The sequence below is a fragment of the Rhizobium sp. CFBP 8752 genome (assembly GCF_014842035.1).
In the GTDB taxonomy this organism is placed as follows: Bacteria; Pseudomonadota; Alphaproteobacteria; order Rhizobiales; family Rhizobiaceae; genus Neorhizobium; species Neorhizobium soli.
In genome coordinates, this window is record NZ_JACYUZ010000001.1 from 899,412 (window position 1) to 1,127,367 (window position 227,956).

212 protein-coding genes, 1 tRNA gene and 4 pseudogenes (2 of these 217 only partly in view) are annotated in these 227,956 nt (G+C 61.2%); 91 read left to right on the top strand and 126 right to left on the bottom strand.

The genetic code is table 11. The features are described from left to right. The 5 genes from IFT59_RS04320 to IFT59_RS04340 all read right to left on the bottom strand — a co-directional run. Window positions 1–359: the start of an ABC transporter substrate-binding protein gene (locus IFT59_RS04320; RefSeq protein ID WP_062455262.1), read on the bottom strand. 607 nt of this gene lie to the left of the window's left edge; the window shows 359 of its 966 coding nt (coding positions 1–359); the start codon lies at window positions 357–359; its stop codon lies off the left edge, out of view. Between the two features lie 55 nt (window positions 360–414). Then, a complete protein-coding gene (locus tag IFT59_RS04325) occupies window positions 415–1,557 on the bottom strand; it encodes an ABC transporter permease (RefSeq protein WP_446737797.1) in 1,143 nt (380 codons plus the stop codon). Next, window positions 1,554–2,441 (bottom strand): ABC transporter permease, encoded by an 888-nt coding sequence (locus IFT59_RS04330; RefSeq protein ID WP_192086174.1) that lies wholly within the window; start codon window positions 2,439–2,441, stop codon window positions 1,554–1,556. The genes IFT59_RS04325 and IFT59_RS04330 overlap by 4 nt, the downstream gene beginning before the upstream one ends. Next, window positions 2,438–2,818 (bottom strand): endonuclease domain-containing protein, encoded by a 381-nt coding sequence (locus IFT59_RS04335; protein ID WP_062455266.1) that lies wholly within the window; start codon window positions 2,816–2,818, stop codon window positions 2,438–2,440. The genes IFT59_RS04330 and IFT59_RS04335 overlap by 4 nt, the downstream gene beginning before the upstream one ends. 229 nt (window positions 2,819–3,047) lie before the next feature. Further along, window positions 3,048–3,830, bottom strand: coding sequence for an ABC transporter ATP-binding protein (locus IFT59_RS04340; protein WP_192086175.1), 783 nt, complete (start codon window positions 3,828–3,830; stop codon window positions 3,048–3,050). A gap of 126 nt (window positions 3,831–3,956) precedes the next feature. On the opposite strand from IFT59_RS04340, the gene IFT59_RS04345 reads away from it, so the two are divergent. Continuing rightward, window positions 3,957–4,367, top strand: a complete 411-nt coding sequence (locus tag IFT59_RS04345) for a cupin domain-containing protein (RefSeq protein ID WP_113165702.1) — start codon at window positions 3,957–3,959, stop codon at window positions 4,365–4,367. Window positions 4,368–4,411: 44 nt separating this feature from the next. On the opposite strand, the gene hydA is transcribed toward IFT59_RS04345, so the two are convergent. The 4 genes from hydA to IFT59_RS04365 all read right to left on the bottom strand — a co-directional run bounded on the left by hydA (window position 4,412) and on the right by IFT59_RS04365 (window position 7,914). Next, window positions 4,412–5,866, bottom strand: coding sequence for a dihydropyrimidinase (hydA, locus tag IFT59_RS04350; protein ID WP_192086176.1), 1,455 nt, complete (start codon window positions 5,864–5,866; stop codon window positions 4,412–4,414). Beyond that, window positions 5,863–6,243: a type II toxin-antitoxin system PemK/MazF family toxin gene (locus tag IFT59_RS04355; RefSeq protein WP_192086177.1), complete on the bottom strand. Its 381-nt coding sequence runs from the start codon at window positions 6,241–6,243 to the stop codon at window positions 5,863–5,865. Before IFT59_RS04355 ends, hydA begins: the two co-directional genes overlap by 4 nt. Further along, on the bottom strand, window positions 6,240–6,452 hold the full coding sequence (locus IFT59_RS04360) for an antitoxin MazE-like protein (protein ID WP_184653757.1): 213 nt from the start codon (window positions 6,450–6,452) through the stop codon (window positions 6,240–6,242). The genes IFT59_RS04355 and IFT59_RS04360 overlap by 4 nt, the downstream gene beginning before the upstream one ends. A 208-nt stretch (window positions 6,453–6,660) precedes the next feature. Further along, window positions 6,661–7,914, bottom strand: coding sequence for a Zn-dependent hydrolase (locus IFT59_RS04365; RefSeq protein WP_192086178.1), 1,254 nt, complete (start codon window positions 7,912–7,914; stop codon window positions 6,661–6,663). Window positions 7,915–8,167: 253 nt separating this feature from the next. Between IFT59_RS04365 and IFT59_RS04370 the strand changes: the two genes are divergently transcribed. Next, window positions 8,168–8,803 (top strand): TetR family transcriptional regulator C-terminal domain-containing protein, encoded by a 636-nt coding sequence (locus IFT59_RS04370; RefSeq protein ID WP_192086179.1) that lies wholly within the window; start codon window positions 8,168–8,170, stop codon window positions 8,801–8,803. A 513-nt stretch (window positions 8,804–9,316) separates the two neighbouring features. Here the strand turns inward: IFT59_RS04370 and IFT59_RS04375 are convergent. After that, window positions 9,317–10,351, bottom strand: a complete 1,035-nt coding sequence (locus IFT59_RS04375; protein WP_062455284.1) for a glutamine synthetase beta-grasp domain-containing protein — start codon at window positions 10,349–10,351, stop codon at window positions 9,317–9,319. A gap of 429 nt (window positions 10,352–10,780) precedes the next feature. Here IFT59_RS04375 and IFT59_RS04380 point away from each other — a divergent pair, with 429 nt between their 5' ends. Further along, window positions 10,781–10,978: a DUF2735 domain-containing protein gene (locus IFT59_RS04380; RefSeq protein WP_062455286.1), complete on the top strand. Its 198-nt coding sequence runs from the start codon at window positions 10,781–10,783 to the stop codon at window positions 10,976–10,978. A gap of 96 nt (window positions 10,979–11,074) precedes the next feature. Here the strand turns inward: IFT59_RS04380 and IFT59_RS04385 are convergent, their stop codons facing one another. Next, window positions 11,075–12,970: a methyl-accepting chemotaxis protein gene (locus IFT59_RS04385; protein WP_249407483.1), complete on the bottom strand. Its 1,896-nt coding sequence runs from the start codon at window positions 12,968–12,970 to the stop codon at window positions 11,075–11,077. A 624-nt stretch (window positions 12,971–13,594) separates the two neighbouring features. Here IFT59_RS04385 and IFT59_RS04390 point away from each other — a divergent pair. Beyond that, a pseudogene (locus tag IFT59_RS04390) lies at window positions 13,595–13,918 on the top strand (DUF2325 domain-containing protein); the annotation flags it as partial. Continuing rightward, entirely contained in the window at window positions 13,899–14,093 is a 195-nt protein-coding gene (locus tag IFT59_RS04395) for a hypothetical protein (protein WP_062455292.1), read from the top strand. The pseudogene IFT59_RS04390 and the gene IFT59_RS04395, both read left to right, overlap by 20 nt. On the opposite strand, the gene IFT59_RS04400 is transcribed toward IFT59_RS04395, so the two are convergent. From IFT59_RS04400 to IFT59_RS04430, 8 genes and pseudogenes are all read right to left on the bottom strand, one after another. Further along, window positions 14,090–14,413 (bottom strand): DUF423 domain-containing protein, encoded by a 324-nt coding sequence (locus tag IFT59_RS04400; RefSeq protein WP_082476311.1) that lies wholly within the window; start codon window positions 14,411–14,413, stop codon window positions 14,090–14,092. The two genes, IFT59_RS04395 and IFT59_RS04400, sit on opposite strands and share 4 nt — an antisense overlap. A 55-nt stretch (window positions 14,414–14,468) precedes the next feature. Continuing rightward, window positions 14,469–14,894 carry a group II truncated hemoglobin gene (locus tag IFT59_RS04405; protein ID WP_244476126.1) on the bottom strand — a complete coding sequence of 142 codons (426 nt, stop codon included), beginning with the start codon at window positions 14,892–14,894 and terminating at the stop codon, window positions 14,469–14,471. Between the two features lie 199 nt (window positions 14,895–15,093). Beyond that, window positions 15,094–16,455: an enoyl ACP reductase FabMG family protein gene (locus tag IFT59_RS04410; RefSeq protein ID WP_192086181.1), complete on the bottom strand. Its 1,362-nt coding sequence runs from the start codon at window positions 16,453–16,455 to the stop codon at window positions 15,094–15,096. A 316-nt stretch (window positions 16,456–16,771) separates the two neighbouring features. Beyond that, window positions 16,772–17,053, bottom strand: coding sequence for a hypothetical protein (locus IFT59_RS04415; RefSeq protein ID WP_062455296.1), 282 nt, complete (start codon window positions 17,051–17,053; stop codon window positions 16,772–16,774). Window positions 17,054–17,221: 168 nt separating this feature from the next. Continuing rightward, window positions 17,222–17,638, bottom strand: a complete 417-nt coding sequence (locus IFT59_RS04420; protein WP_062455298.1) for a DUF4174 domain-containing protein — start codon at window positions 17,636–17,638, stop codon at window positions 17,222–17,224. Between the two features lie 532 nt (window positions 17,639–18,170). Beyond that, the gene (locus IFT59_RS23410) at window positions 18,171–19,340 is read right to left on the bottom strand and encodes a flagellin (protein ID WP_446737827.1); all 1,170 of its coding nucleotides are present in this window, start codon (window positions 19,338–19,340) and stop codon (window positions 18,171–18,173) included. Between the two features lie 114 nt (window positions 19,341–19,454). Further along, window positions 19,455–19,997, bottom strand: a pseudogene (locus tag IFT59_RS23415) (flagellin N-terminal helical domain-containing protein); the annotation flags it as partial. A 307-nt stretch (window positions 19,998–20,304) separates the two neighbouring features. Next, window positions 20,305–20,381 (bottom strand) — tRNA-Arg (locus IFT59_RS04430). A gap of 235 nt (window positions 20,382–20,616) precedes the next feature. On the opposite strand from IFT59_RS04430, the gene IFT59_RS04435 reads away from it, so the two are divergent. Beyond that, window positions 20,617–20,904 (top strand): hypothetical protein, encoded by a 288-nt coding sequence (locus IFT59_RS04435; protein WP_062455412.1) that lies wholly within the window; start codon window positions 20,617–20,619, stop codon window positions 20,902–20,904. 9 nt (window positions 20,905–20,913) lie between these two features. Here the strand turns inward: IFT59_RS04435 and IFT59_RS04440 are convergent, their stop codons facing one another. From IFT59_RS04440 to IFT59_RS04455, 4 genes and pseudogenes are all read right to left on the bottom strand, one after another. Further along, window positions 20,914–21,471, bottom strand: a complete 558-nt coding sequence (locus IFT59_RS04440) for a hypothetical protein (protein WP_192086183.1) — start codon at window positions 21,469–21,471, stop codon at window positions 20,914–20,916. A 232-nt stretch (window positions 21,472–21,703) separates the two neighbouring features. After that, window positions 21,704–22,528 (bottom strand): annotated as a pseudogene (locus IFT59_RS04445) (transglutaminase family protein); the annotation flags it as partial. Between the two features lie 36 nt (window positions 22,529–22,564). After that, entirely contained in the window at window positions 22,565–23,506 is a 942-nt protein-coding gene (locus tag IFT59_RS04450) for an alpha-E domain-containing protein (protein ID WP_192086185.1), read from the bottom strand. Window positions 23,507–23,518: 12 nt separating this feature from the next. After that, window positions 23,519–24,928 carry a circularly permuted type 2 ATP-grasp protein gene (locus tag IFT59_RS04455; RefSeq protein ID WP_062582734.1) on the bottom strand — a complete coding sequence of 470 codons (1,410 nt, stop codon included), beginning with the start codon at window positions 24,926–24,928 and terminating at the stop codon, window positions 23,519–23,521. Window positions 24,929–25,298: 370 nt separating this feature from the next. Between IFT59_RS04455 and IFT59_RS04460 the strand changes: the two genes are divergently transcribed. Next, window positions 25,299–26,180, top strand: a complete 882-nt coding sequence (locus IFT59_RS04460) for a DMT family transporter (protein WP_192086186.1) — start codon at window positions 25,299–25,301, stop codon at window positions 26,178–26,180. Window positions 26,181–27,122: 942 nt separating this feature from the next. Here the strand turns inward: IFT59_RS04460 and IFT59_RS04465 are convergent. After that, window positions 27,123–27,941, bottom strand: a complete 819-nt coding sequence (locus tag IFT59_RS04465) for a calcium-binding protein (protein WP_113166784.1) — start codon at window positions 27,939–27,941, stop codon at window positions 27,123–27,125. 199 nt (window positions 27,942–28,140) lie between these two features. Beyond that, on the bottom strand, window positions 28,141–29,043 hold the full coding sequence (locus tag IFT59_RS04470; RefSeq protein WP_184653697.1) for a LysR family transcriptional regulator: 903 nt from the start codon (window positions 29,041–29,043) through the stop codon (window positions 28,141–28,143). 91 nt (window positions 29,044–29,134) lie between these two features. Between IFT59_RS04470 and IFT59_RS04475 the strand changes: the two genes are divergently transcribed. Continuing rightward, window positions 29,135–30,151, top strand: a complete 1,017-nt coding sequence (locus tag IFT59_RS04475) for an NADP-dependent oxidoreductase (RefSeq protein ID WP_192086187.1) — start codon at window positions 29,135–29,137, stop codon at window positions 30,149–30,151. A 72-nt stretch (window positions 30,152–30,223) separates the two neighbouring features. Next, window positions 30,224–30,526: a putative quinol monooxygenase gene (locus tag IFT59_RS04480; protein WP_192086188.1), complete on the top strand. Its 303-nt coding sequence runs from the start codon at window positions 30,224–30,226 to the stop codon at window positions 30,524–30,526. A gap of 174 nt (window positions 30,527–30,700) precedes the next feature. On the opposite strand, the gene IFT59_RS04485 is transcribed toward IFT59_RS04480, so the two are convergent. Beyond that, window positions 30,701–31,417 (bottom strand): helix-turn-helix transcriptional regulator, encoded by a 717-nt coding sequence (locus IFT59_RS04485; protein ID WP_192086189.1) that lies wholly within the window; start codon window positions 31,415–31,417, stop codon window positions 30,701–30,703. 121 nt (window positions 31,418–31,538) lie between these two features. Between IFT59_RS04485 and IFT59_RS04490 the strand changes: the two genes are divergently transcribed. Further along, a complete protein-coding gene (locus IFT59_RS04490) occupies window positions 31,539–32,162 on the top strand; it encodes a LysE family translocator (protein ID WP_192086190.1) in 624 nt (207 codons plus the stop codon). Window positions 32,163–32,306: 144 nt separating this feature from the next. On the opposite strand, the pseudogene IFT59_RS04495 reads toward IFT59_RS04490, so the two are convergent. The 3 genes and pseudogenes from IFT59_RS04495 to IFT59_RS04505 form a co-directional block, all read right to left on the bottom strand. Next, window positions 32,307–34,114 (bottom strand): annotated as a pseudogene (locus IFT59_RS04495) (DEAD/DEAH box helicase). A gap of 427 nt (window positions 34,115–34,541) precedes the next feature. Further along, window positions 34,542–34,895, bottom strand: a complete 354-nt coding sequence (locus tag IFT59_RS04500) for a hypothetical protein (RefSeq protein ID WP_192086191.1) — start codon at window positions 34,893–34,895, stop codon at window positions 34,542–34,544. Window positions 34,896–35,171: 276 nt separating this feature from the next. Then, entirely contained in the window at window positions 35,172–35,522 is a 351-nt protein-coding gene (locus IFT59_RS04505) for a hypothetical protein (protein WP_113166789.1), read from the bottom strand. A gap of 238 nt (window positions 35,523–35,760) precedes the next feature. Here IFT59_RS04505 and IFT59_RS04510 point away from each other — a divergent pair, with 238 nt between their 5' ends. Beyond that, complete coding sequence (locus IFT59_RS04510) at window positions 35,761–39,471, top strand: response regulator (RefSeq protein ID WP_192086192.1); 3,711 nt, start codon at window positions 35,761–35,763, stop codon at window positions 39,469–39,471. Window positions 39,472–39,483: 12 nt separating this feature from the next. Here the strand turns inward: IFT59_RS04510 and mnmD are convergent, their stop codons facing one another. Further along, window positions 39,484–40,224: a tRNA (5-methylaminomethyl-2-thiouridine)(34)-methyltransferase MnmD gene (gene mnmD / locus IFT59_RS04515; protein WP_192086193.1), complete on the bottom strand. Its 741-nt coding sequence runs from the start codon at window positions 40,222–40,224 to the stop codon at window positions 39,484–39,486. Here mnmD and IFT59_RS04520 point away from each other — a divergent pair. The 10 genes from IFT59_RS04520 (at window position 40,223) to IFT59_RS04565 (ending at window position 46,992) form a co-directional block, all read left to right on the top strand. After that, on the top strand, window positions 40,223–41,425 hold the full coding sequence (locus tag IFT59_RS04520; RefSeq protein WP_192086194.1) for an NAD(P)/FAD-dependent oxidoreductase: 1,203 nt from the start codon (window positions 40,223–40,225) through the stop codon (window positions 41,423–41,425). The two genes, mnmD and IFT59_RS04520, sit on opposite strands and share 2 nt — an antisense overlap. Before the next feature lie 112 nt (window positions 41,426–41,537). Continuing rightward, window positions 41,538–42,245 carry a DUF1045 domain-containing protein gene (locus tag IFT59_RS04525; RefSeq protein WP_192086195.1) on the top strand — a complete coding sequence of 236 codons (708 nt, stop codon included), beginning with the start codon at window positions 41,538–41,540 and terminating at the stop codon, window positions 42,243–42,245. Window positions 42,246–42,316: 71 nt separating this feature from the next. Further along, window positions 42,317–43,273: an allantoinase PuuE gene (gene puuE, locus IFT59_RS04530; RefSeq protein ID WP_197978019.1), complete on the top strand. Its 957-nt coding sequence runs from the start codon at window positions 42,317–42,319 to the stop codon at window positions 43,271–43,273. Next, on the top strand, window positions 43,270–43,767 hold the full coding sequence (gene uraD / locus IFT59_RS04535; protein WP_192086196.1) for a 2-oxo-4-hydroxy-4-carboxy-5-ureidoimidazoline decarboxylase: 498 nt from the start codon (window positions 43,270–43,272) through the stop codon (window positions 43,765–43,767). The genes puuE and uraD overlap by 4 nt, the downstream gene beginning before the upstream one ends. A gap of 62 nt (window positions 43,768–43,829) precedes the next feature. Continuing rightward, window positions 43,830–44,120, top strand: coding sequence for a nucleotidyltransferase family protein (locus IFT59_RS04540; RefSeq protein WP_192086197.1), 291 nt, complete (start codon window positions 43,830–43,832; stop codon window positions 44,118–44,120). Between the two features lie 32 nt (window positions 44,121–44,152). Further along, the gene (locus tag IFT59_RS04545) at window positions 44,153–44,479 is read left to right on the top strand and encodes a HepT-like ribonuclease domain-containing protein (RefSeq protein ID WP_197978020.1); all 327 of its coding nucleotides are present in this window, start codon (window positions 44,153–44,155) and stop codon (window positions 44,477–44,479) included. Continuing rightward, window positions 44,463–44,987 carry an ureidoglycolate lyase gene (locus IFT59_RS04550; protein WP_192086199.1) on the top strand — a complete coding sequence of 175 codons (525 nt, stop codon included), beginning with the start codon at window positions 44,463–44,465 and terminating at the stop codon, window positions 44,985–44,987. The genes IFT59_RS04545 and IFT59_RS04550 overlap by 17 nt, the downstream gene beginning before the upstream one ends. Beyond that, window positions 44,984–45,340, top strand: coding sequence for a hydroxyisourate hydrolase (gene uraH, locus IFT59_RS04555; RefSeq protein WP_192086200.1), 357 nt, complete (start codon window positions 44,984–44,986; stop codon window positions 45,338–45,340). The genes IFT59_RS04550 and uraH overlap by 4 nt, the downstream gene beginning before the upstream one ends. Beyond that, on the top strand, window positions 45,340–46,086 hold the full coding sequence (locus tag IFT59_RS04560) for a metallophosphoesterase family protein (RefSeq protein WP_192086201.1): 747 nt from the start codon (window positions 45,340–45,342) through the stop codon (window positions 46,084–46,086). The genes uraH and IFT59_RS04560 overlap by 1 nt, the downstream gene beginning before the upstream one ends. A 120-nt stretch (window positions 46,087–46,206) precedes the next feature. After that, on the top strand, window positions 46,207–46,992 hold the full coding sequence (locus IFT59_RS04565; protein ID WP_192086202.1) for a hypothetical protein: 786 nt from the start codon (window positions 46,207–46,209) through the stop codon (window positions 46,990–46,992). Window positions 46,993–47,023: 31 nt separating this feature from the next. On the opposite strand, the gene IFT59_RS04570 is transcribed toward IFT59_RS04565, so the two are convergent. Next, window positions 47,024–47,785: an SDR family NAD(P)-dependent oxidoreductase gene (locus IFT59_RS04570; RefSeq protein ID WP_192086203.1), complete on the bottom strand. Its 762-nt coding sequence runs from the start codon at window positions 47,783–47,785 to the stop codon at window positions 47,024–47,026. A 200-nt stretch (window positions 47,786–47,985) separates the two neighbouring features. Here IFT59_RS04570 and IFT59_RS04575 point away from each other — a divergent pair, with 200 nt between their 5' ends. Continuing rightward, window positions 47,986–48,402, top strand: a complete 417-nt coding sequence (locus tag IFT59_RS04575) for a response regulator (RefSeq protein ID WP_062455479.1) — start codon at window positions 47,986–47,988, stop codon at window positions 48,400–48,402. 15 nt (window positions 48,403–48,417) lie between these two features. Here IFT59_RS04575 and IFT59_RS04580 read toward each other — a convergent pair whose 3' ends face one another. From IFT59_RS04580 to puuD, 4 genes are all read right to left on the bottom strand, one after another. Beyond that, the gene (locus IFT59_RS04580; RefSeq protein WP_192086204.1) at window positions 48,418–49,563 is read right to left on the bottom strand and encodes an alpha-hydroxy acid oxidase; all 1,146 of its coding nucleotides are present in this window, start codon (window positions 49,561–49,563) and stop codon (window positions 48,418–48,420) included. Window positions 49,564–49,751: 188 nt separating this feature from the next. Further along, complete coding sequence (locus IFT59_RS04585) at window positions 49,752–51,722, bottom strand: methyl-accepting chemotaxis protein (RefSeq protein WP_192086205.1); 1,971 nt, start codon at window positions 51,720–51,722, stop codon at window positions 49,752–49,754. 315 nt (window positions 51,723–52,037) lie between these two features. Beyond that, on the bottom strand, window positions 52,038–53,381 hold the full coding sequence (gene guaD, locus IFT59_RS04590) for a guanine deaminase (RefSeq protein WP_192086206.1): 1,344 nt from the start codon (window positions 53,379–53,381) through the stop codon (window positions 52,038–52,040). 8 nt (window positions 53,382–53,389) lie between these two features. Beyond that, a complete protein-coding gene (gene puuD, locus IFT59_RS04595) occupies window positions 53,390–54,631 on the bottom strand; it encodes a urate hydroxylase PuuD (RefSeq protein WP_192086207.1) in 1,242 nt (413 codons plus the stop codon). A gap of 183 nt (window positions 54,632–54,814) precedes the next feature. Between puuD and IFT59_RS04600 the strand changes: the two genes are divergently transcribed. Beyond that, entirely contained in the window at window positions 54,815–55,243 is a 429-nt protein-coding gene (locus tag IFT59_RS04600; protein ID WP_062455492.1) for a GFA family protein, read from the top strand. Between the two features lie 5 nt (window positions 55,244–55,248). Here the strand turns inward: IFT59_RS04600 and IFT59_RS04605 are convergent, their stop codons facing one another. Then, the gene (locus tag IFT59_RS04605) at window positions 55,249–56,202 is read right to left on the bottom strand and encodes a GGDEF domain-containing protein (RefSeq protein WP_082476268.1); all 954 of its coding nucleotides are present in this window, start codon (window positions 56,200–56,202) and stop codon (window positions 55,249–55,251) included. 179 nt (window positions 56,203–56,381) lie between these two features. Here IFT59_RS04605 and IFT59_RS04610 point away from each other — a divergent pair, with 179 nt between their 5' ends. From IFT59_RS04610 to IFT59_RS04620, 3 genes are all read left to right on the top strand, one after another. Beyond that, a complete protein-coding gene (locus IFT59_RS04610) occupies window positions 56,382–58,388 on the top strand; it encodes a GAF domain-containing protein (protein WP_113110796.1) in 2,007 nt (668 codons plus the stop codon). Further along, a complete protein-coding gene (locus IFT59_RS04615; protein ID WP_192086208.1) occupies window positions 58,389–58,772 on the top strand; it encodes a response regulator in 384 nt (127 codons plus the stop codon). A 191-nt stretch (window positions 58,773–58,963) separates the two neighbouring features. Further along, the gene (locus IFT59_RS04620) at window positions 58,964–59,338 is read left to right on the top strand and encodes a hypothetical protein (RefSeq protein WP_197978069.1); all 375 of its coding nucleotides are present in this window, start codon (window positions 58,964–58,966) and stop codon (window positions 59,336–59,338) included. Window positions 59,339–59,351: 13 nt separating this feature from the next. Here IFT59_RS04620 and IFT59_RS04625 read toward each other — a convergent pair whose 3' ends face one another. Continuing rightward, the gene (locus IFT59_RS04625; RefSeq protein ID WP_249407488.1) at window positions 59,352–60,248 is read right to left on the bottom strand and encodes a LysR substrate-binding domain-containing protein; all 897 of its coding nucleotides are present in this window, start codon (window positions 60,246–60,248) and stop codon (window positions 59,352–59,354) included. Between the two features lie 116 nt (window positions 60,249–60,364). Here IFT59_RS04625 and IFT59_RS04630 point away from each other — a divergent pair, with 116 nt between their 5' ends. Then, entirely contained in the window at window positions 60,365–60,589 is a 225-nt protein-coding gene (locus IFT59_RS04630) for a hypothetical protein (RefSeq protein ID WP_192086210.1), read from the top strand. An 8-nt stretch (window positions 60,590–60,597) separates the two neighbouring features. Here IFT59_RS04630 and xdhC read toward each other — a convergent pair whose 3' ends face one another. The 5 genes from xdhC to IFT59_RS04655 all read right to left on the bottom strand — a co-directional run bounded on the left by xdhC (window position 60,598) and on the right by IFT59_RS04655 (window position 67,811). Further along, window positions 60,598–61,449 (bottom strand): xanthine dehydrogenase accessory protein XdhC, encoded by an 852-nt coding sequence (xdhC, locus tag IFT59_RS04635; protein ID WP_192086211.1) that lies wholly within the window; start codon window positions 61,447–61,449, stop codon window positions 60,598–60,600. 6 nt (window positions 61,450–61,455) lie between these two features. Then, window positions 61,456–63,795: a xanthine dehydrogenase molybdopterin binding subunit gene (gene xdhB / locus IFT59_RS04640; RefSeq protein ID WP_192087103.1), complete on the bottom strand. Its 2,340-nt coding sequence runs from the start codon at window positions 63,793–63,795 to the stop codon at window positions 61,456–61,458. Continuing rightward, window positions 63,795–65,267 carry a xanthine dehydrogenase small subunit gene (xdhA, locus tag IFT59_RS04645; protein WP_192086212.1) on the bottom strand — a complete coding sequence of 491 codons (1,473 nt, stop codon included), beginning with the start codon at window positions 65,265–65,267 and terminating at the stop codon, window positions 63,795–63,797. Before xdhA ends, xdhB begins: the two co-directional genes overlap by 1 nt. Window positions 65,268–65,927: 660 nt before the next feature. Continuing rightward, window positions 65,928–66,704, bottom strand: a complete 777-nt coding sequence (locus IFT59_RS04650; RefSeq protein WP_062455520.1) for a 3-hydroxybutyrate dehydrogenase — start codon at window positions 66,702–66,704, stop codon at window positions 65,928–65,930. A 156-nt stretch (window positions 66,705–66,860) separates the two neighbouring features. Then, window positions 66,861–67,811 (bottom strand): GGDEF domain-containing protein, encoded by a 951-nt coding sequence (locus tag IFT59_RS04655; protein WP_082472015.1) that lies wholly within the window; start codon window positions 67,809–67,811, stop codon window positions 66,861–66,863. 248 nt (window positions 67,812–68,059) lie between these two features. Here IFT59_RS04655 and glpK point away from each other — a divergent pair, with 248 nt between their 5' ends. Beyond that, window positions 68,060–69,553 carry a glycerol kinase GlpK gene (glpK, locus tag IFT59_RS04660; RefSeq protein ID WP_062455523.1) on the top strand — a complete coding sequence of 498 codons (1,494 nt, stop codon included), beginning with the start codon at window positions 68,060–68,062 and terminating at the stop codon, window positions 69,551–69,553. Window positions 69,554–69,595: 42 nt separating this feature from the next. On the opposite strand, the gene IFT59_RS04665 is transcribed toward glpK, so the two are convergent. Beyond that, entirely contained in the window at window positions 69,596–70,687 is a 1,092-nt protein-coding gene (locus IFT59_RS04665; protein WP_192086213.1) for a hypothetical protein, read from the bottom strand. A gap of 512 nt (window positions 70,688–71,199) precedes the next feature. Here IFT59_RS04665 and IFT59_RS04670 point away from each other — a divergent pair. Next, entirely contained in the window at window positions 71,200–72,534 is a 1,335-nt protein-coding gene (locus IFT59_RS04670; protein ID WP_062455530.1) for a D-alanyl-D-alanine carboxypeptidase, read from the top strand. Between the two features lie 4 nt (window positions 72,535–72,538). On the opposite strand, the gene IFT59_RS04675 is transcribed toward IFT59_RS04670, so the two are convergent. The 4 genes from IFT59_RS04675 to mqo all read right to left on the bottom strand — a co-directional run bounded on the left by IFT59_RS04675 (window position 72,539) and on the right by mqo (window position 76,282). Beyond that, window positions 72,539–73,075 (bottom strand): SH3 domain-containing protein, encoded by a 537-nt coding sequence (locus IFT59_RS04675; protein WP_192086214.1) that lies wholly within the window; start codon window positions 73,073–73,075, stop codon window positions 72,539–72,541. A gap of 157 nt (window positions 73,076–73,232) precedes the next feature. Continuing rightward, window positions 73,233–73,703, bottom strand: a complete 471-nt coding sequence (locus tag IFT59_RS04680) for a GFA family protein (RefSeq protein ID WP_192086215.1) — start codon at window positions 73,701–73,703, stop codon at window positions 73,233–73,235. A gap of 50 nt (window positions 73,704–73,753) precedes the next feature. Then, complete coding sequence (locus tag IFT59_RS04685) at window positions 73,754–74,461, bottom strand: glutathione S-transferase N-terminal domain-containing protein (RefSeq protein ID WP_192086216.1); 708 nt, start codon at window positions 74,459–74,461, stop codon at window positions 73,754–73,756. Window positions 74,462–74,620: 159 nt separating this feature from the next. Then, window positions 74,621–76,282: a malate dehydrogenase (quinone) gene (gene mqo, locus IFT59_RS04690; protein WP_192087104.1), complete on the bottom strand. Its 1,662-nt coding sequence runs from the start codon at window positions 76,280–76,282 to the stop codon at window positions 74,621–74,623. A 255-nt stretch (window positions 76,283–76,537) separates the two neighbouring features. On the opposite strand from mqo, the gene IFT59_RS04695 reads away from it, so the two are divergent. The 6 genes from IFT59_RS04695 (at window position 76,538) to map (ending at window position 82,033) form a co-directional block, all read left to right on the top strand. After that, the gene (locus IFT59_RS04695) at window positions 76,538–77,563 is read left to right on the top strand and encodes an ABC transporter substrate-binding protein (protein ID WP_192086217.1); all 1,026 of its coding nucleotides are present in this window, start codon (window positions 76,538–76,540) and stop codon (window positions 77,561–77,563) included. A gap of 71 nt (window positions 77,564–77,634) precedes the next feature. Further along, window positions 77,635–78,636, top strand: a complete 1,002-nt coding sequence (locus IFT59_RS04700) for a FecCD family ABC transporter permease (RefSeq protein ID WP_113110873.1) — start codon at window positions 77,635–77,637, stop codon at window positions 78,634–78,636. Beyond that, window positions 78,633–79,394, top strand: a complete 762-nt coding sequence (locus IFT59_RS04705; protein WP_192086218.1) for an ABC transporter ATP-binding protein — start codon at window positions 78,633–78,635, stop codon at window positions 79,392–79,394. Before IFT59_RS04700 ends, IFT59_RS04705 begins: the two co-directional genes overlap by 4 nt. Window positions 79,395–79,485: 91 nt before the next feature. Next, window positions 79,486–79,950: an SRPBCC family protein gene (locus tag IFT59_RS04710; RefSeq protein ID WP_062582828.1), complete on the top strand. Its 465-nt coding sequence runs from the start codon at window positions 79,486–79,488 to the stop codon at window positions 79,948–79,950. Window positions 79,951–80,172: 222 nt separating this feature from the next. After that, the gene (locus IFT59_RS04715) at window positions 80,173–81,216 is read left to right on the top strand and encodes an LLM class flavin-dependent oxidoreductase (protein WP_192086219.1); all 1,044 of its coding nucleotides are present in this window, start codon (window positions 80,173–80,175) and stop codon (window positions 81,214–81,216) included. A gap of 58 nt (window positions 81,217–81,274) precedes the next feature. Then, window positions 81,275–82,033, top strand: a complete 759-nt coding sequence (gene map, locus IFT59_RS04720; RefSeq protein ID WP_192086220.1) for a type I methionyl aminopeptidase — start codon at window positions 81,275–81,277, stop codon at window positions 82,031–82,033. A 53-nt stretch (window positions 82,034–82,086) separates the two neighbouring features. Here the strand turns inward: map and IFT59_RS04725 are convergent, their stop codons facing one another. Continuing rightward, window positions 82,087–82,302: a hypothetical protein gene (locus IFT59_RS04725; RefSeq protein WP_062455558.1), complete on the bottom strand. Its 216-nt coding sequence runs from the start codon at window positions 82,300–82,302 to the stop codon at window positions 82,087–82,089. 306 nt (window positions 82,303–82,608) lie between these two features. Between IFT59_RS04725 and IFT59_RS04730 the strand changes: the two genes are divergently transcribed. Beyond that, a complete protein-coding gene (locus tag IFT59_RS04730; protein WP_249407490.1) occupies window positions 82,609–83,796 on the top strand; it encodes a YbfB/YjiJ family MFS transporter in 1,188 nt (395 codons plus the stop codon). Window positions 83,797–83,925: 129 nt separating this feature from the next. Then, complete coding sequence (sbmA, locus tag IFT59_RS04735) at window positions 83,926–85,203, top strand: peptide antibiotic transporter SbmA (RefSeq protein ID WP_062455562.1); 1,278 nt, start codon at window positions 83,926–83,928, stop codon at window positions 85,201–85,203. Between the two features lie 354 nt (window positions 85,204–85,557). On the opposite strand, the gene IFT59_RS04740 is transcribed toward sbmA, so the two are convergent. Then, window positions 85,558–85,923: a VanZ family protein gene (locus IFT59_RS04740; protein WP_092660271.1), complete on the bottom strand. Its 366-nt coding sequence runs from the start codon at window positions 85,921–85,923 to the stop codon at window positions 85,558–85,560. Window positions 85,924–85,998: 75 nt separating this feature from the next. Then, the gene (locus tag IFT59_RS04745; RefSeq protein WP_192086221.1) at window positions 85,999–86,985 is read right to left on the bottom strand and encodes a polysaccharide deacetylase; all 987 of its coding nucleotides are present in this window, start codon (window positions 86,983–86,985) and stop codon (window positions 85,999–86,001) included. 215 nt (window positions 86,986–87,200) lie between these two features. Here IFT59_RS04745 and IFT59_RS04750 point away from each other — a divergent pair, with 215 nt between their 5' ends. Then, window positions 87,201–87,872, top strand: a complete 672-nt coding sequence (locus tag IFT59_RS04750) for a tetratricopeptide repeat protein (protein WP_062455572.1) — start codon at window positions 87,201–87,203, stop codon at window positions 87,870–87,872. Between the two features lie 30 nt (window positions 87,873–87,902). Beyond that, entirely contained in the window at window positions 87,903–89,333 is a 1,431-nt protein-coding gene (der, locus tag IFT59_RS04755) for a ribosome biogenesis GTPase Der (protein WP_062455575.1), read from the top strand. 359 nt (window positions 89,334–89,692) lie between these two features. Here the strand turns inward: der and IFT59_RS04760 are convergent, their stop codons facing one another. Next, window positions 89,693–90,727 carry a glycosyltransferase family 4 protein gene (locus tag IFT59_RS04760; protein ID WP_192086222.1) on the bottom strand — a complete coding sequence of 345 codons (1,035 nt, stop codon included), beginning with the start codon at window positions 90,725–90,727 and terminating at the stop codon, window positions 89,693–89,695. A gap of 191 nt (window positions 90,728–90,918) precedes the next feature. On the opposite strand from IFT59_RS04760, the gene IFT59_RS04765 reads away from it, so the two are divergent. After that, window positions 90,919–92,964 carry an acyltransferase family protein gene (locus IFT59_RS04765; RefSeq protein ID WP_192086223.1) on the top strand — a complete coding sequence of 682 codons (2,046 nt, stop codon included), beginning with the start codon at window positions 90,919–90,921 and terminating at the stop codon, window positions 92,962–92,964. On the opposite strand, the gene IFT59_RS04770 is transcribed toward IFT59_RS04765, so the two are convergent. After that, window positions 92,925–93,836, bottom strand: a complete 912-nt coding sequence (locus IFT59_RS04770; RefSeq protein WP_192086224.1) for a sugar kinase — start codon at window positions 93,834–93,836, stop codon at window positions 92,925–92,927. The genes IFT59_RS04765 and IFT59_RS04770 overlap by 40 nt on opposite strands. A gap of 156 nt (window positions 93,837–93,992) precedes the next feature. Here IFT59_RS04770 and bglA point away from each other — a divergent pair, with 156 nt between their 5' ends. Then, window positions 93,993–95,654 (top strand): beta-galactosidase BglA, encoded by a 1,662-nt coding sequence (bglA, locus tag IFT59_RS04775; protein WP_192086225.1) that lies wholly within the window; start codon window positions 93,993–93,995, stop codon window positions 95,652–95,654. Window positions 95,655–95,920: 266 nt separating this feature from the next. Here bglA and IFT59_RS04780 read toward each other — a convergent pair whose 3' ends face one another. Next, window positions 95,921–97,462 carry a cation:proton antiporter gene (locus IFT59_RS04780; RefSeq protein ID WP_192086226.1) on the bottom strand — a complete coding sequence of 514 codons (1,542 nt, stop codon included), beginning with the start codon at window positions 97,460–97,462 and terminating at the stop codon, window positions 95,921–95,923. Window positions 97,463–97,748: 286 nt separating this feature from the next. On the opposite strand from IFT59_RS04780, the gene IFT59_RS04785 reads away from it, so the two are divergent. The 3 genes from IFT59_RS04785 (at window position 97,749) to IFT59_RS04795 (ending at window position 99,133) form a co-directional block, all read left to right on the top strand. After that, the gene (locus tag IFT59_RS04785) at window positions 97,749–98,099 is read left to right on the top strand and encodes a restriction endonuclease (RefSeq protein ID WP_092661059.1); all 351 of its coding nucleotides are present in this window, start codon (window positions 97,749–97,751) and stop codon (window positions 98,097–98,099) included. A 154-nt stretch (window positions 98,100–98,253) separates the two neighbouring features. Then, entirely contained in the window at window positions 98,254–98,763 is a 510-nt protein-coding gene (locus IFT59_RS04790; protein WP_192086227.1) for a DUF3291 domain-containing protein, read from the top strand. Window positions 98,764–98,893: 130 nt separating this feature from the next. Then, complete coding sequence (locus tag IFT59_RS04795; protein ID WP_192086228.1) at window positions 98,894–99,133, top strand: hypothetical protein; 240 nt, start codon at window positions 98,894–98,896, stop codon at window positions 99,131–99,133. A gap of 120 nt (window positions 99,134–99,253) precedes the next feature. Here IFT59_RS04795 and IFT59_RS04800 read toward each other — a convergent pair whose 3' ends face one another. From IFT59_RS04800 to IFT59_RS04820, 5 genes are all read right to left on the bottom strand, one after another. Beyond that, window positions 99,254–100,495 (bottom strand): saccharopine dehydrogenase family protein, encoded by a 1,242-nt coding sequence (locus IFT59_RS04800; protein ID WP_113110775.1) that lies wholly within the window; start codon window positions 100,493–100,495, stop codon window positions 99,254–99,256. A gap of 53 nt (window positions 100,496–100,548) precedes the next feature. Further along, window positions 100,549–101,646, bottom strand: a complete 1,098-nt coding sequence (locus IFT59_RS04805; protein WP_113110774.1) for a carboxynorspermidine decarboxylase — start codon at window positions 101,644–101,646, stop codon at window positions 100,549–100,551. A 155-nt stretch (window positions 101,647–101,801) separates the two neighbouring features. After that, the gene (locus tag IFT59_RS04810; RefSeq protein ID WP_192086229.1) at window positions 101,802–102,218 is read right to left on the bottom strand and encodes a GFA family protein; all 417 of its coding nucleotides are present in this window, start codon (window positions 102,216–102,218) and stop codon (window positions 101,802–101,804) included. A 71-nt stretch (window positions 102,219–102,289) separates the two neighbouring features. Beyond that, a complete protein-coding gene (locus tag IFT59_RS04815; RefSeq protein WP_192086230.1) occupies window positions 102,290–102,823 on the bottom strand; it encodes an SRPBCC family protein in 534 nt (177 codons plus the stop codon). After that, the gene (locus IFT59_RS04820) at window positions 102,820–103,230 is read right to left on the bottom strand and encodes an ArsR/SmtB family transcription factor (RefSeq protein ID WP_192086231.1); all 411 of its coding nucleotides are present in this window, start codon (window positions 103,228–103,230) and stop codon (window positions 102,820–102,822) included. Before IFT59_RS04820 ends, IFT59_RS04815 begins: the two co-directional genes overlap by 4 nt. 179 nt (window positions 103,231–103,409) lie before the next feature. On the opposite strand from IFT59_RS04820, the gene IFT59_RS04825 reads away from it, so the two are divergent. Beyond that, window positions 103,410–104,252 carry an alpha/beta fold hydrolase gene (locus IFT59_RS04825; protein ID WP_062582859.1) on the top strand — a complete coding sequence of 281 codons (843 nt, stop codon included), beginning with the start codon at window positions 103,410–103,412 and terminating at the stop codon, window positions 104,250–104,252. A gap of 163 nt (window positions 104,253–104,415) precedes the next feature. Here the strand turns inward: IFT59_RS04825 and IFT59_RS04830 are convergent, their stop codons facing one another. The 5 genes from IFT59_RS04830 to IFT59_RS04850 form a co-directional block, all read right to left on the bottom strand. Then, on the bottom strand, window positions 104,416–104,736 hold the full coding sequence (locus tag IFT59_RS04830) for an ArsR/SmtB family transcription factor (protein ID WP_062457893.1): 321 nt from the start codon (window positions 104,734–104,736) through the stop codon (window positions 104,416–104,418). Between the two features lie 114 nt (window positions 104,737–104,850). Next, a complete protein-coding gene (locus IFT59_RS04835; RefSeq protein ID WP_192087107.1) occupies window positions 104,851–105,627 on the bottom strand; it encodes a HugZ family pyridoxamine 5'-phosphate oxidase in 777 nt (258 codons plus the stop codon). 103 nt (window positions 105,628–105,730) lie between these two features. After that, window positions 105,731–106,804, bottom strand: coding sequence for a choline ABC transporter ATP-binding protein (gene choV, locus IFT59_RS04840; protein WP_062455615.1), 1,074 nt, complete (start codon window positions 106,802–106,804; stop codon window positions 105,731–105,733). Beyond that, entirely contained in the window at window positions 106,801–107,676 is an 876-nt protein-coding gene (gene choW, locus IFT59_RS04845; protein WP_062455618.1) for a choline ABC transporter permease subunit, read from the bottom strand. Before choW ends, choV begins: the two co-directional genes overlap by 4 nt. Window positions 107,677–107,821: 145 nt before the next feature. After that, window positions 107,822–108,769 (bottom strand): choline ABC transporter substrate-binding protein, encoded by a 948-nt coding sequence (locus IFT59_RS04850; protein ID WP_430243817.1) that lies wholly within the window; start codon window positions 108,767–108,769, stop codon window positions 107,822–107,824. Window positions 108,770–108,962: 193 nt separating this feature from the next. Here IFT59_RS04850 and IFT59_RS04855 point away from each other — a divergent pair, with 193 nt between their 5' ends. The 3 genes from IFT59_RS04855 (at window position 108,963) to IFT59_RS04865 (ending at window position 111,914) form a co-directional block, all read left to right on the top strand. After that, complete coding sequence (locus IFT59_RS04855) at window positions 108,963–109,544, top strand: thymidine kinase (RefSeq protein WP_192086233.1); 582 nt, start codon at window positions 108,963–108,965, stop codon at window positions 109,542–109,544. 96 nt (window positions 109,545–109,640) lie between these two features. After that, a complete protein-coding gene (locus IFT59_RS04860) occupies window positions 109,641–110,612 on the top strand; it encodes a hypothetical protein (RefSeq protein ID WP_192086234.1) in 972 nt (323 codons plus the stop codon). A 111-nt stretch (window positions 110,613–110,723) separates the two neighbouring features. Then, window positions 110,724–111,914 (top strand): DUF2333 family protein, encoded by a 1,191-nt coding sequence (locus tag IFT59_RS04865; protein ID WP_192086235.1) that lies wholly within the window; start codon window positions 110,724–110,726, stop codon window positions 111,912–111,914. Window positions 111,915–111,935: 21 nt separating this feature from the next. Here IFT59_RS04865 and IFT59_RS04870 read toward each other — a convergent pair whose 3' ends face one another. The 4 genes from IFT59_RS04870 to IFT59_RS04885 all read right to left on the bottom strand — a co-directional run bounded on the left by IFT59_RS04870 (window position 111,936) and on the right by IFT59_RS04885 (window position 117,687). Further along, on the bottom strand, window positions 111,936–112,655 hold the full coding sequence (locus IFT59_RS04870) for a helix-turn-helix transcriptional regulator (RefSeq protein WP_062455631.1): 720 nt from the start codon (window positions 112,653–112,655) through the stop codon (window positions 111,936–111,938). A gap of 226 nt (window positions 112,656–112,881) precedes the next feature. Continuing rightward, complete coding sequence (locus tag IFT59_RS04875) at window positions 112,882–113,403, bottom strand: TIGR00645 family protein (protein WP_082472017.1); 522 nt, start codon at window positions 113,401–113,403, stop codon at window positions 112,882–112,884. Between the two features lie 141 nt (window positions 113,404–113,544). Beyond that, window positions 113,545–115,863 carry a TonB-dependent hemoglobin/transferrin/lactoferrin family receptor gene (locus tag IFT59_RS04880; protein WP_192086236.1) on the bottom strand — a complete coding sequence of 773 codons (2,319 nt, stop codon included), beginning with the start codon at window positions 115,861–115,863 and terminating at the stop codon, window positions 113,545–113,547. Between the two features lie 228 nt (window positions 115,864–116,091). Beyond that, the gene (locus IFT59_RS04885) at window positions 116,092–117,687 is read right to left on the bottom strand and encodes a DUF2235 domain-containing protein (protein ID WP_174196397.1); all 1,596 of its coding nucleotides are present in this window, start codon (window positions 117,685–117,687) and stop codon (window positions 116,092–116,094) included. A gap of 186 nt (window positions 117,688–117,873) precedes the next feature. Between IFT59_RS04885 and IFT59_RS04890 the strand changes: the two genes are divergently transcribed. Together IFT59_RS04890 and IFT59_RS04895 are read left to right on the top strand one after the other, a co-directional pair. Continuing rightward, the gene (locus IFT59_RS04890) at window positions 117,874–119,553 is read left to right on the top strand and encodes a formate--tetrahydrofolate ligase (protein ID WP_192086237.1); all 1,680 of its coding nucleotides are present in this window, start codon (window positions 117,874–117,876) and stop codon (window positions 119,551–119,553) included. 166 nt (window positions 119,554–119,719) lie between these two features. Next, entirely contained in the window at window positions 119,720–120,868 is a 1,149-nt protein-coding gene (locus IFT59_RS04895; protein ID WP_192086238.1) for a ceramide glucosyltransferase, read from the top strand. Window positions 120,869–120,884: 16 nt separating this feature from the next. On the opposite strand, the gene IFT59_RS04900 is transcribed toward IFT59_RS04895, so the two are convergent. Beyond that, window positions 120,885–122,168, bottom strand: a complete 1,284-nt coding sequence (locus tag IFT59_RS04900; RefSeq protein ID WP_192086239.1) for an extensin-like domain-containing protein — start codon at window positions 122,166–122,168, stop codon at window positions 120,885–120,887. A 289-nt stretch (window positions 122,169–122,457) separates the two neighbouring features. Here IFT59_RS04900 and IFT59_RS04905 point away from each other — a divergent pair, with 289 nt between their 5' ends. From IFT59_RS04905 to queF, 4 genes are all read left to right on the top strand, one after another. Further along, window positions 122,458–124,647 carry an anthranilate synthase gene (locus tag IFT59_RS04905; RefSeq protein ID WP_192086240.1) on the top strand — a complete coding sequence of 730 codons (2,190 nt, stop codon included), beginning with the start codon at window positions 122,458–122,460 and terminating at the stop codon, window positions 124,645–124,647. Next, window positions 124,647–125,171: a GNAT family N-acetyltransferase gene (locus IFT59_RS04910; protein WP_192086241.1), complete on the top strand. Its 525-nt coding sequence runs from the start codon at window positions 124,647–124,649 to the stop codon at window positions 125,169–125,171. Before IFT59_RS04905 ends, IFT59_RS04910 begins: the two co-directional genes overlap by 1 nt. A 257-nt stretch (window positions 125,172–125,428) precedes the next feature. Next, window positions 125,429–126,364 (top strand): cation diffusion facilitator family transporter, encoded by a 936-nt coding sequence (locus IFT59_RS04915; protein WP_062457901.1) that lies wholly within the window; start codon window positions 125,429–125,431, stop codon window positions 126,362–126,364. Between the two features lies 1 nt (window position 126,365). Further along, a complete protein-coding gene (gene queF, locus IFT59_RS04920; RefSeq protein WP_062455655.1) occupies window positions 126,366–126,830 on the top strand; it encodes a preQ(1) synthase in 465 nt (154 codons plus the stop codon). Window positions 126,831–126,907: 77 nt separating this feature from the next. Here queF and IFT59_RS04925 read toward each other — a convergent pair whose 3' ends face one another. Together IFT59_RS04925 and IFT59_RS04930 are read right to left on the bottom strand one after the other, a co-directional pair. Further along, the gene (locus IFT59_RS04925) at window positions 126,908–127,768 is read right to left on the bottom strand and encodes a DUF2076 domain-containing protein (protein WP_174196403.1); all 861 of its coding nucleotides are present in this window, start codon (window positions 127,766–127,768) and stop codon (window positions 126,908–126,910) included. Between the two features lie 160 nt (window positions 127,769–127,928). Further along, complete coding sequence (locus tag IFT59_RS04930) at window positions 127,929–128,525, bottom strand: HupE/UreJ family protein (RefSeq protein ID WP_192086242.1); 597 nt, start codon at window positions 128,523–128,525, stop codon at window positions 127,929–127,931. A 216-nt stretch (window positions 128,526–128,741) separates the two neighbouring features. Between IFT59_RS04930 and IFT59_RS04935 the strand changes: the two genes are divergently transcribed. After that, window positions 128,742–129,329, top strand: a complete 588-nt coding sequence (locus IFT59_RS04935; RefSeq protein ID WP_062457904.1) for an ATP-dependent Clp protease proteolytic subunit — start codon at window positions 128,742–128,744, stop codon at window positions 129,327–129,329. A 142-nt stretch (window positions 129,330–129,471) separates the two neighbouring features. Here IFT59_RS04935 and IFT59_RS04940 read toward each other — a convergent pair whose 3' ends face one another. Beyond that, window positions 129,472–132,171 carry a bifunctional diguanylate cyclase/phosphodiesterase gene (locus tag IFT59_RS04940; RefSeq protein ID WP_192086243.1) on the bottom strand — a complete coding sequence of 900 codons (2,700 nt, stop codon included), beginning with the start codon at window positions 132,169–132,171 and terminating at the stop codon, window positions 129,472–129,474. Between the two features lie 241 nt (window positions 132,172–132,412). Between IFT59_RS04940 and IFT59_RS04945 the strand changes: the two genes are divergently transcribed. Continuing rightward, window positions 132,413–133,600: a benzoate/H(+) symporter BenE family transporter gene (locus IFT59_RS04945; RefSeq protein WP_062457907.1), complete on the top strand. Its 1,188-nt coding sequence runs from the start codon at window positions 132,413–132,415 to the stop codon at window positions 133,598–133,600. 365 nt (window positions 133,601–133,965) lie between these two features. Further along, window positions 133,966–135,693 carry a 2-isopropylmalate synthase gene (gene leuA, locus IFT59_RS04950; protein ID WP_062582892.1) on the top strand — a complete coding sequence of 576 codons (1,728 nt, stop codon included), beginning with the start codon at window positions 133,966–133,968 and terminating at the stop codon, window positions 135,691–135,693. Between the two features lie 91 nt (window positions 135,694–135,784). Here leuA and IFT59_RS04955 read toward each other — a convergent pair whose 3' ends face one another. The 3 genes from IFT59_RS04955 to IFT59_RS04965 form a co-directional block, all read right to left on the bottom strand. Beyond that, window positions 135,785–136,624, bottom strand: coding sequence for an anti-sigma factor family protein (locus tag IFT59_RS04955; protein ID WP_192086244.1), 840 nt, complete (start codon window positions 136,622–136,624; stop codon window positions 135,785–135,787). Then, complete coding sequence (locus IFT59_RS04960; RefSeq protein ID WP_062582897.1) at window positions 136,621–137,121, bottom strand: RNA polymerase sigma factor; 501 nt, start codon at window positions 137,119–137,121, stop codon at window positions 136,621–136,623. Before IFT59_RS04960 ends, IFT59_RS04955 begins: the two co-directional genes overlap by 4 nt. Before the next feature lie 98 nt (window positions 137,122–137,219). Further along, window positions 137,220–138,179: a metallophosphoesterase family protein gene (locus IFT59_RS04965; protein WP_062583179.1), complete on the bottom strand. Its 960-nt coding sequence runs from the start codon at window positions 138,177–138,179 to the stop codon at window positions 137,220–137,222. A gap of 78 nt (window positions 138,180–138,257) precedes the next feature. Between IFT59_RS04965 and IFT59_RS04970 the strand changes: the two genes are divergently transcribed. Further along, window positions 138,258–138,746, top strand: coding sequence for an NUDIX domain-containing protein (locus IFT59_RS04970; protein ID WP_113110758.1), 489 nt, complete (start codon window positions 138,258–138,260; stop codon window positions 138,744–138,746). 15 nt (window positions 138,747–138,761) lie between these two features. On the opposite strand, the gene IFT59_RS04975 is transcribed toward IFT59_RS04970, so the two are convergent. Further along, window positions 138,762–139,733 (bottom strand): glutathione S-transferase family protein, encoded by a 972-nt coding sequence (locus tag IFT59_RS04975; protein ID WP_192086245.1) that lies wholly within the window; start codon window positions 139,731–139,733, stop codon window positions 138,762–138,764. A 328-nt stretch (window positions 139,734–140,061) separates the two neighbouring features. Between IFT59_RS04975 and IFT59_RS04980 the strand changes: the two genes are divergently transcribed. Further along, entirely contained in the window at window positions 140,062–140,565 is a 504-nt protein-coding gene (locus tag IFT59_RS04980) for a GNAT family N-acetyltransferase (RefSeq protein WP_192086246.1), read from the top strand. A 30-nt stretch (window positions 140,566–140,595) separates the two neighbouring features. Here the strand turns inward: IFT59_RS04980 and IFT59_RS04985 are convergent, their stop codons facing one another. The 6 genes from IFT59_RS04985 to IFT59_RS05010 are packed head-to-tail and all read right to left on the bottom strand — an operon-like array spanning window position 140,596 to window position 148,439. Then, window positions 140,596–141,015, bottom strand: a complete 420-nt coding sequence (locus IFT59_RS04985) for a GNAT family N-acetyltransferase (protein WP_192086247.1) — start codon at window positions 141,013–141,015, stop codon at window positions 140,596–140,598. Between the two features lie 29 nt (window positions 141,016–141,044). Next, on the bottom strand, window positions 141,045–141,464 hold the full coding sequence (locus IFT59_RS04990) for a GNAT family N-acetyltransferase (RefSeq protein ID WP_192086248.1): 420 nt from the start codon (window positions 141,462–141,464) through the stop codon (window positions 141,045–141,047). Then, entirely contained in the window at window positions 141,464–143,530 is a 2,067-nt protein-coding gene (locus tag IFT59_RS04995; protein ID WP_192086249.1) for a hypothetical protein, read from the bottom strand. The genes IFT59_RS04990 and IFT59_RS04995 overlap by 1 nt, the downstream gene beginning before the upstream one ends. A 3-nt stretch (window positions 143,531–143,533) precedes the next feature. Beyond that, entirely contained in the window at window positions 143,534–146,461 is a 2,928-nt protein-coding gene (locus IFT59_RS05000) for a DUF4159 domain-containing protein (RefSeq protein WP_192086250.1), read from the bottom strand. Continuing rightward, entirely contained in the window at window positions 146,458–147,393 is a 936-nt protein-coding gene (locus IFT59_RS05005; RefSeq protein ID WP_174196413.1) for a DUF58 domain-containing protein, read from the bottom strand. Before IFT59_RS05005 ends, IFT59_RS05000 begins: the two co-directional genes overlap by 4 nt. 32 nt (window positions 147,394–147,425) lie before the next feature. After that, window positions 147,426–148,439, bottom strand: a complete 1,014-nt coding sequence (locus IFT59_RS05010) for an AAA family ATPase (RefSeq protein WP_192086251.1) — start codon at window positions 148,437–148,439, stop codon at window positions 147,426–147,428. Window positions 148,440–148,644: 205 nt separating this feature from the next. Between IFT59_RS05010 and IFT59_RS05015 the strand changes: the two genes are divergently transcribed. From IFT59_RS05015 to IFT59_RS05025, 3 genes are read left to right on the top strand one after another with little or no spacing between them, the layout of a single operon-like run. Continuing rightward, window positions 148,645–149,280, top strand: coding sequence for a DUF1285 domain-containing protein (locus tag IFT59_RS05015; protein ID WP_192086252.1), 636 nt, complete (start codon window positions 148,645–148,647; stop codon window positions 149,278–149,280). Further along, window positions 149,277–149,912 carry a CoA pyrophosphatase gene (locus IFT59_RS05020; RefSeq protein ID WP_192086253.1) on the top strand — a complete coding sequence of 212 codons (636 nt, stop codon included), beginning with the start codon at window positions 149,277–149,279 and terminating at the stop codon, window positions 149,910–149,912. The genes IFT59_RS05015 and IFT59_RS05020 overlap by 4 nt, the downstream gene beginning before the upstream one ends. Beyond that, window positions 149,909–151,186, top strand: a complete 1,278-nt coding sequence (locus IFT59_RS05025; RefSeq protein ID WP_192086254.1) for a CCA tRNA nucleotidyltransferase — start codon at window positions 149,909–149,911, stop codon at window positions 151,184–151,186. The genes IFT59_RS05020 and IFT59_RS05025 overlap by 4 nt, the downstream gene beginning before the upstream one ends. Before the next feature lie 9 nt (window positions 151,187–151,195). Here the strand turns inward: IFT59_RS05025 and IFT59_RS05030 are convergent, their stop codons facing one another. After that, on the bottom strand, window positions 151,196–151,453 hold the full coding sequence (locus IFT59_RS05030) for a hypothetical protein (RefSeq protein WP_192086255.1): 258 nt from the start codon (window positions 151,451–151,453) through the stop codon (window positions 151,196–151,198). Between the two features lie 141 nt (window positions 151,454–151,594). Next, complete coding sequence (gene hemF / locus IFT59_RS05035; protein ID WP_062455712.1) at window positions 151,595–152,506, bottom strand: oxygen-dependent coproporphyrinogen oxidase; 912 nt, start codon at window positions 152,504–152,506, stop codon at window positions 151,595–151,597. A 187-nt stretch (window positions 152,507–152,693) separates the two neighbouring features. Between hemF and IFT59_RS05040 the strand changes: the two genes are divergently transcribed. After that, window positions 152,694–152,951, top strand: a complete 258-nt coding sequence (locus tag IFT59_RS05040) for a hypothetical protein (protein WP_062455715.1) — start codon at window positions 152,694–152,696, stop codon at window positions 152,949–152,951. A 9-nt stretch (window positions 152,952–152,960) separates the two neighbouring features. On the opposite strand, the gene IFT59_RS05045 is transcribed toward IFT59_RS05040, so the two are convergent. The 4 genes from IFT59_RS05045 to IFT59_RS05060 all read right to left on the bottom strand — a co-directional run bounded on the left by IFT59_RS05045 (window position 152,961) and on the right by IFT59_RS05060 (window position 155,922). Continuing rightward, window positions 152,961–154,613, bottom strand: coding sequence for a Na/Pi cotransporter family protein (locus IFT59_RS05045; RefSeq protein WP_192086256.1), 1,653 nt, complete (start codon window positions 154,611–154,613; stop codon window positions 152,961–152,963). A 149-nt stretch (window positions 154,614–154,762) separates the two neighbouring features. Next, complete coding sequence (locus IFT59_RS05050) at window positions 154,763–155,074, bottom strand: addiction module antidote protein (RefSeq protein WP_192086257.1); 312 nt, start codon at window positions 155,072–155,074, stop codon at window positions 154,763–154,765. A 4-nt stretch (window positions 155,075–155,078) separates the two neighbouring features. Next, on the bottom strand, window positions 155,079–155,225 hold the full coding sequence (locus IFT59_RS23420) for a type II toxin-antitoxin system RelE/ParE family toxin (RefSeq protein WP_280136951.1): 147 nt from the start codon (window positions 155,223–155,225) through the stop codon (window positions 155,079–155,081). 232 nt (window positions 155,226–155,457) lie between these two features. Next, window positions 155,458–155,922 (bottom strand): tRNA (cytidine(34)-2'-O)-methyltransferase, encoded by a 465-nt coding sequence (locus tag IFT59_RS05060; RefSeq protein WP_113110745.1) that lies wholly within the window; start codon window positions 155,920–155,922, stop codon window positions 155,458–155,460. Between the two features lie 338 nt (window positions 155,923–156,260). On the opposite strand from IFT59_RS05060, the gene IFT59_RS05065 reads away from it, so the two are divergent. From IFT59_RS05065 to IFT59_RS05075, 3 genes are all read left to right on the top strand, one after another. Continuing rightward, window positions 156,261–158,111 carry an ABC transporter ATP-binding protein gene (locus IFT59_RS05065; protein WP_192086258.1) on the top strand — a complete coding sequence of 617 codons (1,851 nt, stop codon included), beginning with the start codon at window positions 156,261–156,263 and terminating at the stop codon, window positions 158,109–158,111. A 337-nt stretch (window positions 158,112–158,448) separates the two neighbouring features. After that, window positions 158,449–160,362: a HAMP domain-containing methyl-accepting chemotaxis protein gene (locus IFT59_RS05070; RefSeq protein ID WP_192086259.1), complete on the top strand. Its 1,914-nt coding sequence runs from the start codon at window positions 158,449–158,451 to the stop codon at window positions 160,360–160,362. A gap of 154 nt (window positions 160,363–160,516) precedes the next feature. Continuing rightward, window positions 160,517–162,397, top strand: a complete 1,881-nt coding sequence (locus IFT59_RS05075; protein ID WP_192086260.1) for an ABC transporter ATP-binding protein — start codon at window positions 160,517–160,519, stop codon at window positions 162,395–162,397. Here IFT59_RS05075 and IFT59_RS05080 read toward each other — a convergent pair. Then, entirely contained in the window at window positions 162,384–163,322 is a 939-nt protein-coding gene (locus IFT59_RS05080; protein WP_192086261.1) for an endonuclease/exonuclease/phosphatase family protein, read from the bottom strand. The genes IFT59_RS05075 and IFT59_RS05080 overlap by 14 nt on opposite strands. A gap of 368 nt (window positions 163,323–163,690) precedes the next feature. Here IFT59_RS05080 and petA point away from each other — a divergent pair, with 368 nt between their 5' ends. From petA to IFT59_RS05095, 3 genes are read left to right on the top strand one after another with little or no spacing between them, the layout of a single operon-like run. Further along, complete coding sequence (gene petA / locus IFT59_RS05085) at window positions 163,691–164,281, top strand: ubiquinol-cytochrome c reductase iron-sulfur subunit (protein ID WP_062455741.1); 591 nt, start codon at window positions 163,691–163,693, stop codon at window positions 164,279–164,281. A gap of 13 nt (window positions 164,282–164,294) precedes the next feature. Further along, window positions 164,295–165,584 (top strand): cytochrome b, encoded by a 1,290-nt coding sequence (locus tag IFT59_RS05090; protein WP_062455743.1) that lies wholly within the window; start codon window positions 164,295–164,297, stop codon window positions 165,582–165,584. 22 nt (window positions 165,585–165,606) lie between these two features. Beyond that, window positions 165,607–166,506 carry a cytochrome c1 gene (locus IFT59_RS05095; protein ID WP_062455745.1) on the top strand — a complete coding sequence of 300 codons (900 nt, stop codon included), beginning with the start codon at window positions 165,607–165,609 and terminating at the stop codon, window positions 166,504–166,506. Between the two features lie 99 nt (window positions 166,507–166,605). Here IFT59_RS05095 and IFT59_RS05100 read toward each other — a convergent pair whose 3' ends face one another. The 4 genes from IFT59_RS05100 to IFT59_RS05115 form a co-directional block, all read right to left on the bottom strand. Then, the gene (locus IFT59_RS05100) at window positions 166,606–167,586 is read right to left on the bottom strand and encodes a Csu type fimbrial protein (RefSeq protein WP_192086262.1); all 981 of its coding nucleotides are present in this window, start codon (window positions 167,584–167,586) and stop codon (window positions 166,606–166,608) included. Beyond that, window positions 167,567–170,020 (bottom strand): fimbria/pilus outer membrane usher protein, encoded by a 2,454-nt coding sequence (locus tag IFT59_RS05105; RefSeq protein ID WP_192086263.1) that lies wholly within the window; start codon window positions 170,018–170,020, stop codon window positions 167,567–167,569. Before IFT59_RS05105 ends, IFT59_RS05100 begins: the two co-directional genes overlap by 20 nt. 8 nt (window positions 170,021–170,028) lie before the next feature. Further along, window positions 170,029–170,457 (bottom strand): fimbrial biogenesis chaperone, encoded by a 429-nt coding sequence (locus IFT59_RS05110; RefSeq protein WP_062455754.1) that lies wholly within the window; start codon window positions 170,455–170,457, stop codon window positions 170,029–170,031. A gap of 63 nt (window positions 170,458–170,520) precedes the next feature. Continuing rightward, window positions 170,521–171,018: a Csu type fimbrial protein gene (locus IFT59_RS05115; RefSeq protein ID WP_192086264.1), complete on the bottom strand. Its 498-nt coding sequence runs from the start codon at window positions 171,016–171,018 to the stop codon at window positions 170,521–170,523. 435 nt (window positions 171,019–171,453) lie between these two features. On the opposite strand from IFT59_RS05115, the gene IFT59_RS05120 reads away from it, so the two are divergent. After that, window positions 171,454–171,996: an adenine phosphoribosyltransferase gene (locus IFT59_RS05120; protein ID WP_062455760.1), complete on the top strand. Its 543-nt coding sequence runs from the start codon at window positions 171,454–171,456 to the stop codon at window positions 171,994–171,996. A gap of 101 nt (window positions 171,997–172,097) precedes the next feature. Continuing rightward, complete coding sequence (locus IFT59_RS05125; RefSeq protein WP_062455763.1) at window positions 172,098–172,712, top strand: LysE family translocator; 615 nt, start codon at window positions 172,098–172,100, stop codon at window positions 172,710–172,712. A 5-nt stretch (window positions 172,713–172,717) separates the two neighbouring features. Here IFT59_RS05125 and IFT59_RS05130 read toward each other — a convergent pair whose 3' ends face one another. From IFT59_RS05130 to ychF, 3 genes are read right to left on the bottom strand one after another with little or no spacing between them, the layout of a single operon-like run. After that, window positions 172,718–173,185: a MaoC family dehydratase gene (locus tag IFT59_RS05130; protein ID WP_062455766.1), complete on the bottom strand. Its 468-nt coding sequence runs from the start codon at window positions 173,183–173,185 to the stop codon at window positions 172,718–172,720. After that, window positions 173,182–173,652: a MaoC family dehydratase gene (locus IFT59_RS05135; RefSeq protein ID WP_192086265.1), complete on the bottom strand. Its 471-nt coding sequence runs from the start codon at window positions 173,650–173,652 to the stop codon at window positions 173,182–173,184. Before IFT59_RS05135 ends, IFT59_RS05130 begins: the two co-directional genes overlap by 4 nt. A gap of 27 nt (window positions 173,653–173,679) precedes the next feature. Continuing rightward, window positions 173,680–174,783: a redox-regulated ATPase YchF gene (gene ychF, locus IFT59_RS05140; protein WP_113167710.1), complete on the bottom strand. Its 1,104-nt coding sequence runs from the start codon at window positions 174,781–174,783 to the stop codon at window positions 173,680–173,682. 284 nt (window positions 174,784–175,067) lie between these two features. Between ychF and clpS the strand changes: the two genes are divergently transcribed. Beyond that, on the top strand, window positions 175,068–175,376 hold the full coding sequence (clpS, locus tag IFT59_RS05145) for an ATP-dependent Clp protease adapter ClpS (protein WP_062455774.1): 309 nt from the start codon (window positions 175,068–175,070) through the stop codon (window positions 175,374–175,376). A 12-nt stretch (window positions 175,377–175,388) separates the two neighbouring features. Here clpS and prmB read toward each other — a convergent pair whose 3' ends face one another. From prmB to IFT59_RS05170, 5 genes are all read right to left on the bottom strand, one after another. Then, a complete protein-coding gene (gene prmB / locus IFT59_RS05150; RefSeq protein WP_192086266.1) occupies window positions 175,389–176,318 on the bottom strand; it encodes a 50S ribosomal protein L3 N(5)-glutamine methyltransferase in 930 nt (309 codons plus the stop codon). A 1-nt stretch (window position 176,319) separates the two neighbouring features. Beyond that, a complete protein-coding gene (pth, locus tag IFT59_RS05155; RefSeq protein ID WP_113166411.1) occupies window positions 176,320–177,048 on the bottom strand; it encodes an aminoacyl-tRNA hydrolase in 729 nt (242 codons plus the stop codon). A gap of 108 nt (window positions 177,049–177,156) precedes the next feature. After that, window positions 177,157–177,969 (bottom strand): substrate-binding periplasmic protein, encoded by an 813-nt coding sequence (locus IFT59_RS05160; RefSeq protein WP_249407492.1) that lies wholly within the window; start codon window positions 177,967–177,969, stop codon window positions 177,157–177,159. Then, window positions 177,950–180,334 (bottom strand): putative bifunctional diguanylate cyclase/phosphodiesterase, encoded by a 2,385-nt coding sequence (locus tag IFT59_RS05165; RefSeq protein WP_092660378.1) that lies wholly within the window; start codon window positions 180,332–180,334, stop codon window positions 177,950–177,952. Before IFT59_RS05165 ends, IFT59_RS05160 begins: the two co-directional genes overlap by 20 nt. 219 nt (window positions 180,335–180,553) lie before the next feature. Further along, window positions 180,554–181,171 carry a 50S ribosomal protein L25/general stress protein Ctc gene (locus IFT59_RS05170; RefSeq protein ID WP_062455789.1) on the bottom strand — a complete coding sequence of 206 codons (618 nt, stop codon included), beginning with the start codon at window positions 181,169–181,171 and terminating at the stop codon, window positions 180,554–180,556. Window positions 181,172–181,540: 369 nt separating this feature from the next. On the opposite strand from IFT59_RS05170, the gene IFT59_RS05175 reads away from it, so the two are divergent. Continuing rightward, entirely contained in the window at window positions 181,541–184,351 is a 2,811-nt protein-coding gene (locus tag IFT59_RS05175) for a bifunctional diguanylate cyclase/phosphodiesterase (RefSeq protein WP_192086267.1), read from the top strand. A gap of 20 nt (window positions 184,352–184,371) precedes the next feature. Here IFT59_RS05175 and IFT59_RS05180 read toward each other — a convergent pair whose 3' ends face one another. The 8 genes from IFT59_RS05180 to lgt all read right to left on the bottom strand — a co-directional run bounded on the left by IFT59_RS05180 (window position 184,372) and on the right by lgt (window position 191,170). Beyond that, window positions 184,372–184,629: a hypothetical protein gene (locus tag IFT59_RS05180; protein ID WP_062455795.1), complete on the bottom strand. Its 258-nt coding sequence runs from the start codon at window positions 184,627–184,629 to the stop codon at window positions 184,372–184,374. Between the two features lie 109 nt (window positions 184,630–184,738). Beyond that, window positions 184,739–185,143, bottom strand: coding sequence for a Kazal-type serine protease inhibitor family protein (locus IFT59_RS05185; protein WP_082472021.1), 405 nt, complete (start codon window positions 185,141–185,143; stop codon window positions 184,739–184,741). Between the two features lie 116 nt (window positions 185,144–185,259). Then, on the bottom strand, window positions 185,260–186,192 hold the full coding sequence (locus IFT59_RS05190; protein ID WP_062455798.1) for a ribose-phosphate pyrophosphokinase: 933 nt from the start codon (window positions 186,190–186,192) through the stop codon (window positions 185,260–185,262). A gap of 125 nt (window positions 186,193–186,317) precedes the next feature. After that, on the bottom strand, window positions 186,318–187,061 hold the full coding sequence (locus tag IFT59_RS05195) for a hypothetical protein (RefSeq protein ID WP_192086268.1): 744 nt from the start codon (window positions 187,059–187,061) through the stop codon (window positions 186,318–186,320). A 78-nt stretch (window positions 187,062–187,139) separates the two neighbouring features. Beyond that, window positions 187,140–188,291: a M24 family metallopeptidase gene (locus IFT59_RS05200; protein WP_192086269.1), complete on the bottom strand. Its 1,152-nt coding sequence runs from the start codon at window positions 188,289–188,291 to the stop codon at window positions 187,140–187,142. Between the two features lie 18 nt (window positions 188,292–188,309). Then, window positions 188,310–189,101 carry a peptidoglycan editing factor PgeF gene (gene pgeF / locus IFT59_RS05205; protein WP_192086270.1) on the bottom strand — a complete coding sequence of 264 codons (792 nt, stop codon included), beginning with the start codon at window positions 189,099–189,101 and terminating at the stop codon, window positions 188,310–188,312. 127 nt (window positions 189,102–189,228) lie between these two features. Next, the gene (locus IFT59_RS05210) at window positions 189,229–190,344 is read right to left on the bottom strand and encodes a class I SAM-dependent methyltransferase (RefSeq protein WP_062455810.1); all 1,116 of its coding nucleotides are present in this window, start codon (window positions 190,342–190,344) and stop codon (window positions 189,229–189,231) included. Between the two features lie 7 nt (window positions 190,345–190,351). Next, window positions 190,352–191,170 (bottom strand): prolipoprotein diacylglyceryl transferase, encoded by an 819-nt coding sequence (lgt, locus tag IFT59_RS05215; RefSeq protein WP_062457920.1) that lies wholly within the window; start codon window positions 191,168–191,170, stop codon window positions 190,352–190,354. A gap of 234 nt (window positions 191,171–191,404) precedes the next feature. Here lgt and IFT59_RS05220 point away from each other — a divergent pair, with 234 nt between their 5' ends. From IFT59_RS05220 to IFT59_RS05235, 4 genes are all read left to right on the top strand, one after another. After that, entirely contained in the window at window positions 191,405–191,689 is a 285-nt protein-coding gene (locus IFT59_RS05220) for an accessory factor UbiK family protein (RefSeq protein ID WP_062455813.1), read from the top strand. 538 nt (window positions 191,690–192,227) lie between these two features. Next, entirely contained in the window at window positions 192,228–192,728 is a 501-nt protein-coding gene (locus IFT59_RS05225) for a YbjN domain-containing protein (RefSeq protein ID WP_062455815.1), read from the top strand. Further along, window positions 192,728–193,543 (top strand): pyrroline-5-carboxylate reductase, encoded by an 816-nt coding sequence (gene proC, locus IFT59_RS05230; RefSeq protein ID WP_192086271.1) that lies wholly within the window; start codon window positions 192,728–192,730, stop codon window positions 193,541–193,543. The genes IFT59_RS05225 and proC overlap by 1 nt, the downstream gene beginning before the upstream one ends. A gap of 6 nt (window positions 193,544–193,549) precedes the next feature. Beyond that, window positions 193,550–193,891, top strand: a complete 342-nt coding sequence (locus tag IFT59_RS05235) for a tRNA-binding protein (RefSeq protein ID WP_062455821.1) — start codon at window positions 193,550–193,552, stop codon at window positions 193,889–193,891. Window positions 193,892–193,962: 71 nt separating this feature from the next. On the opposite strand, the gene IFT59_RS05240 is transcribed toward IFT59_RS05235, so the two are convergent. Genes IFT59_RS05240 through IFT59_RS05250 form a run of 3 tightly spaced genes read right to left on the bottom strand, consistent with a single transcriptional unit; the run spans window position 193,963 to window position 196,618 of the window. Continuing rightward, on the bottom strand, window positions 193,963–195,342 hold the full coding sequence (locus IFT59_RS05240; protein WP_092660390.1) for an ATP-binding protein: 1,380 nt from the start codon (window positions 195,340–195,342) through the stop codon (window positions 193,963–193,965). A gap of 39 nt (window positions 195,343–195,381) precedes the next feature. Next, entirely contained in the window at window positions 195,382–196,080 is a 699-nt protein-coding gene (locus IFT59_RS05245) for a response regulator (RefSeq protein ID WP_062455827.1), read from the bottom strand. Between the two features lie 13 nt (window positions 196,081–196,093). After that, window positions 196,094–196,618 carry a MarR family winged helix-turn-helix transcriptional regulator gene (locus IFT59_RS05250; RefSeq protein WP_062582974.1) on the bottom strand — a complete coding sequence of 175 codons (525 nt, stop codon included), beginning with the start codon at window positions 196,616–196,618 and terminating at the stop codon, window positions 196,094–196,096. A 216-nt stretch (window positions 196,619–196,834) separates the two neighbouring features. Here IFT59_RS05250 and IFT59_RS05255 point away from each other — a divergent pair, with 216 nt between their 5' ends. Next, on the top strand, window positions 196,835–197,029 hold the full coding sequence (locus IFT59_RS05255; RefSeq protein ID WP_062455833.1) for a hypothetical protein: 195 nt from the start codon (window positions 196,835–196,837) through the stop codon (window positions 197,027–197,029). A gap of 68 nt (window positions 197,030–197,097) precedes the next feature. Further along, the gene (locus IFT59_RS05260; RefSeq protein ID WP_113166413.1) at window positions 197,098–197,745 is read left to right on the top strand and encodes an MBL fold metallo-hydrolase; all 648 of its coding nucleotides are present in this window, start codon (window positions 197,098–197,100) and stop codon (window positions 197,743–197,745) included. Window positions 197,746–197,823: 78 nt separating this feature from the next. Here the strand turns inward: IFT59_RS05260 and IFT59_RS05265 are convergent, their stop codons facing one another. Beyond that, window positions 197,824–198,039, bottom strand: a complete 216-nt coding sequence (locus tag IFT59_RS05265) for a cold-shock protein (RefSeq protein ID WP_006725577.1) — start codon at window positions 198,037–198,039, stop codon at window positions 197,824–197,826. 477 nt (window positions 198,040–198,516) lie between these two features. After that, a complete protein-coding gene (locus IFT59_RS05270; protein ID WP_062455836.1) occupies window positions 198,517–199,458 on the bottom strand; it encodes an EAL domain-containing protein in 942 nt (313 codons plus the stop codon). Between the two features lie 220 nt (window positions 199,459–199,678). On the opposite strand from IFT59_RS05270, the gene IFT59_RS05275 reads away from it, so the two are divergent. Beyond that, window positions 199,679–200,881, top strand: coding sequence for a pyridoxal phosphate-dependent aminotransferase (locus tag IFT59_RS05275; RefSeq protein WP_062455840.1), 1,203 nt, complete (start codon window positions 199,679–199,681; stop codon window positions 200,879–200,881). A 134-nt stretch (window positions 200,882–201,015) separates the two neighbouring features. Here the strand turns inward: IFT59_RS05275 and IFT59_RS05280 are convergent, their stop codons facing one another. Further along, on the bottom strand, window positions 201,016–202,236 hold the full coding sequence (locus tag IFT59_RS05280; protein ID WP_192086272.1) for a PQQ-dependent sugar dehydrogenase: 1,221 nt from the start codon (window positions 202,234–202,236) through the stop codon (window positions 201,016–201,018). 124 nt (window positions 202,237–202,360) lie between these two features. Beyond that, window positions 202,361–203,473 carry a calcium:proton antiporter gene (locus IFT59_RS05285; protein ID WP_192086273.1) on the bottom strand — a complete coding sequence of 371 codons (1,113 nt, stop codon included), beginning with the start codon at window positions 203,471–203,473 and terminating at the stop codon, window positions 202,361–202,363. A 201-nt stretch (window positions 203,474–203,674) separates the two neighbouring features. Here IFT59_RS05285 and IFT59_RS05290 point away from each other — a divergent pair, with 201 nt between their 5' ends. Then, complete coding sequence (locus tag IFT59_RS05290; protein WP_062455848.1) at window positions 203,675–203,935, top strand: DUF2188 domain-containing protein; 261 nt, start codon at window positions 203,675–203,677, stop codon at window positions 203,933–203,935. Between the two features lie 80 nt (window positions 203,936–204,015). Here the strand turns inward: IFT59_RS05290 and IFT59_RS05295 are convergent, their stop codons facing one another. From IFT59_RS05295 to trxB, 4 genes are all read right to left on the bottom strand, one after another. Next, window positions 204,016–205,140 carry an N-ethylmaleimide reductase gene (locus tag IFT59_RS05295; RefSeq protein ID WP_113166398.1) on the bottom strand — a complete coding sequence of 375 codons (1,125 nt, stop codon included), beginning with the start codon at window positions 205,138–205,140 and terminating at the stop codon, window positions 204,016–204,018. 51 nt (window positions 205,141–205,191) lie between these two features. After that, a complete protein-coding gene (locus tag IFT59_RS05300) occupies window positions 205,192–205,488 on the bottom strand; it encodes an ArsR/SmtB family transcription factor (RefSeq protein ID WP_062455854.1) in 297 nt (98 codons plus the stop codon). Between the two features lie 591 nt (window positions 205,489–206,079). Further along, window positions 206,080–206,982 (bottom strand): LysR family transcriptional regulator VtlR, encoded by a 903-nt coding sequence (locus IFT59_RS05305; protein WP_062455858.1) that lies wholly within the window; start codon window positions 206,980–206,982, stop codon window positions 206,080–206,082. Between the two features lie 2 nt (window positions 206,983–206,984). Next, window positions 206,985–207,959, bottom strand: a complete 975-nt coding sequence (gene trxB / locus IFT59_RS05310) for a thioredoxin-disulfide reductase (protein WP_062455861.1) — start codon at window positions 207,957–207,959, stop codon at window positions 206,985–206,987. A 341-nt stretch (window positions 207,960–208,300) separates the two neighbouring features. Between trxB and IFT59_RS05315 the strand changes: the two genes are divergently transcribed. From IFT59_RS05315 to IFT59_RS05325, 3 genes are read left to right on the top strand one after another with little or no spacing between them, the layout of a single operon-like run. After that, entirely contained in the window at window positions 208,301–208,771 is a 471-nt protein-coding gene (locus tag IFT59_RS05315; protein ID WP_062455864.1) for an Lrp/AsnC family transcriptional regulator, read from the top strand. Between the two features lie 49 nt (window positions 208,772–208,820). Then, complete coding sequence (locus tag IFT59_RS05320; protein WP_192086274.1) at window positions 208,821–209,834, top strand: Stealth CR1 domain-containing protein; 1,014 nt, start codon at window positions 208,821–208,823, stop codon at window positions 209,832–209,834. Window positions 209,835–209,894: 60 nt separating this feature from the next. Further along, on the top strand, window positions 209,895–210,626 hold the full coding sequence (locus IFT59_RS05325; RefSeq protein ID WP_092660400.1) for a hypothetical protein: 732 nt from the start codon (window positions 209,895–209,897) through the stop codon (window positions 210,624–210,626). A gap of 22 nt (window positions 210,627–210,648) precedes the next feature. Here the strand turns inward: IFT59_RS05325 and IFT59_RS05330 are convergent, their stop codons facing one another. The 3 genes from IFT59_RS05330 to greA all read right to left on the bottom strand — a co-directional run bounded on the left by IFT59_RS05330 (window position 210,649) and on the right by greA (window position 213,202). Next, on the bottom strand, window positions 210,649–211,539 hold the full coding sequence (locus IFT59_RS05330) for a 3-deoxy-manno-octulosonate cytidylyltransferase (protein ID WP_192086275.1): 891 nt from the start codon (window positions 211,537–211,539) through the stop codon (window positions 210,649–210,651). A 70-nt stretch (window positions 211,540–211,609) separates the two neighbouring features. Then, window positions 211,610–212,662, bottom strand: coding sequence for a glycosyltransferase (locus tag IFT59_RS05335; protein WP_192087108.1), 1,053 nt, complete (start codon window positions 212,660–212,662; stop codon window positions 211,610–211,612). Window positions 212,663–212,725: 63 nt separating this feature from the next. Further along, the gene (gene greA / locus IFT59_RS05340; RefSeq protein WP_062457929.1) at window positions 212,726–213,202 is read right to left on the bottom strand and encodes a transcription elongation factor GreA; all 477 of its coding nucleotides are present in this window, start codon (window positions 213,200–213,202) and stop codon (window positions 212,726–212,728) included. A gap of 242 nt (window positions 213,203–213,444) precedes the next feature. Here greA and IFT59_RS05345 point away from each other — a divergent pair, with 242 nt between their 5' ends. The 3 genes from IFT59_RS05345 to IFT59_RS05355 all read left to right on the top strand — a co-directional run bounded on the left by IFT59_RS05345 (window position 213,445) and on the right by IFT59_RS05355 (window position 216,606). Beyond that, complete coding sequence (locus tag IFT59_RS05345) at window positions 213,445–214,677, top strand: putative DNA modification/repair radical SAM protein (RefSeq protein ID WP_062455876.1); 1,233 nt, start codon at window positions 213,445–213,447, stop codon at window positions 214,675–214,677. Then, the gene (locus IFT59_RS05350) at window positions 214,677–216,128 is read left to right on the top strand and encodes a UdgX family uracil-DNA binding protein (RefSeq protein WP_192087109.1); all 1,452 of its coding nucleotides are present in this window, start codon (window positions 214,677–214,679) and stop codon (window positions 216,126–216,128) included. The genes IFT59_RS05345 and IFT59_RS05350 overlap by 1 nt, the downstream gene beginning before the upstream one ends. Window positions 216,129–216,228: 100 nt before the next feature. Next, a complete protein-coding gene (locus IFT59_RS05355; protein ID WP_062576873.1) occupies window positions 216,229–216,606 on the top strand; it encodes a DUF6693 family protein in 378 nt (125 codons plus the stop codon). A gap of 6 nt (window positions 216,607–216,612) precedes the next feature. On the opposite strand, the gene IFT59_RS05360 is transcribed toward IFT59_RS05355, so the two are convergent. From IFT59_RS05360 to IFT59_RS05370, 3 genes are all read right to left on the bottom strand, one after another. After that, a complete protein-coding gene (locus IFT59_RS05360) occupies window positions 216,613–218,181 on the bottom strand; it encodes an MFS transporter (protein ID WP_192086276.1) in 1,569 nt (522 codons plus the stop codon). A gap of 107 nt (window positions 218,182–218,288) precedes the next feature. Then, entirely contained in the window at window positions 218,289–221,777 is a 3,489-nt protein-coding gene (carB, locus tag IFT59_RS05365) for a carbamoyl-phosphate synthase large subunit (protein ID WP_192086277.1), read from the bottom strand. Between the two features lie 152 nt (window positions 221,778–221,929). After that, on the bottom strand, window positions 221,930–222,736 hold the full coding sequence (locus IFT59_RS05370) for a LytTR family transcriptional regulator DNA-binding domain-containing protein (protein WP_192086278.1): 807 nt from the start codon (window positions 222,734–222,736) through the stop codon (window positions 221,930–221,932). Window positions 222,737–222,838: 102 nt separating this feature from the next. On the opposite strand from IFT59_RS05370, the gene IFT59_RS05375 reads away from it, so the two are divergent. From IFT59_RS05375 to IFT59_RS05390, 4 genes are all read left to right on the top strand, one after another. After that, entirely contained in the window at window positions 222,839–223,321 is a 483-nt protein-coding gene (locus IFT59_RS05375) for a DUF2306 domain-containing protein (protein WP_184653514.1), read from the top strand. A gap of 141 nt (window positions 223,322–223,462) precedes the next feature. Beyond that, window positions 223,463–224,701 (top strand): MFS transporter, encoded by a 1,239-nt coding sequence (locus IFT59_RS05380; protein WP_192086279.1) that lies wholly within the window; start codon window positions 223,463–223,465, stop codon window positions 224,699–224,701. Window positions 224,702–224,801: 100 nt separating this feature from the next. Further along, complete coding sequence (ypfJ, locus tag IFT59_RS05385; protein ID WP_062576881.1) at window positions 224,802–225,698, top strand: KPN_02809 family neutral zinc metallopeptidase; 897 nt, start codon at window positions 224,802–224,804, stop codon at window positions 225,696–225,698. 381 nt (window positions 225,699–226,079) lie between these two features. After that, window positions 226,080–227,495 (top strand): MATE family efflux transporter, encoded by a 1,416-nt coding sequence (locus IFT59_RS05390; RefSeq protein WP_082476280.1) that lies wholly within the window; start codon window positions 226,080–226,082, stop codon window positions 227,493–227,495. A gap of 42 nt (window positions 227,496–227,537) precedes the next feature. Here the strand turns inward: IFT59_RS05390 and carA are convergent, their stop codons facing one another. Continuing rightward, window positions 227,538–227,956, bottom strand: partial view of a glutamine-hydrolyzing carbamoyl-phosphate synthase small subunit gene (gene carA / locus IFT59_RS05395; protein WP_192086280.1) — the 3' portion only. 787 nt of this gene lie beyond the right edge of the window; 419 of the gene's 1,206 nt are visible here — the last part of the coding sequence; the start codon falls outside the window, past its right edge; its stop codon occupies window positions 227,538–227,540.

Consider the following 227,956-nt stretch of genomic DNA (forward strand, 5'->3'; position numbering starts at 1 on the left):
TTGACCGGGCCGTCCTTCGGGCAAATCAGCTCGAGACCGGACTTGGCGAAAGGCTGGGCGATGTTGGTCAGCGGTACGCCCTTTTCGCGGGCAACCAGCGCGCCGCCCATCCAGTCGACGATCACGTCGGCGCCGCCGCCGGCGATCACCTGTTCCGGAGCGATATCGGGACCACCCGGCTTGATCGTCACGTCGAGGCCTTCCTCCTCGTAGAAGCCCTTGTCCTTGGCCACGAAATAACCGCCGAACTGGCCCTGGGCGACCCATTTCAGCTGCAGCGTCAGCTTGTCGGCGGCGAATGCATTGGATGCGGCAAGCGAGAACGCTCCCGCCATCAGTGCCATGATCATCTTTTTCATTGTCGTTTCCCTCTTTTGTTGCCGCCCCCGTTTTCGGGATGCGGATCGTCAGCGACTAACCCCCACGGTTAGACGGATGCCAGAATGTCGTTGCTCTCTCGGCAAGGGCGACGACGCCATAAAAGAGCGATCCGGCGAGCGCCGCAACCGCGATTTCGGCCCAGACCATGTCGACATTCATGCGCCCGATCTCGGTGGAGATGCGAAAGCCCATGCCGACGATCGGCGTGCCGAAGAATTCCGCGACGATGGCGCCGATCAGCGCCAGGGTGGAATTGATCTTCAGCGCGTTGAAGATGAAGGGCATGGCGGCCGGAAGCCTGAGCTTCATCAGCGTCTGCCGGTAATCCGACGCATAGGAGCGCATCAGGTCACGCTCCATCGTTCCGGAGGCGGAAAGCCCGGCCACCGTGTTCACCAGCATCGGGAAGAAGGTCATGATCGTGACGACGGCGGCCTTCGACTGCCAGTCGAAACCGAACCACATGACCATGACCGGTGCGACGCCGATGATCGGCAGCGCCGACATCAGATTGCCGATCGGCATCAGTCCTGCGCGCAGGAAGGCGAAGCGGTCGGCCAGGATCGCCACCACGAAGCCCGCGCTGCAGCCGAGGATGTACCCCGCCAGCACCGCCTTGAAGATGGTCTGCTGGACGTCCGCCCAGAGGATCGACAGCGAGGCTGCAATCCGCAGCCCGATCGAGGAGGGCGGCGGCAGGAGGATGAAGGGCACGCCGAAGCCGCGGGTGAGCGCCTCCCACAGGATCAGCAGCCACGCGCCGAAGATCGCCGGGATCGCGAGACCCAGAAGCCCATCCGCAAACCTGGAACGGGTCCGGATCTCCGACAACAGGCTGACGCAGCGCCATGCCAGCAGCCAGTTGGCGGCGATCATCAGGAAAAACGCCGTTGCCGCCTTGCCTTCGTTTCCGGAGAGGCCTGAAATCAGGATGCTGGTCGACAGGTGGCAGAAGACGAAGATCGCTGCCGCGAGAAACAGGGGCGGGAGCGGCAGAAACGAAACGACCGCGCCTGCAATCGACAGAGCGAAGATCGCAAATAGTGCCATCGGTGCAAAACGCGCCACCGCATCGGGATCGAGGAGCGGAAGGGTCGCAAGTGCGGCGAGCGACAGCGCCAGGGACAGCCAGCCCTGCCATGACGTGAGGAGGGAGGTTCGCATCAGCGCGCTCATGTCGGCTTTCCTCCCATGTTGCGGTTGACGATCTTTCCGGCGATCCCGACGACTGCGACCAGAAGCGATGCCAGCACCGAGCCCGCAACCAGCGCCGCCCAGATATCGATCGTCTGGCTGTAATAGGCGCCGGCGAGAAGCTTCGAGCCGATGCCGGCGACAGCACCGGTCGGCAGCTCGCCAACGATGGCACCGACCAAGCTTGCGGCAATCGCCACCTTCATCGAGGTAAACAGGAACGGCACCGAGGCGGGGACACGCAGCTTCCAGAAAGTCTGTGCGGCGCTGGCATGATAGGTGCGCATCAGATCGAGCTGGATCAGTTCCGGCGAGCGCAGGCCCTTCACCATACCGACTGCGACGGGGAAGAACGAGAGGTAGGTGGAGATCACTGCCTTGGGCACCAGACCGGAAATCCCGATCGCGCCGAGCGTGACGATCACCATCGGCGCGACGGCAAGGATCGGCACGGTCTGCGAGGCGATGATCCACGGCATCAGGCTGCGGTCGAGCGCGCGCACGTGGACGATGCCGACCGCGATCAGGATGCCGAGAAGCGTTCCGAAACCGAAGCCCGCAAGCGTCGAGGAGAGCGTCACCCAGGCGTGATAGACGAGGCTGCGATTTGAGGAAACGCTTCGCAGAAACGTGTTCTCGAAAACATTCGACGCCACCTGATGCGGCGCCGGCAGGATCGGTTTCGGCTGTGACATCGTCTTGCCGAGGAATTCCATCGGCGTCGAGGTCACACTGGCGCGCCGGTCGAGATCGCGCTGGAATGGCGCGTTCATGAAATACGCGCCGACATACCAGATCGCGACGATGACGAGGACGACTGTTGCGACGGGCAGGATGCGGGATTTCAGTGTGTCCTGGGTGGTCATGTCGGCGGCCTTTCCAGAAAAGGCGCGATTAGAGCTTCGATGGTCGTGAAGACGTAATCCGGTCCGTCAATGACCTGATGGTTATCGAAACGCATGACAGTGAAGCCCTGTCCCTTCATGAACGCATCGCGCCGCACGTCGTGAGCCCGACCATGATCGGTTTCATGACTGTCGCCATCCACCTCGATCACGATTCTGGCGGAAAGCCACGCGAAATCAGCAATATAAGGACCGATTGGAGTCTCGCGCCTGAAGCGCGCGCCAAACTGCCGGAAGTCGCGGAGCATAGTCCACATCGCGGATTCGGCTTTGGTCAGTTCGCGGCGAAGCCGTTTGGCGCTTCGTCGTGTCCTGGGATCGATGTTGGAATGCGGCATGCGAATTCCTTTCTCGAAAAACGACAAGACCCCGGCGACATGCTGATGTGATCGGTAAAAGAAAGACCCCCTCTGGCCTGCCGGCCATCTCCCCCACAAGGGGGGAGAGACTACGCTGCACCGCTCAGTCCATATTCCACTGCAGAGACGGTTTTTGGTGAGGGCGCGGCAAGTTAAGCCCTCCCCCTTGTGGGGAGGGTGGGGAGGGGTCTTTTTGCTGACGCAGGTCTTATTCCTCATAGCTGTGCCCCGCGCGGAGACCTTCGCGGACCCGGTGAGCGATCGCCAGGAATTCCGGCGTCTCGCGGATATCGAGCGGGCGTTCCTTCGGCAGGGTCGAGGTGATCACGTCGGTCACCCGCCCGGGTCGCGGCGACATCACCACGATCTTGGTGGAGAGATAGACCGCCTCGGGGATCGAGTGGGTGACGAAGCAGATGGTCTTTTGCGTCCGCTCCCAGAGTTTCAGGAGTTGCTCGTTCAGATGGTCGCGGACGATCTCGTCCAGTGCGCCGAAGGGCTCGTCCATCAGAAGGAGATCGGCATCGAAGGCGAGCGCGCGGGCGATCGAGGCGCGCTGCTGCATGCCGCCGGAAAGCTGCCACGGATATTTCTTGCCGAAGCCCGAGAGATTGACGAGATCGAGCGTCCGCTCGATGCGGCTCGCGCGTTCTGCCGTCGAGTAGCCCATGATTTCGAGCGGAAGGGCTATGTTGTTCTCAATCGTCCGCCAGGGATAAAGGGCAGGCGCCTGAAACACGTAACCGTAGGAGCGGCTCTTGCGCGCCTCCTCCGGTGTCATGCCGTTGACGAGTATTTCGCCCGAGGTTGCCCGTTCCAGATCGGCGATCACCCGCAGAAACGTTGTCTTGCCGCAGCCGGAGGGGCCGATGAAGGAGACGAAGTCGCCCTTCTTCACGTCGAGATCGACATCAGACAGCGCATGAACCGGCCCGTCGCCGGTCTCGAAGGTGAGGCCAAGCTTTCGCGCGGAAACGACGGAGTAGGTCATGGGCGCGCTCCGTCGTAAGCGTGGCTGATCGTTTGAAGGGCCGGGTTTTCTGGTATCATCACGCTGCACATCCGGCCGTCGGCGCCATGAAGGCGGCCGCGGCTCCGCTGGAGAGGGGGAATTTCAATGGACACGTCATCAAGACCGACCTGCCGTATCGTCAGGCCCGATGCCGCCTATGACGGCAAGCAGGGCCTCACCTATGTTCAGGGCATTTCCGCCGAAACGGTCGGCTCCAAGGGCATCTGCATGCATCTCCTGACCATTCCGCCGGGGGCAAAAGCCAAGGCCCATCTGCACGAGACCCACGAGACCGCGATCTACATGCTCTCCGGCTCCGCCGACACCTGGTACGGCGACCGGCTGGAGAACCACGTCGTGCTGCATGCGGGCGAGCTGATGTACATCCCGGCCGGCGTTCCGCATCTGCCGGCCAACCGGTCGGGCACGCCCTGCACCGCGATCATCGCGCGCACGGATCCCAACGAGCAGGAAAGCGTGGTCCTGCTGCCGGAACTGGACGCGCTGGTGGACTGAGCCACGGGCCTCCGCCTCATCGGGTATCGCTGTCATCAAACCGCTCATACGCCTGATGCCGGGATGCCGGAGCGTTCCACCTTGCGCGGCGCGGTGATCTCCTTCCAGGCCGACAGCGTCCTGCTGACTGCCGGGAAGGGCGGCCGCGACACGAACTTGCCGTCGCCCGGCTTGGTGCGGATCTCGCCATTGGCATAGGCGACGTTGCCGCGCGACAGCGTGAAGCGCGGCAGCCCGGTCACATGCTTGCCTTCGAAAACGTTGTAATCGATCGCCGATTGCTGGGTCGCGGCGGAAATCGTCTTTGATGCCTTCGGGTCGAGCACCACGATATCCGCGTCGGCTCCAACCAGGATCGCGCCCTTCTTCGGGTAGATGTTCAAGATCTTGGCGATGTTGGTGGAGGTGACCGCAACGAACTCGTTCATGGTGATGCGGCCGGTCTCGACGCCGTGGGTCCAGAGCATCGGCAGGCGGTCTTCAAGGCCGCCGGTGCCGTTTGGGATCTTGCGGAAATCGCCGCGCCCAGTGCGCTTCTGTTCCGTCGTGAAGGCGCAGTGGTCGGTCGCCACCACCTGCAGCGAACCGGATGCCAGGCCCGCCCAAAGCGAATCCTGATGGCGCTTGTCGCGGAACGGCGGCGACATCACGCGGCGGGCGGAATGATCCCAGTCCGGATGGGCGTATTCGCTTTCGTCGAGCGTCAGATGCTGGATCAGCGGCTCGCCATAGACCCGCATGCCCGACTGGCGCGCGCGCCTGATCGCCTCATGCGCCTGTTCGCAGGACGTGTGCACCACATAGAGCGGCACGCCCGCGGTATCGGCGATGATGATGGCCCGGTTGGTCGCTTCGCCCTCAACGGAGGCGGGGCGCGCATAGGCATGCGCCTCTGGCCCGTCATTGCCCGCATCCATCAGCTTCTGCTGCATGGCGGCGACGATATCGCCGTTTTCCGCATGCACGAGGGGCAGGGCGCCAAGTTCGGCGCAGCGCGAGAACGAGGCGAACATCTCGTCGTCATTGACCATCAGCGCGCCCTTGTAGGCCATGAAGTGTTTGAACGTGTTGATGCCATGGTTGCGCACAACCGCCTTCATCTCATCAAACACCTGCTCGCTCCACCAGGTGATCGCCATGTGGAAGGAATAGTCGCAATGGGCGCGGGTCGCCTTGTTGTCCCAGCGTTTGAGGGCATCGAGCAGCGACTGACCCGGCTCCGGCAGGCAGAAATCGACCACCATCGTGGTGCCGCCCGAAAGCGCCGCCCGCGTGCCGCTATCGAAATCATCGGCCGAATAGGTGCCCATGAACGGCATTTCCAGATGCACATGCGGATCGATCCCGCCCGGCATCACGTAGGCGCCTGACGCATCCAGAACCTCTTCGCCCCGGAGATCCGGCCCGATCTCGACGATACGACCACCCTCGATCTTCACATCCGCCTTGTAGGTGAGGTCGGCTGTCACGACAGTGCCGTTCTTGATGATGGTGGTCATGGCTCGCTCCCTTGTTCTGATGTCTGGGCCTGCAACTGCATCTTGTGCGTCAGCCCGATAATGTGCAGCAACGCGATTTCCAGCCGGTTCAGATCGTCTTCGTCTAATCGGCCGATCCGCTGCCGGATGACCTCCCTGCGCAAAGGTGAGATTTTCTCCGACATGATCTGGGACAGTTCCTGCAAGCCATTGTCGATGGTGGGCACGATGATCGGGCGAAGCCAGGGGGTCTCGATGACATGGGTCGTCATCGGGCATGCCAGGATCGTCGTGAGGATTTCATTGAGGTCGTCGTGCTGGAGGATGACGGCAGGTCTTGGCTTTCCAAGCTCACCGGGGAAAACCGCGATAACGATATCTCCACGCTTGAGCTTCACGGCTTATCCCAATTCGTGGGGCCGACAGCATCGAGCCAGTCCATGACCCCTTCGGCCTTGTCCGCTTCGGCGATCTTCCGGGCCTCTTCCTGTAGCTGCTCGCGGACGGTCTCATTGTCGAGATCCGGCACCCAAACCTCGATCGGCCGGTAGCCCTTGCGGATCAGCTCGGCGCGTTCTTCTTCAGAGACTTCGCGTGGCCTGCCCATGTCATTGCCTCCTGTCACTGATGGCGCGATGCCGCGCTATGGACGAGTTTTCCGGGTCGAGCTCAATGCGATGGCTCGAACCTCGTCGCACGCGCGTTTGCCCGTCGCGCTGACGGCGCGGCGATGCTTGAAAACAAGAATTTCCGGTGCTGTTGACATGCGGCCGGCTCCGCTTTTGCTGCCGGCTTCGAGTGTAGCTCGGATCGGCTCATGCCACAATCTCCGCCGTTTCCAGCACCGCATGCAGCAGCACGTCGCAGCCGGCTGTCGCCCAGTCCTTGGAAATCTCTTCGGCCTCGTTGTGCGAGACGCCGTCGACGCAGGGGCAGAAGATCATCGTCGAGGGTGCCAGTCTTGCCGCCCAACAGGCATCGTGGCCGGCGCCGGAGATGATGTCCAGGTGGCTGTAGCCGAGCTTGACCGCGGCATTGCGCACCCGGCCGACCAGAACCGGATCGAAGGTGACCGGATCGAAATGACCGACGGCTTCCACCGCGCAGCCGACGCCGAGCGCTTCGCAGATCTCGATTGCGCCCGCCTCGATCTTTTCCCGCATGCGGTCGAGCTTTTCCTGCGTCGGCGTGCGCATGTCGACGGTAAAGACGACCTTGCCGGGCAGCACGTTGCGGGAATTGGGCGAGAAGAACGCCTGGCCGACGCCGGCGACAGCGCCCGGCTGCTCCGCCATCGCCACGTCCTGCACCAGTTCCAGAATGCGGCCGAAAGCGAGCCCCGCATTGACGCGCCGGTCCATTGGGGTGGAGCCGGTATGCGCTTCCTTTCCCGTCAGCGTGAATTCCAGCCACCACAGGCCCTGGCAATGGGTGACGACGCCGATCTGCTTTTGCTCGGCTTCGAGGATAGGGCCCTGCTCGATATGATATTCGAAATAGGCATGCATCTTGCGGGCGCCGACCTCTTCGTCGCCCAGCCATCCGATCCGCTTCAGCTCGTCGCCATAGGTCTTGCCGTCCGGATCCTTGCGGCTATAGGCGTAGTCGAGCGAATGAACACCGGCAAACACACCGGAGGCGAGCATGGCCGGCGCAAACCGCGCACCTTCCTCGTTCGCCCAGTTGGTGACGACGACAGGATGCTTCGTCTTCACCCCGAGATCGTTCATCGAGCGCACGACTTCGAGCCCCGCCAGCACGCCGAGCACACCGTCATATTTGCCGCCGGTCGGCTGGGTATCGAGGTGGGAGCCGATATAGACCGGCAGCGCATCCGGATCGGTTCCGGCGCGGGTCGCAAACATCGTGCCCATCTTGTCGGTGCCGACGCTCATGCCGGCGTCTTCGCACCAGCGCTTGAACAGGTGGCGCCCTTCGCCGTCCTCGTCGGTCAGGGTCTGGCGGTTGTTGCCGCCGGCAATACCGGGGCCGATCTTTGCCATCTCCTCCAGCATGTCCCACAGCCGGTCGCCGTTCACACGCATGTTCTCGCCCGGTGCTGCCGCCATCATCCTGTCCTCACCCGTTATGCCTGCTTGAGCCGCGTTCCAGACCGACGTTTGCACGATCTGAAATATCGGCATTGCGTTTGTTTTGTCTGTGATCGATAATTTGACCGACTGGTAAAACATACAATGTCCCGACCGCCACTCAAGCCGTAAATCACGAAAAATACTCGCCTATTTTCGCGCCACATGCCCTGAAAATGGGCCTCGTGATACGAATCTGGATCAGCGTTTGGGACTGCAAGGCAGGATACGGATGGCCATTCCACGAGCGGCTAAAACGCAGCGGCGCACCCGCATCCAGGAGGAGAAGGAAGAGGTCATTCTCGAGGCCGCTCTTGAGGTGTTTTCGGTCAGCGGTTTCCGCGGCACGACGATCGACCAGATCGCCGAGGCGGCCGGCATGTCGAAGCCGAACCTGCTCTATTATTTCCGCACCAAGGAGGCGATCCATCGCCAGCTGATCGACCGGGTTCTCTCCACCTGGCTGGAGCCGCTGCGCGCTTTCGACGCTACAGGCAATCCGGCTTCGGAAATCCGCTCCTACATCCGCCGCAAGCTCGAAATGGCGCGGGATTTCCCCCGCGAGAGCCGGCTTTTCGCCAACGAGATCCTGCAGGGCGCCCCGCATATCGAGGACGAGCTGAAAGGGCCGCTCAAAGACCTGGTCGATGAAAAGGCCGACGTCATCCGCGCCTGGTCGAAAGCCGGCAAGATCCGCACCTGCGATCCCTACCACCTGATCTTCTCGATCTGGTCCACCACGCAACATTACGCCGATTTCGACGTCCAGGTCCGCGCCGTCCTCGGCCACGACCAGGACGGCGAGGACCGTTTCGAGGACGCGGCAAGGTTTCTGGAGGGGCTGTTTCTCGAAGGGCTGAAGCCCTAGGGCTTCCCGGAGGACTTTGCGTCACAGGCGGCGGCCGATGTTGCATCTCCGGCGGCAGCCGTCTTGGCGAGGCGTCCCTCACACACTCCCTCATTCCTGTGACTGTCACAGGAATCCAGGCTGCCCAAGTCCTTGGGCTAAGGAGAGCCTTCCCGCGCCGCAGACGCGACGCTGCTGGATCCCTGTGACGAGCACAGGGATGAGGGTGGAGAGAGCTTTTGCGCCTCAAGCGGCAATGGCTCCAGCGTCCTAAGCGACAGCCGACTTGGCGTCACAAGCGGCAGCTCGTCGTCGCGAGCGGCCCTCCCACACTCCCTCATTCCTGTGCTCGTCACAGGGATTAGGGTGTGGAGAGGGTTCAGTGTGCGGAGAGGGGTGAGCCCTGAGCCTTGAGGGCGGAGAGGTACCGATCCAGGTGAGCGTGCCGGGAAAGCCTCACGTGCAGGACCCCCGAAACAAAAACACGCCGGCGCGAGGCCGGCGTCTTCGTTGTCCTTGGGAGGACGCTTTGTCTTAGGCGGCAGCCGACTTCGCGAGCGGCACTTCCGAGATCGTCTTCAGAACCTGCGAGGCGATCGCGTAGGGGTCGCCCTGGCTGTTCGGACGGCGGTCTTCGAGGTAGCCCTTGTAGCCGTTGTTGACGAAGGAGTGCGGCACGCGGATCGAGGCGCCACGGTCGGCAACGCCGTAGGAGAACTTGTTCCACGGAGCGGTTTCGTGCTTGCCGGTCAGACGCAGATGGTTGTCCGGGCCATACACGTCGATATGGTCCTGCAGGTTCTTGTCGAACTGCGCCATCAGCGCCTCGAAATACTCCTTGCCGCCCACTTCGCGCATGTACTTGGTCGAGAAGTTGCAGTGCATGCCGGAGCCGTTCCAGTCGGTATCTCCGAGCGGCTTGCAATGGAACTCGATGTCGATGCCGTACTGTTCCGTCAGACGCAGAAGCAGGTAGCGGGCCATCCAGATCTGGTCGGCGGCGCGCTTGGAGCCCTTGCCGAAAATCTGGAATTCCCACTGGCCCTTGGCCACTTCGGCATTGATGCCTTCGTGGTTGATGCCGGCTGCGAGGCACTGGTCGAGATGCTCTTCAACGATTTCGCGGGCAACCGAACCGACGTTCTTGTAGCCGACGCCCGTGTAGTACGGACCCTGCGGAGCGGGGTAGCCGCTTTCCGGGAAGCCGAGCGGACGGCCGTCTTCGTAGAAGAAGTATTCCTGTTCGAAACCGAACCATGCATCTTCGTCGTCGAGGATGGTTGCGCGGCTGTTGGACGCGTGCGGGGTAACGCCATCGGGCATCATCACTTCGCACATGACCAGCGCACCGTTGGTGCGGGCCGGATCCGGATAGATGGCGACCGGCTTCAGCACGCAGTCGGACGAACGGCCTTCGGCCTGATTGGTCGACGAACCGTCGAAGCCCCACAGCGGCAGCTGTTCCAGCGTCGGGAAGGTGTCGAATTCCTTGATCTGCGTCTTGCCACGCAGGTTCGGGACGGGGGTGTAACCGTCGAGCCAGATGTACTCGAGCTTAAACTTGGTCATATTTTATCTCTCAGGCCGTGGTGTTCATGGTTGAGCCATCCAGAGACTGCGACGCGAAAGCGCTGCATCCCGGGCATGAGACATAGGACGCACATACCGTGCCAGTTTTTGTCGTCGCCTGAAAATCCCGATAAAAAAGTCGTATGATTGGCCGGGCTTACATGTCTGCGGGTGACGACTGTAACGCCATCATCCCAGCCCGTTTGAAAATCAATCGATTTTTCGCGCACCCACCGGGGGTCTTGAAACTAGGAATTCTGCTTCGCGTCTGAGTTCCGCCGACGAAACTATATCGCCCTGAGCTCGTTTGCTTTCATTCGTGCCTAGCGCCGAACAGGCAAATGATGTAAAATAGTGCAGAAAGCACAAAAAATGTGCATATCTCTGGTTGGTATGCGTTTGAGTGCGCATTGAGGAGGAGGCGATAGGATGGTTATTGGCATCCATCGTGAGACAGCGCAGATCCTGCAATTTCCATTGACGCCACGGATCCGTCTTGAGAACGGCGCCACGGTGCCGGTCGGGACCTACCCGGTCGCGGTGCAGGACCACTGCTGGTATCATGAAGAAGCAGTGAGCAGTGCGCTGGTCGACACCAAGCCGGAACAGGGACCGAAACCCTGCTGAGCGTTGCGGGCCATCGCCGGATGGCCGATCCGAATTGAAAAATCCCGAGAGCATCGCTGCCCCCGGGATTTCACTGTCTGACTGTCCAGGCTTTTATCAGGCCGCGCGCATCCGGCGTGCCATGCCGCCGAGCTCACTGCCGCCTTCCAGCTTGAAGTTGGAAAGAAGCGCCTGAAGCTGGCGGCTTTCGGCTGCAAGCGTCTCGCTCGCTGCCGTCGTTTCTTCCACCATCGCCGCGTTTTTCTGGGTCATCTGGTCCATGTGGTTGACCGAGGAGTTGATCTCGGCCAGCGCCGTCGACTGCTCGCGGGCAGCCGTGGCGATGGATTCCACATGTTCGTTGACCTTGTTGACCAGGCTTTCGATCTCGACAAGCGCGGTGCCTGTCGAGCGCACCAGCGAAACGCCGCCTGCGACTTCGGAAGCCGAGGCGCTGATTAGCGTCTTGATTTCCTTTGCCGCATTGGCGGAGCGCTGGGCGAGCTCACGCACTTCCTGAGCGACGACGGCAAAGCCGCGACCGGCTTCGCCAGCACGGGCGGCTTCGACGCCGGCGTTCAGCGCCAACAGGTTGGTCTGGAAGGCAATCTCGTCGATGACGCCGATGATCTGGCTGATCTTCGTCGAGCTGTCTTCAATGCGGCTCATGGCGGTGACGGCGCTGCGAACGATTTCGCCCGACTTTGCCGCACTCTGCTTGGTCTCATAGACCATGTCGCGGGCTTCGGTGGCGCGGGCAGAGGCGGCACGCACCGTCGTGGTGATCTCGTCGAGGGCGGCTGCCGTTTCTTCAAGCGCTGCAGCCTGCTGTTCGGTCCGCTTGGAAAGGTCGTTTGCCGCCGAAGACAGTTCGGCAGAGTTGTCATTGATCGTGCCGGCTGCGCCGCGCACGTTGCTCATGGTGGCGCTCAGCCGGTCCATCGTCGAGTTGACGTTGGTCTGAAGCTCGGCAAATGCACCCTGGAACTGGCCGTTCATGCTCTGGGTCAGGTCGGCATCGGCAAGCGCTCCGATGACGCGGCGAACTTCCGTGACGGCATTGTCGACGCTTTCCACCAGCTGGTTGACGCCCGATGCAAAGCGGTTGAGGTCTTCGTTCTGGTAGTCCTTGCGGATGCGGCCGGAAAAATCGCCGGCGACAGCAGATGCGACAACTTTCGAAATCGACGTCTGCAGGTCGCTGGAACGCTCGTGAAGGGCTGCTTCCTGTGCCTTGAGGTCGGTCATGGCGACAGCGTTGGTATGGAATACCTCGACGGCGCGGGCCATCGCGCCGATTTCGTCGCCGCGGCTTGCGTCGACGCCATCGATGTTCATATCGCCCTTGGCAAGGCGGGTCATGGCTTCGGTCAGCTCGCGGATGGGGCGAACGATGCCACGGCGTGCGACGATCGTGCTGATCGTGGCGCCGATGATGATGAAGGCGAGGGCCGACAGCGCCGAAACCAGCATGGCGGTGGTCGAGGACGCAACGGCTTCTTCGCGGGCCACAGCCAGTTCCTTGCCGGAATAGGTGCTGTAGACCTTGACGGAGTCGGTGACGACCTTCTGGCCATCCAGCGCCTTTTTCAGCGCAGCCGAGATGGCGGCGGTGTCGGCTGCATTCTTTTCGGCGGTGTCCACCATGCTGCGGATCGAGACGAAATAGCTGTCGAGGGCGGCTCTCACCGTCTTCAGCTGATCCTGTTCCGCAGCGTCTGCGGTTGCTTCGATCTTCGGCAGGCGGGCCAGCATTTCGCCGGCGCGCTTTTCGGCGTCGATGCGGAAATCCTTGGCTTTGTCCGGCGCCGCGGCCAGCTGATAGGTCATGCGGCTAATTGCGATAATGTCGACCCGCAGATCCATCGCTTCACGAGCGACTTCTTCACGCGCGCCGACTGAAATGATTGCCTTTTGCAGGCCATAGAGCCCGCTTCCCGCAACGCCTGCAATAATAAGAGAAGAAAGGCCCATTACGACGGTAACGAGGCCGAGTTTCTTCGAAATAGCCATATCCCGAATTGCCATAGTGCACACCACTTCAACTTGCCCAACAATACATCCCAACCCGCCAATTCTCGGCATGCGCGAGGACGCCCACCTAACCTATTGCCGTAATTGCGCTAATCGCTGGTTAAAATAGCGGGCGAATATTTGTCCGGACTTGGGCGAAAACTGACAGTACACGCTAGGGTTTGAATTTATTCTCGGTTTTGAGCAAATGCTCAGTATAGGGTACGCTAAAACTGCTGTGAATCCCGAGGCTTCGTTGATTGAGCTGTAAGCCCACGTCGGCCTTTCCTATCGATGCCCTAAAAACCACGGTCCGCTAACATACGCTAAGTGAGCAGAAAAACTGCCATTCGGCGCGCGTGTCGGTCGAAAACGACGCGGGCTGCGTCCCCATATTAATATGAGTGAACGAGTCGACTTTAATCTTTACTCTCAAATTCAAGTTTCATATGGTGCGCCAACGACGGGGTTTGCCCCGAATTATTCCGGCCCAAAACGGAGAGCATCATGGCGAAGAAACAGAAGCGGAAAAACACGAGTGGCGGCAATGCCGCATCCGATGCTGCGGCATCCTCGAACCGCAGCGCTGCCAATGGCGCCTCCGGGATCGGCGGGGAAGTGGTCGACATCCGCAGCTTTCTCTATGTCGGCGGTCGGGACTGCCAGGTGGCCCATCTGCGCGCCATCGCCACCCGCCACGGCGCGGAACTGATCCATCACGACGGTGGGTTGCGCGAGGCGGTTTCCCGCATCGATACGGTGCTTCCCTCGGTTGACTGCGTGTTCTGCCCGATCGACTGTATCAGCCACGATGCGTGTCTGCGGGTAAAGACCGGATGCAAGAAGTTCGGCGTCACCTTCATCCCCTTGCGCAACGGGTCGAAGTCAAGCCTTGAGCGGGCGCTGCAGACCATCAAGGATCGCAATGATGAAAACAGGTTATCCTGATCAGCCTATTCTCGATCGCGAGGGGCGCGATCTCGACGCGATGGCGGTCCTGCACAAGCTCGCCGAACAGAGCGGCGACGGCATGGTGACCGAGCTTTACCGGCTCGCGATGGACCGCTCGCAGGATACGGCTTTGCCGAGATCGATACCTTCGAGCCAAACCCGGACGTTCTAGCGCCGGTCCTCGGCGCGCAAAAACGCTCCGATCGCGATTGCGAGCCAGCCGAGAATCATAAGATTGCCGCCGAGTGGCGCGGCAAACGGAAACAGTCGGCTTCCGAGATAATGACGCGCCACCAGATCACCCGCAAACACGATCGTCCCAAGGCCCAGAATGAGACCGGCCAGCGTCGCTGTGCGGATCTGCTGATGTCCGAGATAAAGAGCGAGCAGCACCGGCGCGTGCGCCAGGCACATCATCGAGGCAGACCCGAGCAAAAGCGTATCGCCGCCATGACTTGCGGCAGCCGCAAGGCCTACGCCGCAGGCGCCCATCAGACCGCTCGCAAAGAGAATGAACGGCCGCAGTTTATCGAGTCTCGCCAAGGCTCTATTCCCTGTTTTGCATGTGATGAGCCAGCCGCTCGATCGGCGGCCAGATGATGTCGCGCAGGGCCGGGCTTGCGATCGTCTCGTCCATGGCGCGGCGGAAGCACAGCAACCATTCGTCGCGCTCCACCGGTCCGATCTCAGCCCCGAAATGGCGCGAGCGAAGGCGAGGGTGCCCGTGTTTTTCCACATAGACGGGCGGGCCGCCGAGATAGCCGGTCAGATAGTCATAGAACTTCGCTTCACTTCCCGTCAGACTTTGCGGATGAACGGCCCGGCAGCGGGCAGCTTCCGGCAGCGTATCCATCAGGGTGTAGAAGCGCGCCGCGAGGGCCCGAACCGTCGCATCACCCCCGATCGCCTCGTAAAGAGTAATCGTTTCGCCGGATGTGGTCTGCCGGTCCTCGTCTGCCATCACGGTTTCCATGCCTCACCCATCCGGCGTCTTAGACGGATCAAGGGTGGTTGATCGTTCAAGGCTTGGTAGGCCGGAGCAACCGTCAGGGCAAGACCCGGACTAGGGCCTGAGGCGCAGAGCGATGCCGGGCGACTGTCAGGGAGTATCTCTGCATCGATGGTGCCGCCGACGCGGGGTCGGCGGGCACGATGGAGTGCAGCGGCCTTTTTCAGGCGAGCATTCTGACCTTTTCGGTCACGCCTGCATCCGCATTCGACTCATGGGTCGAATTGAGCTTGCGGGCGACGATGTCGTGGTTGAGCCACACGACAGGACCGGTCGGGTTCGAGGTTTCCGCAAAGATCAGCTGTCCGGTTGCCTCAACGACCAGCGTGCTCAGCAGATCGCTGATCAGAACCTTGCTGTCCTTGTGCATCTGCGTGATCTCGGCCGAGGTGCCGATGGTGAGATCGGACTGGCCCTGGCTGTTTGGCATCGGCCAACGCTTGAAATCGTAGAAGGGCTGCATGACTTCGTCTGCCTGAAGATCGATGATCTTCTGCAGCGTGTCTTCAACCGTGTAGCCGTCTGCCAGGCGCTCCTGGCAGGCCTGCCACAGTTCTTCAGCCCAGGCGCCGCCGCCTTCCTTCTTCAATGCGAGAAGGAGAGGGATGAGCGGCAGTTCGATACCGGCAAACACGTCGGAAGAGTTGGTCCGGATTTCCGGGCAGTTGTAGACGGTCGCCTTGATGCCATCGGCCCAAGCCTTGCGCGCTACATCCTCAAGGCGCATCTTGGCATAGCCCTGCGTGTAGTTGGTGTAAGTCTGCCAGCGATATTCGTCACCGATCAGGATGCCGGTGCCGTGATATCCATAGGCCGTGTAGCGCACCTGGTTGCCCGCTGCTTCGATCCGCGTGCGGATGGCGGTGCTGAGTTCGATCAGGTGGTGATAGGTATTGGCGGAAACCTCGTCGAAGTTTGCAAGGATCAGCTTGCCCATGTCGCTGTCGAGCAGTGTCTGCGAGGACATGTGGCGGGCGCCGCGGCCCTTGTAGATGCGGTTGGCGATGACGAGAAACGCCTTCGCCTTGGGGATGCCACCCGCCATCGTATGAGCAAAGAAGACATTCTTGCCGGCCGGGATCATGTCTTCGAGGATCGCCATGACTTTCGTCAGCGAATTCCGGAAGCGCTCCACGCCGACTGTGCGGCATGCTTCGATGTGATCCCAGTCCAGTTTGTCGGTCTGCCAGCTTTCGAGCGTCATGTCGGCCAGAAGATCGGTCGGGGTCGGCGTGCCGGCCGGTGAGTCGAGATCAAAGCCCGCCATCAGCGGAACGTTGATGATCTTGCCGCCGAGCTGCGCTTCCGCAGCCTGCAGTTCGTCATCAGTCAGCGGACGCAGCGCGTTGTTCTCGTCGCGGCGCCCGACGGTGATGCCGACGATCTTCATGCCCGCACGCTTGGCCTCTTCGATCAGCCCGGTCGCGTAACCGCGCCCGAACAGCTCGCCGAACAGAATAAACACGTCACCTTTGCGAAAGACGACATTTTGGGAAATGCGTTTCAGGGGGATCGGATTTTCCATGGCGCAAACTCTCTCAAAAAGGACCGGAATCGATCCCTCGAATATCTTTGAGACCTAGTGCACCATAAAAACGCGAAATGGGAACTCATTTTGCGTGTCCAAGTATGTCGATTCGTGAACTGACGCGGTGATCAGGGCGGTTGTTAAGGCCGATCGTCCGCCTAACAGCTGTGCCGAGACCGTATTCTGATGGCAACCCCTCCGTCTTCCACGACCATCCGCGCCGTGCACAGCGCAACGCCGGCACGTGCGCAAAAAGGCGAGTTGCATCAGATCTCATCAGTTCAGTCTTGGAATAATCCTGCTGCGGCAGGGCCTATACGCGCTGCATGCGCTCCTGAAGCGCATCCACGACGGCTTGCAGGAACGCCTTGCGCCGCTCGTCCGTCGTTGCGTCAGCCGTGACCTTGAGGGGGCCGCGGATATTGTTCATGAAACCGGAGTGGTTGAAACTGTCGGCCGCCACGTTGACCTCGACCTCGTCCATGTAATGCGACAGCAGGGGCGCCAAAGCGAGGTTGGTGTCCTTCTGGTACTGGTGGGCCATCACCTGAGCAAGCTTACCCATCTGCACGTACGGACCGAATTCGGCGCTCATCTTTCATCGTCTCCTTCAATTCATGGCCTAGGCGCCTAAGGTAGGGTGAACGCGTCGCAACGCAAATGTCGATCGGGAATATGCCCGCGTTTTCCGAAATGGTCGCGAAAAGTTGAACGAATCGGAGTCGTTGCATGCCACGGATATCCCAATGTCGTCTGAGGTCATTCAGCCTTTTCCGCCGCGGCGCATCGGCATGCGATCGATCAGGTCGAACATCTCGACGTCGCTGACGACCGTATCGCTTTTCAGCTTCACGCCGCCATCCTTGCCGACAAGGACGACATGAAACGCACCGTCCGCAATATTTGCCTCCGCGCGCAGCCTGCGCGCGTCGATCCGGTCGGCGTCACCATAGATCGTTTCCACGACATCTCCGGAAACCTGCAGCACAACCATGTCGCGCTCCGCCAATTCCGCCTTTTGCGATGTCAGGATGCCGACCTGTCGGGCAATCGATGCATCGCCCTTGTCACCAAAAAGGATGAGGACACGCTTTTTCCATTCGAGGTGTGAAAGGCTGTCCATGGCAAACACCTGCGAGGTTGCGAGCGAGAGGGCGAAGGCGATGAGTGTTCGTTTCATGCGGTCATCTCCAGATCTACCGAAGGAACGCAACAAACGCGTGATGGTTCAGGTGCTTCCTGTCTGTACGCCCTCTCTGGATTCTTGAGCTAGTCGCTCCCATCTTATGATCATCAACTGAAATAGGGAGGTTGCGATGGCAGATACCTCTGCGCACGCACGCGATGGCAACGTCATGGAAATTCTGTCTCCCACCCGGGTCGCCGGCCCGGGCTCGCCCATTTGCGACTGCTGTCGACAACCAAGATCCGCTGAGGAGTTCGATCAGGATTGCTGCGGGATCTGCATGACCTGTCTCGAGTGTGACGACATGCTGGTGGATGTGGAGCCTGAGGCATCGCCTCGTACGGCGAGAGGGCGTCCGGTGCCGTGAGCGGCCAGATGGTGGCAATGGTGCCGGGCAGGGTGGTCTCGATACGCGCCACAGCGGAAGCGCGGTGAACCACCGAACGCCTGGTCATGACGATGTCGACCAGAGAATGAAAGGAGGGCTGGATCCGTGAAAGAACTTCGGCCAGCGCTCCAGGTGCGTTCAGGAGTTGAAGAGCTGCATAATCGTCTCGCTGCTGCTATTGGCGATCTGCAACGCCTGAACGGCAAGTTGCTGCTGCGTCTGGATTGCGGACAGCCTGGCGGAGGCTTCCTCCATGTCCGTGTCGACAAGGCGGCTTACACCGCTTTCGATATTGTCCATGAGGGTTGAGTTGAAGCTTGTCTGCATGTCGAGACGCTGCTGGAGCGAACCAAGGAACGCGGCGCCGTCGACGACCCTCGATTTCGCGGTTTCGATGTAGCTCAGATAATTGTCGATATTGTCGGGGTTCTCTTCGATGTCGATGTCGAGAAAGTCGAGCGCCGGACGAGGCTCGTTGCTGACGCGGATTTGGCTGAACGTTATGCTTGTTCCGCTTCCCCATTTCCGATCGACTGCGGGATCTGACTTGATGGTGACGTGGGTGGCATCCGTCGCCTCGATGACTAGGTTTGGCCAATCGGCGTCGAGCAGCGAGTGCAGCAGAGTTTCCATCTCCTCTGCGGTCGCGACCGTACCGTCGGTCTTGTTCAGCAGCGTATTCACATAGGTGCGATCAAAGGAATAGGATTTCTGGGACGCACCATTGACCGCGAAATTGAAGTTGATCTCGATACCGTCTTCGTTCTCGCCGTCATTGTATAGAGTGAAGTCTCGGAACTCGAGGCTTAAGCTCGACCCACGTAAGCCATAGGCAGAATTCTCTTTCAAACCACCGTTGCTGACGCCAGTGCTACTCAGGTTCGAGATGCCGACATAGGATCCGTCACCATTTTTCTGGAGCGTCATGATGCTCATTTTCTTGGGATCGTGGACGCGATTTTTTGAATCCGGGGGATCGTACATGAAGGAGTCGGCTGAAACCAAGGCGCCGAGTGGATTTAACTGCCTGTTGAGGACGCCTGCGAACTGCGTGTTGGTCGATATGACTCCACCAAGACTGGCATCATAGGCGTCCACGTCAGCCTTGGTGATTGTGATCGTAGTGCTCACTCCTCCAAAGTAGGGCCCGGGAAGCTGGCTTGGGTCCTCCACTTCCTTGTCAAGCAGGAGTGTGAAGCTGATGTTCGAACCGGCCGTGTTGAAATCGAGAGGCGCTTCATCCGGGAAATCGTTCAGAGCGAAGAGGCCGGCACTGCCAGTGGATCGTCTCGGGTTCATCCAATCCATAGACCCGTCATCGGTATAGTATACCGTCGCGTCGGAGTAGCTGAAATAGGAGGTCGGATAGCGGATTCCGCCGACCGTATAGGCATCGCGCGCATCGGCTTGAAGCAGGCCGCCACCGGTGGTGTTGAACAGAGAAATCGATGAGAGATCAGATTCCATTTTCTGAACTGATACCCCGGATGCAGTCCGGGTGAAGCCTGACACCACGGACGACTTGTTGATCGTGTTGTCATAGATGTCGGCAATGTCGGTGTTCAGCCAGTTTTCTCCGCTGAAACTCGCGCCGTTGGCGATGGAGACGACCTGCTCTTTCAACTTGTCCAATTCAAGCTGGATCTGCCCCCTGTCGACGCTGGTCTCTTTTGCGGTGACGAGTTTGGCTTTGAACTCATCCAGAACATCGATCACAGCCTCCATGCCCTGATAGGCAGTGTCCACCTTGGCGGTGCCGAGCCCGAGCGCATCGCTGGCGGCTGCTATGGCGTCGGTGTCGGATCGCATCGTCGTCGAAATCGACCAGTACGCGACATTGTCGGCGGCGGTCTGAACCCTTAGGCCCGAACTGACTTGCTGCTGCGTGCGCTCCATGTTCGAATTTAGTGTGCGCAAGGTCTGAAGCGCATTTGTTGCAGCGATGTTGGTCAAAATACTGGTCACGTAGAGCCCCACAAGCATGGGCTAGCGCTTCGAACTGCGCCGCAGATCGATGAAAGACTAGCAATGATCGGATCACGTTTACGGTTAACCCCCTCAGGGTGCCTGCCATCATGGCAAGACCGTCCCTATGCCGGAGAGGCTAGGGCTGCTCGAGTGTCGTTATTACAATCTTAGATCGAGCACTTCAGGTATCTATGTGCCGCAAACTTGACTAACGTCAAGTTAATGGTTGTAAAGCAAAACGAGATTTTCACCATAGGCTGGTGGTGACCGATTGCTTCTCATGTGGAGGAACTCAAAGAGAAAATGGCGCACCCGACAGGATTCGAACCTGTGACCTTTGGAATCGGAATCCAACACTCTATCCAGCTGAGCTACGGGTGCATGCCGAAAAGCGATGACTCGCTTCGTCCGATGAGACGGTTCTTAACCCAGGATGCTTGCGGCATCAATTGGCAAAATCGGGAAATCGCAGCCTGTGGGCAAGATAGCGGCCGTGGGCGTCCCGCGGGGCTGCGTCGGGGAGAGGGAAAGTGGGAGTGATCCCTTGCAATTTTCGCTGGGGACAGGGATATCGTCGGGGAAGGGCCGTATCTGGCCGCGAGGGGAGCAGGCACGCATGATCGATCCGAACCACCCGTTTTATGGGCCGCTCTGGCGGCGGATCCTCATTCCGGCGATCTGCTTCGGCTGGGCTGTGTTCGAGCTTTATGCCGGTTCGGTCACCTGGGCGGTCATTTCCGGGGGTCTCGGCCTTTATGCGGCCTACAAGCTGTTCCTCGAAAAGCGGCCGGCTGCACCGGTTACGATGGCCGACCCTGCACAGGACCAGGATGCGCTGGCCGACGATGCGCAGCTGCGCAATGCGCCTGAACAGCCTGCCGACAGGACGTTCGACAAGACCTGAACTTTAAAATCAGCCGAACATCCGCGCGTGGATTTCCCGCGCCCTGATCGCCTGGTCGATCAGCAGGTTGGCGATCTGCATCCGCGTGGTCGCCGCCGGACGGAACCGCTCGGCCACGCCGTCCGGATGGTTGGTCTTGGCAAACCGTCTTCGCTTGTCGTTAAGCGTGGCTTCCGTGTCGACGTCGACAATAGCAAGTTCGCCGGCAATCTCATCCGTCGTCAACCGGGTCAGGTGTACAGGTATGGACGGTTCTACCGGATCGACCGGCTGCGGCTGCGGGGTTTCGGATGTGAAATCACCTGGCGAAGGCGGAGCTTGCGCCTCCATCTCTTGCTGCGTGCCGGCTCCTGGTTCCAGTTCCGAGATGTCGGCGAGGTCTGCGAAATAGGCGTTGGTGTCGCCAGTCGCACCTGTCTCTGGTTCCTCGTCGGTCGTCGAGACGACGAAACCCGTTCCAAGGCCGCGGACGCGGAAATCCGCTGCCGCCTCTGTCGGTTGGTCGTCGTCGCGCTCGCGCTTCAGCCGTGTCAGCACCGACTGGAAGATCGATTGTCCCAGCAGCATTTCCGCTCCCTTGCTATCGGCGCAGACAATCATGCCTGGATGGTGCCGGGCTTGCGCGAGAGTCGGTTAAACTTACGTAAACAACGACGGCTGTCTTAGGCAGCCGATCCTGATGTCACGACTGGTTTTGTCCTTGCGTGGTCTGGCTCTGCCCGCCCTGAACCTGGCTCTGTCCACCTTGGCTTTGGCTCTGTACACCGCTCTGGCTTTGAGAACCCTGGGTCTGTGAGCCTTGAGCTTGAGTCTGGCCCTCATCCTCCACCGTCAGCGACACCTTGAGGTTTTCGCCGAACGTCTCGGAGACCCGGCCGATGCGCATGCCGGAGATCGGGGCTGCGTCGCGGTAGTCGAGGCCGGTGGCGAGCCGCACATAGCGCTCGTCCGGGCAGACGTCGTTGGCCGCATCGAAGCCGACCCAACCGAGGCCCGGAATATGCGCCTCCGCCCAAGCATGCGTCGCCACCTGTTCGGTCGTGCCCTCCATCAGAAGATAACCGGAAACATAGCGGGCGGGGATATCGCGCAACCGTGCGGCGGCCAGGAAGATGTGGGTATGGTCCTGGCAGACGCCGGTCTTTGCGGCAAGCGCCTCTTCGGCGGTGGTCTCCGTCGTCGTGGTGCCCGGCGTATAGGCTACGGTCTCGTGGATCGTTTCCATCAGCGCATGCATGCGGGCAAGTTCGCTGTCGCCGGTCAGGCCTTCTGCCAGCGCCTTTACCAGCGGGCCGGCTGCCGTGCGCGGGGTTTCGCGGAGAAACAGCCAGAGCGGGCAGAACCCCTGATGGGTGCCGAAAACGCCGGCCTTGTCCACGGTTTCCACCTCGCCGGATGCGACGATGCGGATCGTGTTCTCGCCGCCTTCCGACGACACCAGTTCGACGCGGTTGCCGTATTGGTCGGCATAGCCTGCCTCAACCGTGGCGCCGTCCACGCTCACCGTCCAGTTGATGATCTTCTGGGTGGATCCTGCGGTCGGCGTCAGGCGAAGCCGCTGCAGCGAATAGGGCAGCGGTTCGTCATAGGTATATTCCGTCGTATGGGAAATCTTCAGGCGCATTGTTTCAAATCCTCAAGGGACGCCACTCGGCCCGTCCTACTGGTAAAAGCGATAGCCTTGCGAAATCTCGGCGCTCAACTGGTTGTTGCGCGATACGAATTCCTCGAGAAACTCATGCAGGCCGTGATCCATGATCTCGGTGATCGATCCCCGCGTCAGCGTCGCGCGGATCGCGTCGGCCGTGTCGTGGGCCGTGTGCCGCTCTGCGTATTCCCGCTGCAGGTAGCCGAGATTGCTGACGATCTTTTCGTAGCAATAAGCAAGCGAGCGCGGCATCTGAACTTTCAGGATCAGGAAGTCGGCGATATTGCCGGCCTGATAGTCGCCGTCATAGACCCAGCCATAGGAGCGGTGAGCGGAAACCGAGCGAAGGATCGATTCCCACTGGAAATTATCAAGCGCGCCGCCGACCTGGCTGACGGAGGGCAGAAGCACGTAATATTTCACGTCGAGAATGCGGCTCGTGTTGTCGGCGCGCTCGATAAAGGTGCCGATGCGCGAAAAATTGTAGAGATCGTTTCGCAGCATGGAGCCGTGAAAAGCACCGCGGATGAGGGCGCAGCGGTGCTTGATGACGTCGATCAGTTCCGGCAGTTCGGTGGCCTTGAGGTTGCGCGAAAGCCGTGCCTTGAGATCGAGCCAGGCCTCGTTGGTGGCTTCCCAGGTTTCGCGCGTCAGGGCAGTTCTGACCATGCGGGCATTGTTGCGGCCCGATTCGATGCACGACAGGACGCTCGACGAATTGGCCGTGTCGCGCAGGAGATAATCCACCGCGTCGGCTGCCGTCAGCTTGGCATGCACCTGCTTATAGGCATCGCGCACGCCGGCACTTTCCAGAACGCCGTGCCAGTCCTCGTCGGAGGATCCGGCCCGCGTCAGCGAGACGCGCAGACCGGCATCGACGAGGCGGGCGATGTTTTCGGCACGCTCGATGTAGCGGAACATCCAGTAGAGGCCGTTTGCAGTTCTTCCCAGCATGTGTTTACGCCCTCAATCTTCCAGTACCCATGTGTCCTTGGTGCCGCCGCCCTGGCTGGAATTGACCACAAGCGAACCCTGTTTCAGGGCCACGCGTGTCAATCCGCCGGGAATAATCTTCACCTTGTCGGACACGAGGACATAAGGGCGCAGATCGACGTGGCGGGGGGCAACGCCCTTGTTGACGAAGATCGGCACGGTGGACAGAGCCAGCGTCGGCTGGGCGATGTAGTTGGTCGGTCGCGCCTTGAGCTTTGCGGCAAACTCGGCGCGCTCGGCTTTCGTCGCCGTCGGGCCGACCAGCATGCCGTAGCCGCCCGATCCATGCACTTCCTTGACCACGAGTTCTTCGAGATGCTCGAGCACGTATTTCAGGCTGTCGGCTTCCGAGCAGCGCCACGTCGGCACGTTTTCCAGAAGCGCCTTGCGGCCGGTATAAAATTCCACGATCTCGGGCATGTAGGAATAGATCGCCTTGTCGTCGCAGATGCCGGTGCCCGGCGCGTTGGCGATGGTGATGTTGCCGGAGCGGTAGACATCCATGATGCCGGGAACGCCAAGCGCCGAATCCGGCCGGAATGTCAGCGGATCGAGGTAATCGTCATCGACGCGGCGGTAGAGCACGTCGATCGCCTCATAGCCGCGCGTCGTGCGCATCTTCACCTTGCCATCGATGACACGAAGGTCCGATCCCTCGACCAGTTCGACGCCCATCTGGTCGGCCAGGAACGAGTGCTCGTAATAGGCGGAATTGTAGATGCCGGGGGTCAGCACCGCGACACGCGGCCGTCCCTTGCAGCCGGGGGGTGCGAGCGAGGCCAGCGACTGGCGCAGCTGGCGCGGATAATCCTCGACGCGCTGCACCTTGTTCAGGGTGAACAGCTCGGGGAACATCTGCATCATCGTTTCGCGGTTCTCCAGCATGTAGGAGACGCCGGACGGGGTTCGGGCATTATCCTCCAGCACGTAGAACTGGTCCTCGCCGGTGCGCACGATATCGGTGCCGACAATGTGCGTATAGACGCCGCCCGGCGGCTTGAAGCCGATCATTTCGGGCAGGAAGGCCACGTTCTTCTCGATCAGCTCGCGCGGAATGCGGCCGGCCTTGATGATTTCCTGCTTGTGGTAGATGTCGTCGAGAAAGGCATTGAGCGCCACGACGCGCTGCTCGATGCCTTGCGCGAGCTTGCGCCACTCTCGGGCGGCAATGATGCGGGGAATGATGTCGAAGGGGATGAGTTTTTCGGAACTGTCGGCGTGACCATAGACCGCGAAGGTGATGCCGGTCTTGCGGAAGATGTTTTCGGCATCCTGCGTCTTGCGGATCAGATGCGCCGTATCCTGGCTGGCATACCAATCGTGGTAGGTCTTATAGGGCAGACGCGGCTGGTCGTCCGCGGTTAACATTTCATCAAATGCCAAAGGTATGTTCCCCATTTTTGGTCATAAGAATACAACGGCATTGGCAATGCAAGAACCATGCTCAGTTGCGTATGACAAATATACGACCCGTCCTGATGCGGTGAGATAGGGCCTGAACGACGATCAAAAAGGGCAACTGCCGATGGAATTAGCGACGGCTCATCTTCGGTCGTAGAAAGACCGCTCGTCAAAACAGCAACTGCCTCATCGCTGATCACACCGGAGACCGGATCTTAGTCGCACACCGTTAGATGCGCTGATGGGAACGGTGAGTATTTCTACTTTGACCGCGTCGCCGCCACAGCCTAATCAGACGCCGGATCATTTCCCGTCCACTGGCCTTGTCAAAGCCACTCTCCGGAACATTCCGATGCTCGACCGCCTGGCTCCGGCCGTTTTTGTTTTCCTGTGGTCGACCGGGTGGATCGTCGCCAAATATGCGTCCGCCCATGCGGACCCCGTGACTTTTCTGGCCGCCCGGCATGCACTGGCGGCCGTCGTCTTCCTTTGTCTCGGGCTTGCTCTGCGGGTCACGTGGCCAAAGACCGGACGCGAGATCGGCCATGCGGTGCTTTCAGGCATTTTTCTGCACGGGCTTTATCTCGCCGGCGTCTGGTATGCGATCGGGCAGGGCGTGCCCTCGGGGCTGTCGGGCATCATTGCCGGGCTGCAGCCGCTGATGACGGCGGCGGTCGCGCCGTTCCTGCTTAGCGAAACGCTTTCCCGCCGGCAGAAGCTCGGCCTCGCGCTCGGCTTTGCCGGTATCTTCATCGCCATCTCGCCGCAGCTTTTTGCAAGCCTGTCGGCCGGCATGACCGGGCTCGGCCTGCCGCTTCTCCTCAATCTCATGGCGATGGGGTCGGTCACCTACGGCACGATCTACCAGAAGCGCTACCTGCAGCAGGGCAACCTCGTCGCCATCGGCACGCTGCAATATGTCGGAGCGTTCATCGTGACGCTGCCGGTCGCCTATCTGATCGAGCCCATGCGCTTCGACTGGACCACCCAGGCACTCGCCGCCATGGCCTGGTCGGTCATCGGCATCTCGCTCGGTGCCGTCGCACTGCTCCTCTACCTCATCCGCCGCGGGCAGGTTTCACGCGCAGCCTCGCTGATCTATCTCGTGCCCCCCGTTGTTGCCATCGAAGCGGCGATCCTGTTTGGCGAACCCTTGACCCTCCCCATGGTCACCGGCACCGCGATCGTGGTTCTCGGCGTGTATCTGGTGAACCGCAAGACGAGGGCGGGGTGAGGGCCATTTGAGGCTGAACCTCTCTCGCTCCGACCTCCTCTGCGTCAACATGGCGGATGTTGTACGCAGCCGTTCTCATGTACTGCTCCGCCACGCCCGTTAATGCACTCAAAAGCCTGGATATCAGCGACATGTGGGATTGGTTCCCGATCGTCTTCTTCCCGCTCAAGATCATCGTGCTCGGCACAGGCATGTTCTTCGCCATCAAGTGGCATAGGGATCAAGAGAAGAAGAAGTAGCGGGATGTCCGCACGGTGAGCGTACGAAGCTGGCCCTCGTACAAGCGGTCCGATTTCTGGAAAGTATGGGCAGTGAGACTACGTGGCTTTGAGCCGCTAGCGGACGAATGCGCTTCGGCAGCGTCGCGCCATTTGCAGTCATTCATAAGCTTCCACGCCGCTTTGCTTGGCTGTAGAAAAAGTGTGCTGAATAGCAAGTGAGCTGCGTGAACTTGGCGGCGATGATAACGAATGCGATAGCGGCAGCGTAGAAGATGACGGGGTTGTCCACGGCTCTTACGAGAGGCCCTCTTCTACCTGGTATTTCACCAATAAAGAGGCACGTTATTGCGAGGCCCAAGAAAATCGGTCCCGACAGCCCTACGCCTATTATGACGCACCACGTCTGCAATTTATCCTTCATGTTCGTCAATCTCCCGCAGCCGAAGATAGCGACTTTGCTGCATCAATTGAGTGAAGGAAAAAGGTAAAATTACATAGCGGAGCTATGACCGCTCCGGGCGGAAACCGGTCGCCGCTTCCGCACCATCACGTGCGGGGCAACCAAGAAAGGCGAACCGGGGCGAGTGCGCCGTGATCGTGATATTTCATGGCCACGATTGTTCCTCATCTTTTCCAAGATGAGGAACATCAATGCTCGGAGACTATCGATCCCGCTCTCTCTACAGCCGCTACGAACGGGCCGTAACAGCGTCGATCCGCATCAGAGCAGAAAGTCGTCCGCATACATTTTGTGAGAGCCATGCAGGTCGATCATGAAATCGGCCTTCTTGTCGCCGTTGACGTCGGCATAGACGTAGGTATGCGACTTTTCTTTCTCGTAGCGAAGCTCGCCAGCACTGCCGGTGAATTTCTTGGCTCCGATCCAGTCAAAATCCTGGTTTCCGCTGATCTTGGTATCGGCATCGATGGCAGTGAGGTTGATCAGGTCGCGCGTAGCGGAATTATGTTCCCAGTCGGTGATAACGTCTGCCGCTTTGACGGTGCTTTCCTTGATCGACTTGAAAAGGAACGTGTCCTCTCCCCAGCCACCCGACAAAACGTCCTTGCCGGCGCCACCGTAAAGCACGTCGTCTCCGCGACCAGCGTAGAGCTTGTCATCACCGGCGCCACTGATGAGCTTGTTCATGCCTGTGTCGCCCTTCAGCGTGTCGGCACGTGCGGTTCCCCTGATATCATCCAGATAATCCACAACGTTCAGAGCAGAACCCGTGAGAGCGCCAACAGGATTGCCCGCCTTGTCGTGTGCGGAAACTTCCAGCTCATAGTGGAAAGAGTTGAGGTCGTAAGCCTGGTAGCGCACGTCCCTCACGGCAACGATCTGGTTGCCTTCCAGAGCAAAGAGGTCACTGAATGTATCTACGTTGCCGACCGAGCCGTACCAGACCATGGCATACATGCTGAAATCGAACTGCAGGTCCGCCGTATCGTATCCCTCGACCCCCAGGGTCGCCACGACCGTTCCCGCTTTCGTGTTTTCTCTGATCTCAGTCGGGAGACCCGTAATATCACCGATAGCCATGCTTATGTCTCTCCGCCGGAGGTCGCCAACATCATCGACGGCCATCATAAAAGGTCTCAAATAACCCATTGCGAAATAGCGGCATCCGGCATTGAACGCAACAATAAGGTTAGCCCCAGACTGCCCCACCACCCATTATGATTGATGGCTAAATGGACGTGTCCGCTTCCGGCCCAACTGCGGTCATTCACTGCCAATGTTACGACAACGCTGCCAGGGTGTTGAGGAAGGCGCGGACGGCGGGGTTCGACCGTCGGCTCTCGGGCCACAGCGCCGTGATATTGTGCCGGTCTACCGCATAATCGGCCAGAACCGGCACAAGGGCTCCACGCCTCACCCAAGCGCTTGCCATGAAACTGGTTGCCATTCCGATGCCGCTACCCGCTGCGATCGTCGCAAGCACGGCTTCGCTCGCGTCCACGATAATGCCCGAGGACGGCACGATCTCGATCTCCCTGTCCCCAACGCGGAAAGGCCAGCGGAATAGCTGGCCGCTACTCTGGTAGCGCAGGCTGACAGTCTCATGCTCTGCCAATTGGTCCGGGTGCGTCGGCGGGCCGCGCCCGGCCAGATATTCGGGCGAGGCATAGCAGCATAGCCGATGCGGCAGGAGGCGGCGTGAAAGCAGGCGCGAGTCTGCCAGATCGCCAATGCGGACCGCGACATCGAAGCCGCCTTCGATAAGATCAACCATGTGATCGCTCAAACGCAGGTCTATGTTAACCTTCGGATGGAGCCTGCGAAACTGAGGAAGCACCGGCGCTATGACGTGCAGGCCGATCGGCAGAGATGCCGCGATCCGCAATGTGCCGGCGGGCTCGGTGCGCGCTGCTTTTGCCGCCTGCTCGATCTCTTCGGCGTCGTGCAGCAGCCTGAGCGCACGCTCATGCAGATCGCGCCCTTCGGGCGTCAGCGTCAGAGAACGTGTCGTGCGCGCAAAAAGCGAAACGCCGAGCTGTTTTTCCAGCCGCTGAATGCTTTTGCTGACCGCCGAGGGTGAGATGGACAAGGAGCGGGCGGCGGCAGTGTAACTTCCGAGCGAGCCGGCGCGAGCGAATGCAATCAGCCCCGTCAGCCTATCAATTCCCATTTGTTCCTTCATGGCACTACTAAAGCGAATTATCTGATGATTATCAATCGAAGGAGTTGATCGTATCTTCAGTCATCGAAACGACTATCCAAGCGAGGCCATGATGACTGACATGATGAAAGCCGTGCGATTGCACGAGTTCGGTGGACCAGATGTACTCCTCTACGAGGATGCGCCCCGACCGGAAATCTCGGCTGTCGACGTGCTTGTTCGCGTCCATGCCACGAGCCTCAACCCGCCGGATCTCTATCTGCGCGACGGTTACCGAGCTCTCCCGCCGGAATGGCAGCCCAATCCAAGCTTTCCGCTGATCCTTGGTACCGACGTTTCCGGCACGGTTGCGGCCGTCGGCGAAGACGTGTCGCAGTTCAAGGTCGGCGACGAGGTCCATGCGATGGTCCGGTTCCCGCATGACCTCATGACGGGAAGCAGCGCCTATGCCGAATATGTGCGTGTTCCCGCATCGGACCTGGCGCTGAAGCCCGTCGGGATCGACCACATCCAGGCCGCCGGCGCGCCGATGTCGCTTCTGACCGCCTGGCAATTTTTGGTCGATCTGGGACACGATGCGCCGAACCCTTTCCAGACCTTCCCGCATGCACCGGCTCCGCTCGACGGCAAGACCGTGCTGGTAAACGGCGCCGGCGGCGGCGTCGGCCATCTCGCAGTCCAGATCGCGAAATGGCAAGGCGCGAGGGTGGTTGCCGTTGCTTCCGGCAAACACGAGGCGCTTCTCAATGATCTTGGTGCCGATATTTTCATCGACCACACGAAGACGGCTGCCGAACGAGTGGCGAAGGATGTTGATCTGGTGCTCGATGCCGTCGGCGGCGCGACTATGGAACGCTTTCTCCCCAGCATTAAGCCGTCTGGCGCCCTGTTTCTCGTCAACCCGCTGGGCTTTTCAGGCCATGACGAAGCCGCCCGGCGAAAGATCACCGTCTCGACGACGCAGGTGCGCTCGAACGGCGCGCAACTGGCAGAGGCCGGCCGTCTGCTTGAGGACGGCTCCATACGGGTGGTGATCGACAGCACCTATCCGCTGGCCGAGGCAGCGGCAGCGCATCGTCGTGCTGCCGAAGGGAGCATCCAGGGCAAGATCGTTCTGGTCGCCATCTGATCACCACTTGACCAGTCAAGGCCGAGGCCGCCGCGAACAGGTGGTCGGGGCGCTGATGGAGGAGCTATCCCCATGCTGATTATCACCGGCTACATGCACGTCGATCCAGCCGATCTGGCGCAATGCATGACGGAACTGAATTCGCTGGCATCCACAACACGAAAGCGTCCGGGAAGCATCACGTATGATGCTGCCGTGGACGATCCACAATCAGGTCGATTGCTGATATCGGAACGTTGGGTCGATCAGGCTGCGCTTAGCGCTCACTTGCAGGCAGCCGACACGATCGCGTTCGTCAGCCGCTGGATCGGTAAGATGCGAGGCGAACTCAAGAAATACGACGCATTGAACGAACGCGACATCATGGATTGCTGATGCTGCTACTGGGTTGGAGGTCTGCGTCCGCGTTGGGCCAACAGCCGACCTCGGCAGTCCTGCCCCTACACGCGACACTGCGGACGATCGTAGAACTCCCTAGTCTGCCACGTCGCAAAAAGCAGAAACACCAATGTCGCTTTCATCGTGAGTTTCCCGACACGCGGCGTTGGTTCACAATTGGATTGCCGGATATGCTGGGTCTCTCTGTTCGATCTGCCAGCCGGAAATCCACACGCTACGCAGGCGATCTCCCTCTTTGGGGAAGTGGTTTCCTGTCAAACTGCAGCTTTCCACGCGGTCGATCCGGAAATTCCGAATTGCCTGTCTCAGCTCGCACCATCCGACGATGACGGCATTGTCCAGATAGTAGATCAACGCCAGCGGCCAGACGATGCGACGCGTTGGATTGTTCTGCTGGTCACGGTAGTCGAGCAACAGCTTTTCCTCGTCGCGGATCGCACGACGGACAATCCCGAAATCGATGCCTTCCGGAGCTGGAGTGCTTGCGCCCCAGGCGTGAAGGGCACGCGATGTCAGTGCTTCGCGCAACGGCGCGGGCACGGCAGCTGCGATCTTGGCGACGACCCGTTCGGATGCCTTTTTGAGGTCAGTGTCGCCTGTACGCTCGATCAGCGCCATGCCGAGAACGACAGCCTCGGTCTCCTCAGCCGTAAACATCAGTGGCGGAAGATCAAAGCCGGGTCGGAGAATATAGCCGATCCCGCGCTCGCCTTCGATCGGCACGCGCATCGCCTGAAGGCCGGCAATGTCCCGATAGATCGAGCGCATGTTGACTTCCAGTCGGGCTGCCATCTTCGCCGCCGTTACAGGCGTCTTTGCCAGTCTCAAAATCTGGATGATCTCGAAGAGCCTGGAAGCTTTGCGCATGCTGATTACCCCATCACAGCTGACACACCCCTGTCAGTTGAGCCCCTGTATAGCATGCCCAACAAGCTGAAAAACAGGCGGTATCGAGACCGTCAGTCGAATGGAACGGGCGGCAACTGACATGACCTACGTTGAAAATCTATGGCTTTTCTTCCTTCTGCTGACGGGCATTATCGCCGTTCCGGGCATGGACATGGTGTTTGTCCTTGCGAACACTCTTGCGGGTGGAAGACGCGCCGGTCTCGCAGCGACTTTCGGGATGATGGCCGGTGGAGCCTGCCACACCTTGTTCGGCGCTTTCGCCGTTGCCGGGCTTACCAGGTTGATCCCGGCTGTTTCCGGCCCCATGCTCATCATCGGGTCGGCCTATATGATCTGGATCGGAGTCAGTCTTGCCCGCAGTTCGATCGTGATCGGGTCCGTTGACAGCGGTGCGGCTCGATCTTCCGGGCGGGTCTTCATTCAGGCCGTCGTCACTTGCCTCCTCAATCCGAAGGCATGGCTGTTCATTCTCGCCGTCTATCCACAGTTCCTGAAGCCTGCTTTCGGGCCGCTCTGGCCCCAGACACTTGCGATGGGTTTGATGACCGTGCTCGTTCAGCTTACCGTCTACGGTGGACTGGCTCTGGCCGCCGCGAGAGGACGCGATGCCATTGTCTCCAAACCCACTTTGACGATCTGGGCAGGACGGGTGGCTGGTTTGGTGCTGGTTGCGATTGCCGCATACATGTTTCTGCGCGGATGAAATGAACTGTGATCGAGCGATCCGGTTGTCGCAGAAATCCTGAGTGTCGGGGTGAAAGCGGCCCCACCAACCACCCCTAATACCCCACACAAAAACGGCCGAGATTTCTCCCGGCCGTCTGAACTCTCTCAACCGCGTCTCGCGTTAAGCGCGCGTGGTGCGCTTGCGGCCCTGATGGCCGGCGGTGCGCTGGTCGATGGGGGCCTGGCCGCGGTTGTCGTTGCCGAAGCGGACCGGGCCGCGACCGTCGCCCTTGGGGGCTGCGGCCGGCGTGTGCCGGTTTGGCTTGGCTTCGCCGGATGCGGCGGCCGCATCGCCCTGATGGGCCTTGCGCTGGCTGCCGGCTTCATGCGCGCCGTGGCTTGCATGGTCGCGGTTGCCGGAACCGGCTGGCTTGGCTGAGCCACGGTTGTCAGGACGACCGCCAGTCTTTGCGCCCGGGTTGCCGAACTGCTTCTTGACCGGACGGAAATCCGAAGTCGAGGACAGATCGTTGTCGGGCGCTACGCTTGCCGCTGCCGGCCGTGCAGCCTGTGAACGGGGAGCTTGGCTTCTTGGCGCTTCTGCACCGTCACCAGCGAAGAACGGCTTGCGCGCCGGACGTTCGCGGCGCGGGCCACGGGCTTCGCCGGCAGCACCGGCACCGCGGCCTTCGCCGCCGCCGCCATTGCCGCGTGGCTGGCCGCCACGGCCGCCCTTGTTGCCGCCGCGGGCATTGGCGCCGCCACGGTTGTTGTTGCCGTTGGCGCGAACCGGACGGTTCATCGTCTCAGGGCGCTCGCCGGTCAGCGTCTTGATCTCGATGTTCATCAGCTTTTCGATGTCGCGCAGCAGCATCGTTTCGTCCGGTGCGCAGAAGGCGATCGCGATGCCTTCGCGGCCGGCACGGGCCGTGCGGCCGATGCGGTGAATATAAGCTTCCGCGACATCAGGCAGATCGTAGTTGTAGACGTGGCTGACGGCCGGGATATCGATGCCGCGGGCCGCGACGTCGGTCGCAATCAGCGTCTTGATCTCCCCATCACGGAAACCCTTGAGTGCCCGTTCGCGCTGGCCCTGGCTTTTGTTGCCGTGGATCGAGGCGACCGAGAAACCGATGTTTTCAAAGTGCTTCATCAGCTTTTCAGCGGTGTGCTTGGTGCGCATGAAGACGATCGAGCGGCCATCCGGGTTGTCCATCAGCGACTTGCGAAGAAGGTCGGTCTTGTCACCCTTGCCGGCAACGAAGTGGACGAACTGGTCCACCTTGTCGGCAGCCTTGCCTGCAGGCGTCACTTCCACCTTGACCGGGTCGGTCAGGAAGTCGGCGGCGAGATCTGCGATCGCCTTCGGCATGGTGGCCGAAAACAGCATGGTCTGGCGCTTCTTCGGCACCATTTTGGAGATCTTGCGCAGGTCATGCACAAAGCCGAGGTCGAGCATCTGGTCGGCTTCGTCGAGCACGAGGAAGCGAACCGTCGTCAGGCCGATAGCGCGGCGCGAGATCAGGTCGAGCAGGCGGCCAGGGGTGGCGACCAGGATGTCGGTGCCCTTTTCCAGCTGCAGCTGCTGCTTGTTGATCGAGACACCGCCGACGACGAGATTGATCTTGAGCGGGCGGCCCTTGATGAAGGTCTTCAGGTTGGCGGCGATCTGGTTGACCAGTTCGCGGGTCGGCGCAAGGATCAGCGCGCGGGTGGTGCGGTTGTCGGGGCGGGTCGCGTCGGCCATCAGGCGCTCGATCAGCGGGAGGCCGAAAGCTGCGGTCTTGCCGGTGCCGGTCTGCGCAAGGCCGATCAGGTCGCGGCCTTCGAGGAGAAGCGGAATTGCCTGGGCCTGGATCGGCGTCGGGGTTTCAAAACCAAGCTCGGTGAGCGTGGCGACGATCTGCTTGGACACGCCAAGAGATTCAAAATTCGTCAAGTCGAATACCTTTCGGGGCGCCAAAAGCGGACGCTCCGAACTGGCACCATGCCATCCGGGCTGCTTGTGGCGTCAAGAACCCCGCGTGATTTGGGAACTTGTGTGTTGGAAATTACTTTCCAGCGCTTGAACCCTCATCCCGAGGGCGATCTATCTGTGCGCCTTGTTCCTTCTTCGCGCTGTCAGTATGGACGCGGGGCAGCTCACGCGGCTGCCGGAAGGTGAAAGCTGGCATGCATTTGGTTGATTTGCCGCCGAAAGTCAAGGTTCTTCTGCAAAACGACGCAGGCTGTCCGCTAGCGGCGACCCGGTAGGCACTCACGTCACAGGGGATTTTCTCGCGTCGTCAGCCCTCCGAGCGGCAGCCACACGGACGGCGATCCCCAAGGTAATGGTCGCGCAGAGTGGCGGCGCAAAACGAAAAACGGCGGTGCATCGCACCGCCGTACCGCAACTCTTGATGGACGCCTGGACGCTCTAGTAGCAGACCCGTGCGCGGTAGGCTTCGCCATACTCGTTTTCCACCCATTCGTGGTGGCACCGCGGTGGTGGTGGCGGTGCGGCATAATAGGCGCGACGATAGACGACCGGCGGCGGTGGCGGCGGAGCATATTTGTATTGCGGCTCCACATAGACCGGACGCTGTGATCCGGACACGATCGCGCCGCCGATCAGGCCGCCGGCAATCCCTGCCGCGGCACCCAGCAGCACATCGTCGCCGTGGTGACGGTAGTGATCGCGGGCCTGCGCTGCCGGTGCCGTCGCAGCAAGTGCGCCGGCGACTGAGAGAGCCGCAATGCCAGCAGTAATGGTCTTTTTCATGATCGACATGCCTGGTTCCTTTCCCCGTGGTGTTTCGAGGTACGATCAGAGCGTCGCTCTCAATCACGGCGGATTGATGGAAGTTTTATCGCCGTAGTCTGAACGCCTATTCAGACTCCACCGTGGAAAAATTGCTTTTCGAAAGGTGTCGGCAACCCAGGGTCTGCCCGGAGATTGAATTGCGGCGAAAACCCGGCAATTTGCGGGAGGAATTGTGGCTCGAGCTGTCTGGCGGTTTTGGCGGGCAAGAAAAAGCGCCGGGTCTGAACCCGGCGCCGGAGATGATCAGCAGTTGTTCGTCGTGGTGCCGGAACCGTCGGTCGAACCGCTGGTTGCCGAAGGTGCGCCACCGACACCCGTCGTGTCGCAGCCGCCTTTGCTCGTGCCGTTTCCGGTCGTCATGCTCTTGGAGTCCGTGCTGCCCGTGGTCGTCCCATCGTTGGCGCTATTGGACGGCGTTTTGGACGGTGTGTTGGACGGCGTCTGGCCGGTTGTGCCGCTGCTCGTTCCGGATGCAGCGCCTGCGCCAGACGCGCCAGACGCGCCGGAACCTGCGGATCCACCGGATGCACCTTGAGCGAATGCCGATGTTGCAAGGCCAAGCGTCAGCGTGGCAATCGTCACAAGTTTCATCATCGAAGAATTTCCTTTGTTCGCTTCACGTCAGGGTTAACCGGCGTCGGCGTCCAAGGTTGCCTGATGCTGCCGATTTAGTGTCGGTGCGTTGATCCTCGATGCGTGAAACGCCCCCGGCCGCACTCCATTCGAACTTGCGAAAACGCAAATATTAAACAACCCTGTGTTCCGGGCAACGTGTTGTTAATACTCGCTATGGTGTTATCGGGTCGGTTTCCGAAAAATGGTGGGATCCCGCATGCGCGGGAGTGAGCGGGGCAGGGTGCACACGAAGAGCGAACGCCTGGAAAGCAAGTTTCTGGAGCGGGCCTGCGCCCGCATCGTGGATCTCCCCGAACCCGCCTATATCAAGAACTGCCGGCTCGCATACGTCGCCGTCAACCCCGCCTATGCGGCCATGGTCGGCGCTCGCCCGGAGGAGCTCGTCGGCCAGACAAGCCGCAGCCTCGGCAGCGATGGCGAAAAGGACGAGCGCAAGGAAAAGGAATGCCGCGCCCTGGTGTTCGGTGCCGAAGAAAAGGCGCTGGCGTTCAACGCCGACGGGATCTTTTCCCACGAGATCCATATTGAACGGTTTCTGACGGAAGACGATCAATCCTACGTCTTCGGCCATTTCCTGCCGGTCGGCGCTGCATCGCGCCCAACGGGTAATGGCGTCCCCGCGCCGCTCGAAACGACAGCGAAGCCGTTTTCGCTGTTTGAGAACGGTCTTCTCGACGACGCGATCGACATGCTCGAAATGGGCATCGGCATCTACGACCGCGACAATGTGCTCGTTTACTGCAATTCGCAGCTTGTCGACCATTTCGACGCCTGTGGCATTGTCATCAAGCCGGGCATAGCGCTGGAGGACATCATCCACCGCGCCTATGATCAGCGGGAACGTGCGGCAAGCGGCAATGCGTCCGTAACGCTTGCGCCGCGCGAGAAGTGGGTGGAACAGCGTCTCCGTGCCTTCCTCGTTCCCTATCACGAGCGGATCGACAAGCTGCCGGATGGGCGCTGGATGCGCAGTCTCAACAAACGGCTGGAAAACGGCCTGCTGATCGCCATCCGCCACGACGTCACCGACTTCAAGGACCAGGAGATGTTGCTGCGCAGCCAGGTGGCGGAAACCGGGCTTTTCCGCGCCATCCTGGAAGACCTGCCGGCCCCCGTGTTCGTTCGCAACGAAAAGCACGAGCTGACCTATGCCAACCACGCCTACGAGCAAATGCTGGGCAGCGAACGGGAAAACTATCTCGGCAAGACGGAAGCCCAGATGTTTCCCTGGGCGGCGGAGCGGTTCTGGAACGAAAACGCCCGCGTGCTGGACGGCGAGGCGATCGACAAGTCGGAGGATATGACCTTCCCGGACGGTTCGGTCATTCCGGTTCTTACACGCCTGCGCTCGATCGAGGTCGACGACGGCAGCCGCTATCTGGTCTGCTCGCGCACGGACGTGTCGCTGATCAAGGAAGCGCAGCAAAAAGCGGAAAAGGTCAGCCAGGATCTGCAGACGATCCTGTCGGCCCAGCCGGTCGGCATCGGTATTCTCGATGCGGATCTGGTTTTCGAATACGCCAACCCCGCCTTCTATACATCCTGGGATACGGACAAGCGCTTCGATCTGGCCGGCCGTTCCTACCGGGATTTCATGAAGGTCAATTACGACAACGGTATCTATGCCGGCTCGGACCTGGATTTCGATGCGATCTACAATGCCCGCATCGCCGCACTGACAGCCAGCAACGATCATCCGCCGATCGAGATCCGCACGCATGGCGGCCATTACCTGCTGATTTCGGGCACGCAGCTGACCGATGGCAAGATCCTCATCAGCCATACCGATATCACCGCGATGCGCCAACGCGATGCGGACATCCGGCAAGCGCAGGAAGCGCTGCAGAAACACGGCGCGCTGATGCGCGACGCAACCAGCGCAATGTCTCAAGGGCTGCTCATCCTGCATGACGGCGCGATTATCTTTTCAAACGATGCGCTTGCCGCCATGCTGGAGATGCCGGCCGACATGCTGTCGATCGGCAAAAGCTGGCGCAACGTCTTTGGCTACTGCGCAAAACGCGGCGATCTTGGCGATGCGCGCACCTCGACCGCGGCGTTGCGCGAATGGGAAGCAAGCGTTGCCTCTGGAGAACCGGTATTTACCTCGTTCCGCGTCGAGGACCGCCGCTGGATCCAGCTCGAGGCCCGTCCGACCGGGGACGACCACTGGCTTGCGGTCTTCACGGACGTCACCGAGAGCAAGGAACGCGAGGCGGACCTGACGCGCCTGCTCAACCGGGCGGAAGCGGCCGACCGGGCGAAGTCGGAATTCCTCGCCAACATGAGCCACGAGATCCGCACGCCGATGAACGGCGTGCTCGGCATGGCCGAACTGCTCGCCAAGTCCAGCCTCGATACCCGCCAGAAGACCTTCGTCGACATCATCGTCAAATCCGGCAATGCGCTTTTGACGATCATCAACGACATTCTCGATTTTTCCAAGATCGATGCCGGCCAGATGAAGCTGCGCAAGGCGCCGTTCGATCCTGTTGAGGCAATCGAGGACGTGGCGACGCTTCTGTCGTCGGCCGCCGCCGACAAGGATATCGAACTGATTGTCCGCGGCGAGGTTTCGGTGCGCGAAACGGTCCTCGGCGATGCCGGCCGCTTCCGCCAGATCGTCACCAATCTGGTCGGCAATGCCGTCAAGTTTACCGAAAAGGGCCATGTCTTCATCGACTTGAAGTCGCGGCCGATCGATGGTGACCAGCTGATGCTGTCGATCCGCATCGAGGATACCGGCCTTGGCATTCCCGAAGAAAAGCTTCGGTCGGTGTTTGAAAAGTTCAGCCAGGTGGATACGTCGTCCACCCGCCGTCATGAAGGCACCGGGCTTGGTCTTGCGATTACGTCCGGTCTGGTCGAGCTGTTCGGCGGTTCCGTCGAGGTCGAGAGCGAGCTTGGCCGCGGTTCGGTCTTTACCGTCAACCTGCCGTTTGCCGTGGTTGCCGAACGCAAGATGGAAGTGACGCTGCCGGTCAGCACCAGCGGTGCCCGGGTGCTCGTGATCGACGACAACGCTGTGAACCGCCGCATCCTCACCGAGCAGCTGAGCATGTGGGGCTTCGAGACCGTTGCCGCTGAAAACGGGGCGGAGGGTCTTGCCTTCCTCCACGAAGCAACCAGGCTCGGCATCGTCATCGATGTGGTCGTGCTGGATTATCACATGCCGGAGATGAACGGGTTCGACTGCGCCAAGGCGATCCGGCGCGACAGGCGCTTCGATTTCACCGGCATCGTCTTCCTGACGTCGATGGACATGGCAAACGACGAGACGATGTTTGCCGAGCTCAATGTTCAGGCGCATCTGATGAAGCCCGCCCGCGCAGCCCTTTTGCGCAGCACGATCATCGACGTCGTCCGCGTCATCCGCACCCGGCGCCGCGCATCCGGGCAGGCGGTGCCGCTCATTGCGTCGTCTACTCCAGCCGTCGACACAGCTGGCTCAAAGCCTGTAGAACCGGTGGCGCAGGAAAACACCGTCGCTCCTGTGATCAAACCAACGCTCGATGTTCTCGTCGCTGAGGACAACGAGGTCAACCAGATCGTCTTCACCCAGATCCTCCAGATGACCGGCTGGCTGTTCCAGATCGTCAAGAACGGGGCGGAAGCGGTCGAGGCCTGGCAGAAGTATGATCCGGCGGTGATCATCATGGACGTGTCGATGCCGGTGATGAACGGTCACCAGGCAACCCGCAAGATCCGCGAACTCGAAAACGCGACCGGCACGCATGTCCCGATCATCGGCGTCACCGCCCATGCGCTCGAAAGCGACCGCGAACTCTGCTTCCAGGTCGGCATGGACGATTATCTGTCGAAGCCGATCAGTCCCGAAGCGCTGGAAAACAAGATCCGCCACTGGCTGGATGGGGCAATCGTCGTTTCGGCGCTGGACGGCAACTGAGGCCTTGGAGCTTCAGTCCTTGCGTCCGCTCAACATCTCGCGTTTGCCCGCAAAGCCGGGCTGGCGCTCCACGGTGAAACCCGCGGCCGCCAGATTGCGGCGGACGAAGCCTGCCGCCGCATAGGTTCCGAACGTGCCGCCCGGGCGGGTGCGGTCGAACAGTGCCTTCATGAGATCCGGCGACCACATGTCCGGATTGCGCGACGGCGCAAAGCCATCAAGGAACCAGGCGTCGAAATTGGCCTCCGCAGCCGTGACGCCATCGAGCGCCTGGCCGCAGACAACCGTCAGCGTCGTCTGCTCGTCGAGGTCGATGGTGATCCGGCCGCTCGGCTGATCCGGCCATGCAGCCGTCAGTGCCTGCCGTTGCGCGTCGATTTCCGGCCATCGCGCCAGTGCCCGCCCGATCTCGTCGCGTTGCATCGGATAGAGTTCGAACGATGTGAAATGCAGCCGTGTGCCGGGTTTGCGGAAAAGCGCCCACTGGCGCCAGGTCTCGCAGGCGTTGAGGCCGGTGCCGAAACCGAGTTCGCCGATCCGGAACGTGTCTTCGGTCGGTGACATGTCGTTCCAGCGCTCCGGCAGGCCGTTTCCCGCCAGAAACACATGGCCGCATTCCAGGCGGCCATCGGTGCGGCAATAAAAGTGGTCGCCAAATTCCGTCGAATACGGCATATCGCCGTCATGCCAATCAAGCGCCGGTGCTTCAGGCGTGGCGTCGTCTTTTACAATTTCGGGATCGTGATTGCTCATGGAAGATGCGGATAATCCTCGAGGTCCCCGGGGTCAATCGCCAGCAATGCCTCATCTCCCCGATGATCATGTCGATCTCCTGATCATCGGCGGCGGCATCATGGGCCTCTGGGCCGCGGTCAAGGCGGAACGGCTTGGCATCCGCACCCTTTTGGTCGAAGCGGGACGGTTGGGGCAGGGTGCCAGCGGCGGCATTTTGGGCGCGCTGATGTCGCATGTGCCCGACCGCTGGAACGACAAGAAACAGGCCCAGTTCGACTCGCTCGTCGCCCTCGAAGACGAAGTTTCGCGGCTGGAAGCCGAGACGGGGCTGTCCTGCGGCTATCGCCGCTCCGGCAGGTTGATCCCGCTGCCGAAACCGCATCTCAGACCCATCGCCCTTCGCCACCAGCAGGAAGCCGAGATCAACTGGCGGCACGACGGCGATCCTTTCCACTGGCATGTGCTCGATGCGTCGCCCTTCGAGGGATGGCCGGATCCGGCCTTTACCGAAGCCGGCATCGTGCACGACACGTTTGCCGCCCGCGTTTCCCCCCGCCATCTGATGGCAGCGCTCGCCGCCGTCCTTGGCAACGCCCGGCATGTCAGCGTGATCGAAGGACTGCCGGCGGAGCGGATCGACCCTGTCGCAAACCGCGTCGAATTTGCCGATGGACGCTCGATCGGTTTCGGCCATTGCATGATTGCGGCCGGTCCGCAGTCGTTTCCGCTGCTCGGGCCCCTGTCTCCATCCATCTCGGTTCCGCTGGGACAGCCGGTGAAGGGGCAGGCGGCGCTGTTGAAGGCCGATATCGATCCGTCGCTGCCGATCCTGTTTCTCAACGGGCTCTATGTCATCGCCCATGACGATGGCCACGTGGCGGTCGGGAGCACCAGCGAGGAGGAATTCGACGCACCGTTTGCCACCGACGCAAAGCTGGACGATCTCGTGGCCCGCGCCCGCGCGCTCGTGCCGGCACTTTCCGGTGCGGAAGTGGTCGAGCGCTGGGCCGGCTTGAGGCCCAAGGCGATCGGTCGGGAGCCGATGGTCGGTCCGCATCCCGACCATCCACGCGTCATTGCTCTCACCGGCGGCTTCAAGGTCAGCTTCGGGCTTGCCCACAGGCTTGCGGATGCCGCGCTCGGTTTCGTCATCTGCCAAGAGCACTCGCTTCCCGAGAGTTTTATACTTTCGGATCATCTTTCGGTTGCTGCGCGTTAAACGCGCGTTTCGGCCCTTTCTCGTCGTTAATCTGTCACGCAAATCGCGTAACCCAATTCGTGGGGTTGATGAGCATGCGTGAATAAACGAACAGGGGCAGAAAAGGTGACGCATGCGCTACGCACTCTATTTTACGCCACCTGCGCATGATCCGCTGACGCTTGCTGCGGCGCAATGGCTCGGCCGCAGTGCCTATTCCGGCGAGGCGATGGAGCCGCCCGAGATCTGCAACCTTGGTTTGCACGAGATCGCCTATCATACCGCGCTGCCACGCCGCTGCGGTTTTCACGCCACGCTGAAGGCGCCGTTCCGGCTGGCGCCCGATATTACCGAACAGATGCTGCTGCGCCATCTGATGCGCTTTGCCGGTGCCCATGATCCGTTCGAACTGCCGCCTCTCGAAGTGGCGCGGCTCGGCAATTATTTCGGGCTCGTGCCGGCGCTTCCCTGCGAGCGGATGCGGTTTCTCGCCTGCGCCGTCGTGCAGGAATTCGATGCGTTTCGGGCGCCTCTCTCGGAAGGCGAACTGGAACGCGCCGATCCCGGCGATCTCTCGGCACCGCAGTTTTCCAATCTTCATCGCTGGGGCAACCCTTACGTGATGGAAGAATACCGCTTTCACATGACGCTGACGGGCCCGATGACACCGGCCGAGATGCCGCGTTTCGAAACGGCCTTGCGCGCCCATTTCAATCCGTATCTGCTGCGTCCCCTGGAAATCGCCAATATCGCGCTGTTCGTCGAGAATGAGCCCGGTGCGCCGTTCCATGTGCATTCTCTGCATCCGATGGGGCGCGTTTCCGCCCGCAAGATCGCCTGAGCGATCACGTTCAGTCTCGACATCGGCGGAAAGGCTGGGCTACCTTCCACAAGAGATAATCGAGGTGGACCATGCCCATAACCATAAAAGACTATCCCCGCGACCTCGTCGGCTACGGCCGCCACACGCCTGATCCGAAATGGCCCGGCGGCGCCAATATCGCCGTGCAATTCGTGATCAATTACGAAGAGGGCGGCGAAAGCTCGATCCTGGATGATGATCCGGCGTCGGAAAACTTGCTGTCGGAGATCGTCGGAGCCGCCGCATGGCCGGGCCAGCGCAATCTCAACATGGAATCGATCTACGAATACGGTTCGCGCGCCGGCTTCTGGCGGCTGCACCGGCTGTTTACCGAACTGAAGGTGCAGACCACCGTCTATGGCGTCACGCTTGCCATGGCCCGTAACCCCGAGGCCGTCGCTGCCATGAAGGAAGCCGGTTGGGAAATCGCCAGCCACGGTTATCGCTGGCTCGAATACAAGGATTTCGACGAAGCACGGGAACGCGAACACATCCATGAGGCGGTGCGCCTGCATACGGAGCTTACCGGCGAGCGTCCCTACGGCATGTATCAGGGCAAGCCATCCGACAACACGCTGAGGCTCGTGATGGAAGAGGGCGGTTTTCTCTACTCGTCCGACAGCTATGCCGACGATCTGCCCTATTGGCTTCAGGGGCTGGATGGCAAGCCATTCCTGATCATCCCCTATACGCTGGAAACCAACGACATGCGCTTTGCCACGCCGCAGGGTTTCAACACCGGCGATCAGTTCTTCACCTATCTCAAGGATGCGTTCGACACGCTTTACCGGGAAGGCGAGGAGGGGGCGGCAAAGATGCTGTCGGTCGGTCTCCACTGCCGCCTCGTCGGGCGTCCGGGTCGCATAGCGGCACTGCGCCGGTTCATGGAATACGTGCTTTCCCACGACAAGGTCTGGCTGCCGCAACGCATCGAGATCGCCCGCCACTGGCACGCTCACCACAAGCCCTCAGATGCGTCTATGACCAGCACGGTGGCTGCCCGATGACCGCCCGCAACGATTTCGTCGCGACCTTCGGTGGCGTGTTCGAACATTCGCCCTTTATTGCCGAGCGCGCCTATGACGGCGGCATGATTTTCGTGCCGCTGACGGCGAAGGGCGTGCATGAGGCGATGGTGGCGGTGTTTCGCGCCGCGGACCCGCAGGAGAAACTCGGCATCCTCAACGCCCATCCGGACCTCGCCGGCAAGCTCGCGATCGCCGGCGGACTGACGCAAGAGAGCAAAAGCGAACAGGCCGGCGCCGGCCTCGATCGTCTGAGCCCTGATGAGCACGCACGTTTCACTGAACTCAACGCCGCCTATGTCGCAAAATTCGGCTTCCCCTTCATCATCGCCGTGAAAGGCCTGACCCGGGACGACATCCTCGCCGCCTTCGAGACCCGCGTCGGCAACGACGCCGATCAGGAGTTTGCGACCGCTTGCGCCCAGGTGGAAAGGATCGCGCATCTGCGGCTGCTGGCGCTTTTGCCGGAGAAGTGAGGCGTTTGCTTTCTTCGCCGTCGCTTGTGGCCTATATTGGATGGATAACGAGTGGTGGCCACATGAGACCGTCGGAAGCGCTGGAGAAAAACAGGGGAGTGATCCGGGAGATTGTCGCCCGTCGGCAGGTCTTCAACGCGAGGGTATACGGTTCCGTCCTGCGGGGCGAGGATCATGCCGGAAGCGATCTGGATATTCTGGTCGACCCGTCGCCGGATACATCGCTTTTTACCCTTGGCGGGCTGCAATGGGAGCTCGAAGAAGCACTCGGCGTGCCCGTCGATATCAAGGTGCCCGGCGACTTCCCGCCCAATTTGCGCGAGCGCATCGTTTCTGAAGCGCTCGCCATATGACGGGCGGTCGGCTGGAGGTCTACCTAGAGCGTATGTCAGTCGCGGGATCACGCGCTATTGCTTATGTCGACGGTGCGGACCGCGCATCATTCGGAGCGGACCAGCGGACGCAGGATGCGGTAATCGCCAACATCGCTGCGATCGGCGAATGCGTGACGAAAATCATGGACAGGTTTCCCGAATTCGCCGCCGCTCACCCGGAGGTGCCGTGGCAGGATATAAGGACCATGCGCAATCGGGTCGCGCATCAGTATTTCGATATCGACGTCGATACGGTGTGGCGCACGGTGACGATCGATCTTCCCGACCTTCTCGACAAACTCCAATCTCTGCGCAACTTCCATGCCCAAGGCGAATGATTTGACCGACCATGAAACCCTCCGCATCCTCCCGCTCACTAAAGCCGCCTTCGCAGCCTATGGCGATGTGATCGAGGCCGATCCGGCGACGATGCGGCTGATCAACAACGGCACGACGGAGCGCTATCATGGGCTGGCCTCACCGGTCGTGGTCGGGGCGCCGGAGCGGCTGATCTTCAACATTTTTCGCGGCCAGCCGCGGAGTTTTCCGCACGAGGTTGGGATGATGGAGCGGCATCCGTTCGGCAGCCAGAGTTTCATGCCACTCTCCGGGCGGCCGTTTCTGGTGGGCGTTTCCGACGACGAGGACGGCCGGCCGGGGCGTCCGAAAATCTTTCTAGCGCAGCCGCATCAGGGCGTAAACTATTTCGCCAACACCTGGCATCATCCGCTGATGGCGCTGGGTGAGATCAGCGATTTTCTCGTCGTCGATCGCGACAACACGGCCGCCAATCTCGAGGAATTCTTCTTCGAAACACCCTATCGCATCACGGAGCCCAGCCTATGACCGGCCTCACCACCCATGTGCTCGATACCGCAAGCGGTACGCCTGCCTCCGGGCTCGTCATCGACCTCTACCGGATCGACGGCGACGTTCGCGAAAAACTCATGACGGTCACGACCAATGCCGATGGCCGCATTGATGGCGGACCGATCCTGTCCGGCGACACCTTCATTGTAGGAACCTACGAGCTCGTCTTCCATGCCGGCGACTATCTGCGTGCTCGCGGCGTCGCGCTGACCGAGCCGGCCTTTCTCGACGTCATCCCGATCCGCTTTGGCATGTCCGATGTCTCGGCGCACTATCATGTGCCGCTGCTGATCTCGCCCTATGGCTATTCCACCTACAGGGGAAGCTGATGCGCTTTGCAGCGATCGCCGATATTCACGGAAACTGCGCCGCACTCCAGGCGGTGCTTGACGATATCGCCAGCCTCGGCATCCGCGACATCGTCAATCTCGGCGATTGTTTCAGCGGTCCGCTGGAGGCTGACAGGACCGGTGACCTGCTGCTGCTTCTCGATGAGGCTGCAGCGCAGACCGTGCGCGGCAACCACGATCGCTACCTCCTGGAAACGCCACCCGACTCCTTGGCGGCCTCGGATCGGCACGCGCACGGGCAGCTGGCATCGCGGCATTTCGAATGGCTGCGCAAACTGCCATTCACCAAGGTCTGGCGCGACGATGTTTACCTCTGCCACGCGACGCCTGAGAACGACAATCTCTACTGGCTCGAAACGGTGTCCTCGGACGGCCACGTGACGCTACGGCCGCAAGCCGAGATCGAAGCGCTGGCCGAAGGCATCGCGCAATCGCTGATCCTTTGCGGCCACAGCCATGTCGCCCGGATCGTGCAGTTTTCGGATGGCCGGCTGATCGTCAATCCCGGCAGCGTCGGCCAGCCCGCCTATGACGACGATGCCCCCGTCTATCACAAGGTCGAAACAGGCCATGCACTGGCGTCCTACGCGGTGATCGAAAAGACCGACAAAGGCTTCGTGCCGACACTGCGCACCGTGGCCTACGATCACATGGCAATGTCGCGGCTCGCCGCCAAAAACGACCGTCCCGACTGGGCAAGCGCATTGGCGACCGGCAGGGTGTGAGCGCCAGTCGGCCCGCGCCCATGCCCCTTCAATTCTCTATCCACCGCTAAAATTCCGACGGAAACCATTCCGCAAGGCTTCTTCCAGATACTCCCCTGCGACGAGACAGGGGATGATTCGATGGCTCAATCACGCGCAAAACCGGCTGCGAAACGCAAGCGCAGCGCCGGGACCAAACGCTCTTCCTCGCGTTCGGGCGGTTCGCTCTGGCTCTGGGGGGCTGCCCTTGTTGTGGTCGGCGGCTCGATCGCGCTCTACGATCATTCGACTGCTGCGCGCCGCTTCGTGAGCAGCCTCACCTCTTCGAAGCCGGTTCAGACAGCCTCGAAGCCGGTGCAGCGCGATGACAATCCGGTGCCGCCGAAACCGGTCGTTGCTGCTGCACCTCTGCAGCGCCCGATCACGCCGCGGCCGGCCGCAGGGCTCGACCAGAGCCAGACGGCCGCGATCATTCCGCCGGCGCCGATCGGCAAGCCGGGGCTGGACGCGGTTGCCGCGCAGACAGCTGCTCAGCCGGGGGCGCCGAGAGTGGGCGAAAAGCTTGCCGGCGCCTATGAGGCAAAGTTCTTTCTTTGCGGCACCGCCAAGCAGGACGACTGCGTCGTGTCCGCCGACCGCTTCGTCTTCCATGGTCAGAAGATCCGGCTGGTTGGCGTCGAAGTTCCCAATATGGCCAAGCCCCGGTGCGAGGCTGAGCGGATCAAGGCAAGCGATGCCAAGCTCCGGGTCCGCGCGTTTCTCGATTCCGGCCCGTTCGACCTGGCGAGCTGGCGAGGCAACGATGCGGCGGTCGATGGTCACCAGTTGCGCGAAGTCACCCGCAACGGCCGCTCGCTTGCCGATATCCTCGTCAACGAAGGATTGGCGAAACGCCCGGGTGCCGGCAAATCCGGCTGGTGCTCCTGAGCCTCAGCCGCTTTTCGCCGTGGCCTCCACCTTACTTCGAAGGCTGGCCGTTGGACGCAGAGATCCCGCCATCAACAGGCAGGTTGACGCCCGTTACGAAGCGCGCATCGTCGCTCGCCAGAAACGTGATCACGGCGGCGATATCGGCCGGCTCGCAGGGACCTTCCAGCGCGAAGCGCGCGTTGAACTGGGCGAGCCGCTCCTGATTGTCCATGATGCTATCCGTCATGCCGGAGCGCGTCAGGCTTGGGCAGACCGCGTTGACGCGAATGCCGTCCTTGCCGTGATCCAGCGCCATCGCCCGGGTGAGATTGACGACACCACCCTTGGCGGCGTTGTAAGCGGCCATGCCCCAGTCGCCGCCGGTGCCGGAGACAGACGCGACGTTGACGATCGAGCCCTTGCTCGACTTCAGATGCGGGATTGCCGCGCGGCTGGCGAAGAACACGCCGTCGAGATTGGTCGCCATCACTTTGCGCCAGTCGCTGGTCGATAGCGATGATACATCGCCCTGCACCGCCACGCCTGCATTGTTGACGAGCGTGTCCACGCGACCGAACGTCTTGACCGCGGCCTCGACGAGAGCGTTCACCTGGTCCTCGTCCGCCATGTCGCAGGCCTGCACGAGAACGCGGTCCTTGGGGTAGGGCGCTGCAACCGCCTCAAGTTTTTCCCGGGTGCGGCCGGCGATCACGACGAAGGCGCCTTCATCGAGAAACCGTTCCGCGGTGGCCTTGCCTATGCCCGATCCCGCGCCCGTGACGATGACGACTTTTTCGCTGAAGCGCTGCATGAAATTCTCCTTGTAAGCGATGCTGTTAGGGCCATCCTCCAAGGCTTCGAACGGGCAGGAACGGGGCGCGGTTCCACCGGCAGACGCGGCGAATATGCGATTGTTCGCATTTTATTAATATTGTTAGCAAAGACTGACGGACGGGACACATCGAAATCAGATGGCAGGCGTTGAGGGAGCGAACTACATCGGAGGCGAACATGGCTTTGTATCAGCGTACCGTGCTTGTCGTAGAAGATGAGCCCCTAATCCGGCTGCATCTGGCAGACACTTTGGAGGATGCCGGCTATACGGTTCTCGAGGCATCCAACGTGCTCGAGGCGGTGGCCGTCCTTGGGCAGTCCCGAACCGTTGACGCGGTCATTACCGATATCGACATGCCCGGCGCCCTCGACGGTTTCGACCTGATGAAGCTGATCTGCAGCTGCTACCGGGATACCGCCGTCATCGTCACGTCAGGCGGTCATGTCCTGTGCGAAGCCGAGCTTCAACCCGGCTGCGCGTTCATTCCCAAACCCTATGACCTGCCGAAAATGCTCGACATGCTCGCGGCACGGATTGCCCAGGCATCGACCCGGTCGTCCCAGGCCTGGCCCTGCGGCAGACTGTGGGCCTAGGCTCAGAAGAAGAAATCAGAACCTCACGTCGGCAATGATGTCGCGGCCGCAGGTTTCGATATCGCGCTTTCCGCACAAGGCCATCGAGATGTCCATTTCCTTGCGGATGATGTCGAGCGCTGCAGTCACGCCCGGCTTTCCCATCGCGCCGAGGCCATAGAGGAAGGGGCGGCCGATATAGGTGCCCTTGGCCCCCAGCGCCACGGCTTTCAGCACATCCTGACCGGAGCGGATACCGCCGTCGAAATGCACCTCGATACGGTCACCGACGGCTTCGACGATCTTCGGCAGCATGCTGATCGAGGAGGGGGCGCCATCCAGCTGGCGGCCGCCGTGGTTGGAAACGATGATCGCATCGGCGCCGGTGTCGGCTGCGGCCCGCGCGTCTTCCTCGTCGAGAATGCCCTTGATGATCAGCTTGCCGCCCCACAGGTCCTTGATCCAGCGGATATCGTCCCAGGAGAGGCGCGGGTCGAACTGTTCGGCGGTCCAGGCACCAAGCGACGACAGGTCCGAGACGTTGCTGGCATGTCCGACGATATTGCCAAAACCGCGACGCTTGGTGCGCAGCATTTCCAGGCACCATTGCGGCCTCGTCGCCAGTTGCAGCGCGCTGTTGAGCGTCCACTTCGGCGGCGCCGACAGGCCGTTTCTGATGTCCTTGTGGCGCTGGCCGAGGATCTGCAGATCGGCGGTGACGACCAGCGCCGAGCAGCCCGCCTGTTTCGCGCGTCCGATCAGGCGTTCGATAAAGCCGCGGTCTTTGAGCACGTAGAGCTGGAACCAGAACGGCTTGGTGGTGACCGAGCGCACATCCTCGATCGAGCAGATGCTCATGGTGGACAGCGTGAAGGGAACGCCAAATTCTTCGGCCGCCTGGGCTGCCAGCATCTCGCCATCGGCATGCTGCATGCCGGTCATTCCGGTCGGCGCGAGCGCCACGGGCATCGCCGCTGCCTGCCCCGCCATCGTCGTTGCCAGCGATCGGTTGGTCATGTCGACCAGCACCCGCTGGCGCAGCTTGATCTTGGAAAAGTCATCCTCGTTGGCACGGTAGGTGCCTTCGGTCCAGGCGCCGCTATCGGCATAATCGAAGAACATCTTGGGCACCCGACGGCGAGCCATGGTCTTCAGATCGGCAATGGTCAGCGGCTTGGACATGCGCAAAACTTCCTCCTCGACGGTTGTCCGACAACTACCATATCCGGGCGACCTTGCCAGCGGAAACGTCGGTTTGGGGGAGCAGTTTTCTCAACTGCACCGCAGGTGTCGCGCCACAACGGAAAACGGGCGGCCAAGGCCGCCCGTCGTAGTTTACTCAATCTGTGGCCGGGTTTTGTGGATGGGCCTCAGAATTCTTCCCAGGACTGGGCCTGTGCCGCGGCCGATGACGAACCGCCGCCGAAGGCTGAAGCGATGCGGTTGCCGAGCGCTCGTGCCGGCGATGGTGTCTGGCGCGAGGCCGGCGATACGGCCATCGGAGCCGACGGAGCATGGCCGCGACGACCGTTCGATGCGGAGCGGTTTTCGCTCTGGCCGAGGTTGAAGCGCGACAGGAGGTCGTTCAGCGAGGCTGCTTCCTTGGCAAGCGAGTGGCTGGCCGCAGTCGATTCTTCCACCATGGCGGCGTTCTGCTGGGTGCCCTGGTCCATCGTGTTGACCGCCGTGTTGATCTCCTGCAGTCCGACCGCCTGTTCGCGCGCGGAGTCGACGATCGCGTTGACGTGGCGGTTGATCTCCTGAACTTCGGCGACGATGACTTCCAGCGCCTTGCCGGTCTCGCCGACGAGGTGGACGCCGGAGCGGACATGCTCGCTCGATGCGGTGATCAGTTCCTTGATCTCCTTGGCGGCCTTGGCAGACCGCTGTGCGAGTTCGCGGACTTCCTGTGCGACGACGGCGAAACCCTTGCCCGCTTCACCGGCACGCGCGGCTTCGACACCGGCGTTCAGGGCGAGAAGGTTGGTCTGGAAGGCGATTTCGTCGATGACGCCGATGATGCTGGAGATCTCGCCCGAGGACTTTTCGATCCCCTGCATGGCGGTGACCGCATCGCGCACGACTGCGCCGGAACGCTCGGCACCGGCACGAGCCTTGGTGACGAGGTTGCCGACTTCTTCGGCGCGCTTGCTGGAATCCTTCACCGTGGTTGTGATCTGCTCCAGGGCGGCTGCGGTTTCTTCGACCGAAGCTGCCTGCTGTTCGGTGCGCTTGGACAAATCATCGGCGGCCGCACGGATCTCATTGGCGCCGCCGTCGATGCCGCGAGCGTTGTTGCCGACGGCCTGCAGGGTTTCCTGAAGGTTGGCAACCGAATCGTTGAAGTTGTTGCGCAGCGCATCAAGATGCGCGACGAACGGCGTGTCGAGGCGGTAGGCGACATCACCCTGCGCAAGCTTTGCCAGTCCGCCGGCAAGCTGGTCCACCGCGAACTGTGTGTCAGCTGCGTCCTTTGCCTTCTGCGCGTCGCGTTCGATGCGTTCGCGATCGGACAGGCTGCGGTTGGCATCGGCTTCGCGTTCGAGACGGATGCGCTCCAGCGCGTTGTCGCGGAACACGGCAACGGCTGCCGCCATGGCGCCAAGCTCGTCGCGGCGATCCTGACCTTCGATCGGTGCCTCTGTTTCACCCCGTGCCAATGACGCCATGCGTTCGCGCAGGTTGGCAATCGGCTTGGTGATGCCCTTGGCGGAGACGAGGAGCGCTCCGACGATACCGGCCGAAAACACGACTGCGAGAACGAGCAGTGCGTTGAAGATCGTCGAGTTCGTTTCGTCGGTGATCGCGTTGCTCTTGGTATTCACATCTGCGCTCAACCGCTCGAGGAATGCCGCGAGGTCCTTCGCCAGCGGCAGAACCTGCTGATCGACCTTCACAAGAGCTGCCTTGGCGATTTCGTCCTGGTCGTTTTCACCGAGGGCAACAGCCTCGTCAGTCAGCGTGAGGACTGCCTTGACGCGGGTCACGAGCGGGTCGAGGTCTGCCGCTCTGGTTGGCACGAGTGTACGGATATGCTCGAGACGCACCATCAGGTTGGTTTTGCTTTCCTTGTAGAAAGCAGTGGCAGCCGTCATCCCCTCGCTGCCCCTGGGATAGGCAAGGGTCTGGTAGGCGGCATAGCCCGTCGCCGCAAGATTGCGGTTGGCGCGGGCCATTTCCACAGCCGCAACGGTGTCTGTCGAAATAAAATCGGAGTAGCTGGTATCGGCAGCCTTGTAGCGGCTTGCAACGAAGCTTGTAGCGCCCAGGCCAACGACGCAGAGCGGGATAAGGACAGACAGTATTTTGGTGCGAATACTCGCATTTTTCAAAAACGACATAGAACCCCTCGTGGAGTAGCGGAGAAGCCTCCATTCCATCAGCGTTGCTGGCGCCAGCCGGGATCGCTGGAGCGCATGCAAACTGATCGATTGGTCAGGCAAACTTGTGTGGCATGACAGCTGCGCTCTGCCTTCATGGCTGCCAGGGGATATTCTGTCGCAGACAGGCGTAATAACTTATAGTTTAAATATAATTAAGCGCTGATATTACAGTGAAAATGCATCACGACTGGATTCTAGACTTGGTGTTTCGTTCGCCGGTTGCGCCCGGAGGGATGGGGTATCCTGTCCCGACAGCCCGGCTACTTCGAGACGTCAGGCCTCCACGGCACCAGTCTGCATTTCATCGCCGCCCAGCCCCGTCTTCATCGCCTTGCCCGCAACATAGGTTTCCACCACCGCGCGGTCGTCGCCCATGGTCTGCAGCAGGAACAGCTCTTCGGGCAGGGTCTTCACCGTTTCCATCCGAAGCCGCATTGCGGGTGTCGATCCGGCGTCGAGGATGACGAGGTCGGCCATCGATCCGATGTCGAGCGTGCCGATGTCGGCCTCCATGCCCAGCGCCTCGGCATTGCCGCGGGTCATCAGGTAGTAGCTTTCGAGCGGATTGAGACGTTCGCCCAGCAGTTGCTGTATCTTGTAGGCCTCGTCCATGGTCTTCAGCATCGAATAGCTGGAACCGCCGCCGATATCGGTCGCGACGGAAACACGGACGGGCTTTTCGCGCCTCCTCAAGGCTTTCAGCGGAAACAGGCCGGAACCGAGGAACAGGTTGGAGGTCGGGCAATGCACGGCAATGCTGCCGGCTTCCGACAGCGCATCTGCCTCACGCTCGGAGAGATGGATGGCGTGGCCGAGCAGCGTCTTTTTCCCCAGCAGGCCGTAACGGGCATAGATATCGGTATAGTCCGTCGCTTCCGGATAGAGCTCGGCAGTATACTTGATTTCCTCGTGGTTTTCCGAGAGGTGCGTCTGGATGAACAGGTCGGGGAATTCCTGCGCCAACGCTTCCGCCGCCTTCATCTGGCCCGGCGTCGAGGTGATCGCAAAGCGGGGCGTGATGGCGACGTGGTTGCGGCCCTTTCCGTGCCATTCGGCAATCACGGCTCTGGTTTCGTCATAGCCCATCTCGGCGGTATCGAGCAGGCCCTGCGGCGCATTGCGATCCATCATCACCTTGCCGCCGACCATGCACATGTTGCGCTTCATCGCCTCGGCGAAAAAGGCGTCGGCGGAAGTCTTGTGGACGGAGCAATAGGCAACCGCCGTCGTCGTGCCGTGGCGCAGGAACTCGTCGTAGAAATGCGTGGCGATGCGCGTCGCGTGATCGCTCTCGACGAAGCGGCATTCCTCGGGGAATGTGTAGGTGTTGAGCCATTCCAGAAGGTTGCCGGCATAGGACGCAATCACCTGCATCTGCGGAAAATGCACATGGGTGTCGATCATCCCAGGCAGGATGAGGTGCGGCCGGTGATCGATCTCCTCGATATCGGCTGGCGCCTGCGCCTTGACCTGCGCGTAGTCGCCGGTTGCGGTGATCCGGCCGCCGGACACGAGGAGGGCGCCGTCGTGCTCGTACGAATAGCTGTCGGTATCGGTCATCGCGAGGGGCGCACGCTTGAATGAAAGAAGGCGGCCGCGGATCAGGGAATCGGTCATCTAAAACTCTATTTCGACGCTATTGCACTTTCATACCACGCAACGAGAAGACGGCGCTCCTCGGGGGTGATGGCGGACACGTTGCCTGGCGGCATGGCGTGGCTCCGGCCGGCCTGGATATAGATCTCGCGGGCGTGGGCAGCAATCTCCGCATCGGTTTCCAGCTTCACCGATTTTGGCGTGAAGGTGATGCCCTCCCAGGCCGGCTCTGCTGCATGGCACATCGAACAGCGCCCCTGAACGACATTGCGCGCCGCGACGAAATGCGTGTCGGATGCGAATGTCTGCTGGATCGGCGTCATGGCCGATGCGCTCGATATCTCGGTCTCGCCGGTCAGCACTTTCGGCACCGTCGAAAGCCACATGATGGTGATGAACAGGAGCACCGTCACCAGCCAGGTCCAGGTCGGCTTGCCCTTGCGCGCATGGGTGGTGTTGAACCAGTGCCGGATCGTCACGCCCATCAGGAAGATCAGCGCCGCGATCACCCAGTTGAAATGGGTGGCAAACGCCAGCGGATAATGGTTCGACAGCATGAAGAAGATGACGGGCAGGGTCAGGTAGTTGTTGTGCAGAGAACGCTGCTTGGCAATCGCGCCGTATTTCGGATCGGGCGTGCGTCCGGCGATCAGGTCGGCGACGACGATGCGCTGGTTGGGCATGATGATCATGAACACGTTGGCCGACATGATCGTGGCGGTGAAGGCGCCGAGATGCAGGAAGGCGGCGCGGCCGGAAAAGATCTGCGTGTAGCCCCAGGCCATCGCAACCAGAACCACGTAGAGAATGCCCATCAGCGCCCAGGTGTTTTTGCCAACAGGCGATTTGCACAGCTGGTCATAGATGACCCAGCCGATCCCGAGCGAGGCCAGCGACAGACCGATCGCCTGCAGGGACGACAGGTCCATCACCGTGCGGTCGATCAGGAACAGGTCTGCGCCGCCATAATAGACGATGCACAGCATCACGAAGCCGGAGAGCCAGGTGGCGTAGCTTTCCCACTTGAACCAGGTCAGGTGCTCCGGCATCTGCGCCGGCGCCACCAGGTATTTCTGGACGTGATAGAACCCGCCGCCATGCACCTGCCATTCCTCGCCATAGGCGCCGACGGGAAGATGTGCCCGCTTCACCAGCCCAAGATCAAGCGCGATGAAGTAGAAGGACGAGCCGATCCAGGCGATCGCAGTGATGACGTGAAACCAGCGCGCTGCAAAGCTCAGCCATTCCCAGGCGATCGCGTATTCGTACATTCCGTGTGTTCCCGATTCAGTTCCCCTGCAGCGCACTTTGGGGAAAAAATCGCGGAGAGGGAAGAGGGGCGGACGCCACCGTCATTCCGATATAGATCATATGCCAATGAGAGGAGCGGGCGAGGTTGCCGTGCCCGTCCATCCGGACTAGCTTTCGGGCGTATCAGGATCGAGGAGCTAACCATGAGCGAAACCGCAGAACCCCATCATGCCTCGTGCCACTGCGGCGCGGTGCGCTTGCGGGTCAAGTTGTCGGATGGGTTCAACACGATCCGGCGCTGTGACTGCTCGTTTTGCCGCATGCGGGGAGCCGTCGTTGCCTCCGCGCTGCTGAGCGATCTCACCATCCTTGAAGGCGAGGACAGCCTGACGCTCTATCAGTTCAATACGGGGACTGCGAAACACTATTTCTGCAAGACCTGCGGCATCTATACCCATCACCAGCGACGCTCAAATCCGGAGCAGTTCGGCATCAATGTCGCCTGCATCGAAGGTGTCAGTCCGTTCGATTTCCCCGAAGTGACGGTCATGGACGGCGTCCGTCATCCGGCCGATACGGGTGCCGATCCAAATTCGGGGATAGCAGGTGTCCTCAGATACTCGACAACCTGAGGCTGTCAGACAGCGGCAGTAATCCGTCCCAGGCGTGTTTCCGGATCGAGGCAGACCTGGTTGCGGCCCCGCATCTTGGCGGCATAAAGGGCCAAGTCGGCGCGCCGGTAGAGGTCGGCGGCGCTATCGCCGCTGTCGCCGGACGCGATGCCTGCAGAAAACGTGTAGCGGAAGCTCTGCTGTTCCGCGACGGGCCGCGAGTGACGCACCGCCTCCAGCATCTTGCCGACGATCGTCAGCGCGTTTTCCGGTGATGCATTGGGCAGGATCAGCACGAATTCCTCGCCGCCGACACGGCCGAGTACGTCGGTCTTTCGCACATGGCTGTGCAGTGTCTTGGCAAAGTCCTTCAGCACCGCATCGCCGACCGAATGGCCGAAACGGTCGTTGATATATTTGAAATTGTCGATGTCGAGTACGGCCAGGCATCCGGCCGGCTGCGACGGCGCGCCACCTTGCGAGCGCAACAGATCGTCGATCTTTGCCATCGCAAACCGCCGGCTTGGAATGCCGGTCAGTTCGTCGATCTGGGAGACCCTGATCGCGTCGTCGCGGTCCTGCCGGAGCGTTCTTTCGTCAGGGCGCATCGAGGTGATGTCACTTGCAACGCACAGCATCCAGCCGTTCGGCTGCATGGTTTCCGTCATCCAGAGCCAGCGGCCGTCGTGAAGGTCGGTTTCGTAGGCGCGAAAGCCGGTCTTGCCGCGCCGCGAAAGGGTGGAGCGCAGCCATGTCTCGAAATCCGTCGCCTTGATGACCGTGCCGCGCGCTGACAGGAAATTGCGGCGCATCATCTCCGACCAGAGCGGACTATCGGTCTCGTCGAGGCACCAGGCGTCCCGGAACGCACGATTGGCGAAACGTAGCCTGTCGTCCTGATCGAACACCGCGATCAGGACGCCTGCAACTTCCATCAGCCCGGCCATCTGCCGCAGCGTCGCGTCGTCGTTCAAGGCCATGATGTCCCAGAATGTGAGTCTCTGTCTGCGTATTTCTTAGCTGTTACTTATGAATGATCGGTTAGGCAATTTGTTTCAACCCGCGGTATACGCGGTTGAGCAGCAGCAGTGACCGTGCAGTGGTGACAAATCATTTTTGCGCCCTATCTTAGCGTCAATTGCAATTTTCAGAGTTTCCCTTGCTCATCGCCGATCTCGACGAACACGCCGCCCTTCTCGATCGTCTCGAGGCCCTCGAAGCCTACGACATCATGGATTCTCCGTCTGAACCGGAGTTCGACGGGATCGTCCAGATCGCCACCGCGCTTTGCAAGGCGCCGGTGGCGCTGATCAGTCTTGTCGATGCGGAACGCCAGTGGTTCAAGGCGCGTGTCGGGTTCAGCCCGTCTGAAACGCCGCTCTCCCAGTCGGTCTGCCGCCATGCGCTCGCCAGTTCCGATCTTCTGATCATTCCCGATCTCAAGGACGATCCGCGCACGTGCTACAACACGCTGGTGACCGGCGAGCCATTCATCCGCTTTTACGCGGGCGCACCGCTGATCACACCCGACAATATCACCATCGGCAGCCTCTGCGTCATCGACAGTGTGCCGCGGCCGCACGGTCTCGACAACGAACAACGCGAAGGACTGCGCGCGCTTGCAGGCCAGGTGATTGCGCTGTTTGAAGCGCGCCGGCTGTCGCAGCGCAAGGACGATCTGTTTCGCCGGCAGAAGAGCCTGACATCGCATATGCGGGCCGCTGCAAACGAGACGCTGGCGGCCCAGGAGGCTGGCGGCGTCGGCACGTTCGAAGTGGATATCGAGACCGGTCAGGCCAAGACGTCGCCGGCCTTTTGCCGCATCTTCCATCTGCCCGTCGCACCGATCTATCCGTCCTCCCTGTTTGAGGGAATGGTCGTGGAGAGCGACCGGGGCTTGCAGTCGAGTGACCTCGGCCGGCGGGAGGCCACGGATTCGCTCGACGTCGAGTATCGCATCAACACGGATGTCGGAATCCGCTGGATTTCGCGCACCGCCAGTTTCGTTCACGACGAGAGCGGACGGCCGATCAAGATGATCGGCGCCGTGAAGGACGTCACAGTCATCAAGCGGGCGGCTGCCCGCGTCCAGGCTCTGCTCGATCTTGGCGACCGTCTCAATCATCTGACCGACACAGAGTCCATGGCGATGGCGGCGGCCGACCTGATGGCCAAGGCACTGGATGCCACCCGCGCCGGTTTCGGCATCGTCAACCTTGCTGACGAGACGGTGATGATGCAGCCGGAATGGACGGCGCCCGGTGTCGTGTCTCTTTCCGGCCGGCATCACTTCCGCGATTACGGCTCGTTCATCAACGATCTGAGGCTTGGCAACCCCGTCGTCATCCCCGATGTCACGCAGGACCCGAGAACCCGCGACAATGCGCAGGCACTGCTGGATCTGGATATCCGCGTCCTCGTCAATGTGCCGATCATGGATCAGGGGCGTTTCAATCTGGTCGTGTTCGCCCATCACACGCATCCCTATGCGTGGAGCACCGAAGAACTGGCTTTCCTGCGCAGCTTTGGCGATCGCATCCAGGCCGCGATTGCCCGCGTGCATGCCGAGGCCGAACAGATGGTCCTGCAGCGTGAGCTCGGGCACCGTCTGAAAAACACGCTTGCCATGGTGCAGGCCATCGCCTCCCAGACCCTGCGTCCGGTTAAGGAACGCAACCACGTGGATGCTTTCGAGCGTCGCCTGCATGCGCTGAGCACCGCGCACGAAATCCTTCTCGAGCGCAACTGGAGTAGTGCCCCCGTTTCCAACGTCGTTGAAAAGACGCTTGACCGTCTCTCCGTGCGCGAGCGGATCGACATTGTCGGCGACCCGATCATGCTTGGACCCAAGGGTACGTTGTCGCTGTCGCTCGTGCTGCACGAGCTCGCCACCAACGCGATCAAGTATGGCAGTCTCTCCAACACGACAGGCCGCGTTGCCATTAACTGGCACGTGGAAGGCGAGGGCGATCTTTCGTCGTTCAACTTCAGCTGGCAGGAAAGCGGCGGGCCCCAGGTTGCCGAACCGCAGGCCAATGGGTTTGGATCGAAACTTATTCGTATGGGACTGGCCGGAACAGGCGGCGTTAACGTTCGTTATGAACCATCGGGCTTCGTCGCCCAGATGCACGCGTCTCTCCCTCAGCTCCAGCAGGCAGATATCTGAATGGGATCACTTACCCCGCCTTCAAGGCACGTCGTACTCGTAGTTGAGGACGAACCGCTGCTCTTGATGATGGCGACGGACCTCGTAGAAGAAGCCGGTTTCGAAGCCGTCGAGGCTCGAAGTGCCGATCAGGCAGTCGAAATTCTCCAGGACCGTAAGGATATCCGCATCGTCTTTACCGACATCGATATGCCGGGCAGCATGAACGGAATGCGGCTGGCCGCCATGGTGCGCGACCGCTGGCCGCCGATCGAGATCATCATCGTGTCCGGCCATGTGAAGCTCGGCAAGGACGATATGCCGGCCCGCAGCGTGTTCTACAGCAAGCCCTACGATGCCGCCAAGATCGCCGCTCAGCTGCACCGGATGGTCTCGCACCTCTGAATGCCTGCCTGAGTGTAGGTTCCTTAAGAAAAATCTAATACGCAAGTTGTGCGCCGCACTATTTTGTTTAGCGGCACCAGCCGACTCGCGTATTGTAAGCTTTGCAAGTTCTCCGGCGGTGCCGGGTATTGCGTTGAGCGCGTCGCCGGAGATGACATTCATCAACGGAGAACAGGCTTATGCATAGCGACATGACGCCGAGCAGGCGGTGCCTTCCAACGGGCGCGGTGATTGCGTTTGTATCCGGTGTATCCACGTGCGGCATTCCCATTCCACAGGGGCGGGCGCACGAGGCCGTGAGCGGCTTCAAATACGAGTCCTACTGCTGCAACGGCAACAATCATACCGGCGACTGCCAGAGGATCCCGACCAGGAATGTCAGGATCACAAGCGGCGGTTACGAAATCATCCTGAAGCCCGGTGACCACCGTCTGGTCACCCGCACCCATGATTTCCAGCTGCCGCAGAGCGAGGCCCGTCGCAGCACCGATTCCGAATATCACATCTGTCTCTATCCGACGGAAGACACGCTGCGCTGTTTCTACGCGCCCGACATGGGCTTTTGAACGAGCAGCATGATCAGTCTCTGAAACTCGGCATCATAAGGCGCATGAAATCACGGAAGGCGCGGATCTTCTTCGAATGCCGCCGCGTCTCCTGATAGGCGAACCAATAGTCGTTGCCGTCCGAGGCCCTCAGTTCGAACGGCTGGATCAGTCGTCCGAGTGCAACGTCGTCGGCGTAGAATTCAGGCTTCAGAATCGCCACGCCCTGTCCGGCGATCGCGGCCGCCGCCTCGAAAGCCTGTGCCCCGAAACGACTGTTCGGTCGTCCCCCGAGATCCGCATCGGGAATGCCGGCCGCTTCAAGCCACAGCCGCCACCAGACATCGCCCGCGTCGATGATCCGCAACTTCAGGATATCGGCCGGCTCGCGAACGCCGCCGATCGTTTCGGCCAGCACCGGGCTCAGCATCGGCGTAAAATCGCTCTTCATCAGGAAATGCGAGGTCAGTCCCGGCCAGCGGCCGGTGCCGCTGCGGATCGCCACGTCGGCTTCGGTCCGAGTGAAGTCCACCACGGTCTGCGAGGTTTCGAGCCGTACCGCGATGTCTGGGTTCTGCATCTGGAATGTGCCGAGATGAGGGGCGAGCCACCGGTATGCGAATGTCGCGGTCGTGTGGATGACCAGCGTGCTCTCTGACAGTTCCTTTGATCCCGCCACAGCCTCGTCCATGATGCCGAAGGCTTCCGATATCTTCGGTGCCAGCCGTTCGCCGGCGGTCGTCAGCAACACCTGTCGCGGCCGGCGCAGGAACAGCTGGTCGCCGAGCGTCTCCTCGAGAAGCTTGATCTGATAGCTCACCGCCGTCTGCGTCATGCCCAGCTCTTCGCCGGCCCTGGTGAAACTCAGGTGCCGCGCTGCCGCTTCGAAGACGCGAAGGGCGTTCAGCGGAAAGTTCGTCGACATTTTCATGGATAAGCCCTCTTCATCCATACAGACGGATGTTCCATTGGAAATGGAGCATTTTTGCGCGCATCTTCCAAGCACAAACATCAAATTAGTGATGACTCAACCAGGGAGAAGCGGCCATGTTCAGTGGTTTGCGCGCTGCATTTCTGCGCCTGAAATCACGCGTGGGTTTTTTGACATCGATGATCTCGGGCGCCCGCCAGCAGTGCGACGTGGAGAATGTCAGCGAGGACGAACTGCGGGCCTTCGGTCTGCTCGACGAGAGGATCACGCCCAGCACCGTCAAGCGTCGGTTCCGTTCGGAGGCGTGGGCCGAGGTGGATCGCTACCAGCGCTTTCCGTGAGATGCGTGTCAGACCGAAGACCGTGCCGGCAACCCGTCCTCGACCGGTTGCCGGGCCGGGACGCAGTGCAGCAGTTCGACGGAGACCAGCGCTGCGATCACGGCCGGGCGCTTGTCCTTGACGCTGCCATCGGCCGCAATATTGCCGACCGGCAGCGTCAGCCTAGATATCATCGCCGAACTCGTCTCGCGATCCTCCGTCTGCCGCTGCAGCCAGTTCGAGAATGTCGCACGCTTGGTGGCAGAGCCGATCATGCCGACATAGGCGAGGTCTCCCCGCGAAAGCGCCCGTTCGGCGATCAGGAAATCCAGCGCATGGTCGTGGGTGAGGATGACAGCCGCGCCGCCCGGCGCAATCTCCGCCACATGCGCTTCCGGCATTGCGGTCAGCCTTGCGGACACTTCCGGCGGCAGACCCTCCAGCGCCTCCGCGCGTGTCTCGATGACGGTCACGGCAAAGGGCAGGGGCGCAAGGGCGCGTGCCAGCGCCAGACCCACATGGCCGCAGCCGAACAGGTAGATCTCGGGGCGGGTGTCCTCTTCGCGGCGGATGCGGGTTTGCAGATCTGAGGCGACATCAGACGTCACGACGGTAAACACGAGTTTCGTGCGGCCGCCGCAGCACTGGCCGATCTCAGGCCCCAGCGGAATATCCATCACGGCTGCGCCCGAGCCCGAAAGCATCGCGCGAGCATTGTCGATCGCCATATATTCGAACTGGCCACCGCCGATCGTGCCCCAGATCGCAGTGCTGCTGACCAGCATGAACGCACCTCGCTCACGCGGCGTCGATCCCTTCGCCTCGGCAATCTCGACGAAGATCGATGCGGGATTGGCGGCGAGAAACGCGGCAAGCGGCATCGCGGTTCACTCCAACGCCTTCATCCGCTCGACCGCCATCAGCACCCGTTCCGGCGTGGCGGGCGCATCGAGCCTCGGGCAGGCGGTGTAGTCTGCAACGCTTGCCACTGCCATCGAGATCGCTTCGAGAACTGAGATCGCCAGCATGAAGGGCGGTTCGCCGACGGCTTTCGAGCGGCCGATGGTTGGTTCGGCGTTTTCCGACCATTCCGCCAGCTGCACGTTGAAGATTTTCGGCCGGTCGGAGGCGAGCGGGATCTTGTAGGTGGAGGGCGCGTGCGTTCTGAGGCGACCCTTGGCATCCCACCACAGTTCTTCGGTGGTCAGCCACCCCATGCCCTGCACAAAGGCGCCTTCGATCTGGCCGATATCGATCGCCGGATTGAGCGACTTTCCGACATCATGGAGAATGTCGGTGCGATCCATCATGTATTCGCCGGTCAGCGTGTCGATCGAGACTTCTGACACGCAGGCGCCATAGGCGAAATAGTAGAACGGATGGCCTTTCCCGGCCGCCCGGTCCCAATGGATCCTCGGCGTCTTGTAGAAACCTGCGGCGGAAAGCTGGACACGGTCGTAATAGGCGGCCTTCACGAATGTATCGAAGGGCACGGTGTCGCCGCCGATGCGGATGCGGTTGGGCAGGAATTCCACTTCCCACTTGTCCACATTCCACTGCCGGCAGGCGAAATCCACCAGCCGCTCCTTGATCTGGCGGCAGGCATCGTAGGCGGCCATGCCGTTGAGATCGGAGCCGGAAGAGGCAGCCGTCGCGGATGTGTTCGGCACCTTGCCGGTGGTGGTCGCCGTGATCTTCACCCGGTCGATATCCACCTGGAAGGCGTCGGCCACGACCTGCGCCACCTTGGTATAGAGACCTTGGCCCATCTCGGTGCCGCCGTGGTTCAGGTGGATCGAACCGTCGTTATAGATATGCACCAGCGCGCCCGCCTGATTGTAGGCGGTGAGCGTGAACGAGATGCCGAACTTGACCGGCGTCAGCGCGATGCCCTTGCGGATGACGGGACTTTGCGCGTTGAACTCGAGGATCGCCTGACGCCGCGCCTGATAGTCGCTCGACTGTTCCAGTTCCTCGACGATGCGAGCGATGACGCAGTCCTCGACCTCCTGATGATAGGGTGTCGAGGTGCGGCCGGAGCCGGGCTGTCCGTAGAAATTGAGCTTGCGCACCTCAAGCGGGTCTTTGCCGACCGCATAGGCGATTTCCTCGATCATCCGTTCGGCGCCGAGCATGCCCTGCGGCCCGCCGAACCCGCGAAAGGCCGTGTTGGAAACCGTGTGGGTCTTTAGCGGCTGCGAGGTCAGGTGCACATGCGGGTAGAAGTAGCTCGAATCCGCATGAAACAGCGCCCGGTCGGTGACGGGGCCGGAGAGATCTGCGGAAAAGCCGCAACGCGCCGCGTAGGTGGCGTCCACCGCATGAATGCGGCCGTCCTGGTCGAAGGCGATATCGTAATCGACGCGGAAATCATGGCGCTTTCCGGTCATCGACATGTCCTCGTCGCGGTCCGGCCGGAATTTGACCGCCCGGTTGAGCTTCTTTGCCGCGACGGCCGCAAGGGCTGCGAACTGGTTGCCCTGGGTCTCCTTGCCGCCGAAGCCGCCGCCCATCCGTCGTGTGCGCACCTCGATCGCGTGGTTCGGCACGCCCAGCACATGCGCCACCATATGCTGCACCTCGCTCGGATGCTGGGTGGAGGACCAGACGATGACGTCGTCGTCCTCGCCCGGAATGGCAAAGGCGATGTGGCTTTCGAGGTAGAAATGCTCCTGGCCTCCGATTTCCATCGAGGCCTGAACCCGAAGCGGCGGCTTGCCGATCTCGGTCTCCGGCTCGCCGCGCTTGAGTGTCATCGGTTCGGTCACGAATGGCGCACCATTGTCGCGCGCGCCTGCGATGTCGCTCCAGTGGGGAAGGTCGCTATACTCGATCTTTGCCAGAAGTGCTGCCCGGCGGGCCTGGTCGCGCGTTTCCGCAAACACCGCAAAGATCGGCTGGCCGTGGAACTGCACCAGATCGGTCGCCAGCAGCGGCTCGTCATGGCGGCCGGTCGAGCCGACGTCGTTGGCCCCCGGAATATCGTCTGGCGTCATCACCCAGACGACGCCGGGGGCGGCCTTGACGGCTTCGAGGTCGATCGAGACGATCTGGGCATGGGCACGATCGGCAAGGCCCAGCCCGCCATGCAGCGTGCCCGCGGGTTCGGGGATATCGTCGATATATTCGGCTTGTCCGGTTACATGCTTGTGCGCCGAATCATGCTTCAGCGACACATGCATCGGGCCGTCGATCACGGGTTTCATCGGAAAGCTTGTGTTGTCCATCATGCTTCCTCCAGCTCGAACCGGTGCAGCTCGCTCGGTGCTCCGGCGGTCTCCAGGAAGAACCGCGTCAGCAGGTTCTTGGCGGTCAGGCTGCGGTATTCAGCGGTCGCCCGCCAGTCGGTCAGGGGCTGGAAATCCGCATCGAACGCGTCGCGCACGGCCGATACCACGCCCCAGCTCCAGGGCTGTCCTATCAGCATATCTTCCACATGGGTCGCCCGTTTCGGGATTGCCGCCATGCCGCCGAAGGCGATGCGGATCTCCTCGACCAGCCCTTCCGCATCGAGCATCAGGTAAAACGCGCCGCACAGCGCCGAAATATCCTCGTCACGACGCTTGGAAATCTTGTAGACGGCGAAATGGCTGTCTTCTGCCGGGCGCGGCACGACGATCTTTTCGACGAACTCGCCGGGCTGCCGGTCCTGCTTGCCATAGGCGATGAAGTAATTCTCGAGCGGCATCGTGCGGCGACCGGAATGGGAACGCAGCGTCAGTTCGGCACCCAGCGCGATCAGGGGCGGCGGCGTGTCGCCGATCGGCGATCCGTTGGCGATATTGCCGCCGATCGTGCCCATGTTGCGCACCTGGCTGCCGCCGATCCGGTCGATCAGCCGGCCGAAGGCGGGAACCACCGCATCCATCACGCCTTGCGCATCCGCATAACTGACGCCGGCGCCGATGGAGACCCCTCCATCCTCGATGGTGATCGATTTCAACTCGCTGAGGTGGTTGATGAAGATGACAGGATCAAGCAGCCGCAACTGCTTCGTCACCCACAGTCCGACGTCGGTGGCACCGGCCACGACGGTTGCATCAGGGTTTTGGGAAAAGACTTCGGCAAAGGCCTCGACCGAGGCCGGAACGATGGAGCGGGCGCCGTCTTTCTCCACGACGATTGTGTCGGTCGCCGACTGCATGGAGAAAAGCTTGCCCATGATTTCGGTGCGGTCGCGTTCCAGCGGATCAAACAGCGCGCTCGGGCGGCTTTCCGCCACCTGTTCGGCCGCCTTCACGATCGGCTCGTAACCGGTGCAGCGACAGAGATTGCCCTGCAGGGCGCTTTCGATGTCCTGGCGCGACGGCTGTTCGTTGGAAAGCCAGAGCCCATAAAGCGACATCACGAAGCCCGGCGTGCAGAAGCCGCATTGCGAGCCGTGACAATCGACCATCGCCTGCTGCACCGGATGCAGCTTGCCATCCTTTGCGGCCAGATGTTCGACCGTGACGATATGGGTTCCGTGCAGCGATCCGAGCAGGCGGATACAGGCATTGACGCTTTCATAGATCAGGCCGCGTTCGCTCAGCCTCCCCACCAGCACCGTGCAGGCACCACAATCGCCCTCGGCACACCCTTCCTTCGTCCCCGTCAGCCGCCTTCTGAGGCGCAGATAATCGAGAAGCGTTTCCGTGGGGCCGAAATCTCCAAGGCTCAACTCTTCCGTGTTGAGAATGAAGCGGATCGCTGAACTCATCTGTCTCCTTCGTCCGCCGTTCCCGGCTTCTGCTGTCAATTTCATTGGCGCGGATGCCGAGGCATCCGCTCAAAGTCTCTGCCGCGACGCCCCGACGTCTCCGCCGCGACACCCGCCCAACTCTCCTCATTCCTGTGCTCGTCACAGGAATCCAGCAGCGTCGCGTCGGCGACGCGGGAGGGCTTTTTCCACGCGAAAAACTGCGCGTGACTGGATTCCTGTGACGAGCACAGGAATGAGGGAAACGGGGGTGGGCGCCGTCACCCACATCGCTTGCTTCGTGCAAGTCTACTGCGCAGTGCGGTCGCCGTCGATGGAGATATTTTGGGCGGGGACGCGGGAGGCAACCTTTCAGCCGAGACCGTTGTCCGGATCTTTCTGCCGCAGCGACTACCTAGCGTCTCCGTTGCAACACCCGCCCAACTCTCCTCATTCCTGTGCTTGTCACAGGAATCCAGCAGCGTCGCGTCCGCGACGCGGAAGAGCCTTTCAACGCGAAAGACTTCGCGTGACTCGATCCCTGTGACAAGCACAGGGATGAGGGTCGTGGGGAGGACAACGCGCGGCCACGGAGAGCACGCGCAGGGAGACGGAATGAGGGAAGCGGAGACGTGCCGTTTCCTCAGTTGCACTCGCTCCCAATCGCCTCCCACGCCCAACCTACTGCGCCGTCCATCCGCCATCGATGGAGAGATGCGTCCCCGTGATACTTCTTGCCGCATCGCTCGCGAGGTACAGCGCCGCGGCGGCCACGTCCTCGACCGCGACGAATTCCTTCGTAGCCTGTAGCCGCAGCAGCACTTCGTCTCGCACCTGCGCTTCACTGATGCCCTTTTCGCGGGCCTGGGCGGGGATCTGTTTTTCGACCAGAGGCGTCAGCACGAAGCCGGGGCAGATGGCATTGACGGTGATGCCGGATTGCGCCACTTCGAGCGCCACGCTTTTGGTGAGGCCCATGATGCCGTGCTTGGCGGCCACATAGGCGGATTTGAACGGCGAGGCGACGAGGCCGTGGGCGGAGGCGACGTTGATGATGCGGCCCTTGCCTTGCGCCTTCATTAGCGGGATCGCGTGGCGCATCGTGTGGAAGGCGGATGACAGGAGGATGGCGATCAGCTGGTCCCATTTTTCCGGCGGAAAATCCTCGATCTTTGCCACATGCTGGATGCCGGCATTGTTGACGAGGACGTCGACCGTTCCGAATGTCTTCGCCGTGCTCCGGATCAGATCCTCGATCTCGCCGGGCCTGGTCATGTCGGCCGGGTGGTAGAGGACGGTTGCGGCACCCGCCTCGTCGAGCATCCGGCAGGCGGCCTCGATTGCGTCCTTTTCTCCAAAGCCGTTGATCACGACCGTATCGCCCGCGGCTGCAAAACCCTTTGCGATGCCGAGACCGATGCCGGACGTTGAGCCGGTGACGACGACGGTTCTTGCCATTTTTATAAAACCCTCCCTAGGCCAAAGCGCCCGCGCTTGAGCGGTGCCTCGACCGGAAAGGTACGCTCAAACCTTGCGCCCTGGCAATTGCCAAGGAGTGCCGAAAGAAGGGGAGCGAGCAAGGGCCAGGCGCCAGCCTTGCCCTTGCAGCAAGCTTCAGTTTGCCGGCTTGCCCGCACCGGTTGCGGCATGGGTCGCCTGCGCATGAGACGGGGATCGCGCCGGGTTGCCGGCCGTGTTTCTGGCGGCCTGGCGCACGCGGTTGCGCCCGCCTTGCTTTGCGTCGTAGAGCAGCGTATCGGCCACCCGCAGCATCTGTGCGAAGCTCTCGCCGGCCTCCCCCTGGTAGACGCCGAAGCTTGCGGTGAGACGGCCTTGCGCGAGCGGCGTGACGGTGGTCTTTGCGAGTGCTGCGCGCAACCGCTCGGCGATATCAGCGGCCTCCGTCTCGGTTGTCTTCGGCAAGACGATGCAGAATTCCTCGCCGCCGATCCGCGCCGCGAGATCGTAGGGGCGGACATAATTGGTGGCGATTTCGCCGGCTGCCACCAGAACCTGGTCGCCGACATCGTGTCCGTGACTGTCGTTGATGGTCTTGAACTTGTCGAGATCGAACAGGATGACCGAGATCGGTTCCGCCTGGCGCTCGGCGCGTGCCAGTTCCTGCGCAACGCGTTCGCTCAGCCAGCGGCGGTTGCCAAGCCCGGTCAAAGGGTCGGTCATCGCCTGGTGGCGCAGTTTCTGCATCAGCGTTTCGACTTCGGCGACCATCGAGGTCACAGCCGTCGCGAGCACGCCGATCTCATCATCGGCTTTGGAAAACATCCGCACCGGCTGACCTTCGTCGCGATAGGTTTTGACCGCGCGCGTCAGGCTGCGGAGCGGCCGCAGCAGCAGCCAAAGGCCCGAAAGGCAGGCCACGGTGCCGATCAGCGTGGCGCCGAGCAGCAACAGAAGAAGCGTGAGCGGCTGGGTTTCGAAACCGATCGCGAGATAGGCGATCACGGCGATCAAGGGCACGTGGATGGACAAAAAGCAGATCATGAAGATCTTGGCCGTCAGTGATTTCCTGAAAGGCTGCAGCGCCATCGGGGGGGTCGGATTCATCCCGGCTCCTTTTGAAGATACAAGTCCCCCTGCGGGGTCCAAAGACCGCATAAAGCTATGGGTGCGTCCAAAAGAGGGCGCTCGCTCAAAAAGGCAAATGCGAAATTTAGCAGTTTCGCCGCTGATCCTGTGGATAACGGTGCGGCACCCGCTCGATTCCAGCCTCCATGGCGGGGAGTTGCGGTTTGACGGCGACGGCGGCATCTGCTCAAACCGTGATCAACGCGCAAATGGTGAGGGAGGGCAGCATGGCGGGTTACATCCTGGCGATCGATCAGGGAACCACGTCGACACGGTCAATCGTGTTTGACGAAACAATGCAGATCGCCGGTGTCGGCCAGACCGAGTTTCCGCAGATCTTTCCGAAATCGGGCTGGGTGGAGCACGATCCGGAAGCGATCTGGGAGAGCGTGCTCGTGACGGTCAAGCAGGCGCTGAAGGCCGCAGGCCTTGAGGCATCGCAGATCGCCGCAATCGGCATCACCAACCAGCGCGAGACCGTCGTCGTGTGGGACCGCCAGACCGGCAAGCCGATCCACAACGCCATCGTCTGGCAGGATCGCCGCACTGCATCCTATTGCGAAAAGCTCAAACGCGAGGGTCTGGAAAAGACATTCTCGAAGCGCACCGGCCTGCTGCTCGACCCGTATTTCTCCGGCACCAAGCTTGCCTGGCTGCTGTCCAATGTGAAGGGGGCGAGGGCGCGCGCCGCAAAGGGCGAACTCTGCTTCGGCACGATCGATACGTTTCTGATCTGGCGGCTGACAGGGGGAAAGAGCTTCGTCACCGACGCCACCAATGCCTCGCGCACATTGATCTACAATATCGCCGACAATGCCTGGGACCAGTCGCTGCTTGATATCCTCAAGATCCCGGCCGCCATGCTGCCCGAGGTGAAGGACTGCGCCGACGATTTCGGCGTGACGGAAAAATCCCTGTTCGGCGCCGAGATCCCGATCCTCGGCGTTGCGGGCGATCAGCAGGCGGCAACGATCGGCCAGGCCTGTTTCGAACCGGGCATGATGAAATCCACCTATGGCACCGGTTGTTTCGCCGTTCTCAACACGGGACGCGACATGGTGCCTTCGAAAAACCGGCTGCTCACCACCATCGCCTACCGGCTGGACGGCGAGACGACCTATGCGCTGGAAGGCTCGATCTTTATCGCGGGCGCTGCCGTGCAATGGCTGCGCGACGGAATCGGCGTCATCGACAAGGCGTCGAAATCGGGAGATCTTGCCGCAAAGGCGGATCCGCAGCAGGACGTCTATCTGGTGCCCGCCTTTACCGGCATGGGCGCGCCGCACTGGGATGCGGAGGCGCGCGGCGCCATGTTCGGCCTCACACGAGCGACGGGACCGGCGGAAATTGCCCGCGCGGCACTCGAAGCCGTCTGCTACCAGACCCGCGACCTCTTGGATGCCATGTGCCGCGACTGGAAGAACCGCAGCGGCGACACGGTGCTGAGGGTCGATGGCGGCATGGTTGCTTCCGACTGGACGATGCAGCGCCTCTCCGACCTCCTTGACGCGCCGGTCGATCGCCCCAAGATCCTCGAAACCACCGCCCTTGGCGCCGCCTGGCTCGCCGGCTCCAAGGCCGGCGTCTGGCCAGACCGCAAGGCTTTTGCCAAAAGCTGGGCGCGAGAACGCCGGTTTGAGCCGGAGATGGACCCGAAGACACGGGTTGCCAAGATCAAGGGCTGGAAGGACGCGGTAAGGCGGACGTTGACGAAGGGGTGAGGGGGAATTTTGGCCTCAGCCCTCTTGCTTATCTAGCACCAGTCAATTTGTCGCTTGTTGACCGACCGCTCCCAGGTCGGGCTTGTAGCCGGGTTGACTGAATGGAGCCGGCTGTTTCCGCATCGATCGTGCTTTCAACTTGGAACGAACTGCGCCGACCGATGCTGCTCCGAGCATGATTCCCAAAAGTGCGGACGTCTTGATCGAGAGAAACGCGCCGCCGAACAGCGCCGTCGTGGTGATGTAGATCGATGCCATCAGTGGCAGGATCGGCGGCGTCAGGCGGGTCGAACTCAGGACGCCTGAAAAGAGGTAGAGGCAGAGCAACATGCCTGGCAGTGTGGCACCGTAGACGAGATAGAGGATGCCGCTGTCGCCGAACCGGCTCACGTTCAAGGCGCCCGAGAACAACTCGAAGATGTTGGTACTGGTGACGACATCGAATGTGATGGCGATGCGTCGAGGGGTTTCGGACTCGGCAAGCCGGCCATCACTCATCATGTAGAAGAAAAATGCCGCGACCAGCACGATGGCCGGACCCCAAGCCGACCATGCCATTCTGATATGCGACTGGAGACATGACAGACCGAAAAAGAGGATGATCATGGCGGACGGCACACGCGAGTCGGCCAGCAGTGCCAGGACCAGGCAGGCGGCAAATGCGCCCGCGCGTTGCCAGGGGTAGTGCCGGAACCAGACGGCGAAGAACATGCAGGCGACGACTGCGAAATATCCGAGCGACAGAGGTTCCAGAAACGGTCCACCGATCCGGTGATCGGTCAGGAAGCCGAAGAAACTTCCGCCGCCGCGGTTGGCGCCGAGATAAAGCCCCATCTCGTCCGAGCCGCTGGCGAGCTGGTCGGAGACCCAGACGCGGGTGTTGCGGAAGAACGAGAGGGGATTGAACAGCGTGGTATAGAGGCCGACCAGGAACGCATCCAGAAAGCAGATGACACCGACCGCAGCGATGATCAGCTTGAAGGCCTTGAACGGAAATTGCCTGATGACACTTCCGAAGATGATGAAGATCGGGATGACCATCAGGTCGTAGTAATGTTTCGAATTGAGCTCGTTCCAGATCGACGCCAAGAGTGCAAAAACAGCAAGGCAGGCGCAGGCGATCCAGAAGCTCAACGGAAGCTGCGGCCGCCGCAGGACAGCAACAGCAATTGCTGCTGCAGTAATCGCTAATTGAGCGACGGACGCGATAGTCGAATTGACCGGAAACAGTAGGCTGTTGGAGAAAGCAAGGGCCGTATTCAAAAGCGTTGCGGCAAACAAGACTATGCTTGCCGGCCTGTCGGCGTCGTTGTTTTTTCTATAGGTCTGCAATGGCTGCCCCAATCCCGTCAACCGCCTCCGGTTTGTGTAACTGTTCTTAGCAGATCGATGTATTCATCGACAATCGCTCAGGATTTATTTCTCGCGCTTTCGTCTGCCCGCAGTTTGAGCCGTATCTTACGGACAGGTTGCTTATTTATCATCTTGGCACGACGATCCGTTCCGATTGGATCAGCGCAGGCCGCGGTCGCCGTCCGACCGGTGTCCCATAAAAAGACACATCATACCGGGTAAAATTCGGCAGCGCCATTTTCATGCCGGTATCGCTCGCCTATGGTCGCACCGCAAATTCGAGAAGGTGTAGAATGGTTCGGCTGCTGCGTGTTCTGTCGTTTTTTCTGGTGTCATGCTTGGCGGTCGCTGCCGGCCGGACCGAGGCGCAGGCAGGTTACGCGCATTTCATCTATGATGTGAGCGCGGGCAAGATTCTTGCGTCCGAAAATGGCGACGTGCTCAACCACCCGGCGTCGCTCACCAAGATGATGACGCTTTATCTCACCTTCGAGGCGATCAAGAGCGGCCGGATGACCTGGGACGAGCAGATCGTCATGACGCCGAACGCGGCGTCGAAGATCCCGTTCAAGCTGGGGCTGAAGCCCGGCGAGACGCTGTCCGTGCGCGAGGCGGTGCTTGCCACCGGCATCCGATCCGCCAACGACTCGGCGGCGGCGCTCGGCGATCGTCTTGGCGGTTCGGAAGAACGGTTCGCGACGATGATGACGGCAAAAGCCCGGGCGCTCGGCATGTCGAAGACGGTGTTCCGCAATGCGTCGGGCCTGCCGGATCCGGCCCAGATCACCACCGCCCGCGACATGGCGATCCTGGCTTTGTCGCTGATCCGCGACTATCCGAGCGAGTACCAGCTGTTTTCGATGCGGTCGTTCGTGTTCCGCGGCCGGACCATCCGCGGCCACAACAATCTCATGTACCGCTATCCCGGCATGGACGGGATCAAGACCGGTTTCGTGAACGCGTCCGGCTACAATCTCGCAAGCGCCGTTGTCGTCAACGGCAAGCGCTATATTGGCGTGGTGATGGGCGGCAAGTCCGCCCGCAAGCGCGACGACCAGATGGCGGCGCTGCTCGATCAGTATACCAACCCGATGCGGCCGGCAGGCGGTGCGCTTGTGGCGACGGCGGAGCCGCAAAAGCGTCCCGGCGTCCAGCCTGGGGGCCAGGCGGGAGCTCCGGCGGCGGGCCAGGTCCTCTCCTACGCCGAACAGCCGCGCCGTCAGATTTCTCCCGGCATGGCATCGTCGAGCCAGAGGACTGTCGCTGCCAGTGCCGGCGGCAGAACCCAGTCGCGCACCGGTATCGAACCGCCGGTTCCCTTGCCTTCCGCGCGGGTCGCCGATGCGTCGAGCGCTGCGTCGCAGGTGGATGCCGCGTCGAACGCCGCAGGCTGGAGCATCCAGGTTGCCGCCGCCGGCAGCCGCAGGGCAGCCACCGCGATGCTGGAGCGGGCGCTGCCGGTTCTTGCAGGCGGGTTCGGCCCTGCGGCACCAAGCGTCGAGGGTTACAAGGACGGCGCCCGCGAGTATTTTCGCGCACGGTTTGTCGGATTTGCCAGCCGTGAGGTTGCCGCCAGCGCCTGCGCCTCGCTGCAGGCGAAGTCGATGACCTGTTTCGTGGTGCGCTGAGGCCTTACTCGATCGTTTCGCCGGGATAGACGCCCCACAGGTCCGCCTGTCTGACGAAGCCGGCAAGCCGCCGGTTCTGCAATTGCGCGCGGCACCAGCGGCCGTCGCACCTGACGATATCGAGTTTCACCTCCGCTTGCAGTTGCGCCACCGGCCGCCCGTCGGATGCGGGCGCGATGCGCAACGGCACCGTCTCCTTGATCCAGGGGCCGACCACGGCGGTGCGGTTTCCGGAGAGAAGCGCTGCAAACATCCAGCCGCTCGCGCCCTGCTGGTCACGCACGCGCCGCCAGTTTCCGTATTCCTCGATGATCTCAAGCGGCAGGCCGCGGGCGGAATAGACAAAGGATGTCGGGTGATCCAGCGAGGGCCCGACCCGCATATGCGCCGTTCGTGATTTCAGCGACACAAAGCGGGGGATCGGAAACCCGGTCGAGCGGCCTTTCTTCCAGCCGTCGTTGAACGCGGCTTGCGCCTGCGGCACGCTGCCCCCCGTTTCGACCGGTGCCAGGATGGCGATCAGGACCAGGAGAGCGGGCAAGGCTCTTCTGGCGCGCGTTCCGATTTTTCCGTTTGTTTTCATCAACCCGCCATCGTTGCTGCAGCCAGCTAAGGCCGGCTGCGGCATTCAAGTCGGTCGTGGTTAGCAGGGCGTTAATCAACGTCACCAACGGGAACACGATGCACTCACGATGGGGTTATCGGTCGGCGCTCCCGGCCTGCGCCCTGTAGTCTCTGACGAGCCCTTCGTAAGCGTCCATCGGCGGAAATTCCGCGAAGCTGTGGGTGGCACCCGTGTTTGCCCAGGGGAATTTCGTGGAAGTGAAGGTTTCGATGAAGGGCGCAAACCAGCTGGCATCGTCGAGCATGGTCGGCCGGATGTTGACGAACCCGTCCATCCCTGTCGCCTTCGTGTAGAGCCAGCTCTTGCAGCGCGAGCAGTGGTAGTGATGGACATCGTCGCCATGCATGCCGCCGATGACAGGCTCTCCCGCTGTGAACTCGAAACCATCGGCAGGAATGGCGGCCGAGCAGGAGAAGGCGCTGGCGCTCATCTTCTGGCACCCCTTGCAGTGGCAGGCCATCGTGACCAGCGGCGCTGCACTGATCTGGAAGCGGATTTCGCCGCAGCGGCAGGACCCAACGATCGGCAGTTTCGGGATCGGCATGGTAATCTCCTCAGGTGATCCCGAGGAGATAGCGCATCATGCTGACAATGTCAGGCGGGGCGTTTCGGGATGTCCAGTCCGCGCTGCACGGCGGGACGGGCTAGGCCGCGTTCCAGCCATTCCGGCACATGGACAAGCTCTTCATATCCAACGAGGTCGCCGGCACCGTAAAAGCCGATCAGGTTGCGAACCCATCCGAGCATGGAAATGTCGGCGATCGTGTATTCATCGCCCATCACCCAGTCGCGACCGGCGAGCCTTGTTTCCAGCACTCGGATCAGCCGTGCGCTCTCCTTGGCGTAGCGGTCGCGCGGGCGCTTGTCCTCGAAATCCTTGCCGGCGAATTTGTGGAAGAATCCGAGCTGGCCGAACATCGGACCGAGCCCGCCCATCTGGAACATCACCCATTGGATCGCCTCGTAACGGCCGGCCGGGTCGGCGGGCAGAAACTGTCCCGTCTTTTCGGCAAGATAGATCAGGATCGCACCCGATTCGAACAGCGCCAGAGGCTTGCCGCCGGGACCATTCGGATCGAGGATTGCCGGGATCTTGCCGTTCGGGTTGAGCGACAGGTACTCCGGCTCCCAGGTCTCGTTCGCCCCGATATTGATGAAATGCGGCTCGTAAGCCAGGCCCGTCTCCTCCAGCATGATCGAAACCTTCACGCCATTCGGCGTGGGCGTCGAATAGAGCTGAAGGATTTGAGGGTTTTGGGCGGGCCAGCGGGTGGTGATCGGATAAGCGGAAAGATCGGCCATGGGGGATCCTCGGGTTGAACTATCCAGAACACCCTAGTTCGGTGACTGCCCGTGGAAAAGAGGAAACGTTTCCGTGGCTGTCAGCCCGAATTGCACCACAAAAAAGCCGGGCGTCCTTGCGGACACCCGGCTCCATTCATTCCGTCCAGACCCTCGCGATTACAAAGCGATGTCCGGGACTTTCTTGACGTCGCCAGCGGGCGTTACCGTTGCGCTGGCGGCTGCTGCGTTGACCGCCGGGGAGGCGATGGCCAGCTGCAGGCGGGCTTCCGTGGCGGCCCATGCCTTGGCCAGCATGTCCGGGTTGTCGTTCAGCTTCTGGCCGTAGCTCGGAACGATCGTGTGGACGCGTTCCTGCCATTCCGGTGTCTTCAGCTTTTCGGCGAACACCTTCTTCAGAACATCGAGCATGATCGGGGCTGCGGTCGAGGCGCCCGGCGAAGCGCCGAGAAGGGCTGCGATCGAGCCGTCCTTGGCCGCGACGATCTCGGTGCCGAGCTTCAGCACGCCGCCCTTGACGGTATCGCGCTTGATGATCTGCACGCGCTGGCCGGCCTGCCACAGGCGCCAGTCCTCGGCCTTGGCATTGGGGAAGTAGACCTTGAGCGCTTCGAAGCGGTCTTCGTCGGACATGATGAGCTGGCCGGCGAGATACTGGACGAGCGCGAACTCGTCGGTGCCGACCTTGACCATCGGCCAGATGTTGTCGAGCGTGACCGAAGCCGGCAGATCGAACAGCGAGCCTTCCTTGAGGTACTTCGTCGAGAAGGTGGCGAAGGGTCCGAACAGGATGTGGCGCTTGCCTTCGAGCACGCGCGTGTCGAGATGCGGCACCGACATCGGCGGAGCGCCGGTCTCGGCCTGGCCATAGGCCTTGGCGAGGTGACGTTCGACGATCTCAGGCTTGTCGCAGACGAGGAACGAGCCACCGACCGGGAAGCCGGCATATTCGTCGCCTTCCGGAATGCCGGACATCTGCAGAAGCGGCAATGCGCCGCCTCCGGCACCGATAAACACGAATTTCGCCCGGACCGTTTCGGATGCGCCGGTGTCACGGTTGGAATAGCTGACCGTCCAGGTGCCGTCGTCGTTCTTCTGCATGTCGTCGACTTCCGACGAGGTGCGCAGCGTGAACGTCTGCTGGGCCTTCAGGTGCGCCACGTACTGGCGGGTGATTTCGCCCCACTCGACGTCGGTGCCGAGCGGGCTCCAGGTGACGGCGAGCTTCTGGTTCGCGTCACGGCCTTCCATCATCAGCGGAACCCATTCGGCGATCTTGGCGTGATCGTTGGAGAATTCCATGCCGGAGAAGAGCGGGCTCGCCTTCAGCGCTTCGAAGCGCTTGGCCAGGAACGCGGTGTTGTCTTCGCCCCAGACAAAGCTCATGTGCGGCGTCGAGTTGATGAACGAGCGCGGATCCTTCAGAACGCCGACATCCACCTGGTGGGCGAGGAACTGACGGGTGACCTGGAACGCTTCGTTGATTTCGATTGCGCGGTTGATCTGGACATTGCCGTTGCTGTCCATCGGCGAATAATTGAGTTCGGCGAGCGCCGAGTGGCCGGTGCCGGCGTTGTTCCAGCCGTTGGAGCTTTCCATCGCGACCTTGTCGAGGCGCTCGATCATTTCGATCGTCCAGGTCGGCTCGAGCTGCGAGATGAGAACGCCGAGCGTGGCGCTCATGATGCCGCCGCCGACGAGGAGAACGTCGACCGTCTTTTCGGGAGAGGTGGTTTGCGCCCAGCTCGGAAGCGTCGTTGCGCCAAGTGCAGCAGCGCCGCCCGCAGCGGAGCCGAGAAGCTGGCGACGGCTGACCGCCATGCCGCTTGTGGAGGACGAAATTTTATTGTTCTTGGAAGGCATCGCCACCTCGGAATTGTTGGTGTTTCGCTCCTCCCGCGGCGGTCTCTAAGGGATTTATCATAGACCGACAAGCCCCCGTTGCGGCATTTTGTCGGTAGGACAGCGTGACGCGGCGGCTGTTCTTCAAAAGATGATTGAATTCATCTTGTTTTGATCCGGCGGCGTGGATATAGGGCGCGTGCGCCCATCGTCCTTCAACAGGGAACCACTCTCGTGACAGCGATTAAGTCTCTCCTGGCCGTCTCCGGCCTCTGCGCCGCTCTTGGTCTCGCGACTGCCGATCTTGCCGAGGCGGCAACCCAGTACCCGCTGACGATCGACAATTGTGGCGCTTCCGTCACGTTCCAGAAGGCTCCGGAACGGGCCGTCGGACTTGGCCAGAACAGCGCGGAAATCCTGCTGATGCTCGGGCTCGAGGACAGGATGGTCGGAACCGCTTTCTGGCCGAGCAAGGTCCTGCCGCAACTGGAAGAAGCCAATGCCAAGGTGAAGCTGCTGACTGTCGAATTCCCGACATTCGAGAGCATTCTGGCGCAGAACCCGGATTTTGCCGCCGCCGCGCTGCCGAGCCTGATCGGCCCGACCAGCAAGGTTGCCAAGCGCGAGGATTTCGAGAAAGTCGGCGTCCCCACCTATATCTCGCCCAGCACCTGCCTTTCCACCGAAAAGGTGAAGAACGAATACGGCAGCCGCGACCAGCTTTGGAATATGGACCTGCTCTATAAGGAGATCGCCGAGCTTTCGCAGATCTTCGACGTTTCCGAGCGTGGCGAAGCGGTCATCGCCGATTTCAAGGCGCGTGAGGCAGCCCTTCGTTCGAGCGTTGCCAAGGACGGCAAGACACTCTCCTACCTGTTCTGGTTCTCCAGCCAGTCGCCGACCGCCGATGCCTATCTGGGCGGCAAGAACGCGGCCTCCGGCTTTATCGCCGATCTCTTGGGCGGCAAGAATGCCGTGACGGCGGAAGCCGAATGGCCAACGCTTGGATGGGAAAGCATCATCGCTGCCAATCCCGATGTGATCGTGGTCGCCAATCTCGACCGCAACCGTTGGGAGCTGGACAAGCCGGACGCCAAGATCAAGTTCCTGACCACCGATCCGGCCGTCAGCCAGATCACGGCGGTGAAGAACAAGGCGATGGTGGTGATGGACGGTCAGGCGATGAACCCGACGATCCGCACGATCTACGGCGCCGAACAGGTGGCCTCGCAGCTCAAGGCGCTTGGTCTCCTGAAGTGAGCGAAACGCAGCGACCGATCCCGCAGCAAAGCCGGCGTACGGGCCGGCAGAACGGGCGGCAGCTTGCCGTCCTGTTCGGACTGCTGCTGGCGTCGCTCGCCGCCATCGGTCTCGTGGTCGGAGTGAGCGTCGGTATCGGCGACCTGCCGATCCCGCTTTCGACGACCTATGCCGCAATCACCAACCGGCTGGGCTGGACCGCGATCGAGCTCAACCGCATCCACGAGACGGTCATCTGGGACTACCGCCTCAGCCGGGCGCTGGTCGCATCCTTCTGCGGTGCGGGTCTTGCGCTGTCTGGCGCCATCATGCAGTCGCTGCTGCGCAATCCGCTGGCCGAGCCCTATGTGCTCGGCATTTCCGCCGGCGCCTCCACCGGGGCGGTGGCAATCGTCATTCTCGGGCTTGGCGCTGGCACGGTGTCGCTTTCGGCCGGTGCCTTTGCCGGCGCCTTTGCGGCGTTCTTTTTCGTAGCGTTGCTGTCGAACGGCGCGCGTGGCGGGGCGGATCGCACCATTCTTGCGGGCGTAGCGGCATCGCAGCTGTTCAACGCGGCAACCTCCTATATCGTTACCACATCCGGCAATGCGCAGCAGGCGCGTGACGTGATGTTCTGGCTGCTCGGCAGTTTCGGCGGCGTGCGCTGGCCGGAATTCATGCTCGTCTCGGTCATCGTCGGCGTGTGCCTGATAGTCTGCCTGTTCTATGCGCGGGTGCTCGACGCGTTTGCCTTCGGAGACGAGGCGGCCGCCTCGCTCGGCGTCAATGTCGGTCGGGCCCGCATCGTGCTGTTTGCGCTGACGGCGATCATGACGGCGACGATCGTCTCGATGGTCGGAACGATCGGCTTTGTCGGTCTCGTCGTGCCGCATGCGGCGCGGTTCATCGTCGGGCCTTTGCATATCCGGCTGCTGCCGGCCTGCGCCATCGTCGGTGCAATCTTCATGGTGCTGGCCGATATCGCCTCGCGGGCGCTGATCCCGCAGCAGGTTCTGCCGATCGGCGTCGTCACGGCTTTGGTCGGCGTGCCGTTCTTCTCCGTCATTCTCTACCGGTTCCAGAAGTCGTCATGAGCATCGAAGCGGAAAATCTCAGCTGGAAGATCGGCCGCAAGACCATTCTCGACGGCGTGTCCTTCGCGGCCGAACCGGGCAAGATGGTCGGGCTGCTCGGGCCGAACGGATCCGGCAAGACCTCGCTTTTGCGCCTGATCGCCGGACTGAAGACGCCACATGCGGGCAAAGTGACGCTCGATGGCCGGGATATCGGCACGATCGGGCGCCGCGCGATCGCGCAGAGGGTGGCGTTCGTGGAGCAGCATGCGACGACCAATTCCAGTCTGCGCGTCATCGACGTGGTCAAGCTCGGGCGGTTTCCGCACCGGTCGATGTTTTCGGGCTGGTCGCTGGCCGACGACGAGGCTGTGAGTGAAGCGCTGGAACGATCCGGCATGGTGGAAAAGCGAAACGACCGCTGGCAGAGCCTGTCGGGCGGCGAGAGACAGCGCGTCCATATCGCCAGGGCGCTCGCGCAATCGCCGAAAGAACTGATCCTCGACGAGCCGACCAACCACCTCGACGTCCAGCATCAGATCAGCCTGATGCGGCTGGTCGCCAGCCTGCCGGTCACAAGCGTGATCGCGCTGCACGATCTCAACCACGCCGCGATGTTCTGCGACAGCCTGATCATCCTGCAGCAGGGCAGGATAGTTGCATCAGGGACACCGGAGGAGATCATCACGCAGGAGCTGCTGCGCGATGTGTTTTCGGTCGATGCGCGGGTGGAAACCTCGTCGCATCACGGACGGCCGCATATCCACTATCTGCGATAGATCCGAAAACCTCGGATTCGCGCTTCCCTTGCGACGCATTCGTTGTAGGCTCATGTCCTCAGCACGTTGAACACGCACGGGAGAGAGACGGATGACACACGCCGCTTACGCACTGCAGATCGTCCGCGAGTTCGATGTGCCGGCCGAGAAGCTCTACAAGGTCTGGACGACGCCGGAACGGTTCGGCGAGTGGTTCTGCCCGCTGCCCTGGAAAGTGACGCAGGCGCGCGCCGACCTTCGCCCCGGCGGCGAGAGTTTTGTTCTGATGCAGGGGCCAGAAGGCGAAACGGTGCCGAATGCCGGAGTCTATCTGGAAGTCGTGCCGAACAGGAAGCTCGTGTTTACCGACGCCTATACGGCCGGATGGGTGCCCTCGGCCAAGCCGTTCATGACCGGCATCATCGCGTTCGAGGATATCGGCGGCGGACGCTCGCGCTACACGGCAACGGCCGTCCACTGGGCCGAGGAAGACATGATCGCCCACCGGGACATGGGGTTCGAGCAAGGCTGGGGCGTGGTTGCGGACCAGATGGCCGAGATTGCCAAGACGATGTAGGTTTCACCGAGTCCTTTCAAGCTGTTGGGCCCTATTGCTCGTGTCCTTAATCCGCCAACGGTGCGGCTGACGACGTGAATCCGGGTTTGCCTTCAACTGTCTGAAAACGGATTCCTTTTTGCCTATCCACTCAATCGAACGAACCGTTCGAAAAAATCCGGTTTGCGGGATGTCTGTCCGGTGACTATGTGACTGGCATCAGCAATCGGATATCTCCTGACGATGGAACTCGGCCTTTACACTTTCGGTGATCTCGACCCGACCACGCCTAACAAGGGCAGGGAGGCGGCATGCCGGCTGGCGAACCTTCTCGAAGAGATCGAGCTTGCCGACCAGGTAGGGCTCGACGTGTTCGGGCTCGGAGAGCATCACCGGGCCGACTATGTGATATCGTCGCCGGCGACGGTGCTTGCGGCGGCGGCCGTGCGCACCAAAAACATCCGGCTCACGAGTGCGGTCACGGTTCTGTCTTCGGAAGATCCGGTGCGGGTGTTTCAGGAGTTTGCGACCGTCGACCTGATCTCCGGCGGCCGGGCCGAGATCATGGCCGGGCGCGGCTCGTTCATCGAATCCTTCCCGCTGTTCGGCTATGACCTTGGCGACTACGACGACCTGTTTTCGGAAAAGCTCGATCTGCTGCTCGCGCTACGCGACAATGAGATCGTGACCTGGCAGGGCGAAAAGCGGGCGCCGATCAATGCCCGAGGCGTCTATCCGCGGCCGCTGCAGAACCAGATGCCGGTGTGGATCGCGGTTGGCGGCACGCCGCAATCGGTGGCGCGGGCCGGCGCCATGGGCCTGCCGCTTGCGGTCGCCATCATCGGCGGGGAATATCCGCGCTTTGCGCCGTTCTTCAAGCTTTACCGCGAGGCGGCGACGCGGGCCGGGCATGATGCCGCCGCGCTGCCAACCAGCATCGCTGTCCATGGGTTCATCGCCGATACGACCGATATCGCTGCCCAGCAGTTCTACGGGCCGCAGGCTTCGGTGATGGACCGGATCGGTCGCGAGCGCGGCTGGGGACCGACCAACCGGGCGCATTTCGACCAGGCCCGTGGTCCGATCGGCAATCTCTTTGTCGGCGAGCCGGAGCTGGTGGCGGAAAAGATCATCGCTGCCCACACGGTGTTCGGCATGAGCCGTTTCATGCTGCAGATGGCGATCGGCCTGATGCCGCATGATCAGATCATGCGCGGCATTGAACTCTACGGCACGAAAGTGGCGCCGATCGTCAGAAAAGAGATCGGGAGCCCAAAAAGCATTTGACGGGCCGGGTCGTTGGCGCGAAACCGGCGACCTTACAGAGAGTGGACGTGCGGGACGGATGATCATTTCGAACGAAGACGAGCTTGCAAAGCTCAAGGAGATCGGCAGGCTCTGCGCCCGTGCGGTGGATCTGATGGGCAAGGCGCTCGAGCCCGGGATCACCACCCGCGAACTGGATGCGATCGGCCGCAAGCTTCTGGAAGACAACGGCGCGCAGTCGGCCCCGGAGCATGACTACCAGTTTCCCGGCGCGACCTGCATTTCCGTCAACGAGGAAGTGGCGCACGGAATTCCCGGCGACCGGGCGATTGCGGCGGGCGATCTCGTCAATATCGACGTTTCGGCGCTCAAGGACGGATTTTACGGCGATACAGGCGCGTCATTCTGCGTGCCGCCGGTCAAGCGCGAGGTCGAAAAGCTGTGCCGCGACGGCAAGCGGGCGCTGTGGACCGGGTTGCAGCAGGTGAAGACGGGAAAGCCGATTGCCGGCATCGGCAACGCGATCGGGGCGTTTGCCAAGAAGAACCGCTATACGCTGATCACCAATCTTTCGAGCCACGGCATCGGCCGCTCGCTGCACGAGGAGCCGGGTGAAGTGCCGACATGGCCGGATCCGCAGGAAAGCCGTATCATGGAGGAGGGGCTGGTGTTTACCATCGAGCCGTTCCTGTCGCTCGGCGGCGAATGGGCCGAGGACGCCGACGACAAGAGCGATCCGTGGACGCTCTACAGCGAACCCAAGGCGCCGACCGTGCAGTTCGAGCACACGATCGTGGTGACGCGCAACGGGCCGCTGATCCTGACGCTGGCAGACTAGGCTATCCTAGCTCTGTCAGCAGACCGGCCGAAGAGTCGGCCGTGTCGATCCGATCAGCTTTTCTTGTGTTTGCTGCAGACGATATCCAGCCTGCGATAGAAAGCGTCGGCGCGCTCCTGATTGAGCTTGTCCATCATCAGGCTGGTCTGGCGACGGGCAGCGCTTTCGAGCAACTGGGCAAAAGCCGCGTTGCCGATCTGGTCGGCCTCGCGCAGCTGCGAGATCAAAGGGTCGGACATCACGTCCGAACGGGTAAGATCCTGGTTCATCAATATAAACTCCATCATCCCTACAAAATCGATCCGAACACCTGAAACGGCATTCGAAGGGTACGATGCGTAGATTTCCTAAAATGAACGCCGGCCAGGACATCCGAATCACCGGAGCCCCTGTCGACCTTCATATAATGCCCGTCATTCGTGTCAGCAAAGCGACAGAAGTCGTGATTTGTGGTGTCGGGAATGGGATTGCAGGTGACCCGAATTTGCGGCTGCCCGACCACCCATCAGCGCTCGTCATCGCAGCGATGACAATTTCTGCATTGTGCAGCGCAACCGCCGCTGGGATAAGGCGGCATGTTGCAGATCTCTACGCCTCAGGTTCGAACCCCCCTTATGATCGGCGTGTCCGGCGGCGTTGCGATGGCGGCGGCGATGGGGTTCGGGCGGTTCTTCTATACACCGGTGCTGCCGGGGATGATTGCGGGCATTCCGATCTCGGCTGCCGATGCGGGCACGATTGCAGCCGGTAACTTTGCGGGTTATCTGGCCGGTGCCGTGCTTTCGGCCTATGGCTGGGCGTCAGGTCGCGAGCGGCAGGTGGCGCTCGGAGGATTGCTGGCGACAGCGGTTCTTCTGGCGGCCATGGGTCTTTCGACATCGGTCACGGTGTTTGTGGTGATCCGTTTTCTCGCCGGGCTTGCGAGTGCGTTTTCGATGATCTTCACCTCGGCCGTGGTGCTGCCGCATGCGGCGGGCCGTCCGACTGTCGGCATGCTGCATTACGGTGGCGTGGGCGCCGGCATCGCGCTGTCTTCGGCGCTTGCCTTCATCGTCAACACGGTGGCGGGTGATGCGGCGCACGGGTGGCGGATCAACTGGTTTGCGGGTGCGGCGATCGCGCTCCTTGTCTTCCTTCTCGTGTCGCGGGGATTGCCGCGGCCTGCCGGGGAGACGCGGGTACCCGTCGAGCCCAGGCTCGTCTGGAACCGTCCGCTCGTGCTGATAACGATGTCCTATGGCCTGTTCGGCTTCGGTTATGTGATTACCGCCACCTTTCTTGTCGCGATTGCGCGGATGGGCAATGCCGGGTCGGTGGTCGAGTTTCTGGCCTGGTTCGTCACGGGATGTGCGGCGGCGGTTTCGCTGTTTGCCTGGCAGCCCTTCGTCAGGCGGCTCGGGCTCGGGGCGGCCTATTGCGCTGCCATCGCGCTGCTGTGGCTCGGCGTGCTGGGGTCGGTGATGCTGCCTGCGGTTCCAGGTGCGCTGTTCGGCGGGTTGCTGCTCGGGGCGACGTTCATGGTCGTTACCGCCTACGGGCTGCAGCTCGGTCGCCAGCTTGCGCCGCAAAGCCCGCGCCGCGCCTTTGCCTTCATGACCGCCGCCTTCGGCACCGGCCAGATCGTCGGGCCGCTGGTGGCAGGGTTTATAGCCGAGCGAAGTGGTAGCTTCACCCTGCCGTCGCTGATTGCAGCCGGCGCGCTTGTCGTGTGCGTCGGGCTGGCATTGCCGCTGATCCGGCATGTGCCTCGACGGGACGCCTGAGGGCTGATGCTTACATTTATGTAACAATGGTGGGGAACCATTGCCGCTCCCTTGGAACTGCCTTAGTTTCCGGCCACATCGTCCACCCCGACATCATCCTAGAATCGAACTCAGGAAAGCGCGCGCTCCGTGTTCCACTCCTTCTTTCCCCGACCAAAACTGTTTTTCCTTTCGGCGATCGCTTTTGCGTTTGTCGCTGTCCTCGCCTGGTATTTTGTTTTTGCCGGTATCGGCGACAGTCTTGGCTTCGGCGCGCCGGAGGGGGCGGTGGAACCCTACGACCTCACCTTCTTCCTGATGCCGTCCAATGTCTTTTTCTATGCCTATTTTGCAATCTGCATGCTGTTGTTCGGCGCCGCATGGAGTTTCATCGATCGCTACAATCCGTGGATCGGCTGGTCGGTGTGGGGATCCCTGTTGATCGTCGCCGTCACCTATTTCGGCGTGCAGGTGACCGTCGTCATCAACAACTGGCGCCGTCCTTTCGGTGATACGCTGATGAACGCCCTGCAGGGCAAGCCGGGGACGACGGCATGGGACTTCTACAGTCTGATGCTGATCTTCGCGCAGGTGGCTTTCCTCAGTATGGCCGTATCGATCCTCACGGATTTCTTCACCAGCCACTACATCTTTCGCTGGCGCACGGCGATGAACGACTTCTACATGTCGAAATGGGAGCAGTTGCGCCATATCGAAGGCGCATCGCAGCGTGTCCAGGAAGATACGATGCGGTTCTCCGCGACGCTGGAAGGCCTTGGCATCACGCTGATCAATTCCGTGATGACCCTGATCGTCTTCCTGCCGATCCTGTTCGGACTGTCGAGCTACGTGACGGAACTGCCGATTATCGGGCAGATACCGCATGCGCTGTTCTGGTTGGCGATCTTCTGGGCAACCTTTGGTACCGTTCTTCTGGCAACTGTCGGCGTCAAGCTTCCGGGGTTGAATTTCCGCAACCAGCGCGTTGAAGCCGCCTACCGCAAGGAACTTGTTTACGGCGAGGACCATGCCGATCGCGCCCAGCCTGCGACGGTCAGAGAACTCTACGGGAATGTGCGGAAGAACTATTTCCGCATGTACTGGCATTACCTCTATTTCAACGTCGCCCGCTATTTCTACATCCAGGCGGACGGGCTTTTCCTGCTGTTCATGCTGGTTCCAACCATCGTCGCCGGCAAGATTACCTATGGTATCTACCAGCAGATCGCCACGGCCTTCGGGCAGGTGTCGAACTCGTTCCAGTATCTCGTTAACTCCTGGACGACGATCATCGAGCTTCTATCGATCCACAAGCGCCTCAAGGCCTTCGAGGCGGCGATCGATGGCGAGCCGCTGCCGGAGATCGACCGGAATTACTTGGTGCGTGAAGCGGAAGGCGGGGAGATGGCGGCGAACAAGCCGACCTGATCGTCGTTTCCAGATAGCAGACAGCAGTTTTGGCCGCGCCGGGTGACTAGTCCGGCGCGGTTTCTCGTTCAGGGGAAGGGCAGGCGGCGCAATAAGGGTATTTTGGAGTTCAGGCTTTCCGCCTGCCGGGACCGTTTCTGATGATTTTCGGGATGCCGAAAACCGTCACGGCCATCATCGGAACCGGTTCTTTCGAACCCTTTGGTGATGCCGGTTCGCGAACCCGGTTTCCCGCCCAATGACGCAATCATTATCCCGCGGCCGGACAGCGTGAGGACGAGCAGTTTTCAGAAAAATGATAATCCGTTGATTTCGAACGGAGATAACGTGCATTAGCGGATTTTTCGGACGCCTTTAGGCGACAGCTTTGCGGCGGAACCGCATTTGGTTCAGCGCCCAGCCGGCAAGGCAGCCGATGGCGGCGCCTGCGGCCTTGACCAGTGCATCATCCATATGGGCATGGCGCGAGGGCGACAGGAGCTGCAGCATCTCGATGCCGCCAGCCCCGATCAAGAGCAGAACTGCGCAAAAAATCCACTGGCGCGGATAGGCGGCGACGAAGAGGAAGGCCATCACGGCGAAGGCCGCCGCCCGGTCGACATCCACGGGCAGGAGGTCGTGCGGCCGCAGGTCGATCGGCGAGATCGTCACGAAGACGATCGCGGCGAGCGCCAGCCAGGCCAGGGTCCTGGCCGGATTTGCGAGAAGGCGGTTTGTCATCAGGGTGTCATACCGAACTATGCTGCATTGCGAAAATCGAATCGTCGCCCGCGGTTAACGGCGTCCAGCAGACGGCTACAGGCCGGACGTTGCCTTGGCCTTGCGACGTTCTGCGATCATGGGGATGGCCTGCTTGTAGCTGACGCAGGCGACATCGTCCCTGTTGCAGACTTCCGAGACCAGCCGTTCCATCGCCCGCCAATAGGCGCCGCCGTTCATCTCGACGAAATGAAAGCCGAGCTGAACAGGAATGCGGTCACCGTCGTATTCGCGGTCGAAGGCGGCGCGGAATGCGGAATAGGCGCGGTCCTCGAACGTGGACGACTGGCTGGGATTGTCGATGCCGCCGGAATGGCGGATGAACAGGTTGTAGTCCATGGCGATGATCGGTCGCTGCGACGGGCCTTCGGGAATGAGCGGCAGGCCGAAGCGGATCAGCCCGTCCTCCTCTTCCGGCATCATCGGCCCCTTGGTGACAAGGCTTGCATCATAGGTAAAGCCCGCTTTTTTCTCGGCGACAGTCATGCCGGCACTGGTGGCGAAATAGGGGGCGCGGAAACCACGGATGTCGTTCGCCACGAAATCCTTCCAGCCGTCGGGTTCGCTGTCGCCAGCACCGACCGCGGTCCAGGCATTGCCGAGCACGCGCGAGAAGGTCGTCATCTCGGCGCTCCAGTCTGCCGCGGACCAGTCCTTGCCGTCGAAGTGGCCGCAGGTGTGGCTGGAAATGTCGTGGCCTTCCTGATGCGCCTGCCAGATATGGGAAAGCCGTTCTCGCGCTTCGTCTTTCGTCTGGGCAAAGCCGATATTGGAGCGGCCGGGCTTGTGGCCCGGTCCCTGATAGGTCGACCGCTCGGCGCGGGGGATCAGCAGCGTGCAGGACAGGAAGTAGGTGAAGTGGGCGTTGTTGGCCCTCGCGAAATCGCGGCTGCGCTGCCACAGGTGGTTGGGACCGGCGCCATCGAAGGAGACGATCAGCAACTGTTTCGGCCGCTCGTCTGCGCTCAGCGCCGGGGAGGCGAGGCAGAGGCAAAGGGCGATGGAGGAAAAGAGCAAACGCATGGCAACCCGGTACTGTGTCCAAAGGGGAGAATCGAGGCGAATTTCCCTGCGCCCGGATTAAGGCGAAGCTTTGAATTGGGATATGATAGAAGGGACCAAGGCTCCTTGCATCAACAAGCTTGTTTGAGAATTGCGTGAGGGGCCTTACATCCTTAGCAAAATAAGCTATTAGGCGCTCTTTAGATGGATGGGGCCCCAGCAAGGCCGGAGTGATCATGGCGCAGAACGACGACAGCTTTTTCCGTGAGGTCAACGAAGAACTTCGTTCCGACCAGTTGCAGTATGTGTGGAAGCGCTACAGCCGTATCCTGATCGGCGTTGCCGTTCTTGTCGTCCTCGGCACGGCGGGCTGGCGCGGGTACGAATACTGGGAAAACCACGGTTCGTCGCAGTCGGGTGACCGGTTCATCGCGGCGCTTGATCTTGCCTCGAAGGGCAAGAACGACGAAGCGCTGGCGGCACTCTCCGCGATCGAAAAGGATGGCTCCGGCGCCTATCCGGTTCTCGCCAAGATGCGTGCAGGCTCGGTTCAGGCCGCCAAGGGCGATACCGGGGCAGCCATCTCCACCTTTACCGCGATCGGCGGCGACACTTCAGCGCCGGCCGCGATCCGCGATCTCGCAAAACTGCGTGCCGCATGGCTGCTGATCGACGCCGGCACCTACGATCAGGTGTCTGCACAGGCGCAGGCGATGGCCAACCAGGGCCAGACGCTTGCCAATTCCGCCCGCGAGGCACTCGGTCTTGCCGCCTACAAGGCCGGCAACATGGCGGAAGCCAAGACCTGGTTCCAGCGGATCGCCGAGGATGCCAGTGCGCCGCGCAACGTTGCCAACCGCGCCCAGATCATGCTCGACAACATCGCCGCATCCGGCAAGGCGCCCTGATTTTTCGCCACAGGGCAGCAAGGAACGACTATGAGCTTCACCGTCGCCATCGTAGGACGCCCGAATGTCGGCAAGTCCACGCTCTTCAACCGGCTGGTCGGCAAGAAGCTCGCGCTCGTCGATGACACGCCGGGCGTTACCCGTGACCGCCGCCCGGGCGATGCCAAGCTGATCGACCTCCGGTTCATCATCATCGATACGGCCGGTCTCGAAGAGGTCGGTCCCGATACGCTCGAGGGCCGCATGCGGGCCCAGACCGAGCTCGCCATCGAGGATGCCGACCTGACGCTGTTCGTGGTCGATGCGAAATTCGGTCTGACACCGCTCGACAAGACGTTCGGCGAACTGTTGCGCCGCAGCGGCAAGCCGGTCGTGCTGGTGGCCAACAAATCCGAAGCCAAGGGTTCCGACGGCGGCTTCTACGATGCCTATACGCTGGGTCTCGGCGAGCCGGTGCCGATTTCTGCCGAACACGGCCAGGGCATGATCGATCTGCGCGACGCGATCGTCGAGGCAATCGGCGAAGACCGGGCGTTTCCGGAAGGCGACGACGACGAGGCCGAGACGGATATCGACGTGCGCGACAGCGTGCTGGGCGAAGAAGCCGACGACGAGTTCGAGCCGGCCTATGACGATACCAAGCCGCTGCGGGTAGCCATTATCGGCCGTCCGAATGCCGGCAAGTCGACGCTGATCAACCGCTTCCTCGGCGAGGATCGGCTGCTGACCGGGCCGGAAGCCGGCATCACCCGCGACAGCATTTCCGTCGACTGGGAGTGGCGTGGCCGCACGATCAAGATGTTCGACACGGCCGGCATGCGCAAAAAGGCCCGCGTACAGGAGAAGCTCGAAAAACTGTCCGTCGCCGACGCGCTGCGGTCGATCCGCTTTGCCGAGACGGTCGTGATCGTTTTCGATGCGACCATTCCGTTTGAAAAGCAGGACCTGCAGCTGGTCGATCTGGTGCTGCGCGAAGGACGCGCCGCCGTGCTCGCCTTCAACAAGTGGGATCTTGTCGAAGAGCCGCAGGCGGTGCTGGCCGAGCTGCGCGAAAAGACCGAGCGGCTGCTGCCGCAGGCGCGCGGCATCCGCGCCGTGCCGATTTCCGGCCAGACCGGTTATTCGCTCGACAAGCTGATGCAGAGCATCATCGACACCGACATGGTGTGGAACAAGCGCATCTCGACGGCCAAGCTCAATCGCTGGCTGGAAGGCACGCAGGTGCAGCATCCGCCACCGGCCGTTTCGGGCCGTCGCCTGAAGCTCAAGTACATGACGCAGGTCAAGGCCCGCCCGCCGGCCTTCATGATTTCCTGCACGCGTCCTGATGCCCTGCCGGAAAGCTACATCCGCTATCTGACCAACGGCCTGCGCGCCGATTTCCAGATCCCGGGCGTGCCGATCCGCATTCACTTCAAGGCGGGCGAGAACCCGTTCGAAAACCGCCGCAAGAAGCGATAAACCTGCTCGGTGATCGCGTTTACCGCAGAACGTCGATCATCAGCAGCACGAGCGATTTCGCCAAATGGTTGAAATATAAGCCGGAACGCGGGCTGAACGCAGCGACCGCTCAGGCGTTTCGCGCTCTGCTTGCATTCGGTTCGTCTTTATGATCCACTCCTTCTTGTCGACCCGGTGCTGTGGAGGGCGTTGGGCGGCCTTTTGGGAGGTTTTTCATGATCGTACTCGGTCTGCTGACTGCCGTGGGTCTTGGTGCTGGTGGTATCGGCTATTTCATCTGGCGCGGATAGGCATCAGCGGGACGTGCCGGTTCGACACGCAGGCTAGCGCATCGAACCCCGGCATAGCAGCAATATCCGTTATCGCGCAGTCAGTGCCTTGACGCCCTGTACCTTGAGCACGTTGCCGAGAAACTGTTTCGAGGCGGCTTCCCAGGTGTAGCGGCGGGCAAGGCGACTTGCGTCCTCGCGGCGACACGTCAGTGCTTCCAGGCAGGCAAGACGCAGGTCTTCGTTGAGGGCACCGGCGCCTGAGCCCTGTTCGATGATATCGATCGGACCCATGACCGGATAGGCCGCGACCGGGACGCCGCTTGCCAGCGCCTCGAGAATGGTGTTGCCGAACGTATCGGTTCTGGACGGGAAGACGAACACGTCGGCCTGGGCGTAGGCGCGTGCCAGGTCTTCTCCCGTTTTCATTCCCGTGAAAAGCACATGTGGGTAGCGCCGTTGAAGGTCGGCGCGGGCGGGGCCGTCGCCGATCACGACCTTGGAGCCCGGCAGATCGAGATCGAGAAAGGCGGGCAGGTTTTTCTCCACGGCTACTCGGCCGACCGTCATGAAGATCGGGCGCGGCAGGTCGAAGGGCTTTGCCTCGAGTGCCACCGGGTGAAACACCGTCTGGTCGATGCCGCGGCTCCAGCGCAGAAGATTTTTCACGCCGAGCTTGTGCAGTTCCCGCTCAAGGCTCGCGGTTGCCACCATGCAGCCGTTGCCGGCATTGTGGAACCAGCGGACGAAGCCGTTGAGCAGCCGGATCGGCACCGGAAAGCGGGCGGCCACATATTCCGGAAAACGCGTGTGATAACTAGTGGAGAACGGCATGCCGTTCTTCAGGCACCAGCGGCGGGCAGCAAGTCCGAGCGGTCCTTCCGTTGCAATATGCACGGCGGATGGCTGAGTCCCTTCGATGGCCGCGGCAACGCTGCGGAAGCTTGCGACCGAAAGGCGGATTTCCGGATAGGTCGGGCAGGGGATGCTCGAGAAATCCAAGGGCGTCACCATCGAGACATTGATGCCCATGCCTGCCAGTTCGCGGTTGGTATTTTCGATCGAACGTACGACGCCATTGACCTGCGGATACCAGGCGTCGGTTACAATGGTAATCCTTGTCATGGTTTGACCCGGCCCCGTTGCCATGTCGGAACCGACTCGCGGCTGCCGACCATGTTTTCCGTTCCTTCATCGGAAAATATTGTAACAGGGCGATGAAGACGCGCTCTCAACGTTTGATTGTCAAAGCCGAACGCTGCTCGCAGCACCCCTCAGCAATGGACTTCCGCGGCCGGGATTGGTAGAGCCCCGGCATGCAGTACAGACCAGAAATCGATGGGCTGCGCGCGATCGCCGTCGTTCCCGTCATCCTCTTCCACACCGGTCTCGGGTTAATGCCGGGTGGCTTTGTCGGCGTCGACGTGTTCTTCGTCATCAGCGGCTACCTGATCACCGCGATCATTCTCAACGACCTGGCGAAAGACCGTTTCAGCATCGTCAATTTCTACGAGCGGCGGGTGCGGCGCATCGCGCCGGCGCTGCTTGTGGTGTGCATTGCCTGTCTGCCCTTTGCGGCGCTGTGGATGCTGCCATCGGAACTGGACGATTTCGGCAAGGACCTGTTCCACTCGCTGCTGATGGTTTCCAACTTCGAGCTCTGGGACAATACGGGATATTTTTCGCCCAGTACCGAACTGAAGCCGCTGCTGCATACGTGGTCGCTATCGGTGGAAGAGCAGTTCTATCTGGTGTTTCCGGTGCTTCTGTGGATGGTGCGCAAGCAGACGCGGCGGGTGATCTTCCGCATCGTGGCGGTTTTGGCGCTGATCAGCCTGTTTCTCGCATGGCCGGTTTCAAGGGTCGATCCGGTCGCGAATTTCTATCTCCCTTTTACCCGTTTCTGGGAACTTGCCGCAGGCGCGCTTTTGGCGATCGGCGGCATACCGACCCGTTACTCTGAGCGGACCCGATCGGCCCTGGGGCTTGCTGGCCTTATCCTGATCGTCGGCAGTTGCCTGTTCCTGACATCCGAGCTGAAATGGCCGGGACCGGTGACGCTGGCGCCGGTCGTCGGCACGCTTCTGGTGATCGCCTTTGCCGGTCCGGGCAATCTTGCCGGACGGCTGCTTTCGCTTCGGCCGCTGGTGGCGATCGGGCTGATCAGCTACAGCCTCTATCTCTGGCATCAGCCGGTGTTCGCCTTTGCCCGTCTGCGCTCGATGGACATGCTGCCGGGCTGGTCCTACGGGCTGCTGGTGGCGCTCGTGTTTGCGCTGGCAATCGCAAGCTATTTTCTGGTGGAACAGCCGTTCCGGAAGCCGCAGGTCGGCCGTCGCTTGGTGTTTTCCCTCAGCGGGTCCTTAGCGGCGGTGCTGGTGGTGCTCGGCATCGTGACCACCAACGCGCAGGGCTTTCCGGGCCGCGATCCCGTGCTTACAGCCATGGGGGAGCCGAGCCTCGGCATCGGCAAGATCTGCAACGGCGAAGTGCGGCCGGATGTCTGCACGATCGGTCAGGGCCCGGAAATGGCGGTCTGGGGCGATTCGCTGGCGATGCATCTGGTCGACGGACTGGCGGCGTCCATGCACGATACGCCGTCCGATCAGGGCGAGGGACTGGTGCAGCTTCACAAAGACAGCTGCGCGTTTCCAACCGGCATCGCGCCCATCCCGCTCAACGATTCCGCGTCATGGCCGCTCGACTGCATTCGTCACAACGAGGCGGTAAAGGCCTATCTTGTAAAAACACCCTCGCTGCGCACCGTCGTGCTCGGATCGCAGTACCTGACCTATCTCCGATCTGACCGCCGGGTGATGACGGCGCAAGGCCAGGCGATGCGGACGGATTACGGCCGGATGCTTGCCGAGGTCGAGGCGACTGCCGACTGGCTGCGCTCGATCGGTCTGCGGCCGGTGTTCATGGCGCCGCCGCCGCGCGATGGTCGCGATATCGGCCGCTGTGTCGTGCGAAGCGCCATGCTGGATGTTGCAGACACGCCCTGCATGATGGAGCGGGACGAACAGCGCGCCCATGATGCCCTCGTGGAGCGGCTGATGGCGGACGTTTCGAAGCGGTTCCCGGTCGTGTCGCTCGAAGATTATCTCTGCGACGAGAAAAGCTGCCGGGTTGTGGATGACGGCGTTTCGCTGTTCCTCGACGACGAGCATTTTTCGCATCTGGGGTCGATCCATCTCGGTAAGACGCTCGATCTCTACGACGCGCTGACGGATGCCGCGCAACACGGTTGCGAGGCTGGCGTGAAGGTGGGCGAGCCGAAAGGGATCTGCCAGCTCAAGCCGACACATCCGGTCGCGGTGGTTCAGCCGGGCAGAAGCTCCGGACTGATCAGCGCGCCGTGATGGCCGATGACGGTGGCGGCGACTGCGGCGCCGTAGGCTGCGGCTTCGTGCGGTGCGGCGCCGCTTAAGTACTTCGACAGGAAGCCGGCGTTGAAACTGTCGCCGGCGCTGGTCGTGTCGACCACCTTGCCGGTGGTGACGGCCGGTGCATGACCGGTCACGCCCGACAGGCTGAAGGTTGCGCCTTCTGCGCCGTTCTTGACCACGACATCCGTGACGCCGAGACCATGGTAGCGGGCGATCGTATCGGCCACCGTGGCATCGCCGAAATAGGTCGCTTCATCGTCGAAGCTTGGGAGAACGATGGTGGCGGCTCTTGCGCCATCCTCGATCGTCTTCAGCATGATGTCCCGGCTCACCCACAGGCGCGGGCGAAGGTTCGGATCGAAGGCGACCGTCTTGCCGGCGGCCTTGGCGCGGCGCAGTTCCGACAGAAGCGTCTCGACGGCTTCAGGCGCCAGAATGCCGAGCGTGATGCCGGAGAAGTAGATGATGTCGGCGGTCTCGATGGCCGAGCGTAGATGATCGGCGTCGTCTGCGAGCTTTCTTGCGGCAGCGCTGTCGCGCCAGTAGCTGAAGGTGCGCTCGCCATCTTTGAGGGTGATCAGGTAGAGGCCGGGCGTCTTGCCGGGGATGCGGCGGATGAGGCCGGTGCCGATGCCGGCTTTCTCCATCATCCCAAGCATATCCGACGACATCGGATCGTCGCCGACCGCGGTCAGGTAATCGACCGACCAGTCTCTGGAGAGGCAGGCACGGGCATACCAGGCCGTGTTGAACGTATCGCCGGCAAAGCCCTTGCGCAGCAGGCCTTCACCCGCCTGCGACAGTTCCACCATGCATTCGCCGATCGAAAGAAGCTTTCCGCCCAATTGTCATCCCTCCCATGGGTTTGACGCTCGAATAAGCTGAAGCGTCCGCCATGACAAGAGTGTGTGGCGGTTCGTTTCCGCGTTGTCTTTTGATGGCATGGCTCTAGTTTGGGACCAAGGTTGGGATGAGCGATTTTCAAGAAGGAGCATTGTGGAATGGTATTGGAGACCACGAGGGACACCACTCGCAAGGTTGACGGCAACTGGTGGCGCGGTGCGGTGATCTACCAGATCTATCCGCGGTCCTTCCAGGACACGACCGGCGACGGACTGGGCGATATCAAGGGGATTACCCAGCGCCTGCCGCATGTAGCTTCGCTCGGCGTCGATGCGATCTGGCTGTCGCCGTTTTTCACCTCGCCGATGGCCGACATGGGCTATGACGTTTCCGATTACTGCAATGTCGACCCGATGTTCGGAACGCTTGCCGATTTCGACGAGATGATGACAGAGGCGCATCGCCTCGGCCTCAAGGTGATCATCGACCAGGTCATCTCGCATACATCCGACCGGCATCCGTGGTTTATCGAAAGCCGCTCCAGCCGCACCAATCCCAAGGCCGACTGGTATGTCTGGGCCGACCCCAAGCCCGACGGCACGGCTCCGACCAACTGGCTGTCGATTTTCGGCGGACCGGGCTGGGAATGGGACGGTGTGCGCAAGCAGTACTACATGCACAACTTCCTGATATCGCAGCCGGACCTTAACTTCCACAATCCCGATGTCCAGGACGCGATGCTGGACACGGTGCGCTTCTGGCTCGACCGCGGCGTCGACGGCTTCAGGCTCGATACCGTCAACTACTATTTCCACGACAAGCAACTGCGCAGCAACCCGCCGATGGTCTACGACACCGACGGCGCCGGCATGGAGACGGATACCAATCCGTATTCGATGCAGAACCATCTCTACGACAAGACGCAGCCGGAAAATATCGGCTTTCTGAAGCGGTTGCGGGCGCTGCTCGACAGCTACGACAACCGCGCCTCGGTGGGCGAAGTGGGCGACGGGCCGCGTTCGCTGAACACGTTGGCGCTCTATACGACCGGCGACGACAAGCTGCATATGTGCTACACGTTCGACCTGCTGGGCCCGGCGTTTTCTGCCGCCTATATCCGCAAGGTGATGCAGACCGTGCTCGATACGGTGGTGAACGGCTGGGTGTGCTGGGCGTTTTCCAACCACGACGTGGTTCGTCATGTTACCCGCTTTACCGAGGATCCGTCCGAGCAGGACCGCGTCGCCAAATTGTCGGCAACGTTGATTTCGGTGCTGCGCGGTTCGATCTGCCTCTACCAGGGCGAGGAGCTGGGCTTGAGCGAAGCGGAACTGACTTACGAGGATCTGCGCGACCCCTACGGCATCCGCTTCTGGCCGGCCTTCAAGGGCCGCGACGGATGCCGCACGCCGATGGTGTGGGAAGCGGGCGAGGCCCATGCGGGCTTCAGCGAGGGCGCCAAGACCTGGCTGCCCATTCCGGCCGATCACGCCAGCCGTTCGGTGGATGCGCAGGAGGCAATGCCGGATTCGGTATTGCAGCACTACCGCGAAACCTTCGCCTTCCGCAAAAACCACCATGCGCTGATCGACGGCGACATGACGTTTATCGAGACCAACCAGTACCTGCTCGCCTTCGTTCGCGAAAAGGGCGGTGAGAAGCTGCTGTTCGTGTTCAACCTGACCCGCGAGCCGCAAAACTTCGTGCTGCCCAAGCGGATGGGCGACGTGATGCCGGTCGATCTTCCGGGGTTTGTGTCGAAGCTGGAAGCGGGTGCCGTGAAGCTCGATGCGCTGGATGTGTTCTGCGCGCGGGTGTGATGGCGTAGGTGTGAGTGGGAGGGGGAGGCAATCTTCCCCTCTTTCCTGTGATTGCCACAGGAATTTTGCCGACGCGTCGGTAGGGCGACGACGGTTCTTTCAGCCCAAGGACTTGGGCTGGCTGGGTTCCTGTGACGAGCACAGGAATGAGGGAGCGTAGGGGACTGTTGGCGCAAAACTATCGGCGCCGGTGCCTGTGGATTGGTGCGGGGAGCAAGACGTCTTGGGTGGTTCAACGCCCGTTGATCCCGCACCGCTTTCCCTGATCAGATCTCCTCGATCCGTCGGTCGTCTTCGGGGAGGATCGAGAGTTCGCGCCAGTCGATTTCCTCGAGCAGGAGATTGTATTCGTCGACGTTCAACTCGTAGGAAGCGCGGAGGTTTTCGAGTTCGGTGCGTTGTCCGGCGATGAACAGAAGTACCAGTCGGCGGTAGGTGTCCATCGAGGCGGCGCGGTCGGGGTCGTCGAAGGCCTGGTGTTCCATCGTGAGTTTAGCGCGCAGTTTTTCGGCTTCAGTCCCGGTCTCGCCATCGAGGCGGCCGATGCCCGCTTTGACGACGCGGCGGCGCATCTCAGACAGCTCTTGCGCACTGGTATGGCGCCGGTCGAGGCCGAGCCAGCGGATGAGCGGCGACAGCGTCAGACCCTGCAGGACAAGCGTGGCGATGACCACGGAGAAGGCGGTCAGCACCACCATGTCGCGTTCCGGGAAATCGGCGGGGAGCGCATAGGCTGTGGCAAGCGAGACGAGTCCGCGCATGCCGCACCAGGAGGCGAGGATCGCCTGTCTGGTCGATGCCGGCTCCTCGCGGCCGTCGCGACGGGCCCGCCAGGCTTCGATGCGGTTATAGGCAAGGCAGAGCGCGAAGCGGGTGGCGATGACGATGGCGACGATCACGGCGGAAAACAGCAGAGCTTCGGCGAAATGGCCGACCTCCATGTCTGCGTAGATGTCGCGCACCTGCATGCCCATCAGCAGAAAGGCGACGACGTTGAGGACGAACACGACGACGGTCCAGACCGCATAGGACTGCACCCGCATGCGCGCCGACGACAGGCTTTCGCTGGTGCTGGCGATCGTCATGGCGAAGGTGACGATGGCGAGCACCGCAGACAGTTCCAGATGTTCGGCGAGGATCCACAGAAGGAAGGTCTGGACGAATTGCAGGAGATTGCCACCAAGCGTGCCTGTGACGTAGGCCGACAGGCGGCGGATTACCAGCGCCGCGACCCAGCCGAGCAGGATGCCGCCGGGAACGGCAAGAACGAGATGGGTCGTTACCTCGCGATCAAGCCCGCCGGCCGACTGGACCGCAAGGGCTGCCCCGAAGATCAGAAGTGCTGCCGCATCGTTGAACAGGCTTTCGCCGCGCAGGATGGCATCGGTGGTGCGCGGCACCGACATGGTGGAGAGGACTGCGGTGGAGGCGGCGGCGTCCGGCGGCGCGACGATGGCGCCGAGCACGATGGCGGCTGCAATCGGCAGGCCGGCCATCACATAGCCGGCGACCGCGACCGTCGCCGTGGTGACGACGACGCCGCCCAGCGCAAAGACCACAAGCGGCAACCAGAAGCGCCTGGCGGTATTCACCGGAAAATCGAAGGCGGCATCGAGCAAAGCCGGCGCGATAAACAGCGCCAGCGCGATCTCCGGATCGAGCGCGAAGTAAGGCGCGCCCGGAACCAGCGCCACCGCGACGCCCGCCAGCGCCAGCATCGACGGATAGGGCACGGAGAGCCGCCGCGACACCTGCAACAGCACGATCGCGACCAGCATCAGGATGAGCAGGCTTTCGAAAAAGGTCATGGGGGTGGCGTCATTCGCTGCAGGGGTGATCGACCGGGTGCGTCACAGCGCATCCGTCGATGCATCATGTAGGGCAGGCGGACGAAAGGGAAAACGGTTTTCGGGCGGGGTGAGGGTGATGGCGGGTCCGCGTGGGAAGCGGGATTTGGGCGATGCCAGGTCCAAGGTCTGTTTCGAACGGCATTGCTCCGGGTTGCGGGACGCGATATCTGCTGGGGCAAGGGCTTTGCATCGATCCAGCCAGATGGAGATGCAGGGCCGGCAGCGCTCAACAGGTGATGGACCGATGGCCCGCAAGAACAGAGACGAACCGGCTTCATGGGACGAGGCTGCGCCGGAGCCCGTGTATTGTCCGATGTGCGAGCGGGTAATCCCGGAGGATCAGCAGGAAAAGCATTATCTTGTCCCCAAGAGCAAGGGCGGCAAGGAAACGGTTTGCCTGCACCGGATCTGTCACGACCAGATCCATGTGAATTTGACGGATGCCCAGCTCGCCAAGAAGTTCTCGACGATCGAGGCTATCCTTGAAGACCCGGCGATACGGACATTCGTTGCCTGGGTGAAAACAAAACCTCCGGGGTATGCGGCTCCGCCGAAGGAGCCGCGACAGGGCCGGGGACGCGGGCCGAAAGCATAGAGACGCACGACCGCCTCGCGGTGGCTCTGACCGTTGTCTTGGCTGAGGCCTCTGATGTCTCGAGAACTGCGATTTCAGGCCACTTGTTGCCTGGCGATGGCTCCCGTAGCTTGAAAAGAGACAAGCCATCAAAGGGGAAGCAGACGAGGATCGCATGCATCACCTGGCCGTCTACAATTTCAACAATTTCCGGGTTCGCGCGGACGAGCCGGCAAACCAGGGTTTTCACGACAGGAACGACCTCAATTTCCAAGCGGCGGAAACGAGCGAGGGGTTTGTGGCGCGGTCGGGTTATGAGGGGGAGGAGGGGCCTGAGAGTTGGGGTCCTCAGGTGTTTCCGCGCTACTATATCGATAATGGTGATGGGTGGGCTCCGGCGACCCTCTCCCTGTGGCGCGACCTGACAGCGCTCTACGCGTTTACCTACTCGGCCATCCATATCGAGGCGATGCGGAATGCGCGGCAGTGGTTCGACCGGCATACATGGCCACCTTACGTTTTGTGGTGGGTCTCTGAAGGTCATGTTCCCACCTGGCAGGACGGCTGCGAACGTCTGGAGCACCTGCACGACCACGGGTCCTCTTCCTTCGCTTTTGACTTCAAGACGCCGTTCGATCCGGATGGCCATCGCACCGCATTCGACCGGGCCGCGGTGCAGCGCTGAGCAGGAACCACTAAAGCCACCCTTCGCTTTTCCCGCCGCTGGTCACACTTTCCTTAGAAAAGACAAGCGCTTACCCTTGCGGTGGCAGGCCTGACTATTTACGGAGGGGGTTCAAAAGTAAGGGATTTTCATGAGCAGAATTATTTTGGTTGTTTTGGTTGTTCTCATCGCAGCGACCGGGTTTATCGTGCAGCGCTGGTATAGCTACGTGTCGAACACGAGTTCGGCGTATGACGAGGTCGGTATCGAGATCAACAGCCGTCTGCCGGGACCGTTGAACAAATGGGGCTGCGACAAGCTGCATGCGACGTTCGGCGAGGTGCCGCCGCCCTATGGCTGCGCGAGCGCCGACGGGACGTCCTGGCGCTGAGTGGACGGGCCTGACTTTGCCTGGATGGTGAGGGCAGCCTCGTTTTCACATCGTTACAAAGAAAAAAGCCCGCGATCGCTCGCGGGCTTTTTTGATGCTTGAAGGGCTGATGTTCCGATCTCAGTCGAAATGCAGCTCGCGTTCGCCGTTTTCGTCGCGGATGCAGGTCTGCAGGCCGATCTTGTTCAAGATGTTGAGGAAAGGCTTTGGCGCCAGTTCTTCGACGTTTGCCATCTTCTTCACATCCCATTCACCTGATGCCACCAGCATGGCGGCGGCGACCGGGGGAACGCCCGCGGTATAGCTGATGCCCTGGGAGCCCACTTCGTTATAGGCTTCCTTGTGGTCGGCGACGTTGTAGATGAACACCGTGCGTTCCTTGCCGTCCTTGATGCCCTTCACGAAATCGCCGATGCAGGTCTTGCCTTCGTATTCCGGCGCGAGCGACGACGGGTCGGGCAGGCAGGCCTTGACGACCTTGAGCGGCACGACTTCGGAACCGTCGGCAAGCTTGACCGGCTGCTCCGAGAGAAGGCCGATCGACTTCAGGACGGTGAAGACGTTGATGTAGTGATCGCCAAAGCCCATCCAGAAGCGCACGTCGGCGCCATCCATGTTCTTTGCCAGCGAATGCACTTCGTCATGGCCGCAGAGATAGGCGCGGCGGGTGCCGACGACCGGCAGGTCGTAGTCCTTGCCGATTTCGAACATCTTGTTGACGGTCCATTCGCCGCCCTGCCAGGCGTAGACGACACCGGTGAATTCGCGGAAGTTGATTTCCGGATCGAAGTTGGTGGCGAAATACTTGCCGTGGCTGCCGGCATTGATGTCGACGATGTCGACATCGGTGACCTTGTCGAGATAGTCATCCTTGGCAAGGCGGGCATAGGCGTTGACGACGCCCGGATCAAAGCCTGCGCCGAGGATGGCGGTGATGCCCTTTTCCTCGCATTCCTGCGCACGCTTCCACTCGTAGTTTCCGTACCACGGCGGGGTTTCGCAGATCTTGTTCGGCTCTTCGTGGATGGCGGTGTCGATATAGGCGACGCCGGTATCCATGCAGGCGCGCAGCACCGACATGTTGAGGAAGGCGGTGCCGACGTTGATGACGATCTGGCTGCCGGTCGCCTTGATGAGGGCTTTGGTGGCTTCGATGTCGAGGGCGTCGAGGGCGTGGGCTTCGAGCTTGCCTTCTACCTTCATCGCCTTCTTGTCGTGGACCGAGGCGATGATGGCGTCACATTTCGACTTGGTGCGGGAGGCGATATGGATATCGCCGAGCACGTCGTTGTTCTGGGCGCATTTGTGCGCCACGACCTGGGCGACGCCACCGGCGCCGATGATGAGTACGTTCTTTTTCATGGTGGGGACGAGTTCCTTCAAGTCCAATCGTCAGAAGCCGCTGAGCTTTGTGCTCAGGATAGGCTTTGTTCGTAGTCCGCGTAGCCGAACTCGCGGACCGTCCTGAGGCTGCCATCCAGTTCACGGATGGCGATTGCCGGCATTTGCACGCCGTTAAACCAGTTTTTCTTGACCATCGTGTAGCCGGCGGCATCCTGGAAGGAAATGCGGTCGCCAACTTTCAGTTCATTCGGAAAATCGAACTCGCCGAAAATATCCCCGGCAAGACAGGACTTGCCGCAGACCATGGCACGATAAGGCCCCTGGTTTGGATGAACCTTTGCGTTTTCACGGTAGATCAGGAGATCCAGCAGGTGCGCTTCGATGGAGCTATCCACCACGACAAGGTTCTTGCCGTTGTAAAGGGTATCGAGGACGGTGGTTTCCAGCGTCGTCGAGCGGGTGATCGAGGCTTCGCCGGGTTCGAGATAGACCTGGACGCCGTACTCGCCGGAAAAGCGCTTGAGGCGCTCGGCAAACAGGTCGACCGGGTAATCGTCGCCGGTGAAATGGATGCCGCCGCCGAGGCTGACCCATTCGGCCTTCTTCAGCAGGGGGCCGAACTTCTGCTCGATTTCGCCGAGCATGCGATCAAACAGCGAGAAGTCGCCGTTTTCGCAGTTGTTGTGGATCATGAAGCCGGAGATCAGGTCCATGACCGGCTCGACCTGTTTCTGGTCCCATTCGCCCAGCCGCGAGAAAGGGCGGGCGGGATCGGCGAGATCGAAGGTGGACGAGGAGACGCCGGGGTTGAGGCGCAAGCCGCGGGTGATGCCCGACGACTGGTTTTCGAAACGCTGCAACTGGCCGATCGAGTTGAAGATGATTTTGTCCGCATGCGAGACGACCTCGTCGATCTCGTAATCCGCATAGGCCACTGAATAGGCGTGGGTTTCCTTGCCGAAGCGCTCATGGCCGAGGCGGACTTCGTTGAGCGACGAGGACGTGGTGCCGTCCATATAGTCGCGCATGAAATCGAACACCGACCATGTGGCAAAGCATTTCAGCGCCAGCAATGCTTTGGCGCCCGACGTCTCGCGAACAGCGGCGATCCTCTCCATGTTGCGGAGAAGTTTCGACTTGTCGATGAGGTAGTAGGGTGTCTGGAGCATATCGTGCGGTCGGCCTCGTGACGGTCTAGGGAAAGCGTATGGCGCCTATTGCCTCAGGCGGCTGTCATCTTCAAGACCCGAGGGCCAAGATTGTCGAAAGGGCCGCGGTTTGGCAGCCCTTTGACAGAGACAGAGACGGTTCCGTTTGCCTCGCGTCAGGCTGCGGGCGGCATCTTCGCAAAGCGCGCGAGGGCCGGGTCGAGGTGGTCCCACGGCTGGGCCGCGTCGGTCCACGTGATCATCTGCGGCCGATATCGGTCTGGTGCGTCGAGGCTTGCTGCGCGGATGACAAACATGTCCGGCATGGCCGGAAAGGTCATGGAGACGGGCGCGCCGCAGGTTGGGCAAAAGGCGCGTCTTTTCACGGTGCCGCCATCGCCTGTTGCTTCCCAGTGACTCGGCTGGCCCTCGATCGTCACCGTCGCTCCGACGAAGACGAGATTGGACGTGTGGCCGGTGCCGCTTTCGCGCTGGCACTGACGGCACTGACAATCGACCATGGCGACGGGTTTGCCGGTGACGGTGTAACGGACGGCGCCGCAGGTGCAGCCGCCGGTAAAGGGTTCATGCATGGACGCTGCTCCATTTCTGGTTGCCGGTGCCTGAGGCTCGCGCCGGGGCGGGGTGTGGTCGCTAGAGGATCTCAGGCGGGAACGATGGCTTCGTATTCCTCGCGCAGACGAAGCCATGCGGGCCAGAAGGCGGCAGGATTTTGGCCCGCTGCCTTGACCTCGAGGATGTCGAGGTGGGCATGCCAGCCCGCGCCGACCATGACCATGTTGCGACGGTCGGAAATGCGGCGGTGGGTGAGGGTCAGAAGAACATCCTTGCCGACGGCCTGCAGTTCGATCGAGACCTCGCCTGAGGGTGGCCAGGAGAAGACCACCCGGTGGGGTGCTTCGAAGGCGATCATCTCGCTCTCCATGCGCTGTTCTTCGGGAAAGCCTTCCGGGCGGCCGGCGGGATCATCGCTGAGTTCATCATTGCGCCAGACGAGCTCGAACGTGCCGCCGGGCTGACGCGGCATCGTGCCGGACGCGAGCCACTGGCGGCGCAGATCGCTGTCGGTGACATAGTCCCAGATGCGTTCGATCGGCCCTGGCAGCTTGCGCTGGATCGTCAGGGCGAGGGGTTCTGTCATGAAGGCGTGCCTGCTCAACGATGTCATGTCGGTCATTGATCGTCTCCCGGTTTGCTGTGCGGTTTTCCTTCGGCTTTGGTGGTGGCCTCGCCTTGCGGGCCGGTGGTCTTGATCGCATCGTCCTCGCGCAACAGCCGGTCGAGCGTGTCGAGGCGGGCGGTCCAGAAGCGTTCGTAGAAGGCCAGCCATTCGTGGGCGGCGGCGAGCGGGCCTGGCGAAAGGCGGCAGAGATGCGTACGGCCCTGGATTTCCCGGCGGACCAGCCCGGCTGCCTCCAAGACCTTGATGTGTTTCGACGCGGCTGCCAGCGACATGTCGTAGGGGGCTGCCAGTTGTCCGACAGTCTGCCCACCGCTTGCAAGAGCCGTTAGCATCTGCCGGCGCGTGGTGTCGCTCAGAGCCTGAAAAACCGCACCGATCTGATGTTCCGTTAATTCAACCATAAGGTTTAACTTAGAACCTCCGCCGCAATTGTCAACCATATTGTTGAATGTCTGGTTCTAGCTTTTATCAAGAGTTGCAAAAGCGAGAGGGAATCATAATCTGCAGGCGCTGCCCGATGTACCGGTCAGCCAAATGCAGACGTTCACCTCTCACCTGTCATATCAATCGAGGGTAAGCCATGAGCAGCAGCTACATCACCACCAGCGACGGCACGCAGATCTACTTCAAGGACTGGGGCAGCAAGGACGCCCAGCCGATTGTCTTCCATCATGGATGGCCGCTTTCATCCGATGATTGGGACGCCCAGATGCTGTTCTTCCTCGACCAGGGTTACCGCGTGATCGCGCATGACCGTCGCGGGCACGGCCGTTCCAGTCAGACCGATACCGGCAACGAGATGGACACATACGCGGCAGACGTTGCCGAACTGGCGGCGCATCTGGACCTCAAGGAAGCCATCCATGTCGGTCACTCGACGGGTGGCGGCGAGGTCACGCGCTATGTCGCGAAATTCGGCCAGCCGCAGGGCCGCGTTGCCAAGGCCGTGCTGATCGGTGCGGTGCCGCCTGTCATGGTACAGAGCGACAGCAATCCCGGCGGCCTGCCGCTGTCTGTGTTCGACGGTTTCCGTACCGCACAGGCGGCCAACCGGGCGCAGTTCTTCCTCGATATCCCGACCGGACCGTTCTACGGCTACAACCGCGACGGTGCTGAGGTCTCCGAAGGCGTGATCCGCAACTGGTGGCGTCAGGGCATGATGGGCGGCACCAAGTCGCATTACGATTGCATCAAGGCATTCTCCGAAACCGACTTCACGGAAGACCTCAAGGCGATCGATCTGCCGGTTCTCGTCATGCATGGCGACGACGACCAGATCGTGCCGATCGCCGATTCGGCGATGCTGTCATCCAAGCTTTTGAAGAACGGCACGCTCAAGGTCTACGAAGGTCTGCCGCATGGCATGGCGACGACGCATGCCGATCTCATCAACGCTGATCTGCTGGCGTTCTTCAAGGCATAGTCAAAACAGAAATGGCTCGTCGCGAGACGAGCCATTTCCAGAGATTTCATCGGTTTCAAAAAATCTTACAAAGCAAATTTCAAAAAGAAAAAATGCTACCAGCCATGCCGGCAACGCTGTGTGGATGCGTTCTGACCCGCCGCGTCATGCAGCGGACAAGATTTCAGGCGGCTGCAGATTTCGTCTCAGCCGGGATGCAGTAGATGTTTTCAAGCGTCGACAGGACCTTGAGAACCGAGTCCGCGGAACTCGAATAATAGATCGTCTGCGCATCGCGGCGCGTCTTCACCAATTTCTGCGCGCGCAGCTTGGACAAGTGCTGTGACAGTGCAGACTGGCTCAGGCCAACTTGAGTAGCCAGTGCCCCCACAGCTACTTCGCCCTTGACCAGGCAGCACAAAATCATCAGCCGCTTTGGATTTGCCATCGCAGACAGCAAATTCGCTGCTGCATTCGAGTGGTCTGAAAGTGGCATCGTTTCCATCATATCTCTATCCCCTCTTCCTGAGCATGCCGTGCTCCGGTAATGCCGTAGTCCCTGGAACTGACTAAACCAGCAGACATCAAAGTTGTATATCCCTAGATTTTGGGTAGTCGACTACACTGTTTTAGACATATTGAAAATATACTGGGACGCGTGCTCGGGGGACGATTGCAACGTCCTGAACTCATGTCTCAGCAATGTGTCTCCGGCGATCAGATCTAGCCCGGCGCTATCTGCACCGACGAACCGCCATTGACCAGCATTCTTTGCGCCGAGCCGTGCGGCAAGGCTGTTCGCTTCGTCCGTCAACTCTCTGATATCGCGCGAGAAATTACTCCATTCCTCGCCGCTTCCAGGGTTCGCGATGACAAGGTCGCTGCCATCCAAGACATAGGCCCTGCCAAAGCCGCCGTTGAGCGAGGCCGACTGCGGAACAAGGCGAAAAAAGTAGAAATCCGGAAAGTCGATATAGAGTTTTGCTTTCGGATGACGGTCCAGAAACCGCTGGCGGATGCGCAGATGGACGGGACTATCTCTTTCCACTTTTTCCGCAATGCACTGAACGGTGATTCGCGGATGGGCGAGCGGATCGCCCTTGCCGGTCTCGCCGGCGAGTAGAGAACAGCGGGGATCGCCTGCCAATCCCTTCGTATGACCCGACAGCGCCGATACGAGAATCACCGGCACGCCATCAAGATCGGTTCCGGTCAGCACGCGGCTTGCGGAGGGAAAACCGCTTGTGGGATCAAGCACCGCAAGCGCCATGTGACGGGCGCCGCGCACCAGCATCCGCGCAAGGTGGCGTGCCTCCTCATCCGTGTCACGCAACACGCTTTGATCTTTCGAAGGTTCCTGCGCAGAGGTCGGTGGAAGAGCCTGTCTCACCGTCATTGCGCCCTGCAGCTCGTCGGTCAAAATATTCACCAGTTCTAAATTTCAAATCTCTATAACAGCAGATCATTAACAAACGAGTGTCAGTCCGCCTTGATTTGCATCAAGTCCGGCGTCGGTGGCGTGTCAGACCTGCAATCACGTCGTCAGCCGTAATCGCGCCGACGACGGCGCCGTTATCGACGACCGCGATCGATCCCCTCTGTCGGGCCAGCGCATCCATGATGTCGACCAGCGGCGTGGTGCTCTTCGCTGTTGCCGACACCGGCGGCGCCCCGGCATCGGCGGTTACGCCTTGCCGCATCACGTCGCCCGCGGTGAGCAGGCTGATCGGGTTCATGTGCTGGACGAAATCGGCGACATACTGGTTTGCAGGTGCCTGGACGATCTGCTGCGGGGTGCCGCACTGGACGATACGGCCGCCTTCCATGATGGCAATGCGGTTGCCGATGCGGAAAGCCTCGTCGAGGTCGTGGCTGACGAACAGGATGGTCTTTTTCAGGCGGCGCTGGAATTCCAGCAGCTCGTCCTGAAGGCGGGTGCGGATCAACGGATCGAGCGCCGAAAAAGGTTCGTCCATCAGCAGGATCGGTGCGCCGGTGGCAAAGGCGCGGGCAAGGCCGACACGCTGCTGCATGCCGCCGGAGAGTTCACCCACCTTGCGATCCGCCCACTGGCTGAGGTTGACGAGTTCCAGCTGTTCGTCGACGCGCTTGCGCCGCTCCGGTTCGGCGACGCCGGCAAGCTCCAGCCCGAAGCCGACATTGTCGGCGACGGTGCGCCACGGCAGCAGCGCGAACTGCTGGAAGACCATCGAAACCGTGTGCATCCGAAGATCGCGCAAGGTGCGGGTGCCGGCCTTGTAGGGATCGACCGGTCCGGACGGGGTGGCGACGCTGACCGCGCCGCGCACGACCGGCGCCAGACCATTGACGGCGCGCAGGAGCGTCGACTTGCCGGATCCGGACAGGCCCATCAGCACCAGGATTTCGCCTTCGCGCACCGACAGCGTGGCATCGGCGACTCCGAGCACGATCCCGGTTTCTTCCGAGATCTGGTCGCGCGTCATGCCTTGGTCGAGCAGTTTGACAGCCCGCTCCGGGTTGTTGCCGAAGATGATATCGACCTTCGAGAAGGTGACGGCGGCAGGCGCTGTCCGGTTCATCGCGTCGGTCATGACTTGCCTCCCGGTTCTGCCGTTCTGAACATGCGGTCGAGAATGATCGCCAGGATGACGATGCAGAAGCCGGCATCAAAGCCGCGGGCGATGTTGACGGTGTTGAGCGCGCGCACGACCGGTACGCCGAGACCGGGGGCACCGACAAGCGCTGCGATTACCACCATCGACAGCGACAGCATGATCGTCTGGGTCAGACCGGCCATGATCTGCGGCATCGCGTAAGGGAGCTCGATCTTGCGCAGGACCTGCGACGGCGTCGCGCCGAAGGCGACGGCTGCTTCGGTCAGAGATCCGGGCGTCGAGATGATGCCGAGGCGGGTGAGTCGGACCGGGGCGGGGATGGCGAAGATGACGGTTGCGATAAGGCCCGGCACCATTCCAAGGCCGAACAGAATGAGCGCCGGGATGAGATAGACGAAGGTGGGAATGGTCTGCATCAGGTCGAGGATCGGCCGCAGGATTTCGTAGAGCCAGGGGCGACGGGCGGCAGCGATTCCGATCGGAATGCCGACCGCCATGCAGACGGCGGTGGCTGCAAGGACTAGCGCCAGCGTCTCCGTCGTCTCTTTCCAGTAGCCCTGGTTATAGATTAGCAACAGACCGATTGCGGTGAAGGCTGATATCGAGACGGATCGTCTCAGCCAGAAGGCGAGCGCCGTTACGATGGCGATCAGCACGAAGGGGTTCGGCCCCTGCAGCACGTACAGGATCGCATCGATGACCGCCGACAGCACGGTGGCGAGCCAGTTGAAGAACCAGTCGGCATTGGTGGTCAGCCAGTCGACCGCATCTTTCGCCCAGTTTCCAAGGCGGATCTTGCCGGTGGAATCCACAAGCCAGTTCGGGAGCGAGTTGGTTAGCCAGTTCACGTCGCGTGCCTGCCTCGTCTGGAAGGAAATACAAGGAGCGAAAGCGTTACCCTCGAGGGCGCCCCCAAGGGTCTACCAACGTCAGCGGATCCTCGGGACGGGCCCGAGGATCACACCGCCGGCATTCGCCGGTTTGCGCCGCGTCTTACAGGCCGAGTTCGGCCTTGACCGCTGCCTCGGCGGGCTTGCCGTCCTTGGTGGTGACGCCGGCAAGCCACGGGGTGATCGCAGCGCCATTGGCCTTCAGCCACGTGGTCGCCGCTGCTTCCGGCTCTTCACCGTCGTTGAGGATGCCGCCCATGATCTGGTTTTCCATCGGCAGCGAGAACTTCAGGTTCTTGATGAAGGTGCCGACATTGGGGCATTCCTGCGTGTAGCCGGCGCGGACGTTGGTATAGACTTCGGCGCCGCCGAAATTCGCGCCGAACACGTCATCGCCGCCGGTAAGGTAGGTCAGCTTGAAGTTGGCGTTCATCGGATGCGGTTCCCAGCCGAGGAAGACGACGGGTTCGCCGGCCTTGTCGGCGCGGGCGACCTGGGCCAGCATGCCCTGTTCAGAAGATTCCACCACTTCCAGCTTCTTGAGGCCGAATGTGTCCTTCTCGATCATGCCGAGGATCAGGCGGTTGCCGTCATTGCCGGGTTCGATGCCATAGATCTTGCCGCCCAAAGCATCGGCCTTGGCTGCGATATCCTTGAAGTCCTTGATTCCGAGTTCGGCGCCCTTGGAATTGGTTGCCAGCGTGTACTTGGCGCCGACGAGGTTGGGGCCGATGGATTCGACCGACTTGTCGGTGAGGAAGGGCCGGACGTCGGCTTCCTGGGTCGGCATCCAGTTGCCGAGAAAGACGTCAATATCCTTGTTTTTCAGCGACGAATAGGTGACCGGCACCGAAAGCACCTTCACATCCGTCTCATAGCCGAGCGCCTTCAAAAGGACGGAGGCGGTGGCGGTCGTGGCGGTGATGTCGGTCCAGCCGACATCGGAGAAACGGACGGTGCCGCAGCTTGCCGGCTCGGCGGCCGAAGCAGCTCCGCTCAGCGCCATCATAGAGACGGCGGCGGCCAGAATGGTCTTGGTCGAAACGGTCATGGTCATTTTTATGCTCCCCATTAAAATCATGCCCAACCTTATCAATATCTCTCCGAAACAGGCAAGCTTGTGCATCACGGCGTCTGAAGCCACCATTTGCGACAAGGCACCGATTGATGGGTCGTTCGCGTATTTTTTGTGGGTTTTGCGTGGCAGCGCTTTTCTTCGATGCCGATCGGCATCACAAAGCCGCATGGCCAAGCTTTACTTCCACTATGCAACGATGAATGCCGGCAAATCGACCATGCTGCTGCAGGCATCCTACAACTACCGCGAACGCGGCATGCGCACGGCAATCTTCATCGCCGACTTCGACCTCCGGGGCGGCCAGGGGCGCGTTGCATCGCGAATCGGCCTGTCATCCGACGCGATCCCGTTCAGCCCAGAGGACGATCTCTATGCGGAGATCTCAAAGCTGCATGGGCAAGAGCCGCTGACCTGCGTCTTTATCGACGAGGCGCAGTTCCTGACCTCCGAGCAGGTGTGGCAGCTTGCCCGCATCACCGACCGCGTCGGCATTCCGGTCATGGCCTATGGTCTGCGGACTGATTTCCGCGGAAAGCTGTTTCCGGGGTCGCAGGAGTTGCTGGCGATTGCCGACGAACTGCGTGAAGTCCGCACGATCTGCCATTGCGGACGCAAGGCAACGATGGTCGTGCGTGTGGATGCCGATGGCGAGGCGCTTCGCGAAGGCGCACAGGTTGAAGTGGGCGGTAACGACCGCTACGTCTCGCTTTGCCGTCGGCACTGGGAAGAAAAGATGCGCTGCTGGTAAGCGGCGACGCGAAGACTGGCATTGTTCCCGTTTGCGTTGAAACGACGTAGCGATTTTTCCAGCCTGTGATACCTTGAAATTCTCCCGGACGGTGGCATGGCCGCGGGAGTGCTTTGGGGAGGGCAGGGCATGGGAGATTACCGGCGATTTCACGAGGAAATATCCCGGATCGCGACGGCGTTTCAGGCAATGTGGGACGAGCTCGCCACATCCGAAGCGATGCTTTCGCGAGGGGTGAAGGACAGACACGTTCCAGATGTCGCAGACCTCGAAGCCGAGGCCGAGCGGCAGGCACGGGTGACGATGATGGGCGACGGCCTGGAGGCGGATCTCGCCAAAGCGGTCGGCGCGTTCGGCGATGCGGTGACGAGGCTGCGGCAGACCTTCGACGATCCTGTCGAGCCCACCAGTTTGAAGCGCATACTCGGCTGGACCACGAAATGGTCCGGTCAACGTTCGGGGCAAAATAGGACGGGCATCGAGCCCGTGAAGCAGCTCCTCGATGTCGGAAATGCGTTCTACACGCTGCTCGACAAGGAACGTGTCGCGCTGATGATGGGACGCTACCGGTTCGAGAGGGGGCTTCTCGACCTTGCCGACCACCGCAGGGAGCTGGTGCGCGGGTTGATGGGCGAGGATCTGTCCAAACCCGACGCGGTGGGCCGGACGGAAGGCCTTTTCCGGCTGATGAACGGTATAACCGACCGGATGAATGCCAGCGTGATGACGCTCAATATCTTGCGCCACAAGGTGCTTTTCGACACCGGCGACCTGCTGGCGGTTCATCAGGCGCTCTGGCAGCGCGATCCACCGCTGCAGGGTCTTCTCCCCTACAGTGTTCCGGTAGCAGGGGTATTTGCCGAGAGTGCCTGGCGGGCCTCCGGTGCCGGGCAAGCAAAACGGGCGGCGCAACAGGCTTTTGCCGACCGGTTCCTGCCGAAGGCGGAGACCGATCCGGTGTCCGTGACCGATGGGAGCGAGCCTGGAGAGGTGACGGCTGTGAAGAGCGCCAGTGACGGGCGCTGGAGGATGCCGCACTGGCCGTTTGGCGGCTATCTGCGATCGTAAACCCGTGCTCCGCTGCCGATTTTTGTGCAGCGCGGTTGTTTGCCTGCTTGCGGAACCATATCTGTTGGAACAACCGGGCGTACCTATCGGCCCCACAGACAGGAGAACAGGATGCTCGATCGGCTCAAGGCCTCACTTCAGACCCTGGGCAAGGCGATCGCAAGGGGCATCGGACTGCTCGTCGCCGGGATCGTCTGGCCGTTTCGTGCCGCTCATGGCTGGTATGGCGAGCGGCACCTGATGGTGAAGGCGCCGATCCTGGCATTCCTCGTTATCCTGTTTGGTCTTTACGGCTATTTCTTCGTGCAGACCCAGATCTGGACCGGGTTCAACCCGAGCTTTGTCGATGCCTATCGCTGGAATGAGCGCACCGTGCCGGCCGGCCAGGACCTTCCTGCGACGGCGCCCGTGGCGGCGGCTGCTGCCGAAACATCGAACGGGACGGCCGCGTCTTCTCCCGTGCCCGCCGCGCCTGTTGTGGCTGCCCGCCAGTGCCAGTCGTCGGCGATCGTCGATGCGGCGGCGGATCTGACCGACGCCAACGTGAACCAGAATGCGTGGATCTCGTCCATGCTGCTCTACCGGCTCGGCTTCTTCGGCATCAGCTGGGACAACACGCCATTTCTCGACAACAAGGCTTCGTTCCAACGCGGCGTGAACCAGGCCGTGCGGCGCACGTCCAGCGAACTTGTCGATACGCTCGGCCGCGTGCGTGGCACGTCGGGTGTCAACACCAACCTACAGGATGCCCGCGGCAACCTGCAGTTTGATGAGTATTCCTGGTATTTCGGTGTCGATCCGTTTGGCTTCAAAACGCCGACGCCGAGCTACTATCGCACCGCGATCGAAAAGCTGCGGGCCTTCAACGCCGATCTCACCTCCTGCAACGCGACCTTCGACAGCCGCTCCGACAATCTCGTGCAGTTCGTCGACCGGATCGCCAATGATCTTGGTGCGACGGCTGCGATCCTGCGTGACCGGTCGGAAAACCATGCGGCGGGCTGGTTCGATACCCGTGCCGACGACCGTTTCTGGTTCGCCTATGGCCAGCTCTACGGCTATTACGCCGTGCTTTCCGCCGCCGGTGCCGACTTCTCGCAGGTCATCCGCGAGCGCAACCTGACGCAGCTTTGGAACGAGACGCTGTCGCGTTTCCGCGCAGCACTTCGCATCCAGCCGTCGATCGTGTCCAATGGGGCGGAAGACGGGATGATCATGCCGAGCCATCTGTCGGTGATGGGCTTCCATACGCTGATGGTGCGCTCCAACCTCGTTGAAGTGCGCGGCGTACTGGATCGGTAAGACGGTGCGGCTGCAGCAGCGCTAGCTGATGAGCCGCAGTCTCAGCGCTTTTGCCACAAGCTGGGTGCGGTTGACGCAATCGAGCTTCTTGATGGCGTTGGTCATGTAAGCGTTGACCGTGTGATCGGAGAGGGAGAGGATCTTGCCGATTTCGGACGAGGTCTTGCCCTGTGCCGTCCAGCGTACGACTTCAAGTTCCCGCGTGGTCAGCGGCCCGAAGGTCGATGCCTGCTCCGATCGGCGGATGCGATCGAACACCGCGAAGGCGTGCAAAATAACCATGCCGATTTCGTTCAGTTCCGCCTGGGTCAGGCGCGGACGATCTCCCGACATGCGGATGCGGAAGCCGGTACCATCGACCGAATGAAGCGCCATCGCTACGCTGGTGATCATGCCGTACTGACGGCGCAGGGCGATCAGGTCCGGCGGGAGCTGGCCAGGCGAGTTGCGATCATCGAGACAGCAACAGTCCGGGAGCGACCAGCCGCTCGTGGCATCCGCCATCCGGGTGCGTGGCAGCAGCCGCAGTCGATCGAATTCGCGGATATAGTCCTTGGGAAGATTGGTCTCGACGATGATGCGGGACAGAAGCGTCTCGCTTGCAGGCGGAAGCTTGACCAGAGCGAAATGGCGCAAGCCAAATTCGCGTGTGGCCCGTTCAAAGACCGTCGAAATCTCCGCACGGGAGTAGGCTGCAGAAATTTCGCCGTTGAGGATCGATTGCCGCTCCAGCGTGATCATATTAGCTTCGAAAAAAGTGAATGGTTATTATGTTAAGCGCAACAAATATACTAATCGCTTTGTAAATCCAGCGGAAAAGTGAGCAAAAGCCCCCGTGTGGAGTAATTTTCCGAGATACTGTTATATTTGTCTCATGTATCGCCGAGATGGGCTCAGTCGCAAGCACTTTTGCGGTTCGTCAATCACCGGTCCCGCCTGCTCCGGGATGATTTAGACGCTGAGTCGGTCAAAGCTTGGTTTCGTGTTTGTGGGCCTTTGTCGTCGCCATGATCTTCTCCAGCCAGCCGAGCATGACGGCCGAGACCACAAAGGTGAGGTGGATGATCGTGTACCACATCAGCGTGGTATCCGAGTACTGGTTGGCGTTGAGGAAGATCTGCAGGAGATGGATCGACGAGATGGCAACGATGGAGGAGGCGACCTTGATCTTGAGGCTTCCGGCATCCAGTTTGCCGAGGAACGAAACGTCGGCTTCCGTTTCGTCGAAGCGGCTAACGAAGTTCTCGTAACCAGAGATCATCACCATCACGATCAGGCTCGCAACGAGTGCCGCATCAATGAGACCCAGCATGGCGAGGATCATTTCGGCTTCGCTTAGCGTGAAGACTTCCTTGGCGACTTTCCAGAACTTGAACATGAAAGACAGCGCGTAGACGGCGAGTGCGGCAACCAGGCCCAGATAGAAGACGACGAGCAGCCAGCGACTGGAGAGGATGATCTTCTCGACAAGCAGTTCCAGCGATTTCATGGGGGCCGTTCTCCGTTGCAGGCGCTGGAGATTCCCATAAGCCGGGCCGAAAACCGGTGCAAGATGCCTATCCTGACGAAAACGCCGCATCCCCTACGGGGAATGCGGCGTCCAGGATCAAAGGGCGATCGTCGGGAGGGATCAGAACTTCTTGGTCACGGACAGTTTGAAGCTGCGGCCGGGCTCGCTGTAGAAGTCCTGCGCCGAAGCCGACACGCCGTCCGGGACGCTGACCGCGTCAAAGTACTTCTTGTCGAACACGTTGAAGACGCCGGCCTGAACCTTGAGGCCGGAGAGATCGACGGTACCAACCTTTTCGGGTGCCCACCAGACGGTTGTGTCGACGAGACCGTAACCGGGTGCCTCGAAGCCGGTGCCGCTGACCTTGTTGCGGGAGGACGCAAGCGTCAGCGAGACGTCCGAGCCCCAGGTCTCGGATGAATAGCCAAGGCCGATGATGGCGCGCAGCGGCGCGACCGAGTTCAGGTAGTCGCCGGTATCGGTATCCTTGCCGTGCGAATAGGCAAACGAGCCCCAGGTGCGCCAGCGTGGATCGAAGCGCCATTCGCCACCCAGCTCGATGCCGTAGATGCGGACGTGGTTGAGGTTTTCGTAGCCGGTGATGCCGCCGACCGGGTACTCACCGCCTGGAGGCGCGATGGTGACCGTGTCGATGAAGTTCTTGTAGTAGTTGTTGAAGGCGGTCGCCTTGAACGAATAGTCGGCCGCGTCGTATTTGGCGCCGATTTCAAAACCGTTGCTGGTTTCGGTTTCGAGATCAGGATTGCCGATGCGGGCATAGGAGCCCGGAGCGCCGTAATTCTGGTAAAGCTCGGTCGCGGTCGGTGCGCGGAAGCCGCGGGCATACTGGGCGAACAGTTCCAGTTCCTGGGTCGCCTTCCAGCCGAAGCGGAGTTTCGGCGAGATGCCGAAGTCGTTGTTGCTTTCGAGATAGGCCGGATCGTAGTTCGGGCTGTCCTCGAAGCTTGCGGTCGATTTCGGATCGTAATCGTACCAGTCGAAGCGCACACCGGGCGTCACCGTCAGGCGGTCCTCGAAGAACTTGATGTCGTCTTCGGCATACATGCCGAAGATCATCCCGTCGACGTCAGGCATATCGGACGAATTGGAATGGAGCATGCGGCAGGACTGGGGACCAAAGGGTTGCGGGATGGTCGTCCAGTCGACATCAGGGCAATTGTCGACGCCGGAGGAGTATTGATAGGTCTTCTGCCAGGAGAGCTCGCCGCCGAACCGGAATTCGTGGCTGACGCCGCCGATGGTCAGTTCCTTCGAGGCGCTGCCGGAGATGCCGTAGCTATCCTGTGTCAGCTGGTTGTCTCGGCTGTAGATACCGCTTGGGGAGCCGTAGAAGAAGGGGTCGCCGGAAATGATTGAGCCGCGTGGATCGGTGAGGCGGAACCCGTCCGTCGTGTTGTTCAGTCGCTGCTTTTGCCAGTAGGCGATGATGCTCGCCTGATCGACGATGTCGCCGCCGCTGGGGGAGATAAAGTCGTAGGATGCCGACAGCCGCTTGCGATCGACCTCTTCGCCGCTCTTCAGCGTGCCCTGCTGGTAGCTCGTTGTCGTGCCGCGCATGTTGTCGCTGTCGATCTCCTTGTTGAAGAGTTCGCCGGTCAGGCCGAAACGATGGCCGCCCTCGATATACTGGTGGAACTTGGCGAGCAGGTTGCGCTGCCAGTAATCGCCTGGATTGGCCTCCGTGCGGGTGGTGCCGTAACCACCGATGTCGCCCTCGTTATCGGTCTCGTTGCCGCGCTTGTAGCCGCCCTGGAGCATGAACCAGCTGTCATTGTGTCGTGCGGCGATGGCGGCATTGTTGCCGAGGCTGCGGTCGGCGCTGTCATAGGTGCTCTTGGTCAGGGCGCCGAAATTACGGCCGTCCTCGATCAGGTCTTCCGGATTGATCGTGTAGAGCTGGACTGCGCCGCCAAGAGCGCCGGATCCGACGCGGCTCGAATCGGCACCCTTGGTGATATCGATCGTCGAAAGCGTGTCGAAATCGAAGGCGTTGTTGCCGCCACGGGCGCTATCGCGCGGGTCGGTCAGCCAGGGCTGGCGGATCCCGTCGATCGTCGTCAGGACGCGCTCGTTTTGCAGACCGCGAATGTTGATGCTCTGGCTCTGCCGGTTGAAGGTGACGCCGGCATCGACGCGGCGGGAGAAATCCTTGAAATCGGTGACCATCCGGTCCTGGATGACCTGACGATCTGTCGTCTCGGTCAGCGGCGAGTCCGACTTGCCGACGGAAGTCCCGTCGCGCAACACGATCGGCTTCAGGGCGGTCGTATCCTGGCCATCGGCAACCTGGGTCGCGGCGGTCGTTCCAGCGGCGGTCTGGGCAGTCTCCTGCGCCCATGCCGGCGGCGCGGCCGTGATCAGCAGAAGTGCGGCAGTTCCGGCGTAGAGATGGCGATGCCGCGACGAACGGGTAGGCATGGTGGTTCCCCTCAAAAAGACATGCAGAGACATCGGGCGCGGCGATAGCCTGCGTCCGGGTAACGTTCGGATTGTTTGATTTCCGCCGAAGCAGAAGCCCCGCAAAAAGCCTTAGAAATCTAAACTAAATGAGTCAAGTTTGAATCTGAGTGTAATACTCATGTTTTTGCGCGGCGTGTGGTGAGAGCACGCCGTGACGAGTGTTGGTCGTCGTCACGGCGTGGTTGGTCAGTGGCTCGGTGGTGGGTTTGCGGAAGACGGGGAAGGCGCGACTGTCAGCCTGACGCTGCCGCGGTTGTTGCCGTAGGCGCCCCAGGCATCGTTGGCGAAGCAGTAAAGATAGCCGTCGCCCTTCGGTGTGAATTTCGCCTTGCTGCGGATGAGAAACACCTCGTGGGGCAGTTTGAGAATGCCGTTCTTGGGCGTCTGCTGCTGAGCGGGCGGCGGCACGTCGTTGGCGATCACGCCGATCAGGCTGAACCAGGGAAGCTCCTCCTCGCGACGGGTCCACCAGAAATCCACCTGCTGGTTTCCGGTCGACCATTTCCACGCCTTCTCGAGCTGGCCAAGGCCGCTAGAGGCAATATGGGCAATCTCACCGGCCTGGAAGTTTCCTCCATCTTTCGGGCCATCGGCGTTGCACAGGACCGTGCCATCGGTCCACTCGCCTTTCGCGACGAACGTGTAGGTAATGCCCTTTTGCAGAAAGATGCCGGTGTCGTTCCAGTGGTCGCGTGCGAAGACGTCGACCTCTGCGGGCAGGTCTGCGTTGGCGTGCCGGTAGCGCCCCTGCGACAAGGGCGGGGTGCGGTGCCGCTCGGAGGCGGAGCTGTGCAAATCTTCTGAAGGCGTTGCGGTCACGTGCGGTACGGCGCGCGGTCTCGTTTTCAGCTTGGCGAAGATGCCACTGGCGGAATCATGCAGCACGCCGCGCGGATCCGGCCTCAGCTGGTTTTCAGCCCCTTCGCGGAATACGAGGCCGCAGCTTTTTGCCTCGTTCATCATCCACAGGAGAGCGCCGTCCGAAAGGCCCGTTGCGGCATAGCCACCGCCGACATCACCATGCACGCCTGGGAACCAGACCTGTTTCAGCGTTCCGGTCCAGCCATCCGGCTTGACCCAGAGCGTCGGCATGAAACTTTGGCGGAACTCGTCGAGCGCCACTGCATGGCGGGCGTTGAGGACGGCGGAACCGAGTGTCGTATCGTGAAACTCATGGTTCTCCGGGTTGTCGAGAAGGTTGAGAAACCCCATGTCATCGGGAATGCCGAGCGCGCCGACCGTATCCCAGACGCCGATGAACTGGATGAGCGTTGAGGCATTGCGGGTGCCGCCTGGGGCGACGTTGTGGAAGTGGATCTTGCCGGACTGTTTGCGCTTGGTGCCGGCTTCGCTCTTGGCGCGGTACTCCGTGAAAATCGCCTCGATCGCCTTCCAGGTTCCCTCTTCGTCGAGCTTAGAGGCTTTGATATCCAGAAGGCCGCATTTGGAGATCATGCCGCCGAGGCTGCGGACCGTGTAGGCGCCACGGCTGAAGCCGAACAGATAGATTTGATCTCCGGATTTGTAGGTGCTGGCAAGCCATTTGTAAGCGCCCTTGATGTTGTCAGCGAGACCCTTGCCGGTACCGCCTTCCACCGCACGTCGCCACCAGGTTCCGTCTGTGCCGACACCGGGGTGATAGTAGGCATCCTGTTTGATGCCAGCGGCATCCTTGTCGGCGACTGCATTGTAAATCTTGCGAACATTGGTCGGGCTAGGCTGGCCGCCATCCATATCGTCGGGCGTGTTCCAGGTGCCGTCGCAGCAGAGAATAAGGTTCATTGGTCGTTCCCCCTCGATCCCCCATGGATCAGAGATATATAAGATTGCATCGAATTAAATTGCAACTTTGGTGTGTGGATGAGCGCGTTGTAGTGTGCATAATCAGGGCGCTGTTCCCGTTCCGGGCTTGTCGTGGGGAAGCGGCTGTGGCCATGGTTCACGCAAACCAACAAGCGAGAGACAAGCATGGCCCCCGTTCCATCCGACATCGAGATCGCCCGCGCGGCAAAAAAGAAACCGATCGCGGACATTGGCGCGGCGCTTGGCATCTCTCCCGAGGCGTTGGTGCCCTACGGCCATGACAAGGCGAAGATCGGGGCCGATTTCATCGGCTCGCTCCAGGGCCGCCCCGATGGCAAGCTGATCCTCGTGACGGCGATCAATCCGACGCCTGCCGGCGAGGGCAAGACGACGACCACGGTAGGCCTCGGCGACGGGCTGAACCGGATCGGCAAGAAGGCCGTGATCTGCGTGCGCGAGCCGTCGCTCGGCCCCTGTTTCGGCGTCAAGGGCGGGGCTGCCGGCGGCGGCTATGCGCAGGTCGTGCCGATGGAAGACATCAACCTGCATTTCACCGGTGACTTCCACGCCATTACCTCTGCGCACAATCTCCTGTCGGCGATGATCGACAACCATGTCTACTGGGGCAACGCGCTCGACATCGACACGCGCCGCATCACCTGGCGGCGGGTGATGGACATGAACGACCGGGCGCTGCGCCAGACCGTGACCTCGCTCGGCGGCGTGTCGAACGGGTTTGCCCGCGAAAGCGGCTTCGACATTACCGTCGCATCCGAAGTGATGGCGATCCTCTGTCTGGCGCAGGATCTGGCCGACCTCGAAAAGCGGCTCGGCGATATCGTCATCGGCTACCGGTTCGACCGCTCGCCGGTCTATGCCAGAGACATCAAGGCCGACAAGGCGATGGCGGTGCTTCTGAAGGACGCGATGCAGCCGAACCTGGTGCAGACGCTGGAAAACAATCCGGCGCTGGTGCATGGCGGGCCGTTCGCCAACATCGCCCATGGCTGCAACTCCGTGATCGCGACGAAGACGGCGCTGAAGCTTGGCGACTATGTGGTGACCGAAGCGGGTTTCGGAGCGGATCTGGGTGCCGAAAAGTTCTTCGACATCAAGTGCCGCAAGGCGGGGCTGAAGCCCGATGCGGCCGTGATCGTCGCGACCATCCGGGCGCTGAAGATGAATGGCGGCGTGAAGAAGGACGATCTCGGAGCCGAAAATGTCGAGGCGCTGACGCGCGGCTGTTCGAACCTTGGGCGTCACATCGCAAACGTGCGCAAGTTCGGTGTGCCGGTCGTGGTCGCGATCAATCACTTCATCTCGGATACCGATGCGGAAGTGGCGGCGATCAAGGACTACGTCTCGCATCACGGCGCCGAGGCGATCCTTTGCCGTCACTGGGCGGAAGGTTCGGCCGGGATCGAGGAACTGTCCTACAAGGTGGTGGAACTGGCCGAAAGCGGTGCCGCCGCCTTCAAGCCGATCTATCCTGACGACATGCCGCTGATGGAAAAGATCGAGGCGGTCGCCACCAAGATCTATCATGCCGGCGAGGTGACGGCGGAAAAGCCGGTGCGCGATCAGCTGAAGGCCTGGGAAAGTGCTGGCTACGGCCATCTGCCGGTCTGCATCGCCAAGACGCAGTATTCGTTCTCCACCGACCCCAACCTGCGCGGTGCTCCGGAAGGGCATGTGGTGCATGTGCGCGAAGTGCGACTGTCGGCCGGCGCCGGCTTTATCGTGGCGATCACCGGCGAGATCATGACCATGCCGGGTCTTCCCAGCGCGCCGTCGGCCGAGCGGATCCATCTCAACGCGGATGGGCTGATCGAGGGGCTGTTCTAAGCAGGGAGGCTGCTCAGCGGGTTTTCTCCGGATCGTCTTGGCCTCTCGCCTTCGCGGGTGAGGGGCAACGTCATGCGTCTGTCACACCGAAATGGTCTGCTTGCCCTTACTCTTCAGGCACTGGCGGTGACCCGACGATTCGGGGCCGGCCATCGGGAACATCAGGATGGATCTTGTTCTTGCGACACTCGCCATCGCCCTTCTGGCGATCAATCTCTTCAGCATCGCGGTTGCCGGCCTGCGGCTTTCGCATCGGGACAAAGCGAGTGACAAGCCGGCGGTGATCAAGCCGGACGGTGTATCGATCGTCATTCCGGTGCGCGGCATCGAGGCCTATTCCAGCCTGACGCTCGCGCATGCATTCAAGCTCGAGTGGCCGGATTACGAGCTGATCTTCTGCGTGCAGGACGAGGGTGATCCGATCATCGCCGAGATCCGCTCGGCGATTGCCGCGCATCCGGCGGTGCCGGCGCGGCTGCTGATCGGCGATGACCGGATCAGCGCCAATCCCAAGCTCAACAACTGCGCCAAGGGCTGGCATGCGGCACGACACGAGTGGGTGGTGCTTGCCGATTCCAACGTGTTGATGCCCAAGGACTATATTCAGAACCTCGTCTCCGGTTGGCGGGCCGATACCGGGCTCGTATGCTCGACGCCGATCGGATCGCGTCCGGACGGGTTCTGGGCGGAAGTGGAATGCGCTTTCCTGAATACGCTGCAGGCGCGCTGGCAATATGTGGGCGAGGCGCTGGGGCTCGGCTTTGCGCAGGGCAAGAGCATGCTGTGGCACAAGCCGTTTCTGGATGCTGCCGGCGGCATCCAGGCGCTGGCGGCCGAGATTGCCGAGGACGCGGCGTCGACCAAGCTCGTCAACCGGCGTGGCAAGAAAGTGCATCTGGTCTCGGCGCCGTTCGAGCAGCCGCTCGGGCGCCGAGGGCTGGAGGAAATCTGGTCACGCCAGACGCGTTGGGCCCGGCTGCGGCGGGTGACGTTTCCGCTGTTCTTCACACCGGAGATTCTGCTTGGAGCGCTGCCGCCTCTGGCGCTTGGGCTGATCGCTGCCGTCCTGCTGGATCTCAATTCGGCAGCGGTGGCCGCAACGGTGTTTGCCGCAACCTACCTGCCGGAACTGGCCCTTGCGCGGGCCAAGGGCTGGCGGCTGTCGATCCTGTCGCTGCCGGCGATGATGGTGCGCGACGTGATGCTGCCGGCAATCTGGATCAGGAGCTGGCTTTCCGGATCGTTCGAATGGCGCGGCAATGCCATGACGATCGGCACCCAGGAAAGCCGGCTGACCGGCTCCTCGCCGGCCTGACCCTGGCCCTCAACGGCTACTCGCAGATGCGGTAGCCGCCATCCCTGTCGATGATATCCAGGTGAAGGTGATCCTCGTGCGCAGCATCGCTGCCGGGTGCGAGGACCGTCGTGAAATGCAGGCAGGCGCCGGCGGTGGCGGTCATCTGGAAGGCACCCTCCAGCGTATGATCGTCCTCCCGGCGCTTCATCACGACCTTCTCGCCATTGTCGAGCTTGAAGGCGGCGACATCGAAGGCGTTGCCGCGACCGTGCTCGGAGATCTTGCCGGTCGAGGCGCTGTTTCTGAGGCGGCACTGGTAGGTGGAGCCGGGAACGAGGCCGGTAATCTTGCGGCCTGGCATGGCGATGTTGAGCGCTGGCTGCACCGTATCCTTGAGCCAGTGGGCCATTGTCAGCGCCGTCTTGCAGCGCATGGTGGCGCCGCCGAGATCGACGCCGGGTAGAACCTGCGCCACCTCGATCGGCTGCTTGATGCCGCAGCCATTGCCGTCGTCGATCGGTTTGACGGATTCAAACTTGGCGCCGATGGCACCGAGGTCTGCAAGGCAGGCTTTCAGTTCTGCGGCGTCTTCCTCGACGAGAGGCGGAGGCGGCGGCGGGGTCTCGGCCTGTTCCTGCTTTTCGTCCGCAGGCTTATCGGCCGGAGTTTTGTCATCAGCAGCCTTGTCCTGCGGTGCCTTGTCGTCTAGCTTGGCAGTGTCCGGTTTGGCAGGATCAGTCTTGCCGTCGTCGCTCGCTGCAGCGGGCTTTTGCTCTGCTGGTTCTTCCGGCTTGGGAGTGGGGGTGGGTATGGTTTCTTCCGGAGCTTTACCGGTCTGTTCCGGGCTCTGGGTCTGTTCGGGAGCCGGGACGGGTGGCTCTGCGGGGCGCTCTGCCGGCTTCTCCGCAGGGGTTTCGGGCGGGTTCTCGGGCGTTGCTTCGACGGGCTTTGCGGCGACCTCAGGTGTAGCAGCGGCTGTTGCCGCGGTTGCCTCGGGCACGGGTTCACCACCCGGCTTTGCCATGGGAAGCGGAACGATAGCGAGGGCGGGGGCGGCGGGGATCGCGGCTCGGCTCTGGTTCTGGGCACCCTGTGCGGGGCGGGTCGACTGGTTTTTGCCGGACGAGGATTTGCGCGTAGACTGTTTGCGGGTGCGTCCGGCATCGCGCATGAACTGGTCGATGATGTTGATTTCGACAACGTTCGGCGTCGAGCCTTGCGGTGCTGGGCGGGCGGGCAGAGGCGCTGCACCCAGTGTCAGTGGTGCGCTCATTGCCAGCGAAGTGCTTAAAGCGAGAAGGCATAGAGTATGCTTCATCCTTCGGTCGTCCTTTCCCATGTTTCCGAGACGCAACGCGGATGACCCTGTTTTGGTCGCATTGTGGCCAAATAAATCCACTTGCGCGTTTGCCGGCGCCGCGCTAACAATTCGCTCCATGATGATTTCGATGGGCAACAACGGTAACTGGTGGTGGGCACGCTGACGCGGCCTTGACCAGTCATGTCCATCGACAAGACTATGACCAAGCCGCCCGATTACCGAGGCGGCTTTTTTATTGGCCGCTCCTGAGACCCGGGCAGATCAACAGGGATTTCAAGAGGCAGACATGGCGACGATCATTCACGACGACGGGTCCGAGACCTACGAGACCAAGGGCGGAATCAGCGTCAGCCGCGCCCGCAGGCCGGCCGAATATGCTACCGCGATCTCGTCTTATGTCGACCGGCTGGACGAGCGCCGCGGCGCGGTGTTCTCGTCGAACTACGAATATCCGGGGCGCTATACCCGCTGGGATACGGCGATCGCCGATCCGCCGCTCGGCATTACCTGCAACGGCCGGGCGATGTGGATCGAGGCCTATAACGGTCGCGGCGAAGTGCTTCTGTCGTTTATCGCCGACAAGCTTGCGACAATTTCCGACCTGACGCTTGGTGAGCGCACCGACCGCCGTCTGGATCTGACCGTCAATCAGCCGTCTCGCGTCTTTACCGAGGAAGAGCGCTCGAAGATGCCGACGGTGTTTACCGCGCTGAGAGCCATTGTCGATCTCTTCCATTCGGATGCGGATTCGGCAATCGGTCTGTTCGGGGCTTTCGGCTACGATCTTGCGTTCCAGTTCGATGCGATCAAGCTGTCCATGCAGCGGCCGGAAGACCAGCGCGACATGGTTCTCTACCTGCCCGACGAAATTCTGGTCGTCGATCACCATGCTGCAAAGGCCTGGGTCGATCGCTACGACTTTGCCAAGGACGGCGTGACGACGGAAGGCAAGGCGCAGGATATCGCGCCCGAGCCGTTCCTGCGCACCACGGTGACGCCGCCGAAGGGCGACCACAAGCCGGGGGAATACGCGAGCCTCGTTACCCGCGCCAAGGAAAGCTTTCGCCGCGGCGACCTGTTCGAAGTGGTTCCGGGCCAGAAGTTCATGGAGCGCTGCGACAGCAATCCGTCGCAGATTTCCAACCGGCTGAAGGCGATCAACCCGTCGCCCTATTCGTTCTTCATCAATCTCGGCAACCAGGAATACCTGATCGGCGCATCGCCGGAAATGTTCGTGCGGGTGTCCGGCCGTCGCATCGAGACCTGCCCGATTTCGGGCACGATCAAGCGCGGCGAGGATGCGATTTCCGACTCCGAACAGATCCTGAAGCTGCTCAATTCCAAGAAGGACGAATCCGAGCTCACCATGTGCTCCGACGTCGATCGTAACGACAAGTCGCGCGTCTGCGAGCCGGGTTCGGTCAAGGTGATCGGCCGCCGTCAGATCGAGATGTATTCGCGCCTCATCCACACGGTCGACCATATCGAGGGCCGGCTGCGTCCTGATATGGATGCATTCGACGGGTTTCTGAGCCACGCCTGGGCGGTGACCGTGACCGGTGCGCCAAAGCTGTGGGCGATGCGGTTTGTCGAGGCCAACGAAAAGAGCCCGCGCGCCTGGTATGGCGGCGCGATCGGCATGGTCGGCTTCAACGGCGACATGAATACGGGGCTGACGCTGCGCACCATCCGCGTCAAGGACGGCATTGCCGAAGTGCGTGCCGGTGCGACGCTGCTCAACGATTCGGATCCGCATGAGGAAGAGGCCGAGACCGAGCTGAAGGCATCGGCGATGATTTCGGCGATCCGCGATGCGCGGGCCGGCAACACGGCCAAGGCTTCGCGCGACGTCGCCAAGGTGGGCCAGGGGGTGAAGATCCTGCTGGTCGACCACGAGGACAGTTTCGTCCACACGCTTGCCAACTACTTCCGCCAGACGGGAGCGACGGTCTCGACCGTTCGCTCGCCGGTGCCGGAAGAGGTGTTCAACCGGATCGATCCGGATCTCGTCGTCCTGTCGCCGGGGCCGGGCAATCCGAAGGATTTCGACTGCAAGGCGACGATCAAGGCGGCGCGGGCAAAAGACCTGCCGATCTTCGGCGTGTGCCTTGGCCTGCAGGCGCTGGCCGAAGCCTATGGCGGCGAGTTGCGGCAGCTGGCGCTGCCGATGCACGGCAAGCCGTCGCGCATCCGGGTTCTGGAGCCCGGCATCGTGTTCTCGGGGCTGGCGAAGGATGTCACCGTCGGGCGCTATCACTCGATCTTTGCCGATCCGTCGACGCTGCCCTCCGATTTCATCATCACCGCTGAAAGCGAGGATGGCACGATCATGGGCATCGAACACGCCAAGGAACCGGTCGCGGCGGTGCAGTTCCACCCGGAATCGATCATGACGCTGGGCGGCGATGCCGGCATGCGGATGATCGAGAACGTGGTGGCGAACCTTTCGAGAAAGCGCGCAACGAAAGCGGCCTGATGGACGATGCCGACGCGATAGGTGGCGCTGACGGCGTCACCATCGAACCTCTCAAGGACGAGCATATCGAGGGCTTTCACAAGGCGCTCGATATCGTCTGCCGGGAGCGGCGCTACATGGTGTTTCTGCGTGCCCCGCCGATCGACGAGATGCGGGATTTCGTGCGCGAGAGCGTGGCTGCTGGCAATCCGCACATCGTCGCGGTCGCTGACGGTGAGGTCGTCGGCTGGTGCGATATCCGAAGGCTGGAGCGCGATGTGCATGCTCATCGCGGCCTGCTCGGCATGGGCATCATTCCCGGGTTTCGCGATAGAGGCCTGGGCCGTCGGCTGATCGTTAACGCGGTCGAGGCCGCCAACCGGTCCGGCATTCACCGCGTCGAACTCGACGTGCATGCGGACAATCACCGGGCGATCGCGCTTTACCGGAAGGTGGGATTTCAGGTGGAGGGCGTGGCGCGCGATGCGTTGAAGATCGACGGATGCTACCTGGACAGCGTGCGGATGGCGCTGATCTTTACCTGACGCCTGGTCTCTGACGCCCGATGCCCGCCTGCGACGATGCCCCGTTGTTGATAACGTCTGACGACGAGCATACCCGGCGACTGGACGCGCAAGACCGGCTTTGACAAACCGCGAGGCTTGCGCCATACAGCCGGCCATTATTCGAAACCGCCGCTGCGAGACGCTCTCGCCGCGGCGGTTTCGTCGTTTTGGGCATAGCTTCCTGCAAATCGCTTGCAGATGCAGGAGGATGATTAGTGAAGACGGGTATGGGCGATATGGACAGAGTGGCAAAGGACGACAAAAAGGTCGAGAGACTGGCGATGTGGGGCATCCCGATCTCGATCGGCGTGCTGTTCCTCAAACTTGCTGCGTGGTGGGTAACCGGCTCGGTGGCGCTGCTGTCGGACGGTCTGGAATCACTGGTCAACGTGGCGGCGGCATTTATTGCCTATTTCGTTATCCGCTATGCGCAACGGCCGGCAGACGATGACCACCACTTCGGCCATCACAAGGCGGAATACATATCCGCCGTGGCGGAAGGCGCGTTGATCGTGCTGGCGGCGATCCTGATCATTCAGGAAGCCTGGGGCGCTCTGGGCGCCCCGAGCATGCCGGAAACGCCATGGCTCGGGCTTGCCATCAACGCTACGGCAGGCGGAATCAATGCGGTCTGGGCGACCGTGCTGATCAGGGTCGGACGGTCGCACCGGTCTCCGGCGCTTCTGGCAGACGGCCAGCACATCATGTCGGATGTGGTGACGTCAGCCGGCGTATTCGTCGGTCTGGTGCTCGCGGTTCTGACGGGTTACCTCATCCTTGATCCGCTGCTTGCGATCTTCGTCGCCTTCAACATTCTCTGGCAGGGTTACAAGGTCATCACCCACTCGCTGGGCGGGCTGATGGACAAGGCGCTGCAGCCGGAGGAGGAAGCGGCGGTGCGTGCGGCGATCACCGCCCATTGCGACGGGGTTCTCGATGTGCACGATCTGAAGACGCGACGGGCGGGATCGGCTGCGTTTATCGATTTCCACCTGGTGGTGCCATCGCGAATGTCGGTCGGCGAAGCTCACGAAATTTGCGACCGCTTGGAAGATGCGATCAAGGAGGCTATTCCCGGTGCCACCCTGGCCATCCATGTGGAGCCGGAAAGCGAACACGCGCATGGCAAGCGTGTTGCCATTGAAAGCCATGCGAATCTGAAGGGAATTTAAAATGACGATGACGGATGTCAGCGGACTGTCGCAGCTCGGCAATCAGGTCGAGGCCCCAACGAGCCCCGAGACGGCGGTCCTGGAGAAGGTGCCGAACGGTAACCAGGGCACGGATTACGTGGTACGCTTCACGGCGCCGGAATTCACATCGCTTTGCCCGATGACCGGCCAGCCGGATTTTGCCCATATCGTGATCGACTATATTCCCGACGGGTTTCTGGTCGAATCAAAGTCGCTGAAGCTGTTCCTGCATGCGTTCCGCAACCACGGCGCCTTTCATGAGGACTGCTCGGTCTATATCGGCAAGCGGATCGTCGACCTGCTCAATCCGAAATGGTTGCGGATCGGCGCTTACTGGTATCCGCGCGGCGGCATTCCGATCGACGTGTTCTGGCAGACCGGAGAAGCGCCGAAGGGCGTGTGGTTGCCGGATCAGGGCGTGGCGACCTATCGGGGACGTGGGTAAGATTTATTGGCAATTAGCCCGGCACGCACCGGGCTAATTGCGACACTCAACCCGTTCGGGGAGAGGGCCATTCCGCCTCAGACATTCATGTTGTCGTCGCCGCCGAAATCGCCGCCGCCGAAGTCGGACTGATCGTCGTTGCCGAAATCGGCCTGTTGCCAGCCGCCGTCATTGCCACCGGGATCGGGTGTTACGTCGTTGCCGTTATCTGCGTCCGTATTGGATGCCTCACGGATTGCGTCGTCGCCGATATAGGTGTTGTTGATGACGGTTTCCTCGGTCGGGCCCCCTGTGAACGGATTGGCTTCGGCTGCGGGATTGCCCAAGCCGAGGCCTGACATGTGGTTGCCGAACAGGCCCGAAAGCGAATTGGCAAGCAGCATGCCGCCCGCCACGCCGGCGGCCGTGCCAAGTGCGCCGCGCAGAAAACCGCCGCCAGCAGATGGTGCCTGACCCTGCTGATAGCCTTGTGCCCCCTGCATCTGTGATGACCAGGGACCTGACGGGGCCGATGGGCGATAGCCGTCGTCGTTGCCGCGGTATGGCTGAGGCTGCTGATATCCCGGTCGCGCACCCCAGGGGCCGGATGGCTGCTGGCCGGCCTGTTGGGACGGCATTTGCGGTGCCGGAGGGCGAGGCGCCTGACCGGAGCCGAAGATCGAGCTCAGAAAACCGCCGCCTTGTTCGTCGCGCCTGGTGTCGCTTTCGCCGGCCTGAAGCTGCTTGACCTGTTCTTCGAGCTCGCGGATGCGGGCGGATGCGGCCTCAAGGCCCTTTTCCTGAACGATCACCGCCTGGGCGAGGTAATAGGCGGAATAGGGCTGCTGGCGGGTCGCGTCATCGATCAATGCCTCCGCATCACGGTCGCGCGGGGTGGTCGAGGCTGTTTTCACGCGATCGAACAATGCGGTCAGAAGCTGGCGTTCTTCCGGTGACATGGTCTCACTCCTTGTGGACGTCCCAAGCGGCCGTCATCTGACAAGGAGTTAGTCGGCATTTTCGGGATTTCAAACCCGCTGACGGGTTAAATCTTGTTCATGTAGAACATGCGGCGCCTGACACTATGATTCAGGCGGCGCAGCTTATCTTGTTGTAATATCAGCCGAATGCGAGCGTCAGGCCGAGCACTGCGGTTGCTGCGCCGAGAATGCGGGTTACAGCTGGCGCAAAGCGCGCGATACCGAGGCCGAGCGCGATGCCGGCTGCGTGAAGAAGAGCTGTCGCGATGACAAAGCCGAGGCCGAACTGAAGCGCGCCGGCACTGCCGAGTTCGCCGCCATGGGCATGGCCGTGGAACAGCGCAAAAACGCCGACGATTGCACCGCAGGCGGCTGTCGGAAGCTTGACGGCGGTGGCGACCAGAAGACCGAGTGCGATGACCGAGGCGAGGATTGCCGGTTCAACGAAAGGCAGATCGAGACCGGAGACCGCGAGCACGAAGCCGAGCGCCATGGTGCCGACGAATGCGGCAGGCACGGACCAGATGGCCTTGCCGCCAATCTGTGCTGCCCAGAGGCCGACGGCGAGCATGGCAAGCACGTGGTCGAGGCCGAAGATCGGGTGCGAAATGCCGGCCATGAACGAGCCATGTGCTTCAGGATCGAGATGGGCAAAGGCGGGAGCGGCAGCAACGACGACTGCGCCCGTTGCGAGCGAAATATGCTTCAGGGCGGTTTGGAAAGGTCTGGTCAACATTTTGATCCCCGATGAAATACATGATGCGTGAAGCGTAAAACGATAGGCAAGAGCAGTCACCGCGTCCATTGCCAATTGTAACGATCCGGCGATGCGGACTACGTCATTCACCTTAGTCGTTGGAAGCTTGCCATGTTCAGGCCGGGGTGCATTGTTTTGTGACCGCGAACACATTATGTCCCGTATATGAATTTCATGCAGGAGACTTTGACCGTGCTGAACGACGAAGACGACACAGAAGACAAGACGAAGGAACTGCCGCTCGGTAAGGAAACGGAGGCGAATCTTTTCAAGTCGCGTTCGATCTTCATCTACGGAGCGATCACCCAGGAACTGGCGCAGAAGGTCAACACGCAGCTCGTGGCACTTGCCGCAGCCAGCGACGAAGACATCCGCATCTACGTGAATTCCCCGGGCGGCCATGTCGAGTCGGGCGATTCGATTCATGATATGGTCAAGTTCATCAAGCCGAAGGTCTGGATGATCGGCACGGGCTGGGTCGCTTCTGCAGGCGCCCTGATCTACGTGTCGGTTCCGAAGGAACGCCGCATCGCGCTGCCGAACACCCGCTTCCTGCTTCACCAACCATCTGGCGGTACGCGCGGCATGGTCTCCGACATCGAGATCCAGGCCCGTGAAATCATCAAGATGAACGAACGCCTGAACAAGATCATGGCAGAAGCAACCGGCCAGCCGATCGAAAAGATCGCAGCCGATACGGACCGCGACTACTGGCTGTCGGCACAGGAAGCCGTCGCCTATGGTCTTGCATCCAAGATCGTGACGTCGCAGAGCGAAATCTGATCCAGACGTCGTTCTGACAAATCAAAATCCCTCGTCGGCTTCAGGCCGGCGGGGAATTTTTGCGTTTGAGGGCAATCGTTTCAGGCGCGGGTAGGGGCCGACAGGTCCGGATGACCCGAACCCTTTCGGCCACCGCGCGATATCAGGCGAGCTTGCGGGTGGGTACGGCGGTTGCCGGGACGCGGCCCTGCTGCCAGTGGGCGGCAAAATCCATGAACGCATCGGGCGACATCGGTTCCGCGAAGGCATAACCCTGCAGCACCTGGCAACCAAGGCCACGCAGGATATCCATATGGGCTTCCGTTTCGACGCCCTCGGCGACGATCTCGATCCCTTGCGAACGGCCGATCTCGATGATCGAAGCCACAAGCCGGTGCTGGGGACCTGACGCCTGAAGCGGAGAAATCAGCTGCCGGTCGATCTTCAGCCGCTTGGGGCCGAGTTCCAGCAGACTGACGATCGAAGCGTGTCCGGAGCCGAAATCATCCAGCTCGATATCGATACCCAAATCCTTCAGCGTGCCGATGATCTTGCGCAGGCCGCGGTCGTTTCCTTCAAACGAGATCGATTCCAGAAGTTCGAATGCAATGCTGCCCGGCGCAAACGACAGGTGCGACAGCTGCTCCAAAAGGTTTTCGTCCTTCAGGCGCTGGGCTGAGACATTGACAGAGACCCTTGGGACGGCAAGCCCGCGGGCACGCCAGCGGGTGGCCTGGAACAGCGCTTTTTCGAGAATGAGCGCGTCGATCTCACCGGAGCGATGAAGACCTTCGGCAATATCGAGAAACGCTTCGGGCGCGAGCAGGCCGCGGGTCGGGTGGACCCATCGGGCCAGCGCCTCGACACCGACGATATCGAGGGTGACGGCATCGAACTGCGGCTGGAAGAAGGGAACGATCTGGTCGTTCTCGATTGCCGCGAGAAGCTCGTCGGACGTGCGTTTTACCTGGATCGCCGTCAGAAGCAGGGACTCTGAAAACACCTCGGCGCGGTTACGGCCGCGTTTCTTGGCCTCGTACAGTGCGACGTCGGCATTGATCAGCAACTGGCGCGGTTCTTCGCACGCAAGCGTCTGCATGGCGATGCCGGCGCTGCAGCCGACATGGCATTCCTGGCCGTCGATCGTCATCGGTTTGGCGATCGCCTTGACGATCGAGCGGCCGAGATGTTTTGCCCGCTCTTCCGGGGCCGGGCCGCTGGTGACGACCACGAATTCGTCGCCGCCGATCCGCGAGACGAATTCGTCATGGCCGATCAGTTCCAGGAGCCGAGCCGTCGTCTGGCGCAGGACCTCGTCGCCGGCCGCGTGGCCGAGCGTGTCGTTGACTTCCTTGAAGCGGTCGAGATCGAAATGGATAAAGGCCAGGCGGTGACTGTGCGTCGTCGCGTTCGAGGCTTCCATGAACTGGTCGAGAAAGCGCCGGTTGGGAAGGCCGGTCAGGGCGTCGTGCAAAGACTGGTGCTGCAACGTGCGGCGTGTCGCGCGCAACCGCTCGTTCTGTTCTTCCGCGCGGGCGCGCTCCTCCCGCAGTTCGATCTGCAGATTGACGTCATCAGTGACATCCCAATTGGCGCCAACGACGCGTTCGACGCCTCCCGACGTTTTGTAGGCCTTGCCATGCGCGCGGATGTGACGGATCTCGCCTGAAGGTCGGACAATCCGGAACTGGGTAATATAGGGCTCGGTGGCACCGATGACCTCGTTCAGTCGATTTTCAGCCGTCTCGATATCATCCGGATGGACAGTCGAACGCCAGTCCTCGTAGGTGAAGATGTCCTTGCCCGGAGGCGCAGAATACAGGTCCTTGAGCCGCTCGTCCCAGAAAAGGCGGTCTGTGGCGCCCTCGTATTCCCAGACGCCGATCTGCGACGCTTCGAGTGCCAGCGTCAACCGGTGGTGAATGGTCTCGAACTGCTCCTCCCGGTGTTGCAGATCGACGATGTGGCGATTGCGCTGCCTCATCAAGATCCCCACCCAGATCATCGGGGCGACGATACAGAGTGCGATCAGCGTCGCGTAGGCATAAAGCCAACCGATATCCGGCGGGGTCGTCTGCCAGCCGGCTTTCGGGACCGCTGCGAGATACCAGGTGTCGTATCCGAGCTCGATGCGGGCACGAACCGCATCGGCGGAGAAGATCGCCGGGTCACCGGTAAAGACGTCCTTCGCAACCGGTGCCGGCCGCCTGGAGATCGCGATGCTGAGGGGTTGCCGTTCGGTATCGAGGTCGATGTCGCGGAACAGGCGCTCCACGTCGATCACGCTCGAGACGATGCCCCAGAAATGTCCGTTGGCTTGCGAAAAAACCGGGTAGCGGGCCAGCAGTCCCAGTCCGCCCTGAGCGAGTTCGACAGGTCCGGCGATCGTGGTGGACCGGCGCTTGATCGCCTCCATGACGGACACTGACCGTTTGGGGTCGGCCGTGTAATCTCGTCCGACAAGCTGCTTGTTCTGGTCGTAAGGGTAGACGTACCGGATCACAAGATCGGGCGCCACGGCGACGTTCTTCAGCTGCGAGGGAACAGCGAAAACTCGCTCGGAGAGCGCCGCAAACTGCGTTTGCGTGATGGAGGGGTTTGCAGCGATCGCGGCAACGAGACCCTGGACCAGATTGACGTTGCCGCGAATATTGGTTTCGAGGCTTGAGGACACGCGCGCCAGTTGTTCCGACGCGACGAGCCGCTGCTGCGCCATGTATTGGGCGCGCTCTTCCAGATCGGCCCGGACAATTCCGAAAATGACCGCGGCGACCATAATGAAGGCGGGCAGATACCAGCCGAACCGGAAGAATCGCCGTTCCCGGCTTCGGCCGGGCTTTATCATGGAGGAAGAGAAGAGCATGCAATGTTCCAACAGGTCTCCTTCCAACATTTCAGACAAGGCTTAATTTAGTCTGAGATGGAACGGCGCCGGACGGGTCGTCGAGCCGAAATACTGGTCTCCACTCCAATATTTTCGAGAAATCGGGCCCTTTATACATGACTGAAAATCGGAAAAAATCAGTCGGCCTGGTCATCTCTTGGGCTTGTCTCGCGGCGGCCGGTCGTGCTCCATGCACCCTTCACCGCGTCGGGTTCTCATCATGTTCAAAGACTTCTCTTTTTCCGCCCTGACGATGGGGATGCTGACCGCGTTTGTCGGTTTCGTCAGTTCGTTTGCCGTGATCATCCAGGGTTTGCAGGCAATGGGCGCCAATAGCGATCAGGTCGCCTCCGCGCTCCTGGCGCTTTCCCTGGCGCTCGGCATTCTTGCCGTGAGTTTCTCGGCCGCTCTCAAGATGCCGATCAGCATTGCATGGTCGACGCCTGGTGCCGCTCTTCTCTCGGGGATCGGGATGATCGAGGGCGGATTTCCCGCAGCCGTCGGCGCCTTCGTCATCTGTGGCGGGCTGATCATGCTGTCGGGCCTGTTCCAGCCGCTCGGGCGCGCGATCCGGATGATCCCGGGGCCGCTTGCCAATGCGATGCTGGCCGGTATCCTGCTCGGCCTGTGTCTTGCTCCCGTGAAGGCGGTGGCGTTCGACCCGATGCTGGGACTGCCGATCGTGCTGACCTGGGCGGTCGTCGTGTCGCGCTGGCGGCTTCTGGCCGTGCCGGCCTCGCTTGCCGCGATGATGCTGGTGCTGATCTTCGGCGTCGACCTGCCGGCAGATACGCTGAGCCAGATCGGCGCTGCGATCCATCCGCAATTCGTGTTCGTCGAGCCGGTGTTTACCTGGCACGGCGCGATTTCCGTGGCGGTGCCACTGTTTATCGTCACCATGGCGTCGCAGAACATTCCCGGCATCGCGATCCTCAAGGCGCACGGATACGAGCCGCATCCCGGACCGATGTTCGTGGCAACCGGCGCCCTGTCCTCGCTTGTCGGCGTTTTTGGCGGCGTGCCGGTCAACATGGCGGCGATCACGGCGGCGATGTGCGCCAGTACCGACGCTCATCCGGATCCCGCCCGGCGTTACGTAGCGGCGATCATCGGCGGCTTCAGCTATGCGGCGCTGGGGCTGGTGGCCGGCGGCATTATCGCCTTCGTATCGCTCGCGCCGCCGATCCTGTTGCAGGCCGTCGCCGGGCTCGGGCTGATCGGCGCGTTCTCGAACGCGGCATACGCCGCCTACCACAATCCCGCTACCCGCGAGGCTGCGGCCATCACCTTTATGGTCACCGCTTCCGGAATCGCCTTCGCCGGGATCTCGGGGGCGTTCTGGGGTCTGCTGGCCGGTGGCGTGATGATGGGTTTGCAGAAGGCTCTCAGACGCGAAAGATTGCCTTGAGAGGGAACCGCGGCCGTCGTTGCAACATCAAATGCCGTTCGAAAGTGCACTTGCACGTTCTCTGCCCGCCCGCTATAGATTCTCCCATGACCATGACAGGTGCGATCATGTCCGACCGTTTGCCGACCCGCAGCTTCGCTGCCGGGGCGACGGTTTTCGCGCCTCTCTCGCTTCTTAGCCTCGACCTTACACTCGGTTGCCGGGTCCGTTGAGGAGCGCCCGGCGGCCGAAAGCCCGCCGGCGTAAGAGCTCCTCGCAAGATTTACCGATATAGCTGAGACAGACCCTGAGAGGTCGCCATCCTCACCAAGCAGGCCCCAAAAGTGCGGCGCGCGGCGGATGGAAAGGACGAGGACTTGAAGACCATGGACGCCAAGAATTCCAACGTGACTACTGCAAACAAGGCTAAGGGTATGGCCGACGCGGCGGTGAAATACCGTGCCTATCCCGCCATCAATATTCCCGACCGGACCTGGCCGTCGAAGGTGATCGACAAGGCGCCGATCTGGTGCTCGGTGGACCTGCGTGACGGCAACCAGTCGCTGGTCAACCCGATGGGCCACGATCGCAAGGCCCGCATGTTCAAGCTGCTCCTGGATATGGGTTTCAAGGAAATCGAGATCGGTTTCCCGTCGGCTTCGCAGACCGATTTCGACTTTGCCCGTTGGTGCATCGAAGAGGGTGGCGTTCCCGACGATGTGTCGATGCAGGTACTGGTTCAGTGCCGGCCGGAACTGATCACCCGCACGTTCGAATCGCTGGAAGGCGCCAAGCATCCGATCATCCACTTCTACAACTCGACATCGGAACTGCAGCGCCGTGTGGTGTTCGGCAAGGATGTCCGCGGCATCAAGCAGATCGCCGTCGACGCGGCGAAGATGATCACCGACATGGCTGCCAAGGCCGGCGGCGATTACCGGTTCGAATATTCGCCGGAAAGCTTTACCGGCACCGAGCTGGAAGTGGCGTTGGAGATCTGCAACGCAGTCATCGAGGTCGTAAAGCCGACTGCCGACAACAAGCTGATCCTCAACCTGCCCTCGACCGTCGAGATGGCGACGCCCAACATCTACGCCGACCAGATCGAATGGATGTGCCGCAATATCGACTCCAGAGAAAATGTCATCATCTCGCTGCATCCGCACAACGACCGTGGCACCGGGATTGCGGCGACGGAGCTGGCGCTGATGGCTGGCGCCGACCGCGTCGAAGGCACGCTGTTCGGCAATGGCGAGCGCACCGGCAATGTCGACGTGGTGACGCTGGCGCTCAACATGTACACGCAGGGCGTTGATCCTGGGCTGGACTGCACCGATATCGAGCGCATCAAGGACGTCTACGAATATTCGAACGAAATGGTCATTCCCGAGCGCCATCCTTACGTCGGCGAACTGGTCTATACGGCGTTTTCCGGCTCGCACCAGGATGCGATCAACAAGGGCATGAAGGCGATCAAGACGGCCAACCATCCGGTGTGGGAAGTGCCTTACCTGCCGATCGACCCGCGCGACGTCGGCCGGTCCTACGAGGCTATCATCCGCATCAACTCGCAATCGGGCAAGGGCGGCATCGCCTATATCCTGCAGCAGGATTACGGCATCAACCTGCCGCGCAATCTGCAGGTGGAGTTCCGCGAGGACATCCAGCGGATTACCGACGAGGAAGGCAAGGAAGTCGCTTCCAAGCGCATCCATGAGCGCTTTATCGAGCGATATGTCGACCAGCCTTCAGCACGGCTGAAATTCGTCGATCACCAGACCTTCCCGGCCGGGATGGAGCACAAGGGCATCCGCGTCGTTTCCGCCGAGATCACCGATGGTGGTGAGACGAAGACGATCGAAGGTCGCGGCACGGGCCCGATCGACGGGTTCATCAACGCGCTGTCGGCCTATCTCGGGATCGAGTTGTCGGTGAACGAGTATTCGGAACACTCGCTGCAGCATGGCTCGAACGCCTCGGCGATCGCCTATGTCGAGGTTGAGCATCCCGGTGGAAAGCTGTTCGGCGCCGGCATCAACAACAACATCGTGACGGCATCGCTCGACGCGATCGTGTCGGCGGCTAACCGGGTGCTGGAAGAACGCGGCCGGTAAGCCGGGGCCTGTAGGGTATCAGAAGACACAAGCCGCATCGCCAGCCGATGCGGCTTTTTGCTGGGATCAGGTGGACCTGATCGCGCGTCGCTCAGATCAGTCCCGCGGCCTTGGCGGCGATCTCGTCGAGATCGGCGGCGGAGGAGGGGCCGACGACGACATAGGTCGCGAGCGGCGTGCTCCAGGACACAAGACCCGTATCGGCGCGGATGTCCTCGACCGGTTTGTTGGTGTCCGGACGGGTCTTGGAGAAGGTGATCGCGATGATCTCTCCTTCATCGCCGCGGCGGTAGAGGAGGAGGCCCGAGGGGCGGTTGTCGGCGGTGAAAAGCCGTGCGCCGGCGAAGGCGAGCCCGCTTTGCGACAGGTCCGGAATGCGAAAGGCGATGCCGGTGCCTGTGGTCAGCCATGCGAGGATATCGCCCGGCCTGTCGGCACCGATTTCCACCAGACGATCGGGCAAGCGGGTATAGAGCCGGTAATGGGCGACGACGTCGTCAAGCCAGTCCCGCGAATCGAGCTGCACTTCCGAGCCGCCGAGACGGGTCGATCCCGGCTGGGTGCCGAGCGCATAGCCGATGCCGCCGCCGAGGCAGAGACTGAGAATGCATGCGACAAGCGCCTGCGTTCTGCTTGGCTTGAACGAGAGTGACTGGCGCTTTTTGTCATCAGGCAGCCTGATCGCGCGGCGCGGCAGCGGTGCGTTCTTGATGGTGCGGACGAGTTCGAGCGGCAATGGTTCCTTCATGGCATCGTCGAAGACGCGCCGGCCGTAATCCGTGCCGCGTTTCAGGTTGTCATGCAGGGCCCGCGCCTGCGGCTCGTTGACCAGAAGCGCTTCGATCTCCTGCCGTTCGTGTTCGTTGGCTTCGCCATCCAGGAAGGCCGAAATGCGCTGTTCGAGCGCGGACGAGGAAGCACTGGCTTTCATGCGCGGCGCTCCGATGCTTCCGGCGCGATTTCCGACAGTCTGAGCCGTGCAGAACACAGGCGTTCGGCGAAGGCCTGTTCCGGAATGCCGAGTATAGCAGCCGCCTCGCCATAGGCGAATGCCTCGACGTCCACGAGAAGGAAGACACTGGCGAGGCCTGAGGGCAGGGACAGCAGGATCTGATCCGATGTGGCCATCGTGGAAATTTCGGTAGCCGATACGACGCCCTGTGCCTTCGGGGTGGAGGACGGCTGGGTCTTGCGGCGCTTCTTGATCTCGTCGGACCAGGCTGTGCGCATCAGGCTGAACAGCCAGCTTTCGATGCGGCCTTCGCCCTTCCAGTGATGGCTTTTCTGGATTGCACGCGAACAGACTTCGCGCACCAGCCTGTCAGCATCCTCGGCGGTGCCTGCAAGCGTCAACGCGAAACGACGAAGCCTCGGCAGCAAGGCTACGAGGTCACGGCGAATGTCCATGGTCTGGGTCGGATTGTTCATGCGGAAACAAGCTTAACGGGGCTATGCGTTATGATTACGGCCATCTCGTTAAGCTATGAATCGAATGTGATGCATTTGCAACAGGCGACGCAATTAATCTACAAGATTTCGACGGTCTCGGGCTGGATCGCCGGCATAGGCAGTGGTTGATCGCCATAAAAGACGTGGCTGCTGTCCAGCGCAATGCCGTCACCTGCCTGCGTCAGCCCGTAGCGTTCACAAACCAGGTTCCAGTTGCCGGGTTCGCCCGACAGCGAAAACAGGTTGTAGGAAGCAGGTGGCTTGTGGCCGCCCGGACCCTGCGAGGCGGACGCTATACCGACGACCGGCACGGGCCGGTTATGGGTCTTGAGTTCGTAGACGGTGTTAAGATGCGTATGGCCGTGCAGCACCAGTTCGGCGCCGCCGGTCGAGATGGCCGCAGCAAATCGACGGATGCCGATCATACGCTTGTGCGATGACGCCGCGCCGTGGATCGGCGGGTGGTGAATCATCACCACGCGGAACAGTCCGCGTTCGCCGGCTTTCTTAAGAAGGTTCACTGTTTCGCGCGCCTGGCGCGGGCTGAAATAGCCGGATGCGGAAAACGGCGGCGTCGCGTTGGATGTGGAGCAGCCGATGATGGCGATCGGGCCACGCTCCCGGTAGGTCGGGAAGATGTGATCGTCCTTCGGCCATTCGCCCGGATCGTCGTCGCTTTTCACGAAGGGATACCAAGCGGCAACCGACTTGTCGTGAGCGCCCGGCACATAGGCGTCGTGATTGCCCGGCACGACGGTCGTATCGGCGGGTTCGCCGATCGTATCGAGCCATTCGCGGGCCAGCCGGGTTTCGATCTTTGTCGCCAAATTGACCAGATCGCCTGTGATGAGCAACTGGTCCGGCTCTCGGTCCTTCATGTCGCTCAACAGCAGATCCAGCGTGTTGACGAGAAGATGCTTTCGGCGGGTGCGGTGCCAATTGACGAAACCGGTGATGCGTTTTGACAGAAGCTCGCGCATCGTCAGCCGCGGAAGGGGCCCCAGGTGGATATCGGAAATATGCGCGAACTTGAACATGGCGAAGACATAACGCATGAGAGAGCAATTGGTACCGAATTTATCGCCGCTCCCGAAGTTATGAAGTGGAACGCCTGAATGGTTGAGCAGGGCATTCCCGAAGTTACTGGCGGCCGCGCCCGCATTCTCGTCTGGCTGATGCACAAGGCGTTCATCGTCACCCGCGGCATGACGATGGGTGTCCGGGCCGCCTGTTTCGATGACGAAGGCCGGATTTTCCTGGTGCGCCACACCTATGTTCCCGGATGGTATATGCCCGGCGGCGGAATGGAACGCGGCGAAACCGCGCTTCAGGCGCTGCACAAGGAACTGCGGGAAGAGGGCAATCTGGAAGTCCTGGGAGTGCCGGAGCTTTTCCACGTCTACCTGAACCGCAACGCATCGAAGCGCGACCACGTGCTGTTCTACAAGGTCAACGTCAACCAGACGGCGCCGCGCGCCGCGGATTACGAAATTGCGGAAAGCGGCTTCTTTGCCCTCGACGCGCTACCGCCTGAGGTCACCCAGGCAACAGCGCGCCGATTGCAGGAGCTTTCGGGAAAGATCGAGAAGGGGGAGTACTGGTGAGAGTTACCCGCTTTCCTACCCCCGCCCATGCGGTGCGTCGAGATCGAGCTCTGGTCCTGTCGGGACGATGCCGGTCGGGTTTATGGTTTTGTGGCTCTCGTAGTAGTGGTGCTTGATGTGGAGGAGATTGCAGGTCTTGGCCACGCCCTCGTGCTGGTAGAGATCGCGCAGATAGGCTGACAGGTTCGGGTAGTCGGCGATGCGGCGGATGTTGCATTTGAAGTGGCCGACATAGACCGGATCGAAGCGGATGAGTGTCGTGAACAGCCGCCAGTCGGCTTCGGTCAGCTTGTCTCCGAGCAGGTAGCGGTTTTTCGAGAGACGGGTCTCGAGACTGTCGAGCGTTTCGAACAGCTTTGAGACGGCCTCTTCATAGGCGTCTTGCGTGGTGGCGAAGCCGGCCTTGTAGACGCCGTTGTTGACGGTGTCGTAGATGACCGCGTTGATCGCGTCGATCTCAGTGCGCAGATCTTCAGGGTAGAAATCGACATCGGAACCGGTGATGCCGTCGAAGGCGCTGTTCATCATGCGGATGATTTCGGCGCTTTCGTTCGAGACAATCGTGTTCTGCTGCTTGTCCCAAAGGACCGGAACCGTGACGCGGCCGGAATAGGCGGGATCGGCTTTCAGATAGACCTGGTAGAGATAGTCGGAGCCGAACAGGGCGTCGCCGGTTGCGCCGTCGCGTTTGCGGAATTCCCAGCCGTTTTCCAGCATCAGGTAATCGACGACGGAGACCGAGATCAGATCCTGCAGCTTCTTGAGGTTGCGGAAAATCAGCGTCCGGTGCGCCCAAGGGCAGGCGAGCGAGACATAGAGATGATAGCGTCCGGCCTCGGCCTTGAAGCCGGAGGTGCCTGACGGTCCGGCGGACCCGTCAGCTGTCACCCAGTTGCGGAACTGTGATTCGGAACGCTTGAAATGACCCTTGCTGGCCTTGGTGTCGTACCAGACGTCGTGCCACTTGCCGTCTACCAACATGCCCATTGCAATCTCCTTGGTTGTCTTTCTGTTAAATACGACAAAGCCTGACAATGACGAGGTGCGATTTTGTAAACGCTGCGTTTTTGGATTGGACGGGTAGAATATTTTCTGATAGCTCGCTTGTCACGATTGTTCGGGAACATCAGAGAATGACCGAAGTGCGGACACTGCGACGACGCTGAAGATCGACCACGACGCCTGAAAACGCGTCGCGATATCGCTCGTCCTGTCTGCCCTCTCCTTACGGCTTCGGTTCTCCATGTCCCTGCATCTTGTTGCGTCGCAATCCTCAACATCCCAGAATTCTTCGTCCGAAAACACCGCCAAGTCCATGGCGAAACACGACCTCGTCTATCTGACCGAGGATGCGTCTCACGACGACATCATCGAGGTGATCAACGAGGAGGCTTTCGGCCCCGGACGGCACGTGCGCGCCGCGTCCCGCATTCGCGAGCAGGGGCCGCATGACCGGTCGATCTCGTTCGTCTGCGCCAACGATGGCGAGACGATCGCTTCGGTGAGGATGACGCCGGTTCTGGCGGGAAGCGTGAAGGGCCATATGCTGGGCCCGCTGGCGGTCCGGCCGTCGCACAAGAACCTCGGGATTGGCCGCGAACTGGTGCGGATCGCCATCGATGCCGCGCGCCGGCATGGGTCGGAAGCCGTGATCCTGATCGGCGATCCGCCCTATTACATGCCGCTCGGCTTCGAGAAGGTGGCCTATGACGCGCTCGATTTTCCGGGACCGGTCGATCCGGGCCGGGTGCTGGTCGTGCCGCTCAAGGACGGTGTGCATGACGGGCTGAAGGGCGTGATCGGCTGGCGGGAGCTGTGATCCGTCAGGACTTCGCGCCAAACCCTTGATCTAGAATCGTTTTTCCAGCCACGTTACATCATGTCCGCCGGCGAGGCCTTCGAGCTTGCCGATCGGGTGGTAGCCGAGCTGCAGATAGAGCGCGAGTGCGGCCGGGTTCATCGTATCGATATAGGCGCCGATACAGCCGCGCTTGACCGCCTCCGCTTCAGCCATCGTGAGCAGCCGCGTGGCGAGACCCTTGGCGCGCATCAATTCCGGAATGAACAGCATCGAGATGTAAAGCCAGCCGCGGCCGGTATAGCCGACGAGGCCGCCTGCGATATCGCCGGCCGTATCACGTAGCGGGATTGCCAGTTCGCGGCGGTCGCTCGCGCCGAAGCATTCGATATTGAAGGCTTTCAGCTTGTCGAGGATGATGTCTTCATCCTGCTGCGAGATGCCTTCGACGATTTCCAGATCCATATCCATGCTCCCAGATTGCGGCCGAGATGGATAGACTAAAGCGCTTTTTGAAGGAAGGTGCGGGTTCTGGTTTCGACGAAATTTGGAATCTCGCCAAACACTTGGTAGCCGTGGCTCTTGTAGGCCTTGAGGGCGAGTGGGTTGAACGTATCGATCCAGGCGCCCTTGCAGCCGCGGGTGCGGGCTTCATTTTCGGCCTCGGTCAGGAGCTTTGCTGCCATGCCCTTGCCGCGCAGGGTTTCCGGAATGAACAGCAATTGCGTGAAAAGCCAGCCCCAGGACGTGTAACCCGACAGACCGCCGATGACTGTGCCGCTCTCGTCGCGGATCAGTACGGCGAGCAGTTCCCTGTCGGAGGGGCCGACTTCGCCTTCGTTGAAGGCGGTGAGGCCGCCGCTGACGATTGCAAGATCGTCTGAGCTTGGCGCGTCGGTGAGATAAAGCTCGTGCGCCATCAGCGACCCTCGCGCCACCACATTGCCGCCATCGCGAACAACAGCACAGACAGGCCGGCAAAGCCTGCAAACAGCGGCAGCGTGTTGATGCCGCGCAGCACCGTCTCGTCGGTCATGCGGATAACCATGCGGTTGGGATCACTGACACGAACTTCGCCGCGGACCGGCAGGATGTCGGGGATGGTGACGCCATCGCCTGAGGCGACGCGGGTCACGAGGCCACGGGTCTTGTCGGCATAGGGCTTCAGCGTCGCCTCGGTGGAGATCATCGCCTTGAACTCGGGCGAGTCGACGGCGCCGACATGGACCAGCGTCTGGAAGTCGCCGTTTCTCACCTCGAACAGGCCGGTTTCGTCCATGCGGCTCTCGTAGCGGTATTCGCCGGGGCCGGCGGGCGTCATCTGCACGGTCTCGGTGCGGCCCGAGGGATAGCGGATCGTCGCGGGGCCGGGGTCGTCGCCGATCGTCTGGCGGGTGGCGGCGAGCGTGCGGCCGACGGAGCGGGCGGTCAGCGCCTCTTCCTCCAGTTCGGGTTCCTTCATCAGCCAGTGAGCGATGCGGCGATAGAGCGCCACATGCGGGCCGCCGCCTTCAAAGCCGCGGGCCCAGAGCCAGCCCTGATCCGACAGAAGCATGGCAACGCGGCCTTCGCCCTGACGGTTGAGGACGAGGAGAGGGCGGTCGCCATCGCCTTCCATTACCGTCTGGCCCTGCGGCGGGTCGACATCGATGGTGCGGAACCAGCGACCCCAGGCGGGCGGCGTCTGGTTGGAGCCTTCGAGGCCGCGGGTGACCGGGTGCTTGGTGCCGACTTCCGATAGATGCGGGAAGAAGCCGGCATTGTGGACTTCGCCCGTCGGTGCGGCCGGCAGGACCTGTTCGAGCGGTGTCGCGGCGATCGAATCTTCGCCAGCGTGTTCGGGGCCTGCCGCGATCAGCAGCGCGCCGCCGTTTTGCACATATTGGGAGATGTAGTCGTAATAGAGGATCGGCAGCACGCCGCGATGCTTGTAGCGATCGAAGATGATCAGATCGAAATCCTTGATCTTCTCGACGAACAGCTCGCGGGTGGGGAAGGCGATCAGCGACAACTCGTTGATCGGCGTGCCATCCTGCTTTTCCGGCGGACGAAGGATGGTGAAATGCACGAGGTCGACGGAGGCGTCGGACTTTAGAAGGTTACGCCAAGCGCGCTCACCGGCATGGGGTTCGCCGGACACCAGCAGCACGCGCAGGTTCTGCCTGATGCCATCGATGACATGGACGGCGCGGTTGTTGGCGGTGGTCACTTCGCCAGGGAGCTCGGCAACCGAGAACTCCATGACATTGTTGCCGCCGCGCTGGACGTTGAACGAGAACGGGGTGGTGACGCCGGGCGTTGCCTGCAGCGTGGCGATCTGCTGGCCGTTCATGCGCACGATGACTTCGGCGGGGCCGCCGCCCTGGCGACCGTCGTCGAACACGCGCAGCGTCAGTTCCTGCTCCTCACCGACGATGCCGAAGCGGGGCGCGCGCAGCACTTCGATGCGGCGATCGAATTCGTTTGGCTGGCCGGTGATCAGCCCGTGGACGGGCGCGTTGAAGCCGAGATCCTGGTTGATGCCGGGAAGATCGTGGATCTGGCCATCGGAAAGAAACACGGCGCCGCCGACACGGGCGGGCGGCACGTCCGACATGGCGGAGCGGAGTGCCGTAAACAGCTTCGTCGATGGTGTGTCGCTGTCTACATCGTCTCCGGCCTCGACGATGCGCGTCTCGATGCGGGGATAGCGGGAGAAGCGGTCGCGCAGTTCCGCCAGCGCCTGATCCGTCTGCTGCTCGCGGCCGGCCGTCTCCTGGCTCTGGGAGCGGTCGACGACGATTGGCACGATGGTGGAGAGCTGCTCCCGGTCCTCCTGGTTGAGCGTCGGGTTGGCAAGCGCCATCAGGAGGGCGGCAAGCGCCAGCGTGCGAAGGGTGGCACCACGGACGCCGCGCAACAGCGCGGTCACAGCAAGGACGAGGGCCAGTGCACCGAGGGCTGCGAGGATAGGCCACGAGAAGAAGGGGGCGAATTCGATGGTCATCGGTTACTGCCCCAGCCGTTCGAGGAGTGCGGGCACGTGGACCTGGTCGGCTTTGTAGTTGCCGGTCAGCATGTACATCATGATGTTGACGCCGGCGCGGTAGGCGTATTCGCGCTGCATGTCATCCGGCGGCACGGTCGGGAGCATGGAATTCCCCTGTTGATCGACCGCCCAGGCGCCCGCGAAGTCGTTGCCGGTGATCAGAAGCGGCGTCACGCCGTCGCCGCCGGAGGAGAGCTGCGAGGTGGAGTTGCGCGCATCCTGGCGGGCTTCGACCCAGAGAGGGCCGCCGCGGTAGCGACCGGGAAAGTCCTTCAGCAGATAGAAGGTGCGGGTCAGCACATGGTTTTCCGGTGTCGGCTCGAGCGGCGGAATATCGATGCTGGCGAGGATTTCCTGCAGCCGCAGGCCGTTGGGGCTGGAGCTGCCGTCGAGTGCCGAGACTTGGTCGCGGGTGTCGAACAGAACCGTGCCGCCGTTGCGCATATAGGCGTCGATGCGTGAGATCGAGGCCTGCGATGGCATCGGCGCTGTCGCGGAAATCGGCCAGTAGATGATCGGGTAGAAGGAGAGATCGTCCTTGGCGATATCGAGGCCAACAGGGGCGCCGGGTTCCAGCGTCGTGCGGTAGCTCATGTATTGGGTGAGACCGTCGAGCCCGCGCTCGGAGATGCTGTCGACATCGCTTTCGCCGGTCTGGACGTAGGCGAGGTGGGTCGTGTCGAGGCGGTCGAGGATCTGGTCGTCGCCAGGCTTTACGCCTTCGCCGGGCTGCATTTCGCGAAACGGCTGCGGCTGGGCCGATTGCGGTTGCGCCGCGGCAGCGGGCGGCGAGGGTGGCTGCTGGGCGAGCGACGGGTTCGGGTTGAGCAGCGCCATTCCCAACGCGAAGCCGAGGATGAGGGTCGCGGCGGTGCCAGACGTCCGGGCGGAGGTTGGCTTTGAGCGTCCGGGGCGGCGGGAAAAGGCACCGTTCATGAAGAGCATTACCAGGCTATCGAGGACGAGGAGCGCGAAGGCGAGAGCAAACAGAGTCGGACGCAGGGAGAGAGCCTCGCCGCCAGCCAGTTGCTCGCGCGCCACCTGCGTTCCGCCGACCGATGGATCGAAGGGGGCAAGCACGGTCGCGGGCGCTAGAAGATTGACGGCGGAGTAGCCGTCTTCGGTGCCGTAGAGGCCCGGAGGATGATCGAAGCTCGCGACAGGCCGGGCGTTGGCGGGAATGGTGATCGGGCGGGCAGCGCCGGTCTCGGTTGTCATCACGCCGTCGGCGGTCAGCAGGCGGTAGGGCGGCAGGGCTGCGGCGGCGCCTTCGGTGCCCGGTGCTCCGGATGCGCTGCCACCGGCAGCACCGCCGACGCGGGCCATTTGAACCAGCCGGCGCAGCATCTCGACGAAATTGCCAGACAGCGGCAGGTTCGACCACGTCGCCTCGGCGCTGGTATGGAACAGCACGATGCGTCCGGCCTCGACTTCCTTTTCGGTGACGAGCGGCGTGCCGTCGGCAAGGCTTGCCCAGGTGCGCTCGGCAAGATCCGGCGTCGGTTCGGCGAGAACCTGGCGGGTCACGGTGATATCCGCTGCGCGCGGCAGGCCCGCGAAGGGGCCGAAATTCGGGAAATCTGCGAGTGCCTGCGGCTCAGACCAGGACATGGCGCCGCCGAGCGCGCGTTCGCCCTGGCGCAGGGTGACCGGTACCAGCGGATCGTCGGCCGGTGCTGCGGCAAGCCGCGGGCCGGCAAAGCGGACCAGCGTGCCGCCGCGCGCGATCCAGCGCTGCAGCGGCTGGGAGATTTCGGGCGGCAGGCGGCCGACATCGGCCATGATGATTGCCGACGGGTTGTCCTCGAGGATCTGCGGGATCGACACCGACAGATCGGCGGTGTTGGGCTGAATCACGTCTGCATAGGGCTGGAGCGCCCGGCTGATATAGTAGAGCGGCTGCAGCAGCGGCTGGAAATCGCTGCCGCTTTCGCCGGCAATCAGCGCCACGCGACGGCGACGGAAACCGTCGTCGAGAAGGTGGGCTGCACCGGCTGTCGCGATGCCTTCGACGGAGAGGCGGGCGAAATCGTTGCGCAGTTCGAACGGCGCGGAAATCTCCGTCGTCGCCGTGTTGGCGCCGTCGGCAAATTCCAGCGTGCCTGCGGCAAGCGAGCGACCCTGTGGATCAAGCGCGTTGACGGTGAACTGCTGGGTGCCAGCCGTGGAAAGGCGGGTGGCGCTGACATTCATCGCGGTCGAAGTGTTGGTGGCACCTGTGATCGCGACGGCCGATTGTCCATCGCCTTCGAGGACGCGCATGTCGCCTGCCGAGAGGCCGGCAAGGGCGGTCATCGTTTCGGCGTCGGTCGTGGCGGCGATGCCGTCGGAGACAAGCGCCAGCGTGCCGGGGCGGGTGCCGTTGAGAGCTTCCCGAAGCGCTGTCACGGCGCGAGTGCGGTCGGGCACCAGCGGCCTCGGGCTTGCGGCGGCAAGCTTGTCACGCGCTGTGGCGGCACTGCCGGGTGTTGCTTCCTGGTTTTGATCGGCGGTGAAGGCGATCGCGACCGGAAGATCGGCGCTTTCGGCGTCGTCGATCAGGAGATTGGCCGTCTCGACGCGGCGTTCCCAGTCGGTCGATGTTGCCCAGCCGTTGTCGATGACCAGCGCCAGCGGGCCATCTGTGTTGAGCGAACTCGTGCGCGGGTTGATGACCGGATCGGCGATGGCCAGAATGATCGCGGCGGCGAGAGCCATGCGCAGAAGCGTCAGCCACCACGGGCTCTGGGATGGCGTCTCCTCGCGCTTCAGGACACTTGCGAGAATGCGCAGAGGCGGGAAGACTTCGGATTTCGGTCTCGGCGGGGTCAGCCGCAGCAGCCACCAGATGGCGGGCAGGGCGATCAGGCCGAACAGGATGGCGGGATAGGCGAAAGCGAGCGCGCTCATGACCTCTCCTCCATACGTCCGGTTTCAACACGTCGAGGCGCCGGCATGCCGGAGAGGTAGCCGTGGACGGCAACCAGAGCTTCGGAGGCGAGACGGTCGGTGCGGTGGAAAACGAAACTCCAGCCGAGACGGCGAAGGCCCTCACCGAGCGCATCGCGGCGGGCGAGATAGGCGCGCTGGTATTCCTCGCGAATATTTTCGGCGCGGCCGGAGACGAGCTTTTCGCCGGTCTCGGGATCGGTGAATTCGGTGCGGCCGGTATAGGGGAAGGTCTCTTCGGCGGGATCGGCAACCTCGATCACATGGCCGCGCAGGCCGCGGCGGCCGAGCGGGGTGATGCGGTCCATGACCTTGTCGGCGTCATCGAGGAAATCGCCGATCAGGACGATATCGCTCTGGCCGCGGATCATGCCCGTATCCGGCAGGCCGGTCGCCTGCGGCGCGTGCATGATGGCGGTCGCCAGCCGTTCGGCAGCGTTGCGGGCAGAGACCGGCTCCATGATGCCGGGGCATCCGATCCGTTCGCCCGAGCGGGCCAGGATTTCGGCAAGCGCCAGCATGATGACCAGCGCGCGGCTTTCCTTCGATACGGATCCGAATGTCGACTTGTACATCATCGAGGGCGACATGTCGGCCCAGAGCCAGATCGTGTGGGCGGCTTCCCATTCCCGGTCGCGGACATAGGTATGGTCGTCACGGGCCGAGCGGCGCCAATCGATGCGAGACAGGCTTTCGCCTTCGGCATAGGGCCTGAACTGCCAGAAATTCTCGCCCATGCCGCGCTTGCGGCGGCCGTGCCAGCCGGCAATCACCGTATTGGCGATGCGCTTTGCCTCGACCATGCAGTCGGGTACCAGCATGGCGCGCTGCTGGGCGCGATGGAGGACATCGCTGCTGGCGGTTTGATCGACGATCTGGCCGATGGATGCCACGGAGGTTCCTTTCTAGCCTGAACCGGCGATCTTCAGCCGCGGGCCTGTTTGACCAGGCCGGCGATGACATCGCGGACCGACATGCCTTCGGCGCGGGCGGCAAATGTCAGCGCCATGCGGTGCTGCAGGACCGGTTCGGCAAGCGCGTGGATATCGTCGAGCGACGGAGCGAGGCGGCCTTCGTAAAGCGCACGGGCACGGGCCGTCAGCATCAGCGACTGGCCGGCACGCGGACCCGGACCCCAGGCGACATGCTTGTCGGTCGAAGCGTTGCCGTGGCCCGGGCGGGCCGAGCGAACGAGCGACAGGATCGCATCGACCACCGTGTCGGAGACCGGCATCTGGCGGATCAGCGCCTGGATATCCTTCAGCCGCGTCGCGTCGATGACGCTGCGCGCCTTGGCTTCGGCGCTGCCGGTCGTATCGAGCAGGATCTGGCGTTCGGCGGCAAGCTCCGGGTAGAGAACGTCCACCTGCAGCAGGAACCGGTCGAGCTGCGCTTCGGGAAGCGGATAGGTGCCTTCCTGTTCCAGCGGGTTCTGCGTGGCAAGGACGTGGAATGGTGCCGGCAGGTCATAGCGCTGGCCGGCCACGGTGATGTGATATTCCTGCATGGCCTGCAGCAGCGCAGACTGGGTGCGCGGCGAAGCGCGGTTGATTTCGTCGGCCATCAGCAGCTGTCCGAAGACGGGTCCCTTGACGAAGCGGAAGGAGCGGCGTCCGGTCTCATCCGTATCCATCACTTCGGAGCCCAGAATATCTGACGGCATCAGGTCGGGCGTGAACTGGATGCGGTTAGAATCAAGCCCGAGGACGGTGCCGAGCGTCGAGACGAGTTTGGTCTTGGCGAGGCCGGGAACACCGACCAGCAGCGCATGACCGCCCGAGAGAACCGCGAGCATGGTGTTTTCGACGACACGTTCCTGGCCGAAGATGACCTTGGCGACTTCCTCGCGGATGGCGGCGATATCGGCAAGTGCCTTTTCGGCCGAGGCGATGATGGCTTTCTCGTCGAGGACTGTTTGCGTAGAATTCATCATGCCCATGTCGTTCACCATCACCTTTGATTGGTATCCAGATCCAGCAGGCTTCGCCGAACCTATCCGTCCGACCGTGAATCGCTGCATCGCAGCGGCCACCTTAGACCTTGAAACTTATTCCGCCAAATAAGGCTGACAAGCACGCGATGAATGACTATCTCGTGAGAACATTCACCTTGGCTGATGCTTAAGGTCGAACCGGGACTGAAAAATGGCAGTAGAACCAATTAATACGGCGGCCGATGCCGCTGGTCTCGCGGCGATGATCGCCCATGCGTCGGAGCAGGCGAGTGGTGGCCCGCGGGGCGAAATGCCGGGCCTGCCGCCGGTCGAGCGGTGGAACCCGCCGTTCTGCGGCGATCTAGACATGGAAATCCGCGCCGACGGAACGTGGTTCTATCTGGGTACGCCGATTGGCCGTGCGCCGCTGGTCCGGCTGTTTTCGACCGTGCTGCGCAAGGACGAGGACGGCCGAACCTATCTTGTTACGCCTGTGGAAAAGGTTGCGATCCGCGTCGTCGATGCGCCGTTCGTGGCGGTTGAGATGCAAACGAGCGCGCGTGACGGAGAGCAGGTGCTGACGTTTCGCACCAATGTTGGCGATGTCGTCGAGGCAGGCAGCGACCATCCGATCCGGTTTGCGATCGCGGGCGAGGGGCAGGAACTGAAGCCCTACCTGCATGTCCGCGGACGGCTCGAGGCACTGGTCTCGCGGGCGGTGATGTATGATCTGGTGGAGCTTGGCGAGACGATCGAGATCGATGGTGTCGCGATGTTTGCGGTCCGATCCGGCGATACGGTGTTCCCGGTGATGCCGGCGGCCGAGCTGGAATTGTTGTCCCGATGAGTGGTCTCGGTTTTTATTCGGCGTCAGAGTTTCGCCGACGTGCGCGTTCCCAGAAGGGCGGGCCGATCGAGGATGCCTGGCGCGATCACGGCGATCATGTGCTTAACCCGGCTTGGGTGAACGCGACCATTCAATCCAAGCTGAAGGATGCCGCGGTGCTGGTGCCTGTCATCGACGATGCCGATGGCGCCAAGGTGATCCTGACGCAGCGGACCGTAAAGCTGCGCAAGCATTCCGGACAGATCGCGTTTCCGGGCGGTGCGATCGATCCCGAAGACGGATCGCCTGAGGTGGCGGCGCTGCGCGAGGCCGAGGAAGAGATCGGTCTTGACCGACGTTTCGTCGAGCCGCTGGCCAGGCTTCCCGATTATTATGCAGCGACCGGATTTCGCATCACCCCGGTGCTGGCCGTGGTGACCCGCGGCTTCGATCTGACGCTCAATCCGGACGAGGTGGATTCGGCGTTTGAAGTGCCGCTGTCGTTTCTTATGGACGAGGCGAACCACCAGCGCGGCACCCGCGACTGGAATGGCGCGACCCGGCACTTCTATGTCATGCCCTATGAGGACAGGGAAATCTGGGGCATTACCGCCGGAATTTTACGCACGCTGTATGAAAGGCTTTACGCATGACCTCCATTGCTACCCCCTCGGTTGCCGGTGAGGCATGGTTCAACGATGCCGCTCTGCAGCGGCTTCTTCTCCTTCTGAACGCCGATGGCGGCGAGGCGCGGGTGGCTGGCGGCGCCGTGCGCAACGCGCTGATGGGGCTTGCTGTCGCCGATATCGACGTGGCGACGACGCTTCTGCCGCAGGATGTGGTGGAGCGGGCAGAGGCTGCCGGCATGAAGGCCGTGCCGACCGGCATCGAGCATGGGACGGTGACGCTGGTGATCGACGGCACGCCGTTCGAGGTGACGACGCTTCGGCGCGATATCGAGACGGACGGACGCCATGCCAAGGTTTCGTTCGGCACCGACTGGCAGGCTGACGCGGAACGGCGCGACCTCACCATCAATGCACTTTACGCGGATGCATCGGGCGCCGTGGTCGATCCGGTCGGAGGTCTGCCCGACATCGAGAGCCGGACGATCCGTTTCATCGGCGACGCTTCGCAGCGGATTGCCGAGGATCATCTGCGCATTCTCCGGTTCTTCCGGTTTTTCGCCTATTACGGATCCGGCCGGCCGGATGCGGACGGATTGCGGGCATCGGCACGCGCCAAGGACAGGCTTTCGACGCTGTCTGGCGAGCGGGTCTGGGGCGAGACTAAGAAACTGCTGGCCGCCCCCGATCCGTCGCGCGCACTTTTGTGGATGCGGCAGGCTGGCGTGCTGACGGAAATCCTGCCGGAAACCGAAAAATGGGGCATCGACGGCATTCATCCGTTGGTCGCTGCGGAAGCAGCACTCGGCTGGACGCCGGATCCGCTGCTGCGGCTTGCGGCGATCGTGCCGCCCGATGCGGAACGGCTTACGGCGATGGCAAAGCGGCTGCGGTTTTCGAATGCCGATGCGGCGAAGCTGGCCGTCTGGGCGTCCGCACCCGCCATTCCCGACGAGGTGACGGATGTCGGCTTCGATCGTCTGCTCTACCGAAATGGCGTGGCCGGCATGGTTGCACGCGTCAAGCTGGCGCTGTCGTCGGCCAGAGCAGCGGCCGAGGGCGATCCAATGGCGATGCGCAAGTCGGCAAGGCTGTCGGTTCTTCTGAAGCGGGCCGAGGGCTACGTCAAGCCGGTCTTTCCGATCGCGGGCGCCGACGTTCTCTCGGCAGGTGTGCCTGCCGGCAAGAGGGTCGGTGAGATCCTGAAGCAGATCGAGGACTTCTGGGTGGAGCGTAACTTCAACCCCGACCGGGCAGCGCTGGCCGCCCGGCTGGACGAGATCGTGAAGCAGAGCTCCTGATCAATCCTCCTATTCGGAGATCGCCCAGGAGTGGAATACGGATGCCCGCTCCGTGGGAATCATCATGTGAGCGGCATTGGCCGCGCCGGATTCCGCCGACTTACCGGCAAGCTGCCGCTTCACTTGCTCGACACAGAAAGCGTGGGGCAGTTCGCCACCGCTTCTGGCTCGCATTTCGACGGCCAGACGCTCGACCAATTCGGGCGTCTTCATCAACTTCGAAACGGGGTATGGACTTGGTTTTGTCAGGCTGTTTGATGGGGTCATGGCTGTTCTCCCGTGCAACCAGAACGCACGCTAGCACCGAACACACCGATTCGAACATCGAATTTTTCGCAGATGACAACTACCAGTGGCCTTACAGTCATCAATTTCTTGAGAGCAGACTGCCTGGGCGTGCCAAAATGATCAGGGCCAGCGGACTGCCGGTGGCATTGAGGACAAGATCGATTCCACATTGCCGCCAGTCTTCAGGCCGAAAATGGTACCGCGGTCGTAGAGAAGGTTGAACTCCACGTAGCGGCCGCGACGGATCAGTTGCTCGTCGCGGTTCTCTTCGGTCCAGGGCCGGTTGAAATTGCCGCGGACGATCTTCGGATAGAGGAGGTTGAAGGCGCGGCCGACATCCTGCGTGAAGGCGAAATCGGCATCCCAGCCGCCTTTTTCCGCATCCGAATGGAGCCAGTCGAAAAAGATGCCGCCGACGCCGCGGGGCTCGTTGCGGTGCTTCAGGAAGAAATAGTCTTCGCACCATGCCTTGTAGCGGGGGTAATCGGCGACCGCGTGCCGATTGCACGTGATTTCCATGACCCGGTGGAAAAGCTGGGTATCGGGGTCTTCCTGGCTGCGGCGGATGTCGAGGACCGGCGTCAGGTCGGCGCCGCCACCGAACCACTGGCTGGTGGTGACGACCATGCGGGTGTTCATGTGCACTGCCGGCACATTGGGATTAACCGGATGGGCGATGAGCGAAATGCCCGACGCCCAGAATGCGGGGTCTTCGTCGGCGCCGGGGATCTGCTTGCGGAATTCTTCGGAAAACTCGCCGTGGACGGTGGACGTGTGGACGCCGACCTTCTCGAAGACGCGGCCTTCCATCATCGACATCGTACCGCCGCCGCCTTCACCCTCGTTGCGGAGCCAGTTCTTCCGGGTAAAGCGGCCGGGCGGCTGATCGGAGAGCGGGCCGGTCAGCTCGTCTTCCAAAGCCTCGAAGGAAGCACAGATCGTGTCGCGGAGGCTCTCGAACCAGGCTCGCGCGGCTGCCTTCTTCTCTTCGAGATTTTCGGGCAGTTCCTTGGGCAATGCCGGCCGTTCCATGGTCTTTTCCTTTTCCGCTATGCCTTTGATCTGCTTCCGTATCCTCGCCGGCGGCACTTAGCATCTCAGACTTGCGCCGGCCATTCCCAAGCGCGTGAGGCCGCCCGTTTTAAGACGGGAAAACAGACTCGCAATGCGTGTGAGACCATATTATCTTGATGTCACCAGGTGCCGATAAGAGGGTTTGATGGCGAAATTCACACCCCCGCCACTCGACGGGCTGAAGCGCAGAATTCACCGCCACCGGCAGGAACAGGCCGGCGGACCGGGCAGTATGTTCGTGCGCGAGACATTTCTGATGACCCGCGAGGATGCCCGCGAAAAAGCGCGGCAATGGTTCGACGAATTTCCGAAGGCTGCCTACTGGACCGAAGTGGAAAGCTGGCGTCAGCTGGAGGGCGACCGCATCGAATTCACCATGCGGAGACTTCCGACGGCGGACTAAGGAAGTCCCTCAGGCGCCGGGTTCGGCGAGGCGAAGGCGGCTTTCGATCAGTGCGCCGCTGTCATCGAGGATCGGATGCGCAACCGACACGATGTGCGCGTTGATGCGTTTCAGGTCACGCAGCATGTCGAGATGCAGCGAGCTGGTCTGCAGGCTTTCCAGTCGTCCGTCGCGCAACCGCTCCAGATGCTTTTCGGCGGACCGCTTTTCGAGCCGGCGGACTTCCACCTTGATTTCCATCAACTGCCGCGCCAGCGCCAGATCGCCGGTCTGGAAGATCGTCTGGGCGGTTCTCAGGTTGTCGACGGTCAGGCTGAGCAGCACCTGCAATTCATCGAAGCCGTCGTCCGAGAACTTGAGGCCGTGCGCAATCTTCTTGCGGACCTGTTCGGCGATGCCCTTTTCGATGATGTCGCCGATATGTTCGAGGTTGATTGCGTAATCGATGATGGCGATTGAGCGGCGGGCGTTCTCCGCATCGAGACCGGTGCGGCCCAGTTCCGACAGGTAGAGCTTCACATCCTGATGAAGGTGATCGACCCGTGACTCGAGCCCGGCGATGTCTGCAAGTGGGGCGATATCGTTACGTTTGAAGGCATTTTCGGTGCGGATCAGCATGCGCTCGATGGTGTCGCCGACGCCGAGCACTTCGCGCGTCGCATTGGCGAGCGCCATCACCGGGTTGTCGAGCGCGTCCTGATCGAGGAAGCGGGGGCCGTCGTCTCGCTGCGGATCATCAGGGACAAGGCGAGCTGCAAGGCGCGAGACTTGGGCTGAGAACGGGAATACGACCAGCGCCAGCAGGATATTGAAGGCGAGGTGTGCATCGACCGGGAGCTTTTCCGGCGACAGCGGCAAGGCTTGAACGGCATCGGCGACAGGGCCCGCGAGCGGCAACGCGATGGCGCAACCGATGCCGCGGGTGACAAGGTTGCCGAGCGTGATGCGTCTTGCGGCAGCCGGCGCAGAAAGAGTGGCGACGACGGGCGGAATGGCGCCACCGAGATTGGCACCAAGGATGAGCACGATTACCAGGCCGGCGGAGACATTTCCGGTCGAGGCGAGCGAGAGGATCAGCACCACGACCGCCAGGCTGGACGACGAGACGAAAGCCAGAACCGCCGACAGGATCAGCGCCACCGGCCACGCGTCATCGAGCAGGCCGATAAAGGCCGCGAGCGCCGGCGACTGGCGCATCGGTTCGGTGGCGAGCCCAAGCAGATGCAGCGACAGCAGCATCAGGCCGACGCCTATCATGGCCGTGCCGCCGCCTTTGCGGGCTGGCGATGCACCGCGAAGGATAACCAGACCGATGAGGATGAGAAGGGGCGACAGCCACTCGATGCCGGTCGCGACCAGCCAGGCGGTAACGGCGGTGCCGACATTGGCGCCGAGGAGCACGATCTGAGCCATGCGTGGACGCACCATGCCGCGTTCGGCAAACGAGGCGAGCGTCAGCGCGGTGGCGGTCGAACTTTGCAGGGCGATCGTGGCGACAAGGCCGGAGACGAAGGAGCGCAGGCTGCTGCTGGTGCCGCGGGCTAGACCCGTCTTGAGGCGTGTCCCGAAGGCGCGCGTGACCCCATCCTTGACCTGCGCAAGGCCAAACAGAAGCAGGGCCACGGCGCCGAAAAGATTGATGATGACGATGGTGGATTGCATATCAGATTGTCTTCGCCCGGGGACGGTTCCTATCGAATGAAGTGCGATAATGAATTGCCGGCTAACGAATATAGGCCGATTGCAGCGATGTGCAAATCACTGTTCGCGACAGTTTTTTACGCGTTTTGGCGCTGGGGCCGGAACACGGATCAGGCGGCGTCTTCGATGGCTTGCTCTTTCACCATGACCGGCATGAGTTCGAGACCCAATGCCTTCATCACCTTCAGGATGGTGGTAAACTCCGGGTTGCCTTCGCCGCTCAAGGCCTTGTAGAGCGCCGCGCGGCTCATGCCTGTCTTGCGGGCAAGCTTGCTCATGTTGCGGGCCTTGGCGACGGTGCCGAGGCATTTGGCAATGAAGGCCGGGTCGCCTTCCTCGAAGGCTGCGACCATGAATTCGAGACAGTCTTCCTCAGAGTTCAGGTGTTCGGAAATATCGAATGGACGAGTCTCCAGAGGCATCGAACTATCCTTTCCAAAACGCAGCCAATTTTCTGGCCTCAGCGATGTCTCTCGCCTGACTATCCTTGTCTCCCCCACACAGCAGGAGCAAAATGGTGCGATCGCGCCGCACGAAATACACGCGGTAGCCTGGGCCGTGGTGAATTCGCATCTCGCTTATGCCCTCACCGACGGGCTTGATATCGCCGAGATTTCCTTCCTTCGCATCTGCCGATGCGGGCCAAAATTCGCGTCGCGGCACGTCTGTCCACGAGGTCGTCGATCCAGGTATCGAATACGGACGTGGATAGAATTTTGTACATAATATGTACTCTATGGAGTGCAGTCGTGCAACATCATAGAGTAAACTCAGGCGTGTAAAAGACGCCAAATGCGCGTGCCGTTTATGCGGTGAAACCCGTCTGCCGCAGCGCTTCTCCTGATATCATTGCGGCCGACATGGCGACGTTGATGGAGCGCTGTCCTTCGCGCATCGGGATCAGTATGCGGGCATCCGCCGTTTCGTGGACGAGGTCCGGAACGCCGGCGCTCTCGCGGCCGAACAGCAGGATGTCGCCGGGCTGAAACTGGAAGTCCACGTAGGGTTGGGCGGCCTTTGTGGAGGCGAGGACCAGCCGCCGGTTTTCGGATCTCCGCCAGTCGTCGAACTGCTGCCAGTTGACGTGGCGGGTGAGTTCGACGTTTGCCAGGTAATCCATGCCTGAGCGTTTCAGGTTGCGATCCGAAATATCGAAGCCGGCCGGTTCGATGATATCGACGCCGAGGCCGAGGCAGGCGGCGAGGCGAAGGATCGTGCCGGTATTGCCGGGAATGTCGGGCTGGTAGAGGGCGATGCGCAGGTTGGTCATGGTTTTCCTTAAGCCGAGCCGGCCTGTGAGCTCAAGCGTTTGAGGGCGGTTTCGATCGGATTGCCGCAGATTTGGGACTTTTCAAAATGGCAATGAACGGGTAAAAGGGCATCGATCTTTAACGCCAGCCTATGGAGGCCTACATGGATATGACCGTGCTTATGCGCCTCCGCCCCCCGGTATTTGTCCGACAGGCTTAGGCGTCCGCGGTTTCACGCAGTCTTTTTCACCTTTGTATTTTGCGCGGCCGATATTCGGCAGCGCTCACCACATAACTGACCGGTTCGCCGTCGGCGCGTTTGCGTTGCGTGAAGCGGGTCCGATTGACGGAGCTATCAATGTTTTCCTGGTTCGAACGGCGGGTTCACCCTTATCCCGAGGAGACCCCAGGCCTGCCGCCTGCCGGCCTGATCGCCTTCCTCTGGCACTATACCAAGCCTGTCTGGCCCTGGGTGCTGATCATGTCGGTCTGCACGATGTTCATCGCGCTCGGCGAAGTGATGCTGTTCCAGTTTCTGGGCAATATCGTCGACTGGCTGACGCATGCGGAGCGTTCGACTTTCCTTCAGAACGAGGGAATGACGCTGGTTGCCATGGCGTTGATGGTGCTGGTCGGGCTGCCGCTGGTCGCCGGCCTCAATTCTCTCATCATGCACCAGATCCTGATGGGCAATTTCCCGATGATCGCCCGCTGGCAGATGCACCGGTTCCTGCTCAACCACTCGATGACCTTCTTTGCCAACGAGTTTGCGGGTCGCGTCTCGACCAAGGTCATGCAGACGTCGCTGGCGATCCGCGAAGTGGTGATGAAGGTGCTCGACGTCTTCGTCTATGTGGCAACCTACTTCATCTCGATGGTGGCGGTGGTTGCGGTCGCGGATATCCGTCTGGCGGTGCCGCTGGTTGTCTGGATCGCCTTTTATTCGGCAACCGTCGCCTACTACGTTCCCAAGCTCCGGAAGATTTCGGCGGCGCAGGCGGATGCGCGCTCGATGATGACCGGGCGTGTCGTCGACAGCTACACCAACATCGCGACGGTGAAGCTGTTTTCACATTCCGGCCGTGAGGAAGACTACGCCAAGGATGCGATGGACGTGTTCCTGAAGACCGTGCATGGGCAGATGCGCAAGGTGACCGCGTTCCAGGTGCTGGTCTATTTCTACAACTGTGCAGCCCTGTTTGCCGTCGCGACGCTGTCGATCTGGTTCTGGCTGGACAGCGCGATCTCGATCGGCGCCATTGCCATCGCGATCGGCCTTGCAATGCGCATCAACGGCATGTCGCAGTGGATCATGTGGGAAGTCTCGGCGCTGTTTGAGAATATCGGCACGGTCTATGACGGCATGTCGATGATGACCAAGCCGCATGACGTCACCGATGTCGAGGATGCGTCGAAGCTTTCGGCGGCGAAAGGCCATATCGTCTACGACGACGTGCGCTTCCATTACGGCAAGGCAGCGGGCGTCATCGACGGGCTGACGCTGGATATCAAGGCCGGCGAGAAGGTTGGTCTGATCGGGCGCTCCGGGGCCGGCAAGACGACTCTGATGAACCTGCTCCTGCGGTTCTACGATCTGGAAAGCGGGCGGATCACCATCGACGGGCAGGACATTGCCGGTGTGACGCAGGACAGTTTGCGGTCCTTGGTCGGCGTGGTGACACAGGACACATCGCTGCTGCATCGCTCGATCCGCGACAATATCGCCTATGGCCGGCCGGACGCGACCGATGCCGAGATCATCGAGGCGACCAAGCGGGCCAATGCCTGGGACTTCGTGGAAAGCCTTGTCGATCTTCAGGGGCGCAAGGGGCTCGACGCGCATGTGGGCGAGCGCGGCGTCAAGCTTTCGGGTGGCCAGCGTCAGCGGATCGCGATCGCCCGCGTGTTCCTGAAAGATGCGCCGATCCTGGTGCTGGACGAGGCGACCTCGGCGCTGGATTCGGAAGTCGAAGCGGCAATCCAGGAAAACCTGTTTGCCCTGATGCAGGGCAAGACGGTCATCGCCATCGCGCATCGGCTGTCGACACTCACGGAGATGGACCGGGTGATCGTGCTCGACCGGGGCGCCATCGTCGAGACCGGCACGCATCGCGAACTGGCGGATCAGGGCGGCATCTATGCGGACCTCTGGAACCGTCAGTCCGGCGGCTTCATCGGGCATGAGGACGAGGGCCAGGCTGCCGAGTAAACCGTTGACGGAAGAGGCTCACGGTCGCCGGGGAAACCGGCGGCCGACAACGGTCGTCACGCGTCCGATGGGCGCTGGACGCTTCCGATCGGCGGGAGGGCGCGACGCCAACGATTCATAACTTGTTGCGCATGTTCCGAGCCACCCCGGGATGGTCGCTCACGCTCTCGGCGGCTCCCTAGGGAACGACGCCGCGGCCAGCGAAACATTCAACAATGTCAGGTATTTGCGACGACGCTAATATTTTTTTATGGCCGAGACGCAGTAAGTTTTTCTTTATCTAAAGCTGTCAAGTCTCGAGGGATTAAACTCCCTCTCATTTCGGCTCCGGTCCCAGATGTTCAGCAAGATAAAGATCAAGTTTCTTCTGCCCGCTCTCTTCGGCATCACCGTTCTTCTGGTGATCCTTCAGGGCGCACTCGCCATGCGCTCCGTCAACCAGCTCGATGCTCAGACGTCCAATATCAGCCGTCGCATGGAACGCTCGGTGATGACCTCCAATATGGACAGGATCCTGTCCGATATCCGGCGTCTTTATTTGATGGCGCTTTCGGCCAGCAATGCCGCTGACCAGAAGCAGTGGCTCGATCAGATCCGCGCCAAGACGCAGGAGCGTGCCGAGGCTTTCAAGACATTCGCCGACACGGCCAGCCTCGATGTGACCAAGGACAAGATCGAAAAGCTCGAGGCGATCGTTGCCGATTACGACAAGCTGGGAGCTCAGTTCGTCAGCCTGCTGGGGGCCTCGCGCGTCTATGAGGCCAAGGCCGTCATCGCGCAGATGGTGCCCAAAGGCGGCGAGGCCGGCGATGTGATGCTGGACATGATCAACGACAACCGGCTGCACAGCCTCGAATACGGCAAGGTCGCAGATAGCGCCGCACGGTTTGCAGCGATCTCGACGATAGTCGTCGTCGTCTTCGCAACACTTCTCGCGCTTGCTGCAGGGCTTTTGTCCTACTTCCGCGTTGCGCGCCCGATTGCCGACATTACCGGTTCGATGAACACGCTTGCCTCCGGTAATGCGCAGGTTGCGATCCCTTACGCGGGGCGGAAGGATGAAATCGGCGAGATGGCAGCAGCCGTCTCCGTGTTCCGCAACAACGCCCTGGAGCGCGAGCGCCTGGAGCGGGAAACCGAGGCCAACCGTTCGATGAGCGAGAGCGAGCGGATTGCTCGCGAGGAGCAGAAGGCGCATGAGGCGGCCGAGGTTTCGTTTGCCGTCGATAGTCTTGCCAACGGTCTGAACTCCCTCTCGCACGGCGATATGACCTTCCGCATCGGACAGCCGTTCGCCGGACAGCTCGATCAGCTGCGCGTCAACTTTAACGCCTCGATGGACAATCTGCAGACTGTCCTTCGGTCGGTCGGCGACAATGCCCGGATGATCGATGCCGGTGCCAACGAGATCCGCTCTGCCGCAGACGATCTGTCGAAGCGTACCGAGCAGCAGGCGGCATCGGTCGAAGAGACCGCTGCGGCGCTCGAGGAGGTAACGACGGCCGTCAAGGATTCGGCAGCCCGTGCCGGAGAAGCCGGCAAGCTCGTCGAGCACACCCGCAACGGTGCCGAAAAGTCCGGCGATATCGTTCGCCAGGCCGTTGTTGCGATGGAAGCGATCGAAAAGTCGTCCGGCGAGATCGGCAACATCATCGGCGTGATCGACGACATCGCTTTCCAGACCAATCTTCTGGCGCTGAACGCCGGTGTCGAGGCAGCTAGGGCCGGCGAGGCAGGCAAAGGCTTTGCGGTCGTTGCCCAGGAAGTCCGCGAACTTGCCCAGCGGTCCGCGAAAGCGGCGCGCGAGATCAAGGTTCTGATCGGTGCTTCGGGCGAAAAGGTGCGTCACGGCGTTGCGCTGGTCGGCCAGACAGGTGCTGCCTTGCAATCGATCGTGACCGAAGTGCAGCAGATCAACACCAACGTCGCCTCGATCGTCGTGTCTTCGCGTGAGCAGTCGACGGGTCTGTCGGAGATCAGCACCTCGGTCAATCATATGGACCAGGGCACCCAGCAGAACGCGGCGATGGTAGAGCAGACGACGGCTGCCAGCCACAGCCTTGCCGCGCAGGCTGCATCGCTGATCGAGCTTTTGGCACAGTTCAAGCTGGAAGAGGGACGCAGTGCCGTCCGCTCGGCCACGCCTGCATCGCGACCGGCACAGTCACCCGTGCGTGCAATGGGCAACCGGATTGCCTCGGCATTCGGCGGCGGTCAGGCTGTAGCCAAGCAGGAATGGTCGGAGTTCTGATCCTCAGCCAAAATGATGAGTTCTGGAAACGGCTGCTTCGGCGGCCGTTTTCGTTTTGAAGCCCGCCTTATGAAAAGCGGGCGATTGCGGAATTATCCGGCGACAGCCGCATCCCAGCCTTTGCCCCTTTCGAAATCCGCCTATATCCTGCGGCATGATCATTCGTCTCTTCCGCGCATTCGAAAATTATGTTCAGCCGTTTGCGCGCAAAGACGATCTGCGTCCGCCCGAAGACGTGTTCGCCTTTATCTGGTTCTACATCTCGCAGGCCAAGGCGCCGTTCTTCGGGATGCTTATTCTCGGCGGACTGACGGCGGCGATCGAGGCGGCGCTGTTCTGGTTCGTCGGGCGGCTCGTGGATATCCTGTCGACGATCAAGCCGGGTGACGGCTGGACGGTGCTGCTCGACCAGCATGGCGGCGAGCTGTTGGGCATGCTGGTGCTGATCGGTGTCGTGCGCTTCCTGGTGACGATGTCGACCGCGCTGATCGACCAGCAGATCATTACGCCCGGGTTCTACAACCTGATGCGCTGGCAGTCCTACATGCATGTTGCGCGCCAATCGCTGTCGTTTTTCCAGAACGACTTTTCCGGCCGGATCGTCACCAAGGTCTGGTCGGGCGGGCAGGCGGCGGGCGATCTCGTCACCTCGCTGATGGAAAGCGTCTGGTTCGTCACGATCTACTCGGTCTCCATGCTCGTCCTGGTCGGCGGGCTGGACCTGCGGCTCGGGGTACTCGTCTGCGTCTGGGTGCTGGTATTCGGGTTCCTCGCCCGCTATTTCGTGCCGCGCATCCGCTATCACTCGCGCGAGACGGCGGAGGCCGCCTCGATGCTCAACGGCCGCATGGTCGACGCCTACAGCAATATCCAGACGCTGAAACTGTTCGGGCGCGACGAGGCCAATGACCGCTACATGCGGCAGGGCTTTGAGACCTATCAGACCACGCTCATCCACTTTACCCGTTTCATCACCGGCGTCCGGGCGTCGATGGCGCTTCTGTCGGGCATCATGATCAGCAGCATGGCGGCGCTGTCGATCCATCTGTGGCTGTCCGGGCTGATCAGTTCCGGCGCGGTCGCCTTTACCTTGGCGCTGGTGCTGCGGCTCAATTTCCTGCTCGGCCGTCTGATGACCCAGTTCAACGGCATCATGCGCAATTTCGGCACCGTCCAGAATGCCGCCGAGCTTATCTCCAAGCCGATCGGGTTGGTGGACGTGCCCGGTGCGACGGAACTGAAGGTGGCGCAGCCGGAGATCCGGTTTGAGAACATCCGATTTCACTACGGCAAGGGCGAGGGCGTGATCGACAACGTGTCGCTATCCATCCGGGCGGGAGAGAAGATCGGGATCGTCGGACGATCGGGGGCGGGCAAGTCGACGCTCGTCAACCTGCTGCTGCGCTTCTACGATCTGGAGGGCGGGCGCATCCTGATCGACGGGCAGGATATCTCGAAGGTGAGCCAGGAGTCGCTGCGTGCCAATCTCGGCATGGTGACGCAGGACACGTCGCTGCTGCATCGCTCGCTTCGCGACAACATCCTGTTCGGGAGACCCGATGCGACCGACGCACAGCTTCTCGATGCGGCCAAGAAGGCCGAGGCAGACGGGTTTATCCAGACGCTGACCGACCAGCGCGGCCGCCGAGGGTTCGATGCGCATGTGGGCGAGCGCGGCGTGAAACTGTCGGGCGGACAGCGACAGCGGGTGGCGATTGCCCGGGTGATGCTGAAGGACGCGCCAATCCTGGTGCTGGACGAGGCAACATCGGCGCTCGATTCGGAAGTGGAAGCGGCGATCCAGTCCAATCTGGAGCGGCTGATGCAGGGCAAGACCGTGCTTGCGATCGCGCACCGGCTTTCGACGATCGCGACGCTCGACCGGCTGATCGTGATGGACAAGGGCGCCATCATCGAGCAGGGGACCCATAACGAGCTGATTGCGGCGGGCGGTCTCTACGCGGATCTCTGGTCGCGCCAGTCTGGCGGGTTTCTGGGGATCGAAGACGAAGGCGACGTGGTCAAGGTCCGGTGATCGCGATGTCGGCGATCAGCCCGGCGTGGTTGGAGCCGTAGGTGTTCGGCATGCGGGTGAGCGACTTTATCTTGAGCGGGGCACGCACATAGACGTGGTCGATCGCCAGACCCAGCATCCGCGCCCGGACTGGCCAGGTGGGCGGCTCGAAGGCGGCGGTCTTCAGCCCCGTCGAGTTCAAAAACATCCGCATGTTGGGTGGCAGGCTTGAGGCGTTGAAATCGCCTGACAAAACCAGCGGGCCATCGGTGGCGGTGATGGCGAGCGCTGCATTCATGAGTTCCATCGTGTGGAAGTTGTCGAAATACGGCTTCGTCGTATGGATGCCGACGACATGGATCTTGCGCCCGGAAACCGTGACCTCGCCCATGATAAAGCGATTGTCGAAGATATTGCTCAGGCTTCGAACCGAAGCGTTTTCGATCGGGGTTTTTGAAAACATCATCTGGTCGCACTCTTCCATGAGCACGCCGCAGCCGACGCGGTAGGGATAGACCGTGGCGATCTGCGTCAGATGTTCGTAAAGCGATTCGCCTTCCATGATGTTCACCACATCGGCGCCCGATGACACGATGGCGCGGGTGATGCCCTCGGCATTTTCGTAGTTTTCGGAGAGGATGTTGAAGGACATCAGCCGGAAGGTCGGTGCGCTCTGATCGGCAGGCGTGACCTCCGCCGCAATTTCGCGCGCCATCCACAGAGGGTGCGCGGTCAAAAGCAGCGCGACCAGAAGCAGGGCATAGCTTGCGAGGTTGCGGTGGATAAGAAGCGCGACCGCCATGGCGACGACGCAGGCCGCGGCCGCATGAAATTGCAGGCTGTGCAGCGTTGCGAGGATCCAGTGAGGCCGCAGATAGCGTGTCAAGATCGCGAGAAGGACCAGCGACACGATGACGCAGATGGCGACCGATAACGTCTTTCTCATTCAGGATTTCCGAGCCGGCTGCCATGAAGCTTTCTGCCGCCTAGCATGCCGTTCCGCCACTGGCAACGCAACAGGCCCGGCCAGGGGCAAGGAAGGGCAGGCGATCTGGGGTTGTGGCCGCTTCGCCACGCCCGCGCGTCCCGGGGTGGGGCAGTTCGATCCAATGCGGCGCATATCCGGCAATACAGGGGGACGGTCCGCATCCTGGCCAGAATGTGGCGGGCAGGCACTTGCCAAGTTGGGACTTTATCTGCGATCAAGCACATGAGGCGCTATTTGCTGGGATTCCCAAGGCATGAGTGTGTCGGGGGAGCCGCGCGGAGGAGCGATGCGGATTTATCCGCTGGAGCGTGAGAGGATGACTGACCGTGAGCGAGCACGATACGCATAGTGCACGCGTGGAGCCCCATTCGGGTGAACCCACGCGGCGCGATTTCCTATATTTGACTACCGGCATGGCTGGCGCCGTGGGCGTCGCGGCTGTTGCCTGGCCGTTCATCGACCAGATGCGGCCTGATGCATCGACGCTTGCGCTCGCATCGATCGAAGTGAATGTCGCAGCTCTTGAGCCGGGTATGTCGCTCACCGTCAAATGGCGGGGCAAGCCGGTGTTCATCCGCAACCGGACGCCGAAGGAACTCGAAGAGGCCAACAAGGTTGAGCTTGCCGCGCTCAAGGATCCGGTGGCGCGCAATGCCAACTTGCCGGCCGATGCGCAAGCATCCGGCGTCGATCGTTCTGCCGGCGCCGGCAAGGAAAACTGGATCGTGATGATCGGCTCCTGCACCCATCTGGGTTGCGTGCCGCTTGGCCAGTCCGGGGACTTCGGCGGGTGGTTCTGTCCGTGTCATGGGTCGCACTACGATACGGCAGGCCGTATCCGTAAGGGACCTGCTCCGCAAAACCTGGCCATCCCGACGTTCGCATTTGCGTCGGATACCGTGATCCGGATCGGGTGAGGGGAGCATTCTCATGAGCGATCATTCGTCCTACCAGCCATCCACCGGCATTGAAAAATGGGTCGACCAGCGGCTGCCGCTGCCGCGTCTGATCCACGACAGTTTCATCTCGTTTCCGGTGCCGAGAAACCTCAACTACGCCTATACGTTCGGCGCCATGCTTGCGGTCATGCTGATCGTACAGATCCTGACCGGCGTCGTGCTGGCCATGCATTACACCGCATCGACGGTCGACGCGTTCGACTCGGTCGAGAAGATCATGCGCGACGTCAACCATGGTTGGCTGCTGCGCTACATGCATGCCAACGGCGCGTCGTTCTTCTTTATCGCCGTCTACCTGCATATCGGACGCGGTCTCTACTACGGTTCCTACAAGGCGCCGCGCGAAATCCTCTGGATCCTTGGCGTCGTCATCTATCTCCTGATGATGGCGACCGGCTTCATGGGCTACGTTCTGCCCTGGGGACAGATGTCGTTCTGGGGTGCCACCGTCATCACCGGCTTCTTCTCGGCCTTCCCGCTGGTGGGTGAATGGATACAGCAGTTCCTGCTCGGCGGCTTTGCCGTCGACCAGCCGACGCTCAACCGCTTCTTCTCGCTGCATTACCTGCTGCCGTTCATGATAACGGGCGTCGTCATCCTGCACATCTGGGCACTGCATGTGACCGGCCAGACCAACCCGACCGGAGTCGAGATCAAGACGAAGACGGATACGGTGCCGTTCACGCCTTATGCGACGCTCAAGGATGCGCTCGGCGTTTCGGTGTTCCTGATCGTCTATGCCTGGTTCATCTTCTACATGCCGAACTATCTCGGCCATCCTGATAACTACATCCCGGCCGATGCATTGAAGACCCCGGCACATATCGTGCCCGAATGGTACTACCTGCCATTCTACGCGATGCTGCGCGCGATCACCTTCAACTTCCTGTTTATCGACTCGAAGCTCGGCGGCGTGCTGGTGATGTTCGGTGCGATCATCATCCTGTTCTTCGTGCCATGGCTCGATACGTCGAAGGTGCGCTCGGCCGTGTACCGGCCCTGGTACAAGACGTTCTACTGGATCTTCGTCGTCAACGCGATCCTGCTCGGCTGGCTCGGATCACAGCCGGCGGAAGGCATTTTCGTCGTGCTGTCGCAGATCGGGACGGCCTACTATTTCGGCTTCTTCCTCGTGATCATGCCGCTGCTCGGCCTGTTCGAGACACCACGCCGCATTCCGAATTCGATCACGGAAGCGGTGCTGGAGAAACAGGGCAGAACAGCCAATGCCGGTGTCGCGGCCGCTCAGGCAAATGCCTGAGCGCAGGCGGGAGGAGACATACATGAAGAAGATCACACTCGGCCTCGCTTCGCTCACACTGGCACTTGGCCTCACCATGGGATCGTTGAGCGCGCAGGAAAAGCATGACGTCGGCGCCGGCACAGCCGGTGGCGGCGGCGGTGACCATGCGGAAGGCGGCACGCCGCATTATCCGCTGCGTCATCCGGAACCTGTGGACTGGACCTTTGCCGGTCCCTTCGGCCACTACGACAAGGGCCAGCTGCAGCGCGGCCTCAAGGTCTATACGGAAGTCTGTTCCGCCTGCCATTCGATGCGGCTCGTGTCGTTCCGCACGCTCGAGGATCTCGGCTATTCGGACGGTCAGGTGAAGGCGCTTGCGGCCAATTACGAGGTGCAGGACGGTCCAAACGACGACGGCGAGATGTTTACCCGCAAGGCGGTACCATCGGACCACTTTCCGTCGCCCTATCCGAACGCCCAGGCGGCGGCGGCGGCCAACAACGGTGCTGCACCGCCGGATATGTCGTTGCTTGCCAAGGCGCGCGGCATCACCCGCGGCTTCCCGCAGTTCGTGTTCGACATCTTTACCCAGTACCAGGAAGGCGGCCCGGACTATATCCACGCGCTGCTGACCGGCTACCAGGATCCGCCTCCGGGCGTGGAAGTCGCACCGGGGACGCACTACAATCCGTACTTTGCCAATGCCTCAGCGCTCGCCATGGCCCCGCCGATCAGCAACGATCAGGTGAGCTATGACGACGGTACGCCGCAGACGGTGGATCAGTATTCGAAGGACGTCGCCGCGTTCCTGATGTTTACTGCCGAGCCGCATCTGGAAGAGCGCAAGCGCACCGGTTTCATGGTGATGATCTTCCTGGTGATCTTTACCGGGCTGATCTATCTGACCAAGAAATCGGTCTATGCCCGCAAGCCGCACTGAGCTTCAAAGTTTTGACCAAAAAGGCGGCTTCGGCCGCCTTTTTTCATGTCTTGCGATTAGCCGATCAGAGGTCCGGGCAGCCCCGTCCTTCGGCAGAGGTCAAAAATAGGTAACGGTGACGATCACCGTGTCGGTGTAGTTGCCGGCGGCAGCCGGTTGCGGAGCGACGCGGCCAAAGACAGGTATCGACTGCACGGCGCCGGCCCCTGTGCCGGAGACCAGTGCGCTACCTGTCGCACCCCAGGGTCGAGAATGGGCCTGATCGGCGTAAAGGCCGTAAGCGATCGTGTTGGTACCGGAGCGCATCAACCGTTGTTCCGGGTTGGTGGCCGCAGCCAGGCCGCCATCCATGGCGATGCTATAGGTCGAGTTCGGCGTGCAGGTGACGTCGACCCCACCGCTCGCAGTCACTTCGGAATCGATCAGGCCGTGAAGACCGAAATCAAGGTTTGAAACGGCGATCAGGCAGTTTGCCGCAACTGTTGCCTGAACGGTGAAACTTGCCTGCGCCAGTGTCGCCGACGTCGGTGCCGTGCAGTCGAGGGTACTTCCCTCTTCGTAGTAGAACCGCACCTCGCCGGTGCTGAACGAGGAGAGGTAGGTGCCGGTGCCAGCGCTCGTCTGGCCGGCAGATAGCCCGCCGTAAAGCGTCACGGCGCCATTGGCCTCGCCATCAGATGCGGCGATGCGGATCGTCCGTGGCTGGCCGAGTGTCGTATCGTCATACGAACCCCAACGGGTCGCGCGGCCGGCGTCGGCGTAGAGCTGGTAGCCGATTTCGTTCGCGCCCGACCGCATGGTGCGGGTCCCGCCGGATGTGCCACCGCTACCGCTGCCGAGATTGCCGCAGAGCGTGACCGCCGTTGCGTTGGCGCTGACGCCGCTGCAACTGATCGAAACCTGCGCCGTCGCATCGGCGGATGCGCCCGAGAGCGTATCGACATTGCCGAAATTGGCGGAGTCGATGTCGACCGTGCAGCTTGCGGCCGCGGCGTCGGCGGCGCCGGCTCCATAGAGGAGCAGGCCGATCCCGGCCTGGAGAAGAAGCGTTCTGAGGCGCTTAAGGCTGGCATATCGCATCGGTAATACTCACCTGTTTGCCCCGCTGGGGCTTGTATTGGAAGGTTGCCACGCAGGTGGTCTCATCCGGCAGCGTCAGGGTGAGGCGGTTGCTGGCTTTCAGATTTTCCACGAGCGTCTGGCCGTCATAGCCGACGACGAAGGGCTCCGATCCGGTCTTCGTCGTGCCACTGGCGCCGACTGCGATGGGTTTTCCGTCCGGTCCGGAGAAGGTCACCAGTGCGGCGTTCGCATCGACGTCGACCTCGAAGTTGACGACGATTCCCGATCGGTCGGCCGGCACCACGACGGTGCGGGTGGTGTTGACGACGGCGTCGAGCGGCAGATCCTCGGGGTCGATCGCAATGTGGTTTTCCTGATAGGAGCGCAGGTTCGGAAGGAGCAGCTTGCCGCCGCTGTTTGTGCGGCCGGCTGGTCTGTTCTCATGCTGGACCTCGACGCCGGGCGCGCCTGCATCGACGATGGCGAACGCGTCGTTGATGCGGTTGGACGCGAAGACGCCGCCTCCGGCCGCGACCAGAGCTCCATCAACGGTCACACTGGCCCTTGTCTTGCTGCCGCGTTGGTCGACACGCGCTGCCACTTTTGCCGCCGAAGCGCGGTAGCTGGCGGCTGCCGAGTTGATCGCGTTTTCCGACTGCGTCCGGCCAACGCTCCAGCCGTAGTCGCCGATCTGCTGACCCAGCGTGCGGCTGACCGTCTGCGTCACGCTGGTTTCGTCTGACTGCGATGCGACCGATGTGGTGGCCGAGATCCGCTTGCCGATCGGGACGAAGAGGCTCGCATAGATTCCGACAGTGCCGTCGGTCAGGCTCTTGATCGCGGACACGGAAAACGTGCTGTCATTGAACACCGGGCGGCTGTAGGAAAGGCCGAGGATACGCTGCCGGTCACCTTCTGCGGTCTCGGCATTGGTGAAGCTGAAGTTCAGGTTCGATCGGTCGAAAGGCATTGGGACCGACAGGGATACCTGGTCGAGCGCCTTGGGCGGCGCCGCTGATCCCAGCAAGATCCCGTCGGTGGAGCTGCGCTTGTCGGCCGTGACCGAGGCAATGTCCTGAAAACTGCCGAAGCTGCGCTGCATGCGGGCTCTGAGGTGAAAGCCTCGCATCTGTCGCTCCCAGGTCATGCCAACCTGCTCACCTATTGAACCGTCGTGATAGCTGCCAGCGCCCGAGAGCGAGATGACGCCACTCCAAGGCGCGGCGAACACGGCGCCGACGCCGCCGTGGACGAGATCCTCGCCGCCCTCGGCATGGCCTTCCATCGTCAGCCAGTTGGTCACGCCGGTGCGCAGGGTCAGCGAACCGTAAGGGCGGGAATCGTAGTCGTTCGAGTCGATCCCGTAGCCGTGTCGCGCAAAGCCCAGCTCGGCGGAGAAATCGTAAAGCCCGCGGGCGAGCATCTGACTGGAGGCGATGAAGCTGCTTTCGGTCGACACCTGCTGCCCTTGAGCGTCGGTGACGACAACCCGGGCATTGCCGCTTCCGTCGACGAAGGGCAGGTTGGTGATGTCGAACGGACCTGCGCCGACCGAACTGGAAAAGCGCTTGGCATCATTGAGATAGACATCGACGGTGGAAGGCACGGCAGCGCTTGCCGACAGTTCCGGCACGGGAAAGGTGACCAGGTCGGATCGCAGCGAGAAGCTGCGTTGCACCTGCAGGCCTCCAAGACGGGTCGGGCGCGTCCAGTTCAGGCCGCCGGTGATGACGTCACCGGCGCTGTAGGTGACCATCGAGTCCTGGTCCGAATAGCGCCAGGTCGTATCCAGGCGTGTCGAACCGTAGTAGGTATCGTCAGAGGTGCTGGCGATGAATGTATTGCTGAGGACGCCCAGCGGGCTGAAATACAGGGCTTCGAAAGCGCCGCTTACTCCGGTGAAGCCGAACCGCGTATCCGTTTCGGAATTGTCGGATGACGCGACCAGATTGTAGTTGAGGACTGCACCGGACGAGGACTGCGCCTTCAGTCTCGGTTTTTTCGGGGCACCGCCGCGCGGCGCCTTGGCGTCGATGATTTTTGGCGCGCGTTCGCCGTTCGATGCGGTAAAATCGATCGTTTGCTGCAGGTCGTCGTAGACGAAAGTCACGGACGGTAGCTGGTCGATGGTCACGCGGCCATCTTCGCCGATTGCCGTCTTGGCGGGCTTGATGCCGATATTGCGCAGCTGCTCGATCTCGATCGAGAGCGACCCGTCCGGTGCCTGCTGGAAGGCGGCAACGAGATTGGTCTTTACGCCGTTGATCGACACGGACAGGTAGAGGTCGCTCGGCCCGCCCGTATCGGTGGCCGCAGGGACGTCAAAGGGATCGGCGTCGGCCGCCAGATCGGCACCCGGAGACGGATCCCCGGATGCCGCATGACCTGCGATCGGCAGGACGAGAACGGCGAGGCACAAGCGCGCCAGGAGCAGGGCTGTCTGACGCGCCATGCGACCCCCTAGTCGGTAAACCGCACGGGGATCGAATGCCGGATCATGACGCTGACCTGACCGGGGGTCTTTCGCCCGGCCTCGGGCAGCTGATCGATCAGAAGCCGGTAGGACTCTGTTCCGACAATCGGCTTCTTGCTGACACGGACAACTCTGATCGAGTTCTCAGTACCAGGCTTCAGCGTGGTGACCGGGGGGCTGGCAACCACGTCCGTGGTGGGATCGAGGCGATCCTTCCCATTGACTTTCGTCCAGCGAAAAACCCGCACCTGCACCTTGACCGGCCGCAACCCGTCTTCCCACACCCGAACCGTTCCCGTGGGGGAAGAGGCTTTCAGATCCAAAGTGATCGGAGAAACCCTCAACGCAGCTGCTCCGGCACCGCCGGCTATCAGGCACGCGAATAGGCTCGCTGCCATGAAGCGCATGGAGATCATCTTGTCATCCTTATTTTAGGTTAGCGACACGCCGCGCCGCCGAGCTTGCCGAAAGGTTCGTGCTTAGTAGTTGATCGTTGCGATCAAGACGTCGCCGTAGGTATCAGCCTGGACGCTCTGGTTCGCTGCAAGCACTGCCGTGAACGGAATGACGTCTGCTGCGCCAGTCGCGGTGCCGTCAAGCGTGTTCGTGCCGAGGGTGGCCCCCCAGATCGGGCCGGTCGCCAAGCCCTGGTGAACCGTATAGGTCGCCAGACCACCGTTGGCTACGCCTGTCATAAAGCGGGTTTCAACGGTTGCCAGGGCGCCATTGCCGACACCGAGCTGTATCTGATAGGGCGCATTCGCCGTGCATTGCACGGTCATGTTTCCGGGGACCTCGACGGCTACATCGATCAGGGCCTGATTGCCGAAGGCGACCGGATCAGTGGCCAGCGTGCATTCGGCAGCCACGGTCATCGAAACATCCATGTTGGCATCCAGTGTCTGGGCAAATGCGGCGCTTGACGTCAGGGAAAGGGCTGTAGCGGCGAAAATCGTCGCGAGTATTGTCTTCGTCATGAAGGACCTCAATGGGCGCGATCATTCGCGCTTTGATAGAAATTGGCAATGTTGCCAACCCTAGACTGCGGTCCAATTTGTTAACGAAACATTAATGCCGTTTCTTTCACAAGTAACTAATTTACTCTAAATCACATAAAGTGATGATGAATCGGAAAAATCAATCTTCCGCATTCAAACGAGCCAGCGCCTAAGGCGAGGGCCGGGCGACAAGTTACCTATTCGTGATTTAAAGGAGGGCGAAATGTCGAGAGTGCAGGTATCGATTGCGGTGAATACTCAGATCGGTTTTGGTTGAAGAGACGGCGGACGAGAATGCGTCGCTGGGGGCACTGTTGCGTCGGCGGGTAGTGCGCGGTTTGATCTGGACAATGTCGACCGCAGCTGCCTATTGCTTTCCTTTAGCAACGAACAACAAACAAGGCTCCCGCCCCAATGTCCTCCCGTGACGACACACTCGCCGCCTCCATCCGTGCCATCCGTGATTACCCGAAACCAGGTATCATCTTTCGCGACATCACGACGCTGCTTGGCGATGCCAAGGCGTTCCGTCAGGCGGTGGACGATCTGGTGAAACCTTATGCCGACATGTCCATCGCCCAAGTGGCCGGTATCGAGGCGCGTGGCTTTATTCTCGGTGGTGCACTGGCGCACCAGCTCTCGGCAGGGTTCGTGCCGATCCGCAAGAAGGGCAAGCTGCCGCACGAGACCGTGCGCGTGGCCTACAGCCTCGAATACGGCGTCGACGAGATGGAAATGCATGTCGATGCGGTCAAGCCCGGCGAGAAAGTCATCCTGACCGACGACCTGATCGCGACCGGCGGCACGGCCGAAGGAGCGGTAAAGCTGCTGCGCCAGATGGGTGCGGAGATCGTATCCGCCTGTTTCGTCATCGACCTGCCGGAACTCGGCGGCCGCAAGAAGCTGGAAGCCCTCGGCGTCGAAGTGCGTACGCTGATCGAGTTCGAAGGGCACTGAAGAAAATTCCCAAATGCCGCCGGTTTTGAGGATTGCGACCGGCGGCGGAGGCGATATCCTTCACCCGTTCCGGACTTGACCGGAGCCTCGGGGAGACGGCCATGGATATCGCAAGCTTGACTGCCTTTGCCGCCGCGTTTCTGGTTTTCGCGGCAAGTCCCGGACCCGACAATGTGACGATCATGGCCCGTACGGTGTCGCACGGTGCGGCCGCCGGTATCGCCTACGGAGCCGGAACGGTCACCGGCATCCTGATCTTTCTGTTCCTCGCCGTGTTCGGCCTGTCGCTGGTGGCGGAGGAGCTGGGCATGGCAATGACGGTGCTGCGCTATGCCGGGGCTGCCTATCTGGTCTGGATGGGCGTGCGGTTGTGGTTTGCCGAGCCGGTTCCGGCCGATCATGCCGTGGTAACGGGCCGGTCGGGGCTGGTGGCGACATTTGCGACCGGTGTCCTTCTCAATCTCGGCAATCCGAAAATGCCGCTCTTTTACATAGCGCTCCTGCCCAACGTCGTTGGACCCAATCTCACGATGGAGCAGGCCGGCGTTTTGGCGCTTGTCATCGTCGCCGTCGAGGTTCTGGTGATCGGCGGCCACGTGGTTCTTGCCGGGCGGGCGAGGGCAGCACTGAAGCGCCCAGCGGTTCTGCGGCGCGTCAACCGGGGCTGCGGAGCGGTGATGGTGGGGGCGGGCGTTGCTGCTGTTGCCGTGCGATAGTGGTGTCAGGTGAATTCGAGAACGGTGCCTTCGTAGCGCATCACCGTCTCGCCGTGTTGGTTGACGCCGTCATTTTCCGTCAGGTTGATGAAGGTGCCGGGGCGGCTTCCGAGCGGGCGCGATTCGATCAGGGTCACGGAATAGGTGATGCTGTCGCCGGCATAGACGGGTTTCAGCCACTGCAGCGACTTGAAGCCGGCGGAAGGGCCGAGTTTCGGGGCGGCGAGGCCGGCGGCTTCGAGGCGTACGACTTCCGCTGTCCAATAGGCCATGAACGTCTTCATCCAGCCCGCGCATGTGTGCCAGCCGGACGCGCAGAGCCCGCCGAAGACGTAGTGTTTTGCGGCTTCCGCATCCACATGGAAGGGTTGCGGATCGAATTTCCGGGCGAACCGGATGATGTCTTCAGGGGTGAAGAGCAGCGTGCCGGTTTCGATCCGCGTGCCGGGGGGAGAGAGTTCGATCAGCCTCATGCCGTGACCTCGGCCGCGTTTCGGAGCCGGATCATGATCGGGTTTTCACCGCGCATGACGATCTGGCCTCGCTGATTGGTGACTTCGTGCAGGAAGTTGACGAGGCCGATGCCCGGGCGGGAGCGGAGCAGGCGGGTCGAGGCCACGGTGGAGCGGCCGGACAGCGTGTCGCCAGCGAGGACCGGCTTTTTCCATTCCATCAGTTCGATGCCGGGCGAGCCTTCGGACGCTGCGCGCGACAGCCAGCCGTCATACATCATCCGCATGAACATCGACGATGTATGCCAGCCGGACGCCGAGAGACCGCCAAGAATGCTGGCACGTCCGGCGGCTTCATCGAGATGCATGGGCTGAGGGTCGAATTCGGTGGCGAACTCGACGATTTCCTCGGCCGTCACCTGCTTATCCGCAAGCGGGAAGGTGCTATCCGGGGTGAAGTCCTCGAAGTGATATTCGATTTCCGTCATCGCGTTCGCGCCTCCGTGGTGTCCCGATCAGGTGTTGAAGCGGAAGTGGATCACGTCGCCGTCGTTTACGACATATTCCTTGCCTTCGTCGCGGCCCTTGCCAGCTTCCTTGGCGCCGACTTCGCCCTTGAAGGCGACGTAGTCGTCGAAGCCGATGGTGAAGGCGCGGATGAAGCCGCGTTCGAAATCCGTGTGGATGACGCCGGCAGCAGCCGGTGCCTTGGTGCCGCGGACGATGGTCCAGGCGCGGGTTTCCTTGGGGCCGACCGTGAAATAGGTGATCAGGTGAAGGAGATTGTAACCGGCGCGGATCAGGCGGTCGAGGCCTGCTTCTTCAAGGCCGAGGGCCGAGAGGAATTCCTTGGCTTCGTCTTCCGGCAGCTGCGCGACTTCGGACTCGATGGCGGCCGAGATGATGACGCATTCGGCACCCTGTTCGCTGGCCATCGCGGCCACGGCCTTTGTGTGCTCGTTGCCATCGACGGCATCGCCTTCGGCGACGTTGCAGACGTAGAGGACCGGATGCGAGGTCAGAAGGTTGAGTTCCTTGAGGATCTCGATGTCGTCGGCTGCCAGCGTCTTCAGAAGAATACGGGCCGGCTTGCCTTCGTTGAGCAGCTTGATGACCGCTTCCATGACCGGCAGCTGAGCCACGGATTCCTTGTCGTTGGTCTTGGCGCGCTTGCGGGTCTGTTCGACGCGACGCTCCAGGCTCTCGAGGTCGGCGAGCATGAGCTCGGTCTCGATCGTCTCGGCATCGCCGACCGGATTGATGCGGCCTTCGACATGGGTGATGTCGTCGTCTTCGAAGCAGCGCAGCACGTGCACGACGGCATCGACTTCGCGGATATTGGCAAGGAACTTGTTGCCGAGACCTTCACCCTTCGAGGCGCCACGCACGAGGCCGGCGATATCGACGAAGGAGATACGGGTCGGAATGATTTCCTTGGAGCCGGCGATGGTGGCCAGCTGCTGCATGCGCGGATCCGGAACCGCGACTTCGCCGGTGTTCGGCTCGATCGTGCAGAACGGATAGTTGGCAGCCTGCGCCGCTGCAGTCTTGGTGAGAGCGTTAAAGAGCGTGGACTTGCCGACATTCGGCAGGCCGACGATACCGCATTTGAAACCCATGGGACGGACCCCGTCTGACTAGAATTGTTCGTTGCCGTGGCTATGGGGGAAACAGGCCGGGCGGTCAAGGGTTGGCGGCTTGGGGGAGGCGGCGGGGACGCTGGTAACGACGCAAAACAGAATTCGGAAACGAGACGTCGGCTTGCGATGCAAACACAAATCAGACCCACCGGTCCCAATCGGGCAAATCACCGCAGTTGCTTGAATTTCCGACCCGTCGGTGCGATATAGCCAGCATACAATCATTGCTGTTTGAGCATGGCGAACGTCATCAGGAGATGCGGATGGCCGGAGACACCACCCTCACGCCGAAGACGACGACAAAGCCCAAGCTGGAGCGGCCGAAGCTCTACAAGGTTATGCTCGTCAACGACGATTATACGCCACGCGAATTCGTGACCATGGTTCTGAAAGCCGTGTTCCGGATGAGCGAGGATACGGGCCGGCGGGTGATGATGACCGCCCACCAGATGGGTGTGGCGGTCGTGGTTGTCTGCACCAAGGATATTGCAGAGACCAAGGCGACCGAGGCGATCGATCTCGCCAAGGAAGCCGGTTTTCCGCTGATGTTCACGACCGAGCCTGAAGAATAGCCGGTCGTCCGCTCAGGAAGCGGTGACGCCGAGTGCTTCGGCGGAGATCCAGAACACCGCGTCCTGCGATTCCTCGGTTTCCAGCCAGACGAAGTCTAGACCCGGAAATTCCTCCTCGAGAATTTCGCGCCCGGAGCCGATCTCGCAGATCATCCCGCCTTCGGGGTTGAGGTGGCTTGCGGCGTCTGCCAGCAATGTCCGCACCAGATCGAGACCATCAACACCGCCATCGAACGCCATCGAAGGCTCGGCACGGAATTCCGCCGGGAAACCATCCATCGCGTCGTGATCGACATAGGGCGGGTTGGTGATGATCAGGTCGTACTTCCGGCCTGCGAGCGGCTGGAAGAGATCGCCCTGATGCAGGCTTACCTGCTCTTCGACCTCGTGTTCCCGAAGGTTCAGTTTCGCCACTTCCAGCGCATCGGCCGACAGATCGACCGCATCGACGGCGGCATTGGGGAAGAATTTGGCGGCGAGCACCGCAAGGCAGCCGGAGCCGGTGCAGATGTCCACGGCGCTCTCGACCATCATCTGGTCGGGCAGGAAGGACGATCCGTTCGGACCGAGATATTCGCGAAACAGGATCTCGCCGATATGCGAGCGTGGCACGATGACCCGCTCGTCAACCAGAAACCGGACGCCCTGGATATAGGCGCGGCCGGTCAGATAGGACGACGGTTTACGGGTCGTGACGCGGGCCTCGATACGCTCTGCCAGAAGTCGGCGCTCGGCCGGCAGGAGGCGCGCGTCGAGGAAGGGATCGAGTGCGTCGATCGGCAGGTCGAGCGTATCGAGCAGCAGAAAGGCCGCGTCGTCGCCGGCAGTCGTGGTGCCGTGGCCAAAGGAAAGATTGGCGGCGTTGAAGCGCGAGATTGCATAGCGCCAGTAATCGCGCAGCGTGACGAGTTCGGTCGTGAGAGCGGTCATATCTGGTGTCATCTTACTTGTCCTTGTCGCCGAACAGTTTCTTCAGCATGTCGGCCATCGGGCCGGTGGCCGGGATGTTCGGTTTCATGCCGCCGCGCGCCTGGTGGATATGGCTCTTGCCCGCTGGTTTTGGTGCCTTCGGGGCGGGCTTCGGCTTTTCGTCCTCGTCCGGCTGGCTGCCGACGGCAAGCGCCAGTTTGTTCATCAACTGCGAATCCTCGCCCTTCACCAGCATTTCGGCATTGTCGGCGAGCGCATCGAGAAGCTGCGGCAACCAGACCTGATCCAGCTTGTCGAAATCGCCGAGCACGTGGTTGTTGACGAATTCCTTGGCCCCGGGATGGCCGATGCCGAGCCGCAGGCGGCGGTAGTCCTTGCCGCAATGGGCATCGAGCGACTTGATGCCGTTGTGGCCGCCATGGCCGCCAGCCGTCTTGATGCGCGCCTTGCCGGGCGCAAGATCCAGCTCATCGTAGATCGCGATGATATTTTCAGGCCCGAGCTTGTAGAAGCGCATGGCCTCGCCGACCGCTTCGCCCGACAGGTTCATGTAGGTCTGCGGCTTGATCAGCAGAACCTTGTCGCCGGCGAGCTCGCCTTCGGAAATGAGGGCCTTGAACTTCTTTGCCCATGGCGAAAAGCCCGGCCGCCGCTGGATGGCGTCGAGCGCCATGAAGCCGATATTGTGGCGATTGCCGGAGTACTTGCTGCCGGGATTGCCGAGACCCGCAATGATCAACATGAAGTGCGTCCGAATTTTCGTACAGGATGTGGTCTCACCACCCCGAAACGGAACGGAAGTCAACCCGGTTTCGTCCCTGCCGACTGATTGGCACCGCTGATCGCTTGCTCAGTGTTCGGCCTTGAGGCCGTAGCGCCGGTAGATCGTGTCCTGGCGGCCATCAAGGATCATGCTGTCGAGTGCGGCCTGCATTTTAGCGATCAAGGCGTCCGGGACTGTTTTCTGACAGGCAATGCCGAGCTTCTCCTCGGAGAGGGGAACCACCCTCTCGACGTCGGTGCCATTGTTCTTCAGCCTCTGATAGACGCCTTCCGACATGGGCATCATGTCGATCCGGCCCCGGACGAGCTTGCGCAGCGACGTGTCGAAATCGGCGCTGAGATCGAGGTTCGCAAATCCCATCGATTTCAGAAGGTCTTCGGTGAAATCGAGCCGATGGGTTCCGATCAGAAAGCTCTTCGCCTCATCGAGCGTCGTGGCGTGGATCGACGAGCCCGCCCGCTTGACCAGGATCGTATGGTTCACGGAGATCGTCATGACCCATTTGAACCGCGGCTTGCGGTCCGCTGTCTGCGCTGCCGAGAAGGCGCAGGTCATTGGCTCGGTCTCGGCGAGCGCGATGGCGCGCGCCCAAGGGATCATCTCAACGTCATAGGGTATTTGCGCTTGCCGCATGATGACATCGATCTGGTCTATGCCCGCGCCGCCATAGCGCCCGTTCTGATCACGGTAGCTGAAGGGTGCATAGGGCTCTGTCTTGAGCTGGAGCCTGTCTGCGGCGTGCGCCTGCAGGCAAGACCACGGTCCGATTGTTGCAGCGAGAGCAAGCACGACGAGTGCTGCGCTTGTCATGCCACACCTGATCGAGGACATCTGCTGCTCCACATCGAGGGCCGGGATTTCAGCTTGCAATAGAATCAATTCGGTCGCCGCTTCGGTCGGCGTTCAACATCGTAAGGACATCGCCGATCGCTTGCGGTCGTGCGAAGTAGTAACCCTGAGCGTATTCGATGCCCATGTCGATGAGTGTCGAACGCTGATATTCGGTTTCGACGCCTTCGGCGACGACATGGCAGTTCATCTTGTGCGAGATCGCGGCAATGCCTTCGATCAGCATCTTGTTTCGACGATCGATATCATCGTCGCCATTGTTGAGAGACCGGATAAAGGATTGGTCGATCTTGACGATATCGACCGGGAAACGGCTGAGATAGCTGAGCGAGGAATAGCCGGTTCCGAAGTCGTCAAGCGCGATGCGGCAACCGATGTTGCGGATCTCGTCGAGCAGCCTGCGGATTTCCGGATTGTCATGCATCAGCACGGCCTCCGTGATCTCGATGACCAGTCGGGACGGGCGGATTGCGTAGCGGCCGAGCAAGGTTGACAGCTTGACGGGAAGGCTCGCATCGAATTGCAGCGGCGATACGTTGACGGCGACATAGGTGTCAGACATGCCCGGTATCCGGGAGATGCGGGCAAGATTGGCGACGGCGTCCTCAAGGATGAGATTGCCGATCTGGCCAATCGTACCGGTTTCCTCGGCGACGCTGACGATTGCGCCCGGAGGGACAAGCCCCTTGCGCGGATGGCGCATGCGCATGAGCGCTTCAAAGCCGTTGCAGGCGCCGGTCCTGATATCCACGATCGGCTGGAGATGCGCTTCGAACCAGTTGGCGGCAAGCGCTGCTTCGATGTCGGTTTCGATTTCGGCACGTTCCCGCGTCTTGTCGAGGATGGCCGAATTATAGACCTGCGCACCGTTCTTGCCGTCGCGCTTGCGGGCATACATGGCCAGATCCGACTTCTGCAAAAGCTCGGCGCCGCTTGCGGCATGGGCAGGGTAGAAGGCAAGGCCGATACTGGCGCTAAGGCGCACACTGTTGGTCTCGATGCGGAATGGAACGTCAAAGAACTCGACGATTCTCTGGCACAGCTCGGTGCCGCGCCGTTCCGACCCCTCGCCACACAGAAGAATGGCAAACTCGTCGCCGCCCAGGCGCGATGCCGCGTCGTGGTCGCCCAAAAGCGGCAGCATCCGCTCGACGAACTGGCCAAGCACGAGATCGCCGGCCGCATGACCGAGATTGTCGTTGATCGATTTGAACCGATCGAGATCAACGAACAGACAGGCGATGTCGGTTCCGTTGCGATCCGCCTCGATGATTTTCTGCTCAAGCGCCGCCTCGAATCCCTGACGGTTGAGAAGGCCGGTCAGGTGGTCGGAAATGGCCTGCTGGTAGTTGCGGATTTCTGACTGCTTGAGCTCGGTGACGTCGGTCATCACGCTCAGTGAGCCGGTCTCGCCGTCGCCCGCGGAACCGAGTTCGGTCTCCGCGATGAGGACGTTCATCGTCTTGCCGGACTGACAGATGAAGCGCACGGTGACTTCGAACGCCGGTCCGCGCGATCGCACCTGCGATTTTCTGTTGTGGTAGAGGCTGCGGTCTTCCGGCATCACCAGTTCGCAGAAGGGCAGGTTCAATATGTCAGATCGGCTGTACCCGGTCGCAACGAGCCAGTAGTCGCTGACGGCGGCGATCCTGTCGTCGGCGTCGAGCGAAAACAGCATGGCCGGCGTGAGATTGTAGGTCTGCGTCGTCTTGCGATGTGCCAGTTTCAGCTCGCGCTCCTCGTGTTCGAGAAGGGTCTGCATCTCGTTAAAGCTCTTGGCCAGTCGTCCCATTTCATCGGTGGAGCGCCAGTCGACATGGTGACGAGAACCGAGGCGACGGGTCGCTTCGATTGCGGCGGTCAAACGCAGAAGAGGTTTGATCACCATCACGCGGTTGCCGAGAATGGCGGCGCCGAACACGGTCAGGATGGCGATGATGAAGATCGAGATGAAGGCGAACTCGAATTCGTGAAGCTTCGAGAACCAGCCGATTGTCGGGATGCTGACGCTGACCTTACCGACAACGCGAGCGCCGTAGTTCGACATGTAGGTGATGGGCTGTGAGCGGATCGTCAGGTCGCTCAGGGATATCTCTTGCGGCGTGACTTCCGATATATTCAGTTTGCCCGTCGTGTCGGTGACGCGAACCGCGTAGATGGTCGGATCTTTCACCATGGCGACGGCGATCTGGTGAACGCTTTCGGTATCGAGATCCCAGAGGGGCTTGGCAAGCGCCTGCGAGTTCGTCGCCAGAACGATGTCGACATGCTCTTCGAGCGCCCGAACCGCCTGCTGCGATGACAACGCCAAAAGCAGCGTGAACAACGGCACGACGACGGCCAGAAGCGCGCCCGAGATAATGGCTATGAACCGACTCTCAACGGAATGAGCCACCCGTATTCCCCGCCTGCTTGTAGTCGGTGTTAGCCGCCGACTGCGTGTTCCCCAACACAGTAATTGGCCGGATAATTCCAGCCATTGATTAAGCTTTACTGAAGCGGGGAAGAGTAAAGCGAAGCGGATCTTAAAGAGGGTTACGTAATCCTGACCGGAAAACGTAAAAGCCCGCCTTCGGTGGAAGGCGGGCTCTCAGAAAGACAAGACGAAAATGTCTTATTCGGCTTCAGGAGCCGCAGTCTCAGTCGCTTCTTCTTCTTCGACGCCTGCAGCAGGTGCAACGATCGTCGCGATGGTGAAGTCGCGGTCGGTGATGACAGGTGTCACGCCCTTCGGCAGCTTAACGGCCGAGATGTGGAGGCTGTCGCCGATCTTGGCGTCGGTCAGATCAACCGTGATGAATTCCGGGATCTGGTCGGCCGGGCAATGGAACTCGACCGTGTGACGGACGATGTTCAGAACGGCGCCCTGCTTGATGGCCGACTTGTCTTCGTTTTCGAAGTGTACCGGTACTTCGACGTTGACTTCAGTCTTGGCCGAAACGCGCAGGAAGTCGACATGCATGGTGAAGTCGCGGACCGGATCCAGCTGGTAGTCCTTCGGGAGGACCTGGATCTTCTTGCCGTCGAATTCGATCGTCGCGATGGTGGTCATGAAACCGCCAGCGTGAATGCGCTTCGTGACTTCGTTCGTGTTGAGCACGATCGACAGAGGAGCCTGCTTGTCACCATAGATGACTGCAGGGATAAAACCGTTGCGGCGAAGTTCACGGGAGGACCCCTTACCGACCCGTTCGCGCGCCTCGGCCTTGAGCACGTAAGTTTCCTTGCTCATGGCAATTCCTTTCGAGGTTGTTTGGAGAGTTCTTCGCGGACAGTGCCGCGTCAAACCGGAGGGCATCGTCCGACGCTCTCCATCCGCGTTGCCTCCAAGGGTGTCTACGCGGACGGGGTCCCTATAGTCCATCAGGGCAGGAGACGCAAGGGATCTGCGGCGTGGTTGGCTCTGCAAACCGGTCGTCGTCGTTACCTACCGCCAGATACCCGCGTGGCCAATATGAAACTTCCGGTATGTGCCGTTTTGCCATCCATTAATGACGTTCATTCGAAATTAGCGAGATTCGATAAATGCGAGGTCCGGGCGACCGAATTTGTTAAATTGTGAGGGTCAAGACGGTGTTAACTCCGGAGACCAAGATCTAACATGTACGCCGTTCTGTCCTGTCTGGCCTATGAGCACAATCTCTTCCTCGTCGTCGTGGCGGGGGCGCTCTGCTTCATTGCGAATGCGGGGACCGTGGTTTTTGCCGCCCGGGCACGACAGGCAAACGACCGCAGCCGCTACGGCTGGGTGATCGTCTCCGGCGGAGCAGGGGGCTTCGGGATCTGGGCAACACATTTCGTGGCCATGCTCGCCTACGATCCGGGCCAGCTCTTCACATTCAATCTGTCACTGACGCTGCTGTCGCTTGGTATTGCATTTCTCGCGACATTTGCGGCGGGACTGCTTGCCGTGCTGTTTACCGGCAAATCCGGCGCTGTGGCCGCCGGCCTGGTATTCGGTACCGGCGTTTCCTCTATGCATTTTACCGGCATGGCGGCAATCGAGTTCGGCGGCCTGATCGTCTGGTCGCAGCCGCTCGTCATCGCTGCCATCGTCACCGCGATCGTCATGTCGACGACAGCCTTCCTCATGATCTTGAAGGGAGGCCTTGCAAACAACATTCTTGCTGCAGGTCTCCTGTCGCTCGGCATCGTCTTTATGCATTTCATCGCGATGGGCGCGGCAACGCTTGTCCCGGGTTTCGGGATCCTGCCTGAAGACGGGATGCTGTCGAAGCCGCTGATGCTGGCAACGATCATTGCCGTCTCGCTGTCGCTGATCGGGTCGGGCCTGGCCGTTGCCACAATCACCGGGCGTGCGGCGCGGTCCTCGAAGGCCAGCGAAGCCAATTTCCAGATGCTCGTGCGCGGGGTGACCGACTACGCGATCTACATGCTTTCACCCGAGGGCGCCGTCTCCAGCTGGAATGCAGGGGCAGAGCGTGCCAAGGGGTACAGGGCCGACGAGATCATTGGTCAGCATTTTGCACGTTTCTATTCGGATGAAGAACAAGCCCGGGGTCTGCCGGAACAGGCGCTCGCAACAGCGCGCACAACCGGTCTGTTCGAGGCGGAAGGCCGGCGCTACCGCAAGGATGGGAGCTGGTTCTGGGCACATGTGGTGATCCAGCCCGTCCTCGACGACGATGGCGTGCTTGCCGGCTACGCCAAGATCACGCGCGACATCACCCGTCAGAGACAGGACACCGACCGGATCGCCTCCGTGACGCAGAACCTGGATCTGGCGCTTGAGAACATGGCGCAGGGGATCTGCCTGTTCGATCGCGAGCAGCGGTTGGTGCTGACGAACCGGCGCTATGGCCAGATTTTTCGGTTTGAGGAAGGCGCTCTGAAGCCGGGTATGACATACCGCGAGATCGTGGCTCTTGGCTACAGGACCTCGTTTGCCGACGCGGCGGAGGCGGAAGCACGGGCAGAACAGCATTACAAGCGCAACATCGCAGCCATCAATTCCAGGCAGGAAGCCCTTCTACACCGACTGAGCGACGATCGGACGATCCGGATCGATTTCAGCTATCTCGATCAGGGCGGCTGGGTGTCGACATTCGAGGATATCAGCGAGCGGATACGGTCGGAGGAAAAGATCGCCTTCATGGCGAAGCATGACAGCCTGACGCAGCTTCCGAACCGTCCGGCTCTGATGGAATATCTCGAAGCCGAGGTGCGTAACGCGGAGAGCGAGGGCGGGCATGTTGCGGTCGTCGGCATCGATCTCAACAAGTTCAAGCAGATCAACGATCAGTTCGGGCACGCGGCCGGCGATGCCGTGCTCAAGGAAATTGCCGAGCGGATGAATTCGATCGTGCGGCCGCACGAGATGTTTGCCCGGTTCGGCGGCGACGAATTCGTGGCCGTGAAGCGCTACGGGGATTTGGCCGAAGTGTCCGAGTTTCTGGACCGATTGTCGGATGCGTTCGGGCAGCCGATCCAGATCGAGGTGCATCGTCTCAGTCCCGGCGCAAGCATGGGTGTCGCGCTCTACCCGCATGACGGGGCATCCCCCGATGCGCTGATCGCGAACGCGGACCTGGCCATGTACCGCGCCAAGGGATCGCTCTCGCGCGACATCTGCTTCTACGACATCGAGATGGACGAGGCCGCCCGCGACCGCACCAAGATGGCCGAGGATCTGTGGACGGCGATCGAGCAGGATCAGCTCAGGCTGCACTACCAGGTGCAGAAGTCGGTCGCGACCGATGAGATCACCGGTTACGAGGTCCTGCTGCGCTGGAGCCATCCGGAGCGGGGCAATGTCTCGCCGGCCGATTTCATCGGGGTTGCCGAGGAATGCGGCGCCATCCTGCCGATCGGCGCGTGGGTTCTGCGCGAAGCATGCCGGGAGGCGGCGAACTGGCCGAATGACTACAAGGTCGCGGTCAATTTGTCGCCGGTGCAGATCGCCCATGCCGACATGCCGGCGCTGGTTCATACCGTGCTTCTGGAAACCGGTCTGAAACCAAGCCGTCTCGAGCTTGAAATCACCGAAAGCTCGATCATCAGCGACAAGCAGCGGGCGATGAATGCGCTTCGCTCCATCAAGGCGCTGGGCGTATCGATTGCGATCGACGATTTCGGGACCGGCTATTCGTCGCTGGAGACGCTGCGCTCCTTCCCGTTCGACAAGATCAAGCTCGACCGGAGCTTCCTGACCGAAGTGGACCGCAGCGAGCAGGCAACGGCCATGGTGCGAGCAATTCTGGCTCTGGGGCAGGGCCTGCAGATCCCGGTTCTCGCGGAGGGTGTCGAGACGGTGAACCAGCTCGACATTCTGCGGCGGGAAGGATGCCACGAAGTGCAGGGCTATCTTCTCGGTCGGCCGATGCCGATGGAAGATCAGCCGAACCCGCAGTCTGGGTCAGAAATGGGCTCGGCCAACCAGAACGCTGCCTGAAGATCGCGGAAACGTTTGACCTAGCGTCGAGGTTCGCCGCCGGGGGCGTAGGCCGTTTTCTGCTCGAACCGGAATTTGTGGCCGCAGTCGCTACAGCGCAGCATGTATTTGCGCGGATCTTTCGAGGCGAACTCGGTCTGAAAGCCTTTCGGGAGTTCGTCGATGCGAAAATCGCGATTGCTGGCGCGCTTGTCGTCGGACTCGGAGACTTCGGCATAACCGGCATGTCCGCACTGCGAGCATTCGAGTTTTCGGGAATAGCGGTCGCGGGCGGCCATGCGGAACTCCTTGGGTACCGCGCCTACATAGTCAACAGACGCCGCGAATGCAAAACGCCGGGATGAAAATCCCGGCGTTTATATTCTTGGCGTTCAACTCACGTCGCGATCAGCGGCGGCATTCGCCCGGAGAGACCGCGCCGAAGCCGGCATTGCGGGCTTCGCAGGCATTCGGGAATGTCTGGAGCCGACCGCCACGCTGGCCGCAGACCGGGCGATATTCGCGGGTGCACATGCCGCCGCCATTTTCAGGACGGTCAGGTCTGCCGGGACGATCCGGCCTCGAGGGGCGATCCCAATCCGGGCGGTCAGGCCTTGATGGACGATCCGGGCGATCGGGTCTGGATGGGCGATCCCAATCTGGACGGGGATCGGGGCGATCGGGCCGGCTCCAGCCGGGGGCGGGACGTTCCGGCGGATAGCCGGGGCCTGGACCTGCGTCGACGCAGGCGGAAAGCATTGGAGCCAGGATGAAAAGTGCAAGCCATTTCGGCTTGTTTCGTAGGATCGACATCGCGATAGGTCCTCCCTCTGCAGATGGATGGCAGACCTCTATCAGACTTACATAGCCGTGGGACAGGGGGCGCCGCGTTTTTGCTGCCGAGCCCGTCCCACGGTCATGCGTCAATCCTAGTCGAACAGGCTCGAGACGGACTCTTCCATGGCGGTACGGTTGATCGCCTCGCCGAGAAGGTTTGCCGTGGTGATGACGCGGATATTGTGCGCCGACTGAACGGATGTCGTCGGCTGGATCGAATCCGTGATCACCAGTTCCTTGAGCTTGGACGCCGCGATGCGGGCAACGGCACCGCCCGACAGCACGCCGTGGGTGATGTAGGCGGTGACGCTTGTGGCGCCGTTCTTCAGAAGCGCCTCGGCTGCGTTGCAGAGCGTGCCGCCGGAATCGACGATATCGTCGATCAGCAGACAGTCCTTGCCGGTCACGTCACCGATGACGTTCATGACTTCCGACTCGCCTGCGCGTTCACGCCGCTTGTCGACGATGGCGAGCTGGCAGCCCAGGCGCTTGGCAAGCGCACGGGCGCGAACCACGCCGCCGACATCCGGCGAGACCACCATGACGTTGTTGAGGTCGTAGTGTTCCTTCACGTCGCGCGCAAGAATCGGCACGGCGTAGAGGTTGTCGGTCGGGATATCGAAGAAGCCCTGGATCTGGTCTGCGTGCAGATCGAGCGTCATGACACGGTTGGCGCCGGCCTCGGTGATGAGGTTGGCGACGAGCTTGGCCGAGATCGGCGTGCGCGGCCCGGCCTTGCGGTCCTGGCGGGCATAGCCGAAATAGGGAAGCACAGCCGTGATGCGCTTGGCGGAAGACCGCCGGAACGCATCGATCATGATCAGCAGTTCCATCAGGTGATCGTTGGTCGGAAACGACGTGGACTGGATGACGAACACGTCTTCCCCACGGACATTCTCCTGTATTTCAACGAAGATTTCCTGGTCTGCAAATCGCCTTACCGAGGCTTTTCCGACTGGTACATTAAGATAGCTGCAGATCGCGTCGGCCAGATGCCGGTTCGAATTGCCTGCGAAAACCTTCATTGCGGTCCGCCTGTATTGAAGCTGGATGGCGGCCTTTTACCGGCGCCACCTTCGAATGCAATAGCGTTTTCCCTCAGGCCACCGTTTTTTGCGAAGAAACAGTGACCGTGTCACATCATGGTTACCTAACCGCCATGCGATTGCCGCCAGCTCATATAGTCCTGGATCGTCTTTGCGGCGATGAGTTCCATCGTCGAGGACGGCACTGAGGCCCATGGATCCTGGCCGCTGCCGGGCACATTTTCCTGCCCCTGCATGCGGTGAAGCCTGGAGCCGGTATTGTCGAGAACATCCCAGACATAGACGATGGTGATCTTTTCGCCATCGCTGAAGGCCGAGAAATAGCCCTTGAGGATCTGCTCGGTACCCGTATCGCTGGAGGGACGGATCGTCAGCCCGGCGGCGCGCGCCTCGGCGCCAAGCCTTCGCGACAGCGGCGTCACGGCCTGGACAGGGGCACCGATGATCGGCAGGAAGCGGATGGTGTTGCCGGCGGCGGCGGGCAGGGAAGCCTCCTGCTGGGGCGCTGCAGCGGTAGACTGGGCTTCAGCCTGGCTTTGGCCCTGCCACTCGGGTGGCGGGCCTGAAGAGGCGGGCGAGGTCTGGTTGCCAGACTGCATCGCCTGGGCCTGCGCCTCGAGCGTATTTTGCGGGCGCGGCTGGTAGGTGTCGTTTCTGTAGGTCTGGTTCTGGTAGGTCTCGGGCCTTGGGGATCGTGCCATGCGTTCCGTATCGGCCTGGGTGACCGGTGTCGATGCGCGACTGCCGCCGCCGATCTCGGCGCGCGGCGTCAGGGCCTCGCTGGTGTTGCAGCCGGAGACGGACAGCGCAACGATGCAGGCGGAAAGCAGTTTTCCGATAAGCCGCATGCGTTCGCCCCTTTGCCGGTTCCCATCCCCCGACAAGCTAAGGTCGGATTTTCCGGCCTGTCAATGATCGCGGGCTTCTCAGCCCTGGATAAGGTCGAGACCATGACGTGAAAGCGGCTGGGGAGCGCCTTCCGTCGTCAGATAGGTCTGGCCGAGCGTCATGGCCGCGCCGCTGTCGCTGTCCATGATGATCATGTGCACGAACAGCGTCATGCCGGGCAGGATCTCCTGCGGGTTGCCGAAGTGGAACATCTGGTGCTCCATCCACGACGGCGAGAAGCGGGCGCCCAGCGAATAGCCGCAGGCATTCAGCCGGTGACGGGAGAGGCCGCGTTCGTCGAGGATCCTGGCATGGGTGTCGAATACGTCCCCGAATGTATGACCTGGAGACAGAACCTCCTCGATCGCCCGGATCGTCTCAAGGCAGGCCTTGTAGAGTTCCTTGTGGCGCGGCGATGGCTCGCCGACGAGCGCGGTGCGCATCATCGCGACGTGATAGTGGGCGGCCGTGCCGGCCCATTCGAGCGTCAGCTGGTCGGTGGCATCGAGCTTGCGGCGACCGGCCTTGTACCGGCACAAAAGTGCATCCTCGCCGGAACCGATGATGAATTCGTTGGCGGGGTAATCGCCGCCGCCGGAAAATACGGCACCCTGCATCGCCGCAAGGATATCGGCCTCGTCGCCGCCGGCCTTGATCAGCGGCAGAGCGGCGTCGAGCGCATCATCGGCCAGTTCGGCGGCGCGTTGCACATGAGCGATCTCGGCCGCGCTTTTGACGAGGCGCAGCCGGCTGACCAGATAGGATGCGTCACTGAGCTGGCCGAAATTGGTGAGCTGGTTGTCGAGCAGGCGCGCGATGCGGCCGGTCATGCCATGCGTGTCGTATTCGACGCCGATCTTTGCGCCGAGCAGATCGAGTTCGCTCAAGAGGTTCTTGAGATCCAGCGTCGGATCGGCATTCACCCGGTCGACCCAGACCACGATGTTTTCGATGATCGAGGTCTGGCGGGCCTGGCGAAGGTCGGCAGAGCGCGTGAGCAGCGTCATCGAGCCATCGGCCTTCACGACCAGCGTCTGGAAGAAGCAGTAGCCGAACGTGTCGTAGCCGGTCAGCCAGTACATGCTTTCCTGCGCAAACAGCAGGATGGCATCGAGCTTTTCCTCGGCCATCTTCGTCGTCAGGCGGGCGAGGCGATCGGCAAATTCCGATCTGTCGAAGTGCAGAGCCATGGTAGTCCTCCCGAACTTTTATTGCTGAAGCGCGATGGCTGAAATCTGGCGGCCGTAATCCGGCTCTTGGTCATGCGTCGTGCGGCGATAGGAAAAGAAGCGTTCCCGATCCGGGTAGGTGTCGAGGCCGAGGTTCTCAGCGGTGACGCCTGCCGCCTTCAGCCGCGACATGGTGAGAGCGGGCAGATCGAACATGGCATGCTGTGGCTTCGGAGACGGTGTGAAGAAGGCTGCGTATTCGGGGTTCACGCCAAGGAAGCGTTCCACGAATTCCGGCCCGACCTCGTAGCTGTCAGGCCCGATCGACGGGCCGAGGACGGCCACGATCTTTTCCCTTTCAGCACCGAGCGACACCATCGCGTCGATCGTGTTTTCGAGCACGCCTGTCAGCGCGCCCTTCCAGCCGGCGTGAGCCGCGCCGATCACGCCATTGTCGCCATCGGCAAACAGGATGGGGCCGCAATCGGCAGACAGGACGCCGATCACGACGCCGGGTGTGGCCGCGACCATCGCATCGACCTGCGGGCGCTCGCCTGAATAGGCGGCATCGACCACGACCACATCAGGCGAATGGACCTGATGGACGGTTGCGAGCTTTTCGAGCGGCAGATCGAACCAGGCCGCAACCCGCCGGCGGTTTTCGAGAACGAGCGTCTGATCGTCTTTCGACCCGACACCGACATTGAGACCGGCGTAGATTCCGTCCGACACGCCGCCCTTTCGCGTGAAGAAGCCGTGGCGGATTTTGGCGCCGGCTTTAGCGTTCAAGACTGCGCTTTCGATCGGCGTCGGCGAGGCGTTCTCCGGCATCGGTTTATCCACCCTGCTGATTTTGTTGGTTTTTGCGTGATGCACCGTCGGCGGCACTCGCTGCTTCGATTGGGCGCGAGATTGGCGCAAGCCGATAGCGTGTGTCAATCCGCCCGGACGTGCTCTTTCAGTCGACCGGACGGAAGGGCATCAGATTGACCGCGGAGCCCGAGACGGCGATGACCTTGAAGAGCTCGCCCATCTTGCCCGCACCTTCGCCGGCAAGACGATCGACGGCTGCTGCAATCAACCGCTGTTCGGACGGTTCCTTGTCGCGCGCAAGGGCTGAAGCCCGTTCGGCAAGGCCGAGGCCGTAGAGGAATTCGCCCTGATGGAGGCCGCCGTTCAGATGAATGCCGGACGCCAAGGCGACCTTGGCGAGATCTTCGAAATCGACATGGCTGGTCAGATCTGCCTCGCCGGGGCTGGCAAGCGGCGGGTCATAGTCGTGGTTCTTTACGGCCTGCAGCGTATCGCCGAAACTGGTGACCATATGGCCGTAGTCGATGACGAGCGCACTGCCGCCGAAATGCCTTAGCCTTTCGCAGAGCGTCTGCATGACGGCCTGGCGGGCAGGGGCGAATTCGAAGATCGTGCCTTCCGGGATGGAAGCGACGGGGGCCGGCAGGAGGACCGGATCGAGCGTGGCGATGCCGGCGACGAAGGACAGCTCGTCCTCCGGGCCGAGGCCCACCAGCCTTTCGCGAAAACCGGTCGGTGTCCGAACGAACTGGCGGATCGGGATCGCGTCGAACAGTTCGTTGGCGGCGATCAGGGTGAACCCTTCCGGCACGTCTTCGAAACTATCGTGCCACGAAATCTTGGTCGAATAGGCCTCGAGCGTGACGCGCTGAACGCCGCGAAGGCGTTCGCTGGTTTCGACCAGATGGACACGCAGGCCGTCCATCAGGGATGGTGCGATGCGCTGGATGACGCGCAGCATGTCGGACATCATCGTGCCGCGGCCGGGACCGATCTCGACCAGGCGCACATCGCCCGGGCTACCCTGGCGCTGCCAGGCGTGGACCATGAAAATGCCGACCATTTCGCCGAACAGCTGGCTGATCTCCGGCGCGGTGACGAAATCGCCATGCCGGCCGAAAGGTTCGCGGGTGCGGTAGTAGCCGAATTCCGGATCTGCAAGGCAGAGCGCGAAATAGTCGGTGACGCTGATCGGTCCGCTGGCGCGGATCAGCGTCTTGATCTTTTCGGCAAGGGGCGTGGTTACTTCTGGGCTGTTCACGGGTGCCTCACACTTTCGCCGCGGAGGCGACGCGAGCCCGCGTGATCGCCCAGATGCCAACAGCAACCATCGGTAGTGATAGCACCATGCCCATCGTTAGCCAATTGGTGCCGAGCAAATAGCCGAGCTGCACATCCGGTTCGCGGAAGAACTCGACAAAAATTCGGCAGAGCCCGTAGCCGAGGACGAACGCGCCGCAGATGGTGCCGGGTACACGAAGGGCCTTGAAACGATAGATCAGGAGTGCCAGCACCAGAAGCAGGATGATGCCTTCCAGGCCTGCTTCATAGAGTTGGCTCGGATGGCGGGCGAACGGGCCACCGGTCGGGAAGACGACAGCCCATGGTGCATCGCTCAACCGGCCCCAGAGTTCGCCATTGACGAAATTGGCGATGCGGCCGAACAGCAGGCCGAACGGCACGACGGCGGCGACGATGTCGAACATGCTCCAGACCGGAATGGCATGACGGCGGGCAAACACGATCATCGCAATCGTTGCGCCAAGGAAGCCGCCATGGAAGGACATGCCGCCGTTCCAGATCTCGATCGCGCGGATCGGGTTTTCCAGGATCGGGCCGAGATCGTAAAACAGGATGTAGCCGATGCGGCCGCCAAGGACGACGCCTGCCGCGATCCAGACGAGGAAGTCGTCGAGATGGACCGCGGTCATCGGGGCCTGACCGTTGGGCCACAGTGACGCGTTTGCGGTCAGCTTGCGGGCGTAAAGCCAGCCCAGCATGATACCGGCAACATAGGCGAGGCCATACCAGTGTACCGCAAGCGGCCCCAAGGAGAACGCGACCGGGTTTATCTCGGGAAATGGCATGAGAGCAAAAAAATGAAGCGCTTCGTACAAATTACAGGTGTCTCGCTTACTCACAGTCGTATGAAAAGATGGACTTGGGGACATCGCCGGTCAAGATGAATCTCATTCTGAGACGCGCGCAACAGTGGATGACGCTTGCAACGCGGCGACCCAAGCCCTACTTCAGATCCGATAGGACAAACACAGGCCGATATCGGGCCGATATCGCTGCCGATGGCAAGGAGACGGAACCTTATGTCGACCGGAACGAACCGCATATTCGACGATTTCGCACGGCTGATGACGGACGCTGCCGGCGCTGCACAGGGTGTGCGCAAGGAAGTGGAGACGGCTTTCCATGCCCAGGCGGAACGGTTCCTTAACAACATGGATCTGGTCAAGCGGGAAGAATTCGAAGCCGTTCGCGAGATGGCTGCCCGCGCTCGCGACGAGAATGTTGCGCTAAAGGCCCGTCTCGATGCGCTGGAGGCAAAATTCGGCCAGAGCCAGAGCCACGACCAGGGCCAGTCAGGTCAGTAAGCCACTTCAGATCCGGCCATAAACTGTGGCCCCTCAGGGGATTCCCAATCCCCGTTTGAGATCGCCGTCAAAGTCCAGCGCCAAAAGCCTGCGCGGCGATCTTTCCCAGCCTATTCGCGATTGAGCGTCATCGCCTCTAATCGGCACAGTCAGGCGTCTGTTTCGCCTCGCCAAATCCCCATGAATTTACAAAAAATTAAGCCCTGTGGACACTCTTAAAAAAGCCAGCGTCCAGAGTCATTTAACCATCCGTTCTGATCTCATGCGCGAACCGGTTTCGGGGTTCAATCCACGGAAATCGGCATTCAGGGGATGGCAGCCGGACTCCGTCTAGCTACACTGATTTTACACGATGATTCGAAACGAGCCGGTGAGCTTCCGGTGGTGACCGATAGGTTACCGACGAGGCTGAAGGTAAGCTCCAGACAGGGTAACTCAGTTATTCTGGCGGCGACGAGCGATCATCGAAATGTAGTTCCGGTTAAGTGTTGGCGCGTTCCGCTCGAATTCGCATTCATTCCGGTCAAAAAGGTGCCGCATGAGCCTCATGGAATTGAACGTTGAGCGACAGTCGAACCCGGTGGACATGATCGAGTTCGTCGCAGCTTCCAACGATTGGACATTCGAACGGTCCGGCGAAGACGAGATCGCCATGACCGTGGAGGGTCGGTGGACGGACTACCACGTATCCTTCTCCTGGATGGAGGAGTTCGAGGCGCTGCATCTCGCCTGCGCCTTCGATCTGAAGATCCCCGATATCCGCGTGAACGAGGTCATCCGGCTTCTGTCCTACGTGAATGGACAGACGCTGATGGGGCATTTCGACCTGTGGCGTCAGGAAGACGTGGTGATCTTCCGCCAGTCGCTTCTGCTGGCCGGCGGTGCCGAGCCCACGAACCAGCAGGTCGAGGTTCTGTTTTCCAGCGCGCTTGATGCCTGCGAGGCCTATTATCAGGCGTTCCAGTTCGTCGTCTGGTCCGGCATGGAAGCCAAGGCTGCCATGGATTGCGTTCTGTTCGAGACGGTCGGCGAGGCTTGATGGCGTTGCAGCTGGGTTCGATCGTTCTCGTCGGTGCCGGCAATATGGGCGGCGCCATGCTTTCCGGCTGGTTGAAGAACGGCGTTCCCGGCGCTTCCGTCACCGTCGTTGACCCATCGCCGTCCGAGGCGATGAGAGCGATGATGTCCGACGCCGGCGCGACGCATGTTACTGCACTTCCAGACGGTGCGTCGGCAGATATCCTGTTTCTCGCGGTCAAGCCGCAGCTGATGGATGGCGTTCTGCCGCCGCTGAAGCCTGCGGTCGGCGCTTCGACAGTCGTCGTCTCGGTCGCAGCCGGCAAGACGCTGTCCTCCATGCAGAGCCATCTCGGGGACGGTGCAATGGTGCGCGCCATGCCGAACACGCCGGCCATGATCGGCCGCGGCGTGACCGGTGCCTATGCCAACGACAAGGTGTCGGCCGCCCAGCGCGATGCGGTGCATGCGCTCTTGAAGGTCAGCGGTCCGGTGGAATGGGTTTCGAGCGAGGCGGATATCGATTCCGTCACCGCCGTTTCCGGCAGCGGCCCGGCCTATGTCTTCTATCTGGTGGAATGCATGGCCGAAGCCGGGCGCAAGGCCGGGCTGCCTGCCGATCTTGCCATGCGGCTTGCGCGCGAAACCGTGTCGGGTGCGGGAGAACTTCTGCACCAGTCGACCGAGGATGCCTCAAGGCTTCGCCAGAACGTGACGTCTCCGGGCGGCACCACGGCTGCTGCCCTCTCCGTGCTAATGGCAGACGATGGGATGCAGCCGCTGTTCGACAAGGCAATCGAGGCAGCGCGGAGCCGCGCGGAAGAACTGGGACGCTGAGCAGCCATGTCTGACGAGATAAGCTTTGCCGACTTCGAGAAGGTCGATATCCGGGTTGGCACGATCGTCGAGGTCGAGCCGTTTCCGGAAGCCCGCAAGCCGGCCTTCAAGCTGAAGATCGATTTCGGGCCTGAGATCGGCGTCAAGAAATCGTCGGCGCAGATTACCGTCCACTATACGCCTGAAACGCTGCTCGGACGCCAGGTGCTGGGCGTCGTCAATTTTCCGCCGCGCCAGATCGGGCCGGTCCGTTCCGAAGTGCTGACGCTTGGCTTTGAAGACGAGAACGGCGCGATCGTTCTGGCTGCCGTCGAGCAGGGCGTTCCAAACGGCAAGAAGATGATGTGATCAGGCAACCCCGTCTTCACTAAACGTCTTAGTTTTCTCCCCAGTCCAGCATGTTGCCGATAGCGGTCCGCTCAGGCCGGAACGCGAACGATAGCTCTCAAGCCACCGCTCGGACTGTCGTCCAGCGTGACATTGCCGCCATGCGAGCGGGCGATGTCGCGGGCGATCGCGAGGCCGAGGCCGGTTCCGGACGCATCGAGATTGCGGGCCTCGTCGAGCCTGTGGAATGGCTTGAACACATCCTCGCGGGATTGCGCAGGAACGCCCGGGCCGTCGTCATCGAGGGTCAATGTCAGCCACTTGGCGCTGTGGCGCGCATCGATATGCAGGTTGTCTGCGTAGCGCTGGCTGTTTGAGACGAGGTTTCCGAGCAGGCGGTTGAAGGCGTTCGGCCTGACGGCGATCTCGTCGTCGCCCTCGATGTGGTAGGTGAGGATCTGCCCGTGCAGGCTGAAGCTCGCGCGGAATTTCTCGAGAAGCTCGCTCAGATACAGCGTACCGAAATCCTCCTCGGCCTCGCCCTTGGCAAACGCCAGGTAGCCTTCCAGCATGGACTGCATGTCTTCGACATCCTGTTCCATGCCGGCGAGTTCCGGCTTGTTGCCGGCAAGCGCCAGCTGCAGTTTGAAGCGGGTGAGGATGGTGCGAAGGTCGTGGCTGATGCCGGCCAGCATCGCGGTGCGCTGCTCCATCTGCCGTTCGAGCCGTTCGCGCATCTGGATGAAGGCAAGGCCTGCGCGCCTTACCTCGTCTGCGCCGCGCGGCGAAAAGCCTTCGGTCTTTTGTCCCTTGCCGAAACTTTCCGCCGCCTGGGCAAGTCTCAGGATCGGGCGGATCTGGCCGCGCAGGAACAGGATCGAAATCACCACCAGCACGAAGGCGGTGCCGATCATCCAGATCAGGAAGATGTGGGTGTTGGACGCGTAGGTAGAGCCGCGTCTGGCAAACACCCGCAGCACCCGTTCGTCCATTTTCACGCGGATCTCGACGAGCCGACTGTCGCCTACCGTATCGATCCAGAACGGCATGCGGATCTGACTGCTCAACTGTTCGGCAAGGATGTTGTCGAGGATCGCGAAGAAGGGGCGCTGGCGGGGCGGCGGGAGCTGGCCGTTCTCCTCGATTGCAATCGTCAGGCCGAGAGAGCTGTCGGCGATACGGCTGACTTCGTTGTAGTTGCTGTCCTGCGGATAACTGCGGATGATCTCGATAATGGCGGCGATGTCGCGAACGGTGCCTTCAGACAGGCGCTCCGTCACCATTCGCCAGTGGCGTTCCATGAACACCGCGGCGACGACCGTCTGCAGCAGGAGCATGGGGAGAATGACGATCAGCAGCGAACGGGTGTAGAGGCCCGTCGGCAGCCAGCGACGCAGCCAGCGCGTGAACGGACGCCAACCGGGGAGGGTCAACCGGCTGGTCTCTCGCTTCAGCGTGTTGAAAATTGCCATTCGCCGCCCGTTATCGTCCTGTCGTCGGTCTCTTGTGCATCAGTCGATACTCAGCCTGTACCCGATGCCACGCACGGTCTGGAGATAGACCGGGTTGGCGGGGTCTTCTTCGATCTTACGACGCAGCCGGTTGATCTGCACGTCGATTGTGCGCTCGCCGACATCCGTATCGTCCCCGATCAGTTCGTGGCGGGGGATCGTTTCGCCGGCGCGCAAGGCAAACAGCATCATGATTTCCTGTTCGCGGTCGGTCAGGCGGATCGTCTCGGCAGCCTTGCGCAGTTCCTTGCGCGGGATCGAGAAGGTGAACGGACCAAACATGATCTGCTCGATCTTCGGTGCATCGGCCGAGCTGCTGCGGCGCAGGATGTTGTTGATGCGCAGGACCAGTTCGCGCGGATCGAAGGGTTTTGACAGGTAATCGTCGGCACCTGCCTCAAGACCGGCGATGCGCGATTCTGCCTCGACCCGTGCCGTCAGCAGGATGACCGGGGTGGTCTTCTTTTCATAAAGCGATTGGGTGAGCGACAGGCCTGTTTCGCCCGGCATCATCACGTCGAGAATGATGAGGTCGAAATGCAGTCCTTCCAACTTGCGCCGCGCTTCGGCGGCATCTCCGGCGACCGTGATGCGGAAACCCTGCTCCACCAGATAGCGGTTGAGGAGATCGCGGATGCGGGTGTCGTCGTCGACAACGAGAAGGTGAGGGGCGTCGTCCAAAAGCGGTGTATTGGTCATCTGTCTGTCCCGGTCAGATATCCTGACTGATGTCGATATCAGAAATCACGAGGTTCGGGTCACGTCCACGCATCCGTTGAAGGAAAAGGGTTACGCTTTCCCGCATCCCGGGGGTGAAGTCTTCCATGGCGCGTGCGATACGCTTGGATTGCGGCTCGCACAGGGCCAGCGCCAGTTCGCGGCCGGCAAGGGTCGGATAGAGGCGGCGCTGTCTGCGATCCTTGGCCCCGGCCATCTGCCGGATATAGCCAGTCTCGATCAACTGCTTCAGGACGCGGGCGAGGCTCTGCTTGGTAATCTGCAACAAATCGAGAAGATCCGTCACCATCATCCCCGGCTGGCGGCAGACGAAATAGACAACCCGATGGTGGGCGCGCCCCATGCCGATCTTCGCCAGGATAGCGTCCGGATCGGACACGAAGTCGCGATAGGCAAAGAAGAACAGCTCGATCGCTTCGAAATCGATCTGGCCCTCGTCGACCACGGGCATCTGTGGCGGGACTTTCTTGACGGCTTTTCCCGTCGCTGCAGGCGGCACGCCGTTTCCTTTCGCTCGCTACGTCTTCATCGTGTGAAGCTGTTTAACGTAATCCTTTTGCGCTGTCGCCCGTGATAAATCGCTCTGGCGGTCAAAATTCGACCGGTTGTGTTGCTTTCAGGGAGAACACGCACTTTCTTTTGCGCGCATGACTTGTCCGGCGGAACCTTTATCCCCAAGCGCCATTATTCCCAGCGAACGACTGGAGATTATTCAATGAACGCGCACACTTATTCCGCAATGCCGCCGATCGAGCTGAACCAGACCAAGGCCGAAGCTCATCCGCTGCGCCCGGTCTTCATCACGGTGATTGCGCTGAAAGTCGTCGTCTCGGCATTTCTGCTGGCGACCGTTTCGCTGGCCCCGCCGGTTGCTGCCGAAGGCACGTATCTGGCCGCCGCTATCAACTGATTTTGAGGCTGTAATCGGCAAGCCTTCCGGCTATGAAGAACGACAACGTTCAGGGCAGGACAGGCATTATGGGTCGATTGCAGGCAAGCGTCATTCCGGTGACGCCATTTCAACAAAACTGTACCGTCTTCTTTGACGACGATACAAAGACAGGCGTCATTGTCGACCCAGGCGGTGACATCGGGGTTATTCTAGACCTCGTGCGCAAAAGTGGCATTACCCTTTCCGAGATCTGGCTGACCCACGGGCATATCGATCATGCCGGAGGCGCCGACGAACTTCGCGAGGTGCTCGGCATTCCTGTCGTCGGACCCCACCGCGACGATCTTCCCCTTCTCGAAAATCTTGAAAAGCAGGCTCAGATGTTCGGTGTCGACGGCGACGTCCGCAACGTCGTGCCTGATCGGTTTCTTGACGAAGGCGAAACAGTCTCGTTCGGCGAGCATGTGTTCGAGGTTTTTCATTGTCCGGGACATTCGCCCGGTCACATCATATTCTACAACAGAGACCATGCCTTCGCACATCTTGGTGACGTCCTGTTTGCCGGGTCGGTCGGACGGACTGATCTACCCGGAGGCGATCACGCGACGCTGATGGACTCGATCCGCACCAAGGTTCTGCCGCTGGGAGACGAGGTAGGTTTTATCTGCGGTCACGGACCGGGAAGCCGGATCGGCGACGAGCGCCGCAGCAATCCATTCCTGAAGGGCCTGTAACCGGCAACCGGTATCACGGGCATAAAAAAACCCGGCATCACTGCCGGGCTCCAACTGGAATGAGCGAGCTTTTGAAGCTCAACCGGAGATCTGCAGATTGACGGCCTTGGGGCCTTTTCCGCGACGATCCGGTTCCGTGTCGAAGCTTACTTTCTGGTTTTCAGTCAGCCCGGACAGGCCGGAAGCCTGTACGGCGGAGATATGAACGAAGATATCGGCGCCACCGTTGTCTGGTTTGATAAAGCCGAATCCCTTGTCCGTATTGAAGAATTTCACAGTGCCAGTCTCGGCCATGCAGCAGGTCCTTTTCCTTCTGTCCGTGTTCAGCGGCGGACAGCATCAGAGTGTGCCCTCACGGGCGGCGGCAGGCAGCTTTAAGAAAGGGTCCCTGTGTTTACCGCGGCGACTGGCAGATAAGGTATAAAACCAAGCCCCCAGTTCCCGCCCGAAGTCTTGGCGCCTTCGGAGCGCGTCATTATAGGTCTTCCCATGCTCGTAAATTGCCCGAACATGGACAGAGTGCTGTGTTTATCAAAAATTGGCAAGAAAAAGTTTTTTGAAAGGCAGGCCCGTTCCAGCCTGCCTCATTTGGCCAAAAGCGCTGGAAATGCGGGCTTTGCGCATGGTCCGAAGGAAGTTGGATTAGCAACGGATCGCTGGCGATGCTTCGCCCGATCGGCTCTATGCCTGTTCGCGTCATGTTTGTAGCCGTTTCCCAACGTCTACACTCTCTGCGGGAAGTCCACTGCGAACCGGTGAAAGTACGGACGGCTAGCTGCCCTGATGTCTGCGGCCGAAGGTTTTCATCCGCTTGAGAGGGGTGGCCGACGGAAACGGGGCGGCGGCAGAGACGCGAATGGCGGATGCAGGCGAGGGGCTCATGTCGAGGTCGCCGCCGATGCGCGGCAGGCCGTGTTCCGGGAATGTCCTGTCGAACGTGGTCGGGGCGAGTTCAGGCCGTGCGAGTGCATATCCCTGCACGAGAGACGCGCCGAATTCCTCGCACACCTCCACCTGCCACATTTCCTCCAGTCCTTCGATGATCGGTTCGATCCCGTCATCCAGCATCTGCTGCAGGACGACACGCAGGAGTGCTGCTCCTGCCGGATTGTCGAGAAAGTCGCGGACCCAGCCGGGTTCGAATTTGACGTAGTCAGGCTTCACCCGCTTGAGAAGCGCCAGATCGGACTCGCCCGCACCGTAATCATCGATCGCCACCTGGAAGCCGATGGCGCGCATGTGGCTGGTGAAGTCGGCGATGACGGCGGCGTTGGTCTCGGCGGTCTGGCGGATTTCGCAGACGATCCGGTTGACGGCAAGTCCGGCTTCGTGGCTCGCAAGTTTGATGCGTTCGACTTCGTGGCGCATGTCTTCGGGCGTGCGCACCAGACCCGGCTGGAACTTGACGAAGATCTTCGCCTGGCGTCTGTCGAGCCGGCCGGTGTTGAGAATATGGATCGTCCGGACCATGCTGTCGATATCGGCAACTTCGGCGGGATCAACGAGGCTGAAGAATTCGTGTGGGGGAACGGGCTCTTCGCCACGATAGGCGCGCACGAGCCCGACAAAGGCTTCGATGGCCAGCCGATTGCCGGGTTTCGACGTTCTGAAAATGGGCTGAAGCGCGGATCTGAGAATGAAAGGCCCGTACGCGGTCGACCATGCCCCGTCGTCGCCGCGAACCAGGTTGGCGAAAATGCTTCTCGATGCCATACCCGTACCGTCTCCTGCGCAATTTTGCAGATTGTAGGCGAGACGGGTTACGCGGTCGTAAATACGCGTCCGAAGGTTTTAATCAGCGACATTGATGGCATTCATTCATGCTTTTTTCTTGAAAGGCGTCGGTTCATTCTCCATACAGCTTGAGGCGGCCGCTCGGCGGCGAATGAGCGCACCCCGCCGTAGTGTTCAATCAGCCCAGGACCGAAACGACATGGCCTTTCTTGCCGACGCCCTTTCCCGTGTAAAGCCTTCAGCGACAATCGCTGTTTCCCAGAAAGCTCGCGAACTGAAGGCGAAAGGGCGTGATATTATCGGTCTCGGTGCCGGTGAGCCTGATTTCGACACGCCTGACAATGTCAAGCAGGCGGCGATCGACGCGATCAACCGCGGTGAAACCAAGTACACGCCGGTTTCGGGGATTCCAGAGCTGCGCAAAGCGATCGTCGACAAGTTCAAGCGCGAAAACAACCTCGACTACAAGGTCGAGCAGACCATCGTCGGCACGGGCGGAAAGCAGATTCTGTTCAATGCCTTCATGGCGACGATGAATGCAGGGGATGAAGTGATCATCCCAGCACCTTACTGGGTTTCCTACCCGGAAATGGTCTCGATCTGCGGCGGCACGCCGGTCACGATTTCGACCAAGCAGGAAAACAACTTCAAGCTGACGGCCGAAGAGCTGGAAAGCGTGATCACGCCGAAGACCAAGTGGTTCATCTTCAACTCGCCGTCGAACCCGACGGGCGCTGCCTATAGCGCGGATGAATTGAAGTCGCTGACCGACGTGCTGCTGAAGCATCCCCATGTTTGGATCCTGACCGACGACATGTACGAGCACCTGACCTTCGGCGACTTCAAGTTCGCGACGCCGGTCGAAGTGGAGCCGAAGCTCTACGACCGGACGCTGACGATGAACGGTGTTTCCAAGGCCTATGCGATGACCGGCTGGCGCATCGGCTATGCTGCCGGTCCGATCGAACTGATCAAGGCCATGGACATGATCCAGGGCCAGCAGACCTCGGGCGCATCGTCTATCGCACAGTGGGCGGCTGTCGAGGCGCTCAACGGTCCGCAGGATTTCGTGACCAAGAACAAGGCGATCTTCGAAGGCCGCCGCGATCTCGTCGTGTCGATGCTTAACCAGGCATCCGGCATCGTTTGCCCGAAGCCTGAAGGCGCATTCTACGTCTATCCGTCCTGCGCCGGCCTGATCGGCAAGACGGCTCCGACCGGCAAAGTCATCGAAACGGACGAGGATTTCGTGTCCGAGCTCCTGGAATCGGAAGGTGTCGCCGTGGTTCACGGATCGGCCTTCGGTCTCGGCCCGAACTTCCGCATCTCCTACGCGACGTCGGAAGACATTCTCGAAGAAGCCTGCAAGCGCATCCAGCGCTTCTGCGCAGCCTGCAAGTAAGTTTCGAGACACGAGTTTGATGGGAGAGCCCGGCCAAGCGCCGGGCTTTTTCGTGAGTGGTGGTCCAGTGGAGGGAAGGTCGGGGCGGGCCACGGCTATAGCCCCGACCGAGCCCCTTTTCGAGGATCCTGCGTTTAAGCCTTGGTTAGCTTGACGATCGTCGAGGAGCCGGAACGGGTTTCGGTGACGGCGTAGACGGCGCCATCGGGGCCGACCTTGACGTCGCGGATGCGAGCCTTGAGCGGAACGTGTTCTTCGTGACTCACCTTGTCGCCATCCATATGCAGGACCACCACGCCCTGGGTTACCAGGCCGCCGACCAGGAATGCGTCCTTCCATTCGGGGATCGCATCGCCATCGTAGAAGGCCATGCCGGAGGGGCCGATGACCGGATCCCAGTAATAGACGGGCTGTTCGGTCTGAGCCTTCTCGGTGATGCCGTCGCCTACCTTGCCGCCGCTATATTCGACGCCGTAGGTGACCTCCGGCCAGCCGTAGTTCTTGCCGGCTTCCGGTCGGTTCAACTCGTCGCCGCCCTTGGGGCCATGTTCGACCGTCCAGAGGCGGCCGTTGCCATCGAGTGCTGCTGACTGGAGATTGCGGTGGCCGTAGGACCAGATTTCCGGCCGCGCTTCGGCCTGATCAACGAATGGATTGTCGGGCAGGGCCTTGCCGTCCATGTCGATGCGGAAGACTTTTCCAAGACCGCTTTTGAGATCCTGTGCCTGGACACGCGGCTCCGGATCGGACCGCTCGCCGACCGTGACATAGAGCTCGTTGTTGGGGCCAAAGGTGAGGCGCGAGCCGAAATGCTTGTTGCCGTCATAGCTTGGCATCTGCTGGAAGATCACCTTGACGTTTTCCAGCTTGCCGCCGCCATCGTCGTTGGCGACGAGCTTGGCGGAGGCGACGGATGTGCCGTTGCCGTCTTCACGCTCTTCTGAGAAGGAGAAGAAGATCATTCCGGATGTTTCGTAGTCCGGTGCGAGCGCCACGTCGAGAAGACCGCCCTGGCCAGCGGACAGGACTTTCGGAACGCCTTCGATCGCAAGGCCGGGCTTGCCGTCCTTGATGATATGCATCGCGCCTTCCTTGGCGGTCACCAGCATGCGGCCATCGGGGAGAAATTCCATAGACCAGATGTGCGGAAGCCCTTCGGCAACGACTTCGGTGGTGATCTTAGGCATTTCCGCCGGCTGCGCTGCGCGGGTCTGACCGGTGAAGGCAGGTTTTTGATCCTTCGCATTTGGAGCGCTTGTTTCAACCGGTTTGCCACTGGTCTGCGCCATCGCGGGAGCGCCGACCAGTGCGAGAGCCAGGGCCGTGCCTGCAAGGAAGATGTTCGTGCGTTTCATGGGTCACCTCCGGACTTTGTCTTGATGCCTTTCAGTGGCGATCGCTCGCCAGACATTGTCCCATCTAGGGCGGCCAGTCCCGAAGACCGAACACAGGGTGTTCAACTCTTCTTTATTGCAGATGTCACAATCCGATCATCGTCAGCATGATGAAGGTCGCAAACAGCACAAAATGGGTCATGCCCTCGATCGCATTGGTCTGGCCGTCGTTGAGGTTGATCGCCGCAACCACGAGCGTGATCGCCACCATCACCGTCTGGACCGGCGTCATCGCCATGATGAAGGGCTGGCCGGTATAGAGCGCGATGCCTTCCATGACCGGGACGGTGAGAATGACCGTCGAGAGCGACGCGCCCATGGCGATGTTGACGACCGACTGCATCCTGTTCTTGAGCGCCGCCCGCATGGCGGTCAGGATTTCCGGCGCGGCGGAGATGGCGGCGACAACCACGGCGGTCAGTGCGATCGGGGCGCCGGAGCCTTCCAGGCCTTCGCCCATGAAGACCGACATGAATTCCGCCAGGAAGCCGATGATCAGAACGCCCAGAAGAATGATGCCGATCGATACGGCCGCGGAATCCTCGGCGGCCTCCTCCTGAGGCGCGGACGCTGTCCCGGCGGCTGCCGCCTTCTGGGTCCGCGGATAGGTGTAGCTGAAGAAGTAGCTGTGCGGCCCGACCTGCATCTTGAGAAAGACGCCGTAGAGCGCGATCATCGCGCAGATGGTAAAGGCGGAATAGTAGTGCCAGCTTTCACGCGGTACGAATTCCGGCACGATCATCGAAATGCCTACCGCCGTCATGATCATGACAGTGTAGGTGCGGCTTGAATCGTCGTTATAGGGTTGCTCGCCATGGCGCAGGCCACCGAGCAGGGCCGCGAGGCCAAGAATGCCGTTGATATCCAGCATCACCGCCGAATAGATCGTGTCGCGCACCAGCGTCGGTGAGGAATTCGAACCCATCATGATGGCGAGGATCAGGACCTCGACCGCCACCGCGGACAGGGTGAGGATCATCGTGCCATAGGGGTCGCCAACCTTGTGCGCCAAAACCTCCGCATGATGCGCGACACGTGTCGATGCAAGCACGATCACGCCGACGAAGAGCGCTGCTGCGATCAGCGACACCGTCTTTCCGGCCTCCAGAATTGAGTGTTCGATGAAGAAGCCGAGAATGGCGACAACGAAGGCGATCAGCAGGAATTTCTCCTGCCGGAGGTGGGTCGCGATTTGCACTGGAAGCTCCTGGAAACGATCTCGGAGAAACTAGGGTTGTCGGTCGACCTGCACAGAGGACGGTTTGCGATAATCGGTCTTTGGTGCCATTATCCTCGCCAGTGGAAGGAACTTCGCGGCGTATTCCGGCTTTTTTGCTCTACGCGGCCTTCTGGACCGAGACCGGTCGGGGCAGCCACGAAAAAACATACAGGAGGATCTATGACCAAGGTCGTTTACACAATCGTGCCACATGATGGCGGCTGGGCCTATCGACTGGGCGACGTTTATTCCGAAACATTCCCGAACCACAACGACGCGCTGCAGGCGGCCCGGATTGTGGCTGCCGAACAGCAGGTGGGTGGTGAGCCCGAAGAGATCAGCTGGCAGGACGCAAAGGGCGTCTGGCACACGGAGCACAGCGACGGCGGTGACCGTCCCGAAGCCGAAGTTGTGGATGGCGATCAGGCGGACGCGCGCTAAGCATTCACTGCGACCAACAAGAAGGCCATGCCCGGGGTTTGTGCCAGGCATGGCCGATTTCAGACAGTCGGGCCTAAAGCTTAGGCTTCTGCTGATTCAAGCGACGGGTAGTCGGTATAACCCTTTGCGCCGCCGCCGTAGAATGTGTTCTTGTCCGGCTCGTTGAGCGGCGCGTTTGTCTTGAACCGCTCGACCAGATCCGGGTTGGCAATGAACAGCTTGCCGAAGGCGACGCCATCCGCATAGCCGCTGGCCACAGCCTTTTCAGCCGTATCCTTTTCGTAGCCATTGTTGACCACCCAGGCGCCGGTGCCGCCGGCGTTGCGGTAGGTATCCTTCAGTTCCTGGTAATCGAACGGCTTGCCGCCCTGGACATAGCCGCGGTCACCACCGGTCGCACCCTCGATGACGTGGATGAAGGACAGGTTGCGGGTCGCGAGTTCCTTGACGAGATAGTCGAAGACCGTCTGCGGCGCATCTTCGGTGATGTTGTTGGCAGGCGTAACAGGCGACAGGCGAATGCCGACGCGGCCGCTGCCGATGGCTGCAGCAACGGCGTCAACGACTTCGAGCGCGAACCGGGCGCGGTTCTCGACGGAGCCACCGTATTCGTCTTCGCGGAGGTTTGCGCCAGTCTTCAGGAACTGGTCGATGAGGTAGCCATTGGCGCCGTGGATTTCGACGCCGTCAAAGCCGGCCTCGATCGCAGCCTTTGCACCGGCAGCAAAATCGGCAACGACGCCCGGGATCTCGGAGAGTTCGAGAGCGCGCGGCTCCGATGTATCGGCAAACGCGCCGCTGCCATCCGGATTGATGATGTAGGTCTTGCCCTTGGCGCCCAGTGCGGACGGCGCGACGGGTGCGCCTTCATTCGGCTGCAGCGAGGTATGCGAAACGCGACCGACGTGCCAGATCTGGGTAACGATCTTGCCGCCCTTCTTGTGAACGGCTTCCGTCACCTTCTTCCAGCCGTCGATGGCCGGAGCGAGGTAAAGGCCCGGAACGTCGGCATAGCCCTGTCCCTGCTGGCTGACCGGGGTGCCCTCGGTGATGATGAGGCCCGCGGAGGCGCGCTGTTCGTAATAGGCGATGTTGAGATCGTTGGGGATGGCCTTCGGCGAACGGTTGCGGGTGAGCGGCGCCATGACGACGCGGTTCTTCAGTTCGATGTCGCCGAACTTTACCGGTTCAAAGAGTGAGGTCACAGGAATATCCTTCCATGCTGCTTTGGGAGTGATTGAGTTAAGGGGTGGCATTCAGAGAGCGGAGCGAAGATTGGTCACGAAGTCTGCGATCTTCTCCTCGTCGCGGCTGTAGAACGCCCATTGACCAACCCGGCTCGTTTTCACGAGGCCGGCTTTTTCGAGGGTCGAAAGGTGCGCAGAGACGGTCGATTGCGACAGACCACATCGTCTTTCGAACTGCTTGGCACAGATGCCCATTTCGAGCGGATGATCCTGATCGGAAAAATGCTGCTCGGGCTGCTTCATCCATTCGAGGAACTCAATCCTCGTCGGATGGGACAGTGCTTTCAGTATCTCGGTGCGATCCATCGTCTTTCCATATCGTCTCTAACCGATATATAGATCGTCTGAAGACGATTTAAAGGAATGACGTTCCCATTTTTTTGAGGAAGGCAAAAAAAAGGGCCTCCAGATTGCTCCGAGGCCCGTCAGGTGTGAAGGTCTAAAACCTCCAGAGGGGAACAGCCGGCGCTGATAACGGGGACGTCATCAAATTGCTCCGGCTGATCCCTATATGGGCGCAGCGATTTGTGAGAGCAAGGGGGGTGGCCGAAATATTGACCGTTTCGGTCCAATTACTCTGGCAGGCAGCCGAGGATTGCGGCGGGCCGGCAAACCGCAGGGCAAAAAAAGAGGGCCACCGGATCACTCCAGGGCCCTTATAGTTATGAAGGTTAAAAACAACCTCCAGAGGGGAACAGCTGCTGCGGTGGAACTGGGAGGAAAGCCACCATATGCATCAGCTGAGTGCGATATGATGGTTTTTTGGGCAAGCGGCAACGCTTTTTTGCGCAGTACTGCCATGCACGTTCTGCACAGCTTACTCTAGTCAGTGAGTCGTGTATGAAATCGCTGCGAGAATCCCGGTGCCCATTCCGAGCGAAACGTCTTCGACAGCGATCAGAAATTCCAGTTACGCGCCTTGGCGACGATAAAATCGCGGAAGACCTTCAGCTTGGCAGCGTTCTTCATTTCATCCGGGTAGCAGAAGTAGGTGTCGAATGAAGGGATGTCGGCGCTCAGCGTCAGCTGGATCAACCCAGGGTCGCGGCCGACGATATAGTCGGGCAGGCAAGCGATGCCGATGCCAAGCAGGCAGGCTCGTTTGATGGAGGTCTGGCTGTTTATCTGCAGGTGGGGCGTGCGGGTATTGTCCGAAGAACGGCCGGCGGATTCGAGCCAGTTGACGTCGAGAAGGTAATTCGGGGCAGGCTCGCCGAAGGAAATGATGCGGTGGGTGTCGAGATCTTCGACCGACTGCGGTTCGCCATAGCGGTTGATATAGGAGGGGGCTGCATAAACGTGCATGTGCACGGTGAACAGCTTGCGCTGGATCAGGTCCGACTGCTGCGGCTGGCGAAGGCGGATGGCGCAGTCCGCATGGCGCATGTTGACGTCGACTTCCTCGTTATCGAGGATGAGCTGGATCGACATTTCCGGATAAAGCTGCAGGAACTCCTGCACCTTGTCGGTGAGCCAGCCCTGGCCAAGGCCGACCGTTGTCGTGACGCGCAGCTTGCCCGACGGCTTTTCCGTCGTCTCGGTCAGCTGCATCTTCACGGTTTCGAGCTTCAGAAGCACGTCATGCGCGGTGCGATAAAGAAGCTCGCCCTGTTCGGTAAGGATGAGGCCGCGGGCGTGGCGGTGGAACAATTTGACGCCGACGTCCTGTTCCAGCGCGCTGACCTGCCGGCTGATTGCCGACTGGGACAGATGCAGCTTGTCTGCCGCATGGGTGAAGGATCCCGCCTCCGCCGCAGCGTGGAAGATGCGCAACTTGTCCCAGTCGAGAGGTACGCCCATGCTTACTCCGCAGCAATGGCAACCGGCTGAATGCCGGCGAGGTAACGTTCGGCTTCGAGCGCTGCCATGCAGCCCATGCCGGCGGCGGTGATCGCCTGTCGGAAGGTGTCGTCGGTGACATCGCCCGCGGCAAACACACCGGGAACGTCGGTCATCGTGGAATCAGGCGCCGTCCAGAGATAGCCGCCGTTCTTCATCTTCAGCTTGTCCCTGAAGAGCTCGGTCGCCGGCGCATGGCCAATCGCCACGAACACGCCGTCGATCGGCTGATCGGAGATCGTGCCGGTCCTGGTATCACGCAGGCGCACACCCTCGACCGATGGCGGCAGTGGCGCGCGGGCCGGCTTGCCGGTGACCTCGGCGATTTCGGTGTTCCACATGACCTTGACGTTGGGGCGCTGGAACAGGCGCTCGGACAGGATCTTTTCCGAACGGAACGAGTCACGCCGGTGGACGACCGTCACGGTCTTGGCGATATTGGAGAGATAGAGCGCTTCCTCGACTGCGGAGTTGCCGCCGCCGACCACGATCACATCCTTGTTGCGATAGAAGAAGCCGTCGCATGTGGCGCAGGCGGAAACGCCAAAACCCTGGAACTGCTGCTCGCTTTCGATGCCGAGCCATTTGGCCTTCGCACCGGTGGCGATGATGATCGTATCGGCGGTCCAGACGGTGCCGGAATCGGTGCGGACCGTGAAGGGGCGATGATTCATCTCGACCTCGGTCACGAGATCGTTGACGATCTCGGTGCCCACATGGACCGCCTGCTGCAGCATCTGCTCCATCAGCCAGGGACCCTGGATCGGATCGGCAAAGCCCGGATAGTTTTCAACGTCCGTGGTGATCATCAGCTGACCACCCTGTTCCATGCCTGCAATCAAGACCGGCTTCAGCATCGCACGCGCTGCGTACACCGCAGCTGTATAGCCGGCGGGGCCGGAACCGATGATCAGAACCTCTGTATGACGGGCGGACATGATGACGTTTCCTTTCCAAGACCGTGTCGGGCGCCTGGCGCCGCTTCCTCATATAGGAAGCCATTATTCGGTCTGCCGCTTTTGACACGTCATGTAAGGGCCATCCATGCAACATTGCAAGGGCAGCCTTGCGATAACAACAAGACAGTTGGAACCGCCCGGCAGAAACGGCAGGTCAACTGCGATTGGATGTGTCTCCACGTGCACCTCGGTTGACAACAACTGGACCGGCGCGCGAAATTTTCTTGCGTCGGAACGATGTTATTGTATGTCTTCGCGACACCAAGATGGATACCCGGGAGCCTGCGTGCTCCCGTCAATTTTGAAGGCAGGCACTACACATGGTCGTGAAAGTCGAACTCGATACCATCGACCTGAAGATCCTTCGCGAATTGCAGAAGGACGGACGCATGACCAATGTCGAGCTGTCCGAACGGGTCGGCATATCGGCGCCGCCCTGTCTGCGGCGCGTTCGCAAGCTGGAAGAGAACGGCATCATCAAGGGTTATCGCGCCATGCTGCAGGCGTCGCTGCTCGGATACGATCTTGTCGCCTTCTGCATGGTGGGACTGAAGCAGCAGTCGGACAGCAAGCTGAAGGCCTTCGCGGCGGATATGGAAACGCGGACCTTGGTGCGTCAGGCCTGGATGGTCTCCGGCGAGACCGATTTCCTGCTGCAATGCGTGGCCGAGAACCTCACCGTCTTCCAGGATTTCGTCATCGAGGATCTGACCGCGGTCGACAATGTCGATACGGTTCGCACCATGCTGACGATCCGGCAGGTCAAGGATGCGCCGGTCGTGCAGATCTAGGGTCGTCTCGATCGAGATCGTCCGAGGGGCAGGGAGCAGGAACCAGAGCATGTCCAGCCACGACATCGAGCTTGTGATCACCTGGGTTGATGGTTCGGACCCGGATCATCGCGCGAAGCGCCTGCAATACGATGACGTTGCGTCGAGTTCGCACGCGGTGGCATCCAGCCCGACGCGGTTTGCCGATAACGGCGAGATCTACTATCTCATCGCCTCCGTGCTGAAATACGCGCCGTTCATCACAAAAATTCACATCGTCACGGACGGGCAGAAGCCGGAATTCGTCGACAGTTTTGCGCAGGCGGGTTTCTGCACGGAAGATTTCATCGCCATTGTTGATCACAATGTGGTCTTCGACGGGCTTCCGGCCGTGCTGCCGACGTTCAACTCGCTGTCGATCGAGGCTGCGGTCTGGAATATTCCGGGGCTTTGCGAGAATTTCGTCTACAGTAATGACGACTTCTTTCTGAACGCTCCGACATCTGCCTCCGCGTTCTTTCGCGACGGCAAGCCGATGCTTTACGGGCGCGTGAAAAGCGGATTGCGATCCCGCCTCAAGCAGTGCCTGCGGTGGTTCAAGCGGCAGCGGGCGGAAGCCTCCAACGCTGTTCCGAGCTTTACCGTCGCGCAGGAGAAGGGGGCAGAGCTGGCGGGTGCGAAGAACCGGTTTCTGCAGGTCGGCCATTACTTTCACGCGGTCAGACGCTCAACGCTTGCCGATTACTATGCAGCGCATCCCGACGTGCTTCGCCAGCAGCTCTCCCATCGCTTTCGCAACATCGCCCAGCATTCGCCGGTTGCGCTTGCCAATCATCTCGAGATGGAGCGCTTTGGCGCGACCCCGTTACCCGAACACCGCACGGCCTATATCAAGCCGCGGCAGAAGCGGGCGACCGCACCTGTGCTCGCCATGATCGAACAGGGTAGCGCCCCGTTCGGATGTATCCAGAGCCAGGACGAACTCAGCATCGAGCTTCGCCAGGCGCTGACTGACGTGATGATAACGAAATTTCACACCCATCTGCCGCACCGGCTTATCGAACACCTGCGGGCGGCAGACTGACGAGGTTACCGGTGTAGACAGGACTGCCGAGGTTACGGCAGCAAGACTTGGAGAACGTGCGTGGTACGCAAGAAGAGTAAGCTTGAGGCACTGCTGTCCTTCAACCGCTACCGCAAGCGCTGGGGAGCTGCGAAATACGCCAAGCTCGACCAGGATTACGCGGGCATGAAGCAGCGGCTGATCGAGGATTCGGATCGCGAGCACCGGTCGGGCAAGCAGAAGTCGCTCGACGATCACATGGCGAACCTGAGACTGGAGTTCAAAGGCCAGCCGGAACTGCTGTTCTATCATGCGCAGCTTATCGTCCTCATGCGGCGCGAATATAATGTCCGGGAGACGTACCAGCAGTTCAAGACCCTGTGGGAGAATGAAGCGCCGTTCCTCACCGCCCATCTCGATCTGCGTTGGCTGATTTCCGCGAGTGACAGCATTGCCGATCTCGACGAGGACATGACGGCAAGGGCGATCGCCATGATCGGCTCGTCGCTTGCCAACACGATCAAGGTCTACGAGACCGACCGCTTTATCCATGGCGGCGACGAGCGTCCTGTCTCACAAGATGCGATCGAACAGACGCAAGGTGCGCCGATGCACAGGTTCAACGGGATGTATCTGTTCAAGGTGGGGACCGACGACACGCTGCGAAACATGCGCTGGCGGCTCGATCCGTTTTTCAAACAGGGGATTGCAGGCGAGATCGCGAAGGCGATCTACGACCGCCTGCAGGAGAACGACACGGCATTCAGCCGGTTACGAGCGCTCCACCACCGCGATCGCAGCGGGTGGTGGTAGCAGGCGCTTAAGCTGTCCCGGTTCAGGATGGCTCGCCATTCTTCGCTCGCTGCTTTTTGCGCTGCTTGACCAGCCTGTCCTTCTTGGACCTGATCCGCAGACCTCTTGCGAGATTGTAGATGACGCGAAGCGGCATGGTGATCGTGATCAGCTTGCCGAGGTTGCGGTTGCTGTTTTCCAGCCGTTCGGAAAGGACCTGGATGGCGGCAAACACAAAGTTGCTGTTGTCGATATCGGGGAAGTGGCGCGACAGCGCCTTGTAGGGATTGAAAGCTGTTCTTCCTGCCATTTCGAGCTTGTCGCTGTTGGCGAGCAGTTGCAGCACCGACTGTTCGAACGTCCAGTCGTGGATGTGGAACATCTGCCACTTGCGGCTGCGGCGTCCCGAGAAACCGCAAAGCACGACCTTCGCCTGCGGCACCTTCTCGCAGAGCCAGACCGAAAGCGCGAAGCCGGAACTGGCGGTATGGTCGCGCGGGTAGAAATCTTCGAGGTAGCTGCAAAGGTCGATGGCACCTGCTGCGACGCCGCCGAACTCGGCCGGTTCCGTCACCTGTTCCATCGTGGCGGCGCGCATGCTCATGACGCCGGTAAACCCGGGGCCCGGCAGCAGGGCCAGCACCTTGTCGAGAGCGTTGTCGTAGAGCAGTTCGGACCCGACGCGGCTCGTGCGTGCCACCAGCAGCGAATTGCGCGTGAACGGCGTTTTCAGCACCTTGCTGACGTAGTTGAAAAAGACGAACAGCGTCGTTTCCGGATAGGCGGCGTGGATCTCGTTGAAGTTCTGCTCGTCACTGTTGGCGACAAGGACGATGTGGGTATAGCCGGCGAAAAACTGCTGCCAGTCTTCCTCGCTCATAAGGCCGCTCGTCGTCGGTCTGTGCTGCGCCATCCCGGCAGAAAGTTCCGTCATTCGAAGCGTCCTCCATGCAGATGCGGGCAGAGCCGGACCGGTTGCGTGGCACCGAATGCCTCTGAAGTTTTCATGGTCTGGTCTCTAAAAGCGTTTCGTAGATTTCCGCCAGACTGTTGGCTTCCTTTTCGATGGCGAATGCGACGCGCACATGCTCGCGACCGCTCCAGCCCTGCTGGCGGGCCAGTGCAGGGTTTTCGAAATAGGTGCGCAGCGCATCGCGAAGCGCCGTGTAATCGCCGGCCGGAACAACCGATCCCGTCTCACCTTCGACGATCATTTCGGAATAGGCGCCGGCATCGCTTGCAACGACTGCGGTTCCCGATGCCATCGCCTCGAGCGGCGTCAGTCCGAAGCCCTCATTGCGGGACGGCGCCACATACAGAGACAGGCGACGGTACCAAGGTTTGATGTCGTCTACTTCGCCCATGAACAGGATGCGATCTGTCAGACCGCTCATGGCGACATCGGCTTTCAACGCATCGCCGAAAACCTTGTTGTCCGGCGTGACACGTCCGCAGACGACGCCCGTCCATTCGGGATAGGACGGCAACAGTTCGATCAGGGCGCGCACGAAAAGGTCTGTGCCCTTCTGATGCCGAACGCGCCCGAAGCAGCCGATCAGATGCTTGCCGAAACCATCTGCCGGGGAGGAAGGGTCGGATGGGCCGGAGGGACGGAAGAGATCGAGATCGACGCCGTGGTGCACCACCTTATAGGGCACTTTCAGGTATGAACCCGATCGTGCAGACGTCGCGACGACCGCATCCATCTTGCTGATCAGAAAACGCGTCCAGGCGGAATGGGTTCGCTGCGCGGCGGAGGTAAACAAGAGCTTCAGCGGCATCCGCAGCACATCGCGCATGAAGAGGCCGGGCAGCATCTCGATATTGCGGCGGGCATGCCAGACACGGGCGCGCCGCCCTAATGGCGGTGACCACAGCGCGGCAAGGTCGGCATAGCGGATGTGGGGAAGGTGGGAGGGCAGGCCGGGCCCGAGGACCGCGATCTTCTGACCCTTTGCCCTTTGCACCGGAATTAGTTGGACGATCGTGGACGTCACGCCGGAGAGCCGCTTCTTGAAGTTCGGCGCGATCACTTCGATATCGGATATATCGACCACGGAGCCGGGAGCGATACCGCTGCCCATCTCCGTGGCGACTTCGCCAGACGTTTCCACGAGCGATCAGCCCCAGGAGATGGCGAGGATCTCGTAGGCCTTGGAGCCGCCAGGGGCGACGACTTCGATGCTGTCACCCTTCTCCTTGCCGATCATGGCACGGGCGATGGGTGAAGAGATCGAGATGCGGCCAGCCTTCACGTCGGCTTCCTGATCGCCGACGATCTGATAGGTCTTTTCCTCTTCGGTATCTTCATCGATCAGCTTGACGGTTGCGCCGAACTTGATCGTGGAACCGGACATCTTGGAGAGGTCGATCACTTCGGCGCGGGCCGTGAAATCTTCCAGCTCGCCGATGCGGCCTTCATTGTGGCTCTGGGCTTCCTTGGCCGCGTGGTATTCGGCGTTTTCCGAAAGGTCACCATGGGCGCGCGCTTCCGCAATCGCTTCGATGATGCGGGGACGCTCCTCCTGCTGGCGCCAGCGCAGTTCTTCCTGCAACTGGGTAAACCCCTTCGGCGTCATCGGTACCTTTTCAACCATTTTCTTGTCCTTAAGGCGCATGTCCGCGGATGCCGCGGACACAAAAAGAAACAGGTTCCGGAGCGGTAACTTCGGAACCATCTGCAGCATCTGAATTTAGGGCATCATAACAGAATTTCGACTGCTCCCGCTAGGAAAATCGAAATGTTGTCAGATGCGCCAGCTGGAGTTGAATGAATCAAACGTCCCTCGATTTGTCAACGGGTTGACGCAGTCGTAAAGAACATATAGAGAACGCACTAATGAAGAAGTCGCTGAAAGAACGGTTGGCGATCCTGTCGGACGCTGCCAAGTACGACGCCTCCTGCGCCTCCAGCGGGACATCAAAGAGAGATTCGTCGGTATCCGGCGGATTGGGTTCGACCGAGGGGTCCGGCATCTGCCATGCCTATGCCCCGGATGGCCGCTGCATCTCGCTTCTGAAAATCCTTATGACGAATTTCTGCATCTACGATTGCGCCTACTGCATCAATCGTTCCTCCAGCAATGTCGAGCGCGCCCGGTTCACGCCCGAAGAGGTTATCTGGCTGACGCTGGAATTCTATCGGCGCAATTATATCGAGGGTCTGTTCCTGTCGTCGGGGATTATCCGCTCGTCCGATCACACGATGGGCGACATGGTACGGATCGCGCGGGAATTGCGGACCGTTCATAATTTTCGCGGCTACATCCATTTGAAGACGATCCCGGAAGCGTCGCAGCAGCTGATCGAGGAGGCGGGGCTTTATGCCGACCGTCTGTCGATCAACATCGAACTGCCGACCGATGCCGGGATCAGCCAGTTTGCGCCGGAAAAGCGGCCCGCCAATATTCGTCGCTCGATGGGCGATCTGCGCCTGAAGATCGAGGAAATGCGCGATCCGACGCTGCAGACCAAGCGTCGCAAGCGGTTCGCGCCTGCCGGCCAGAGCACGCAGATGATCGTCGGGGCAGACGGCGCCAACGATGCGACCATTCTTGGGACGAGCGCCAGACTTTATGGCAGCTACAGCCTGAAACGCGTCTATTACTCCGCCTTCAGTCCGATCCCGGACTCGTCGAAGACACTGCCGCTGATCAAGCCGCCGTTGATGCGCGAGCATCGGCTCTATCAGGCGGACTGGCTTTACCGGTTCTACGGGTTCGAGATCGGCGAGATTACGGCGTCCACGGAAAACGGCATGCTGGATCTAGACCTTGATCCGAAGCTTGCCTGGGCGCTCGGCAACCGCGACAAGTTTCCGGTCGATGTGAACAGGGCGGACAAGGAGACGCTGCTGCGGGTGCCGGGTTTCGGGACCAAGACCGTCGGAGCGATCCTGTCGTCGCGCAGGTTTCGCAAGCTGCGGCTGGAGGATTTAAAGCGGCTGAGCGTGTCTCTGAAGAAGGTACAGCCCTTTATCACCTGCGAGGGGTGGACACCGCGCAAGCTTGCCGACCGGGCCGATCTGCGATCCATGTTCCAGCCAAAGCCGGAGCAGCTGTCGCTTCTATGATGTACCGAGTCTTGTTGCGGGGGAGAGGCGATCTGACCGAGTGGCGCGATGCTGCGCGTGCCTATCTGGCGGCCGGCATCGCACCTGATCGCGTCGAGTGGCGCACGATGGACGACACGGACGGATTGTTCGGGCTGGACGGCAACCAGTTGCCTGCGCCTGTCGACAAGCCGGTGACGCAGGGTGTTCCTCCAGCCTTTCTGAAGCTTGCCGCCTCGGTCATCTGCCATTCCGATCCGACGCGGTTCTCGCTTCTCTACCGGATGCTGTTTCGCATGGCGCACGGGCGCAATTTTCTGGGTATGGCGACCGATCCGGATGTGGTTGCGGCAAACCGGATGGCGAAATCGATCGGCCGCGACTATCACAAGATGACCGCCTTTGTCCGTTTCAAGGAAATCCCGCTGCCGGAGGGTGTTGCCGGACGCCGGCGCTTTGTTTCCTGGTTCGAGCCTGATCATTTCATCATCGACCGTGTGGCCCCGTTTTTCCAGCGTCGTTTCAACGACATGGACTGGCTGATCGTGACGCCCAGGGGTTCGGCGTCCTGGGATGGCGAGACCCTGCGGACCAGCGATGAGCCCGCCGAAAAGCCCGACCTTCGCGACGACACGGACGATCTGTGGCGGACGTACTATGCCAACATCTTCAACCCCGCGCGGCTGAAGGTAAAGATGATGATGTCGGAAATGCCGAAGAAGTACTGGAAGAACCTGCCCGAGGCCGAGCTTATTCCGGGCATGATCGCCAGCGCCGAGGCAAGTGTGATCGAGATGGGACGCAAGGCGGCGAGCGAACCCCTGGCGTTCCACCATCGCATCCAGGAAGCCGCAGCACGGGTGCCCACGCCAGAAGGGCCGACCGCCGGTACAATCGAGGCCTTGCGGGATGAAGCACGTCGCTGCACCCGCTGCGACCTCCATTGCATGGCGACCCAGACGGTTTTCGGCGAGGGGCCTGTCAATGCCAAGGTGATGATCGTCGGCGAGCAGCCGGGCGATCAGGAGGATCTGGCCGGGCGTCCCTTCGTCGGGCCGGCGGGCAAAGTGTTCAACGAGGCGGTGAGTGCTGCCGGGATCGACCGGACGCAATTCTACATCACCAATGCGGTGAAGCATTTCAAATACGAGCCACGCGGCAAGCGGCGCATTCACCAGAAGCCTAGTATGGGCGAGGTGCAGCAGTGTCGCTGGTGGCTCGTCCAAGAACTCGATCTGGTGCAGCCCAAGCTGGTCGTCGCGATGGGTGCGACCGCGCTGTTTTCACTGACCGAGATGCGCCACAAGCTGGAGGACGTCCGGGGCAGGCCGATTGCCATGCAGAACGGTCGGATGCTGTTTGTCACCGTGCATCCGTCCTACCTGCTTCGCATTCCCGATCAGGGGCGAAAGGCGGAGGAGGTAGCGCGGTTCAAAGAGGATATCGTAGCGATCGGACGCCTGGTTTCGTAAGCGAGGCATCAGGTTCATTGGTAGGCCCAGGTTTCAATTGACTTCGTCTTGAAATGAAAGCTGTATTCGGCGGGGTCTCTCAAGACTATAGCTGGGGAATATGTCGAATACAGACGTTGCGGTCACACCGCCATTCAAGACGCAACCTTTCGGATCCACGCTTCGGTGCGAATATTCGCTGATGGAGGCGGTCGGGTATATCATTCTCTGGGTGATCATCAGTGTGTTGACACTTGGGATCGGTGCGTTCTTCGCCGTTTACTACTTCTACAAGAGCATCATCAACAAGACCTACCTGATCGGCCGGGACGGCCAGCGGATCGCGCGGCTCGAATGCGAACTCAATCTGGCGGAGATGATCGGTCACATCCTGATCTGGATCCTGATCTCCATCGTGACGCTTGGGATCGGTCTCGTGTTCTACGTCTTCCGCACGCTGCGCCTCTGCTTCAACAAAACGAGGCTCGTCTATATCTGAGCGCGCTCAGTGTCCCGAGCCGATCGCGCTTTCGTCGATATGGGCGCGGGCGTAGATCCTGCGGGCGGTCGCTGCGAGGATAAGCAGGACCAGTGAGGCGAGGAGGCAGCAGCTGGCAAAACCCGTCGAGAAGGATTGCCGGGCGGCCTCCAGCCAGACCGGGCCTTCGCCTGCCTGAAGAGCGCTTCCGCCGAGCCCGCGGGCCGTCTCGACGGCGCCGCCGATGGTCGCCCTGACCGTCGCCGCCTGGGCCGGGTCGAGGCCGGCCACATCCGCGCCATCCATTAGAATGCGATAGACCAGTGTCCCGAAGCTGCCGAGAAGGGCGACACCGAGGGCGCCGCCGAATTCGGCGCTGGTTTCGGAAATCGCCGAGGCCGAGCCGGAGCGTTCCGGTGGCGCCGTGCCAACGATCAGGCCAGTCGTCGTCAGAACGACGGGCACGAAGCCGATCGCGATGATCATGGTCGAGCCGAGGACGCCGTAGAGGCTCTCCGAGTAGGCAGCGATCGACATGGACAACATGCCGGCCGCGTTGATGACGAGACCGATGAGGACGGTGTTGACCGGGCCGAACCGGTTGGTGAACCGGTAGGCCTGCAGCGACATGACGGTGAAGACGATCGATGACGGGATCGACCAGAGGGCGGCTTCGAGCGGCGACAGGCCGAGCACGAACTGCAGGAAGAGGTTCTGGTAGAGAAACACCCCGAAGACGAAGAACATGCCCGCGAGATTGACGAGAAGCGAGGCGGTGAAGGCGGGGATGGCAAACAGCTTGAGGTCGATCAGAGGCTGCGTCAGGCGCTTCTGACGGCGGATGAACAGGTAGCCGAACGCAACGCCGACCGCGATCGGGATCAGATGCTGGCTCTGGAACCCATCTGCCGCCATGTGCTTGAAGCCGTAGATCACCGGCAGCACGGTCGCGAGCGACAGGACGACGCTGACGAGATCGAGCTTGGCACTTTCCGGGCTCTTGTATTCCGGCAATAGGAACGGGGCGACGACCAGAAGCACCAGCATGATCGGAATGTTGATGAGAAACACCGAGCCCCAGTGAAAATACTGCAGGAGAAAGCCGCCGAGGAGCGGGCCAATTAGTCCGCCCAGTGCGAAAGCTGTTCCCCAGATGCCGATCGCCCGGTTTCGCTCGGCTTCGTTCTTGAAGAGGTTGACGATCAGCGACAGGGTCGAGGGCGCGATCGTCGCGCCGGCAATGCCGAGAAGCGCACGGGCGGCGATGAGTTGCTGCGCTGTCGATGAGAAGGCGGCAAGTGCCGAGGCGATCCCGAAGGCGAATGCGCCGATCAGCAGCACGCGGCGGCGGCCGATCCGGTCTCCGAGCGTGCCCATGGTGACGAGAAAACCGGCGACCATGAAGCCGTAGATGTCGTTGATCCAGAGCAGTTCGGACGCGGACGGATCGAGATCCACGACGATCGCGGGGACGGCGAGAAACAGGATGGACAAGTCCATCGAGTAGATCAGGCAGGCGATCGACAGGACGTAGGCACCGATCCATTCCCGGCGACCGGCAGGCTCGTGGCCCGGATGTTGCGACGGCGTCTGCATCGTTCCTCTCCCAGATATCGGCTTGCGGATTTACCGCACGTCTCAGGATCGGGCAACCGCGGGGGCCAGCAAAGAAAACGGGCGCCTGAGGCGCCCGTTGGAGAGTGTTATGCGAAGTAGCTTTGCAGCGTCCGCACTTCGAGATTGCCGGCCTTCAGCGCCTTGATCGCCATCGCAGCGGATTCGGCACCTGATATCGTCGTGTAATACGGCACCTTCTGCATCAGCGTTGCACGGCGCAGCGATTTCGAGTCCGAGATCGCCTTGTTACTATCCGTCGTGTTGATGACGAGCTGGACTTGGCGGTTGCGGATGGCATCCTCGATATGCGGGCGTCCTTCCAGGACCTTGTTGATCTTGGTCGACTCGATGCCGTTTTCGGCGAGGAAGCGGGCGGTACCGCCGGTGGCGATGACCTTGAAGCCTATTTCCTTCAGCATGCGGATGGCCGGCAGCACGCGTGGCTTGTCGTCGTCGCGGACCGACACGAAGACCGCACCGTCGCGGGGCAGTTCGACGCTTGCACCGAGCTGGCTCTTGGCAAAGGCAAGTGCGAAGTCCGTATCGAGCCCCATCACTTCGCCGGTCGAACGCATTTCCGGTCCGAGCAGGATGTCGACTCCGGGGAAGCGGGCAAACGGGAAGACCGCTTCCTTGACGGCGATGTGCTTGAGGTTGCGCGGATCGGGCTTGGTCCCGTAGGCCGCAAAGATCGCGTCGAGCTTTTCGCCGGCCATGGCACGGGCGGCGATCTTTGCGATCGGCGCGCCGATGGTCTTGGCCACGAAGGGCACGGTGCGCGAGGCACGCGGGTTGACTTCGAGCACGTAGACGGTGCCGTCCTTGATGGCGAACTGGACGTTCATCAGGCCGACGACGTTGAGCGCCTTGGCCATCGACGTTGCCTGGCGTTCCAGTTCGTCGATCATTTCGCTCGAGAGTGTGCGCGGCGGCAGCGAGCAGGCGCTATCGCCCGAGTGAATGCCGGCTTCCTCGATATGCTCCATGATACCGGCGACATAGACGTCGGTGCCGTCGCAGAGGCAGTCGACATCGACTTCGATGGCGTTGGAGAGGTAGCTGTCGAACAGGAGCGGGTTCTTGCCGAGCAGGGTGTTGATCTGGCCGGTCTTGTCGTTCGGGTAGCGCTGCTTGATGTCCTCAGGCACCAGTTCCGGCACCGTATCGAGCAGGTAGCTCTGCAGCTGGCTTTCCGAATGCAGGATCTGCATGGCGCGGCCGCCCAGAACGTAGGATGGGCGAACGACCAGCGGGAACCCGATTTCCGACGCCACGAGGCGGGCCTGCTCGACCGAGTAGGCAATGCCGTTGTTCGGCTGCGTCAGGTCAAGCTTCATCAGCAGCTTCTGGAAGCGGTCGCGGTCTTCGGCCAAGTCGATCATGTCGGGCGCCGTGCCGAGGATCGGGATGCCGTTCTTTTCGAGCGCCTCGGCAAGCTTCAGAGGCGTCTGGCCGCCGAACTGCACGATCACGCCGACGACTTCGCCCTTCTCCTGTTCCGCGCGGAGAATCTCGATGACGTCTTCTGCGGTCAGCGGCTCGAAATAGAGGCGGTCGGACGTGTCGTAGTCGGTCGATACGGTTTCCGGGTTGCAGTTGATCATGATCGCTTCGTAGCCGGCATCCTTCAGGGCGAAGGCGGCGTGGCAGCAGCAATAGTCGAACTCGATGCCCTGGCCGATGCGGTTCGGACCGCCGCCGAGGATGACGACCTTCTTGGCAGTCGAGACTTCGGCTTCCGAGCGCAGTTCGCCCACGAACGGCGTCTCGTAGGTCGAGTACATGTAGGCGGTCGGCGAGGCGAATTCGGCAGCGCAGGTGTCGATGCGCTTGAAGACCGGGCGCACGTTCAACGCATTGCGCAGTTCCGCGACTTCCTTCGGGCGCTTCTTCGTCAGGCTTGCGAGGCGGGCGTCGGAGAAGCCCATGGCCTTTAGCATGCGCAGGTTCTCGGCGTCAGCCGGCAGGCCGTGTTCGCGAACGCGCGCTTCCATGTCGACGATCGCCTTGAACTGGGCGATGAACCACGGGTCGATCTTGCAGGCTTCATGCACTTCGGCTTCCGAGAGACCGAGACGGAGAGCCTGGGCGACCTGGCGGAGACGGTCCGGCGTCGGCGTGCCGATCGCGGCGCGGATGGCGTTCTTGGAGCCTTCGCCCTCTTCCATGCCGGGGATCTCGATCTCGTCGAGACCGGTCAGGCCGGTTTCAAGACCGCGGAGCGCCTTCTGCAGCGATTCGGCAAAGGTACGGCCGATCGCCATGACTTCACCGACCGACTTCATGGCGGTGGTGAGGACCGGCGAGGCGCCCGGGAATTTCTCAAAGGCAAAGCGCGGGATCTTGGTGACGACGTAGTCGATCGACGGTTCGAACGAGGCAGGGGTCGCGCCGCCGGTGATGTCGTTGTCGAGTTCGTCGAGCGTGTATCCGACCGCAAGCTTTGCCGCGACCTTGGCGATCGGGAAGCCTGTCGCCTTGGAGGCGAGCGCCGAAGACCGCGATACGCGCGGGTTCATTTCGATGACGACAAGACGACCATCGGCCGGGTTGACCGCGAACTGGACGTTGGAACCGCCGGTCTCGACACCGATCTCGCGCAGGACCGCGATCGATGCGTTGCGCATGATCTGGTATTCTTTGTCGGTCAGCGTCAGGGCCGGTGCGACGGTGATCGAGTCGCCGGTGTGGACGCCCATCGGGTCGATGTTTTCGATCGAGCAGATGATGATGCAGTTATCCGCGGTGTCGCGGACCACTTCCATCTCGTATTCCTTCCAGCCGAGAACCGATTCCTCGATCAGCACTTCGGTGGTCGGCGAGGCATCGAGGCCGCCGCCGATGATCTCGAAGAATTCCGAGCGATTGTAGGCAATGCCGCCGCCGGTGCCGCCCATGGTAAAGGACGGGCGGATGATGGCGGGTAGGCCGACGACGTCGATCGCCTGGGCTGCAATCGCCATCGCGTGGCTGATATAGCGCTGCTTGCGGTCGGTCTCGCCAAGGTTCCACTGGTTTTCGAGCGCGTCGAGCGCCTTGTCGAGCTCGGCGCCTGACAGTTCGGCCTTGACCTTGTTGCGCTCGGCTTCGTGGGTCTTGCGGTCGGCATCCTTGATGTCGGTGGCGTTGGCCAGCATCGACTTCGGGGTTTCGAGGCCAATGCGGCTCATGGCTTCGCGGAAGAGGGCGCGGTCCTCGGCCATGTCGATGGCGGCGGGCTTGGCGCCGATCATCTCGACATTGTAGCGGTCGAGCACGCCCATCCTCTTCAGCGAAAGCGCCGTGTTCAAGGCCGTCTGGCCGCCCATGGTCGGCAAAAGCGCGTCAGGGCGTTCCTTGGCGATGATCTTGGCCACCACTTCCGGGGTGATCGGCTCGATATAGGTGGCGTCGGCCAGGCCCGGATCGGTCATGATCGTTGCCGGGTTGGAGTTGACCAGGATGACCCGGTAACCTTCTTCGCGCAGCGCCTTGCAGGCCTGGGTGCCGGAATAGTCGAATTCGCATGCCTGGCCGATGACGATCGGGCCCGCCCCGATGATGAGGATCGATTTGATGTCTTGGCGCTTCGGCATGATCTCTATCCACTTTTTTCTGCGCGAAAAACCGGCACGGGGCGTGAAGCTCCGGTCGGGTGGCGTGCGCATGTTTTTTCTGGCTAGACGCGGCTTATAGGGAAATGTGCCGGGGAACGGAACCCCATAATTGAGCAAATCGACAGGATTCCTCAAAGGTGCCCGAAGCGCATTCGTGTCGCATCCAGGTTGGGGCGGCTCACGGGAATTTCCTGACCATCCTTCATCACCACGAAAAGCCTGCCCTTGTCGCGTCTCAGCTTTTCCACATGCGCATCAGCCACCCAATACGAACGGTGAACCTGCAGACCTGGCGTGCCGTCGAGTTCCTTCAACGCGTCGGCGAAGCGCAGCAAAATGAGTTCGTGGCCACGGCTCGTCACCACGTCCGTGTAATGATCCGCGACCGAGAGCCTGACCAATGCGCCACGATTATACGGTTTCAGGCGGCTAAGGATTTGGGGTTCGGAGGCCGGTGAGCCCGTCAAGGCCTGGGGTGCGGCGGCAGGAACCGAGACCTCAGCGATCTGGCGGTGCGTGACCACGTAGGTGAGCAGACAGAATAGTGCGCAGAGCGGCAGGGCGATCAGCGCCCGTTGCAGGCCGCCGTCCGTTTCGGTCCAATAGCCACGGAACGCATAGTTGACCACACCGAGCGCAAAGCCGATCGGCAATGCAGCGACGAGCGCGCCGACCATCATGCGCGCGAGCGTATGGCTGAGATGTCTGCGCAACAGCACTTCGGCGGAGATGGAGAGCGAAATCGCGATCGCCCAGGTGATGGTGTGGATGATCAGCCAGTAGCCGAGCCGCACGCCCAATGTCATGCTCTCCAGAGTGCCGTAGGGGCCGGTAAAAACGAAGATCAGGACGACGAGCGCAAATGTCGTCCAGAAGCGCCAGGATCGGACAAAGAGCTGCAATTCACGAAGCGTGGAACTCAAAAACGGGTAAATCACGAAGTTTGTCCGTCGCCTGCGCCATTTGGATTGAGGTCGCATCAGTCATGGCCGAAACAGGCCGCAACTTCAATCTTCCGATGATTTCGACAGGTGTCAGTCATGAACCTTCAGCCGCTTCTTGATGCCCCGATCGCCGTGCAGATCCACGTCGCCGCCGTCCTGCCGGCCGCCGTGCTGGGCGCCTACATCCTTCTGAACCGCAAGGGCACTCCGATACACCGGCTGCTCGGCCGTATCTGGATGATGCTGATGGCCGTGACGTCGCTGTCGAGCTTCTTCATCCACGGTATCGATCTGGTCTACGGTTTCGGCCCGATCCATCTCCTCTCGATCTTCGTGCTCTTCAACATCTGGCAGGCGATCGCCTCGGCGCGCGCTCGCAATATCCGCCTGCACAAGGCGGCGGTGAAAGGCATGTATTTCGGCGGCATCGTCATCGCCGGCCTGTTCACCTTCATTCCCGGCCGAATCATGAACGCGGTCGTGTTTTCCGGCGGACCGAACTGGATACTGCTCGTCACCTTGGCGGCAATCGCCGCAGCGCTTTTCCTGCAGCATCGGCTGATCAGGCACCGTTTGTAATTCGGTCCAAAAAATCGGGTAACCGTACCGATCTGCGCCTGGCTGACATGGACAGACAGGGCTTACGGAACTAGCTACAAGACTAGAAAAAATACTTGCAGCAACGGCCCTCCGATAGCGACCGCTTGCGCGGAGGAAACCATGGCCGATGCCACTTCGAAAGCCGCTATAGCGCAAGCGGCGACCGCCGCCGATGCACCCGCCCAGGCGGACAAGACGGTGATGCCGATCATTTTTGCGGTCAGCTTCTGCCATATGCTCAACGACATCATGCAGTCGATGATCTCGGCGATCTATCCGATGCTCAAGGCCGACTACAATCTCGACTTCTGGCAGATCGGCATTCTGACGCTGGCCTTCCAGTGCACCGCATCGCTGCTGCAGCCGCTGATCGGCATCATCACCGATAAGAAGCCGTTTCCGTACTCGCTGCCGATCGGCATGGGGGCGACGTTTGTGGGGCTGTTTCTGCTCGCCGGTTCGCATGTCTATCTGATGCTTGTGGTGGCGGCTGCGCTGATCGGCATCGGCTCAGCGGTGTTTCATCCGGAATCGTCGCGGGTGGCGAGGCTTGCGTCCGGCGGGCGCTATGGTTTTGCGCAGGCGACCTTTCAGGTGGGCGGCAATTTCGGACAGGCGATCGGGCCGCTGCTGGCCGCCTTCATCATCGTGCCGATGGGGCAGGGCAGCGTCGCCTGGTTTTCGGCAATCGCGCTGCTCGGCATCGTGATCCTCTCCTGGGTCGCGCGCTGGTACAAGGCGCATATGCTGGCCAACAAGGGGCGCAAGAAGAGCCTCGGTATTCACAGCCTGCCGCGTCGCACGGTGATGGTGGCACTGGTCGTGCTGGCGATCCTGACGTTTTCGAAGAACATTTACATGGCGGCAATCGGCAGCTATTACACGTTCTTCGTTATCGAGCGCTTTGGCGTCACCGTGCAGTCGTCGCAGATCATGCTGTTCGTCTTTCTGGGCGCGACGGCGCTGGGCACGTTGATCGGCGGTCCGATCGGCGACCGGTTCGGCTCCAAGGTGGTGATCTGGATCTCCATTCTCGGCGTGCTGCCGTTCACGCTGGCGATGCCGTTCGCCAATTTACCGATGACGATCGTGCTGTCGGGTATCGTTGGGCTGCTGATGGCGTCGTCTTTCCCGGCCATCATCGTCATGGCGCAGGAGCTGGTCCCTGGCCGGGTGGGAATGATCGCCGGCATCTTCTTCGGGCTCGCTTTCGGCATGGGTGGCATCGCCGCCGCCGTGCTCGGCATCATCGCCGACCACAGGGGCATCAGTTTTGTCTATTCCATCTGCGCCTTCCTGCCGGCGCTTGGCCTTCTCACCGTGTTCCTGCCCAGCAAGGCGCAGCTCAGGGTCGCCTGAGCCAACAGCCTGACATCCCGACATGGATATTTGGCGGGCCTGTTCTATATCGTCGTCAAGGATCATTTCCGACCGAACTTATTAGAACCTGGGGTGCGATATGGAATGGAAAGGGCGTCGGCAATCCGACAATGTCGAGGATCAACGGGGTGCCTCGATGGGTGGCCGCGGTGGCGGTTTCCGCATCCCGATCGGTGGCGGCGGACGTGGCGGTGGTGGATTGAGCATCGGCGGCATCGTCGTCGTGCTGATCATCTGCTGGGTCACGGGCATCAATCCGCTGACGCTTCTGTCGGGCGGCGATACCGGCATGGATACGGGCACCAGCACTACACAGCAGGCGCCGCGTACGCCGGCTGAAGACGAGATGACCGGTTTCGTCCGCACCGTCCTTGCTGATACCGAAGACACCTGGAACGAAATTTTCCAGAGCAACGGCGCTCGCTACGAAGAGCCGACGCTGGTTCTCTTCGGCGGTCAGGTCCGGTCTGCCTGCGGTTTTGCGTCGTCGGCAAGCGGCCCGTTCTACTGCCCGGGTGACCGCAAGGTTTATCTGGATACGGAGTTCTTCAAGGAACTCAGCCAGCGGCTTGGGGCTGGAGGCGATTTTGCCGAGGCCTATGTGGTCGCGCATGAAGTCGGGCATCACGTCCAGAACCTGCTCGGCGTATTGCCGAAATTCAACCAGGCGCGGCAGAATATGAGCGAGACCGAGGCCAACCGCATGTCGGTTCGCGTCGAGCTTCAGGCGGACTGCTTTGCCGGCGTGTGGGGCAAGCGGACCCAGCAGAAGGGCTTTCTCGAAAGCGGCGACCTGGAGGAGGCTTTGAACGCCGCCCAGCAGATCGGCGACGACACGCTGCAGAAGCGCAGTCAGGGTTATGTCGTCCCGGAAAGCTTCAACCATGGCACCTCGCAGCAGCGGATGCGCTGGTTCAAGCAGGGCTTCGACACCGGCGACATGAAGGCCTGCGACACGTTCTCAGGCAATGTCTGAGCAGTGATCTCTGCTGCTCCGGCGAGCAGCAGAGCCGTGACTGAGAGATCAATCTTCGAAAAATCGTGTGGGCGGCGAAACCGATCGCCCGCACTTTCTCGGTTTGGGCGTGCTAGACTCCGCAAAGCCGGGACCTATGCCGGGCTGCATTCGGCACCAGCCCGCGGCGATGGACAAGGCCGAGAATCCTCGCCGCACCATCCTCCCATCGATCGGTCCGTCAGACCTGTCACGTCACCCATCAACGTTGGTGAACTTCGCCCTACAATTTTTGCTGGATCGGTGCCGAGCCTTGATGAACCCCGATGCCTTCTTTATAGGCAGGGTACCGTGCCGCTGACCGTTTCTGGAAGCGGCTTTTTCCATTTGTAGGATTTATCGATGTCGGGCTTGCCGAACACTGCCGGTGCATCTGCGCCGCATGACGCCGTCATTACGGATCGTTCCTGGTCGTCGCATCTGCGCGGCACGTTTGCGCTCGGCATCCCGCTGGTGGGAGCCCAGCTTGCGCAGATGGCGATCCATACGACCGACGTCATTCTGGTCGGCTGGCTTGGGACGACCGAACTTGCCTCCGTGGTCATTGCGACGCAGCTGTTTTTCGTCGTGTTCATCTTTGGCACCGGGTTCACCAGCGCCGTCGTGCCGCTGGTTGCGCAGGCGCTCGGCCACGGCGACCGGATCGGCGTGCGCCGGTCGGTGCGCATGGGGCTGTGGGTGGTGATTGCCTATTGCACGGTTGTCGCGCCGCTGCTCTGGTTCAGCGAACCGATGCTGCTCGGCCTCGGTCAGGCGCCCGATGTCGCGGCCAATGCCCAGAGCTATCTGCGCATTGCGCAGTGGGGCATGTTCCCGGCGCTCGGCCTGATGGCATTGCGCAGCTTCGTGACCGGGCTGGAGAAGGGCGGGATCGTTCTCTACATCACGATCGGCATGTTCATCATGAACGCGATCGTCGCCTATCTGCTGATCTTCGGCCATTACGGAGCGCCGCAGCTGGGTCTTCATGGCGCGGCGATCGCTGCTGTGTCCGCCAACCTGGTCGGCTTCCTGATCGCGATTGCCTATGTGCAGGCGCAGCCCGCCATGCGCGCTTACGAACTCTTCGTGCGCTTCTGGAAGCCTGACTGGTCGATGGTTCGGGAAGTCTTCCTGCTCGGACTGCCGATCAGCTTCACGATCCTTGCCGAAACGAGCCTGTTTGCGGCGGCTTCGCTGATGATGGGCAGTATCGGCAAGCTCGAGCTTGCCGCCCATGGGATTGCGCTGCAGCTTGCCTCGATCGCCTTCATGGTGCCGCTGGGTCTGGCGCAGGTCGCAACGGTTCGGGTCGGTCTTGCCAACGGTCGTGGCGACATGGTCGGTGTTCGAAGGGCCGGTGGGGCCGTGCTGATCGTCAGCATCATCTTCACGGCGATCGGCGGTGTCCTTTACGCCGTGATGCCGGGCGCGCTGGCGGGGCTTTTCCTCGACACCAGCCAGCCGGACGCCGCTGCGGTGCTCGCGCTCGCCACACCGCTGATTGTCATTGCCGGCATCTTCCAGCTGGTCGACGGGCTGCAGGCCGTAGGGGCCGGGCTTTTGCGCGGATTGAAGGATACGAAAGTGCCGATGCTGCTGGCGCTGATCGCCTACTGGCCGATCGGCTTCGTCTGCGCCTGGGTGTTCGCATTTCCGCTCGGCTATCGCGGCGAGGGTGTCTGGTTCGGTTTCGTGATCGGCCTTGCCGCCGCAGCTCTCTTCCTGTGCGGACGGTTCTGGATTCTTTTGCAGCGTCATAAGCAAATGGCCCGCTGAGAGCAGCGGGCCATCTGATTGAAACCGTGACTTGAGAAGGTTTTAGCGCTCGGCGAGCGCTGCCTCTCCCTTGTTCTCGCGCACCATGTTGATGAAGCGGCGGAACAGGTAGTGGCTGTCCTGCGGACCGGGCGATGCTTCCGGGTGATGCTGGACGGAGAAGACCGGCTTGCCGGACAGACGCAGACCGCAATTGGTGCCGTCGAACAGCGAAATGTGAGTCTCCTCAACACCCTGCGGCAGCGACTTCGAGTCGACCGCGAAGCCGTGGTTCATCGACACGATCTCCACCTTGCCGGTCGTGTGATCCTTGACCGGGTGGTTGGCGCCGTGATGACCCTGGTGCATCTTTTCGGTCGTGGCACCGAGTGCGAGGCCGAGGATCTGGTGACCGAGGCAGATGCCAAAGGTCGGGATGTCGGTCTTGACGATGTCCTTGATGACAGGGACAGCGTAAGCGC

Coding starts and splice junctions, on each gene's coding strand:
- IFT59_RS04780 (WP_192086226.1), bottom strand. CDS start 97,462: ATGACCTTTTTCGAAAGCCTGCTCATCCTGATGCTGGTCGCGATCGTG.
- clpS (WP_062455774.1), top strand. CDS start 175,068: ATGGCCGGAGACACCACCCTCACGCCGAAGACGACGACAAAGCCCAAG.
- IFT59_RS04410 (WP_192086181.1), bottom strand. CDS start 16,455: ATGGAAAATCCGATCCCCCTGAAACGCATTTCCCAAAATGTCGTCTTT.
- IFT59_RS05175 (WP_192086267.1), top strand. CDS start 181,541: ATGTACGCCGTTCTGTCCTGTCTGGCCTATGAGCACAATCTCTTCCTC.
- IFT59_RS04940 (WP_192086243.1), bottom strand. CDS start 132,171: ATGCTCTTCTCTTCCTCCATGATAAAGCCCGGCCGAAGCCGGGAACGG.
- IFT59_RS05015 (WP_192086252.1), top strand. CDS start 148,645: ATGGCAGTAGAACCAATTAATACGGCGGCCGATGCCGCTGGTCTCGCG.
- IFT59_RS05225 (WP_062455815.1), top strand. CDS start 192,228: ATGAGCCTCATGGAATTGAACGTTGAGCGACAGTCGAACCCGGTGGAC.
- IFT59_RS05045 (WP_192086256.1), bottom strand. CDS start 154,613: ATGCAATCCACCATCGTCATCATCAATCTTTTCGGCGCCGTGGCCCTG.
- IFT59_RS04875 (WP_082472017.1), bottom strand. CDS start 113,403: ATGAAATCGCTGGAACTGCTTGTCGAGAAGATCATCCTCTCCAGTCGC.
- der (WP_062455575.1), top strand. CDS start 87,903: ATGAGCTTCACCGTCGCCATCGTAGGACGCCCGAATGTCGGCAAGTCC.
- xdhC (WP_192086211.1), bottom strand. CDS start 61,449: ATGCCGCTTGCCGCGTTTCTCGCCGCCAATCCCGCATCGATCTTCGTC.
- IFT59_RS04945 (WP_062457907.1), top strand. CDS start 132,413: ATGTTCAAAGACTTCTCTTTTTCCGCCCTGACGATGGGGATGCTGACC.
- mqo (WP_192087104.1), bottom strand. CDS start 76,282: ATGGCGGTCAGCCGTCGCCAGCTTCTCGGCTCCGCTGCGGGCGGCGCT.
- IFT59_RS04570 (WP_192086203.1), bottom strand. CDS start 47,785: ATGCAGCGCTTCAGCGAAAAAGTCGTCATCGTCACGGGCGCGGGATCG.
- IFT59_RS04500 (WP_192086191.1), bottom strand. CDS start 34,895: ATGTCGATCATGAAAAAGACCATTACTGCTGGCATTGCGGCTCTCTCA.
- IFT59_RS04985 (WP_192086247.1), bottom strand. CDS start 141,015: ATGGATATGGATCTGGAAATCGTCGAAGGCATCTCGCAGCAGGATGAA.
- IFT59_RS05060 (WP_113110745.1), bottom strand. CDS start 155,922: ATGACCAACCTGCGCATCGCCCTCTACCAGCCCGACATTCCCGGCAAT.
- IFT59_RS04580 (WP_192086204.1), bottom strand. CDS start 49,563: ATGTCCAAGCCGCTGACCATTGCCGATCTGAAGACCATGGCTCGCCGT.
- IFT59_RS05315 (WP_062455864.1), top strand. CDS start 208,301: ATGGTCGTGAAAGTCGAACTCGATACCATCGACCTGAAGATCCTTCGC.
- IFT59_RS23420 (WP_280136951.1), bottom strand. CDS start 155,225: ATGCGAATTCACCACGGCCCAGGCTACCGCGTGTATTTCGTGCGGCGC.
- pth (WP_113166411.1), bottom strand. CDS start 177,048: ATGTTGATCATTGCGGGTCTCGGCAATCCCGGCAGCAAGTACTCCGGC.
- IFT59_RS05170 (WP_062455789.1), bottom strand. CDS start 181,171: ATGAGCAAGGAAACTTACGTGCTCAAGGCCGAGGCGCGCGAACGGGTC.
- IFT59_RS04825 (WP_062582859.1), top strand. CDS start 103,410: ATGAGCAGCAGCTACATCACCACCAGCGACGGCACGCAGATCTACTTC.
- IFT59_RS05245 (WP_062455827.1), bottom strand. CDS start 196,080: ATGACCAATACACCGCTTTTGGACGACGCCCCTCACCTTCTCGTTGTC.
- IFT59_RS04910 (WP_192086241.1), top strand. CDS start 124,647: ATGGACGATGCCGACGCGATAGGTGGCGCTGACGGCGTCACCATCGAA.
- proC (WP_192086271.1), top strand. CDS start 192,728: ATGGCGTTGCAGCTGGGTTCGATCGTTCTCGTCGGTGCCGGCAATATG.
- prmB (WP_192086266.1), bottom strand. CDS start 176,318: ATGACACCAGATATGACCGCTCTCACGACCGAACTCGTCACGCTGCGC.
- IFT59_RS04975 (WP_192086245.1), bottom strand. CDS start 139,733: ATGGGCATGTTGGTAGACGGCAAGTGGCACGACGTCTGGTACGACACC.
- IFT59_RS04470 (WP_184653697.1), bottom strand. CDS start 29,043: ATGAAGGAACAAATGGGAATTGATAGGCTGACGGGGCTGATTGCATTC.
- IFT59_RS05180 (WP_062455795.1), bottom strand. CDS start 184,629: ATGGCCGCCCGCGACCGCTATTCCCGAAAACTCGAATGCTCGCAGTGC.
- IFT59_RS04790 (WP_192086227.1), top strand. CDS start 98,254: ATGCATCACCTGGCCGTCTACAATTTCAACAATTTCCGGGTTCGCGCG.
- IFT59_RS04805 (WP_113110774.1), bottom strand. CDS start 101,646: ATGCTCCAGACACCCTACTACCTCATCGACAAGTCGAAACTTCTCCGC.
- IFT59_RS04810 (WP_192086229.1), bottom strand. CDS start 102,218: ATGCATGAACCCTTTACCGGCGGCTGCACCTGCGGCGCCGTCCGTTAC.
- IFT59_RS05095 (WP_062455745.1), top strand. CDS start 165,607: ATGAAGAAGATCACACTCGGCCTCGCTTCGCTCACACTGGCACTTGGC.
- IFT59_RS05090 (WP_062455743.1), top strand. CDS start 164,295: ATGAGCGATCATTCGTCCTACCAGCCATCCACCGGCATTGAAAAATGG.
- IFT59_RS04330 (WP_192086174.1), bottom strand. CDS start 2,441: ATGACCACCCAGGACACACTGAAATCCCGCATCCTGCCCGTCGCAACA.
- IFT59_RS04965 (WP_062583179.1), bottom strand. CDS start 138,179: ATGTTCAAGTTCGCGCATATTTCCGATATCCACCTGGGGCCCCTTCCG.
- IFT59_RS04930 (WP_192086242.1), bottom strand. CDS start 128,525: ATGTTGACCAGACCTTTCCAAACCGCCCTGAAGCATATTTCGCTCGCA.
- IFT59_RS04630 (WP_192086210.1), top strand. CDS start 60,365: ATGTTCAGTGGTTTGCGCGCTGCATTTCTGCGCCTGAAATCACGCGTG.
- IFT59_RS04420 (WP_062455298.1), bottom strand. CDS start 17,638: ATGAAACGAACACTCATCGCCTTCGCCCTCTCGCTCGCAACCTCGCAG.
- puuE (WP_197978019.1), top strand. CDS start 42,317: ATGCCCATAACCATAAAAGACTATCCCCGCGACCTCGTCGGCTACGGC.
- IFT59_RS04475 (WP_192086187.1), top strand. CDS start 29,135: ATGACTGACATGATGAAAGCCGTGCGATTGCACGAGTTCGGTGGACCA.
- uraH (WP_192086200.1), top strand. CDS start 44,984: ATGACCGGCCTCACCACCCATGTGCTCGATACCGCAAGCGGTACGCCT.
- IFT59_RS05220 (WP_062455813.1), top strand. CDS start 191,405: ATGTCGACCGGAACGAACCGCATATTCGACGATTTCGCACGGCTGATG.
- hydA (WP_192086176.1), bottom strand. CDS start 5,866: ATGACCACCATCATCAAGAACGGCACTGTCGTGACAGCCGACCTCACC.
- IFT59_RS04750 (WP_062455572.1), top strand. CDS start 87,201: ATGGCGCAGAACGACGACAGCTTTTTCCGTGAGGTCAACGAAGAACTT.
- IFT59_RS04520 (WP_192086194.1), top strand. CDS start 40,223: ATGGAAGATGCGGATAATCCTCGAGGTCCCCGGGGTCAATCGCCAGCA.
- IFT59_RS04545 (WP_197978020.1), top strand. CDS start 44,153: ATGTCAGTCGCGGGATCACGCGCTATTGCTTATGTCGACGGTGCGGAC.
- pgeF (WP_192086270.1), bottom strand. CDS start 189,101: ATGCCGGAGAACGCCTCGCCGACGCCGATCGAAAGCGCAGTCTTGAAC.
- IFT59_RS04820 (WP_192086231.1), bottom strand. CDS start 103,230: ATGGTTGAATTAACGGAACATCAGATCGGTGCGGTTTTTCAGGCTCTG.
- IFT59_RS04615 (WP_192086208.1), top strand. CDS start 58,389: ATGGGATCACTTACCCCGCCTTCAAGGCACGTCGTACTCGTAGTTGAG.
- IFT59_RS05350 (WP_192087109.1), top strand. CDS start 214,677: ATGTACCGAGTCTTGTTGCGGGGGAGAGGCGATCTGACCGAGTGGCGC.
- IFT59_RS04505 (WP_113166789.1), bottom strand. CDS start 35,522: ATGATGAAACTTGTGACGATTGCCACGCTGACGCTTGGCCTTGCAACA.
- puuD (WP_192086207.1), bottom strand. CDS start 54,631: ATGTACGAATACGCGATCGCCTGGGAATGGCTGAGCTTTGCAGCGCGC.
- IFT59_RS04480 (WP_192086188.1), top strand. CDS start 30,224: ATGCTGATTATCACCGGCTACATGCACGTCGATCCAGCCGATCTGGCG.
- IFT59_RS05025 (WP_192086254.1), top strand. CDS start 149,909: ATGACCTCCATTGCTACCCCCTCGGTTGCCGGTGAGGCATGGTTCAAC.
- IFT59_RS04680 (WP_192086215.1), bottom strand. CDS start 73,703: ATGCCGATCCCGAAACTGCCGATCGTTGGGTCCTGCCGCTGCGGCGAA.
- IFT59_RS05390 (WP_082476280.1), top strand. CDS start 226,080: ATGTCGGGCTTGCCGAACACTGCCGGTGCATCTGCGCCGCATGACGCC.
- glpK (WP_062455523.1), top strand. CDS start 68,060: ATGGCGGGTTACATCCTGGCGATCGATCAGGGAACCACGTCGACACGG.
- IFT59_RS05080 (WP_192086261.1), bottom strand. CDS start 163,322: ATGAGAAAGACGTTATCGGTCGCCATCTGCGTCATCGTGTCGCTGGTC.
- IFT59_RS04900 (WP_192086239.1), bottom strand. CDS start 122,168: ATGAAGCATACTCTATGCCTTCTCGCTTTAAGCACTTCGCTGGCAATG.
- IFT59_RS04745 (WP_192086221.1), bottom strand. CDS start 86,985: ATGCGTTTGCTCTTTTCCTCCATCGCCCTTTGCCTCTGCCTCGCCTCC.
- IFT59_RS04360 (WP_184653757.1), bottom strand. CDS start 6,452: ATGGGCAGGCCACGCGAAGTCTCTGAAGAAGAACGCGCCGAGCTGATC.
- IFT59_RS04860 (WP_192086234.1), top strand. CDS start 109,641: ATGGCCGCGGGAGTGCTTTGGGGAGGGCAGGGCATGGGAGATTACCGG.
- IFT59_RS04815 (WP_192086230.1), bottom strand. CDS start 102,823: ATGACCGACATGACATCGTTGAGCAGGCACGCCTTCATGACAGAACCC.
- IFT59_RS04525 (WP_192086195.1), top strand. CDS start 41,538: ATGCGCTACGCACTCTATTTTACGCCACCTGCGCATGATCCGCTGACG.
- xdhA (WP_192086212.1), bottom strand. CDS start 65,267: ATGAGTTCAGCGATCCGCTTCATTCTCAACACGGAAGAGTTGAGCCTT.
- IFT59_RS05050 (WP_192086257.1), bottom strand. CDS start 155,074: ATGCCTCTGGAGACTCGTCCATTCGATATTTCCGAACACCTGAACTCT.
- IFT59_RS04995 (WP_192086249.1), bottom strand. CDS start 143,530: ATGACCATCGAATTCGCCCCCTTCTTCTCGTGGCCTATCCTCGCAGCC.
- IFT59_RS04600 (WP_062455492.1), top strand. CDS start 54,815: ATGAGCGAAACCGCAGAACCCCATCATGCCTCGTGCCACTGCGGCGCG.
- IFT59_RS05240 (WP_092660390.1), bottom strand. CDS start 195,342: ATGGCAATTTTCAACACGCTGAAGCGAGAGACCAGCCGGTTGACCCTC.
- IFT59_RS04915 (WP_062457901.1), top strand. CDS start 125,429: ATGGACAGAGTGGCAAAGGACGACAAAAAGGTCGAGAGACTGGCGATG.
- IFT59_RS04400 (WP_082476311.1), bottom strand. CDS start 14,413: ATGGGCGCCTGCGGCGTAGGCCTTGCGGCTGCCGCAAGTCATGGCGGC.
- IFT59_RS05115 (WP_192086264.1), bottom strand. CDS start 171,018: ATGACGAAGACAATACTCGCGACGATTTTCGCCGCTACAGCCCTTTCC.
- IFT59_RS23410 (WP_446737827.1), bottom strand. CDS start 19,340: ATGGATTGGATGAACCCGAGACGATCCACTGGCAGTGCCGGCCTCTTC.
- IFT59_RS04670 (WP_062455530.1), top strand. CDS start 71,200: ATGGTTCGGCTGCTGCGTGTTCTGTCGTTTTTTCTGGTGTCATGCTTG.
- IFT59_RS04560 (WP_192086201.1), top strand. CDS start 45,340: ATGCGCTTTGCAGCGATCGCCGATATTCACGGAAACTGCGCCGCACTC.
- IFT59_RS04575 (WP_062455479.1), top strand. CDS start 47,986: ATGGCTTTGTATCAGCGTACCGTGCTTGTCGTAGAAGATGAGCCCCTA.
- IFT59_RS04450 (WP_192086185.1), bottom strand. CDS start 23,506: ATGCTGGGAAGAACTGCAAACGGCCTCTACTGGATGTTCCGCTACATC.
- mnmD (WP_192086193.1), bottom strand. CDS start 40,224: ATGAGCAATCACGATCCCGAAATTGTAAAAGACGACGCCACGCCTGAA.
- ychF (WP_113167710.1), bottom strand. CDS start 174,783: ATGGGTTTCAAATGCGGTATCGTCGGCCTGCCGAATGTCGGCAAGTCC.
- IFT59_RS04335 (WP_062455266.1), bottom strand. CDS start 2,818: ATGCCGCATTCCAACATCGATCCCAGGACACGACGAAGCGCCAAACGG.
- guaD (WP_192086206.1), bottom strand. CDS start 53,381: ATGACCGATTCCCTGATCCGCGGCCGCCTTCTTTCATTCAAGCGTGCG.
- IFT59_RS04370 (WP_192086179.1), top strand. CDS start 8,168: ATGGCCATTCCACGAGCGGCTAAAACGCAGCGGCGCACCCGCATCCAG.
- IFT59_RS05270 (WP_062455836.1), bottom strand. CDS start 199,458: ATGGCATCGAGAAGCATTTTCGCCAACCTGGTTCGCGGCGACGACGGG.
- IFT59_RS04345 (WP_113165702.1), top strand. CDS start 3,957: ATGGACACGTCATCAAGACCGACCTGCCGTATCGTCAGGCCCGATGCC.
- IFT59_RS04435 (WP_062455412.1), top strand. CDS start 20,617: ATGATCGATCCGAACCACCCGTTTTATGGGCCGCTCTGGCGGCGGATC.
- IFT59_RS04375 (WP_062455284.1), bottom strand. CDS start 10,351: ATGACCAAGTTTAAGCTCGAGTACATCTGGCTCGACGGTTACACCCCC.
- IFT59_RS04970 (WP_113110758.1), top strand. CDS start 138,258: ATGGTTGAGCAGGGCATTCCCGAAGTTACTGGCGGCCGCGCCCGCATT.
- hemF (WP_062455712.1), bottom strand. CDS start 152,506: ATGGAACGGCCGGCATTGCCCAAGGAACTGCCCGAAAATCTCGAAGAG.
- leuA (WP_062582892.1), top strand. CDS start 133,966: ATGGACGCCAAGAATTCCAACGTGACTACTGCAAACAAGGCTAAGGGT.
- IFT59_RS05235 (WP_062455821.1), top strand. CDS start 193,550: ATGTCTGACGAGATAAGCTTTGCCGACTTCGAGAAGGTCGATATCCGG.
- IFT59_RS05010 (WP_192086251.1), bottom strand. CDS start 148,439: ATGGGCATGATGAATTCTACGCAAACAGTCCTCGACGAGAAAGCCATC.
- IFT59_RS05030 (WP_192086255.1), bottom strand. CDS start 151,453: ATGACCCCATCAAACAGCCTGACAAAACCAAGTCCATACCCCGTTTCG.
- IFT59_RS04730 (WP_249407490.1), top strand. CDS start 82,609: ATGTTGCAGATCTCTACGCCTCAGGTTCGAACCCCCCTTATGATCGGC.
- IFT59_RS05260 (WP_113166413.1), top strand. CDS start 197,098: ATGGGTCGATTGCAGGCAAGCGTCATTCCGGTGACGCCATTTCAACAA.
- IFT59_RS05020 (WP_192086253.1), top strand. CDS start 149,277: ATGAGTGGTCTCGGTTTTTATTCGGCGTCAGAGTTTCGCCGACGTGCG.
- IFT59_RS05195 (WP_192086268.1), bottom strand. CDS start 187,061: ATGCGGCTTATCGGAAAACTGCTTTCCGCCTGCATCGTTGCGCTGTCC.
- IFT59_RS04880 (WP_192086236.1), bottom strand. CDS start 115,863: ATGCCTACCCGTTCGTCGCGGCATCGCCATCTCTACGCCGGAACTGCC.
- IFT59_RS04955 (WP_192086244.1), bottom strand. CDS start 136,624: ATGAAAGCCAGTGCTTCCTCGTCCGCGCTCGAACAGCGCATTTCGGCC.
- greA (WP_062457929.1), bottom strand. CDS start 213,202: ATGGTTGAAAAGGTACCGATGACGCCGAAGGGGTTTACCCAGTTGCAG.
- IFT59_RS04380 (WP_062455286.1), top strand. CDS start 10,781: ATGGTTATTGGCATCCATCGTGAGACAGCGCAGATCCTGCAATTTCCA.
- IFT59_RS04905 (WP_192086240.1), top strand. CDS start 122,458: ATGGCGACGATCATTCACGACGACGGGTCCGAGACCTACGAGACCAAG.
- IFT59_RS05290 (WP_062455848.1), top strand. CDS start 203,675: ATGACCAAGGTCGTTTACACAATCGTGCCACATGATGGCGGCTGGGCC.
- IFT59_RS05120 (WP_062455760.1), top strand. CDS start 171,454: ATGTCCTCCCGTGACGACACACTCGCCGCCTCCATCCGTGCCATCCGT.
- IFT59_RS04785 (WP_092661059.1), top strand. CDS start 97,749: ATGGCCCGCAAGAACAGAGACGAACCGGCTTCATGGGACGAGGCTGCG.
- IFT59_RS05000 (WP_192086250.1), bottom strand. CDS start 146,461: ATGAGCGCGCTCGCTTTCGCCTATCCCGCCATCCTGTTCGGCCTGATC.
- IFT59_RS04620 (WP_197978069.1), top strand. CDS start 58,964: ATGACGCCGAGCAGGCGGTGCCTTCCAACGGGCGCGGTGATTGCGTTT.
- bglA (WP_192086225.1), top strand. CDS start 93,993: ATGGTATTGGAGACCACGAGGGACACCACTCGCAAGGTTGACGGCAAC.
- IFT59_RS04655 (WP_082472015.1), bottom strand. CDS start 67,811: ATGAATCCGACCCCCCCGATGGCGCTGCAGCCTTTCAGGAAATCACTG.
- IFT59_RS05105 (WP_192086263.1), bottom strand. CDS start 170,020: ATGGCGCGTCAGACAGCCCTGCTCCTGGCGCGCTTGTGCCTCGCCGTT.
- IFT59_RS05130 (WP_062455766.1), bottom strand. CDS start 173,185: ATGAGGCTGATCGAACTCTCTCCCCCCGGCACGCGGATCGAAACCGGC.
- IFT59_RS04490 (WP_192086190.1), top strand. CDS start 31,539: ATGACCTACGTTGAAAATCTATGGCTTTTCTTCCTTCTGCTGACGGGC.
- IFT59_RS04895 (WP_192086238.1), top strand. CDS start 119,720: ATGGATCTTGTTCTTGCGACACTCGCCATCGCCCTTCTGGCGATCAAT.
- IFT59_RS05200 (WP_192086269.1), bottom strand. CDS start 188,291: ATGGCTCTGCACTTCGACAGATCGGAATTTGCCGATCGCCTCGCCCGC.
- IFT59_RS05380 (WP_192086279.1), top strand. CDS start 223,463: ATGGCCGATGCCACTTCGAAAGCCGCTATAGCGCAAGCGGCGACCGCC.
- IFT59_RS04705 (WP_192086218.1), top strand. CDS start 78,633: ATGAGCATCGAAGCGGAAAATCTCAGCTGGAAGATCGGCCGCAAGACC.
- map (WP_192086220.1), top strand. CDS start 81,275: ATGATCATTTCGAACGAAGACGAGCTTGCAAAGCTCAAGGAGATCGGC.
- IFT59_RS05320 (WP_192086274.1), top strand. CDS start 208,821: ATGTCCAGCCACGACATCGAGCTTGTGATCACCTGGGTTGATGGTTCG.
- IFT59_RS04565 (WP_192086202.1), top strand. CDS start 46,207: ATGGCTCAATCACGCGCAAAACCGGCTGCGAAACGCAAGCGCAGCGCC.
- IFT59_RS04855 (WP_192086233.1), top strand. CDS start 108,963: ATGGCCAAGCTTTACTTCCACTATGCAACGATGAATGCCGGCAAATCG.
- IFT59_RS04830 (WP_062457893.1), bottom strand. CDS start 104,736: ATGGAAACGATGCCACTTTCAGACCACTCGAATGCAGCAGCGAATTTG.
- queF (WP_062455655.1), top strand. CDS start 126,366: ATGACGATGACGGATGTCAGCGGACTGTCGCAGCTCGGCAATCAGGTC.
- IFT59_RS04440 (WP_192086183.1), bottom strand. CDS start 21,471: ATGCTGCTGGGACAATCGATCTTCCAGTCGGTGCTGACACGGCTGAAG.
- IFT59_RS05125 (WP_062455763.1), top strand. CDS start 172,098: ATGGATATCGCAAGCTTGACTGCCTTTGCCGCCGCGTTTCTGGTTTTC.
- IFT59_RS05185 (WP_082472021.1), bottom strand. CDS start 185,143: ATGTCGATCCTACGAAACAAGCCGAAATGGCTTGCACTTTTCATCCTG.
- IFT59_RS04405 (WP_244476126.1), bottom strand. CDS start 14,894: ATGGAAACCGTGATGGCAGACGAGGACCGGCAGACCACATCCGGCGAA.
- IFT59_RS04850 (WP_430243817.1), bottom strand. CDS start 108,769: ATGACCGTTTCGACCAAGACCATTCTGGCCGCCGCCGTCTCTATGATG.
- IFT59_RS05070 (WP_192086259.1), top strand. CDS start 158,449: ATGTTCAGCAAGATAAAGATCAAGTTTCTTCTGCCCGCTCTCTTCGGC.
- IFT59_RS04415 (WP_062455296.1), bottom strand. CDS start 17,053: ATGAGCGCCGAATTCGGTCCGTACGTGCAGATGGGTAAGCTTGCTCAG.
- IFT59_RS04795 (WP_192086228.1), top strand. CDS start 98,894: ATGAGCAGAATTATTTTGGTTGTTTTGGTTGTTCTCATCGCAGCGACC.
- IFT59_RS04710 (WP_062582828.1), top strand. CDS start 79,486: ATGACACACGCCGCTTACGCACTGCAGATCGTCCGCGAGTTCGATGTG.
- IFT59_RS05360 (WP_192086276.1), bottom strand. CDS start 218,181: ATGCAGACGCCGTCGCAACATCCGGGCCACGAGCCTGCCGGTCGCCGG.
- IFT59_RS04990 (WP_192086248.1), bottom strand. CDS start 141,464: ATGGCGCACGAGCTTTATCTCACCGACGCGCCAAGCTCAGACGATCTT.
- IFT59_RS04550 (WP_192086199.1), top strand. CDS start 44,463: ATGCCCAAGGCGAATGATTTGACCGACCATGAAACCCTCCGCATCCTC.
- IFT59_RS05330 (WP_192086275.1), bottom strand. CDS start 211,539: ATGACGGAACTTTCTGCCGGGATGGCGCAGCACAGACCGACGACGAGC.
- IFT59_RS04760 (WP_192086222.1), bottom strand. CDS start 90,727: ATGACAAGGATTACCATTGTAACCGACGCCTGGTATCCGCAGGTCAAT.
- IFT59_RS04585 (WP_192086205.1), bottom strand. CDS start 51,722: ATGTCGTTTTTGAAAAATGCGAGTATTCGCACCAAAATACTGTCTGTC.
- IFT59_RS04540 (WP_192086197.1), top strand. CDS start 43,830: ATGAGACCGTCGGAAGCGCTGGAGAAAAACAGGGGAGTGATCCGGGAG.
- IFT59_RS04740 (WP_092660271.1), bottom strand. CDS start 85,923: ATGACAAACCGCCTTCTCGCAAATCCGGCCAGGACCCTGGCCTGGCTG.
- IFT59_RS04465 (WP_113166784.1), bottom strand. CDS start 27,941: ATGGCTATCGGTGATATTACGGGTCTCCCGACTGAGATCAGAGAAAAC.
- trxB (WP_062455861.1), bottom strand. CDS start 207,959: ATGTCCGCCCGTCATACAGAGGTTCTGATCATCGGTTCCGGCCCCGCC.
- IFT59_RS04725 (WP_062455558.1), bottom strand. CDS start 82,302: ATGAACCAGGATCTTACCCGTTCGGACGTGATGTCCGACCCTTTGATC.
- IFT59_RS05345 (WP_062455876.1), top strand. CDS start 213,445: ATGAAGAAGTCGCTGAAAGAACGGTTGGCGATCCTGTCGGACGCTGCC.
- IFT59_RS05275 (WP_062455840.1), top strand. CDS start 199,679: ATGGCCTTTCTTGCCGACGCCCTTTCCCGTGTAAAGCCTTCAGCGACA.
- IFT59_RS04870 (WP_062455631.1), bottom strand. CDS start 112,655: ATGATCACGCTGGAGCGGCAATCGATCCTCAACGGCGAAATTTCTGCA.
- uraD (WP_192086196.1), top strand. CDS start 43,270: ATGACCGCCCGCAACGATTTCGTCGCGACCTTCGGTGGCGTGTTCGAA.
- IFT59_RS04650 (WP_062455520.1), bottom strand. CDS start 66,704: ATGGCAAGAACCGTCGTCGTCACCGGCTCAACGTCCGGCATCGGTCTC.
- IFT59_RS04800 (WP_113110775.1), bottom strand. CDS start 100,495: ATGAAAAAGAACGTACTCATCATCGGCGCCGGTGGCGTCGCCCAGGTC.
- IFT59_RS05300 (WP_062455854.1), bottom strand. CDS start 205,488: ATGGATCGCACCGAGATACTGAAAGCACTGTCCCATCCGACGAGGATT.
- choV (WP_062455615.1), bottom strand. CDS start 106,804: ATGACCGACGCGATGAACCGGACAGCGCCTGCCGCCGTCACCTTCTCG.
- IFT59_RS04715 (WP_192086219.1), top strand. CDS start 80,173: ATGGAACTCGGCCTTTACACTTTCGGTGATCTCGACCCGACCACGCCT.
- IFT59_RS04765 (WP_192086223.1), top strand. CDS start 90,919: ATGCAGTACAGACCAGAAATCGATGGGCTGCGCGCGATCGCCGTCGTT.
- IFT59_RS04890 (WP_192086237.1), top strand. CDS start 117,874: ATGGCCCCCGTTCCATCCGACATCGAGATCGCCCGCGCGGCAAAAAAG.
- xdhB (WP_192087103.1), bottom strand. CDS start 63,795: ATGGACAACACAAGCTTTCCGATGAAACCCGTGATCGACGGCCCGATG.
- IFT59_RS04980 (WP_192086246.1), top strand. CDS start 140,062: ATGGCGAAACACGACCTCGTCTATCTGACCGAGGATGCGTCTCACGAC.
- IFT59_RS05375 (WP_184653514.1), top strand. CDS start 222,839: ATGAACCTTCAGCCGCTTCTTGATGCCCCGATCGCCGTGCAGATCCAC.
- IFT59_RS05065 (WP_192086258.1), top strand. CDS start 156,261: ATGTTTTCCTGGTTCGAACGGCGGGTTCACCCTTATCCCGAGGAGACC.
- IFT59_RS04385 (WP_249407483.1), bottom strand. CDS start 12,970: ATGGCTATTTCGAAGAAACTCGGCCTCGTTACCGTCGTAATGGGCCTT.
- IFT59_RS05265 (WP_006725577.1), bottom strand. CDS start 198,039: ATGGCCGAGACTGGCACTGTGAAATTCTTCAATACGGACAAGGGATTC.
- IFT59_RS04510 (WP_192086192.1), top strand. CDS start 35,761: ATGCGCGGGAGTGAGCGGGGCAGGGTGCACACGAAGAGCGAACGCCTG.
- IFT59_RS05355 (WP_062576873.1), top strand. CDS start 216,229: ATGTCGAATACAGACGTTGCGGTCACACCGCCATTCAAGACGCAACCT.
- IFT59_RS04340 (WP_192086175.1), bottom strand. CDS start 3,830: ATGACCTACTCCGTCGTTTCCGCGCGAAAGCTTGGCCTCACCTTCGAG.
- IFT59_RS04395 (WP_062455292.1), top strand. CDS start 13,899: ATGAAAACAGGTTATCCTGATCAGCCTATTCTCGATCGCGAGGGGCGC.
- IFT59_RS04625 (WP_249407488.1), bottom strand. CDS start 60,248: ATGAAAATGTCGACGAACTTTCCGCTGAACGCCCTTCGCGTCTTCGAA.
- IFT59_RS04365 (WP_192086178.1), bottom strand. CDS start 7,914: ATGGCGGCAGCACCGGGCGAGAACATGCGTGTGAACGGCGACCGGCTG.
- IFT59_RS04835 (WP_192087107.1), bottom strand. CDS start 105,627: ATGACGGTGAGACAGGCTCTTCCACCGACCTCTGCGCAGGAACCTTCG.
- IFT59_RS05100 (WP_192086262.1), bottom strand. CDS start 167,586: ATGCGATATGCCAGCCTTAAGCGCCTCAGAACGCTTCTTCTCCAGGCC.
- IFT59_RS05255 (WP_062455833.1), top strand. CDS start 196,835: ATGAACGCGCACACTTATTCCGCAATGCCGCCGATCGAGCTGAACCAG.
- IFT59_RS04925 (WP_174196403.1), bottom strand. CDS start 127,768: ATGTCACCGGAAGAACGCCAGCTTCTGACCGCATTGTTCGATCGCGTG.
- IFT59_RS04605 (WP_082476268.1), bottom strand. CDS start 56,202: ATGGCCTTGAACGACGACGCGACGCTGCGGCAGATGGCCGGGCTGATG.
- IFT59_RS05110 (WP_062455754.1), bottom strand. CDS start 170,457: ATGATCTCCATGCGCTTCATGGCAGCGAGCCTATTCGCGTGCCTGATA.
- IFT59_RS05190 (WP_062455798.1), bottom strand. CDS start 186,192: ATGAAGGTTTTCGCAGGCAATTCGAACCGGCATCTGGCCGACGCGATC.
- IFT59_RS04325 (WP_446737797.1), bottom strand. CDS start 1,557: ATGAGCGCGCTGATGCGAACCTCCCTCCTCACGTCATGGCAGGGCTGG.
- IFT59_RS04685 (WP_192086216.1), bottom strand. CDS start 74,461: ATGGCCGATCTTTCCGCTTATCCGATCACCACCCGCTGGCCCGCCCAA.
- carB (WP_192086277.1), bottom strand. CDS start 221,777: ATGCCGAAGCGCCAAGACATCAAATCGATCCTCATCATCGGGGCGGGC.
- IFT59_RS05305 (WP_062455858.1), bottom strand. CDS start 206,982: ATGGGCGTACCTCTCGACTGGGACAAGTTGCGCATCTTCCACGCTGCG.
- ypfJ (WP_062576881.1), top strand. CDS start 224,802: ATGGAATGGAAAGGGCGTCGGCAATCCGACAATGTCGAGGATCAACGG.
- IFT59_RS05040 (WP_062455715.1), top strand. CDS start 152,694: ATGGCGAAATTCACACCCCCGCCACTCGACGGGCTGAAGCGCAGAATT.
- IFT59_RS05280 (WP_192086272.1), bottom strand. CDS start 202,236: ATGAAACGCACGAACATCTTCCTTGCAGGCACGGCCCTGGCTCTCGCA.
- IFT59_RS04485 (WP_192086189.1), bottom strand. CDS start 31,417: ATGCGCAAAGCTTCCAGGCTCTTCGAGATCATCCAGATTTTGAGACTG.
- IFT59_RS05075 (WP_192086260.1), top strand. CDS start 160,517: ATGATCATTCGTCTCTTCCGCGCATTCGAAAATTATGTTCAGCCGTTT.
- IFT59_RS04865 (WP_192086235.1), top strand. CDS start 110,724: ATGCTCGATCGGCTCAAGGCCTCACTTCAGACCCTGGGCAAGGCGATC.
- IFT59_RS04960 (WP_062582897.1), bottom strand. CDS start 137,121: ATGAACAATCCGACCCAGACCATGGACATTCGCCGTGACCTCGTAGCC.
- lgt (WP_062457920.1), bottom strand. CDS start 191,170: ATGCCATTTCCCGAGATAAACCCGGTCGCGTTCTCCTTGGGGCCGCTT.
- IFT59_RS04885 (WP_174196397.1), bottom strand. CDS start 117,687: ATGAACCTTATTCTCTGCTGCGACGGCACCTGGAACACGCCCGACGAT.
- IFT59_RS05135 (WP_192086265.1), bottom strand. CDS start 173,652: ATGACGGAAATCGAATATCACTTCGAGGACTTCACCCCGGATAGCACC.
- IFT59_RS04460 (WP_192086186.1), top strand. CDS start 25,299: ATGCTCGACCGCCTGGCTCCGGCCGTTTTTGTTTTCCTGTGGTCGACC.